The sequence below is a fragment of the Hylemonella sp. GW821-FHT10B10 genome (assembly GCF_059415585.1).
In genome coordinates, this window is record NZ_JBWKNN010000001.1 from 1,799,424 (window position 1) to 2,026,496 (window position 227,073).

A 227,073-nucleotide genomic window follows, 5' to 3' on the forward strand; every position below is an offset into this window, starting at 1 on the left:
GGCACGACCGCGCGGAATGATGGTGACCTTGTGCACCGGATCGCATTTGGGCAGCATCTTGCCAATCAGGGCGTGGCCGGACTCGTGGTAGGCCGTGTTGCGACGCTCTTCCTCGGGCATGACCATGCTCTTGCGCTCGGGGCCCATGAGGATCTTGTCCTTGGCCTTCTCGAAGTCCTGCATCTCGACAACGCGCGCGTTGCGGCGTGCGGCCATCAGCGCGGCCTCGTTGCAAAGGTTGGCCAGGTCGGCGCCGGACATGCCGGGCGTGCCACGGGCGATGATGGCCGGGGCCACGTCCTGGCCGATCGGGATCTTGCGCATGTGCACGTTGAGGATCTGCTCGCGACCGCGGATGTCGGGCAGCGTGACATAGACCTGGCGGTCGAAACGGCCCGGGCGCAGCAGGGCGGCGTCCAGGATGTCGGGGCGGTTGGTGGCAGCCACCACGATCACGCCCAGGTTGGTCTCGAAACCGTCCATCTCGACCAGCATCTGGTTGAGGGTCTGTTCGCGCTCGTCGTTGCCGCCGCCCAGGCCGGCGCCACGCTGGCGGCCAACGGCGTCGATTTCGTCGATGAAGATGATGCAGGGTGCGTTTTTCTTGGCGTTTTCGAACATGTCGCGCACGCGGGCCGCGCCCACGCCGACGAACATTTCAACGAAATCGGAACCCGAGATGCTGAAGAAGGGCACCTTGGCCTCGCCGGCAATGCCCTTGGCGAGCAGGGTCTTGCCGGTACCAGGGGGGCCGACCAGCAGCAGCCCACGCGGAATGCGGCCACCGAGCTTCTGGAATTTCTGCGGATCCTTGAGGAAGTCCACGACTTCCTTGACCTCTTCCTTGGCCTCGTCGCAACCTGCGACATCGGCAAAGGTGACTTGGTTGTTGTTCTCGTCGAGCATGCGCGCCTTGCTCTTGCCGAAGCTGAAGGCGCCACCCTTGCCGCCACCTTGCATCTGGCGCATGAAATAGATCCAGACGCCGATCAGCAGCAGCATGGGGCCCCAGCTGACCAGCAGGGTCATGAGCAGGGAGCTCTCTTCGCGCTGCTTGACGTCGAACTTCACGCCTGCGGTACGCAGATCACCGATCAGGCCGCGGTCCAGGTAGGTGGCGGTAGTACGCACCTTGCGGTCGTCTGTCGTGGTGGCCACGATCTCGTTGCCGCCAGGGCCTTCCTGGATGATGGCGCTCTTGATCCGCCCGCTTTGGACTTCGTCCAGAAATTCGGAATAACCCAGCGTGCCGGTCGCGGCGCCACTGCGGGTGTCGAACTGCTTGAACACCGTAAAGAGTACAAGCGCGATCACCAGCCAGACGGCGACTTTAGAAAACCACTGATTATTCAAGTGCAGCTCCAATAGGGATGCCAGGGAAAAACATAGCTTGTAGCCATTTTAGGCGTTTCAAGCCTGGGGGCCATTGATTTTCTCGGCTACAGCCATGGGTTCTGCATGGGATTTACGGCCGATTTCACGCCTATCCGTCGCCCATCTCGCCGGCCATTGCGCCAGATCAGCCGGTCGGCTGCTGTTTCAAACCCACACCGACCAGAAAGGTTTCGGACGAACGGTCACGCGAGGCCTTGGGTTTGATGGGTTTGACGGTCTGGAAACTGGCCCGGAAGTGCTGGACAATCTCCTCGTAGCCGCGTCCATGGAACACCTTGGCCACCAGGGCGCCCGAAGGCTTGAGATGGTGCTGGCAGAAGTCGATGGCCAGCTCGATCAGATGTTCCATCCGGGCCGCGTCGACCGAGGACAGACCCGAGAGGTTGGGCGCCATGTCCGAGACCACCACGTCGGCCTGGCGGCCCTGCAGCAGCGCTTCCAACCGAGCCAGCACCTCGGGCTCGCCAAAGTCGCCCTGAATGTACTGCACCCCCTCGATAGGTTCCATGGGCAACAGATCCAGGCCGATGATGGTGCCCTTGAGCTCGCCAACGGCCGCTCCGCCGGGGGCCATGCGTCGGCGCAGGTACTGGCTCCAGGCGCCAGGCGCACAGCCCAGGTCCACCACCACCTGGCCTGGTTTGACCAGGCGCAGGGTTTCGTCGATTTCCTTGAGCTTGTAGGCCGCCCGCGCCCGATACCCCTCCTTCTGCGCCAGCTTGACGTAGGTATCGTTGACGTGGTCATTGAGCCAGGCCTTGTTGACCTTCTTGCTCTTGGTGTTGACTTTCATTTTCTCTTTCAAGTACAACTGGCGCCAACCAGCTGCTAACAAGGGATAATACCTAGATGCCTGCTATACAACTGACTCCCGCTGAGCGCAAGGAATTCCGTGCCGAAGCCCATCACCTCGACCCCGTTGTGATGATCGGCAACGACGGCCTGACGGCCGCCGTCAAGAAGGAAACCGACTCCGCCCTCAAGGCCCACGGCCTGATCAAGGTGCGGGTCTTCTCGGACGACCGCACCGCCCGCGAAACCATCTTCCAGACCCTGGCCGAGGAGCTCAGCGCAGCCCCCATCCAACACATCGGCAAGCTGCTGGTGCTCTGGCGCCCCAAGCCGGAGAAAGAACGCACTGAAGACGAGGACCGCATGCCCGGCCCGCGCGACGTCAAGGTGCTCAAATTCAGCAAACGCGGCGGTCAGCGCCCGGAAGTCCAGGTCCTGCGCGTGCTGGGCAACCAGCGTCTGACGCCCGGCGGCAAGGTCAAGCGGGCCAAGCCCAAACAGACCAGCATCAAGAAGCGCAGTCAGACCTGACGCTTGCCCACCCGCCAGAAGGTGCTGGCGGCACAAATCCACTGCAGCAGGTACATCCCGCTGCCCACCCGGTGCCATAACGCCAAGTTCTCCCGCGCCACGATACGCGGCGCCACCGCGAACTCCACCAGCAGGGATAGCAGCAGGCCACCCACGATGAACAGTTGTGCGGCCTGTCCGGCGTTCGCCCCCTCTTCCCCCGGCGATCTGCTCTGAAAGAGCAGGAGCGGCGTGGCGCAGACCACCGAAACCCAGGTCTGGGCACTGAAGAGCTTCGCCGCCATGGCACCGGCCACGGCCGGACTGGGCAGGTGCACGAACAGCAGAGGCACCACCAGGAAACCGACGGTCGTCAGGCTACCCCACCAGAGAGCGGCGGCCCACAAGGAAAGTTGTTGACGCATCATCAGGCGCATGCGCCGGACTCCATAACGCTCAGCGGTAGCTGACACCCACGATCTCGTAGCGCTTGACGCCGCCCGGCGCCTGCACTTCGGCCGTGTCGCCCTCCTCCTTGCCGATCAGGGCACGGGCGATGGGGCTGCCGACGTTGATCAGGCCCAGCTTGAGGTCGGCCTCGTCCTCGCCAACGATCTGATAGGTCACCGCGTCGCCGGTGGATTCATCCTCCAGCTCAACGGTGGCACCGAACACCACCTTGCCGCCAGCGTCGATGGAGCTCGGGTCGATGACCTGGGAGGCCGAGAGCTTGCTCTCGATCTCCTGGATACGCCCCTCGATAAAACCCTGGCGATCCTTGGCGGCATCGTATTCGGCATTTTCGCTCAGGTCGCCCTGGGCGCGCGCTTCGGCAATGGCATTGATCACCCCAGGGCGATCCACCGTCTTGAGACGGTGCAATTCGGCCTTGAGCTTTTCAGCGCCGCGGGTCGTGATCGGAATGGTGGCCATGTCTCTGAAGTTATTAAGGGGTAAAAGTAAAGGGGGCAGACCGGCGCGTGGCGCGGGCCTGCCCCAGGGGGTTCGGAAGATTATGCCAGTTGGGCGTGCAGTTCCTGCACCGAATACACGTCCAGATTGTCCATGTACTTCATGCCTTCGACGGCCGCTTCGGCACCGGCGATGGTGGTGAAGGTGGTCACGCGGGCCAGCAGGGCCGAGGTGCGGATGTAGCGCGAATCGGCGATGGCGTTGCGGCGTTCTTCCACCGTGTTGATGACCAGGGCGATTTCCTCGTTCTTGATCATGTCCACGATGTTGGGACGGCCTTCGGTCACCTTGTTGACGATCTCGCAGACCAGACCGGCCGCCTCGATGGCGGCCGCCGTACCTTTGGTAGCCACCACGGTGAAGCCCATGGCGATCAGGCCACGGGCCACGGCCACGGCACGCGGCTTGTCGTTCTGCTTGACGGAGATGAAGGCCTTGCCCGACCTGGGCAGGCGGGTACCAGCACCGAGCTGCGACTTGACAAAGGCCTCGCCAAAGGTCTTGCCCACCCCCATCACTTCGCCGGTGGACTTCATCTCGGGGCCGAGGATGGTGTCCACACCGGGGAACTTGACGAAGGGGAACACGGCCTCTTTCACGCTGAAATAAGGCGGCGTCACTTCCTTGGTGATGCCTTGCGAGGCCAGGGTCTGGCCGGCCATGCAGCGTGCCGCCACCTTGGCCAGCTGGATGCCCGTGGCCTTGGAAACGTAGGGCACGGTACGCGAGGCGCGCGGGTTCACCTCCAGCACGAAGATCACGTCCTTGCCGTCCTGCTTCTGGATCGCGAACTGTACGTTCATCAGGCCAACCACGTGCAGGGCCCCTGCCATGGCGGCCGACTGGCGCTTGAGTTCATCCACCGTGGCCTTGGAGAGCGAGTACGGCGGCAGCGAGCAGGCGGAGTCGCCGCTGTGCACACCCGCCTGTTCGATGTGCTCCATCACGCCGCCGATGAAGGTCTTGCCTTCGGGATCGCGCAGGCAGTCCACGTCGCACTCGATGGCGTCGTTCAGGAAACGGTCCAGCAGCACCGGACTGTCGTTGCTGACCTTGACGGCCTCGCGCATGTAACGCTCCAGGTCGCGCTGCTCGTGCACGATCTCCATGGCGCGGCCACCCAGCACGTAGCTGGGACGCACCACCAGGGGGTACCCCAGGGTAGCGGCCTTCTCCAGCGCTTCCGGCTCGGTACGCGCGGTGGCATTGGGCGGCTGTTTCAGGTTCAAGGTGCGCAGCAGGGCCGAGAAACGCTCGCGGTCTTCGGCCGCATCGATCATGTCCGGACTGGTCCCGATGATCGGCACGCCTTCGGCCTCCAGGCCCAGCGCCAGCTTGAGCGGGGTCTGGCCGCCGTACTGCACGATCACGCCCGTCGGCTTTTCCTTGTCCACGATCTCGAGCACGTCTTCCAGCGTCAGTGGCTCGAAGTACAGGCGGTCCGAGGTGTCGTAGTCGGTGGACACGGTCTCGGGGTTGCAGTTGACCATGATGGTCTCGTAGCCGTCCTCGCGCATGGCGAGTGCGGCATGCACGCAGCAGTAGTCGAACTCGATGCCCTGGCCGATGCGGTTGGGGCCACCGCCCAGCACCATGATCTTTTTCTTGTTCGTCGGCTCGGCCTCGCACTCGTCCTCGTAGCTCGAGTACATGTAGGCGGTGTTGGTGGCGAACTCGGCGGCACAGGTGTCCACGCGTTTGTAGACCGGACGCACACCCAGCTTGCGACGGGTGTCGCGCAACTGCTTCTCCGTGGTCTTGAGCAACTTGGCCAAGCGGCGGTCCGAGAAGCCCTTTTTCTTTAGAGCGCGCAGCGTGACTGCATCCAGTGCAGCCAGGGCCTTGTCGCCCTTCTCGGCGGCCAGCTTGTCCAGGTCGAGTTCGATCTTGACGATCTCCTCGATCTGCACCAGGAACCACTTGTCGATCTTGGTCAGGTCATAGACCTCGTCCACCGACAGGCCCATGGCAAAGGCATCACCGACATACCAGATGCGCTCGGGGCCAGGCTCGCCCAGTTCCTTCTCCAGCACCTCACGGTCCTGGGTCTTCTCGTTCATGCCGTCGACGCCCACTTCCAGGCCGCGCAAGGCCTTCTGGAACGATTCCTGGAAGGTGCGGCCCATGGCCATCACTTCGCCCACCGACTTCATCTGCGTGGTCAGGCGGCTGTCGGCCGTGGGGAATTTCTCGAAGGCGAAACGCGGGATCTTGGTGACCACGTAGTCGATGCTGGGCTCGAAGCTGGCCGGCGTGGCGCCGCCAGTGATGTCGTTGCGCAGCTCGTCCAGGGTGTAGCCCACAGCCAGCTTGGCCGCGACCTTGGCGATCGGGAAACCCGTGGCCTTGGAAGCCAGCGCCGAAGAGCGGCTCACTCGTGGGTTCATCTCGATCACGATCATGCGCCCGTCCTTGGGGTTGATCGAGAACTGGACGTTGGAGCCGCCCGTATCCACACCGATTTCACGCAGCACCGCCAGCGAGGCATTGCGCATGATCTGGTATTCCTTGTCGGTCAGGGTCTGGGCCGGGGCCACGGTGATGGAGTCACCGGTATGCACACCCATGGGGTCCAGGTTCTCGATCGAGCAGACGATGATGCAGTTGTCGGCCTTGTCCCGAACGACTTCCATCTCGTACTCTTTCCAGCCCAGCAGCGACTCTTCAATGAGCAGCTCTTTGGTCGGAGAGGCCTCCAGGCCACGCTTGCAGATGACCTCGAACTCCTCGGGGTTGTAAGCGATGCCGCCGCCGGTTCCGCCCAGCGTGAAGCTGGGACGGATGACCGTGGGGAAGCCCACGGTCTTCTGCACAGCCCAGGCTTCTTCCATGCTGTGGGCGATGCCCGAACGTGCCGAGCCCAGGCCGATCTTTGTCATGGCCTGCTTGAACTTCTGGCGGTCTTCGGCTTTGTCGATGGCCTCGGGCGTGGCACCGATGAGCTCGACCTTGTATTTCTCGAGCACGCCGTGGTGCCACAGGTCCAGCGCGCAGTTCAGTGCGGTCTGGCCACCCATGGTGGGCAGGATGGCGTCGGGCTTTTCCTTGGCGATGATCTTCTCGACCGTCTGCCAGGTGATGGGCTCGATGTAGGTGACGTCGGCCGTCGCCGGGTCGGTCATGATCGTGGCCGGGTTGCTGTTGATCAGGATGACCTTGTAGCCCTCTTCGCGCAGGGCCTTGCAGGCCTGCACGCCGGAGTAATCGAACTCGCAGGCCTGGCCGATGATGATCGGACCGGCGCCGATGATCAGGATGCTCTTGATGTCTGAACGCTTGGGCATTTACTTCTTCTCCATCAGCGCCGTGAAGCGGTCGAACAGGTAGGCGATATCGTGCGGGCCGGGCGAGGCTTCCGGGTGGCCCTGGAAGCAGAAAGCCGGCTTGTCGGTGCGGGTCAGGCCCTGCAGCGTGCCGTCGAACAGGCTGACGTGCGTGGCGCGCAGATTCGCGGGCAGCGATTCCATCTCCACGGCAAAGCCGTGGTTCTGGCTGGTGATGCTCACACGGCCGTTGTCCAGGTCCTTGACCGGATGGTTGGCGCCGTGGTGGCTGTTCTGCATCTTGAAGGTCTTGGCGCCCGAGGCCAGGGCCATGATCTGGTGACCCAAGCAGATGCCGAAGGTCGGAATACCGGTCTCGATGATCTCGCGCACGGCGGTGATGGCGTAATCACAGGGCTCCGGGTCCCCCGGGCCGTTGGAGAGAAACACGCCGTCGGGCTTGAGCGCCAGCACGTCCTTGGCGGGCGTCTTGGCCGGCACCACGGTGAGCTTGCAACCCCGTTGGGCCAGCATGCGCAAGATGTTCTTCTTGACACCGTAGTCATAGGCCACGACGTGAAAGCGCGGGGTGGCCTGCTTGCCGTAGCCTGAACCCAGGGTCCATTCGGTCTGGTCCCAGGGATAGGGCTTGGCGGTGGTCACGACCTGGGCCAAGTCCAGGCCCTTCATGCTGGGCGCGGCCTTGGCGGCGGCCAGGGCTTCGTCGATACGGGCCTGGCTCACGGCCTCGCCGGCCTTGAGCGCAACGATGGCGCCGTTCTGCGCGCCCTTGCTGCGCAGCAGGCGCGTGAGCTTGCGGGTGTCGAGGTTGGCAATCGCCACGGTCTTCTCGCGCACCAGGTAATGGGAGAGTGTCTCGGTGCTGCGGAAGTTGGAGGCCAGCAGGGGCAGGTCCTTGATGATGAGACCGGCGGCATGGACTTTGTCGGCTTCGATGTCCTCGGTGTTGATGCCGTAGTTGCCGATGTGCGGATACGTGAGGGTCACGATCTGCCGGCAATAGCTCGGATCAGTGAGGATTTCCTGGTAGCCGGTCATGGCGGTGTTGAACACCACTTCGCCGACTGTGGTGCCGTTGGCACCGATGGAATTGCCGAGAAAGACCGTGCCGTCTGCGAGCGCCAGGATGGCGTGAGGGGTGGTTCCCTGGAGAGACAAAAGCACTGGGTACTCCGTTGGTTACGGGCGCGCCCACGCACTTACAGGAAACGGGTCCTGGCTGCTGCTTTTGAGAGGGATGTTCGGCCTGAAATGCGCTGGGGCGGCTGGATTTCTGAACAGTTCAAGATTATAGCTTAGGGCCGAGGTCCCCTCGCATTGCTCACCTTGAGCAGCCGCCTTGCAAGGGCGTGGAGAACCGGCTCAGACCGACGCGCCCGTCACGGCGCTGGCGTGCAGGCAGATGGCGGCGGCCGCGGCCACATTGAGCGACTCCTCGCCGCCGGGCTGGGCGATGCGCACGCAGAGCGCGGCACGCGACATCAGTTCAGCACCAACGCCCTGCCCTTCGTGGCCCAAAGCCCAGGCGCAAGGCCAGGGCAGTTTCTGTCGGTGGATCAGTTCACCCTGGTGCGAACTGGTCACGATGATGGGCACGGCCAGTTCATCGAGGACCACCGGCTCCACGCTCTCGACCAGACGCAGTGCGAAATGCGCGCCCATGCCGGCACGCAGCACCTTGGGGCTCCACAAAGCCGCCGTCCCCTTTATGGCGATCACCTGCTGGAAGCCGAAGGCCGCCGCACTGCGCAGGATGGACCCCACATTGCCGGCGTCCTGCACGCGGTCCAGAATGACGGAGGCCAGGCCGGACTGTAGCGCCGTGTCGGCCGGAAGGTCGAATGCAAAGCCCAGCCGGGAGGGTGATTCAAGGCCACTGATGCCGTCGAACAGTGCATCGGGCACCAGGATGGTCTTGGCCGCAGAGGCTCCGAACTCGGCCGCAAAAACTGGCCAGACCGATTCGGCGAACACCGCAATAGCCGGTTTTTGGGCGCGCAGCAAGGCAGCGCGACAGAGATGGTCCCCCTCGACCCAGAAGCGCCCGGTCTTGCGGTAGGCCGTGCCGTCCTGCACCAGCCGGCGCAGTTCCTTGAGCAGCGGGTTGTCGCGCGAGCTGATCAGTGTCGGCTGAGCACTCATCGCAAGACCTCCGTCACCGGGGCAAAAGTCTTGCGATGCTGCGGGCAGGCACCGTGCGCACGCAGCGCCGCCAGGTGCTCGGCCGTGCCGTAGCCCTTGTGTGCGGCAAAACCATACTGCGGGAACTCGCGGTCGTATTCGGCGCACCAGCGGTCGCGGTGTACCTTGGCCAGGATGGAAGCGGCCGAAATCGCGGGCACGGTTGCGTCTCCCTTGACGATGGCCTCGGCCAGCACATCCAGCACAGGCAGGCGGTTGCCGTCGACCAGCACCTTGGCCGGCTTGAGGCGCAGGCCCTCGACGGCTCGGCGCATGGCCAGCAGCGTGGCCTGCAGGATGTTGAGGCGGTCGATCTCCTCCACACTCGCCTCGGCAATGGAACAGCACAGGGCCTTGGCGCGGATCTCGTCGTAGAGCTTCTCGCGACGCAGGGCCGTGAGCTTCTTGGAGTCGGCCAGGCCCTGGATGGGATTCAGATCATCCAGGATCACGGCGGCCGCCACCACCGGGCCGGCCAGGGGGCCACGGCCGGCCTCATCCACCCCGGCGATCAGGCCCGGCGTGTCCCACATCAGCGCGGCCTGTTCAGCCTGCAAGAACTTGCGCGATCGCATCGGCAGCCAGTCTAGAGGTGTCGCGCTGCAGTTCGGCATGCAGCGCCATGAAAGTCTGCTCCAGGGCCGCGACGCGCTCGGGCGTGTCCAGCCACTGCAGCGTGGCCGCAGCCAGCTTCTCGGGCGTGGCTTCTTGCTGCAGCAGTTCGGGCACGACGAAGTCGCGGCACAGCACGTTGGGCAGGCCGACCCAAGGCTGCAGCTGCTTGCGTTTCATGATCTGGTAGGTCAACCAGTTCACGGCATAGGAAATCACCATGGGCCGCTTGAACAGGGCCGCCTCCAGCGTGGCCGTGCCACTGGCGATCAGGGTCACATCACAGGCTGCGAGCACGGTGTGCGACTGGCCGTCGAGAATGCGCAAGCGCCCTTCCATGCCCGCAGCGCGCGCGGCTTGCTCGATGCGCGCGCGCAGGGCGGGAATGGCTGGAACGAGGAACTGCAGCTGCGGCCGGTCCCGGTGCATCAGGGCTGCCGCACAAAAGAAGCGTTCTGCCAACTGCTTGATCTCGCCCGCGCGGCTGCCCGGCAGGATGGCCACGACCTGCGCATCGGTCGCCACGCCCAGCGAGACACGCGCGGCGGCGCGATCGGGCCGCAGGGGAATCACATTGGCCAAGGGATGGCCTACATAGGTAGCAGCGATGCCGTGCCGAGCCAGCAATTCCACTTCAAATGGGAAGATGCACAGCACATGGTCCACACTGTCCTTGATCTTGTGCACGCGCTCGGGACGCCAAGCCCAGATCGAGGGGCACACAAAGTGGACGGTGCGGATGCCCGCGGAGCGCAAATCGCGTTCGAGATCCAGATTGAAGTCAGGTGCGTCCACACCGATGAACACATCGGGCCGCTCCTGTAGCAGTCGCGTGCGGAGCTGGTCGCGGATGCCCACAAGCTCGCGGTAGTGGCGCAGCACTTCGACATAACCACTCACAGCCAGCTTCTCGCTAGGCCACCAGGCCTGGAATCCGCGCCGGACCATCTGCGGCCCGCCGATACCGAGAGACTGGGACTGGGGCCAGCGCGCCTGGACGCCATCAAGCAAGAGGCCAGCCAGCAAGTCCCCGGAGGTCTCGCCCGCCACCATCGCGACGCGCGGCTGGGACATCATGCGTGGTCTCTCAGCGGGCAATGCCGTTGGTGGCGTTGGCCAGGAAGGCGTCCATCAACGCCACGTCGCCTGCGGCTTCGGGCCAGGTCTGCGGCAATGCGATGATGGCTGTGCGCGCCTGCTCGACCGTGAGGTTCTGGCGGTACAGGATCTTGTGCATCTCGCGTATGGCGGCGATGCGCTGATCCGAAAAATCCCGGCGCCGCAAACCCACGAGGTTGACAGCACGTACGGTGAGCGGATTGCCATCCACCACCATGTACGGCGGGATGTCCTTGGCCACATGGCTGGCAAACCCGATCATGGTGTGAGGGCCGATGCGCATGCGTTGCAGAATGCCGGTGAGCCCGCCCACCGTGGCCCAGTCGCCGATCTCGACGTGTCCGGCCAAGGTGGCGTTGTTGGCCATGGTCACATGGTTGCCGACGACACAGTCGTGGGCAATGTGCACATAGGCCATGATCCAGTTGTCATCGCCGATGCGGGTATCGCTCTTGTCCTGTGCTGTGCCGATGTGAAAGCTGCAGAACTCCCGGATCGTGTTGCGGTCCCCGATGTGCAGCTCGCAAGGCTCATCCTTGTATTTCTTGTCCTGCGAGACGGAACCCAGCGAATTGAACTGGAAGATGCGGTTGTCCCTGCCTATGGTCGTGCGCCCTTCGATCAGGCAGTGCGGACCGATCACCGTACCGGCGCCCACCTTCACATGCGGTCCGATCACCGTGTAAGGACCGACCGCCACCGAGCTGTCAAGCTCGGCCTGGGGATCGACGATGGCCGTCGTATGGATCTGCGTCACGCTGCGCCCTCAACTGACCTTGCGCATGGTGCACAGGATGTCGGCCTCGACGGCGCGCTCGCCGTCCACACTGGCCCAGACTTTGAATTTGTAGATGCCGGCCTTGGAACGTTCCAGCTCGGCTTCAAGAATGAGCTGGTCGCCCGGCTCGACCGGGCGCTTGAAGCGCGCATTGTCGATGCCGGCAAAGTAGTACACCGTGTTCTCGTCGAGGGCATGACCCAGGGTTTCAAAGGACAGCAGGGCCGCCGTCTGGGCCAGGGCCTCGAGCATGAGCACGCCAGGCATGACGGGGCGGTTGGGGAAATGACCATTGAAGAAGTCTTCGTTGATCGTGACGTTCTTCACTGCCTTGATGCGCTTGCCCTTCTCGAGCTCCAGCACCCGGTCCACCAGCAGGATAGGGTAACGATGGGGCAGCAGCTTGAGGATCTTGTGGATGTCCATGGCGATCATTTTTTTGTTTCCTTGAGTTCTTTTTCCAGCGCGCGCACGCGCTCGCGCAATGTAGAGAGCTGCTTGAGTGTGGCCGCGTTCTTTTCCCAGGACGCATTGTCCTCCAGCGGATAGAAGCCGGTGTAGTGGCCCGGCTTGTTGAGCGAGCGCGTGACCAGGGAAAAGGAAGAGACGTTCACACCGTCTGCAATGGTCAGATGGCCCAGCACACCGGCACTGCCGCCGATGGTGCAGTTGGCACCGATGGTGGCGCTGCCGGCCACGCCGACACAGCCGGCCATGGCCGTGTTGCGGCCCACGCGCACGTTGTGACCGATCTGGATCAGGTTGTCGAGCTTGACCCCGTCCTCGATCACCGTGTCCGCCAGGGCACCGCGGTCGATGCAGGTGTTGGCGCCGATCTCGACATCATTGCCGATGCGCACCGCCCCCAGCTGCTCGATCTTGACCCAGGACTCGCCATCCTTGGCAAAGCCGAAGCCGTCGGCGCCTATCACTACGCCCGGGTGCAGGATGCAGCGCTCGCCGATCACGCAGTCCACACTGACTGTGACACGCGACTTGAGCACGCTGTGCGCACCCACACGGGCACCGCGTTCGACTACGCACAGGGGGCCGATTTCGGCCAGCGGGTCGATATGGGCATCGGGGTCAATCACTGCGCTCGGATGGATACGCGGACCGGCAGGCCGCTGGCGGGCCCGCTGCCAGAGCTGCGTCGCGCGGGCGAAATAGAGATAGGGGTTGTCGGCCACGATGCAGGCGCCACGCGCCTGGGCCTCGGCCCGCATCTGGGGCCCGACAATCACACAACCGGCGTCTGAGTCGGCCAGTTGCTGACGGTATTTGGGATTGCTGAGGAAGCTGAGGTGCCGGGGCCCGGCAGATTCGAGCGGGGCCAGGCCCTGGATTTCCAGCGCAGGATCGCCCAGCAACTCGCCTCCAAGCTGCTCGACGATGTTGCCTAGACGCAATGCCACACGCGATCTGCCCGCAAAGTGCCGTGCGACCTTATTTGGCCACCGTGGCGTTGAGGGCCTTGATCACCTTGTCGGTGATGTCGTGCCGCGGATTGACGTAGACCGCTTCCTGCAGGATCAGGTCGTATTTCTCGGCGTCGGCCACCTGCTTGACCACACGATTCGCGCGCTCGAAAACCTGCTGGAGTTCTTCGTTGCGACGGGCATTGACGTCTTCCTGGAATTCGCGGCGCTTGCGCTGGAAATCACGGTCCAGTTCAACCAGCTGCTTCTGGCGCGTTGCGCGCTGGCTTTCCGACAGGGTGGGCGCCTCGCGCTCGAGCTGGTCGGCCATGCCCTTGATGGAAGCCCCCTGGGATTGCAGTTCCTTCTCGCGCTTGGAGAACTCCTGCTCAAGCTTGGCCTGGGCATTCTTGGCCGGCACCGCTTCCTTGATGATGCGGTCCAGGCTGACGAACCCTAGCCGGAACTCCTGGGCCAGCGCCGGCATGGCCAGCAAACTCAGGCCCAGCAGCAAAATGGCAGGTCGGGTGTAGTACTTCATCAGAATGTGGTCCCAATCTGGAATTGCAGATATTGGATTCTATCGCCTTCAAAAGTCCGGATGGGCGTGGCCCAGGCCAGGCGCAACGGTCCCATGGGCGAGATCCAGCTGATGCCGATACCCGCCGAGGCCCGGAAATTGGCCGGATCAATCGGATCGTCCGGACCGTAGACGTTACCGGTATCGACAAAGCTGTACAGACGCAGGGTGCGGTCATTGCCGGCCCCCGGGAAAGGTGCCTGCAGTTCGAAGTTGAAATTGACCTTCTTCGGACCGCCGTAGGTCAGGCCCGTGGCCGCGTCGCGTGGCCCCAGACTGCCGGCCTCGAAGCCTCGCACCGAACCCAGACCGCCGCCATAGAAATTCTTGAACAGCGGATAGGGTCGACCATCCAGGCCCTGGCCCAGGGCCAGGTCGGTGTTGAAAGCCAAGGTATACCGCTTGGTCAGCGGCACGTAGTGCTGGTAGGCGTAGGTGCCGCGGATATAACGCACTTCGCCGAAGGTGCTCCACTCGGCCGTGGCACGCTGCAAGTTGCCGCTGCTGGGCACCAGCGCACTGTCGCGGTTGTCCCGGCCCCAGCCCAGGGTCAAGGGCACGGCCGTGCTGGCGTAGCCAAACTGGTCGGCATAGTTCTGGTAGGCCACCGGCAGGTAGGTGCCCGGCAGGATCGTGGTGCGCTCGACACCGGCCCCCAGATAGACCGTGTCACGCTCGGTGAAGGGAATGCCGAATCGTATGCTGCTGCCCACGGTTTCCAGCGCGTAGGTGTCTTCGTAGTAGTAGGGGCGTGAGACTCGCTGGTACAGATCGATGGTGCGTGAAACCCCATCCTGAGTGAAATAGGGGTCGGTCGTATTGATCACGATGACGCGGTTGATCCGGCTGGTGTTGAGTTGCAGGCCGAGCGAGTGGCCCGTGCCGAAAGCATTCTGTTGGTTGATACCGAAAGTCAGCCCCAGGCCTTCGTTGCTGGAAAAGCCGGCACCCAGAGTCACGCTACCGGTTGCACGCTCAACCACCTTGACGGTCAGGTCCACCTGGTCGGCCGTGCCCGGCACCTCGGTGGTCTCCATGGTCACCTCGCCAAAATAACCCAGGCGATCGACCCGGTTGCGCGACAGGCGGATCTTGTCGCTGTCGTACCAGGACGACTCGAACTGGCGGAATTCGCGGCGGATCACCTCGTCACGCGTGCGATTGTTGCCGACCACATTGATACGACGCACATAGGCTCTACGCGAGGGCTCGGCCTGCAGCACCAGTGTCACCCGGTTGTTTCGGCGATCGATGTCGGGCACGGACTGCACACGCGCAAAGGCATACCCGAAGCGGCCGAAATGATCGGTAAAGGCCTTGGTGGTCTCGGCCACCCGGTCGGCGTTGTAGGCCTCGCCGGGGCGGATCGTGATCATGGCCTTGAACTCGTCCTCACGTCCGAGGTAGTTGCCAGCCAGGCGGACACCGGCCACCACAAAACGCTCACCTTCGGTGATGTTCAGGGTAATGGACATGTCCTGCTTGTTCGGGGCAATCGCCACCTGCGTCGAATCGACCTGGAATTCCAGGTAACCGCGCGCCAGATAGTAGGAACGCAGCGTCTCGGTATCCGCATTGAGCTTCGCCCGCGAATAGCGGTTGGACTTGGTGTACCAGCTCATCCAGTTGCCGGTGTCCAGGTCAAAAAGGTTGCGCAGCGTGGACTCGGAGAACGCCTTGTTGCCGACGATACGGATCTCGCTGATCTTGGCGGGCTCGCCTTCATTGACGGTAAAGGCCAGGCTCACGCGGTTGCGCTCGACCGGCGTCACCGTGGTCACCACCTCGGCTGCATAAAGGCTCTTGTTGATGTACTGGCGCTTGAGCTCCTGCTCGGCACGGTCCAGCAGGGCCTTGTCGAAAGGCCGCCCCTCGGCCAGACCGATGTCTTTCAGCGCCTTGGTCAGCGCATCCTTGTCGAATTCGCGGGTCCCGATGAACTCCACACTGGCCACGCTGGGTCGCTCCTCGACGGCCACCACCAGCACATCGGCCTTGATCTCCAGCCGCACATCGGTGAACAGGCCCAGGGCGAACAGGGCCCGGATCGAGGCCGCGCCCTTCTCGTCGTTGTAGGTGTCGCCCACACGCAGCGGCATGGAGGCAAAGACGGTGCCGGGCTCGACACGCTGCAAACCCTCGACCTGGATATCACGGATCTTGAAAGGTTCGGCAGCCCAGGCTATGGGTACGGCCAGCAACAGAGCGGCCAGCAGGGAAGCGGCGCGCAGGCTATATCGTTTGAATTGCATCGGTCAAATTGAAATGTGGCTAGTCACACCGCTTTAGGCAGGTGGCTCAGCCCAGGAGACGGGCCAGGTCATTGAACAGCGCGATCGACATCATGAGCGCCAGCACGGCGACGCCGGCACGCTGCAGGCGCTCGAGCCAGACCTCCGACACGGGCCGGCCTGTGACACCTTCCCAAAGATAATACATCAGGTGTCCGCCATCGAGCACCGGCAATGGCAGCAGGTTGAGTACACCCAGGCTCACGCTGATCAAGGCCAGGAATATCAGGTAGGACGTCAGTCCCAGGCTGGCCGAACGTCCAGCGTAGTCCGCAATGGTCAGCGGACCGCTGAGGTTCTTCAGCGAGGCTTCGCCGATCACCATGCGCCCGAGGGTGCGCAGGGTCAGCACCGAAACCTCCCAGGTCTTCGCCATGCCCTGCCAGACACCCTCGACCGCACCATACTGCACAGTCACCATCTCGGGCGGCACGCCAACGTAGGCACCGATGCGGCCGACGAACACCCCGCCCTGCTCTTGCAGCTCGGGGGTCACATCCAGCTGGATGACGGCGCCCTGGCGTTCGATGCGCCAGCTCTTCGTGAGTGCCTTGCCCTCCAGCACCGAAGCGCGTATCAGTTCGCGCAACTGGCGGCCGTCCACCACAGTGGTGTCACCCAGGCTCAGCACCAAGTCACCGGGGCGCAAGCCGGCACGCTCCGCAGGGCTGCCCGAAGTGATCTCTCCGATCTCAGGACGGCTCATCGGCGCGACGATGCCGATCTGCTCAAACAGACGGGCATCGGCATCGCGCGCCTGCATGACCGACAGGGGCAGCAGCACTTCGGCCGCACGCCCACGTGCGTCGGCCAGGGACAGGCGCACATCACGCCCTTCCAGGGCTCCCCGCGTGAGCAACCACCGCACGTCCTCGAAGGAGCTCATGGCCTGCAGCTCGCTGCCTTCAAAACCGGCACGCTCGACCCGTTCACCCCCTACCAGCCCGGCGCGCTCGGCGATGGAATCGGGCGCCGGTCGTCCCAGCACGGGGCTGGCCATCTGTACCCCGCTCCAGTTGACCGCTGCATACAGCAGCACAGCCAGCAAAAGATTGGCGAGCGGGCCGGCCGCAACGATGAGCGCACGCGAACGCAAGGGCTGGGTGTTGAAGGCCAGATGGCGCTCAGCTGGATCCACCGGGGCCTCGCGCTCGTCCAGCATGCGCACATAGCCCCCCAAGGGGAAAGCCCCCAGCACGAACTCGGTCGGCGACCCCTTGGGCTGCCAGCGCAGCAGGGTGCGGCCAAAGCCGACGGAAAAGCGCAGCACCTTGACGCCGCAGGCCACCGCCATGCGGTAATGGCCGTACTCATGGATGGCGATCAGCAGGCCGAGGGCCACGATGAAGGCGATGACGGTCAGCATGTCGGTCCTTGGCAATTCAGGCGCTCAGCCCGCGCACGCACCGCTGCGCCGCCGCGCGCGACAGCGCGTCCAGTGCCAGCAGGTCATCCAGCGCGTGCGGCGCTGCCGGCACAACGGCTTCCAGGGTGCCCAGGTTGACCGCATGGATCTGGTCGAAACGAATGCGCCGCTCCAGGAAGGCGGCCACCGCTACCTCGTTGGCCGCGTTGAGCACGGCGGTCGTGCCCGCCGGTCCGCGCATGGCCTCCCAAGCCAGACCGATGCCGGGAAAACGCTGTCCGTGGCCGGGCGCATCCATGGGCTCGAAGGTCATGGCCGCCAGCTTGTGGAAGTCCAGCGCCGCGGCGCCCGATGTCATGCGCTCGGGCCAGGACAGGCCATAGGCGATGGGCACCCGCATATCGGGTGTGCCCAGCTGCGCCACCACCGAGTGGTCGCTGTACTGCACCATGGAATGGATCACGCTCTGCGGGTGGATCACCACTTCCAGCCGCTCGGGCGGAAGGCCAAAGAGGTAACGCGCCTCGATCACCTCCAGAGCCTTGTTCATCATGGTGGCCGAATCGACGGAAATCTTGCGTCCCATGACCCAGTTCGGATGGGCACAGGCCTGTTCGGGCGTGACCTCGCGCAGGGTCTGCGGATCCCGCGTGCGGAACGGTCCACCGGACGCTGTGAGGATGATCCGATCCACGCGCTGCGCCCAGGTGGACGGGTCTTCGGGCAGAGACTGGAAGATGGCCGAGTGCTCGCTGTCGATCGGCAGCAGCGTGGCACCACCCGTGCGCACCGTCTGCATGAAAAAATCGCCGCCCACCACCAGCGCTTCCTTGTTGGCGAGCAGCAGGCGCTTGCCTGCACGCGCCGCCGCCAGGCAGGGCGCGAGACCAGCGGCACCAACGATGGCCGCCATCACAGCATCCACTTCCTCGTGCCCTGCCACCTCGACGATCCCTGCCGCGCCGCCAAGCACCTCGGTCCTGGCGCCGGCTGCCGCGAGGCGTTCGGAGAGTTGCGTCGCATGGCTGGCGCTGGCCATGACGGCATAACGCGGCTGGAACTGCATGCATTGCTGCAGCAAGAGATCCACCTGGGTGGCCGCGGTCAGGGCAAAAACTTCAAAGCGGTCCGGATGGCGCGCCAGCACATCCAGCGTGCTCGTGCCGATGGAGCCGGTGGACCCGAGTATCGCAATGCGCTGTTTCATCAAATCAATACAGCACGGAATAGAACATCATGGCCAGGGGCAGTGTGGGCAGCAGGGCGTCGACCCGGTCAAGCACGCCGCCGTGGCCCGGCAGCAGGCGGCTGCTGTCCTTCATGCCGGCGCTGCGTTTGACCAGGGACTCCACCAGGTCCCCCACCACGCTCATGGCTGCCAGGAACAACACGGCCAACAGCAGCAGGATCCAGCCACCGTGCGCCTGCAGATGGCCATAGAGGCTGGGCGCAGGCAGCACCCCCGCGTGCTCCAGCGCCAGCCAGACCAGCGCCAGCAGCACCACGCCCAGCATGCCACCCCAGACCCCCTCCCAGCTCTTGCCCGGGCTAATGGTCGGCGCCAACTTGACCTTGCTGAAACGGCCGCCCCAGGCCTTGCCGGCAAAGTAGGCGGCAACGTCCGCCATCCAGACCAGTACGAGGATGGACAGCAGGAAGGCGATGCCCACATCGCGCGCCTGCACCATGGCCAACCAGGTCAGCCACAGCGCCAGCAGGCCTGTGGGCAGGCGCAGGGCTCGGGGCCACTGTCCCCAGCGGGCCACCCCGGCCTTGATCAAGGCCGCGCCCACCAGCACCCAGGCGCCACCGGCCACCGTCCACAACAGGGGATGCTGCGCCGACAGCAGGCCCAGATCCCAGGCCATGACACAAACCACGAAGCAGGCAAAGGCTCCCAGCCAGGCGCCCAACTGACCCAGCCCGTTGAGCCGGCCCCACTCCCAGGCCGCAGCAGCCGTGAGGGCCAAGGTGACCAGGCGCCAGTACAGTGGATTCGAATGAAACAGTGCCGGCAGCAGGATCAGCAGCAGGACGATGGCGGTGATGATGCGCTGCTTGAGCATGGAAAATCCTCAGGCGACCTTCTGGCCAGGATCTGAAACGACCTGTGCGGATGTCTGGCCATAGCGACGCTCGCGGCCAGCGTACTCGGCGATGGCGCGATCAAGTTCGGCCTCGTCAAAATCCGGCCAGAGCTTGTCGCTGAAATAGAGTTCGGCATAGGCTGCCTGCCAGAGCAGGAAGTTGCTCAGGCGCAGTTCTCCGCCGGTCCGGATGATGAGGTCCGGGTCGGGAACGTGGGCCATGGCCATGGCCTGATGCAGGGCCATCTCGGTAATGGGCTGCCCCTGCGCGGCCAGCCGGGCCGCTGCCTGGGCGATGTCCCAGCGCCCGCCATAGTTGAAACAGACGTTGAGCACGAGCCGGCTGTTCGCTGCGGTGGCGCGCTCGGCCTGGTCCAGGCCCGTGCGCACCTTGTCCGACAGGCCTGCACGCTCGCCGACGAAATGCAGTTGCACGCCGTCCTTGAGCAGCTGTGGCACTTCCTTGGCCAGGGCCGTGGCCAGCAGTTCCATGAGGCCCGAGACCTCATCGGCTGGTCGGTTCCAGTTCTCGGAAGAGAAAGCAAAAACAGTGAGCACCGCCACGCCACGGTCCAGGCTGGCCCGGATGCAACGGCGCATGCTCTCCAGGCCCTGGCGGTGGCCGGCCAGACGAGGCAGGAAACGCTTGGTGGCCCAGCGGCCATTGCCATCCATGACGATGGCAATATGTTGCGGTGTACCGCCCGGTGCAGTCATGGCGGTGGGAATGACGGCGGTCAGACCGCCATCACTTCCTGCTCCTTGCCGGCCACCAGCTGGTCGATGGTCGCGACATGCTTGTCGGTCAGCTTCTGGATGTCGGCTTCGGAACGTTTCTGGTCGTCCTCGGACGCAGTCTTGTCCTTGACCAGCTTCTTGACCGCCTCGTTGGCATCACGGCGCAGGTTGCGCACGGCGATCTTGGCGTTTTCGCCCTCGGTGCGCACCAGCTTGGTCATCTCCTTGCGGCGCTCCTCGCTCATGGGCGGCATGGGCACGCGGATCAGGTCGCCCATGGAGGCCGGGTTCAGACCCAGCTCACTCTCGCGGATGGCCTTTTCGATCTTGGCGCCCATGCCCTTTTCCCAGGGCTGCACGCTGATGGTGCGGGCATCCAGCAGGTTCACGTTGGCCACCTGGCTCAGCGGCACCAGGGAGCCGTAGTACTCGACCTGCACGGAGTCCAGCAGCGACGGGTTGGCGCGGCCGGTGCGGATCTTGGACAGGTGGTTCTTCAGGGCCTCGATGGACTGATCCATCTTGGTTTCCATGGTTTTCTTGATGTCTGCAATCGTCATGCTTAGCTCCTCTGCGGCATCAGCGGCTGCGCTCAGGCGTAGACCAGCGTGCCCTCGTCCTCACCCATCACGACGCGCTTGAGCGCACCGTGCTTGAAAATGGAAAACACCTTGATCGGCAGTTTCTGGTCGCGGCACAGCGCAAAGGCCGTGGCGTCCATGATGCCGAGATTCTTCGAGATCGCTTCGTCGAAGGAAATCTTGCTGTAGCGGGTGGCCGTCTTGTCCTTGTTCGGGTCGGCGCTGTAGACGCCGTCCACCTTGGTGGCCTTGAGCACGATCTCGGCCCCGATCTCGGCACCCCGCAGCGCAGCGGCCGTATCGGTGGTGAAGAAGGGGTTGCCCGTGCCGGCCGCAAAGACCACGACCTTGCCCTCTTCGAGGTACTGCAGGGCCTTGGGACGCACATAGGGCTCGACCACCTGCTCGATGGCAATGGCCGACATCACGCGGGCGGTCAGGCCGGCCTTGTTCATGGTGTCGGCCAGGGCCAGCGCGTTCATCACGGTGGCCAGCATGCCCATGTAGTCGGCGGTTGCGCGGTCCATGCCGACCGAGCCTCCGGCAACACCACGGAAGATATTGCCGCCACCGATGACCACGGCCACCTCCACGCCCAAGCGGGTGACTTCCGCCACCTCCTGCACCATGCGCTGGATGGTCGCATGGTTGATGCCGAAGGCATCGTCGCCCATCAGGGCCTCCCCGGACAGCTTAAGCAAAATGCGCTTGTGGGCTGGCTTGGGGACGGGCATGAAGGGCTCCTTGCTGATGGGGGTGATACGCGATCCGGACAGACGGAATTTACAGGATTTCTCTGGCCGAACTTTCGCTCGGCCAGTGGGCCCTCAAGCCGCCTGCTTGGCAGCGGCCACCTGGGCAGCCACTTCGGCAGCGAAGTCGTCGACCTTCTTCTCGATGCCCTCGCCGACCACATACAGGGTGAAGCCCTTGACGGTGGTGCCGGCGGCCTTGAGCATCTGCTCGACGGTCTGCTTGTCGTTCTTCACGAAGGGCTGGTTGAACAGCGACACTTCCTTGAGGTACTTCTGCACCGAGCCTTCGATCATCTTGGTGGCGATGTCGGCCGGCTTGCCGGATTCGGCGGCCTTGGCGGTGGCGACCGAACGCTCGCGCTCGATCAGTTCGGCAGGCACATCGGCGCTGGTCAGCGAGACCGGCTTCATGGCGGCTACGTGCATGGCCACGTCCTTGGCGGCGGCTTCTTCACCGTCGAACTCGACGACCACACCGATGCGCGTTCCGTGCAGGTAGGCGGCCAGCTTGGCGCCCGAGGAGAAGTGCTTGAAGCGGCGGAAGCTCATGTTCTCGCCGATCTTGCCGATCAGGCCCTTGCGCACGTCTTCCAGGGTGGGGCCGAAACCGTCCTGGCTGTAGGGCAGTGCACCCAGGGCGGCGACGTCGGCCGGCTTGTGCTTGGCGATCAGATCGGCAGCCGCCTTGGCCAGGGCCAGGAAGCTGTCGTTCTTGGTCACGAAGTCGGTCTCGCAGTTCACCTCGATCAGGGCACCCGTCGTACCGTTGATCGAGCTGGCGACCACGCCTTCGGCAGTCACGCGCGAGGCGGCCTTGCCGGCCTTGGTGCCCAGCTTGACGCGCAGCAGCTCTTCAGCCTTGGCCATGTCGCCTTCGGCTTCAGTCAGCGCTTTCTTGCATTCCATCATCGGGGCGTCGGTCTTGCCGCGCAGTTCGGCAACCATGCTTGCGGTAATTGCAGCCATCTTCTTACTCCGTCTTCAATTCAAATTCAGATTGGGGCTAAAAAAAAGGGGCACAGCGCCCCTTTCTTCGGGTCGGGACCGGATCAGGCGGAAGCTTCGTTCACTTCCACGAACTCGTCGCCGCTCTCGGATGCAACAGCCTTGACCACGTCATCCACGGCGTTGGCACGGCCTTCCAGGATGGCGTCGGCGATGCCGCGGGCGTACAGGGTCACGGCCTTGGACGAGTCGTCGTTGCCCGGGATCACGTAGTCGATGCCTTCGGGCGAATGGTTGGAGTCGACCACGCCGATCAGCGGAATGCCCAGCTTCTTGGCTTCGGCAATGGCGATCTTGTGGTAACCGACGTCGATCACGAAGATGGCGTCGGGCAGGGTGTTCATGTCCTGGATGCCGCCGATGTCCTTCTCGAGTTTCTCGAGTTCACGGGCGAACATCAGCTGTTCCTTCTTGCTCATGGCGTCCAGGCCGGTTTCCTGCTGGGCCTTCATGTCCTTCAGACGCTTGATCGAGGTCTTGACGGTCTTGAAGTTGGTCAGCATGCCGCCCAGCCAGCGCTGGTCGACGTAGGGCACGCCGGCGCGCTGGGCTTCAGCCGCAACGGTTTCGCGGGCGGTGCGCTTGGTACCGACCATCAGGATGGTGCCGCGCTTGGCAGCCAGTTGCTTGGCGAACTTGGCTGCGTCCTGGAACATCGGCAGCGATTTTTCCAGGTTGATGATGTGGATCTTGTTGCGATGACCGAAGATGAAGGGGGCCATCTTGGGGTTCCAGAAGCGGGTCTGGTGGCCAAAATGGACACCGGCTTCCAGCATTTGACGCATGGTCACGGACATGAGAGTACTCCGAAGGTTGGGTCTAAAATCCGGTCCTCTTTGCAGGCGGCGTCTGGCGCCACTTGCAACACCTGGATGGACCGGTTTGCGATTTACTTTGCGGATGCCGGCGCGGGATGCGCAGGCCCTTCCAGCAAAGCCATACGAGTATAACACACACGCCTGTCCCATGACACCTGCCGCCGACCTCCACGCCACCCGCCAGCGCCTGCTGGCAGGCCAATCCAGCCCTGGCGCCGAAATCGAGCGGGCCATCGCCCTGGCCGGTTCACCGGTCTGCCGGCACGCCTTCCTGCAGACCGACTTCGACGGCGCCCGGGCCCAGGCCGCCGCGGCCGATCCGGTCCGCCAGCCCCTGGCGGGCCTGGCGGTCTCGGTCAAGGACCTGTTCGACGTGGCAGGCCAGGTCAGCCGGGCCGGGTCCGTGGTGCTCAAAGACGCTGCACCGGCCCGCCAGGACGCCACAGCCGTGGCCCGCCTGCGCGCCGCAGGTGCCGCCCTCATAGGCCGCACCAATATGAGCGAATTCGCCTACTCCGGCGTGGGCGTCAACCCGCACTACGGCACCCCGGCCCATGCCATGGCCACCGATGTGCCGCGTGTGCCCGGCGGATCCTCCAGCGGTGCCGCTGTCTCGGTCGCCTGCGGTGCGGCTTTTGTCGGCCTGGGCTCGGACACGGGGGGCTCCATCCGCATCCCGGCCGCCCTGCACGGCATCGTCGGCTTCAAAAGTACCCAGCGCCTGGTGCCGCTGGACGGCAGCGTGCCGCTCTCCACCACCCTCGACACGGCCTGCGCCATGACGCGCTCGGTACGCGATGCCCTCACCGTGCACGAGATTCTGGCGGCCCGGCGGGTCACACGCAGCAACGCGCCGCTGTCGCGGTACCGCTTGGCCGTGGTGCCCCAGGTGATGTTCGACGGCATCGACAGCACGGTAGCCCGCGCCTTCGAGCGCTCCCTGCAGGCCCTCCGCGTCGCGGGCGCCCGCATCGAGGAATTGGCCCTGCCCCAGCTGGACGAATTGGCCGGCCTGCAAGCCAGCGGCGGTTTTTCTGCGGCCGAGAGCTACGCGTGGCATCGCCGCCTGCTGGCCGACCATGCCGCGCACTACGACCCCCGCGTACTCACCCGCATCCAGCGCGGCGCGGCCATCAGCGCGGCGGACTACCTGGACCTGCAACAGGCACGGCGCGACTGGATCCCACGCGTCGAGCAGGCCCTGAAGGGTTACGACGCCGTGCTCTCCCCCACCGTGCCCATTGTCGCGCCGCCGCTGGCCGAGGTATTGCCCGGTGGCGAACGAGACGAGGCCTTCTTCCGCATCAACGGTCTGCTGCTGCGCAACCCCAGCGTCGTCAACATGCTGGACGGCTGCGCCATCACCCTGCCCTGCCACGCGCCGGGCGAGCTCCCGGTGGGCCTGATGGTATGGCAGGGCGCAATGCGCGATGATGTGGTCCTGAACCTCGCGCTGCAGATCGAAAACCTGCTGCTCCCGCAACAACAATAATCACCACCTTTGGCCCGCGGCACTGCGGGTCGGCAGCATCCACCGTTACATGAAAATTGCAGTCATCGGCGCCGGCATCATCGGCGTCACCACCGCCTGGGAACTGGCCCGCGACGGCCACGAGGTCACCGTCTTCGAACGCCGCATCGCAGCAGCCGAGGAAGGCAGCTTCGCCAATACCGGCATCCTGGCCCCCGGCTACACCGCGCCCTGGGCCGCGCCCGGCATGCCCTTCAACATCTTGCGTCACCTGCTGTCGCGGCACGCGCCGGTGCGCTTCTCGCTGCCGCTGTCCAGCAGCGATCTGGGCTGGATGTGGAAAAGCTGGCGTGCCTGCGCCGGCGACACCTACCTGCGCAACCGCCAGCACCTCCAGACCCTGGCTCGCTACAGCCGTTCACGCCTGCAAGCACTCAGCGCGGAGCTGGAGTTTGAGTTCGACCGCAGCCAGGGCCTGCTGGTACTCTTGCGCACGGAGCGCGACCATGCCCGGCTGCGCCCCGGGCTGCAACTGCTGCGCGACCAGGGCATCGCACACCGCGAGCTCAAGCCCGAAGAAGCGCGCGCCATCGAGCCGGCGCTCAACCCCGACACCGTCTTTCATGGCGCTTTGCACCTGCCCGACGATGAGGTCGGCAACTGCCGGCAATTCGCGCTGCTGCTCAAGAACGCCGCCTTGGCCCAGGGCGTGCAGTTTGCATTCAGTACCACGGTCGAGCAACTCGTGCCCGGCCAGGGCATGACCGTGCATGTGGCTGGCGAGGCACAAGCCCGCCACTTCGATGCCGCCGTGCTCTGCGCCGGTGTCGACTCGGCCCGCCTTCTGCGCCCCCTGGGTCTCAAGCTGCCGCTGGCCGCCGTCTATGGCTACTCGGTCAGCGCCACCGTGCGTGAACCTCTGAACGCGCCGCGCAGTGCTGTGATGGACGAGCGCTACAAGGTGGCGATCGCGCGCCTGGGCAACCGCGTGCGCGTTGGCGGTGGCGCCGAACTGGGCGGCCGCCCCGAGCGCCAGCGCAAGGACGCCCTGCAGACGCTGTACAAGGTACTGCAGGACTGGTTCCCCGGTGCGGCCCTGATGTCCAGCGGCGTACAGACTTGGAAAGGCGCACGCCCCATGCTGCCCGACGGCCCACCCCTGCTGGGCGCCAGTGGCATCCCGGGCCTGTGGCTCAACTGCGGCCACGGCTCCAGTGGTTGGGCCCTGGGTTGCGGCTCGGCCCGCGCCCTGGCCGACCTGATTGCGGGGCGCAAAACCGAGATCGGCCTCGAAGGCTTCGGCATCGATCGACTGCGAGGCTGAGGAAGGATTGTGTACAGTAGGCGCACTCCCGGTACACAATGCATCCATGAGCCCTGAACTGTCACAAAAACTGGCAGCTGCCGTCGACGGCATGCCAGCCTTCCCCAAAAGCGTGCAGGCCATCCTGGACTTGACCCGGGACGTCAACTGCACGCCCAAGGACCTGGTGCAGGTGATCGACAAGGACCCGGTGGTCACGGTCAAGATCCTCAAGGTCGTCAACTCGGCCTACTACAGCCTGCCCAAGCAGATCACATCGATCAACCACGCAGTGGTCTTCCTGGGCTTCAACACCATCAAGAACCTGGCCCTGGGCATCGCCGCCATCGGCATGCTGCCCAAGAGCAATGCGGCCGGCTTCGACGTACAGCAGTACCTGCTGCACTCGCTGGCCACGGCCAGCATCGCGCGCGAGCTGGGCACCCTCCAGGGCGACGCTGACCCCATGGACTGTTTCATTGCAGGCCTGCTGCATGATTTCGGCAAGGTGGTGTTCGCCCAGTTCATGCCCGAAGAGTTCCGCCTGGCGCTCGAAGCCAGCAAGGCCAACGGCAGTTCACTGCACGAGGCGCTGCGCCAGACCATCGGCGTGGACCACACGGTGGTGGGCGGCATGCTGGTCGAGAAATGGCGCTTCGCGCCCAAGCTGATCGAGACCATCCAGAACATGCACGGTCCCGAGGTCAAGGACACGCCCATGGTGGCCTGCGTCTTCGCCGCCAACCAGATCGGAAAGAAGCTGAAGTTCGGTTTCGGCGGCAACCACTTTGTGGAGCCGCTCCCGCCGGCCCTCGCCCGGCGGCTGGGCGGTGATCTCGACCACGTCATCGCCCAGCTCGGTGATCTCCAGGCGCTCTTCGAGGAAGCGCAGGTTTTTTCCAAGCTCGAATCATGAAAGTCAAATTCTGGGGCGTGCGCGGTTCGATAGCCTCGCCGGGGCCGCACACGGTGCGCTACGGCGGCAACACCACCTGCATCGAGGTGCGCACCGACAACAACGAGCTCATCATCCTGGATGCCGGCACCGGCATCTTCCCTCTCTCGCAGACCCTACTGGCCGAGCTGCCCGTCCAGGCCAACGTGTTCATCAGCCACTCGCATTGGGACCACATCCAGGGCCTGCCCTTTTTCATCCCCAACTTCATTCCGGGCAATGTGCTGCGCCTGCATGGCGCCTACGACCCGGTCTCCGGCCAGGGCGTGGAACAGGTCATGTCGGTGCAGCTGCAATACAGCTACTTCCCGGTGCGTGAAGCCGAGATGAAAGGCAGCATCGAATACGTGACGCTCATGCCCGAGCAGAGCATCCAGGTCGGCAGTGCCACGGTTACGCCTTATCTGCTCAACCACCCGGTCATCAACTTCGGCTATCGCATCGAGGCCAACGGCAAGTCCGTCTTCTTTACCGGCGACCACGAACCCCCCTACAACATCTACGCGCCGGGCGACGCCGAGCACGCCGAGTACCAGAGCTTCGTCGACGAGAAGCAGGCCGCAATCATCCGCGGCATGCAGGGCGTGGACGTGCTGATCGCCGATACCTCCTACACCGCTCAGGAATACCCGGCCAAGGTGGGCTGGGGCCACGGCACCTACGCCTCGAGCATCGATTACGCCGTGCAGGCCCGCGCCAAGGTGCTCTATTGCACCCATCACGAGCCCACGCGCAGCGATGACGCGCTGGAGATCGCCTATGCCCAGGCCAAGGCCGACAACCCCGTCCCCGCAGGCGGGCCGGACATCCGGCTGGCCTATGAAGGCCACAGCTACGAATTCTGATCCGGGCCCGGTTTCATGCAGCGCATCACCTCCGGCCCGTCCTATCCGCTGCACACCGCAGTAACCACACGGGCCCTGGAAACCGCGCTGGCGGCCACACTGCCCCCACACACCCTGATGCAGCGCGCCGGCCTGGCCACCGCCAGTCTGGCGCTGGCGCTCGCGCCTCACGCACGCACCTTCTGGATCGCCTGCGGCCCCGGCAACAACGGTGGCGACGGCCTGGAAGCCGCGATGCACCTGCAACTCTGGGGCAAGACCGCCCTGGTCAGCTGGATGGGCACACCCGGCAGCGCACCCAGTGATGCCCGCGCCTCGCACACCCGGGCCGTGGCCGCCGGCGTTCGTTTTGTCGCTGCACCGCCTGGGGTCTGCGACCTCTGTATCGATGCCCTGCTCGGCACGGGCGCGAGCCGCCCGGCTGAAGGCCTCATGGCGCAGTGGGTCACCCACATCAATGGACTGAAGGTCCCGGTGCTGGCCGTGGACTTGCCCTCGGGCCTGAACGCTGACACCGGGGTCACGGCTGGCCCCGGCGTGCACGCCAGCCATACGCTGAGCTTGCTGACACTCAAGCCTGGGCTCTACACAGCGCAAGGCCGCGACCAAGCCGGCCAGATCTGGCTCGACACCCTGGGTGGAGATGCCGACAGCACACCTGCACAGGCCCGTCTGGGCAGCGCGCCCGGCCGAACCGAGCGGCGGCACGCCACGCACAAAGGCAGCTACGGCGATGTCGCCATCGTCGGCGGCGCGCCCGGCATGGGCGGTGCGGCTCTGCTGGCCGCCAGCGCCGCGCTGCACCATGGCGCCGGCCGTGTCTACGTGGCCCTGCTCGAGAGCAACCCTCCAAGCCTGGACCCCGCCCAGCCCGAACTGATGTTCCGTACGCCTGAGGCTTTGAATCCCACCGAACTGACCGTGGTAGCCGGCTGTGGCGGCGGCAGCGTCATCGCCGCGCAGATGCCTCGCCTGGTGTCTGGCGCGCCACGACTGGTGTTGGACGCTGACGCACTGAATGCCATCGCCCAGGACAGCCAGCTGGCGACCTTGTTGCGCGCCCGAGCAGCCCGCCAACGCCAGACCGTGTTGACCCCGCACCCGCTGGAAGCTGCCAGGCTGCTGGGGCGCACGACGACCGAAGTTCAGTCAGACCGGTTGAGCGCAGCGCAGCAACTGGCGCAGCAATTCGCCTGCTGCGTGGTGCTCAAAGGCTCGGGAACGGTTGTGGCCGCACCGGGTGAGACCTCTGTGATCAATCCCACAGGCAATGCGCGCCTGGCCACGGCCGGCACGGGCGATGTGCTGGCCGGCCTCATCGGTGCGCGCCTGGCACGCGGCGAAAGTGCGATGGACGCCGCCTGTGCTGCCGTCTGGATGCATGGCCAAGCCGCCGATGCCTGGCCTCAGACCCAGGCGATGACGGCAGGTACCCTGGCCCGAGCCCTGGTCAGTTGAAGGTTCAGCCGCGCCCGACAAAGGGCATCTTGGTCGACATCACCGTGTGGAACAGCACATTGGCCTCCAGCGGCAGATTGGCCATGTAGAGCACCGACTGGCCCACGATGTTGACGTCCATCAGGGGCTCCACAGCGATCTCGCCGTTGGCCTGCGGCACCCCCTTGGCCATGCGCGCCGCCAACTCGGTGGCGGCATTGCCGATGTCGATCTGCCCCACCGCGATATCGTGCTTGCGCCCGTCCAGCGAGGCCGTCTTGGTCAGGCCCATGACCCCGTGCTTGGTCGCCGTGTAGGCAATCGAGTTGGGGCGTGGCGCATGCGCCGAGATCGAACCGTTGTTGATGATGCGCCCGCCGCGCGGGGTCTGCGCCTTCATGACACGGAAGGCCTGCTGGATGCAGAGAAACATGCCCGTGAGGTTGATGTCCACCACGCTCTTCCACTGCTCCAGCGACAGATCTTCCAGTGAAATACCCGGCGCATTGACGCCAGCGTTGTTGAACAGCAGGTCCACCCGACCCCAGGCCTGGACGGTGGCATCGAACAGCGCACGCACGGAATCGGCTTGCGCCACGTCGGTGGGCAATACCAGCGCACGTGCCCCGGCGCCGCTTTCCTGCGCCACGGCCTGCAAGGGCTCGCGCCTGCGGCCGGCCAGGGCTACGGACCAGCCATCCTTGAGCAGGGCCAGGGCCGCCGCCTTGCCTATGCCCGTACCGGCGCCGGTCACGATGGCCACTTTCTTCGTTTCACTCATCTCGCTCTGTCTCCTGTTGTCTGGAAATCACCGGCGCGTCTTGCGCCCCTTGCCCCTGGCCTTGTCCGTGACCTTCTTGGCCGCGGCCTTGACCGAGGCCTTGAGGGCCTGGATGGGCGAAGGCAAGGCGCGCTTGCTCGCATCGCTGGCCTTCTTGCTGCGGTCGGCGCGCTTGAGTGAAGCCTTGCGCGGAGCCCCCGCGGTCTCTCCCACCTCGTCGTGCGGCAGACCCTTGTCGCGCAGCGCGCGGTTGACGAGCTCCTCGCCTTCACGCACCAGGCGGAAATCGATGCGCCGGCCGTCCAGGTCCACGCGGCTGACCTGTACCCGAACCCGCGTGCCGATGGCGTAGCGGATGCCGGTGCGTTCACCACGCAATTCCTGACGCGCCTCGTCGAAGCGGAAATACTCACCACCGAGTTCGGTGATGTGGATCAGGCCTTCGACATACATGGCGTCCAGCGTGACGAACAGGCCGAAGCTGGTGGCCGCCGTGACCACACCGCCAAACTCCTCGCCCAGGTGCTCGCGCATGTACTTGCACTTGAGCCAGGCCTCCACATCACGGCTGGCCTCGTCGGCGCGGCGTTCGTTGGCGCTGCAGTGCAGGCCGGCGGCCTGCCAGGCCATGAGTTCCGCACTGACCTTCTTGGGCTTCTCGCCCGAAATCTTCATCTTCGCGGCTTCACTCTTCTCGATCCGCTTGGAGAGCTTGGCGTGCGCCTCGCCCGGCGTCGGCAGGACCGGCAGGTGATAACGCGTCTTGTTGAGGATCGCCTTGATCACCCGATGCACCAGCAGGTCCGGGTAACGCCGGATCGGGCTCGTGAAGTGGGTGTAGGCCTCGAAAGCCAGGCCGAAGTGGCCGCTGTTGTGCGGCGTGTAGATGGCCTGTTGCATGGAGCGCAGCAGCATGGAATGGATCTGCTGTGCGTCCGGGCGTTCCTTGGTGGCCAGCGCGATGGCCTGAAACTCCGCCGGCGAGGGATCCTCGCTGATGGTCATGCCCACGCCCGTGGCCTTGAGGTAGTTGCGCAGCAACTCGTTCTTCTCGGGCGTCGGCCCCTCGTGCACGCGGAACAGGCCGGCGTGTTTGCTCTGGCCGATGAAATCGGCGCTGCAGACGTTGGCCGCCAGCATGGCCTCTTCGATCAGGCGGTGCGCGTCGTTGCGCGTGCGCGGCACGATCTTCTCGATGCGGCCGCTCTCGTCGCAGATGATCTGCGTCTCGGTGGTCTCGAAGTCCACGGCACCGCGCTTGGCGCGCGCGGCCAGCAAGGCACGGTAGACATCGTGCAGATTGAGCAGATCCTGGACACGATCCTTGCGCTTGGCCGCTTCCGGTCCGCGTGTGTTGGCCAGGATGGCCGCCACCTCGGTGTAGGTGAAACGCGCATGGCTGTGCATGATGGCCGGATAAAACTGGTAGGCCGAGACTTCACCCTCGCTGCTGACGAACATGTCGCAGACCATGCACAGGCGGTCCACGTCGGGGTTCAGCGAGCACAGGCCGTTGGAGAGTTTCTCCGGGAGCATGGGGATCACACGGCGCGGGAAATAGACGCTGGTGGCGCGCTCGTAGGCGTCCACGTCGATCGGCGAGCCGGTCTCCACATAGTGGCTGACGTCGGCGATCGCCACCAGCAGACGCCAGCCGCGCAAGGCACTGCGGCCACGCCCCTGGGTCGCAGGCTCGCAGTAGACGGCGTCGTCGAAATCACGCGCATCCTCGCCATCGATGGTGACGAGTGGCACATCGGTGAGGTCGACACGATGGCGATGATCCTGCGCCAGCACCTTGTCGGGCAGGCTGCGCGCCTGCGCGATGCAGGCCTCGGAGAACTCGTGTGGCACGCTGTACTTGCGGACCGCGATCTCGATCTCCATGCCCGGGTCATCGATCTCGCCCAGCACCTCCTTGATGCGCCCCACGGGCTGGCCATACAGCGCGGGCGGCTCGACCAGTTCGACCACCACCACCTGGCCAGCCTTGGCCTGTCCGGTCGCGCCCTTGGGGATCAGCACGTCCTGGCCATAGCGCTTGTCCTCGGGCGCGACGAGCCACACGCCGCTCTCCTGCAGCAGGCGGCCGATGATGGGTTGCGCCGCGCGCTCCATGATCTCCACCACGCGCCCTTCGGGTCGCCCCTTGCGATCCAGGCGCACGATGCGCGCCTTGACGCGATCCTTGTGCAGCACCGCACGCATTTCATTGGGCGGCAGGTAGATGTCGGGTTCGCCGTCATCACGCACCACAAAACCATGACCATCACGGTGTCCGTTGATGGTCCCTTCGATTTCCTCCAGCAAGCCGCTGGATCGCTCTAAATTTCTGATATACTTCTCTCTTTCCTGAGATGCCCAGATGGCGGAATTGGTAGACGCACTAGTTTCAGGTACTAGCGAGTAACATCGTGGAGGTTCGAGTCCTCTTCTGGGCACCACCAATATACGGTAAAACCAAATTGGTTCTACCCACAACAAGCCGCTGAGACCTCAGCGGCTTTTTTACTTCCCGACTCGCCTGGAGCCGGGTACGTGAACAAAGGTCGGTCAAACCGGCACCGCCACCAGATCGTGGCCCTGTGTGCCGACAATGCGCGCACGCGTGAACTCCCCGACCTTCAGCGTCTTGCTGATCTTTTCCGGCGGCAACAGCTGCACGAGGCCGTCGATCTCGGGCGCATCGGCGTAGCTGCGACCCACCCCACCCTTGCGCCCCAGGGCCGGCGCCGAATCCACCAGAACCTGCATGGTGGCGCCGATGCGCCGCTGCAGGCGCGCGGTGGAAACCTCTTCAGCCACGGCCATGAAACGCGCGCGGCGTTCCTCGCGCAAGGCCTCGGGCAGCATGCCCGGCAGCTCGTTGGCCGCCGCGCCTTGCACCGGGCTGTAGGCAAAACAACCTGCCCGATCGATCTGCGCCTCACGCAGGAAACCGAGCAGGTGCTCGAATTCCTCTTCCGTCTCGCCCGGAAAACCGGCGATGAAGGTACTGCGGACCACCAGTTCCGGGCAGATTTCGCGCCAGCGCTGAATGCGCTCCAGATTGCGCTCCCCGCTGGCCGGGCGCTTCATGCGCCGCAGCACGTCGGGGTGGCTGTGCTGGAAGGGCACATCCAGGTAAGGCAGAACCTTGCCCGCAGCCATCAACGGCAGGATGTCGTCCACATGGGGATAGGGATAGACGTAATGCAACCGCACCCAGGCGCCGTGCGCCTCAGCGAGTTCGCCCAGGGCCTGCACCAGGTCCAGCAAGCGGGTCTTGACCGGCTTGCCGTCCCAGAAGCCGGTGCGGTACTTCACATCCACACCATAGGCCGAGGTGTCCTGGCTGATCACCAGCAACTCCTTCACGCCACCTTCGAACAGGGCCTTGGCCTCCTTGAGCACATCACCCACCGGGCGCGACACCAGATCGCCGCGCATCGAGGGGATGATGCAGAAGGTACAGCGGTGGTTGCAGCCCTCGCTGATCTTCAGGTAGGCATAGTGACGCGGCGTGAGCTTGAGCCCCGCTTCGCCGAAAGCGCCCGGCACCAGGTCAATGAAGGGGTCGTGCGGCTTGGGCAGGTGGGCATGGACCGCGTCCATCACCTCCTGCGTGGCGTGCGGGCCGGTCACGGCCAGCACACTGGGGTGCATCTGCTTGACCATGTTGCCGCCGCCCTCGCCCGTCTTGGCGCCCAGGCAACCGGTGACGATGACCCTGCCGTTCTCGGCCAGGGCTTCGCCGATGGTGTCCAGGCTTTCCTTGACCGCATCATCGATGAAACCGCAGGTGTTGACGATGACCAGGTCAGCCCCCTGGAAGGTCTTGGAGGTCTGGTAACCCTCGGCGCTGAGTTGCGTGAGGATCAATTCGGAATCGGTCAGGGCCTTGGGGCAGCCCAGGCTGACAAAACCGACTTTGGGCGCAGGGGTGGCAGTAGGGGGGGACAGGACTTCACTCATGCCCCTATTGTCCCAGCATTCGGGACCCAGGGCTTCAACGCTTGAGACCGAAGGACTCCAGCATCTGCTCGGTCTGTTTCTGCATCTGCTCCTGCATCTGCAGGTACAGATTCTTCGACTGTTCCAGGTTCTGGCTCACCAGCCCCTGCACCATGGGCGTCTGCATGGCCATGAACTGCGTCCACATCTCGGGGGACAGTCCCTTGGACTGCTCGGCCAGCTTGGTCTGCACATCCTGCAGGGTCTGGATGTTCTTCTCCAGGTAGCCCCCCATGAAACCCTGCATGGCGTGGCCGTAGAAGCGAATGATGTTGGACAGCACGGACGTGCTGAACATGGGAGACCCGCCGGCCTCCTCTTCCAGGATGATCTGCAGCAGGATGCTGCGCGTCAGGTCTTCGCCGCTCTTGGCGTCGCGCACCACAAAAGGGTCGCTGGCCATGACCAGCTGTTTGATTTCAGTCAGCGTGATGTAGCTCGACGTACGGGTGTCGTACAGACGGCGGTTGGGATATTTCTTGATGATCCGCTCGGAACCCGCCGCAGCCTCACCCTTTTTTTCTTTCATGCCCTGATCTCCTCTGCTCGGTCCCGCAGACCGCTTTCATGTATTGCATCGCAACACATTCTAGGAAGCCGAATGCGCCACCACCCCAAGGTTTACCCTGAGAGTGGATGGCGACAAATCGGAAAGGGATTTTGGTAGGCGCGATTGGACTCGAACCAACGACCCCCACCATGTCAAGGTGGTGCTCTAACCAGCTGAGCTACGCGCCTGAGAATTCGTTCGAGACCGCGAGTATAGCAGCAAACAACAGCCCTCTTCCCGCTTCGTCGTCACGCCGGGGAAGAAATAGGGTGCTGCGCCATAATTGACGTTTACGTCAACGTCAAAACACAGGAGCTATTCATGCAGATCGCAGGCAAGGTATTCATCGTCACCGGCGGCGCCTCGGGTCTGGGCGAAGGCACGGCACGCATGCTGGCCGCAAATGGCGGCAAGGTCGTCATCGCTGACATGCAGACCGACAAGGGCGAGGCCGTGGCCAAGGAGATCGGCGGCGTCTTCGTCAAGTGCGACGTGAGCCAGGAGGCCGACGCACAGGCCGTGGTGGCCAAGGCCGTCTCCCTGGGCAAACTCATGGGCCTGGTCAACTGCGCCGGCATCGCGCCGGCCGAGAAGACCGTGGGCAAGAATGGCGCGCACGCCTTGGCCACCTTCAGCCGCACCATCACGGTCAACCTGATCGGCAGTTTCAACATGATCCGCCTGGCGGCCGACGCCATGTGCAAGAACGAACCCGAAGCCACCGGTGAGCGCGGCGTGATGATCTCCACTGCCAGCGTGGCGGCCTACGATGGCCAGATCGGCCAGGCTGCCTACAGCGCCTCCAAGGGTGGCATCGTCGGCATGACGCTGCCGATCGCGCGTGACCTCGCGCGCAACGGCATCCGCAACATGACCATCGCCCCCGGCATCTTTGGCACACCCATGCTCTTCGGCATGCCGCAGGAGGTACAGGACGCGCTGGCCGCCAGTGTGCCCTTCCCCAGCCGCCTGGGCACACCCGAGGACTACGCCAAGCTGGCCAAACACATCGTTGAGAACGACATGCTCAACGGCGAGGTGATCCGCCTCGACGGCGCCATCCGCCTGGCCCCGCGCTGAGCCCACTCTTCGTCAGGAATCACGGCATGCGCGGCACGCGACACTTTCCGGTCCTGCTGCTTGGCCTGCTCCTGGCGGGAGCGCCCGCTGGCGCGAAATCGCCCGCGCCTGCTATCGGCGTCCCGGTCCAGCCCGAAGCCGCCAGCGGCTGGCAAGACAAGCCCGGTTGGTCCAGCAGGAAATTCGCAGTCGCGGCGGCGCATCCCCTGGCAGTGGAGGCCGGCTACCAGATGCTCAAGGCCGGCGGCAGTGCTGTGGACGCAGCGATTGCAGTGCAGATGGTGCTGACCCTGGTTGAACCCCAGTCCAGTGGCATCGGCGGCGGCGCCTTCATGCTGCACCACGACGGCCAGATCACCGAGGCCTACGACGGCCGGGAAACCGCGCCCTCGGATGCCGATGAGGACCTGTTCCTCGACGCGCAGCGTCAGCCCCTGGGCTTGCAGGCCGCGGCTGTAGGCGGGAGAGCGGTTGGCACACCCGGGGTCCTGCACATGCTGGCGTTGGCCCACCGGCAGCATGGCCGCCTGCCCTGGCGCCAACTTTTCGAGCCGGCCATCACACTGGCCGAAGCAGGCTTTCCGGTCGGGCCGCGCCTGCATGCCCTGCTCTCCGATGCCGCTGCCTTGCGGCAGGATCCGGACGCAGCCGCGTATTTCTTCGACAGCAGGGGCCAGCCCTGGCCCGTCGGCCACCGACTGAAAAACCCGGAGCTGGCGGCCGTGCTGCGACGCATTTCGGAAGAAGGTGCAGAAGCCCTGTACCAGGGCGAGATCGCCACGGCCATCGTGCGCAAGGTCCGCGAACACCCGGGCAATCCAGGCCGCCTCACACTAGCGGACCTGGCTGAGTACGAGGCCACGGTGCGCCCGCCCCTGTGTTTCGTCTACAGCGCGCGGCCACTCAGCCCCGCCAAAGCCCGTCAGCGCGACGTCCGCATCTGCGGCATGCCGCCACCCAGCTCGGGCACCCTGGCCCTGGGGCAGATCCTGGGCCTGCTGGCTCGCACACCTGCAGCCGAGCTCAAGCCCCTGCGCGGCCCGCAGGGGCTGCAGCCTGGCCCGGATTGGCTGCATCTCTACACCGAGGCTTCACGCCTGGCATTCGCGGACCGCGCCGTCTACGTGGCCGACCCCGACTATGTGCCGCCGCCAGGTGACAGCTGGATGAGCCTGCTCGACGATGACTACCTGGCACAACGCGCCAGGCTGATCGGCCAGGGCCCGCGCGCGCGACGCATGCCCGAGGCCCCGGCAGGCATACCCGCCGGTGTCCAGCAGAGCCTGGGCCCCATGCCCGAGCAGGTCGAGCACGGCACCTCGCACATCAGCATCGTCGATGGCCAGGGCCGGATCCTGGCCATGACCAGCAGCATCGAGGCCGCCTGGGGCTCACGCCTCATGGTCAACCGCGGCCTGGGCCTGGGCGGCGGCTTCCTGCTCAACAACCAGCTCACGGATTTCAGCTTCGTGCCGCGCAGCGAATCGGGGGCACCCATTGCGAACCGCGTGGAGCCACGCAAGCGACCACGCTCCTCCATGACCCCGGTGCTGGTGTTCGAGCGACCCAGCGGCCAACCATTGCTCAGTGGCGGCAGCCCCGGAGGGGCCTACATCATCCATTACACGAGCAAGCTGATCTACGGCCACCTGCACTGGGGCCTGGACGTGCAAAAGGCCATCGCTGTACCCAATTTCGCAGCCTTCGGCGGGTCTATCCTGCTCGAACAAAAACGCTTCCCCCCAGGCACGTCGGCAGCCCTGCGCCAGCGCGGCCACCGTGTGCAGGAGCAGGCGCTGACCAGCGGGCTGCAAGCCATCCAGGCCCGCGGCAAGGGCTGGTACGGCGGCGCCGACCCGCGCCGCGAGGGCACGGTCAAGGGCGACTGAGCGCCATGGACCGAGCCCTGGGCGAGACTCTTTCTACAATCGGCTCATGGCCATCCCCCAGTCCTTCATCCAGGAATTGCTTGCGCGCGCCGACGTCGTCGAGATCGTCGGGCGCACCGTGCAGCTCAAGAAGGGCGGTGCCAACTTCATGGGCCTGTGCCCCTTCCACGCGGAGAAGTCCCCTTCCTTCACGGTCAGTCCGACCAAGCAGTTCTATCACTGCTTTGGCTGCGGCAAGCACGGGGATGCCATCAACTTCCTGATGGAACAGACCGGTATGAGCTTCATCGAAGCGGTAAAGGATCTTGCCCAGCACTACGGCCTGCAGGTGCCCGAAGACGAGGCCAGCCCGCAGGATCGGGCCCGTGCGGCCGAGCAGCGCCAGAAGCAGGCCACACTGAACGACGTGCTCGAAAAAGCCGGTGAAGCCTGGCGCAAGCAGCTCAGGACTTCACCCCGCGCTGTGGACTACCTCAAGGGCCGCGGCCTGTCTGGTGAAATTGCCAAACAGTTCGGCCTGGGTTACGCCCCTGAGGGCTGGCGCGCCCTGGCCAGCGTGTTCCCGCAGTACGACGACCCACTGCTGGTGGAGTCCGGCCTGGTCATCACCAATGCCGACGACAACAGCGGCGAGGAAAAGCGTTACGACCGTTTCCGCGACCGCATCATGTTCCCCATCCGCAACGTCAAGGGCGAGTGCATCGGTTTCGGCGGACGCGTGCTGGGCGACGAGAAGCCGAAATACCTGAACTCGCCCGAGACCCCCGTCTTCAGCAAGGGGCACGAGCTCTACGGCCTCTTTGAAGCCCGCAACGCCATCCGTGATGCCGGCTACGTGCTGGTCACCGAGGGTTACATGGACGTGGTGGCCCTGGCCCAGCTGGGTTTTCCCAACGCCGTGGCCACACTGGGCACGGCCTGCACCACCGACCATGTGCAGAAGCTGTTCCGCTTCACCGACTCGGTTGTCTTCAGCTTCGACGGCGACAGCGCCGGCCGGCGCGCCGCACGCCGTGCGCTGGACGGTGCCTTGCCTTATGCCAGCGATGTGCGCAACGTCAAATTCCTCTTCCTGCCGGCCGAACACGACCCGGACAGCTATATCCGCGAGAACGGCAAGGAAGCCTTTGCCCGCTGCGTGAGCGAAGCCGTGCCGCTGAGCCGCTTCCTGATCGAAGCCGCAAGTGAAGATTGCGACCTGGGCACGGCCGAAGGTCGCGCCCGCCTGTCCAGTCAGGCCAAGCCACTCTGGAACGCCCTGCCCGATGGCGCGCTCAAACGCCAGCTGCTGGGCGAAATCGCCGGCCAGGTCCAGCTCGACACCGCCGAACTGGCGAGCCTGTGGAATGCCGCCCCCCGGGGCAGCGCCCCGCGCAGCCCCGAACGCAGCAGCCCCAGCACGGCGTCCGCCCCTGCCGGCTATCGCGCCAAACCGTCGCGCATGGCTGGCCGCAGCCTGCCGGTCAACCGCGCGGACCAGGCCGCCCGGCTGCTGCTGGCCCACAGCCACCTCTGGGACCAGCTTTCCAGCGAAGACCATGTGCTGCTGTGCGCCCTGCCGGATGCCCATGGCGAGCTGCTGCGCTGGCTGGAGGCCCAGCTGCATGAACACGGCCCCCTGCCCTGGGGCTCGCTGAGCGAGGCTCTGCGCGAGCACCCGGCCCAGCCTCTGGCCCAAAAACTCATGACCGGCTCCGACCTGGCCGCCACCGACGACCAGGGGGAGGCCCTGGCCGAGCTGCGCAACCTGCTCAAGCGCATGCTGATCGAACAGCTCAAGACCGAAGAGACCGAGGCCATCGCCGCCTCGTCGCTGGACCCGGCGGCCCTGACGCGTTACAGGGAGCTGCAGGCCCGCCGCATGGCCCTGGAAACGGGCATGATCGCCACGGAATGAGCCCCGGCAAGCCGCGCCGGCATTGAATTCCGTCGATTGCCGGGTATAATCCAAGTCTGATTTCGGCAAGAGCGACAGCAGCACCTCCGGGCCAGGCCAACCGTAGCCTACGCGCACGACCGGCCACCTTACCGCAAGGACTGCATCCCAAATGTTCGCCCTCCCATCTTGCCCCTGAGGATTTCTCCTCTGTCCCCCAACCGCGCCGGTTTTTTCGGTGCTGTGTTTGTTTCTTTGTGCCAGTTTTTGATGTTTCGAGGTTGATCCATGCCCGCTCAAAAGTCCAAGAAGCCTGCAAAGCCCGCCGCCAAACCCGTCGCGAAGGCTGCCCCTAAGTCCGCCACCAAGGCCAAACCCGTTGCCAAAGCCGCCCCCAAGGCGGCCGTAAAGGCAGCGGTCAAGCCGGTGGCCAAGGCCAAGGTGCAGCCCGCCACGAAAGCCAAGACAGTGCCCGCTTCCAAGACCCCTGCCAAGACCGCCAAGATTGAAAAAGCCGAGAAGGCCGTCAAACCGACCGCCGCCGAACTGAAGAAAACCGCCGCCACGGCCACCGAAGAAGTGGTGGCCAAGAAGAAACCCGGCCGTCCGCCCAAGGCCGCCACGGCTGAAGCCGGCGCGCCGGCCAAGACCGGGGCCAAGCGCGGTCGCAAGCCCAAGAACGCCGTCGACAAGGCCGAGGGCGATCTGGACCTGTCGGACATCGAAGCTGAATTTGCCGAAGAGCCCGCAGCCGCCCCCGGCGAAAAGGTCAAACCCCTGCGCATGAAGATCAGCAAGGCCAAGGAACGGGCCTTGATGAAGGAATTCGGCCTGGACGAGACCGTGCTGTCCGAAGAGGACATGGCCAAGCGTCGCCAGCGCCTCAAGCAGCTGATCAAGCTGGGCAAGACCCGTGGTTACCTGACCCACGGTGAAATCTCCGACCACCTGCCCGACAAGCTGATCGACGCCGAGACGCTGGAAGTCGTGATCTCCATGCTCAACGACATGGGCGTGGCCGTCTACGAGCAGACCCCGGACGCCGAGACCCTGCTGCTGAACAACACCGGCCCGACCGCCGCCACCGAAGAGGAAGCGGAAGAGGAAGCCGAAGCCGCCCTGTCCACCGTGGACAGCGAATTCGGCCGCACCACCGACCCCGTGCGCATGTACATGCGCGAGATGGGCACGGTCGAACTGCTGACCCGCGAAGGCGAAATCGAGATCGCCAAGCGCATCGAAGGCGGCCTGATGGACATGATGGAGGCCATCAGCGCCTCCCCCGCCACCATCGCCGAAATCCTGCGCCTGGGCGAGGAAATCCGCGAAGGCAAGATCGTCATCTCCACGGTGGTTGACGGCTTCGTCAACGCCCAGGAAAGCGACGACTATGTGGCCGAAGAAGACTTCGACGAATACGACGAAGCCGACGACGACGACGGCAAAGGCGGCTCCAAGGCCCTGACCAAGAAACTCGAAGAACTGAAGAACCAGGCGCTGGAGCGCTTCGACCGCCTGCGTAGCCTGTTCGAGAAGGTCCACAAGATCTACGACAAGGAAGGCTACGGCACCCCGGCCTATCAGAAGGCTCAGAAGTCCCTGTCCGACGAGCTGATGACCATCCGCTTCACGGCCAAGACCATCGAGAAGCTGTGCGACCTGGTGCGTGCCCAGGTGGATGACATCCGCAAGAAGGAACGCGAGCTGCGCCGCATCATCGTGGACAAGTGCGGCTACCCGCAGGACCACTTCATCACCGACTTCAGCGGTCGCGACAAGCACGGCCACCCCGCCAAGTCGCACCTGCTCGACCTCAAGTGGATCGAGAAGCAGGCCCACGCCGGCAAGCCCTGGAGCGCCGTCATGGCGCGCAACATCCCGCCCGTGCAGGACCTGCAGCAGAAGCTGATGGACCTGCAGTCACGTGTGGTGGTGCCTCTGGACCAGCTCAAGGACATCAACAAGCGTATGAACGAAGGCGAGGCCTCCTCCCGCGCGGCCAAGAAGGAAATGATCGAGGCCAACCTGCGTCTCGTGATCTCCATCGCCAAGAAGTACACCAACCGCGGCCTGCAGTTCCTGGACCTGATCCAGGAAGGCAACATCGGCTTGATGAAGGCCGTCGACAAGTTCGAATACCGCCGCGGCTACAAGTTCTCGACCTACGCCACCTGGTGGATCCGCCAGGCCATCACCCGCTCCATCGCGGACCAGGCCCGCACGATCCGCATCCCGGTGCACATGATCGAGACCATCAACAAGATGAACCGTATCTCGCGTCAGCACCTGCAGGAGTTTGGCTTCGAGCCCGACGCCAGCCTGCTCGCGCAGAAGATGGAGATCCCCGAGGACAAGATCCGCAAGATCATGAAGATCGCCAAGGAGCCGATCTCGATGGAAACCCCCATCGGCGACGACGACGACAGCCACCTGGGCGATTTCATCGAGGACACGGCCAACACCGCACCGGTGGAAGCCGCCATGCAGGCCGGCCTGCGCGACGTGGTCAAGGACATCCTTGACAGCCTCACGCCGCGCGAAGCCAAGGTACTGCGCATGCGCTTCGGTATCGAGATGACCAGCGACCACACCCTGGAAGAAGTGGGCAAGCAGTTTGACGTGACGCGCGAGCGCATCCGTCAGATCGAGGCCAAGGCCCTGCGCAAGCTCAAGCACCCCAGCCGCTCGGACAAGCTGCGCAGCTTCACCGACAACATCTGAGCGACCCTTGCGGACGCTCCTGAAAGCCCGCCTTGCGCGGGCTTTTTTTCGTCTATGAGGGAAACTCCCTGCATGAAAATTTGCTGCAGCAAAACCGGGATTTCAGGCCGCTGAATTACTAGAATCAGATCATGTTTTCCCACCTGCGCCTGCACACCGAGTTCTCCGTCGTCGACGGCACCGTCCGTATCGATGACATCGTCAAGGCTGCGGCCAAGGACGGCCAGCCGGCGCTCGCCATCACCGACCTGAACAATCTCTTTGGCGCCATCAAGTTCTACAAGGAAGCGCGTGGCAAGGGCCTCAAGCCCCTGATCGGCGTGGAGATCATGCTGGAGGGCCTGGGGCAGGACCCGCTGGCCACCTCGCGCCTGCTGCTGCTGGTCCAGAACAAGCAGGGTTACCTCAATCTTTCCGAGATCCTCGCGCGTGCCTGGACTGGCAATGTGGTGAAAGCCCAGGCCGTGGTCAAGCTCGCCTGGCTCAAGGAACTGCACGAAGGCCTGATCGCCCTCTCCGGTGCGCAGGCCGGCGCCGTGGGCCAGGCCCTGGTGCAGGGTGACAGTGCCCGCGCCCATGAGATGGCGCTGCAGCTGTCCACCATCTTGCCGCACCGTTATTACCTGGAACTGCAGCGTGCCGGCCGCCCGGACGACGAGGCCCATGTGGCCGCGGCCGTGCAGCTGGCCGCGCGCATGAAGCTGCCCGTGGTGGCCACGCACCCGGTGCAGTTCGCCCTGCCCGATGATTACGAGGCGCATGAGGCACGGGTCTGCATTTCCGAAGGCGAAATCCTGGGCAACTCCCGGCGCGTGCGCAAGTTCACGCGCGAACAGTACTTCAAGAGCGCCGCGCAGATGGAGGCGCTGTTTGCCGACCTGCCCAGTGCCGTGGCCAACACGCTGGAGATTGCCAAGCGCTGCAACCTGACGCTGGTGCTGGGCAAGCCGCAGCTGCCCAATTTCCCCATCCCCGGCGGCCTGAGCATCGAGGAGTACTTCCGCAAGGTGTCCTTTGACGGACTCGAAGAACGCCTGACCCATCTTTATCCGGACCTGGCCAAGCGTGACGCCGAACGCCCACGTTATGTGGAACGGCTGGAGTTCGAGATCAACACGATCCTGAAGATGGGCTTCCCGGGCTACTTCCTCATCGTGGGTGACTTCATCCAGTGGGCCAAGGCCAACGGTTGCCCGGTGGGGCCGGGCCGCGGCTCGGGTGCCGGTTCGCTGGTGGCCTACGCGCTCAAGATCACCGACCTGGACCCGCTGGAATACAAGCTGCTGTTCGAGCGTTTTCTGAACCCGGAACGTGTCTCGATGCCGGACTTCGACATCGACTTCTGCCAGGCCAACCGCGACCGTGTGATCGACTACGTCAAGGACAAGTACGGCAAGGAGGCGGTCAGCCAGATCGCCACCTTCGGCACCATGGCTGCGCGCGCGGCGATCCGCGACGTGGGGCGCGTGCTGGACATGAGCTACACCTTCTGCGACGGCATCTCCAAGCTCATCCCCAACAAGCCTGGCCAGCACATCACCATCGCCGACGCGATCCAGGCCGAGCCCATCCTGGCCGAACGCCTGGACAAGGAGGACGAGGTCAAGACCCTGCTGGCCCTGGCCCAGAAGCTCGAGGGCATGACCCGCAACGTGGGCATGCACGCCGGGGGCGTGCTGATCGCACCGGGCAAGCTGACCGATTTCTGCCCGCTCTACCAGCAGCCTGGCAGCGACGCGGCCGTGAGCCAGTACGACAAGGACGATGTGGAAGCCATCGGCCTGGTGAAGTTCGACTTTCTGGGTCTGGCCACGCTGACCATCCTGGAGATCGCACGCGAGTTCATCATGGCCCGCCATCCCGGCCAGGAGAACTTCGCCTTCGAAAACATCCCGCTCAACGACAAACCGACCTACCACCTGTTCCAAGAGGGCAAGACGGAAGCGGTGTTCCAGTTTGAAAGCCGCGGCATGCAGGGCATGCTGCGCGACGCCAAGCCCACGCGCCTGGAAGACCTGATCGCGCTCAACGCCCTGTACCGCCCGGGCCCCATGGACCTGATCCCGAGCTTCGTGGCGCGCAAACACGGCCGCGAAGAAGTGGAATACCCGCATCCGGCCGTGGCCGAGATGCTGTCCGAGACCTACGGCATCATGGTCTACCAAGAGCAGGTGATGCAGACGGCGCAGATCCTGGGCGGCTACTCGCTCGGTGGCGCCGACCTGCTGCGCCGCGCCATGGGCAAGAAGAAGGCCGAGGAGATGGCCGAGCACCGGGAGAAATTCCGTGCCGGCGCGCTGGCAACCCACAACATCCCCCAGGACAAGGCCGACGAGGTCTTCGACCTGATGGAGAAGTTTGCCGGCTACGGCTTCAACAAGTCGCACGCCGCCGCCTACTCCCTGCTGGCCTACCACACGGCGTGGCTCAAGGTGCACTACACGGCCGAGTTCTTCTGCGCGAACATGACCGTGGAAATGGACGACACGGACAAGCTCAAGGTGCTGTTCGAAGATGCCCTGAAGATGGGCATGACCTTCGAGGCCCCGGACGTCAACCGGGGGCACTACCGCTTCGAGCCCATTTCCGACAAGGCCATCCGCTACGGCCTGGGCGCCGTCAAGGGCACGGGGCAGCAGGCCATCGAGGCCATCGTCAAGGCCCGCGAAGAAGGCGGCCTCTTTACCAGTCTCTACGACTTCTGCGTGCGCGTGGACCGCACGCGCCTGAACAAACGCAGCATCGAAGCCCTGATCAAGGCCGGTGCCTTCGACTCTCTGCAGCTCAACCGCGCGTCCCTGGTGGCGTCGATCGACCGCGCCTTCGACTTCGCCAATGCCACGGCGGCCAATATCAATCAGGGTGGCCTCTTCGACCTGGGCGATGACAGCCATGGCGCCAGCACCCAGGAGCCGGACCTGGTGGACATGCTGCCCTGGGGCGTGAAGGAGCGGCTCACCAACGAGAAGACCGCAGTGGGTTTCTACCTCTCGGGCCATTTGTTCGACGAGGTCTCCATGGAAGTGCGCCGTTTCGCTAAGCGCGAACTGGTCGACCTGATCGACACACGCGAGCCGCAGCTGCTGGCGGGCATCGTTTCGGATTTTCGTGTCATCAACGGTCAGCGCGGCAAGCTGGCCCTCTTCAAGCTCGATGACAAGACCGCCGTGCTCGATGCGCGTGTGGACGAGGCCCTGATGAACGCCAACCGCAACCTGCTCAAGGACGATGAGCTCATCATCGTCATGGCCAAGGTCATGCCGGATCGTTTTTCCGGGGGCCTGCAGCTCAACATCAACCAGGTCTGGAGCCTGGAAGCCGCGCGCTGCCGTTTCGGTAAATACCTCCGAGTCGCCGTCAATGGCCGCGCGCCGGACGTGCAGCGCCTGGTGGCCGAGCATCCGCCCAAGAAGGAGATCACCGAACAAGGCGAGCTCGTGCGCGGCCTGGGTGTGCGACTGTCCTTGCGCCGCCAGGGCCCGGAACTGGGTGCCGCGGCCGAGTTGCAGTTGGGCGAGGACGCGAAGTTCTATCCCAGTGATGCGGCACTGGCAGGGTGGATGGCCCAGGCAGATCAGGGCAAAGCCCTCATCGTTTACGAGTGAACCTGATCTGACCGGATCGCACAGCCGCGAGCCGGATGTTCCGTCTGGACAGAACCTAAAATCCGGCGTGTGAACGACATCCTCAACATCTCCGCCTACAAATTCGTCCCTCTGCCCGACGCCCATGCGCTGCGCGATCGCCTGCACGTACGGGCCGAGGCCCTGGGCCTCAAAGGCACGGTCCTGCTGGCCGAAGAAGGGATCAATCTCTTCGTCGCCGGCACAGGGTCGGCGGTGCGCGAATTCGTGGCAACGCTGAAGCAGGACCCGCGCCTGGCCGATCTGGTCCCGAAGGAGAGCTGGTCGGCCCGCCAGCCCTTTCGCAAGATGCTGGTCAAGGTCAAGCGCGAGATCATCCGCATGAACCACCCTACCATCCAGCCGGCCGCAGGTCGCGCGCCGGCCGTGCCCGCGGTCACGGTGAAGCGATGGCTGGACCAGGGGCACGACGACACGGGCCGGCCCGTGGTGACACTGGACACGCGCAACGCCTTTGAAGTCGATCACGGCACCTTCAAGGACGCCATCGACTGGCGCATCGGCAAGTTCTCGGACTTCCCGGCAGCCTTGCAGAAGCACAAGGCCGAACTTGAAGGCAAGACCGTGGTGAGTTTCTGTACCGGCGGCATACGCTGCGAAAAGGCCGCCCTGCTGATGCAGGAGGCCGGCCTGGACCAGGTCTATCAGCTCGAGGGCGGCATTCTCAAATACTTCGAGGAAACAGGTGGCGCCCATTACCGCGGCAGCTGCTTTGTGTTCGACGAGCGCGAGGCCCTGGGCAGTGACCTGCATGCCATCAAACAGTGACATATTCATCGTGTCCAGGGCAACTGCATAGGGGAATCCATGGACTTGACTTACCATGGGGACGGCACCTACCCTCCCCCATGCGTATGCTGCGTCTCGCTTCCACCGCATCCAGGGCTGCTTGCGCCCTGCCTTCCCGCCAGCGCCGCAGCCTGTTGGCGAGCGCGCTGCTGCCCTGGGTCCTGGGTGCCTGTGGCGGCCGGGCGGAACCGATGCGCCTGGTGGGCCAGCCCTGGCCCGGCTACGAACCCATGTTTCTGGCGCGCGCACTGGGTTTCATGCCCTCCGACGTCGAGCTGCAGGAATCTGCCACCGCGCAGGAATCGATCCAGCTCACCTTCGACAACCGGGTAGAAGGCGCCATGCTCACGCTGGACGAGGTCCTGCGCTTGCGTGACCAGGGCGTCTCCTTGCAGATCGTGCTGGTGTTCGACGTCTCCCGCGGCGCCGACATGTTGCTGGCCCGTCCAGGCATGCGCGACCTGGCCTCGCTGCGCAACCAGCGTGTCGGTGTGGAGGACTCGACCCTGGGCGCCCTGATGCTGACACTGTTCCTGGAGAAGGCGGGACTGCAGCGCAAGGACATCTCTGTGCAGCCCATCCCCTATGACCAGCACGAGACAGCCTGGGACCGCAACCACGTCGATGCCCTGATCACCTACGAGCCCCTGGCTGGCCGGCTGCTAGCGCGCGGGGCGCGCCTGCTGCTGAGCACGCGCCAGCTGCCCGACACCATCTTCGATGTGCTGGCCATGCGCAGCGAGGTGCTGGACCGGCACGCCGACCGGCTGCGTGCCTGCCTGGCCGCATATTTCAAGGCCCTGACCTACCTGCGGCAAAACCCCTGGGACGCCGCCTACCGCGTGGCGCCCAGACTGCAGATCAGTGCCGAGGGCCTGATCGATTCGCTGCGCGGGCTGGAACTTCCGGACCGTGTAGGCAATCAGAGTTACCTGTCGGGCCCGGACAGTGCTTTGCTCAAGGCGGTCCAGCGACTCTCGCCCATCCTGCAGCTGGCGGGCCAGCTGCAGAGACCCGTCAACACCGAGCGGCTGCTGTCCAGCCTCTACCTGCCCACCTCATGACAGCCCGTCTGCACCTGTCCTTCTGCTGGAGCTTCCTGACCGCCCTGCTGCTGGGTGCACAGGTGGCGCGGGCGCAGGAGACCATCGTCAACGTGGGCGTGCTGTCCTTCCGCCCCAAGGCCCAGGCCGAAACCCAGTGGCGACACCTGACCGACTACCTCAACCGCAGCGTGCCCGAGGTGCGCTTCGTGCTGCGCATCTACAACTACCCGGAGCAGCAGGAGGCCCTGCGCCAGCAGTCCGTAGACCTCCTCATCACCCAGCCGGCCGAGTATGTGCGCCTGGTGCACGAAAATGGCCTGTCCTCGCCCCTGGCCACGCTGATCGATCTTGACCAGGGCCGGCCGGTGCGCGCGATGGGCGGCGTGATCCTGACCCGCAGCGACCGCCAGGACCTCATGGACCTGCGCGACCTGCAGGGCAAGCGCATCGCCGTCCCCAACCTCATGTCCTTCGGCGCCTACCAGCTCCAGGCCGCCGAGCTCGCCCGCGCCGGCGTCAGATCCCTGGAGTACCTGGAGACCGGTGCACCGCAGGACCTGACCGTGCAGGCCGTGGTGGACCGCCTGGCCGACGCGGCCTACGTGCGGACCGGCCTGATCGAAAACATGGCACGCGAAGGCCAGCTCGATCTGCGCCAGGTCAAGGTACTGAACGCGCAGGGCTACCCGGGTTACCCCTTTGCCCTCTCGACCCGCCTCTACCCGCAATGGCCGGTGGTGGCCATGCCGCACCTGAGCGAAGGCATCTCCGTGCGCGTGGCCGGGGCGCTGCTGTCGCTACCGCACGGCAGCGAGCTCGCGCGCCGCATGGGTCTGTACGGTTTTGTCACCCCGGCCGATTACGAGCCGGTGCGCATCCTGATGCGCGAAATGCGCCTGCCTCCTTTCGACAAACCCCAGCCGGTCAACTGGTCCGACATCTGGCACCAGTACCGACTGCTGATCGCCAGCGCGACGCTGACCCTGCTGCTGATGCTGCTCATGGCGTTGCGCGAGACCTGGCTGCGCCAGCGCATGGCTTCCTTCAGCAACGCCATGGGTGAAGGCATGTTCGTGCTCGATCGCCAGGGGATCGTCACCTATGTCAATCGTGCAGCCTGCCGCTTGCTGGGCTACCAGCGCGAGGCGCTGCTGGGTCGGCAGCTGCTGCCCCTGGTCGTCTCACCCCAGCCCCTCGATACCCAGCCTGGCGGAGCGAACCCCCTGCTCGATCCGCAACGCTGGCAACAACCCTACGAGGGTGAAAACCTCTTCGTCAACGCCAGCGGCAAGACCTTCCCGGTCGAGGTCAGCAGCCGGCCGATGCGCCGCAAGGACCGCTTCGTGCGCATGGTGACGGTGTTCTCCGACATCTCCGAGCGCAAGGCCCACAGCGTGCACATCTACCAGCTGGCCTACCACGACGCACTCACTGGCCTGCCCAACCGCCGCCTGCTGTTCGAGCGCCTGCAGGAAAGCCTGGGGCGCACCAATGGCAGCCATCGCGGGGCCCTGCTGTTCTCCGACCTGGACCGCTTCAAGCAGATCAACGATACCCTGGGCCACAAGGTCGGCGACGCACTGCTGCAGGCCGTGGCCGGGCGCATGCTGCGCGTGGTCGGTGAGCAGGGGCTGGTCGCGCACACCGGCGGCGACGAGTTCGCGGTGCTGCTGGAGCGACTCGACCACGACCCCGAGCGCGCCGGCCTGCAGGCGCGTGAACTGGCCGAAAAGCTGCGCAGCAGCATGCACGAGCCCTTCGGCATCGGCAGCCAGTACCACCAGATGTCGGTCAGCATCGGCGTGGCGCTGTTCGATGGCCCGGACACCGGCGCCGATGAGTTGCTCAAGCGCGCGGACATGGCCATGTACCAGGCCAAGGCCGGCGGACGCAATGCCATCCGCTTCTTCGACCACGAGATCGCTGTCCAGCTCAGTCAGCGTGTGGCCCTGGAGGCGGACCTGTACCAGGCTCTGTCCCGACAGCAGTTCTGCGTGCACTACCAGCCGCAGTTCGATCATGCAGGCCGCATGGTCGGCGCCGAGGCCCTGGTCCGCTGGCAGCACCCCGAACGCGGCCTCATCATGCCAGGGCAGTTCATCGCCCTGGCCGAGGAAACGGGCCTGATCCTGCCGCTGGGCCAGTGGGTGCTGGAGCAGGTCTGTCAGCAGATCGAGCGCTGGCGCGGCCAGCCTGTGCTCGGTGATCTGGTGATCTCGGTCAATCTCTGTGCCCACCAGATCCTGCAGGCGAATTTCGTCGAAAGCGTGACTTCGGTGCTCATGGCCACCGGGGCCGACCCCAGCCGCCTGCAGCTTGAACTCACCGAAAGCGTGCTGGCCCATAGCATCGAAGACGCCAGCGAGAAGATGCGGCGACTGGTGGCGCTGGGCGTGCAGTTCGCGCTCGACGACTTCGGCACCGGCTATTCATCGTTGAGTTACCTCAAGCGCCTGCCCATCCAGCAGCTCAAGATCGACGCCTCCTTCGTGCGCGACCTGCAGACCGACCCCAACGACGTGGCCATCACCCAGACCATCATTGCCCTGGGCCAGAGCCTGGGGCTGGAAGTGATCGCCGAAGGCGTGGAAACCGGGGCTCAGCGCGACATCCTGCAGCAGCAGGGCTGCCGCCTGTTCCAGGGTTATTTTTATGCCCGGCCCCAGGCGCTTGCGGACCTGGTCGCCCTGGTGCACAAACTCCACTCGCAGCCCCTGGCGTCGCCTCGCTGATCAGGGCAGGAAACGCCGCTCGGGCAAGGGGATGAACTCGGTTTCGCCGGGCACCTGACCGAGGCGCTGGGCCTCCCAGGCCTCGGCCGCCTCGACGATGCGCTCCTTGCGGCTGGAGACAAAGTTCCACCACATATGGCGCGGGCCATCGAGTGGTGCACCACCGATCACCATCAGGCGCGCATCGCGCGCACCCGCTGCGATGCGCAGGGTCTCGCCGGCGGTCAGCACGGCCATCTGGCGTGCGGGCAAGGCCGCGCCGCCAAGTTGCACGTCCTGGTCCACGGCGTAGACCGCGCGCTCCTCGTACAAGGGCGGCAGCTCGAACACACCGCCCGCAGGCAGTTGCACGTCGAGGTAAAGCGTGGGCATGAAGACCCGGACCGGCGAGCGCTGGCCCCAGGCCTCGCCGATCAGCACGCGCACCGTGGCATCACCCACTCGCACCTGCGGAATCGCCTGGGCCGGGGTGTGCGCAAAGCCCGGTTCCTCCTCCTCGTGCTCGCGCGGCAGCGCGGCCCAGAGTTGCAGACCGTGCAGGCCGTAGTTCTGGTCCAGCAGGTCCTCGGGCTTGCGTTCGGAGTGCACGATACCGCGGCCCGCCGTCATCCAGTTGATGGCGCCGGGCTCGATGCGCTGCAGGGAGCCCACGCTGTCGCGGTGCATCTGCGCACCCTCGAAAAGATAGGTGACGGTCGCCAGGCCGATGTGCGGGTGCGGCCGTACATCGTGCTCACGGCCCGGCGTCTCTGTCACGGGGCCGAAGTGGTCGAAGAAGACAAAGGGGCCGACCGCTCGTTGCGTCGCGGCCGGCAGCAGGCGCCGCACCAGGAAGCCTCCGCCCAGGTCTTTCTGGTGACCGGTGAGGAAGTGCAGTGGCGTCGTCATGGCGTGGGTCCCTCCTGGGCCCCAATGTATCAGCCGCGCAGCCTGGCTGCGACGGCGGCCACGCGCTGACCGAACAGGCGCGCCGTTTCCAGATCGCTGGCTTCCATCTTGTCCGCCGGCGCGTCGGAAGCGGTCTGCCCCATCAGGCCGGCGTTGGCCGCAAGGTAGTTCACGTCGCTGCGCTTGGAATCCTTGGTGTTGTGGTACGACAGGCCCAGGCCGACCCAGATGCCACCATGCTGCATGGCCAGCGTCTGCAGATAACTCAGGGTGGCACCCTTGTCACCGATGACGTTGGAACTGTTGGTGAAGCCTGCGAAGACCTTGTCCTTCCAGGCCTGGGTGTACCAGGGCTTGCTGCTGGCATCGGCAAATTTCTTGAACTGCCAGCTCACACCACCCATATAGGTCGGGCTGCCCAGCACGATGGCATCGGCCGCATTCAACGTGTCCCAGGCCCCCTCAGGCAGATTGCCGTCGGCATCGATGGCCAGCAGCTCGGCTGCGGCCCCTTCGGCCACGGCCTGGGCCAGGCGTTGGGTATGGCCATAACCTGAATGGAAAACAACAGCGACCTTGCTCATGACTTATCTCCAATAAATGCGGCAAACGAAATTCTGGCAAAACCCCACCCGCCCCGGCATGGCCGGGGTCAGATGGACACAGGGGGATCGGGAGGGGGTGGGGCCGTTCAGGCCTTGCGCTTGGCGTCCAGGCTCAGGGAGCCGGCACCGAAGGCGCTCAGCATCAGCAGGCCGCCAGCGATCGACAGGTTCTTCATGAACATGATCTGGTTGACCATGACCTGATCGGCAGGCATGGCCCAGTAGTTGTGGAAGATCACGCCGGTGGCGACGGTGAACACCGCCATCACGAAGGCCACGATGCGCGTCTGGAAGCCGGCAATCAGGGCCAGCGCACCACCGAACTCGACCAGCACGGCAATCGCCGCACCCACTTCAGGCAGGGGCAGCCCCTTGGAAGCGATGTAGCCGGCCGTGCCGGCGAAGCCGCCGATCTTGCCGAAGCCGGCGATCAGGAACAGCAGGGCCAGCAGGATGCGGGCGATCAGGGCCAGGGGGTTTTGGTATTGCTGAAACATGGGTACTCCTTGAAAGGTTGTATGAAATCTAGAACTCAGGCACTCAGGTCAAAGACCAGTACTTCGGCGTTTTTGCCTGCTCTCAACGCCAATTGCTTCTCCTGGTCGATCAGGGCCGCATCACCCGCAGCCAGCGGCTGACCGTTGACTTCCAGCTCGCCCCGCACCAGATGGACATAACTCTTGCGTTCGGGGTCCAGCGGCAGTGTGGCAGATTCGTCGCCATCGAACAAACCGGCGTAAAGCCGCGCGTCGGCGTGCAGCGTTACCGACCCTTCCGCACCGTCGGGCGAGGCCACCAGGCGCAGCGCACCGCGCTTCTCGGGCGTGGCAAAGGTCTTCTGCTCGTAGCTGGCAGGGATGCCGGTCACATTGGGCTGGATCCAGATCTGGAAGAAATGCGTGGTGTCCTTGGGCGCGTGGTTGTACTCGCTGTGCATCACGCCATTACCCGCGCTCATGCGCTGCACGTCACCCGGCGGGATGGCGCGCCCGTTGCCCATGTTGTCCTTGTGCGCGAGTTCGCCAGAGAGCACATAGCTGATGATCTCCATATCGCGGTGACCGTGCGTGCCGAAGCCCGTGCCCGGGGCGATGCGGTCTTCGTTGATCACGCGCAGGTTGCCCCAGCCCATGTGCTGCGGGTCGTAGTAACCGGCAAAGGAAAAACTGTGGAAAGACTTGAGCCAGCCGTGATCGGCGTAGCCGCGGTCCTGTGATTTGCGGATGCTCAGCATGGTGCGCTCCTTCCAGTGTGTGCAGGTCATGCCTGCGATGGGATGAACTTTAGGCCCCGCAAGCTCCGTTGCGATCCATGCGCTTTGATGGCATCATTCAAATTATTTGAAATAAAATAGCCCTAGCATGCAAACCGCCCGCGACGTCCTGACCCCCGATGCGCTCGCCATGCTGCAGGCCATCGAGGGCGCCGGCAGTTTCGCCGCCGCCGCGCGCGCGCTGGGCGTGGTGCCCAGCGCCCTGACCTACCGCGTACGCCAGATCGAGGACGCGCTGGACGTGCTGCTCTACGACCGCAGCTCGCGCCAGGCCAAACTCACCGCCGCCGGCGCTGAACTGCTGCGCGAAGGGCACCGCCTGCTTTCGGAGATCGACGCCGTGGCCAACCGCGTCAAGCGCGTGGCCACAGGCTGGGAGTCGCAGTTCACCGTGGCGCTGGACGGCATCATCAACCGCACCACGGTGATGGAACTGTGCGAAAGTTTTTTCCAGCTGCAATCGCCCACCCGGCTGAAGCTGCGTGAGGAAACCCTCTCGGGCACGCTGGAGGCGCTGACCGCCGGCCAGGCCGACCTCGCCATCGGCGTGGCCCTGGAGCCGACCACCAGCGCCGGCGTGCACGGCAAGCCCATGGGCATGGTCACTTTCATCTACGTCGTGGCGCCGCATCACCCGCTGGCCGCCGCGCCCGAACCCCTGAGCGACGAACTGCTGCTGCAGCACCGTGCGGTGGCCGTAGCCGACTCCGTGCAGCGCGGCGGCGGCGTGACCATCGGCCTGCTCGCCGGGCAGGACGTCTTCACCGTGGCCAGCATGCAGGCCAAGCTCGACGCCCAGCTGCGCGGCCTGGGCGGCGGTTTCGTGCCCGAGTGCCTGGCACGCCCGCATATCGAGGCCGGCCGCCTGGTGGTGAAAAAGACCGAGCGTCCGCCCCGTGTCATACGGGTGAGCTACGCCTGGCGCGGCGGTAGCAAAAGCACCCAGGGCCGAGCGCTTCAATGGTGGCTCAAGCAGCTGGAAAGTCCGGCCACGCGGACCGCCCTGCTGGGGCCTGTACAGTGGAAGTGAAGCCGCATCTGAAACATCGACAAGAACGGAGACCGCCGACATGAAAAAACCCGCGCAACACTACGCCGTCATCGGCGCCGGCATGGCCGGCGTGGCCTGCGCCCGCACCCTGGTGCAGGCCGGCCACAAGGTCACGCTGTTCGAGAAAAGCCGCGCTGCGGGCGGCCGCATGGCCACACGTGACACCGAATTCGGTGGCTTCGACCATGGCACCCAGTACTTCACGGTGCGCAACCCGCTGTTCGCCCGCGCGCTGGAGACCGTGCCCGGCCTGTGTCGGCCCTGGAGCGCCAATGCCGTGCGCGTGCTCGACCCCCTGGGCCGCGTGGTGGCCGCGCCGCTACCCACACGCGAACAGCATTGGGTGGCCACCCCCGGCATGAACGCGCTGGTGCGCCGCTGGGCCCAGCCCCTGCTGGACGCCGGTGCCGTGGAACTGCAGACCCGTGTGGTCAAGATCGAGCGCGACGCACTCAACGAGCGTCGCTGGCAGCTGCACACCGAAGGCCTGGACGACAGCCGCCATGTGCACTCCGGTTTCGACGGTGTGCTGCTGGCCATGCCCAGCGTGCAGGCCCACGAGCTGCTGCGGCATTCGAAGCAGGCACCAGCCCTGGCCGAGCGCATCGCCGAGGTCCAGGTCGCGCCCTGCTGGACGCTGATGGTGGCCTTTCCCCAGGCCATGCAACCCGGCATGTCCGCACTCGGCCCCCAGTGGAATGCGGCGCGCAGCACCCACCACCGCATCGCCTGGCTGGCACGCGAATCGAGCAAGCCGCAACGTGGCCCGGTCGAACGCTGGACCGTACAGGCCAGCCCGGCCTGGTCGCAGGAGCACCTCAACGACGACGCCGAGCGTGTGCAGTCCAAGCTGCTCAAGGCGTTTGCCGAGGTCACCGGCATCCGCGCCGAACCCAGCTACGCCACGGTGCACCGCTGGCACTATGCGCAGACCATCACACCGCTGGCCAAAAGCCACCTGTGGGAGCCGACCTCTCGCCTCGGTGTCTGCGGCGACTGGTGCCTGGGTCATCGCGTCGAAGACGCCTTCATTTCGGGTCTGGAGCTTGCGCTGAAAATCGCATGACGGCTGCGGGCTACATCGGTCGCTTCGCCCCCTCGCCCACCGGCCCACTGCACGCCGGTTCGCTGGTGGCGGCGCTGGCCAGCTGGCTCGATGCGCGTGCCCATGGCGGGCGTTGGCTGGTGCGGATCGAAGACGTCGACGTGCCCCGCTGCATCCCCGGCGTCGACCGGCTCATCCTGCAGCAGCTGGCCGACTGCGGACTGCATCCGGATGAGCCTCCGACCTACCAGTCTCAACGCAGCGCGCTGTACCAGCGCGCGCTGGACGACCTGGTGGCACGCGGCCTGGCCTATCCTTGCGCCTGCACCCGACGCGACATCGAAGCCGAACAGCAGCGCCTGGGCCGCGTGAAATCGCGCCATGGTGAACTGGTCTACCCCGGCACCTGCCGACACGGGCTGAACGGCAGGCAAGCACGCGCCTGGCGCCTGCAGGTACCAGCCAGCATCGTGGCCTGGACCGACCGCCGCCTGGGCCTCCAGACGCAGGACGTGGAGACCGAGGTCGGCGACTTCGTGCTCAAGCGCGCCGACGGCTGGTTTGCCTACCAGCTGGCCGTGGTGGTGGACGACGGCGCGCAGGGCATCACGCACATCGTGCGGGGCGAAGATCTGGCCGACAACACGGCCCGCCAGATCCTGCTGCAATCCGCACTCGACCTGCCCACGCCCAGCTACCTGCACACACCGCTGGTGCTCGGACCGAATGGCGAAAAGCTCAGCAAGCAGAACGGTGCCCAGGCGTTGCACACGGACCAACCGCTGGCTGCGCTGAATGCCGCAGCCACTCAGTTGGGACTGCAGGTGTCTGGTAGCGGTGTCGGCGACTGGTTGACGGCCGCAACGACGCAATGGGCTGCCTTCTGGGGCCACCGGTAAAATCGGTCCGTGACCGATACCCCCAAGCCCCCCGCACAGGACGCCGCAGCGTCCGCCCCGCCCAAAGACCGGCGACGCCTGCCGCCGCCCGGCGTCGATTTCCCCAAGACCATCAAGAGCTTTGTCAAACGCGCCGGCCGCACCACGACCGGCCAGGCCAAGGCCTTCGAGCTTTACGGCCCGCGTTTCGTGCTGCCCTACAAAGCTGCGCCGCTGGACCGTGTCGCCGTCTTCGGCGCTGAAACCGCGAACCGTCCGCTGATCCTCGAGATCGGTTTCGGCATGGGCGACGCCACAGCGCACATCGCGGACCTGATGCGAGAGACCAACTTCCTGGGCTGCGAGGTGCACGAACCCGGCGTGGGAGCCCTGCTCAAGCACATTGGTGAACGTGAACTCAACAACATCCGCATCCTGCAGCACGATGCAGTGGAAGTGCTGGACCACATGCTGCCCGAGCAGAGCCTGGACGGTGTGCACGTCTTCTTCCCCGACCCCTGGCACAAGACCAAGCACCACAAGCGCCGTCTGCTGCAGGCGCCGCTGGTGGCCAAGCTGGCCGCGCGCCTGAAACCCGGTGGCTACCTGCACTGCGCGACCGACTGGGAACCGTACGCCCAGCAGATGCTGGAAGTGCTGGGCGCCGAACCGCTGCTGAAGAATTCAGCAGAAGGCTACGCGCCCAAGCCCGAGTACCGTCCGCTGACCAAGTTCGAGAAACGCGGTCTGCGCCTGGGCCACGGGGTCTGGGACCTGGTCTTTCAACGCGTCTGATCCCCCATGAGCCGCCCGCCGCATCGCCACAAGCCGCCGATGCGCGACGGCGTCAGCGCGAGTTGTGTGGCCCTGCCCCATGGCCCCTGGCCGCGGCTCATCGACTTCCTGGCCGAACGCCTGCCGGCCGTCAGCAGCGGTCAGTGGATGCAACGCATGGCACAGGGCTGCGTGCTCGATGAGCAGGGCACCCCGCTGCAGCCTGACACGCCCTTTGCCCCTGGCACCCGCGTCTACTATTACCGCGAACTCGAAGCCGAGCCGGTGATCCCCTTCGAGGAAGAAGTGCTCTACCAGGACGCGCACCTGCTGGTGGCCGACAAACCGCACTTCCTGCCCGTCACCCCCACCGGCCGTTACGTGCAGCAGACGCTGTTGGTGCGCCTGAAGCGCCGCACCGGCATCGAGACCCTGAGCCCCATCCACCGCATCGACCGCGAGACGGCCGGCCTGGTGGTGTTCAGCCTGCGCGCGCAGGACCGCGGCGCCTACCAGGCCCTATTCCGCGAGCAAACGGTGGTCAAGGCGTACGAGGCCATCGCCCCGCTGCGCCCCGACCTGCCCCTGCCTGCACTGCACCGCAGCCGCATCGAGCCGGACGAACAGTTCTTCCGCCAGCGCGAAGTGCCGGGCACACCCAACAGCGAGACGCAGATCGAACTGCTGGAGACCCGCGGCACCCTGGCGCGCTACCGCCTGCGCCCACGCAGCGGCAAGACCCACCAGCTGCGTGTGCACATGAACGCATTGGGCCGTCCCATCGCAGGCGACCTCTTCTACCCGGAGGTCGTCCACGGCCCGGGCCCGGCCAACGAAGACTGGAGCCGCCCGCTGCAGCTGCTGGCTCGCGCCCTGGAGTTCACCGACCCGGTCACCGGCGCCTTGCGCCATTTCGAAAGCCAACGCCGGTTGATGTGGTGATGGGGCAACGTGCGATACCTCTTGAAACAGCGCCAGCAGCACGGCCCTGCGATACTGAACCAACCCCTTTCACGCTGCACACCATGAAAAAACTTCTACCCCTGCTCGCTGTGAGCGCCGCACTGACCCAGTCTGCCCTGGCCGGCGACCTCTCCGGACTTGGCGGCCTCAGCCAGTCCGAGTTCCGCACCCTCTCGGAAGATTTCGGTGCCGCCTTCAGCTACAAGCCCATCGCGCCCAGCGAAGCCCAGGGGCTCACGGGCTTTGACCTCGGCGTCGAACTCACCGGTACCGACATGAGCCGCAGCGCGGGTGCCTTGACCAAAGCCGGCGCGAGCGAGAGCACCATGAACTTGCTGCTTGTCCCCAAGCTGCATCTGCACAAGGGCCTGACCGGTCGCATGGACGCAGGTGCCTTCATCGGCAGCGTCCCGGCCATCAACGCCAACCTGTATGGCGCCGAATTGCGTTACGCCCTGCTCCAGGGTGGCGTGGCCACACCGGCCATCGGCGTGCGCGGCGCCTTCACACAGCTCAGCGGGCCCAGCCAGCTCACCTTCAACACACGCAGCCTGGACATTTCCATCTCCAAGGGTTTTGTCTTGTTCACGCCCTATGTCGGCGTGGGCCAGGTCTGGGTCAACAGCTCGCCCAACGCCGGCAGCCTGGCCGGAGAAAACTTCAACCAGGGCAAGGTCTTCGCCGGCGCCAGCATGGGCCTGGGCCTGTTCAAGCTGACCTTCGAAGGCGACCGGACCGGGGACACCACCTCCTGGGGCGTGAAGCTGGGCCTGCGCTGGTAATCGGCGATAGGGCCATCAGTTTTTCTGATCGCCCACTACGTAATATCCAGCGAGGGCTGGCCGCCCTCGCTTCCTATACTTCGGGACTGCCTACGCCCGCCTGCCGCGGGCTTCATATCCCTGAGGAAACATCATGAGACTCAAGACCCTTGCCCTCGCACTGGGCACACTGCTGGCCGCCGGCCCCCTGCTGGCCCAGAGCAACTGGCCCAACAAGCCCATGACCATGGTGGTGGGCTTCGCCCCTGGTGGCGCCACCGATGCCGTCGCGCGCATCCTTGCCAAGCACCTGGGCGATGAACTCAAGCAGAACGTGGTGGTGGACAACAAGGCCGGCGCCGGTGGCAACATCGCCACCGATTTCGTGGCCCGCGCCGAGGCCGATGGCCACACCCTGCTGCTGGGCAGCGTGGGTTCGCTCACCGTCGCCCCGCACATGAATGCCAAGCTGCCCTACAAGCCGCTGCAGGACTTTGCCCCGGTCACCATGGCCGTGGTTTTCTCCAATGTGCTGGTGGTCAAGCCCGACCTGCCAGTGAAGAACCTGGCCGACTTCGTGAAGCTGGCCAAAGCCCAGCCCGGCAAGCTGACCTACGCCTCACCCGGCATCGGCGGCGCCGGCCACCTGGCAGGCGAGCTGCTCAAGATCAAGGCCGACATCGACATCACCCACATCGCCTACAAGGGCGGTGGCCCGGCCATGATGGGCCTGCTCGGCGGTGAAGTCGACTCCTTCATGTCCACGCCACCCACGGCCGGCCCGCACATCAAGAGCGGTAAAGTGCGCGCCCTGGCCACCACCGGCCTCAAGCGTGACCCGCTGATGCCCGACGTACCCACGGTGGCCGAACAAGGGTACCCCGGCTTCGACACGCTGAACTGGTACGCCTTCGTGGTGCCGGCCAAGACCCCCAAGGCCGTGGTGACCCGCCTCAACCAGGTGCTGGTCAAGATCCTCAAGGACCCCGCTGTCGTGAAGGAACTCGAACTCAAGGGCCTGTCGCCCAGCCCCGGCACCCCGGCCGAACTCGCCGCCTACATGCAGCGCGAGTACGACACCTGGGGCATGGTGGTCAAGAAGGCCGACATCAAGCCCGAGTGAGACGCGGCCCGCAGGCCGCGTGATCCCGGGACCCAGGGGGGCGCGGCGTCCACGCCGCTTATCAACTGGCCGGCAGCGCCTTGTATTCACGCCGCAGGTTCACGGCGTCCATCTGCGAAAGCGTCAACTCCCCGCGCCGCAGGCGGAACAGGCGCATGGAGTTGCTCACCTCCTCCACCTGACCCTGCAGGGACTTGGCGGCCGCCGCCAGTTCCTCGACCATCGCAGCGTTCTGTTGCGTGATGCCATCCATCTGGGTGATGGCTTCGTTGATCTGCGAAATCCCGGTCTGCTGCTCGCTGGCCGCCGTACTGACCTCTTCCAGCACGGCACTGACCGCGCCCACGGCCTTCAGCGCCTCTTGCATCCGCTCCAGTGCCTGCCCGGTCTGCTGGCCGCCGGTCTGCACGCGCTCGCTGGATTCGTTGATGAGCTGGCGGATCTCGCGCGCCGCCGTCGCCGTGCGCTGGGCCAGCAGGCGCACCTCGGCCGCCACCACCGCAAAGCCGCGGCCCGCGTCTCCCGCTCGCGCCGCCTCGACCGCTGCGTTCAGCGCCAGAATATTGGTCTGGAAGGCCACCCCTTCGATCAGGTGAATGATCTCGGTGATCTTCTTGGAAGATTCTGAAATCTCGTTCATGGTGTGCGAGACGTCGTTCACCGCTGCGTTGCTGCGCTGGGTTACCGAGGACGTCTCAGAGGCCAGGCTGGCCCCGCGGCGCGCCGAGGCGGCGCTCTGCTGCACCGTGCCGTTGATCTGCTCCATTGAGGCTGCGGTCTGCTCCAGGCTGCTGGCCTGGGACTCGGTGCGGGCCGACATGTCGTTGTTGCCTGCGGCAATCTCGGCCACCACCGTGCGCACGTTGTCCACCTCCTGCCGCACGTCGCTGACTACTGTGCGCAGATTGACAGACATCTGCATCAGCCCCTGCTGCAGGCGCCCCATGACACCGGAGCGCCCCGTTTCCACCTGCAGAGACATGTCGCCGGAGGCCAGGCGATTGGTGTCGCGCAGCAGTGCATCCAGCGGATGGATGGTGAGGCGCCAGACCCCCCAGGAAGCCGCCCCCGTGGCCAGCACCGCCACCGCGATGGAGGCCAGCATCGGCAGGCCCGCGGCCACGGCCAGCAAGACAAGCACCATCGCCAGGGCCTGCAATGCAAACACACTGCCCGTGGTGCCCGGTCGCAGGCTGCGCTGCAAGGCCCCGAAGACATCGCGGCGCATCAATTGCCCGTGCTGCAGACCCAGCACCGGCCGGCCAGCCTGCGCCTGCTCGCGCATGACGGCGTAGAGCGCATCGGCCGCCGCCACGGATTGCGCGTCTGGCGCGGTACGCACCGAAAGGAAGCCGGTGATGGTGTCGCCATCGAACATGGGTGTGGCATTGGCCCGCACCCAGTAGTGGTCGCCGTTCTTGCGGCGGTTCTTGACCAGGCCGGTCCAGGGCAGGCCGGCCTGGATGGTCTCCCACAGGTCTCGGAAAGCCTCCTCGGGCATGTCCGGGTGCCGCACGAGGTTGTGCGGCTGGCCCAGCAGTTCCTCGCGGGAAAAGCCGCTGACCTCGATGAAAGCCGTATTGCAGTAAGTGATGCGCCCCTTGAGATCGGTGACGGAGACCAGGGTCTGGTCGGCGGGTATCACATAGGCGTGCTGGGTCACGGGCTGGTTGTTGCGCATGCTGAGACCTTTCGTCTTCGTTGGTATGTGCGTCCTCCCCGGGATCGACAGCGACGCGGCCCAACCTTATCCCACCCATCCTCTTTCGCAAAGACCATACTCCGTTCATGCCCATTCGTGACGGTCGAGATGAGGTGCAGGACGACAGGCACTAGCAAGCGCGATGCGGGCAAGAAAAAATGCGGGCCGGCATGTCCTGCCGGCCCGCATTCAGGTTACCGAAGAGTTGCTACGGGATCAGAAGCTTTCCCAGTCCCCGGCATCACCCTCCTTGGATTTGACCGGTACTGCGGACGAGGCGGCCGGTGACGACAGGGCTGGCTTGCTACGCGCCACCGGGCGCGGCGTCAGTTTGCCGGCAGTTGCCGGCCGCGGCGCGGCCACCGGCGCGCGACTCGGGGCAGGTGGGGCCGAAGCCGCAGCGGATTCGCCATGGGCCAGCTTGAACACGGCCACCGCCTGCACCAGGTCCTGGGCCTGGCCGCGCAGGCTGCTGGCGGCGGCGGCCATCTCTTCGACCAGGGCCGCGTTCTGTTGCGTGGCCTGGTCCATCTGGGTGACGGCTTCACCGATCTGCGCCACGCCCTGGCTTTGTTCGGTGCTGGCCGCGCTGATCTCGCCCATGATGTCGGTCACTCGGCGGATGCTGGCCACCACCTCGTTCATGGTGCTGCCGGCTTGGTCCACCAGGGCGCTGCCCTGTTCCACCCGCCCCACGCTGTCGGTGATCAGGGCCTTGATTTCCTTGGCGGCTTCGGCCGAACGTCCGGCCAGGCTGCGCACCTCGCTGGCCACCACGGCAAACCCCCGGCCCTGTTCACCCGCTCGCGCCGCTTCGACCGCCGCGTTCAAGGCCAGGATGTTGGTCTGGAAGGCGATCCCATCGATCACGCTGATGATGTCGGCGATCTTCTTGCTGGAATCATTGATGCCCTTCATGGTGTCCACCACCTGGGCCACGACTTCACCACCCTGCACCGCCACGGTGGAGGCACTCTGCGCGAGCTGGTTGGCCTGACGCGCGTTGTCGGCGTTCTGCTTGACGGTCGACGACAGCTCTTCCATGGAGGCGGCGGTTTCTTCGAGCGCGCTGGCCTGGCTTTCGGTGCGCGCGCTGAGGTCCTGGTTGCCCTGAGCGATCTCGGCGCTGGCGGTGGAGACGGATTCCGAGCCCTGGCGCACGGTGCTGACCACGCCCACCAGCGATGTCTGCATGGACGAAAGAGCCTGCAGCAATTGGGCTACCTCGTCCTTGCCCGCGACGTTGATGGACCGCGACAGGTCGCCCTGGGACACGGCATGCGCGGTGGCAATGGCTTCGGCCAGTGCGCGCGATATGTTGCGCACTAGCATCCAGCCAAAGATCACGGCAAAAGCCACGCCCAGGGTGAAGAAGCCGATGGCCAACATGCGCGCGGTGACGTAACGCGAGACGGCAGATTCGTACTCCTCCTTGGCCACGTCCAGCTGCAGATCGGTCAACAGCCCCAGCTGCTTGCGTACCTCTGGGTAGATCACCCTGTCTTTCTCGTTCAGCAGGCGGCGAGCGGTATCGATATCGTTCGCGCGCAGTGCCACCTGGACCGGCCGCAGAAACTCGCTGACGAAGCGGCCACGCTCCTGCGCAAAGTTCTTGGCAATCTCGGCCTCTTTGGGCGTGAGGTAGGTCGCCATATAGGCATCCCACACCTTGTTGATCGCCACGATGTTCTGGTCGATCTCGTCGACCCTCTCCTTGATGTTCTCCGGCGTGGGGATGGCGATCGCATTGTTGGCGGCCACCCGGTTGCGCAGGATGTTGCGCTGCACGTCCAGCAACTGCCCGATGGACACGGTACGGTCCTCGTACACGGTCTTCAGGCCGTCGTTGGTGTTGCTCATGCCCCGTATGCCGATGAACCCAACCACCAGCAGCAGGAGAACGAGAACGCTGAGCAACAGGGTGAGCCGCGTGGAAATCTTGAGGTTGTTCATGGCGAGTCCCTTGTCGTGATGGGTATGTCGGGAGTTAAATCGGTGGGCCGGAATGAGGATAGCGCCGGACGTGGTTCAGAGCAATGACGCAGTCATCTATTTCACGATCCGCTGCAGCCCGTGGACGGGAGGAGCCCGGAAACCTGTCGACACCGGCCAACCGGACCACCATCGCTGCTTATCGGCCGAAACCGGCCGGAACTTGATCCCCATGCATGAGCCGGACCGAAGTTTCGCGCCCCAGGGCCGACAGTACACAATACGGGCAGCCTGACACCTCTACGCCCATGGACCTCCAGCGCCTGCTCGACTCACCCGAAGCCCTGCCCAGCATCCCCCGGGTTATCGCCCTCGTGCTCAACGAACTCGAACAGGATGCGCCGGACCTGATGCGGGTCAGCACACTGCTGGCCGACGAACCCGTCATGACGGCGCGGCTGCTGCGGGTGGCCAACTCCGCGCGCTACCAGCTGAGCCAGCGCATCGGCACCGTGAGCCAGGCCTTGGCTGTACTGGGTCTGGCCGAGGTACGAGAGATGTTGATGCTCGCGGCCGTGGCCAGCGCGTTTCGCCGCGTGGGTGAGGTCGACATGCGCCAGTTCTGGCGCTACAGCCTCAACACCGCGCGGCTGATGCGGCAGCTGGCCCGTAGCCGCGCCAGCCTGCTGCGCAACTCCACCGCATCCCCCCATACCGTGGGCCTGCTCCATGCCTTGGGTGAACTGGTGATGCAGCGTGGCATGCCGCTGGAGATGGCGGCCCTGGACCGTCAATGCAACATCTTCTCGCCCGGGCGGGCGCAGGCCGAGCGGGCCCGGTTTGGCTATTCCTACGCCCAGGTGGGCGCCGGTTTCGCCCGTGCCTGGCACCTGCCACAGGAACTCACCCAGGTGATCGAACAACACGATGCCCCGTTCGCGCGCGGCAGTCATGAGCCACTGGCGGCCATGCTGCACATGGCCGCCTGGCGCTGCCGCGCCCGGGAGATGGGCTACGCCGAGGACACGCTAGACAAGACGTATCCGGAAATCGCCGCGCTGGCCCTGCGCCTGGAGTTGCAGGAGGTGCTGGCACACGACCCGGTGGAGTGGGCCAGTGAAACCGACGTCGAGGCCATGGCGGCCTGACAGACCGGGCACCGCCGGGTCTGCCCAAGACTCAGATCCGCTCGAAGATGGCCGCGATGCCCTGCCCGCCGCCGATGCACATGGTCACCAGCGCGTAGCGGCCCTGGATGCGCTGCAATTCGTACAGCGCCTTCACGGTGATCAGCGCACCGGTCGCGCCGATGGGGTGGCCCAGCGAGATGCCCGAGCCATTGGGATTGACCTTGGCTGGGTCCAGGCCCAGGTCCTTCGTGACCGCACAGGCTTGGGCGGCGAAGGCTTCGTTGGCCTCAATCACGTCCAAGTCCTTCACCGTCAGACCAGCCAGCTTCAGGGCCTTTTGCGTCGCGGGCACCGGGCCGATGCCCATGTACTTGGGGTCCACGCCCGCGTGCGCGTAGGCCACCAGGCGCGCCATCGGTTTGGCACCGCGACGTTTTGCCTCACCAGCTTCCATCAGCACCAGGGCGGCGGCGGCGTCGTTGATCCCCGAAGCATTGCCCGCGGTCACCGTGCCGTTCTCTTTTGCGAACACGGGCTTGAGCTTGGCCATATCGTCCATCGTCGCACCGGCACGGAAATGCTCATCAACGGCATACGCGACCTCGCCCTTCTTGCTCTTGAGCATCACGGGCAGGATCTGGTCCTTGAAATGACCGGCGGCGGTGGCGCGCTCGGCGCGGTTGTGGCTCTCCACGGCCAGCGCATCCTGTTGCTCGCGTGTGATGCCCCACTTGGTCGCGATGTTCTCGGCCGTCACACCCATGTGGATGGTATGGAAAGGATCGTGCAATGCACCGATCATCATGTCTACCATCTTGGTGTCGCCCATGCGCGCGCCCCAGCGCATATTGAGCGAGGCAAAGGGCGCGCGGCTCATGTTCTCGGCGCCACCGCCGATGGCAACGTCGGTATCGCCCAGCAGGATGGACTGACCGGCCGAGACGATGGCCTGCAGGCCCGAGCCGCACAGACGGTTCACGTTGTAGGCCGGCGTGCCTTGGGCGCAGCCCCCGTTGACGGCCGCCACGCGCGACAGGTACATGTCTTTCGGTTCGGTGTTGACCACGTGGCCGAAGACCACGTGGCCCACGTCCTCGCCGGCCACGTTGGCGCGCTTCAGCGATTCGCGCACAACCAGCGCACCTAGCTCGGTGGGCGGCACATCCTTAAGGCTGCCGCCAAAGGTGCCGATGGCGGTGCGCACTGCGCTGACGACGACGACTTCACGTTTCATGATGAGCTCCGGGGTTTGATAGAAGTTTCGGGCGACGAGATCATTTTCGCACCGGCGACTCAACGCACATAGTCGCCGTTGACACCAACCATCGTGATTTCCACGAAGCGTGAGCCGTTGTGACCGGTTTTTGAATAGGCAAGCCGGTAGCCCCCAATGTCCACATCGCTCATGCCCTCCAGGGCGGCGGTGATGGCGACGGGTGTGGCTGAGCGGCCGCTACGGCGCAGGGCCTCCACCAGGATGCTGGCGTTCAGGTAACCCCACATGCGGTCGTAGCCTATCTCCAGGCCGCTGCGTTGCATGGCGGCGGTATAGCGGCGGGTGATCGCACTGGTCGTACGCCAGGGATAGGGCACGATCTGCGAGACGACCAGGCCGCGCGCAGCCGGACCGAGCGACTTGAGGAACGCCGAGGAGCCGGCCACCGACAGGGTGTAGACCGGTACACGACCCGCGACGGCCTGCACGAAGGTGGTGACCTGCCGGCCCGCTGCCACCATGAGGATGGCGTCCAGCTGCTGGCCCACCAGGAACTCCGCTGCCTGGGCCGCATCACTGCCATCCACCGCCAATTCACGGCTGGCCAGCAGCTTCGCACCAGTTTCGCCGCAAAGCCGGTTGACGGCACCCAGCTGGGCCCGCCCCCCGTCGGTGGCCAGCACGGCTACCCCCAGCCGCTCGCTGCGCAGCGTCACCAGATGGCGGACCATCTGGCGCAGCTCGTCGCCATAGCTGGCGGTGGTCGTGAACAGGAAAGGGTGCGGTGCGCGCAACTGGTCGGCCCCCGTATAGAGCCCCAGCAACGGTACCTTGCGCTCGGCCAGCAGGGGCAGCACCGCCGCGATACCCGAACCCGTGCCGTAGCCAAACAGGGCAGCCACATTCTTCTCGTCGAGCAGCACTCGTGTCTGCGCCAGGGTTTTCACAGGGTCGAAGCCGTCGTCGAGCGTTATGAGCTCGATGCGCTGCCCCTGGATACCACCTGCGGCATTGATCTCTTCGATGCAGGCCGCCTGCCCTTCGACCAGTGGCCGCGCGGTCTGGGCCAGCGGCCCGCTCAGCGGTAGCACCTGGCCGATGCGCACGCTGCCCGCAGGCTGGGCACTGGCCGCGCGCACCCCTAACGCGGTCGCCGTCACGGTGGCCAGCCACTGGCGGCGATTCCCTTTGTCCATCCTCTTCATGCTTGTTGTCTCCGACGGATAGTGATTTCCCCGGGACGCGCCCGGGGTGTCTTGCGGGGCAGTCGGGTTCAGGCCGTGGGCAGCTTGTAGCCCTTGAAGCTCTCGCGCAGCTTGTTCTTCTGCATCTTGCCGGTGGCCCCCAGCGGGATGGCGTCGACGAAAACAACATCGTCGGGCATCCACCATTTGGCGATGCGGTTGTCATAGAAGGCCAGCAGTTCCTCACGCGTGAGCGTCTGGCCGGGTTTGGTCACCACCACCAGCAGTGGGCGCTCGTCCCACTTGGGGTGGTGGGCGGCGATACAGGCCGCCATCGCCACCTTGGGGTGGGCCATGGCGATGTTCTCCAGGTCGATGGAGCCTATCCATTCGCCGCCGGACTTGATCACGTCCTTGGCACGGTCGGTGATCTGCATAAAACCGTCGGCGTCGATGGTGGCCACATCACCGGTGGGGAACCAGCCCTCAACCAGGGGATTGCCCCCCTCGCCCTTGAAGTACTGCTGGATGATCCAGGGGCCGCGCACCAGCAACTCGCCGCTGGTCTTGCCGTCCCAAGGCAGTTCGGCGCCGTCCTCGCCCACGATCTTCATGTCCACGCCGAAGACCACGCGCCCTTGCTTGGACTGGATGGCCATGCGGACGTCCGCCGCCAGGTTCAACTGCGAGGGCTTGAAGGTGCAGGCGGTGCCCAGGGGGCTGATCTCGGTCATGCCCCAGGCGTGTAGCACCTGCACACCGTACTTGTCCTGGAAGAGCTGGATCATGGCGGGCGGGCAGGCCGAGCCGCCGATGATGGTGCGCTTCATGGTGCTGAAACCCAGGGTCTGCGTCTCTACGTGGGTCAGCAGACCCTGCCAGACCGTGGGCACGCCGGCGGAGAGCGTGACCTGCTCAGCCTCGAAGAGGTCGTGCAGGGACTTGCCGTCCAACGCCGGGCCGGGGAAGACGAGTTTGGCACCCACCATGCAGGCAATGTAGGGCAGGCCCCAGGCGTTGACGTGGAACATGGGCACCACCGGCAGGATCACATCGCGTGCCGAGCAGTTCAACGCGTCGGGCAGGGCCGCCGCATAGGTATGCAGCATGGTGGAACGGTGACTGTAGAGCACACCCTTGGGGTTGCCCGTGGTGCCGCTGGTGTAGCAGAGGCTGGAGGCGCTGTTCTCATCCAGCGCCGGCCAGTCGTAGCGGTCGCTGTTCGCGTCCATGAGCTCTTCATAGCACAGCAGGCCCTCAACCTTGGAGGCCGGCATGTGGGCCCTGTCCGTCATGGCCACGAATGTCTTGACGGTCTTCGCGCGATCGGCGATGGCTTCAACCAGGGGCAGGAAGCTCAGGTCGAAAAACAGCACCTGGTCTTCGGCATGGTCCAGGATGTAGAGCAGCTGGTCCGGGTGCAGGCGGGGGTTCAGGGTGTGCAGCACGGCGCCGCTGCCCGACACCGCGTAATACAGCTCCATGTGGCGGTAGCCGTTCCAGGCCAGGGTGCCCACACGGGCACCCTGGGGCACACCCAACTTCTTCAGCGCATTGGCCATGCGGCGCGCGCGCGCGGCGAGTTGGCGGAAGGTATAGCGATGGATGTCGCCCTCGACGCGGCGCGAGACAATGTGCTGCTCCCCGTGGTGGCGCTCGGCGTGCACAAGGAGTTGGGAGATCAGCAGCGACTGCTGCATCATGAGACCGTTCATGGCAATACCCGGGCTGTGAAAATTGGATAAAAAAGAAGGGGCAATGAGCCCCTTCGAAAGTACGGTTTGGAGAACCGGTTGAAATCAGAAACAGGAAGAGCGCGCCCGCCAGCGGGGGACGAGCGCGCGGGTGCGCTTAGAAGCTGTAACGCACGCCCGTCATGTAGGCCACCGTGGTCACACCGGCTGCCACCGGGGCGCCGAAGATGATGCCCATGTTGGTGTTGCCTTCGTTGGCCACCTGGCCGGCTTGCAGATAAATCGTGGTCTGGCGGTCCAGATAGATGTCCAGCCCGGCGGCCACCATGGTCGACTTGTTGTCCGACACATTCATGTCCTGCAGCTTGTAGTAGCCGGAGGTGATGCGGTACTTGGGTGAAATCTTGTAGCCCAGACCGACGTGCGTCACGTTGTAGTTCGCATCGCCAGCAGATGCACTGGCACCATTGCCGCCACCGGCCACGCCGGAGGGGTTCTGGCCATTGCTCAAGGAACCAGAGAAGGTCCAGGCCTGGTAGTCGTATTTGGCGCCCAGGTGCCAGAAGCGGTTGTTCAGCGTGCCGTCGGCCACGGCTGCAGAGCGATAGGCATCGCGGGCCATGTAGTAGGCCGCCGACAACTTCAGGCCATCCTGCGCATACAGCAAGGTGGCTGCACTGCGGCTGGCAGCTTGGATGTTGCCCGCCACTTCACCCACGGTGTACTGCAGATTGCCGGTGAAGCCTTTCATCGTCGGCGTCGTGTAGACGATGCTGTTGTCGTCATAGATGGCGCCCAGTGGGGCATTGGTGGTCGCGCCACCCCAGCCAGCCGAGGAGTTCATCCCAACGATCGTGCTCAGGATACTGCCGCTGAAACGGCCTTCGCGACCGTCCGTGGAGGCCATGGCGTAGTACAGGGGAGTAATCTGGCGACCCAGGCTCACTTCGCCCCACTCGCCGCCCACGTGAACGCGGGCGATCTGGTTGAACAGCGCACTGGACGGCGCACCAGCCGCGCTGGGGTAGGCACCGCTGATGGCATTGAGCGCACCGGTATCGAGACTCAGGTTGCCCTGCAACTGGAAACCGGCTTTCATGCCGCCGGCCACGTTACGGCTGCCGCGGATGCCCCAGTTCGAGCCGCCGATGCCGCCGTCCTGCATCTTGATCACCGCGCCGCGATCGGCAGTCGTGCCCGGGCCACCGTTCGAATAGCCGCTGGCCGATGTCGACGACGATGAGACGCCGATGTCCAGATTGCCGTACACGGCCACACTGTTGTCCGCCAGGGGTGCGGTTTGCGCACACACCATGCCAGAGCACAGGGCCAGGGCGGCAGCGGCTGTTATTTTCAATTTCATGGAACGATCTCCTAGGAAAATTTTCAGTTTCACGACCCAGCACGTGATGTCGCGGGTTGTAGTGGGTACACAGCGCTGTTGACTTCGCACTGCACACACCTTCATTTTTCCCAGGTCTCAGGATTTCTATTTGACAATAGGCGACACGAACTTGTCATTTGACGACAAGTTCGTAGATACCCGTAGAGGATCAGGCGCGTCGGCGTGAAGCCAGGCGTGAGCGCAATTCGGTCGGTGTGGTCTGGAACTGGCCGATGAACCACCGCGTGAAGGAACTCTGGTTGGAATAACCCAGCTGCTCAGCAATGCGCCCCAGCGGATGTTCGGTGGCGGTGATATAGCGGTGCGCCAGTTCACGCCGCACCTCATTGATCAGGCCTGAAAAGCTGACGGCACTCTCGTCTAGTCGCCGCTGCAGGGTGCGCACGTTCAGCCCCAGGCCCTGGGCGATCTGCTCCACGCTGGCGCGACCCATGGGCAGCAGCAGGTAGATCGACTTGCGCACCTCGAACACAATGGAATGCTCGCTCGGCCCCGGCAGTGCGTCCAGGAAGGACTGCGCATACCGCGCCATCGCCGCGTCAGCCAAGGCATTGGGCCGGTCCAGGTCGGACGTGGCGCAGACCAAGCCGCTGAACTCGCTGTCGAAATGCAAGGGGCAGCGAAACAACCGGCGGTAGACCTGCAGGTCCTCAGGGGCACCATGCACGAAATGCACGGCCTGAGGATGCCAGTGCGGCCCCAGGGAGCTGCGAAAGATCAGCAGCAGCACCCCCACGGCCAGCTCCGTGGCCTGGCGCGCCTGCGGCCGCCCCTCCACCACCACCTCCTCGCGGATCAGCGTCAGCTTGCCGGCGTCCTCCACATACATGGCCAGAGACTCATTGAGCAGATGGCGGTATTGCTGGATTGTGCTCAGCGTGGCACGCAGTGTGGGCTGGTGCGACAGCAGCAGCGCGATGGGCCCGAAGTCCCCCAGCTGGCGAGCCTCGGCCAACTGCAGGCCTACCGTGCTGCAGCCCGAAGCAGCGGCCGAATCCTCCAGCAGGTCCACCACCGCCGTCACCGGGATGTGCCCGGCTGGCGCCGCGAGCATGGCGCGCGTCAGCCCCACCTTGCGCAACAGATTCTGCGGGTTCAGGCCCAGCTTGGCAGCCACCTCGAAATAGTGCGAGAGCACCGCCGCGCGTATGCGGCTGCCGGGCTGGAGGGTGGGGTGCTGGACCATGGCGTAGCAAAGGAGCAGTGACGGCGATCATCCGATCCATGTCATGAAATGTCAATTGACTGTCGCGTAATGGCAAATAAAAAGCGAGCGCCTGAACCTAAAGTTGACTCATGGCCCGCCAGGCGTGCAGGCCCTCTGATAGGACCCTCAGGAGACAGAACATGGCGCAAGCAATCCGACTGTACGAAACCGGTGGCCCCGAGGTACTGACGCTAGAGAACATCGGCGTGGGTGAACCGGGCGCCGGCCAGGTGCGCCTGCGTCAAGTGGCTGCAGGTCTGAACTACGCCGACACCTATTTCCGCAACGGCACCTACCCCATTCCCCTGCCCTCCGGCATCGGCGTGGAAGCCGCGGGCGTGGTCGAGGCCCTGGGCCCGGGCGTGACGAACGTGGCCATAGGCGACCGGGTGAGCTACACCGGTTTCATCAACACCCTGGGAGCCTACTGCACCGAGCGCCTGGTGCCCGCCGCCCCGCTGATCAAGCTGCCCGAGGGCATCAGTTGCGAAACCGCTGCCGCCATGACCATGCGCGGCCTGACCGCCGCCTACCTCATGCGCCGCATCCACGCCTTCAAGCCGGGTGACAGCATCCTGCTGCACGCGGCCGCCGGCGGTGTGGGTCTGATCGTCTCGCAGTGGGCGAAGTTGCTGGGTCTGACCGTCATCGGCGCCGTCTCCACCGAGGAGAAGGCCGCCGTGGCGCGCGCGCACGGTTGCACCCACGTCATCAACTACAGCCACGAGGATGTGGCCAAGCGCGTGCGAGAGCTCACGGGCGGCACCGGCGTGGACGTGGTCTTCGACAGCGTAGGCAAGACCACCTTCATGGCTTCGCTCGATTCGCTGCGCCGCCGCGGCCTCATGGTCTGCGTGGGCACGGCCTCGGGCACCATCCCGCCTTTTGATCCGCAGCTGTTGGCCATGAAGGGTTCGCTCTACCTCACACGCCCGGCCCTGGCCGACTACATCGCCGATCCGGTCGAAAAGGCCGAACTCGGCGGCGAGATCTTCGGCCACGTGGCCGCCGGCCGCATCCGCATCGAGATCAACCAGCGCTACGCCCTGGATGAAGCTGTACAGGCGCACCGCGATCTGGAATCGCGCAAGACCACCGGCTCCTCGATCTTCGTGATCTGAACCCGGCACCGAAGGAGACCCCATGAAGATCGAACCTCTCACCTGTTCCATCGGTGCCGAGCTGGTAGGCGTCAAGTTGGCCGATGCCGTTCGCGACGACGGCTTGTACGCCGAGATCCGCGCCGCTCTGCTGCGCCATCGCGTACTGTTCCTGCGCGATCAGAATTTCAGCCGCGCCGAGCACGTGGCCTTCGCGCGCCGCTTCGGCGAGCTAGAAGACCACCCGGTGGCCGGCAGCGACCCTGAGCACCCCGGCCTGGTGCGCATCTACAAGAACCCCGACCAGCCCAACGACCGCTACGAAAACGCCTGGCACGCCGACGCTACCTGGCGCGAGGCACCGCAGTTCGGCGCCGTGCTGCGCTGCGTCGAATGCCCGCCGGTGGGGGGCGACACCATGTGGGCCAATATGGCGCTGGCCTATGAGCGGCTGCCGGAACAGGTTAAGACGCAGATCGCCGGCCTGCGCGCGCGCCACAGCATCGAGGCCAGCTTCGGCGCGGTGATGCCGATCGAAAAGCGCCTGGCCCTCAAGACGCAATTCCCCGACGCCGAACACCCCGTGGTGCGTACCCACCCCGACACGGGTGAGAAGATCCTCTTCGTGAATGCTTTCACGACGCACTTCACCAACTTCCATACGCCAGCCAATGTGCGCTACGGCCAGGATCACACCCAGGGCAGCGCCGCGCTGCTGCAGTACCTGATCAACCAGGCCGCGATTCCTGAGTACCAGGTGCGCTGGCGCTGGAAGCCCAACAGCGTGGCGATCTGGGACAACCGCAGCACACAGCACTACGCCGTGATGGACTACCCGCCCTGCCACCGCAAGATGGAACGCGCCGGGATCGTCGGCGACAAGCCCTTCTGAATCGCCACTGCGCGGCACCCCCAAACCAAAAAGAGAGCACACCATGAACTTCCTGGACGGATCCCTGTTCCCTGAGAACCAGCCCAAACTCGTCATCACCGCCGCGCCCTACGGCCCTGAGTGGATCCCCGGGGACTTCCCCGAGGACATACCGGTCACCATGGAACAGCAGGTGCAGAAGGCGGTGGACTGCTACAACGCCGGCGCCAGCGTGCTGCACCTGCATGTGCGTGAACTCGACGGCAAGGGCAGCAAGCGTCTGTCCAAGTTCAACGAGCTGATCGCCGGTGTGCGCAAGGCCGTGCCAGACATGGTGATCCAGGTTGGTGGCTCCATCAGCTTCGCTCCCGAGAACGACGGCGCCGCCGCCCAGTGGCTTTCCGATGACACCCGCCATATGCTGGCCGAGCTCGATCCCAAGCCTGACCAGGTGACGGTCACCGTCAACACTACCCAGATGAATGTGCTGGAGCACATGGACGAGCGCGACATCGAAGGCACGTCCCTGGCCACACCCGATGGCCGCCGTGCCTACAGCGAGATGATCGTTCCCTCCGGCCCGGCCTTCATCGAGGAGCACGTGCGCCGACTCACTGCGGCTGGCATCCAGAGTGCGTTCCAGTTCTACAACATCAACAGCTACGAAACCGTGGAGCGTCTGATCCGCCGCGGCGTCTACAAGGGCCCCCTGGTCATGAACTGGGTCGCCATCAGCGGCGGCATGGACGCCCCCAATGTCTACAACCTGGCCAACTTCCTGCGCGCCATCCCTGACGGCTCGATGCTGACCGTCGAGAGCAGCATGCGCAACGTTTTGCCCATCAACATGATGGGCATGGCCATGGGCTTGCACGTGCGCTGCGGCATCGAGGACAACCTATGGAACCAGTCGCGCACCGCCAAGATGAGCACCGTGCAGCAGATCGAGCAGCTGGTGCGCATCGCCCGCGAAATGGGCCGTGAGGTGGCCAACGGCAAGGAAGCACGCGAGATTTGCAAGATCGGCGTGTTCTACGACACCGTGGAAGAGACGCTGGCCGCCAACGGCTACGCCCCAAACCCGCGCGGCGGCCACCAGGGCTTTCTGCGCAAGGCAGCTTGAGCCCCATGACGCTGGACGATGTCACGGTCGTGATCGTGCCCGGCCTGCGCGACCATGTCGCCGAGCACTGGCAGACCCATCTGCAGACGGCTCTGCCGAACGCCGTAACGGTTCCGCCGCTGGAGCAGGACAAGCTCAGTCGCGACGCACGTGTGCAGGCGCTCGACGCGGTGCTGTCCGAAGTCCAAGGCCCGGTGCTGCTCGCAGCGCACAGCGCGGGCTGCATGATCGTGGCCCAGTGGGCGCAACAGCGCAGGCGCCCCGTCCTCGGTGCCCTGCTCGCCACGCCAGCCGATCTGGAAACACCCCTGCCCGCCGGCTACCCCGGCCTGGAGATGCTGCGTGAACACGGCTGGTTGCCCATACCGCGCGCGCCGCTGCCTTTCACTTCCATCGTTGGGGCCAGCAGCAATGACCCCCTGGGCAGCTATGTGCGCATCCAGGGTCTGGCGCACGATTGGGGCAGCCAACTCGTGAACCTGAACTCAGTGGGTCATCTGAACCCGGCGGCTGGTTACGGCCCCTGGCCGCAGGCGCGCCAGCTGATCCAACAACTGCTTTGACTTTTCCCGCCACCCATACCAAGATCGAGCAACAGGAGACCCTCATGCAAACCATCACCCGCCGCACTGCCCTGCCCCTGCTGGTCGCGGCCCTGGCGCTTTGCCTGGGCAGCCAGGCCCAGGCCTGGACTGCCAAGCCTGTCCGAATGCTTGTGCCCGCCCCGGCCGGTGGCACCATGGACATCGTCGCGCGCATCCTGGCCGACCAGCTTGCCAGCGACATCGGCCAGCCCGTCATCGTGGACAACAAGCCCGGTGCGGGCGGCGCAATTGCCGTGCAGGCCATGCTGGCCGCGCCGGCCGACGGCCAGACCATCATGGTCACGGCCAGCAATGTACTGACCGAGATCCCGCACGTGATGAAGACCAGCTTCGACCCACTCAAGGACATCAAGCCGGTCGCCACCGTTGCCAGTGCCACCCTGGTGCTGGTGGGCGCGCCCGATCTGCCTGCGAACAACGTGAAGGAACTGCTGGCCTATCTCAAGGCCAAGCCTGGCAGCATGAGCTTTGCCTCATTCAGCGCCGGCACCAGCTCGCACTACGCCGGCATGATCCTGAACCAGAAGACCGGCCTGGACCTGCAGCACATCCCCTTCCCCGGCTCGCCGCCGGCATTGGGCCAGGTGATGGGCGGTCAGATCCCGCTGATGTTCGACGGCATGCCCACCTCGCTGCCGCTGATCAAGGGCGGCAAGCTCAAGGTCTACGGTGTGGCGAACAAGGCGCGTTCCTCGCACCTGCCGCAGGTGTCCACACTGGGCGAGGAAGGCCTGGCCGAACTCGACTTCACCAACTGGGTCGGTGTGGTCGTCGCCAGCGGTGTCAGTGCCGAAGTTACCGACCGCATCAACGCAGCTGTGCTGAAGGCGGCCGAGGCGCCGAAGGTGAAGAACCGGCTGGTTGCGGCCGGCTTCGAACCCAACGTCGCCGCCACCGCAGAGCAGCTGCAGCAGTCCGTGCGCAAGGATTTCGAGCGCAATGCCAGCATCGTGAAGAATTTCCATATCCAGCTGAACCAGTAAGCCCGCATGCACGCTGCGCTGATCTCCCTGGCGGCCAGGGCCCGCCTGCAGGCGCCTGGCCTGTTGGTCAGCGCCGTGGTGGCCGCCGCCGCGGCCTTTCTATCGGAGCACTACGGTGCGCCCGCCATGCTGTTCGCCCTGCTGCTGGGCATGGCGATGAGTTTCCTGTCGGACGAAGGCCGCTGCAAACCCGGCATCGACGCCACCGCACGCACCGTGCTGCGCTTCGGTGTGGCCCTGCTGGGCCTGCGCATCACACTGGACCAGATGATCGCGTTGGGCTGGGGCCCGGTGCTCATGGTGGTGCTGTCCATCGCACTCACCATCGGGCTGTCCATGCTGGCCGCGCGCGCCCTGGGTTTCCAGCCTCTGTTCGGTTTTCTCAGCGGCGGAGCCACTGCCATCTGCGGCGCCTCGGCCGCCCTGGCCATCGCCGCCGCCCTGCCGGCCCACCCGGGTAAGGAAAAGGCAACGCTGTTCACGGTGATCGGCGTGTCGGCACTGTCCACCTTGGCCATGATCCTCTACCCGATGCTGGTCCAGTGGTTCGGCCTTTCCGACGTCGCCGCCGGCATCTTCATCGGCGCCACCATCCACGACGTAGCCCAGGTCGTGGGCGCTGGCTACAGCATCTCGCAGGAGGCGGGCGACACTGCCACAGTCGTCAAACTCATGCGTGTGGCCATGCTGCTGCCCGTCATCCTCTGCGCGGCCTGGCTCACGCGCCGCCAAAGCGCGGCCACTGACGGCCCGCGCCCGCCCCTGTTGCCCTGGTTTGCCGTAGCATTCTTTCTGCTGGCTGCGCTCAACAGCACGGGCTGGCTTCCGCCTGCCGTGCCGCGTTTCAGCAGCGAGCTCTCGCGCTGGTGCCTGCTGATCGCCATCAGTGCCATCGGCCTGAAGACGGAACTGCGCCAGCTGCGCACCGTAGGCCTCAAGCCCGTGCTCCTGATGATCGGCGAAACAGTCTTCCTGGCCAGTCTGGTGCTGGGCCTCTTGCAACTTCAGCCCTGAGCATCACCGCCTTCCGGTGCTAAGCTGACCGGGTTGTTCAGCACGGAGTTCCCCATGACCCACCACGTTCTGGTCGCCGGTGTCGGCATGATCCCTTTCGCCAAGCCCGGCGCCAACCGCCCCTACCCCGACATGGCCGCCGAGGCCACGCGCGCCGCCCTGGCCGATGCCGGCCTCGACTACGCCCAGCTGCAACAAGCCTACGTGGGCTACGTCTATGGCGACTCCACCGCCGGTCAGCGCGCGCTCTATGAAGTCGGCATGAGCGGCATCCCCATCGTCAACGTCAACAACAACTGTTCCACCGGCTCCACGGCCCTCTACCTGGCGCGCCAGGCCGTGGCCAGCGGCGCGGCCGACTGCGTGCTGGCCCTGGGCTTCGAGCACATGAGCCCGGGCGCGCTGGGCGCGGTCTTTGGCGATCGCCCCACGCCGTTCGACCGCTTCGACGAAGCGACACAGGAGCTGGTCGGCCACGCCGAGATCCCGCTGGCCCTGCGCTACTTCGGCGGCGCCGGCCTGGCCCACATGCAGCAGTACGGCACCAAGCTGGAAACCTTTGCCGCCATCCGCGCCAAGGCCAGCCGCCATGCCGCGCACAACCCCCTGGCCCTGTTCCGCAAGGAAGTCAGCACCGAAGAGGTGATGGCCGCGCCCATGCTGTGGGACGGCGTGATGACCCGCCTCATGGCTTGCCCGCCCACCTGCGGCGCGGCCGCGGCCGTGATCTGCTCCGAGGCCTTTGCGCAGAAGCATGGTCTGGACCGCTCGGTGCGCATCCGCGCCCAGGCCATGACCACCGACACGGCCACCACCTTCGAAGCGCGCGACATGCGCGAGGTGGTCGGTTTTTCGATGGCCAAAGAAGCCGCGCGCCAGGTCTATGAACAGGCCGGTGTATCCCCGCAGGATGTGGACGTGGTGGAACTGCACGACTGCTTCGCACAGAACGAACTCATCAGCTACGAGGCCCTGGGCCTGTGCCCCGAAGGCGGTGCCGAGAAATTCGTGATGGACGGCGACAACACCTATGGCGGCCAGTTCGTCACCAACCCCTCGGGCGGCCTGCTCAGCAAGGGGCACCCTCTAGGCGCCACGGGCCTGGCGCAGTGCACGGAGCTCGTGCAGCAGCTGCGCGGCCAGGCCGGCGCACGGCAGGTGCCCGACGCGCAACTGGCCCTGCAACACAACCTGGGCCTGGGCGGCGCCTGCGTGGTGACGCTGTACGAGCGGGCCTGAACGGCCCCCTCAAAAAAAAGCCCCTCACATGAGGGGCCAACTTGGGACACCCAAGGGGAGATTACTTGGGCAGCACCACGCTGTCGATCACGTGGATCACGCCGTTGTCAGTCACGATGTCGGTCTTGATCACGTTGGCGTTGTCCACCTTCACACCACCCATGGTGCTGACGGTCAACTCGGAGCCCTGAACCGTCTTGACCTTGCCGGCCGTCACATTGGCGGCCATCACCTTGCCCGGCACCACGTGGTAGGTCAGCACCTTGGTCAGCGCAGCCTTGTCCTTCAGCAGGGCGTCGAGCTGGGCCTTCGGAATCTTGGCGAAGGCTTCATCGGTGGGGGCGAACACCGTGAAGGGGCCCGGGCCCTTGAGCGTGTCCACCAGGCCGGCAGCCTGGACGGCAGCCACCAGGGTCTTGAAGGAACCGGCCGAAACGGCGGTGTCGACGATGTCAGCAGCTTGGGCGCTCAGGGCACCCAGGCCCAGCAGGGAAGCAATCAGAACTTTCTTCATCAGAAACTCCAGTGTCTAAATGGGTTGGGGGATCCCGCTTGGGGATGCGCCACAGCAGAAGGCGCGGGCGAATAATAACCGTTCGGTATCTTTTGATACCGAACAGTATAATAACTAACCAATCAGTGTGGATATAGTCTGTCCAGGACGATCCGCAGCCCTGAACCCCCTTATGAACGCTACCGCCCTCAAATCACCCGCTACACCAGCCCGGCGCAGCTTTCGCGAACAGATGCATCTGGCGCGCGAGGACGCCATCGTCCAGGCCGTCAACCGTCTGCTGGCTGAAAAAGGGTTTGATGCCATGACTGTGGACGAGGTAGCCGCCGAAGTGGGCATCGCCAAGGCCAGCCTCTACCGCCACTTCCCCAGCAAGGAAGACCTGGCCGCCGAAGCCATGGTGCGCACGCTGGAGCAGGCACAGACCTTTCTGGACGGGCTGGACGCCAGCGCGCGCCCCCTGCAGTGCCTGCAAGCCGCCGTGCGCTGGATGCTGCAGGTGCAGCTGCAGGGGCAGATGCCCTCGCTGCCCAGTGCCAACTCCAGCCTGCGCGCCACGCTCATGGCGCACCACGCCTATATGGACCGACTGACCACTGTCAGCGAGAAACTGGGCCGCTGGATCGAGGCTGCACAGGCCGAGGGCGGCCTGGACAAGACACTGCCGCCCATCGTCGTGCTCTACACCCTGTATGCGCGTGCCTGCGACCCGGTGCCGGGCTTCCTGCGCAGCACCGGCGAGTACAGCGACGAACAGATCATCGCGTTGCTGCTGCGCACCTGCTTCCAGGGCCTGGCGGCGCGCTGACCCGACTCAGGCCGCGGCCAGCCGCTCGTCCAGCTGGCGCTGGAGCTCGGCCTCGATACGGCTGCGGTAGGCGCTGAGCAGGAAGCCCAGCGTCAGCCGCAACTCAAAAGTCTCGGCGCTCGCCAGCAAGTGACCTTGCAGGCCCGGGCGCTCGAAGGCGATGCGATGTTGTGCCTCATCCTCGCGTGCCGTGCAACGCAGGCCCCAGTCTCGCTCGGCCTGGGCCTGCCAGTCGCACGCCAGCCGCAAGGCAGCGTCGCGGCCCAGGGCGTGTGTACGGAGGATGTGAATCTCGGCCATGCGCCGCAGCTTAGCGGCAGGGCTTGCAGCCCGCAGGTCGTGGGGCTATTGATACGAAGCGTGGAACTCAGTGCGTGATCACCACCAGCACGCTGCAAGGTGCATGCTCGATCAGCGCCTTGGAGACCGAGCCCCGCCACCAGCGCGCGGCCCATCCGTCCAGGTGCTTGTGTCCCAGCACCATCAGGTCGGCACCGATGCGGGTGGCCGCGCGGGCCAGTTCACGCACCGGGTCCCCGGTCACCACTTCGCCGCGGGCCGTCAGCCCGGCTTCCTTCAGCTTGCGAACGCCCGTGTCCAGGATCGCCTGGTAGCGGTTTCTTTCGCTTTCCTCCAGAGAATCGTCGTACACCCCACCTTCGGGCCCCATGGTGGTGATGGGCAGGGGCATCACGGCGATGAGCGTGAGCTCGGCCTGGCTCCACTGCGCGATTTCGTGGCTGTCCAGCAGGGCCTGCTGGCCGGGGGCCGAACCGTCATACGCGAGCAGAATTCTTTTGTACATGCTGCACCTCCGGGTGTAGGGTGGGACCGGTCAATTCACGTTGCTCAAATTCTAGGCACTTTGCGCAGGATCCACAAACACAAAACACGGAAGGCTCAGACGAAACACTGATCTAACGCAGAGTCTGCTGCCGGCACAGGCGCACAATGGCTGATCGCCGCAGCCGCGCGGTCCATGGGCCGATATCGGCCCCATCTCCCGCCTACACCTATTTCCCCATGCTCAGTTTCCTGCCTTCCCTCGTCAAAGGCATCCTCGCCTCTTTCCTGCTCGCAATCAATACGCTGTTCTGGTGTGCGCTGCTGTTCACGCTGTCGCTGGTCAAGTTGGTCCTGCCTTTCCAGGCCGTACGGCAAGCCATCGACCCGGCCCTCAACGCCATCGCCACCGCGTGGATCGCCTGCAACAGCGCGTGGATGCGACTCACGCAAAAGACCAGCTGGGATGTGCAGGGTGTGACCGAGCTGCCCTACCAGGGCTGGTACCTCGTCAACTGCAACCACCAGTCCTGGGTGGACATCTTTGTGCTGCAGCATGTGATGAACCGGCGCATCCCCATGCTCAAGTTCTTCCTCAAGCAGCAACTCATCTACGTGCCGGTGATCGGCCTGGCCTGGTGGGCGCTGGACTTTCCCTTCATGCGCCGGCACGGCAAGGCCGCCCTGCGCAAGAACCCGGACCTGCGCAGGCAAGACCGCGAGACCACCCGACGCGCCTGCCAGAAGTTCGCCCGCGTGCCCACCAGCGTGATGAACTTTGCCGAAGGCACGCGTTTCACACCGGCCAAACACCAGTCCTCAGCCTCGCCCTACCGCCACCTGCTCAAGCCCAAGGCTGGCGCCCTGGCGCTGGCCCTCAACGCCATGGGCGAGCAGTTCCACGCCATGATCGATGTCACCATCGTTTACCCCGACGGTGCACCCACCTTCTGGCAGTTCCTCTGCGGCCGCACCCCCAGGGTGATCGTGCGTGCACGGCAATTGCCCATCCCGGCGGAGTTCTGCGTCGGTGATTACGAAGACGACTCGGAATTTCGCGGCCGGTTCCACCGCTGGCTGGCGGGCATCTGGGAAGAGAAGGATGAGCAGATCGGCGCGCTGCTGCGCAGCTGATTTGCCGGCTCGGTCGCCACCTTCAGCGACCACCCTTGCGCGCGCCCTCGGTAGAGACCGCGTGCGCGAGGATGAAGTCCTTGAGCCGCACCATCGACGCATCTTCCAGTGACTCCGTGCGGCACCACAGATAGATGTTGCGTGGCATGGGCGGCGCAACGACCTCCAGCTCGCGCACACCCGAACCGGGCCCCAGCAGGCGCATGGGGTACTTGGGCAGCACCGACAGGTGCCGCCCCTGCGCGAGGATGCGCAGCAGCATGGCGGCGTCACCCACCAGCGTGATGCTGGGCCGCGCCTTCTCCACACCAGCCTGCAGCAGCATCTCGCGCACGTTCTGGTCAAAGGGCGATGCCGTGCCCAGGCTCACCCATTCCAGCGCCATGCCACGGGCGTGGGCCAGCCCACCGGCCCGCAGCAGGGGGTGACCCTCACCGCAGAAAAGGCCGATCTCGTCCTCGACCAGCAGAAAGCGCTCCACACCGGGCGGTGGCTTGTCCAGCCAGGACGGCGCAATCACGAAGTCCTGCCGGCCATCCACCAGCTGGTCCACCAGCAAATGGGGCCGGTCGCTCTGGATCGTCATCGCGTAGCGGGGTTGCGCAGCCGCCAGCGCTGCCACCAGGCCGGGCACAAAAGCCATGCCCACCAGCGGCCCCGTGCCCAGCCGGATGCTGTGTCGAAAGCCACTGCGGTGGCGCGCGCAGGCCTCGTCGGCGTCGCGCAGACGGCGCGCGATGGCCCGGCCCTCGCGCGCCAGCACCTCACCCAGGGCCGTGCTGCGCACCCCGAAGCGGCTGCGCTCGAACAGCTGGCCGCCGGCCTGCACCTCCAGGGCCTGCATGCTGTGCGTCAGCGTGGGCTGGGTCAGGTGCAGGATCTGGCTGGCCTTGCTGAGCGAGCCGCACTCCAGGATGGTGGCGAGCTGGATGAGGTGCCTTGGATCCATAGAAATATTTAAATCCAAACGATCGAACTTCAATTTTACGAATATCCAGACCCCTGTTAAGTTTCGACCTCATGGCACCCAACATCATCTACATCGTCGCCGACGACCTCGGTTATGCGGACCTCGGCTGCTACGGTGGGCGCAACGCCCAGTTCGGCCCGGTCTCGCCCCACATCGACGCCCTGGCCGGCGGCGGCCTGCGCCTGACGGAGGGCTATTCCAACTCGCCCGTGTGTTCGCCTACCCGTTTCGCGCTGATCACCATGCGCTACCAGTACCGCCTGCGTGGCGGCATGGAAGAACCCATCAACAGCCGCAGCAAGGGCAACCCGCGCCTGGGCCTGCCGCCCGAACTGCCCACCCTGCCCTCGCTGCTGCGCGATGCGGGCTACGCCACCGCACTGGTGGGCAAGTGGCACCTGGGCTACCCGCCCAGCTTCGGGCCACTGCGTTCGGGCTACGACGAGTTCTACGGCATCATGGCCGGCGGCGTGGACTACTTCTCCCACTGCTCAGGCAAGGGCGACCACGACCTTTACGTCGGCGAAGAGGAACACCACGAAGTGGGCTACCTCACCGACCTGCTCTCGCAGCGCGCGGTGGACTACGTGCAGCGCCGCGCCGAAGCTGCGCGCGGCGGCCAGCCCTTCTTCCTGAGCCTGCACTACACCGCGCCCCACTGGCCATGGGAAACACGCGACGACGCGCACCTGGCCGAAGAGGTGAAAGACAACCTCTTCCACCTGCACGGCGGCAACGTGGAGACCTACCGCCGCATGATCCACCACATGGACGAAGGCATCGGCAATCTGGTCGCCGCGCTGCGCGCGCAGGGCCTGCTGGACAACACGCTGATCGTCTTCACCAGCGACAACGGCGGCGAGCGCTACTCCGACAACTGGCCCCTGGTGGGCGGCAAGATGGACCTCACCGAAGGCGGCATCCGCGTGCCGTGGATCGCCCACTGGCCAAGCGTCATCCCCGCCGGCAGCACCAGCACCCAGCACTGCATGACCATGGACTGGTCAGCCACCCTGCTCGATGTGGGCGGCGGCAAGCCATCGCCCGACTTCCCCATCGACGGCGTCTCGCTGGCACGCGTGCTGCGCAATCCGTCCGACACCTTCGAGCGTCCGCTGTACTGGCGCATGAACCACCGCCACCAGCGCGCCCTGCGCCAGGGGCCCTGGAAATACCTCAAGGTGGACGAGCACGAGTACCTGTTCAACATCGAGCAGGACGCCCGCGAACGCGCCAACCTGGCGGCCCGTGAACCCGAGCGCCTGGCCCGCATGCGTGAGGAATGGCTACGGTGGGAGACCACCGTGCCCGCCATCCCCGAGGACGCCACCGTCAGCCTCGGCTACTCGGTCAAGGACATGCCGCAGCGCTGAACCCCCAACAAGACGAGGAGACATCAAATGAACCACCCCAAGACCCTGCACACTCTGGCCGCGGCGCTATTGCTTGCCCTGGCCGCTCCCTGCGCCATGGCGCAGTCCTGGCCCGAGCGGCCCATCCGCGTCATCGTGCCCCTGCCGCCGGCCGGGCCGAGCGACATCGTGCTGCGCGGCGCCGCGCCCAAGGTGCAGGAGATCCTCAAGCAGCCCCTGGTCATCGACAACAAGCCCGGTGCGAACGGCAACATCGGCACCGCCGAAGCCGTGCGCGCCGCGCCGGACGGCTACACCTGGCTGTGGACCACCGACACCACGCTCACCGTCAACCCGCATGTCTACGAGAAGATGCCCTTCAAGGCTTCCGACCTGCAGCCGGTGATCCGCGCCAGCGCCTTCAGCCAGACCCTGGTGTGCAACCCCGGCGTAGGCGTGCGCACCGTGGCTGATCTGGTGAAGAAAGCGCGCAGCACGGCCATGACCTACGCCACCGGCGGCGCCGGCTCGCCCGGCCACCTCACTACCGAGTTGTTCAGCACCGCCGCCGGCATCCAGATGACCCACGTGCCCTACAAAGGCCCCGCGCCCGCCGTGCAGGACATGCTGGGTGGCCAGGTGGAATGCGGCTTCCTCGCCGGCCCCACCGTGCTGCCGCACGTGAAGAGCGGCAAGCTGGTGGCCCTGGCCGTCTCAGGCACGAAACGCTCGCCCTTGCTGCCCGACGTGCCCACCGTGGCCGAGGCCGGCTACCCCGGCTTCGACGCCACCTTCTCGCTGGTGCTGTTCGCGCCGAAGAACACACCGGCCGCGTTGGTGCAGAAGATGCACGACGCCATGGCCGTGGCGCTCAAGGCACCGGAACTGGTGGAACGGCTCGCACAGTCAGACCAGAGCGTGGTGGCCGGTGATGCCGCCGAGACGACCGCCCGCCTGGCGCAGGACACGCAACGCTGGGGCGAAGTGGCCCGCCGCATCAAGCTCAAGCTGGATTGAGCGCACAAAAAAAATCGAGGTGACCCGCATGAACAACATCCACCGCGCCCGCTACCTGGCCTTGGCCGGCGCCTGCTTGCTCACCCCCTGGACTGCGAGCGCGCAAGCGCCCGCCTGGCCGAGCAAGCCGGTGACGCTCATCGTTGGCACGCCACCCGGTGGCGCCATCGACGCCTACGCGCGAGCCCTGGCCCAGCAACTGGGCAAGGTCACCGGCGGTACCTTCCTCGTCGACTACAAACCCGGCGCCAACGGCAACATCAGCGCCGAGTTCGTGCAGAAGGCACAACCAGACGGACACACGCTGTGGATCAGCACCCAGGCCATGATGACCATCAACCCCTCGGTCTATCCCAACCAGCGCTGGCAACCATCGGGCTTCAAGCCCATCGCCAAGGGCGTGGAAGCGCCGCTGGTGCTCGTCACCCATCCCTCGGTTCCGGCCCGCACGCTGCCCGAGCTCGTCAAATGGGCCACCGCAAACCCAGACAAGGCCGCCTACGCCTCGTTCAGCCCGGGCACGCCCTCGCAGTTCCTGGGCTACCAGCTGAGCCAGCGCTTCAAGATCGACATGCCTCACGTGCCCTACAAGGGCTCGGCCCCGCAGACCACGGACCTGCTCGGCGGCCAGGTGCCGCTGGGTTTTGCCCAACTGCAGTCGGTGATCCCGCACGTGCAATCGGGCCGGCTGAACGCCATCGCCGTGACCAGCCCGCAGCGCTCGCGCCACCTGCCGCAGGTGCCCACGCTGGCCGAGCTGGGCTACAAGGAACTCAACACCACCATCTGGTTTGGCCTGATGGCGCCGGCCGCGGCGCCCAAGACGGTGCTTGACGCCATTGCGACCGCCACGCAAAAGGCGCAGGCCGATGCGGACTACAAGGCCCGCCTGGAGGCGCAGGGTTTCGACGTGCCGCAGGAATATGGTGAAGCCTTTGCCTCCACCATCGCCACGGAAACCGCCCGCTGGGCCGAAGTAGTCCGCGCCACAGGCTTCAAGGCCAACGACTGAAAGCCCCGGTGTGCGTGCTTCTTTGACGCGACCGCGTCACGAACACGGCCGTCCCTGAGAGGGCGGGCGCTGGGTCAGAAGAGGCCCTCACGTAGCGAAGTCGGCCAGCACATCCAGGACGCTGGCCACCGCCGGATTCGGCGCCGGTGTGTGGCGATAGGCGACCGCCATCGGCCGCATCAGCTTTGGCGACAGATGGCGTATCTGCACCTGCGGTGAGCGCTTCTGGTCCTCCACCTCCTCCATCGGCAGCAGGGCCGCGCTCTGGCTTGCCGCCGCGAGGCTCTTGAGCGCGCCGGGGTAACTCAATGTCAGGAAGGGCCGCGGGTTGCGCCCCGCCTGGCCGAACCACGAGGAAATGAGGCCATGCATCTGCGTGGCTGGCGCAAAAGAAGCCCAGCGCCGACTGGCCAGCCACTGTGGTGTGATCAACCTCGGCGCCTTCCAGGACGCGGGCAGTAAGGCCACCATCGGGTCGTTGCGCCACGGTGTCAGGCGGATGCCCGCAACAGCGGGCTGAGGGCTGGCCACGATGCCGATGTCCAGCGTGCTGGCCTTCAGGCGCAACATGGTGTCAGCCGAGCCCACGGCCTCCAGCTTCACCTCCACCCCCGGGTTCTTGCGCGTCAGCGCCTCCAGCATCATGGGCAAGAGCCGTGTGCTGACCCCGGCCGAAACACCGACCCTGACGATGCCTTCGCGCCCGCTGGCCCGTCGTTGCACCAGCTCGATCAGGTCGTCACTCGCCGCCAAGAGCTTGCGCCCCTCCTGCACCAGGGCCTGGCCCGCCGCCGTCAGCTCAGCCTGCCTTCTGCCGCGCACGACCAGCGCGGTCTCCATGCGCGACTCCAGCTCCTTGATGTGCAGGCTGACCGTGGGCGGCGCAAGGTGCAGCGCCTGCGCGGCAGCAGCAAACGTGCCCAGGTCCGCTATGGCGATCAGCGTCTGCACTTGGTCAAGGTTCAGATTACGCATCAGGATTTCTGAATTTCAGCTTCATGGAATTCAACTTTACAGATGTTAGACCAGACGCGAGCATTCGTCTGCCATGACGAATGAAACCCAGACCACCAACCCGGATCACGATGCAACCGCCACGCTACCTGCCCATGCAAGTGGTGAAACACAAAGCCCAGGGCATCTGCTGCACCGCTGGGCCCGCCTCATCGGCTCTGCCCTGAAGCAGGCAGAACAGCGCATCATGGAGAACTTCAAAGTGCCTCCCAGCGGAGGGTAGGTGGCGCGCCCGGGACTAGGGCTGTCAGCCACTGATACCCGTGATCGACATTACGACCGGTGATTGGCTAAGCGCCCCAGTATGAGGCGCGGTAGCATCACTGCCTTCTAGCCTCGTAAGGAGACTGCATTGGCACTTTCAGACCACCTTCGCTACTGGATCAATCTGTCGCACGCCCTAGCGTGGCAAGGAACGGTTCAAACCCAGACAACCCCAAACGTCAAAGCCTACTTGACGCCCGACGAGCCTGGCTTGGTGGCCGCGCTCCTCGACAGCCGCATTCAGAATGGGATAGAGGGAGAACTGAAGAAGAGTTTCACCGGCAAAGCGAATGTGCGGATTGACAGCATCTTCACGCACAAAACGCCAACAGTGAAGTTCGGGGGAAGGACGCCAGTCGAAATCGGCGACCTATTGCTGGTTCGGCAGCACTTTGACACTCAAACCCTCACCCATCAAGGTAAGGCATTGCTCCTGCAGGCGAAGAAGAACAAGGTGTCGGACAGCGGGAGTGTCTCGTCAGGCAATCCCAATACTCAGTTCGAACTGTACAAAGGCTGGGCGCCGTTTGAAGGCGTGGCCCGATTGCCGATGGGTCCATGGGACTTCTTGCAGACAAATCGGCAAGGAAGATTCGGCGAGTATTTAGCGGTCTTCGATGGACGGGCGCACACGTTCACGCCACCTGGAACGCTCGGCGCTGAGACGGCCGCATTCGCTCAATCGAACTACCCCTCTCCATCTCTACAAATGACCGTGTGGGCGAACGGCCCAGTAGCTCCAACGGCTTCGCCAACAAATGTAGTTCGATGTTCAGACGACTTTGCCGTCACTCTCTCAAAGTTTTTTATCGGCTGTGCCGGCGAGTCCTTCGTCCCAGGTCCTGTCGGCGCTAAGAACGATTGGTCGGATTTCGTGAACACAATGCTCTGTGAGGCCGCAAAGATCGACTACACCTTTGTCTCACGTCGGACGAATGTCCAAAAGCCAACACAGCGCAGCAGAAGGATCAACGCCTTCGCAGCGATTCAGCCCCTCTTAAAGTTGGCTTTCATGCAGCAGGTTGAGCGATATGTTCCTGGCGCTGATCACAGAGGGATTCCGGATTTCCAGAAAGAACCCCATTTTTTCAGAATGGCTCTCAATGACTCTGATTTCGTGAAGGATCTTTATGAAATGGACCAGCAGCTTCGTACACATTTGTTCGAACCGAACGACGAAGATGATCGCGGCGATAACGTCCCCCCGGCCGCCCCACGAGAGTATGAGCTGACTGGCAGCGAAGGGGGACATGTCCCGATTCTGGCGATTTCCAGTTCAGGATCCGAACCGCTGTGGGAGACCGATATACCAAACTGATCGGCTGATAGCCGGAAACTGCAGTGAACTCGTAGCTAACAGCACTAACGGCTCAATCTGGTTTTTGATTCGGAATAAGAGTCGCTATCTCGATCGTCAAAAAAGCACGTTTGTGGCGACCTGAATCTTGCCGGCCTGAAGCAGTTGCTCTAGGTGCGTTCGATTGCTGCTCGGCGCTTCAATCAGGAATGCGCAGGCAACCGGCGCGAACGCCTCGATTGCATCGATAGGCTCCGAGAATGTCGCACCCTTACGAGCGATCTTCAGCACTTCCGTCACATTATTGATCGCACCCCATTCAATCTTTGGCGTCAACGTATGACTAAACCTGTTGCGAACAGCGTTGACGTTCTGAATTGCACTCTTCACCCACGCTGCGGGCGAAAGATCATCTTTCAGAAGCATGGTCTTCTGACTGAAAGAGAGGCGGAGCTCCTCCAAATTTTCGATTTTGTATTTGCTCTTGATGTGCTCATTTAAATATTGCTCGATGACGAGGTGAACTCGCAAGACACGACCGATAGCGTTGTGGTCGGCCGAGAACGCTGCCTCGAAGCGATCAACTTCGCTTTGCGCCTCCTTGGTCAGCTCTTCCATAACCGGCGCAAACAAATCAAGAATGGTTTGCTGCGCCTCGGGGGCCAAGATCGTTGGTATATCCGTTGGGTTCATGTAGCTATTCCTGTACATTTTAAGAAAGCGGAGGAATGAACGGATCTTCTGAAGACTGATGGCCACCATCCTAGTTTATGTTCGCTTCTGGTCAGTTGGCCATTTATGTCGAGACGAACATCATTTTCCACAAGAAGTAAACGCCTCTGTAAGGGTCACTTTCACTATGCGCCGGTCATTCCGTGCCCGAGAAAGTCTGCGCTTTCATCGTTGGTCTCTCTGCTGAGCAGTCACTTAGCCTGAGTCCGCGAACTCCAGGAACGAGTCAAAACCCGCCCTTCTCGGTGAGAATACTGGCGCCGGTCGAAGACTAGCCCACCAGTCCCGCTAGCAACCTCGCCACATGCACCGCCTTGCGCTGCGCGCCATCGGCAATCTGGTGTCGGCAGCTCGTGCCGTCGGCGACCACAATCGCATCCGCCTTGGCACGCACGGCCGGCAGCAACGCCGCCTCGGCCATCTGCATGGACACGTCGTAGTGCTCGGCCTCGTAGCCGAAGCTGCCCGCCATGCCGCAGCAGCTGGACTCGATCAGTTCGGGTTTGGCGCCGGGGATCAATGACAGAACCTCCATCACGGGCGTGACCGCCGCAAAGGCCTTCTGGTGGCAGTGGCCGTGCAGCAGCACGGGGTGGCTCACGGGTTTGAGTTTGCTGATCATGGCTTCGAGCTGGCCGCGCTTGGCTTCGCGTGCCAGAAACTCCTCGAACAAGAGTGCTTGCTTGGCAATGGTCTGAGCGCCTTCGCCCAGGCCCATCACCAGCAGTTCGTCGCGCAGGGTCAGGAGGCAGCTCGGCTCCAGGCCCACGATGGCGATGCCCTTCTCCGCGAAGGGTAGCAGGCTGTCCACGACCTCTTGCGCTTTCACCTTGGCCTGGTCCACCATGCCGGCGGAGAGGAAGGTGCGGCCGCAGCACAAGTGCTTGCCGTCATCTTTGACCTTGCTCGCCACGTGCACGGTGTAGCCCGCGGCCTGCAACACCAGCAGGGCGGCGTGGGCGTTTTCCGATTCGAAGTAGCCATTGAAGGTGTCGACAAAAAGCACCACGGCCTTGGGCGCCACCAGCACTTCGGCGCGCGTGGCGCTTTGTACGGGTGTGTTGAAGAAGTGTTTGCTCTTCCATTGCGGCAGACTGCGTCGGGCCGAGAAGCCGAAGAGCTTTTCGCTGAGCTGGGCCATCAGCGGCACCTTGTCGCGCAAGTTCAGCAGCGGTGCGATCTTCGCGGCGTGGTGCGCGTAGTCGGGCAGCTGGCCCACCAGCTTGTCCTTGATCGTGTGGCCGTGTTTGGCTTTGTAGTGCTGCAGGAACTCGACCTTGAGTTTGGCCATGTCCACGCCCGTGGGGCAATCGCGCTTGCAGCCCTTGCAGCTCACGCACAGGTCCATAGCGTCTCTGACCGCTTCGCTAGTCAGGACGCCGGCGGCGGCATTGTTGCTCTCCCCACCCCCGTCCCCTCCCCTCAAGGTGAGGGGCTCTAACTGCCCTGAGAGCGCGAGGCGCAAGGTATTGGCCCGGCCTCGCGTTGAATGTTTTTCGTCGCGTGTGACGCGGTAGCTGGGGCACATGGTGCCGGCGTCGAACTTGCGGCAGTGGCCGTTGTTGTTGCACATCTCCACGGCCTTGGCCAGGCCCTGGGCCGGGTCGCCGCCCGTACCGGGGGCGGTGGTTTCTTCGGTCACCGGGTCGTTCTGCACGTTCCAGGCGCTCCAGTCCAGCGCGGGCTGGATGGGCACGACCTTGTAGCTGGGCGGGAAGCGCATCAGCGTGGTGTCGTCCATCTTGGGCGGGTTGATCATGCGCTTGGGGCTGAGCAGGCTGGCCGGGTCCAGGTACTCCTTGATCTGGGTGAAAGCTTGCGTGAGGCGCGGGCCGAACTGCCACTCGATCCATTCGCCACGGCACAGGCCGTCGCCGTGCTCGCCGCTGTAGGCGCCCTTGTACTTGCGCACGAGTTCGCTGGCTTCTTCGGCGATGGCGCGCATCTTCCTGGCGCCTTCGCGCCGCATGTCCAGGATGGGGCGCACATGCAGCGTGCCCACCGAGGCGTGGGCGTACCAGGTGCCGCGGCTGCCGTATTTGCGGAAGACCTGCGTGAGCGCGTCGGTGTATTCGGCCAGGTGCACCAGGGGCACGGCGCAGTCTTCGATGAAGCTCACGGGCTTGCCGTCGCCACGCAGGCTCATCATGATGTTGAGGCCGGCCTTGCGCACTTCCCACAGGTTCTTCTGCGGCACGTCGTCCAGCATCTCCACCACGCTGCCGGGCAATCCCAGCTCGCCCATCAGTTCCACCAGCTCCTTGATCTTGTGAACGATGTCGGCCTTGCTGGCGCCAGAGAACTCCACCAGCAGCACGGCTTCAGGTTTGCCGCCGTTGATGGCGGGCGAGAGCGCGGTGCGGATGGTGGGCGCGAAGGCCGGGTTCTTGAGCGAGAGTTCGATCATGGTGCGGTCGACCAGCTCTACCGCTGTGAGCGCCCCGCCCTGCATGTTGTGGCCCAGCTTGACGATGTGCTGCGCGCTGTCCATCGCCTTGTAAAACGTGGGGAAGTTCACCACGCCCAGAACCTTGGCGCGCGGCAGTTCGCTCAGGCGCAGGTCCAGCGAGCGGGTCATGGCCAGCGTGCCCTCGCTGCCCACCAGCAGGTGGGCCAGGTTGACCGAGCCGTCGGCCGTATACGGCTTCTCGTTCTGGTTGTGGAAGATGTCCAGGTTGTAGCCGGCCACACGGCGCAGCACCTTGGGCCAGCGCGCCTCGATCTCGTCGCGGTGCAGGCCGGCCAGGCCACGCACGAAGTCGCCGATCTGCTTCACGCGGCCGCTGGCCTGGTCGTAACGGCCGAAGTTCAACAGCTCGCCGTCGGCCAGCCAGGCCTGGGCGCCGATGACGTTGTGCACCATATTGCCGTAGGCGATGGAGCGGCTGCCGCAGGAGTTGTTGCCGGCCATACCACCCAACGTGGCCTGCGCACTGGTGGACACGTCCACCGGGTACCAGAGGCCGTGCTTCTTGAGGTCGGCATTGAGATGGTCCAGCACCAGGCCGGGCTCCACACGGGCCGTGCGCTGTTCGACGTTGACCTCGAGGATCTTGCGCATGTATTTGGAGTTGTCAATCACCAGCCCCGCGCCCACGGTCTGGCCGCACTGGCTGGTGCCGCCACCGCGAGGTACCACGGGCACACCCAGGTCACGGCAGATGTCCAGCGCCATGCGCACGTCGCAGGCCTCGCGCGGCAGGAACACGCCCACGGGCATGGCCTGGTAGATGGAGGCATCGGTGGCGTAACGGCCGCGGTCGGCCGGGCTGAACAGCACCTCGCCCTGGGTTTCGGCGCGCAGGCGCGCGGCCAGGCGGCCAGCCACCTCGTTGCTGATGCGGGAGACGGCCTCATAGGTCTGGGAGGCTTGTGTCACGTTGGCGGGCAGGGGGGCGTTCATATCAATCTCAATCTCAATCTTTCGCGTTCACGACCTGGACCATGCGCATCTGTTCAATCACCACGTCGCGCTTGTGGCCCAGGTGGGCGACAAGCTCGGTGCGCAGGGCGGCGCTGTCGCGTTTTTGCAGGGCCTCGATCATGCGGTCGTGCTCCCGCATGGCGCGGGTCCATTTCTCGCCGTCCTGGTTGGAACGGAAGCGCAGTGCCTGTAGGCGGGCGTTGACCTGCTGGTAGGTGGCGGTCAGCACCGGGTTGCGCGCCGCGTTGTTGATGGCGCGGTGGATGGCGGCGTTGAGCCGGTAATACGTGGAGAGATCGCGCCGGGTGTAGGCAGCCTTCATCTCGTAGTGCATGGCCTCGATCTCGGTCAGCTCTTCCGGTGTGATGCGCTGGGCCGCCAGTTCACCGGACAGGCCCTCCAGGCCGGCCATGACCTCGAAGGTATTGAGGATGTCGGCCTCGCCCAGCTCCACGGCGATGGCGCCGCGGTTGGGCAGCAGTTCCACCAGGCCTTCGGCGGCCAGGGTCTTGATGGCTTCGCGCAACGGCGTGCGCGAGACCTTCATCTGCTCGCACAGTTCGCGCTCGTTGAGCTTGGCGCCGGGAGCGATCTGGCCCTCCACCAGCAACTGGCGCAGACGTTGGGTCACTTGCCCGTGCAGGGCCGTGGGCATGCTCAGGATTTCAGCCATGTTCAGGGTTTGTATTCAAAAAATAATGGATTTCAGGCGATTTTAGGGTCTTTCTGATTGACAAACAAATTTTGTATGCAAAAAATGCGTCTATCCTTTTTCTCCTATTTGCCATGCTGACCACTGATTTCCACCCCACCGGCCGCCACTTCCTGCAAATCCCGGGCCCCTCGCCCGTGCCCGAGCGCGTGCTGCGCGCCATGAGCCTGCCCACCATCGATCACCGCGGCCCCGAGTTCGGCGTGCTGGGCCTCAAGATCCTGGCCGACATCCAGAAGATCTTCCAGACCAAGCACCCGGTTGTCATCTACCCGGCCTCGGGCACTGGCGCCTGGGAAGCCGCGCTGAGCAACACGCTTTCGCCCGGCGACCACGTGCTGATGTACGAGACCGGCCACTTCGCCTTCCTCTGGAACCGCCTGGCCACGCGCCTGGGCCTCAAGGCCGAGGTCATCGCCCTGCCCGGCATGGACAACGGCGTGCCGGCCAGCTGGCGCCGTGGCGTGCAGGCCGACCTGATCGAGCAGCGCCTCAAGGCCGACACGGGCCACGGCATCAAGGCTGTCTGCGTGGTGCACAACGAAACCTCCACGGGTGCGACCAGCAATATCGCCGCCGTGCGCAAGGCCATCGACGCTGCCAAGCACCCGGCCCTGCTGCTGGTGGACACCATTTCTGGCCTGGCTTCGGCCGACTACCGCCATGACGAATGGGGTGTGGACGTCTCCATCAGCGGCTCGCAGAAGGGCTTGATGCTGCCGCCGGGCATGAGCTTCAACGCCGTCTCGCCCAAGGCCATCGAGGCCAGCAAGTCCGCCAAGCTGCCGCGCAGCTTCTGGGCCTGGGACGAGATCATCGAGATGAACAAGACGGGCTACTGGCCCTACACGCCCAACACCAACCTCATGTACGGCCTGAGCGAATCGGCCGACATGATCCTGGGCCAGGGCCTGGAGGCCGTGCTGGCACGCCACCAGCGCTGGGCCGCTGGCGTGCGCGCCGCGGTGAACGCCTGGGGCCTGCCCATCCAGTGCGCCGACGCGGGCGTGTACTCGCCCATCCTGACCGGCGTGATGACACCCGAGGGCGTGGACGCCGATGCGATCCGCAAGATCATCTACGAGCGTTTCGACTGCTCGCTGGGCACGGGCCTGGGCAAGATCAAGGGCCGCATGTTCCGCATCGGCCACCTGGGCGACAGCAACGACCTCACGCTGATTGGCACCGTGGCGGCCTGCGAGATGGGCCTCAAGCTCGGCGGCGTCAAGCTGGCGGGCTCGGGCGTGCAGGCCATCATGGACTACTACGCCGGCCACCCGGCGGCCGTGCCGCTGCGCAAGGCCGCCTGAGACAGATTCCATAACAAACGACCCGAGGAGACACACGATGAAACGCAGAACCTTCGTCACCGCCACGGCAGCCACCCTGGCCGCTCCCATGATCCAGGCGCAGACCCTGCCCAGCGGGCCGGTGCGCATCATCGTGGGTTTCGCGCCGGGCGGTGGCACCGACGTGCTGGCCCGCATCGTGGGCCAGAAACTGCAGACCATGTGGAACACCACCATCGTGGTCGAGAACAAGGCCGGTGCCTCGGGCGTGATCGCCGCCGACTACGTGGCCAAGGCCGCGGCCGATGGCAACACCTTGCTGATGGCCCACATCAACAGCCACGCGCTGGCGCCCGGCCTGGTGCCCAAGCTGAGCTACAGCGTGGAGAAGGACTTCACGCCGCTGACGCTCGTGGGCGTCACACCCAATCTGCTGGTGGCCAACGTGGACCAGCCGGCCAAGACGGTGGCCGAGCTGGTGGCCCAATGCAAGGCCAACCCGGGCAAGGTGGCGTTCGGCTCAGCCGGCCAGGGCTCGGCCCAGCACATGGCCCTGGAGTCCTTCAAGCTGGCTGCAGGCGTGGACGCGCTGCACATCCCCTACAAGGGTTCGGGCCCGATGATCGTGGACCTGATCGCCGGTCAGATCCAGTACTCCTTCGACACCATGACGGCCGCCACCCCGCACGTGAAGAGCGGCAAACTGCGCGCCATTGCCCAGACACGCGCCAAACGCGCCGCCGGCCACCCCACGGTGCCGACGATGGCCGAGTCTGGCTTCCCCGACTTCGAAGCCACCACCTGGTATGGCCTGGTGGGTCCGGGCAAGCTGCCCGCCGCCATGGCCCAGCGCATGAACGAGGACATCAACAAGGTCCTGGCCATGCCCGACGTGAAGGAAAAGCTGGAGCAGTACGGCGCCGAAGATGGCGGCGGCACGGCACAGCAATTCGCCAATTTCATCCGCTCCGAACAGCAGAAGTGGAGCAAGGTGATCAAGGACGCGAAGGTCACGCTGGACAGTTGAACACCCCCGTGGCGGCGCTGACGCCGCCTCCCCCTCAAGGGGGTGACGCCAGTGGCCCGGCGGAGCCGGTTCCACGGCGTCCCGCGAATGAACCCCGCAGACCTTCGTACCCGCACAGGGCATATTTCCCATGAATGAATCAGGCCAGGTCACCCTGCGCATCGAGGCCGGCGTGGCCTCGGTGCTCTTCGACCGTCCCCAGGCGCGCAACGCGATGACCTGGGCCATGTACGAGCAGCTGATGGCCATCTGCCGCGAGTTGCGTGACAACACCTCTGTGCGCGTCGTGACCTTCCGCGGCACCGGCGGCGAAGCCTTTGTGGCCGGCACCGACATCGCGCAGTTCCAGAACTTTGGCAGCGGCCCACAGGGCGGGGCAGACGGTGTGGCCTACGAGCAGAAGATCGACGCCTGCATGGAGCTGCTGGGCAGCCTGCCCATGCCCACGGTGGCCGTGGTCGAGGGCTGGTGCGTAGGTGGTGGCCTGGCCATTGCCACGGGTTGCGACTTCCGCATCGCCACCCCCGCCTCGAAGTTCGGCGTGCCGATTGCCAAGACCCTGGGCAACTGCCTGTCCATGGCCAACCTGGCGCGCCTGAGCGCGGCGTTCGGCACACAGCGCGTCAAGCGCATCCTGCTGCTGGCCGAGATGATCACGGCCGACGAGGCCCTGGCCTGCGGCTACCTGCAGGAACTGTGCGAGCCAGCCGCCATCGACGCGGCCCTGCAGCGCCTGACGGGCAAGCTCGCCACGCTGGCCCCGGTCACGCAACGCGTCAGCAAGGAGGGCCTGCGCCGCCTGACCGTCCATAGCCTGCCTGCCGATGAAGACCTGATCCGCACGGCCTATGGCAGCGCCGACTTCCGCGAGGGCATCGCGGCCTTCGTCGAGAAGCGCCCCCCGAGCTGGAAAGGACAGTGATGGCGAACCCCAAAGCAGGCCCCCTGGCCGGGCTGCGCGTGCTCGAACTCACCCAGATCATGTCGGGCCCAACCTGCGGCCAGATGCTGGCCGACATGGGGGCCGATGTGATCAAGGTCGAGAAGCTGCCCGGCGGCGACGACGCCCGTGCCTACCGCGACCCGCTGGTCAACGGCGTCTCGGCCCCCTTCATGATGATGAACCGCAACAAGCGCGGCATCGCCATCGATCTGAAGCACGAGGACGGCAAGGCCATCCTGCTGCGCATGGTGCAGGACGCCGATGTGCTGGTGGAGAACTTCCGCGGCGGCACCATGGACAAGCTGGGCCTGGGCTACGAGGTGCTTTCGAAAATCAACCCGGGCCTGATCTACTGCGCCATCACGGGCTACGGCCTGGACGGCCCCTATGCGGGCAAAGGCGGCTTTGATCTGATCGCCCAGGGATTTGCCGGGCTGATGTCCATCACGGGCGAGCCCAGCGGCGCACCTGCCAAGAACGGCAATGCGGTGTCGGACATGAACGCCGGCATCCTGGGCGCCCTGGGCATCGTTGCGGCCTATGTGCACAAGCTCAAGACGGGCGAGGGCCAGATCGTCGATACCTCGCTGAGTGATGCGGCTTTACAACAGCTCTACTGGCACGCCGCCATCTTTTTTGCCACCGGCAAATCCAGCGAACCCACGGGCTCGGCCCACATCCTGACCGCACCCTACCAAGCCTTCCAGGCCAGCGACGGCTGGATCAATATCGGCGGCGCGAACCAGGCCAACTGGGAGCGCATAACCGAGGTGCTGGGCCACAGCGAGTGGCGCGAGGACCCACGCTTCAAGACCAACAGCGACCGCATGGCCCACCGCGAAACACTGGTGGGCTTGATGAACGCCGTGCTGCGCCAGCGCACCCGCGCCGAGTGGCAGGCCGCCTTTGACGCGGCCGGCGTGCCGGCCGGCCCGGTGCACACGGTAGGCGAGGCCCTGAGCCACCCGCAGACCCTGGCGCGCGGCATGGTGGTGGAGCTGCAACACCCCGAAGCCGGGCCTACCCGGGCCCTGGGCTGCCCCATCCATTTCTCGGCCACCCCGACACACATCACACGTCCCGCCCCCCTGCTGGGCCAGCACACGCGCGAACTGCTGAAGGAATTTGGCTATACCGATGCGCAGGTGGATAAATTCATAAGTACAAACGCTATCGCCTAATCCTGACTAATCTGTCAGCATATAAGGGGTCGCAAGCTCTGGCGACGCCTTTATTGGTGAGTGCTTATGCGTATGAAAATAGCGGCGCTGTATGTCGCGTTGGGATCACTCTTTCATGGTGGCTTGATGGCCCAGACCGCCTGGGTCGTGGGCCAGTCTGCGCCCCTGAGCGGCAGCAATGCCGTCTTCGGCAAGGACATCCGCGATGGCGCCCTGGCCTATTTCAAGCTGGTCAACGCCCAGGGCGGCGTGGCCGGTGCGCCCATCGAACTCATCTCGCTGGACGACCAGAACCAGCGCAAGATCGCCGGTGAAAACACCACCAAGCTGCTGCAAAACCGCAATCTGGTGGCCCTGTTCGGCTATGCCTCGGCCACGCTGAGCCTGGACGCCATGCCCCAGGCCGAGAAGGCCGGCGTGCTCTTCTTCGCCCCCTTCTCGGGCGCCAACCCGGTGCGCAAGGCCAGCGCCGTGGTTCACACCCTGCGCGCCTCCTACGGCGACGAGCTGGAGAAGATGCTGTCCTTCTGGACCGGCTTCGGAATGAAGCAGGTGGTGGTGGTGCACTACAGCGACGAGGTCGGCGTGCAGAACTTCGGGGTGGTCAAGGACTACCTGGCCCGCCAGGGCAAACAGCCTCTGGCCTTCGCGCTGGAGCGTAACGCCAAGATCGACGACGCCCGCTTCAGCCAGCTGCTGGCCCTCAAGCCGGAGGTCATCATCAACACCGTGCTCTCGGAACCGGCAGCAGAGATCAGCAAGCGCCTGGTCGCCCAGGGCCTTTTTGTCCCCATGTCCAGCCTGTCCTTCGTCGGCGCGCAGCAGTACATCGACGCGGCCGGTGATGCCGGGGCCGGTGTCTCCATCTCGCAGGTGGTGCCCAACACTTCGGCCTCCCTGCCCATCATCCGCGAGTGCGACAAGGCCCTGGAGGACGTGGGCGTGAAGAACATGAACACCACCCACCTGGAAGCCTGCATTGGCGCGAAGGTGCTGACCGAGGCCATGCGCCGCAGCAAGAAGCCGGGCGACCACAAGGCCCTGCTGGCCGCGCTGCGCAACCTGGGCAGCTACGACACGGGCGGCTTCACCGTGACCTACAGCCCAGAACAGAACCACGGCAGCAAGTACGTGGAGCTGGGCATGGTCACGCGTGGCGGCAGGCTGCGCAACTAGGCACGCGCCTTCAGCGCAAATGAAAAAGGGCGCCATCGGCGCCCTTTTTTGATCCCCTTGCCGCGGACTCAGACAGTGAGCTCACGCGCGGTGATCTGGTACTTGAATGCGTCGGGGGAATAGGAGTCCAGACGCTCGTCACCGGTCTCGGCCACCGGGTACATCAGGAAACCGAGCTTGGGGCCCTTGGTGCCGGGCAGGGCCACGTCATGCGCCATGTTCCAGGCCAGCCAGTTGCCTTCCCAGCCGCCGAACAGCGCCTTGTTGACAGGAGCGACCACGGGGTTGTCCACGGTCTTGATCCATTCGGGCGTCTCCAGGCGCATGACCTTGGCCACATCGGCCGGGTCCACGGCCACCCAGCCGTAGTCCTTCAGATAGACCTCGGCGCGGCAATGCTGCGCGCCCTTGAGGCTGGACGGGTTGCCGCTGAGTTCCTTGTAGCCGAAAGCCGAGGGCACCAGGCGCAGGCCGTAGACGTCGCGCGCGGGCAGGCCCACGGAGCGGCACATGCCGACGAAGATGGCGTTGAGGTCGGCGCATTTGCCACCCAGGTTGCCGGTTTCCAGCATGGTCTTGATGTCGCCTTCGCCGCAGCCGCGCACCTTGGGCTCGCGCCAGGTGTTGCTCACCACCCAGTTGTAGATGGCGCGCGCCTTCTCGACATCCGTCTTGGCGCCACGCGTGGCCTGCAGCGCGGTCTTGCGCACGATGCCGTCGGTGGGCAGCAGGTGGGTGGGCCGGGTCCAGAACTGGAGGTTGGCAGCGGCTTCGGGCACCGGCTTCTTCACGTCCCAGTTGACGGCGCGGCTGTTGGTCTGGATGCGGCTGGTCAGCTCGACCCAGGGCTTCTTCTCGCCCGGGGCGAACTCCACCTGCAGCAGGCGGGCGCCGTACATGGCGTCACTGGTCATACGGGTGGAACCGTTACTGGCATAGCTGCTGTCCAGCGAACGCTGCCAGTCGGAGTCGACCGAGGGCACCGGCAGCCAGACGCGCGTGGCACCGTCGGCCTGCTGGATGTCGACGCGGGTGGTGACTTCGAAAGTGCGCCAGGCACCGGGCTTGGGCAGGAACTGGCGTTGCGCCGGGGTGGTCTGGGCCAGGCCCAGGGCCGGCAGCGTGTAGGCGGCCGACAGGGTTGCCGCGTTCTTCAGAAAGGTTCGACGTTCGGTGGTCATCAAGAGAGCTCCGTCATGGTGTGGAAAACGCCGCCGGGGCAGGTCAAGATGCCCCGGAACGGCGTGAACACGAAGAAAGTTCGTGGCTGCCCCGATTATCGAGCCCCCACTACCCCGGAGTAATCCCCGAGCTTGACCCCACCAGCCTTGGGGTATATTGATCTGCATACCCATGAGAAAGCTGCTGGAGACATACAACACGATGGAGCAGACAGGGCACTCGCCTGCCAGTCGCGGCATCCTCCTGCGCGGCACGGGGGGCGCCTCGCCCGGCCCGGTGCAGGCCATCCTGGAGCGGCTCGCCGCCAGCGATCTGGCAGCGGGGGTGAACACCGAGACCGGCGCGGACACCGTGGGCCCCTGGCTGCGCCTGTGGCTGGCCCCCGGCACCGCCCGGGCCTGGGCACCGGGCTACAACACCATGCATCTGGCCCGCACCCTGGGCCTGCGCACCCAGGACCAGGACGCCGACCTGCAGCGCGAAATCCTGCTGACCCTGCTCATGAGCCCGACCGGCCTGGACTTTCCCAGCCTGGACGAACTGGAATCGGCCCTGCGCATCCGGCGCAACATCGTGCGCGCCGCACACCGCACGACCCTGGCCTTCGAGACCGATGCCGCGGAACGCCCAGAGGACTGCTGGACCTACCACGAAGACAAGGGCTTCACCCTGTTGCCCGACGTTCCGCTGATCGACGCCCTGGTCAAGACCACCCAGCCCGAGGTCTCGGGCCGCCTCTACTCCTTCTCCTGCTACCGCGCCACCGAATACGTGACCCTGCTGGGCATTGCCCAGGAACTGGCCTGCAGCAATGCCGAACTGTTCGAGCGCCTGCAGGGTGTCTGGCGCCAGCGCGCCATCATGTCCGAGGAGTTCCACACCGTCTTCCTGCGCGAGCAGGGTTCGATGGAGGATCCGCTCCCCCCGCTCTACTACGTGCCGGGTGACCGCGTCTGGTTCCGCAACCCCGACGAACCTTCGGCCGATGCCTGCGGCTTCGAGGGCTCCTGGGTCATGTACCTGGGGGGCGGCCTGTTCACCAACTTCTGGAAACAGCAGCAGCCCTACACCCTGATCGACAAGTGCGTGGAGATCTACCACTGGCGCCACGGCCTGTACCGCGACGACCAGGGCGAAGCGCGCATCGACGAAGAGCGCATCAAGCCCCTGATCGCCGCCACCCTGGCCGATCCGGCCGAGCTGGCGCAGGTCATGGCGCGCATGACCCGCTGGCGTGAGCCGCGCGGTGTCTACACCGAAGCCGGCGGCTGCATGGACACCACGCGCGAGTTCGCGCGCTGGGTGCGGCCAGGCACGTCGGACATGCCCATCCCCAGGACCTGAGCGTCACGCGCAGACGCATGCAGGTTCGGCACACCTTTGTCGACGGGCTCAAGACCCTGGGCGCGCAGCTCATCGTCCTGCACCATCTCTCGGCCTATGGTCCGCTGGCCGAGGCCCTGCACCGCCAGGTGCCCACCGTCGGCGGCTGGCTCTACGACTACGCCCGCATGGCGGTCCAGTTCTTCCTGGTGCTGGGCGGGTTCCTGGCGGTGCAGCACCTGGGGCCCATGGCCAGTGCCCAGTCCTCCTTGCGCGTGGCCCTGGCACGGCGCTACCAGCGCCTGGTCCTGCCCTTCTTCGCCGCCCTGCTGCTGGCCGTGGCCAGCGCGGCGTTGACACGGCTCTGGCTGAATGACGAATTCGTGCCGGGCGCACCGGGCTGGGGCCAGATCCTGGCGCATGCCCTGCTGCTGCAGGATGTGCTGGACATCGAAGCCCTGTCGGCCGGCACCTGGTATGTGGCCATCGACTTCCAGCTCTTCCTGTTGCTGGCCCTGCTCATGCGCCTGGGCTACCGGCTGGATGCCAGCAAGACCGTGACGGTTCTGATGGTGCTGGGCCTGATGCTGGTGTCGCTGCTGCTCTTCAACCGCCAGCCCGAACTGGAGCCCTGGGCCCTGTACTTCTTCGGCTCCTATGGTCTGGGGGCCGCGGCCTGGTGGGCCGGGCGCTCGCGCCACCCGCTGGCAGCGCTGGGCCTGCTGGCGCTGATCGGCACCGTCGCGCTGTGGCTGGAATTTCGTGAGCGCATTGCCCTGGCGCTGGTCCTGGCCCTGCTGCTCGGCGCCCTGGTACGGCACCGGCGCCAGCATCCGCGGCGGGAGCATCCGCTGCCCGAGCCCTTGCGGCAACTGCTGCACCGTGGCGCACAGACCTCCTATGCGCTCTTCCTGATCCACTTTCCCGTGCTGATGCTGGTCAACGCCTTGTATGCACAGCTGGGCTCTGCAAGCGCCGCCACGCTGGCCTGCGTCGTGCTGGGCTACTGGCTGGCCAGCATGGCGCTGGCCTGGGCTTTCGAGCGTTACGTCGAAACGCCGCTGGCGCGCTGGGGCTTGCCGCGCAGGAGCGGCTCGACCAGTGCCGAGGCCTCGCGCCCAGACCAGTCCACCTCACCACGCACGCGCTGACGCGGGCGCCCCTCGGCGTCGATCAGGATGGTGGTGGGCAGCACATTGGCGCCCCAGGCTTTGGCCGCCTCGCTCTGCGGATCAAGCAGCACCGTGAGTTCGAGGCCGCTGGACTGCAGGTATTGCGTGATGCGCCGTGGCCCCTCCCCCACATTGATGGCCAGCACCTGCAACTGCTCGGGGCCGTAGATCTCGGCCAGCTGTTGCAGCGAAGGCATCTCGGCACGGCAGGGCGGGCACCAGGTGGCCCAGAAATTCAGCAGCACGGCGCGGCCACGCAACTCCGGCAGGGTCCAGGTCTTGCCCTGCAGGTCCAGGGCCTGCAGCGCTGGGGCAGCCCGGCCTGTGGGCCAGGGCGTCACGTCGTAGCCTCGCTGGGCCAGGACCGGCCCCGCCAACGCGGCGAGTGTCAAGCCCAGGACACCACGACGCTGCATCAGAGTTTGTCCGAGACCCAGCCCTGCACGCTGGCCAGGGCCGCGCCGAGCTTGCTGGCATCGGTACCGCCGGCCATGGCCATGTCGGCCTTGCCGCCGCCCTTGCCGCCGACCTGCTGGGCCACGAAGTTGACCAGCTCACCGGCCTTGACCTTGCCGGTACTGTCGGCGGTCACACCGGCAGCAAGCTGCACCTTGTCGCCATCCACCGCGGCCAGCACGATGGCCGCGGTCTTGAGCTTGTCCTTGAGCTTGTCCAGGGTGTCGCGCAGGGTCTTGGCATCGGCGCCTTCCAGGCGCGCGGCCAGCACCTTGAGGCCCTTGACGTCCACGGCCTGCGCCATGAGTTCGTCGCCCTGGCTCGAAGCCAGCTTGCCCTTGAGCGCGGCGATTTCCTTCTCCAGCGACTTGACCTGGTCCAGCACCTGGCCCAGACGGGCGTTGAGCTCCGTGCTCGGGGCCTTGAGCGTGCTCGCGGCCTGCGTCACCGTGTCTTCCAGCTGCTGCAGATAAGTCAGCGCGTTGGCGCCGGTCACCGCCTCGATGCGGCGCACGCCCGCGGCCACGCCGCCTTCGGCCACGACCTTGAACAGGCCGATGTCACCCGTGCGCTGCACGTGGGTGCCGCCGCAGAGTTCACGGCTCGTGCCGATGTCGAGCACGCGCACGGTGTCGCCGTACTTCTCGCCGAACAGCATCATGGCACCGGTCTTCTGCGCGGACTCGATGTCCATCACACGGGCCTGGGTGGCGGCATTGGCCAGGATCTCCTCGTTCACCTTCGCCTCGATCGCGCGGATCTGGGCTTCCGTCACCGGGGCGTTGTGCGCAAAGTCGAAGCGGGTCCGCTCGGCGTTCACCAGCGAGCCCTTCTGCTGTACGTGGGCGCCCAGCACTTCGCGCAGGGCCTTGTGCATCAGGTGCGTGACCGAGTGGTTGCGCATGGTGGCCGCGCGCACGCTCAGGTTCACCTGGGCTGTCACGGTGTCGCCCACATTGAGCGTGCCCTGGGCCAGGGTACCGTGGTGGCCATACACGTCGGCCTTGATCTTCTGCGTGTCGCCCACATCGAAACGGGCCGATCCGGCGATCAGCACGCCTTCGTCGCCCACCTGGCCGCCGCTCTCTGCGTAGAAGGGGGTGGTGTCGAGCACCACGACGCCCTGCTGGCCGGCCTTGAGCACCGCGGTCGACGTACCGTCGACATACAGCGCCACGATCTTGGCGTTGGCTTCAAGCTTGTCGTAGCCCACGAACTGGTTGCCGGCGCCGCTGTACTCCAGGGCCTTGTCCATCTTGAACTTGCCAGCGGCACGGGCCTGGTTTTTCTGCTTGTCCATGGCGGCGGCAAAACCGGCCTCGTCCACGCTCAGGCCGCGCTCGCGGCAGACGTCGGCCGAGAGGTCCAGCGGGAAGCCATAGGTGTCGTGCAGCTTGAAGGCCACCTCACCCGGCAGCACCTTGGCGTTGGCCAGGGCCGCGTCCAGGATTTCCATGCCATTGGCCAGGGTCTCGTAGAACCGCTCTTCCTCGGCCTTGAGCACCTCGGTGATGCGCTTTTCCTCGGCCTTGAGGCGGGGGTAGGCGTCGCCCATCAGGCGCACCAGCTCGGCGACGAGCTTGTGGAAGAAAGGCTTCTTCTGGCCCAGCTTGTAGCCGTGGCGGATGGCGCGGCGCACGATGCGACGCTGCACATAACCGCGGCCTTCGTTGCCGGGGATCACACCGTCGCTGACCAGGAAAGCAGTGGCACGGATGTGGTCGGCGATGACCTTGAGCGAGGGGTTGCCCAGATCTTGCGTGCCAGTCTCGCGGCCGGCAGCCTTGATCAGCGCCGCGAAGATGTCGATCTCGTAGTTGCTGTGCACGTGCTGCAGGATGGCGGCCAGGCGCTCCAGGCCCATGCCGGTGTCCACGCAGGGCGCGGGCAGCGGCGTGACGGCACCGGTCTCGTCCATGTTGAACTGCATGAACACGTTGTTCCAGATCTCGATGTAACGGTCGCCGTCTTCATCGGGGCTGCCCGGGGGGCCACCGGCGATGTGGTCGCCGTGGTCGTAGAAGATCTCGCTGCAGGGGCCGCAGGGGCCGGTGTCGGCCATCATCCAGAAGTTGTCGGACTTGTAGCGGCCGCCCTTGTTGTCGCCGATGCGGATCACGCGCTCGGGCGGCAGGCCGATCTCCTTGGTCCAGATGTCGTAGGCCTCGTCGTCCTCGGCGTACACGGTGGCCAGCAGACGTTCCTTGGGCAGCTTGTAGACCTCGGTCAGCAGCTCCCAGGCCCACTTCAGCGACTCGCGCTTGAAGTAGTCACCGAAGCTCCAGTTGCCCAGCATTTCGAAGAAGGTGTGATGCCGCGCGGTGTAGCCCACGTTCTCCAGGTCATTGTGCTTGCCGCCGGCGCGCAGGCAGGCCTGTACCGAGGCCGCGCGCACATAGCTGCGCTTGTCGCTGCCCAGGAAAACATCCTTGAACTGCACCATGCCAGAGTTGGTGAACATCAGGGTCGGGTCGTTGCCCGGCACCAGCGGGCTGGACTGTACGACGGTGTGGCCCTTGGCGGCAAAGAAGTCCAGAAAGGTCTTGCGGATGTCGGCAACGGAGATGACGGGTTGGCTCATGGTTTTCCTGGACCGGGCGGTCGCTCCCCGGGGGATTGCGGCGCGCACGTAACTGCTTGATTTACTTGAACTATCGATTATAGATTTTGTGCCCCGCCGGCCTGCGCCCGGCCCCTGGCCATCCCGCCGTCCCGGCAGGTCGGACCACGCATCGACGCATGGGGGGCACCTCGGCCTCAGTCGGACGAAACCTGGCCAATCGTCATATGATTGATCCAAACACAAAACCAGAGGAAGACCAAGAGATGCTGAACCAATTGACACCCGAGACCTGCCTGCCGCGTGATGCGGAAGACGCCACGCTGGTGGGACGCCTCTGGATCGAGGGCACCGGACCGGTGCTGGCGCAGGTGCGCCCCGATGGCGTGTACGACCTGGGTGCGGTGGCCCCGACCATGTCAGACCTGCTGGAGCGCGCCGACGCAGCCGCGGCCGTACGTAAGAGCAAAGGCGCGCGCCTGGGCGACACGGCAGCCATCCTGCGGAACTCTGCGTACGACGAACGCAAGACGGCCCTGCCCTGGTTTCTGGCGCCCTGCGACCTGCAGGCGATCAAGGCCACCGGCGTCACCTTTGTGAACTCGGTGCTGGAGCGCGTGATCGAGGAACAGGCGCGCGGTGATGCCGCCCGGGCCGAGTCGGTGCGACGCGCCGTGGTGGCCGTGATCGGCGACAACCTGGGCCAGGTGAAACCCGGCTCGGATGAAGCGGCGAAGCTCAAGGAGGTGCTGGTGGCCCAGGGCGCCTGGTCCCAGTACCTGGAAGTGGCCATCGGCCCGGATGCCGAGGTGTTCACCAAATCCGCCCCCATGAGCGCGGTGGGCGTGGGGGCCGAGGTCGGCATCCACCCGCGCAGCCACTGGAACAACCCCGAGCCCGAGATCGTGCTGGCGGTCAACAGCCGGGCCGAGGTCATGGGCGCCACGCTGGGCAATGACGTCAACCTGCGCGACTTCGAAGGCCGCAGCGCCCTGCTGCTGGGCAAGGCCAAGGACAACAACGCTTCCTGCGCCATTGGCCCTTTCATCCGCCTGTTCGACGAACATTTCGGCATGGACAACGTGCGCCGCTGCGACCTGGCCATGGAGGTGCGCGGTGCCGGCGGCTTCGTGATGAAGGGCAGCAGTTCCATGAGCCAGATCAGCCGCGACCCGCTGGAACTGGTCAAGCATGTGATCGGTGCACACCACCAATACCCTGACGGCGTGATGTTCTTCCTGGGCACCATGTTCGCCCCGATCCAGGACCGCCACGGCCCGGGACAAGGCTTCACACACGAGATCGGCGACATCGCCACGGTCTCCACGCCCCTGCTGGGCACGCTGGTCAACCGCGTCAACACTTCGGACAAGATCGCGCCCTGGACCTACGGCGCGCGCGCACTGATGCGCGACCTGGCGCGGCGCCGCTGAGCGGCCGCCCGGGCGGTTTGGCGCAGGTCAGAACGCGGTGCCCACCCGCTGGGCCGCCTGCTGCAGCTCGCCCCAGGTTACGTCGTCGATGGCGATGCCCTCGCGCTCACGCTGCCGGCGCGCCATGCGCTCCGGCTCACCCGCCAGTTGCACGGCGTCGATACCGGGAGCTGCCGGCCCCTGGTGCAACCAGTCGACGAAGGCCAGCGTCTCGCGCTCGAAGACCTCTTGCGTGCCGAGCCGGGCCGGGTCGATGAGGATGGCGAGCATGCCGTTGTAGACCGAGCGGCGGGCGTCGGCCTGGCGGTGCCAGGTGCCACCTCCGCTCAGTGCGCCCCCCAGCAACTCGCAGGCCACGGCCAGGCCGTAACCCTTGTGCTCGCCGAAAGTCATGAGGGCGCCGAACAGATTGCCGCCCGCACCCGGCGCCTGCGGCACCACCACCACGCTGGGATCGGTGGTGGGATGTCCGTTGGGGTCGATCAGGTAACCCGGCTCGACCTGGCGGCCCTCGTTGTAAGCCACGCGCATCTTGCCCTGCGCGACGCGGCTGGTCGCGAAGTCGAGCACGAAGGGATCGCGCCCCGCCAGCGGCACGCCGATGCAGCAGGGGTTGGTGCCGAAACGTCCGTCGGCGCCGCCCCAGGGGGCCACCACGGGACGCGACAAGACGTTGACGAAGTGGATGGAAACGAGACCCTTTGCCACCGCCATCTCGGCCCAGTGGCCGATGCGGCCGAGGTGATGCGACTGTCCCAGCGTCATGACGCAGCTGCCGTGCTGGCGCGTGCGCTCGATGGCCATCACCATCGCCTGCTCGCCCACGGTCTGGCCGTAGCCGCGCTGGCCGTCCAGCGCCAACAGGCTCCCCGTGTCCAGCGTCACACGTACCGCGCTGTTGGGCAGCAGCCCGCCCTCGAGCACGGCGTCCACATACCGCGGTAGCATGCCCACACCGTGGGAGTCGTGCCCGCTCAGATTGGCCAGGACCAGGTTGTGGGCCACGGCCTGCGCTTCGGCCTCATGGCTGCCAGCGGCGCGAACCACACGCGCCACCCTGGCGCGCAGCTCGGATGCGGAGATGACGCTGGGCATGCCCGCCCTTTACATCACCGCGCCGAGTTGCCAGGGCACGAATTCGTTCTGGCCGTAGCCGTGCAGTTCGCTCTTGCTGTGCTCGCCCGAGGCCACCGCCAGCACACGTTCGAAGATGCTCTGTCCCATCTGCGCGATCGTGGCCGTGCCATCAATGATCTGGCCGCAGTTGATGTCCATGTCCTCTTCCTGGCGCTGCCACAGCGCCGAATTGGTGGCCAGCTTGATCGAGGGCGCAGGCGCGCAGCCATAGGCCGAGCCGCGCCCCGTGGTGAAGCAGATCATGTTGGCGCCGCCGGCCACCTGGCCCGTGGCGCTGACCGGGTCGTAACCCGGCGTGTCCATGTAGACGAAGCCGTGCGCCTTGACGGTCTCGGCGTATTCGTAGACGGCCTGCAGGTTGGTGGTTCCGCCTTTGGCCACCGCGCCCAGCGACTTTTCCAGGATGGTGGTCAGGCCACCGGCCTTGTTGCCCGGCGAGGGGTTGTTGTTCATCTCGCCGTTGTTGATGCGGGTGTAGTCCTCCCACCACTTGATGCGCGCGATCAGCTTCTCGCCGATCTCGGGGCGCACCGCACGCCGCGTCAGCAGGTGCTCGGCGCCATAGATCTCGGGGGTTTCCGACAGGATGGCGGTGCCGCCGTGCGCTGCCAGCAGATCGACCGCCGCGCCCAAGGCCGGGTTGGCGCTGATGCCCGAATAGCCGTCGGAGCCGCCGCACTGCAGGCCGATGGTGATGTGCTCGGCGCTGCAGGGTTCGCGCCGGGCACGGTTGGCCGCCGGCAGCATCTGGCGGATCAGGGCGATGCCCTTCTCCACCGTCTTGCGGGTACCTCCCGCATCCTGGATGTTGAACACCTGCAGGGTCTCGCCTTCGCGCAGGCTGCTGTGCGCCAGCCAGGCGTTGATCTGGTTGGCCTCGCAGCCCAGGCCCACCACCAGGACGCCCGCGAAGTTGGCATGGGTGGCGTAGCCGGCCAGCGTGCGCTCCAGCACCCGCATGCCCAGGCCTTCGGTGTCCATGCCGCAGCCAGTGCCGTGCGTCAGCGCGACCACGCCATCGACATGGGGGAAGTCGGCCAGCGCAGCAGGGTTGGTCTGGCGCGAGAAATGGTCGGCGATCGCCCGCGCCGCCGTGGCCGAGCAATTGACGCTGGACAGGATGCCGATGTAGTTGCGGGTGGCGACCCGGCCGTCGGCCCGCTTGATGCCCATGAAGGTGGCTTCCCGTCGCGCCGGCTCGGGTTTGACATCGGCACCAAAGGCGTAGTCACGCGCAAACCCGCCCTTGTCCGGCCCCATGTCGAGGTTGTGCGTGTGCACGTGTTCACCCGGCGCGATCGGTCGCGACGCAAAGCCGATGATCTGGTTGTAGCGCCGTACCGGCGCGCCTTGCGCAATGGCGCGAGTGGCGATCTTGTGGCCGGGCGGGATCAAGCCCTTGACGGCGACATTCTCGACGGTGCTGCCGCCGAGGAGCTGGCTGCGTGCAATCAGTACGTCATCGGCGGGGTGCAGGCGGATGTAGGGATTCATGTCAGTAGAACTGTTTGGGCAACCACAGGACCAGCTGGGGGAAATAGGTGATGAGGACCAGGCTGCCCAGCAGGGGCAGCAACCAGGGCAGGATGGCCATCGTGGTGCGCTCGACCGAGAGCTTGGCCACACGCGCCAGCACGAACAGCACCATGCCCATGGGCGGATGCAGCAGGCCGATCATCAGGTTGAGCACCATCACCAGGCCGAAGTGGACCAGATCGATGCCCAGCGACTGGCAGATCGGCACCAGGAGGGGCACCAGGATGGTGATCGCGGCCGTGGGCTCCAGGAAGCAGCCGACGAACAGCATCAGCAGGTTGGCCAGCAGCAGGAACACCCAGGGTTCCTTGGTGAAGCCCAGCACCCACTGGCCGATGGCGGCGGTGATGCCGGTGGCCGTGAGCATCCAGCCGAAGATGCTGGCCGCTGCCACGATGAACAGCACGGTGGCCGTGGTTTCCACCGTGTCCAGGCTGACCTTGACAAACATCTTCCAGCTCAGCGTACGGTACCAGGCGAAGCCCAGCACCATGGCCCAGATGCAGGCGGCGATCGCGCCCTCGGTCGGCGTGAAGATGCCGGTGGTCATGCCGCCGATCAGCAGCACCGGCGTCATGATGGGCAGCACGGCCTGGAACTTGAAGATCTTGTCCGCGGCGAACAGGACCAGCAGCCCGCCGAACACCGTTGGCTGCGCCGGCATGCCGACGCTTTCGATCAGGAAGTACAAAGCCAGCGGCCAGCCCATGACAACGGCCAGTTCCAGCAGCGCCTTGAGCACACGCGGCCATTCGAACCTGATGTCGGCACCCCAGCCGTTCTTGTGCGCGAAGTACGCAACGGTCAGCATCATCAGGATGGCCATCAGCAGCCCCGGCAGGATGCCCGCCAGGAACAAGGCGCCCACGCTCACATTGGCCATCATGCCGTAGATCACGAAGGGCAGGCTGGGTGGAATGATGGGGCCCAGCGTGGCCGAGGCGGCCGTCACGCCGACGGCGAACTCGGTGTCGTAGCCATGGTCCTTCATGGCCTTGATCTCGATGGTGCCCAGCCCGGCAGCGTCGGCGATGGCCGTCCCGCTCATGCCGGCGAAGATCACCGAACCGACCACGTTCACATGCCCCAGCCCGCCCTTGAGCCAGCCCACCAGAGCCAGGGCGAAGTTGTAAATGCGGTTGGTGATGCCGGCGTTGTTCATCAGGTTGCCGGCGAAGATGAAAAAGGGCACAGCCAGCAGCGGAAAGCTGTCGATGCCGCTGATCATGCGGTGCACCACCACGAAGGCCGGCAGGTTGCCTGTCCACAGGATGTAGAGCAACACCGAACCCGCCATGGCCATGGCCACGGGCAGGCCTCCGCTCATGAGGAACAGGAAGATGACTTTAAGCATGAAGATCCCGGTTGTTCTGGTTCATGGGGGCGCTCAACGGTCGCTCATCGTGCTTTCAACCCGCTCGAGCACGCTGTAGCCGCGCTTGTGGTGGATCAGCGCCACCTGCACGCTGCGCCAGGCCATGAACGCGAAGCCCAGGGCGCACACGCCGTAGACCACGTTCATCGGCAGGTCGATCATCGACATGCGCGAGTTACTGCCCAGCCTGTTCATCATCATCAGCGTCAGCACCACGGCGGCGAAGCAGAAGGCGATGCGCAACAGATCGACCACGGTCGCCAGGATGCGGGCCAGCCTGGGGGGCATGAAGCGGTAGAAGAAATCGACCTGGATGTGATTGTTCTTGCCCACGCCGATCGCCGCGCCCATGAACACGATGCCGATCAGGAAGTAGCGCGCGATCTCTTCCGTCCACGAGGCGGAGTTGTTGAGCACGTAGCGGGTGAAGAACTGGTAGAACACGATGGCGCCCAGGGTCCAGAAGATGCCCACGGTGAGCCAGGCCTCGGTGGGTGTGCCCGAGAGGTCGACGGCCTCATCCTGTGCGTGGAACTCGCCGTCGTCGCCCATCACCTTGGGGAGCGCACCGATGTCTACCGGTTCTTTCATGACAGCCCCTTACTTGATGGCCTGCAGACGGTCGTAGGTGGCCTTGTCCCAGGTGGCGTCCGGTCCGAGGTGGAACTTCTGGAACGCGGCACCGAAGGCGGCACGGTCGGACTTGACCACGATCTTCTTGTACTTGTTGGTGAAGTCGTCCACCAGCTTGTTTTCCGCCGCGACGATGTCGGCCGTGGCCCTGGCACCGGCTTCCTTGAGCACGGTCTCAAAGGTCTTCTTGTCGGCATCCGACAGCTTGCCCCAGGTCGGACCGCCGACGATGGTCAGCAGCATTTCGGTGATGTGGCCGGTCAGGCTGATGTGCGACTGCACCTCATAGAACTTCTTGGCCTCGATCGTGGGCAGCGGGTTCTCCTGCCCGTCCACGGTCTTGTTCTGCAGCGCCAGGTAGACCTCGGCAAAAGCGATCGGCGTGGCATTGGCGCCCACCACCTTGGGGTACATGGTGTACAGCGGCGCCGGCGGCACGCGCAGCTTCATGCCCACCATGTCCTCGGGTTTGTTGATGGCCTTGTTGGCCGTGGTGTGGCGCACGCCGTAGTAGGTGACGGCCAGCGGGCGGTTGCCCGACTTCTTGAAGTAAGCGTCCTCCAGGTCCTGCAGCAGCGCGCTCTGCGAGAACTTCTGCCAGTGATCGAAGTCGCGGAACATGAAAGGCGCGCCGCCGATGGCGATCGGCGGGTACTCGCGCCCGGCAAAGGCCTGGCCGGTGTAGATGATGTCCACCGTGCCCAGGGTCAGGCCCTGGTTGATTTCGGTCTCCGAGCCCAGGCTGGAAGCCGGGAACACCTGCACCTCGTAGCGGCCGGCGGTGCGCTTCTTGATCTCGTCGGCGGCCCACAGCGCCTGCTTGTGGTAAGGCTCGGCGGTCTCATAGACGTGCGCCCATTTGAGCTTGGTCTGTGCGGCGCTCAGGCCGCTGAAGCCCACGGCGCCTGCCATCAGGGCACAGGCCGTGACGGCCTTGAGGGTGATGCGCTTCTTCTGGTTTGCATTCATGGTTTGTCTCCTTGGAGGGAAAAGTTGCTGGCAGGAAGCGGGAGCGATGCGCGCGCCAGTATGCGTACCGCCTGAGACCTAGGTCAGTTGGGCTTCAAACCCAGCTTGCTGACAAGCTGCATGAAGGACTCGTTGTCGCGCACCATCTGCGCCTTGAAGGTGGTGCCATCGGCGTAGGAGTAGCCCAGGTTCAGCTTGTCCATGACCTCGCGCATATTGGGTTCGTTGGCGGCCTTGGCCGTCATCGCTTCGATGGCCTTGACCACCTCGGGAGGGGTGCCTTTGGCCACACCCAGGCCGCGCCAGGTGCCGATGGACAGATCGATCTTGCGTTCCTTCAGCGTGGGCACGTTCTCGAAGCCCTTGGCACGCTGGTCGGCCATGACCGCCAGCATCTTCAACTTGCCCGCGGCCACGTGCGTGCTGACCTCGGCCGGGCTCACGGCAACGGCATCCACATGGCCGCCCAGGAGCGCCAGCACCGCCGGGCCCGCACCCTGGAAGGGAATGTGGTTGAACCTGGCACCGGTCTTGTCTTCGAGCGAGGCGGCAGCCAGATGCCAGATGGAGCCATTACCCGCATTGCCGACCTTGATGTCCTTGCCGGGCTGCTTTGCGGCGGCGAGGAACTCTTCAACCGTGGTGTAAGGCGAATCGGCGCGCACGGTGATGGCGGCCGGGTCGGCGTTCAATCGCGCAATGGGGATGAAGTCGTCTTGCGTGATCTTGGTGATACCCAGGTGCGGCAGGATGGTCACCTCCACGAACAGCATGGCGATCTTGTGACCGTCCGGCTTGGCATTGACCACATCGGCCAGGCCGATCGCGCCACTGGCCCCTGGCTTGTTATAGACCAGCACCGACTGTGTCGTGTACTTCTTGGCGGCCTCGGCATAGGCGCGGGCCAGCGAATCGGTGCCGCCGCCAGGCTGGAAAGCGACCATCACTTCGATGGGTTTGCTGGGATAGTCCTGCGCCTGCACGGGAGAACCCAGGGCTGCCAGGGCAAGCAGCGAACAGGCCAGCAGTTGCTGCTTGATGGTCAGGATGCTCATGCTCTGTCCTACGCTTTCTCAAGTTGATGAGGTTGATGAAACTCATGGTTTCGGGCTTTTCCCGCCCTTGGTGCGGCGCCAGCTCGCGGTGAAGCGTTCGTGCGCCCTGTCCATGTGCAGATGCATGGCGGCGCGCGCGGCTTCGGCATCGCGCGCGCGCACCGCGTCATAGATGTCTCCATGCTCTTCGATGGCCCTGCGCCAGGATTCCACGGTCTCGAAGTGGGCGCCCAGGCGCGTGTAGAGCGGGCTGAGGCGGGAGTCCCAGTAACGCTGCACCGTCTCGATCAGCACGGCATTGCCGCTGGATTCAACGATGGCTGCGTGGAACGCGCGATCGGCTTCCATGCCCACGACGCCATGGTCGGCCTCGGCCCGCATGTTGGAGATGGCCTTGTGCATCGCGTCGAGATGTTTGCGCTTGGCATGCATGGCGGCCAGGGCGGCGGTTTCACCTTCCACCAAGCGGCGCGCGCGGATCAGCTCCAGAGGCCCCCACTCGTTGGTGGCCACCTGATCCAGCGGAGCGGGCCTGCCGCCCGCGCTGCGGTCCAGCACATAGACACCCGATCCGGTGCGCACCTCGACCCAGCCCTCGACTTCGAGCGCGATCAGTGCCTCGCGCACCGAAGGGCGGCTCACCCCCAGTTGCCGTGCCAGATCACGCTCGGCCGGCAATCGTTCGCCCACGGCGAACTCCCCCGATCCGATCAGCGAGCGCAGTTGCTCGGCGATCTGTCGGTAAAGGCGCTGCGGCTCGACGGACTGCAATGGCATGGGGACTGGGCCAGGTTGGCGGCTTAAGGGTTAATCAGAATTGGCCAAGTGGTAAGGCCAATTTATGGTGCCATCAAGCCATCGAAACAACATCCGGCAAAACCCTGAGGGTGCGCCGAATTCAGGAGACAGCATGCGACTCAAAGGTAAAACCGCCCTGGTGACTGCGGCCGGCCAGGGCATCGGCCGCGCCAGTGCGTTGGCCCTGGCGGCCGAGGGCGCGCAGGTCTGGGCCACGGATGTGAACACCCGGCTACTGGAAAACTACGCCGGCGTGGCCGGCATCCGCGCACTACCCCTCGATGTTCTGGACAAGGCGGCCATCCATCGCATGGCGGCCGAACTCCCGCCGCTGGACATCCTGTTCAACTGCGCCGGCTTCGTGCACAACGGCGCCATCGGTCAGGCCACGGACGCAGAGTGGGACTTCGCCTTCAACCTGAATGTGCGCTCGCAGTTCTGGATGATCCAGGCGGTGCTGCCCGGCATGCTGGCGCAGGGCCGCGGGAGCATCATCAACATGGCCAGTGTCTGCAGCAGCATCAAGGGCCTGCCCAACCGTTTCATTTACGGCACCACCAAGGCCGCCGTCATCGGCTTGACCAAGAGTGTGGCCGTGGACCACGTGGCGCAGGGGATCCGCTGCAACGCCATCTGCCCGGGCACGGTGGACACGCCTTCGCTGCAGGATCGCATCAACGCCTTCGAAGACCCGGTTGCGGCTCGGCAAAACTTCATTGCCCGCCAGCCCATGGGCCGGCTTGCACAGGCTCATGAAATCGCCCCGCTGGTCGTGTTTCTGGCCAGCGACGAAGCTACGTTTGTGACCGGCCAGACGTATTCCATCGATGGTGGAATCACCATCTGAACTGCCCCACTGCGCGGCCGATCAGAGACGCGAAACGCGCACTGTCGCATCCGCTCGGCGGTGCAGATCGGGCAGCAGCTCCAGGCCCAGGCCGGGCTTGTCGTTCAGGCTGATCATGCCGCGCTCTACCTTGGGCAGCTCGGTCACCAGTTCCTTGTACCAGCCGGTATAGAAGGCACGCACGCTTTCCTGGATCAGGGCATTGGGCGCGTGCAGTGACAGATGGGTGGACGCGGCCCAGACCACCGGACCGGTGCAGTCGTGCGGTGCCACCGGCAGTTGCCAGGCATCGGCCATGGCCGCGATCTTGCGCGCCTCGGACAGGCCGCCGCACCAGCTCAGGTCCAGCATGGCCACGCCGGCCACGCCGGTCTGCAGGTAGTCCTTGAAGCCCCATTTGTAGCTCAGGGTCTCGCTGGCGCAGATCAACGCCTTGCAGTCCTCGGCATAGGCTTTCAGCAGGTCGAGGCTGTCCATGCGGATCGCGTCCTCGTGCCAGAAGGTGTTGAAAGGCTCCAGCGCCCGGGCAATCCGGCGCGCCATGGGCAGGCGCCACAGGCTGTGGAACTCCACCATGATGTCCATGCGATCGCCCACCGCCTTGCGGATCTTGCGAAAAGGCTCCAGCGCCGCGTCCAGGTCTTCAGGGCTGATGTACTGGCCATCGCTTTTCTCCGCGGCCATGTCGAAGGGCCATATCTTCATGGCCGTGACGCCCTCCCCCAACAGCGACTCGGCCAGTTCGTCGGCCCGGTGCAAGAAGCCCTCCAGGTCTTCATAGGGACCAGCCTTGTGTCCGAGCCCCCAGTTGGCGGTGTTCTGGTTGGCAGTGCTGCGCACGTACTGGTAGCCGGCGCAGGTGTTGTAGATGCGGATCGCATCGCGGCTCTTGCCACCCAGGGCCGTGTGCAGGGGCATGTTGGCGGCCTTGCCGAACAGGTCCCACAGCGCGATGTCCAGCGCCGAGTTGCCGCGTGTTTCCACACCCGAGCCGCGCCAGCCCAGGTAGCCGGTCAGCTCGCGGTTGCGCGCCTCGATGGCCAGCGGGTCCTTGCCCAGCAGCTTCTGTGCGGCCCATTCATGCACATAGGCCTCCACCGCCTGCGCGCCCATGAAGGTTTCGCCCAGGCCGACCAGGCCTTCATCGGTATGCAGCCGGACCCAGACGATGTTGGGAAATTCCCCCAGGCGCAAGGTTTCAACTTGGGTGATCTTCATGCAATGCCTCCATGGCAGCCCGCCGCGCCTGAGCATCTGGCGAGGATGCAAAGGCCCACAAAAAAGGCCGCAAGGGCAAGCCCTCGCGGCCGTTGGCGCACAACTTACTTGCCGCCGCGCACCTTCTTCAGTTCATCGAACACGACGTTGATGGCATCGCTGCCGATGGTGGCCGCGTGCTTGTCATACACGGGCTTGACCTTCTCGAACATGCGGCGCTGCTCGGCCGGCGTGATTTCGTTGACCTGCATGCCCTTGGTCTTGAGGTCCGCCAGCGCCTTGTCGCTCTGGGCGCGGATGGTGGCGCGCTGCGCCTTCTGGCCTTCCATGGCAGCCTCGCGCAGCACGGCCTGCTCCTGCGGGTTCAGCTGGTCCCACAGCTTCTTGCTGTACAGGATCAGGAAGGGCGTGTAGGCATGGCGTGTCACGCTCAGGTACTTCTGCACCTCGTAGAACTTGGATGTGTCGATGGTGACGAAAGGGTTCTCCTGGCCATCGATCGTGCGGGTCTCCAGCGCGGTGAACACCTCGCCGAAGGCCATGGGCACGGCATTCGTGCCCAGGGTCTTGAAGGTGTCGAGGAAGATGTTGTTCTGCATCACGCGCACCTTGACGCCGTCGAAGTCCTCCACCTTGGCTACCGGGCGCTTGCTGTTCGTCAGGTTGCGAAAGCCGTTTTCCCAGTAGGCCAGGTTGACCAGGCCGGCGGCTTCCAGCTTCTTGTTGAAGTACTGGCCGGCAGGTCCGTCGAGCACGGCATCAGCCTCCTTCTCGTTGGCGAAGAGGAAGGGCAGATCGAACACGCCCAGTTCCTTGACGATGCCCACCAGCGGCGAGCTGGAGGTGCAGACCATCTCCTGCGTGCCGGCACGCAGTGCCTGCGTTGCCGGAAGGTCACCGCCGGCCGAGCCGCCCCAGAAAGCGTTGATCTTGATCTTGCCGCCGGTCTTGGCGTCGAGGACTTCCTGCATACGCTTGACACCCGCGCCCACCGGGTGGTCTGCGTTCACGCCGTTGGTGAACTTGATGGTGCGCTCGGCGAACTGGGCTTGTGCCATGCCGGTGACGGCAAGGGCGGCGATGGCAATGGCCGAGGCAAGGGTTCTACGCATGATCATGATGGTCTCCTTGGTTGATTGCAGCGGGTTGGAAAAGCACTCATCGCATCCACCACTTCAGTGGCACGAGCACGATGTCGGGGAAAAGCACAAGCAGGAACAGCACGGCCAGTTCGGCCAGCAGAAAGGGAAGCACACCCTTGAAAGCCTCGTCCATATTGATCCGGGCCACGCCACAGACGACGTTGAGGACGGTACCCACCGGCGGCGTGATCAGGCCGATGGCGTTGTTCATGATGAAGAGCACGCCAAAATACACCGGGTCGATGCCGGCCTGCAACACGACCGGCATCAGCACGGGCGTGAGTATCAGCACCGTAGGCGTGAAATCCAGCGCGGTGCCCACCACGACGATCAGCACCATGATGACGAACATCAGCAGCATCTTGTTGCCCATAAAGGGCTCGAGCATGCGCGCGACTTCGGCCGGAATATTGGCCACGGTGATCAGCCAGGCACTGACCATGGCCGCGGCCACCAGGAACATCACCACCGCCGTGGTCTTGCCGGCCGCCAGGATCAGGCCGTACAGCTCCTGGACCTTGAGCTCCCGGTAGATGAACATGCCCACAACAAAGCTGTAGACGGCGGCCACCACGGCGGCTTCGGTGGGCGTAAATACACCCATCTTCATGCCGCCGATGATCACGACAGGCAAGGCCAGCGCCCACCCACCACGGGCCGTTTCCCTGAGACGTTCGGGCAGGGGCATGCGCGGTGCGGATTGCACCTGCTCCTTCTTGGCCACCCACCACCAGGCCGCGCCTATGGCCACGCCCATCAATACGCCCGGCACGATGCCGGCCAGGAAGAGCTTGGTGATCGACACATTGCCGGCCACACCGAAGATGATGAAACCGATGGACGGTGGAATGACGGGCGCGATGATGCCGCCGGCCGAGATCAGTCCGGCCGAGCGGCTGACGTTGTAACCTGCCGCCTTCATCATCGGCAGGAGCAGCGCGGCGAGTGCGGCCGTATCGGCCACGGCTGAACCAGACAGCGAGGCCATGATGATGGCGGCAATGACCGCCACATAACCCAGACCACCGCGGTAGTGCCCTACCCAGGCCATGGCCAGGTTGACGATGCGCCGGCTCAAGCCACCGGCGTTCATGAATTCGCCGGCAAGCAGGAAGAAGGGAACGGCCAGCAGCGGGAAGTTGTCGGCCCCCTCCACGAAGCGCTGCGCCAGGATCTGGCTGTCGAAAGTGACCAGAGTCGTGGTGGTGGCCAGGAAACCCATCAGGCTGACGCCGCAAACCAGCAAGGCATAGGCAATCGGCATGCCGATGGCCATGGCAGCCAGCAGACTCAGTATGAAGACAGCAACCGTCATGATGATTAGACTTTCACTTCCTTGAGTTGTTCTTCTACGTCGGCCAGGCCTTCAGCCTCCTGCACCTGCACGAGTTCGTCCTCGCTCAGCTGCCCGCTCAACAGGCGGTACAGAACGTGCAGGTTGAGCAGCCCCATGACCACGCTGACCACGTAGCCGATGCCGAACACCCAGATCATCGAGATGCCGAGCACGGGTGAGGTGTTGGTGACTTGCAGCTCGTGCATCTTCCAGGTCCCCAGCAGGAACAGGCCGTTGCAGAACAGCATGAGGCTTTCGCTCAGGAACAGGCACAACTTCTTGCCCAGCAAGGGCAGATGCTTGATCAGTGTGTCCACGCCCAGATGCCCTTTTTCGCGCATGGCGATCATGGCGCCGAGGTAGGTCAGCCAGATAAAGCAGTAGCGCGACAGCTCGTCAGACACGTCGATGCCTGAGTTGAAGCCATAGCGCAGCACCACATTGCCAAAGACCATGACCACCATGGCGACCATGCAGACCACCACCAGAAATCCCAGCAAACGGTAGAAGAGGTCTATGGTTTTGTTCATGGGATGGTGTGCAGGGTCTGGGTAAAGAGTGCTCAGGCCACCCTGAGCTGCGAAGCCTGGATCGCCAGGCGCGGCAAGCGTCTGCGAGAGGCAAGGATGTCCTCGATGTCCTGGTGCGCGCCGTCGATCAGCACCAGGATGGCGCGTTCCGCACGGGCCGGCTTGCGGGCAATGACGGCGTCGAGCACGGCGCGGTGCAGTGGCAGGGAGTCCCGGGGACCGTTCTTCTTGACGGTTGCCAATTCGAAGCTGGTGCGCAGCAGCGCACCGAAGGCGCGACTCATCTGGATCAGCATGCGGTTGCGGCAGGAGCGCAGCAAACCGAGGTGAAAACGCACGTCATGGGTCACATAGTCACCCCCTTCGGCGACGGCGCGGGCCATGCCCGCATAGGCGGCCTCCACGAAGGTGATGTCCTCCGCCGTGGCGCGCTGCGCGGCCAGCCGCATGGCAGCGGGCTCCACCACCCGTCGCAGGTCCATCAGGTCGCGCAGGAAATCGGGTGTCAGGCCGGCCTGGGCCTGCCAGGCGATCACATCCGGGTCGAACCAGTTCCACTGCTCGTCGGACAGCACACGCGTGCCGACCTTGGGCCCCGTGCTCAGGAGGCCCTTGGCTATCAGCGACTTCACGGATTCGCGCACCACCGTGCGGCTGACGCCAAGCTCCGCGCACAGGATAGGCTCGGGCGGAATGGTGTCGCCAACAGGGTAGCGCCCGGCCACAATGGCTGCGCCCAGGTGATCCACCGTGTTGCCGTGGACGTTCTTCATCATGGTTTTTACTGAGGTAAGCGCCAATCGTATGACCATAATACGAATGCAAATTCAGGACTTACCCTATGACCCAAACACCACCGCGCAAGAAGCCCGAACAACTCCGCAGCCAGCAATGGTTCGGCCGCCAGGACCGTGACGGCTTTGCCTACCGCAGCTGGGTCAAGGGCAAAGGCGTGCCGCACGACCAGTTCGACGGCCGCCCCGTCATCGGCATCTGCAACACCTTCAGCGAACTCACTCCCTGCAACTCGCACTTCCGCACCCTGGCCGAGCAGGTCAAGATCGGCGTCTACGAGGCGGGTGGTTTCCCGCTCGAATTTCCCGTGATGTCGCTGGGCGAGACCCTGTTGCGCCCCACGGCCATGCTGTACCGCAACCTGGCCAGCATGGACGTCGAGGAAAGCATCCGGGGCAACCCGATCGACGGCGTGGTGTTGTTGATGGGCTGCGACAAGACCACGCCCTCCTTGCTGATGGGCGCCTCCAGCGTGAACCTGCCCACCATCGGTGTCTCCGGCGGCCCCATGCTCAATGGCAAGTGGCGCGGCCAGGAACTGGGCTCGGGCACCGGCGTGTGGAGCATGAGCGAGCAGGTGCGCGCCGGCACCCTCAAGCTGGCGGATTTCTTCGAGGCCGAGAGTTGCATGCACCGCAGCCACGGTCATTGCATGACCATGGGCACGGCCTCCACCATGGCCAGCATGGTCGAAGCCCTGGGCATCGGCCTGCCGGGCAACGCCGCCTACCCCGCCGTGGATGGCCGGCGCAATGTGCTTGCGCGCAGCGCGGGCCGGCGCATCGTCGAGATGGTGCACACGGACCAGACCATCGGCAAGGTGCTCACGCGCGAGGCCTTCGAGAATGCCATCCGCACCCTGGCTGCCATCGGAGGCTCCACCAATGCGGTCATCCACCTGATCGCCATTGCCGGACGCCTGGGGCTCAAGCTCACGGTGGACGATTTCGACCGCCTGGCCAGTGACCTGCCCTGCCTGGTGAACCTGCAGCCCTCGGGCCAGCACCTGATGGAGGACTTCTGTTACGCCGGCGGCCTGCCCGTGGTGATGAAGGAAATCCTGCACCTGCTGCACAAGGACATCGTCACGGCGAACGGCAAGACCGTTGCCGAGAACGTGGGCGAGGCGCAGAACTTCGACCCGCGTGTCATCAAGACCTTCAAGGAACCCTTCAAGGACAAGGCCGGCATCGCCGTGCTGCGCGGCAACCTGGCGCCGCGCGGCGCCGTCATCAAGCCCAGCGCCGCCACGCCCGCGCTGATGGTGCACAAGGGCCGTGCCGTGGTCTTCGAGAACAGCGACGACTTTCACAAGCGCATCGACGACGAGAACCTGGACGTGGACGAGAACTGCATCCTGGTGCTCAAGAATTGCGGCCCCAAAGGCTACCCCGGCATGGCCGAGGTGGGCAATATGCCGCTGCCGCCCAAGGTGTTGAGGAAAGGCATCACCGACATGGTCCGCATCAGCGACGCGCGCATGAGCGGCACGGCCTACGGCACGGTCGTGCTGCACACCGCCCCCGAGGCGGCCGCCGGCGGACCGCTCGCGGTGGTCCAGAACGGCGACATGATCGAACTCAATGTGCCCGAACGCCGCCTGCAGTTGCTGATCAGTGACGACGAGCTGAAGGCGCGCCTGGCCAAGTGGAAGGCGCCCGAGCCGCCGCTGAAATCCGGGTACTGGAAGCTCTATGTGGACCACGTGCTGCAGGCCGACGAGGGTGCCGACCTGGATTTCCTGGTCGGCCAGCGCGGGGCCTTCGTGCCCAAGGACAACCATTGAAACGCTATGCGTTTCAATGGTTTCGGCGCATCCAAGTTGAGGCGCGCAGCGTCGGCCACAGCCACAACCACCCGGTTGCGGCTAAGACTCATATCGCGCGGCGATGTGATGTCGTAGCCACAATCACGGCGTCTGAAATGGATCTCCCATGAAAGTCCTCATCACCGGTGGTGGCGGTTTCGTCGGCGCGCGCCTGGCGCGCGAGTTGCTCGGTCGCGGCCGGCTCCAGGGGCGCAGCATCAGCGAGTTGGCGATAGCCGACCAGGTAGCCCCGCCGGGGGACCTGCTTGCCGACGCCCGCGTGCGCGCGCACACAGGCCCCCTGCTGGAACAGGGTCCCTTGTTTGCCAGCGGCTTTGACAGCGTGTTCCACCTCGCCTCGGCCGTGTCGGGCGAGTGCGAAATCGATTTCGAGCTGGGTTTGCGCTCCAACCTGAAAAGCACCCGCCTGCTGCTCGAAGGGCTGCGCCGCGCCGGCAATGCGCCGCGCCTGGTGTTCTCCAGCTCGGTGGCGGTGTTCGGCCCGGATCCATCCAACCCCCTGCCCGATCGGGTCACGGACAAGACCCTGCCCTCACCGCAGACCTCCTACGGCACGCACAAGCTGATGTGCGAGTACCTGATCGCGGACTACACCCGCAAGGGCTACATCGACGGACGCTCTGCGCGGCTGATGACGGTGTGCGTGCGCCCGGGGCGGCCCAACGGCGCGGCTTCGTCCTTCTTCAGCGGCATCATTCGCGAGCCGTTGGCCGGCGTGGAGACCACCTGCCCGGTCGACCCGGACGTCACGCACCCGGTCTCCTCGCCAGCAAACACCGTGCGCGGTCTCATCGCGGTCCATGAGGCGAGCCAGGCCGAGCTGGGTGGGCGCCTGGCATTGAATCTGCCGGCGCTGAACGTGCGTGTCGGCGACATGTTGCAGGCCCTGGAAGATGTGGCCGGGCCGCATGTACGGCAGCGCGTGCGCTTCGAGCGCGACGAGCGCATCGCTGGCATCGTGGCCGGCTGGGCCCGCGGCGCCACGGGCGAGCGCGCACAGGCCCTGGGCCTGCAGGCGGACACCTCGTTCAAGGCCATCATCGAGCAATACATCGCTGACTGCCGGCAACAGCCTGGTTATCCGGCCGACGCCTTGCACGGCCTGGCGTGAACGATGGACAAGACACTCGACGTGGTCGCCCTGGGTGAGGCCATGCTGGAATTCAACCAGACCCGCCCTGGCGATCCAAACTACCTGCAGGGTTTTGGCGGCGACACCAGCAATGCGGTGATCGCCGCCGCGCGCGCCGGCGCCCGGACGGCCTACGTCAGCCGCGTCGGCGCGGACACCTTCGGCGAACGCTTGCTGGAACTCTGGGCCGGCGAAGGCGTGGACACCCGGGCGGTGGAGCGTGACACCTCGGCGCCCACCGGCATCTATTTCGTCAGCCACGGCGCGCACGGCCACGAATTCAGCTACCTGCGCGCGGGTTCGGCCGCCAGCCGCATGACGCCGCAATGGCTGCGCGATGGGCCGGCAGCCGCTGTCATCACCTCGGCCCGCTATCTGCATGTCTCCGGTATCTCGCAGGCCATCTCCGTCAGCGCCTGCGACACCGTCTTCGCCGCCATGCGTCTGGCTCGCGAGTCCGGTACCCGGGTGAGCTTCGACTCCAATCTGCGCCTCAAGCTCTGGCCGCTGGACCGCGCGCGCGATTGCATCCAGCAGGCTGTGGCACTCAGTGATGTCTTCCTGCCCAGCCTGGAAGACATCACGGCGCTAACCGGCCTGCAGGATCCGGACGCCATCGCCGATTGGGGACACGCGCTGGGCGCCAAGCAGATCGTGCTCAAGCTCGGCGCGCAAGGTGTCCTGGTCAGCACCGGCACGCAACGTCAGCGCCTGCCCGCCCATGGTGTCCCCCTGGTCGACGCCACCGGCGCAGGCGACTGCTTCTGCGGCAACCTGCTGGCGCAACTGGCGTTCGGCGCCTCGCTGTCCGATGCGGCCCGCTATGCCAACGCTGCTGCCGCATTGGCCGTGCAGGGTTATGGCGCAGTTGCACCGCTGCCGCGCCCGCAACAGGTGAGAGCCCTGCTGTGAGACCCCTGCTCGCGGTGGACTGGGGCACCAGCACCCTGCACCAACACCTGGCCCGCCTGCCCCTGCTGGCCATCCTGCGCGGGCTGCCACCGGCGGACGCACGGGCCATCGGCCAGGCCCTGCATGACGCCGGCTGGTCCCTGGTCGAAGTCCCGCTGAACTCACCCGACCCGCTGAGCAGTATCGCCACGCTGGCGCAGTCCTTCCCCGACATGCTGGTCGGTGCAGGTACCGTGCTGAATGCCACGCAGGTCCGCGAGGTGCACCAGGCCGGCGCGCGGCTGGTCGTATCACCCAACTTCGACCCGCGGGTGCTGGAGGCGGCGCTGGCGCTGGGCATGGTCTGCCTGCCCGGCGTTTTCACCGCCACCGAGATGTTCGCCGCACTGGAAGCTGGCGCACACGGACTCAAGCTGTTCCCTGCCGAGCTGGCCGGGCCTGCGGGCGTCAAGGCCATGCGCGCCGTGCTGCCGTCCTCCACGCTGCTGCTGCCCGTGGGGGGCGTCACCCCGGACAACGTGGGTGTCTACCGCGCTGCCGGCGCCAGCGGCCTGGGCCTGGGCTCGGCGCTGTACCAGCCTGGCATGCCAGCTGCGGCCTTGCAAGCACGCGCGCTGGCCTTCAACGCGGCGCTGCGATCATGAACCTTTCCTTCATCGCGGCGAGCGGCTACGCCCGGTGCGTCCCGAACACGGCCGGCGTACAAGCCCGCCTCGAAAAGGCACTTGTCATCCTTGAGACTGCGCTGACGGCTGCTTGAGGCAGAATCCCGCCTCTACCCAGGAGATTTCGCCATGGACATGAAAACCGCCCCGCTTTCCCTGCTGAAAGACCCCTCCCTGCTCAAGACCGACGCGCTGATCAACGGCCAGTGGGTCAAGGGTGCGGGCGCCAAGCGCTTCGACGTGCTGGACCCTTCCAACGGCAGCAAACTGGCCGACGTGGCCAATCTGGGCCCGGCCGACGCCGAAGCCGCCATCAAGGCCGCCAATGCCGCCTGGCCGGCCTGGCGCGCCCAGACCGGGCGCGAGCGCAGCGCCATCCTGCGCAAATGGTTCGACCTGCTCATGGCCAACCGCGAGGACCTGGCCCGCATCATGACCGCGGAACAAGGCAAGCCCTTCCCCGAAGCCAAGGGCGAGGTCAGCTACGGCGCCAGCTTCGTCGAGTGGTTCGCCGAGGAAGCCAAACGCGTCAACGGCGAGACCCTGCCCTCCTGGGACAACAACCGCCGCCTCATGGTCATCAAGCAGCCCATCGGCGTCTGCGCTGCCATCACGCCCTGGAACTTCCCCCTGGCCATGATCACGCGCAAGGTGGCCCCGGCCCTGGCCGCGGGTTGCCCCGTCATCATCAAGCCGGCCGAACTCACCCCGCTGACGGCCCTGGCCGCGGCCGAGCTGGCCGTGCGCGCCGGCATCCCGGCCGGCGTGATCAACATCATCACCGCCGACGCCGACAACTCCATTGCCGTGGGCAAGGTCTTCTGCGCCAGCGAGGTGGTGCGCCACATCAGCTTCACGGGCTCCACGGAAGTGGGCCGCATCCTGATGGCGCAGAGCGCGCCTACCGTCAAGAAGCTCAGCCTCGAACTCGGCGGCAACGCCCCCTTCATCGTGTTTGACGACGCCGACATCGACTCCGCCGTCGAGGGCGCCATGGCCAGCAAGTACCGCAACGCCGGCCAGACCTGCGTCTGCGCCAACCGCATCTATGTGCAGGACGGCGTGTACGATGAGTTCGTCAAGAAGTTCGCCGAGAAGGTCAAAGGCGTCAAGGTCGGGAACGGCTTCGAGGAAGGTGTGTCGCAGGGCCCGCTGATCGAAGACGCCGCCGTGGAAAAGGTGCAGCGCCATGTGGCCGACGCCGTGGCCAAGGGTGGCAAGGTCGTGGTGGGCGGCAAGAAGCTGCAAGGGCAGTTTTTCGAACCCACCGTGGTCTCCGAAGCCAAGGCCAATATGCTGTGCGCTACCGAAGAGACCTTCGGTCCTTTCGCCCCGGTGTTCCGCTTCAAGACCGAGCAGGAAGTGGTGGAAGCCGCCAACAACACCATCTTCGGCCTGGCCACCTATTTCTACACCCGTGACGTGGGCCGCATCTTCCGCGTCAGCGAGGCGCTGGAGTACGGCATGGTGGGCATCAACGTCGGCGTACTGGCCACCGAACACGTGCCCTTTGGCGGCGTCAAGCAATCCGGCCTGGGCCGCGAGGGCTCGCACCACGGCATGGAAGACTACGTGGAACTGAAGTTCCTCTGTCTGGGCGACATCCTGAAATAAAGCCGCATCGCGCTTGGCGATACGGCTTTCAGGACGGGGCCTAGGGTTTGCCCCGTGCGATCTTGTCAATTTTTCCACACCAGCTTGCGGAAAGCAGCTCTGCACGGCCCATAGAATCCGGAAGGGAGTTCATTGCATCAGACCCTCTGAGTCCATAAAAATATGGAGGGTCGGTCTTATCTCATTCCATCAACGCCGCCTCGAAAATTTATGCAGACATCGCCGAGCGTTCGCTCGTTTGCCGGCCTCGCAGCTCTAGAAAAATTTGCCGGAGAGATTGATGCATTGAACCGGTCTTCAGCGCGCCCCAATCCTTACCTGTCCTCGGATCACCTGCGCTGTTTCGCCAAGTACAACGAATATTTCCCAGACACCGAAGGCATCCGGCTGTACACCGTCTGGGAACAGGATCAGTTGATCGGCTGCCTGCCGCTGCGTCGGGTTGATGATCGTTTCGGGCCCCTGCGTGCTTCCCGTATCTGTTTCCTGGCTCCCTTTGACATCGACCAACCCGGCCTTCTGTGCGCGCCAGAAAACGAGGAGCGTGCCGCGCGGGCCATCGTGCAATACATCATCGACCACGAGCAAGGCTTCGGCATGCTCGAACTGATGGGCCAGCGCCCCGGCAGCACCCTGTACAAGGCAATGCACGCGTCAAGCAACGGGCGCTTTCGGATACGGGACATCGACGTCGACCCCATCAATGAAATCCCCATCGTCTGGTCGAATGTAGGGGAATATTTCCGCTCGCTCTCCTCGTCCTGGCGCAGCAGCGTGGCCCGCTCCACGCGCAAGCTGTTGAATGCGGGGACGACTGAAGTCGTGTTTGCCGAAGGTGCACAGGCGACCAGCGCTTGGCTAGACGCCTACCTGGACCTGGAAAGCCGCAGCTGGAAACTCAACACCACTGCGGCCATTGTCCGGGACGCTCGCCGGGTCGAACTCCATCGGCAACTGCTCGCGGGCCGTGGTGGCTTCACCCCCTCTTTCGTCGGCATCCTGAGCGACGGCATCTTGATCGCCGGCAACCTGAACGGCTCCAGCATCGATGGGCCCGCCGAGACCCGCGGCATGTGGAATTTTGATCTGAGTTATGACGCCAGCTATGCCGACCTGAGCCCCGGCGTGCCGTTGCTCCTGCTGACCGTTTACCTCGCCATCCAGCGCGAGGAGAAGTTCGTCAACCTTCTGCACAGCTTCTCCCACTACAAGCATCACTGGAAGGCGGAGATGATCACCGTGAAGAACGTGCAATTGATCCGTCGCTGGAGCCTGCACAATCTGCGCGGGACCATCGGCGAGCTGATGCGCTCCCTGCGCCAGAGGATGGCCCCCAAAAAGGGGCCCGCACCAAGCTCTCAGGACAAGGGCGACCGCAACAGCGCTCGACAGACTCCCGCCCGCCCTGATCGCACCCAGGCCAAGGCCATAGCCGCACAAGCCTTAGCCTGCGGTAGGCCAGGCATTCTGCATCTGAACGACGCGCAAATCTGCGCACTCCTGCCTTTCGAGACCAAGACCACCAAGTAGGCCAAGACTCCCGATTTGGGGATGCAACCCTGTACGGGGCAAAAGACCCAGAACGAGATGCCGCCGCGTACACCGCCGTACGTGGCATGGCGCATGGGGCGAGCTCAGTGCAGAGCGTGCTGGGGAGTCTGGACCGTCGGGGTGTGCGCGGCGATACGCGCCGCCAACCAGGGAAGCAGGTGAGCGTAGTCAGCCGGGTTCAGCGGATGCGTCAGTTCGCGTATCCGCGTCGCAAGCGGCACCACGCCGCCAAAGTCCTCGATCATCATGTCCAGATCGAGGATAGAGGCATTCTGCGGAATCTGAGCGGCGCCGTTCTGCGCGGCCCGCTGGCGCGTGAGCCAGAACGTGAACACGTCTTTCGGCCGCCATGGCACAGCCGGGCGGGGCATCAACCCTGCGATCAGCGCCGCAATCCACATCGACTCCAACTCCGCGCCGATGGGGCTACGGAACGAGTGCATCCAACCAATGTAAGCGAGGCGGTCAACGCGCTCCGGCAGGATGGCGCGAAACAGTTTCAGCGCACCCGCGTCATCGACGACGCGCGCGCGCACCGCCGGGGAAAGCGGGCCGGTAGATTGGTCGTACCCGGTCGCGGAGACGATCACGTCGGCGCGCACCACGGAGCCGTCGGTCAGGCGGGCGGCTGGTGCGCCGTTGAGGACGAGCAGCTCCGCGATGCCAGTGTGACCGTGCACGACGATACGGCCGTCATCGACCGCCTCGAAAAAACCGTCCGTCACCAGACTGTCAACGTCCGTCGGGCCGGTGCGTGGCGCCAGACCGAGTCGCAGCAGCGGCACGTGTTTCTTCAGCTTGCGATGCAGGGAACGTACCGCCAACCAGCGGATGGGGCGTGTGCCGGCGCGTATCAAGCGACCAATACGGGACCGGTACGCGCCCCATAGCAGGTGTTCGCCGAGTCGGGTCATCAGGATGTGCCCGAAAGTGATGCGACCCATGCGACGCGGCAACTTCCAACGTATGGTGCGCGCAGCCACCGCTGTGGTCTTGGCGATGCGGGAGGCAGCTGTGGCAAGGTCGAGTGCCGACTTGCCCCAACCAACAACCAGCACGGCGCGGTCGCGCAGCTGCTCGCCGGCGCCGACGTCAGACGGCGCCATCACCCGCCCGCCCGCCGCCTCGAACTCGGATCTACCCTTCCAATCGGGCAGATGAGGCTCTGAAAAGATACCGACCGCGATGATCAACCAGTCGACTTGCTCCGTCGCCATGCCACCAGGGCCGTCGATCGCGACTGTCCAGATGCCGTTTGCGTCCTGGTCCGCCTCCACGACCCGCGTGGACAGTCGAACCCGGGACCGAATGTCGTACTTCTCGGCGTAGGCCTCGAGCCAGCGACGTGTAGTCTCACCGTCCGGGTACTCGGGCGCGTCGGCCGGCATCGGAAAGTCTGAGTAGCCATACGTGGTCTTATCGTTCTGCAGGCCGATGCCAGGATAGCGCCGAGACGCGCTCCAGACGCCGCCGAGATCGCTCACCGCATCCCAAACAACGACACTATGGCCACACGCAAGCAACACCCGGGCAGCGGCGAGCCCGCTCACACCCGCACCGACGATCCCTATACGCACAATCGTTCATCCTGATCAAGGTCGAAAATCGACGCAGGGCCACAGGCTACCCGCGCACGAGTATCCGCCATGTCTTCAGAGGTGATGCGCATGGCGGGACTATTCCATCCAGTATTCGAGTCCGCCGCGGACACGAGACTCGTTGCAGATTCATCCCTGCCGGCGACTTCGATTGAAGTCAGACGCGGGTTTCGTCCGAAATCATCCTGCAAATTTTCCCACAAGCCTCTGGCGCAGTTCACTTTGCACATCAAAGAAAGCGGACTCATGTGAAAATCTGCGCACTCCTGCCTTTTGGCACGCCATCCGCCAGATGATGGATGCTTGCCCACATCAGCGCCTGATGGCCGGCCTACCCTGAGCCCACAGGCCACGGTCTCTAGTAAACTACGCACTGCAGCAACAGATCTGCGGGTGTCGTTCAATGGTAGGACTCTTGCTTCCCAAGCAAATAACGTGGGTTCGATTCCCATCACCCGCTCCAGAATGAAAAACCGGCCCTTGCGGCCGGTTTTTCATTCTGCGGTTCGATGAGGAATCGACCCATCGGCTCATTCCTTCCGGTTCTGCCCGATCGGAAACGCCTGCCCGCTGGGTGAAATCACCGGGTACTGCTTGCGGTTGAAGATCCTCTCGGCGATTTCCGGGACCTCGTTGTCGACATAGTCGGCCAGCTCGGTGGTCTTGACGAAACCGTCCTTGTCGGCGTCCGCCGCCCCCCCCAGCCCCATGGCCACCACATAGGTGAAGACGCCGTGGTCCTTGTAGCCCTCCAGGGCCTCCTGGGTCGAGGTGGCCGCCGACAGGATGGTGGTGCCCATGGAGCGGCTGAGGATCTTCATGGCCGTGTCGTTGTTCATGCCACGCGTGAGCATGGCCACCTGCAGCGCATCACCCAACTGGCCGGAGTTGCAGGTATCGAGCACGATGAACTTCTTCGTCGCCGGGTTGTTGGCCAAGCGGCCCTTGAGATCGTTTTGGCTGATCGCATCGCGCCGCAGGCGCGCCGTGGTGGTCGAGCCCACATTGGACGGGATCAGGAAGTACTCGCCGTCATCCACCGTGCCGTGACTGGCCACATAGAACGCGAACACGTCTTCGGGTTCCACCTGCTTCTGCACGGCATCCAGCGTCTGCAGGATGCGGTCGCGCGTGGTCTCGGTCTTGCTGGTGAGCTTGGTGATCTTCACCTCATGGAACAGCGCGCGCCCGCTGCGGCTGATCACGTCGGCAAACAGGTCGGCATCCGTCACGCTGTAGCGCAAATTGAGCCCCGGGTTGTCGAACTCCTGGATGCCGATGACCACCGCATGCAACGTGGGCCGCCTCTGCGCGGCAAACTCGGCGGTGACCTCGACCTCCACCGGGTCACTCTGCATGGTGTTGTCTGCGTTATAGGCCACGATGCGCAGCAGGTTCACGCCACTGACCAGGCGCACTGGGTAATTGCGACGTTCGCCCACTGCCACCACGGCCAGATTGCGCGTCCCGTCGTTGGTGACGGCTGCACCATTGAGGAAGATGCGCACATCGCCCACGCCACCGCCCGCGTCGGCCAGCTGCAGTGCGAGGTTGATCTGGCGCTCGGCAGTCTTGGCCGGTAGCCCCACCACGGCCACACGTGGTGCGGGTTTGATCTGCTCCATGCGCGAGACACGCCCCGCGCCTGGGCGCGGGGCCGCCGACAAGGCAGCAGTAGCCGTGGTTGTCGCGGCTGCGGCCAGGCGCACGGCCTCCGCTTCGGCGCGTGCCTTGGCCAGGTCCAGTTCGGCCTTGACGCGAGCGGCCGCCTGTTCGGCCTGAAGCCGTGCAGCCAGGGCTTCCTGGCGCGCACGCTCCTCGGCCAGACGCTGCATCCGCGCCTGCTCCTCGGCACGGGCCTGGGCTGCCGCCTGCTCGGCGCGCAACCGCGCCGCCTCCTGCTCCTGGCGCAGGCGTGCCGACTCAGCTTCCTGACGAGCCCTGGCGTCGGCCAGCTGCGCTGTGCGTTGCGCCTCCTCGCGTGCATGGGCGAGTTCCTGCTCGGCCCGGGCCAGCGCCGCCGCCTGCTCGGCCTTCACGCGCGCGGCCTCCGCCTCCTGACGCGCGCGCTCCTGCGCCAGCTGTTCAGCCTTCAGGCGTGCTTCGGTCTCCTGACGGGCGCGCTCCTGTGCCAGTCGCGCGCGCGCCTCCGCGTCTGCACGCTCGGCCCTGGCCAGTTCGGCGCGGACCTGTTCCGCCCGCTCGCCGCCGGCCTGCGCCGTGGCGCTCCCGCCCAGTCCCTCGCCTTGCAGCGCAAGCTTGACGTAATCGGGACGGAAAAAAGCGTCGTAGTACTGTTCCAGGCCAAAGATCTGGCGGCCGTTGCGAACATTGAGCCATTTGGCGCCGTTGGAGGAGGTGTTGAAGTAGCCATTGCTGGCCACCGTCACCCACTCGCCATCCGCAAAGCTGACGAAGCTCGCCAGCAGGTTGCCCGTCGCCGCATCCCAGGTCCGCATCGCGCCATCAACGCCGGCCGCGTAGATGCGCCGGCCATCGGGCGTGACCGCCACCTGCATGGCGACCGCGTCTGTTCCCGGCAGGGCCTTGCCCTGCGCGGACGCGAGATCCCACACACGCACGGAGCCATCGGCGCTGGACGAGACCAGTTGGCGACCGTCCGGCATGAAGGCCAGCGAGAAGATGTAGTTGCGGTGGCCCGTCAGTGCCCTGAGCTGTCGCCCGCTTTCCACATCCCACAGGGTGATCTGCTGCGTATCGCCGGTGGCCAGCGTCTTGCCGTCGGGAGAGAAGGCGACCGCCCAATAGCGTTCGCTGTTGCGGCGCTCCAGCCTTTGCAACTGGTTACCGCTGCCAGCATCCCAGATGCGGGTCGTGCCGTCCCAGCTGGCCGCGGCGACGCGGCGGCCGTCGGGCGAGATGGCCACCGAGCGCGCGGCAGCGGCCCGTCCGGGAGCACCCTGCCCAAGACCGGCAAACTCGCGGACCTTCTTGCGGGCTGCGACATCCCAGAGGAAGACACCCCTATCCATGCTGCCGGAGACAGCCAGCCGACCATCGGCCGACAGGGCCAGGCTGTTCACATAGGCGGTATGCCCTGCGCCTGCGAACGGCTCGCTGCTCTTGCGGCTCGCCAGGTCATAGCTGCGGATCTGATGGTCGTCCGCTGCGTAGACCACCTGAGCGCCATCGGGCGTGGCCGCCAGAGCGGCCAGCGCATAGACATTGCGCGCCGGCTGTGTCTGCTGGATCACCCAGTAGTTCTGGTTGCGCTGCAAGGCCGCATCGAACTCGCCCCCTTCCCCGCGGCCGACAAAGAAGATGCGCGCCTGGTTGTTTGGGGGAATGCTGCTGGGAATCTCGGGCTTGCGCAGCAGGGTGACTTCCATCTGGCCGGTGCCGGGGTTCCAGCGCTGCAGCGTACCGGCGCGCCCCCCCGTCAGGATGCCGCCGGCGGTCAGCGCGATCGCCGTCTTGGGCAGCACGGCGCCGCCGAGGTCGCGGATCTTCTGTCCGGAGGCCACGCTCCACAAGGTGGCGTTGCGGCTGGCATCGGCCGCCAGCAGCGTGTCGCCGTTCGGAGAGAACGCCACCGCCGTCACCCAGCTCTCATGCTGGTGCGGCGGCTGCGCTTCCTTGCCGCTGGCGCTGTCCCACAGGCGTGCCTTGCCGTCAAAGCCGGCGGTGGCGATCAGCCTGCCGTCGGGAGAAAAGACCGCCCGGGCAAAACCGTTGTCGGCCTGCAGGGCGAACTCCTGGCTGCCGCGTGCCACATCGTAGACGCGGACATGGTTGCCCAAGGCGAAGCCGACGCCGCTGGTCATCAGGCGCCGGCTGTCCGGCGAGAAAGTGAGCCCCGTGATGCCTTGCTGGCCGCGCATGTCATCGCGGGGCAAGGTGATGGTGTGGTCCTCGCGCCAGTCACTGGTGCGCCAGAAGACCACGTTGACCGGCCAGGGGCGGTACTTGCTCAGGCCATTGCCGCTGACGACCCATTTGCCATCGGGCGAAAACGCGACGGCGGAGACCACGTCGCCGTGGCTCTTGAGCTGGGCCACTTCACGGCCCGTCTCCACCTCCCAGATACGCACGGACTCGTCGCCGCTGGCGCTCGCCAGGTAGCGGCCGTCCGGCGCCAGGGCCAGGCGATTGACCCAGTCGGTGTGGCCCGCCAGGGTGCGCAGTTCCTTGCCGGTCTCGGTGTCCCAGATCTTGACGTTGCCGTCCATGGAGGCCGAAGCCACCCGCCGGCCATCGGCCAGAAACACCACGTCGGTCACGGGCCCGGTGTGTCCGCTGAAGGTGCGGATCTCGCGGCCGGTGCGAACCTCCCACAGCCGCAGCGTGCTGTCCAGCGCCGCCGTCAGCACGTACTGCCCGTCGGGCGAATAGACGGCACTGGTGAGGGCACTGGCGTGCCCGGCCTGAACCACGATCTCGGGCTCCGCATGAGCCTGGAACCCCACCAGCATCACGGCCGACAAGACAAACCAACGGGCAAACCGGTGCAACAAGATATTCACCTCCGCAAGAAGCTGGACGATCCCACGAAAGAAGTGTGACACGAATTCCCGCCCCTGCCGGAGTGACGCCCTACCGGATGTGACAGTCGTCACACAGCAGCGCGATTTTCTTGCCGGACCGGGCAATTACCCGCCCGTTACGCCCTCTTGTGCTCCCATGAAAAACCCGATCGCCCGCTCCACCACCTCGGGCACGATCGCATGGTCTCCATCGAAAGGCAGCAGCGTCAGGTCCACGCCGTCTTGCAGCAGACGCAGTGCGTGCAGGCGGGCGCTGGTCTCCAACGGCAATTGCGTGTCCGTGCGGCCATGCGCCATGAACACCCGAGGTGCACCGTGGCGTGTGAAGGTGTTCATGAAACCCGCTGACAGCGCGATCACATGGCTGACCACGTCACCGTTGCTCAGGCCGACCGACAAAGCGTAACTCGCGCCGTCCGAAAAACCGGCAAAGGCCAGGTGACCCGAATCGATATGGAAGTGTGAGGCCACCTGCGACAAGGCGATGTCCAGGCGCTCCAGGTCCGGACCGTGACCGCCGATCACGACGTCCCAGGTCGGGAACATGGACTGCGGCGCCAGCAGCAGGAAACGCCGGGCACGGGCCCAACGCACAAAATGCGGCAGGATCTTGTTGGCGTCGCCACCCGCGCCATGGAACATGACCAGCAGGGGAACGGGACGTTCCAGGTCCAGCCCTTCGGGCACGACCAACACGGCTTCGCGCCCTTCGGGAAACTGCAGCGCATGGCGGCCCGGGGGCAGCGGAGCTTCGCCGGGGGGCGATGGCAACCTGAACGTCATACGCCCCAACAGGGCGTCACCCATTAGCTTCGGATCCAACATAAAAATCTCCAACAGTCCTGGGGCACAAACGTGGGCTATTGCCCCGTAGTCCGTGCGCAGCAAGGGCTATTTGCCTTCCAGATAATCACTCCCAACACAGGAGACTTCATGCTGATCCAACTGACCTACGCCAGCCACTCTTCCCGCGTCCTCGGCCCCGCGGACGTTAAAGACATCTTGCAGGCTTCGCAACGCAACAACGCGGCCGTTGGCGTGACCGGTGCGCTCTGCCTGGCGAATGGCATTTTCCTGCAACAACTCGAGGGGGATCGGGACGTGGTCAACCAAGTCTATCTGCGCATCCTCAAGGATAGCCGTCATACCGAGCCATCCATCCTGGACTTCGGCGAGATCGCCTCGCGCCGCTTCAGCAACTGGAACATGGGCCTGATCTCCTCGCTCGCCGAGAATCGCCAGATCTTCCTGAAGTACTCGCGCAAGTCCGAGTTCGATCCCTACAGCATGAGCCCGTCCTCGTTGCGCGGCTTCTTCGACGAGATCGTGCAGGGTGGCGTGCGCTGGATCGGCTGATTCAGATCTTGAACGACTCCAGCGTCTGCGGGGCGAACAGCTCGCGCGGCTCCAGCAGGCGCTTGGACAGGCCCTGCTCGAAGGAGTAGCGCAGGAAGGTACGCAGGGTGGCCTCGTTCTTCTCGTAGCCATAGGGCCAGAAGTCATCGCCCATCTCGCGCTTGGCCTGTTCCACATGGGCCGTCAGCCAGGGCAACATGGTCTTGAGGGCGGCGGTTTCGTACAGGTCTTCGTAGCTGCGCTGCTGGGACTGGGTCAGCGCCTTCATCATCGACTGGGCAATCCAGGGGTGGGCCTCGTACACATCGCGGCGCAGGGCCACCGTGTGCATGATGGGAAAGATGCCGGTTTCCCTGAAGTAGTTGCGTTCCACCGGCTCATAGTCCTCGAACAGGCGCCGGACCTTGCCCCCGCCTTTGAGAAAACTCGAGGGCATGCGCGCCGTGTAAAGCGCATCGATCTCGCCGTCGAGCAGCATCTGCGACAGGGTCTGCTCCGGGCCTATGCGTTCGACCTGGATGTTGGGCGGCAGGTCGAGCTGGATCTTCTCGGAGCGGCCGGGCTCCTCCTCACCACCAGTGTAGTAAGTCACGCTGTCCACCGGCACGCCATAGTGGTCGGACAGGATGCCGCGTATCCACACCGGCGCCGTCATCTGGTACTCCGGGTTGCCGACGCGTTTGCCGATCAGGTCTCTGGCCTCGCGTATGCCGGACTTCGCATTCACATAGATGCAGGAATGGCGGAAGAAACGCGAAGGAAAGACCGGGATCGCGACGAAGGGCCGCGGCTCGCGGAACATCGACACCGTGTAGGAAGACAGCGACATCTCCGCCACCTCGAACTCCCGGTGCCGCAGCATGCGGAAGAAGGTCTCCTCCACCGGCAGGTTGAGGTAGTTCAGATCGATGCCATCGGGCTGGATGCTGCCATCCATCAGGGCACGGGTGCGGTCGTAGTTCCAGCAGGCGAAGGTGAGTTTGAGTTTGGACATGAGACAAAGATTTATTCAGGCTTGAGGCCCGCAGCGCCGACGGCTTGCGCCAGACGCGCGATCTCGCCCTGGATGGCCTGGTCGAACTCCGCCGGGCCAGCCCCCACGGCGACGATGCCGGCGCTGTTCAGCGCCTGGACCAATTCCGGCAACCGTGCCACGTTGGCCATCTCCGCGCTGAAACGCTCAATGACAGCAGCCGGTGTGCCCCGGGCGGCAAAGACGCCGATGGTGGGAGCGAAGTCAAAACCCGGAATCGTCTCGGCGATGGCCGGCACGCCCGGCTCCTGGCTGGAGCGCTGCGCCGCGTTATTGCCCAGCAGCTTGACCTGGCCGTTCTTGACGAAGCCGGCCAGCGAAGGCAGGGCCGAGAAGGCCATGTCCACCTGCCCGCCGATCAATGCGGGTACAGACTGGGCGCTGCCCTTGTAGGGGATGTGCTGCAGGTCGATGCCCAGCGCGCTTTTCATGGCTTCCATCGTCAGGTGGTGGGTGCTGCCCACGCCCGAGGAGCCGTAGGTCAGGCTGCCCGGCCTGGCCTTGGCCAGCGTGATCAGCTCCTGCAGGGTACTGACCCCCACCTTGGGATGCACCGCCAGGTACAGAGGGGCGCGGGCCGCCAGCGACACCGGCAGGAAATCGCGTTTGTAGTCGTAGCTCAGGTTCTTGTAGATCGCCGGGTTGATGGAGAACATGGAGCCGTCGGTCACCAGATAGGTGTAGCCATCGGCCGGTGCGGTCGCCAGGGCCTGTGCAGCCACCACACCGTTCGCACCGGGCTTGTTGTCCACCACCACCGGCTGGCCCAGGCGTTCACCCAGGCGCTGGGCAAAAAGGCGCGCCACCGTGTCGGGCAGGCCGCCGGCCGGATTGGGAACGACCAGACGGATGGACTTGTTCGGATAAGCAGCCTGGGCCTGCACGGCACCGGCGGCGCCCAGCGCCCCAATAGCCAACAGTGCAGACACAAAAAGGACGGAACGACGTAATGCCATGGCGGGTCTCCTGGTTCTTCCGGCGGAGCCGGTCGGCAGCTTGCCGATTTTTACTTAGGGAACTAAGATAATAGGCCATGCCCACTTCCCAGTCAAACCCCCGAGCCCTGAGCAAGGACAACCAGAACATCCTGCGGCGCTGGCGCGAGGCCGTGCCCAACGACCGCCTGGCGCACCTGGTCCGCGATACCGAGCGGGCCTTCCGCAAGTCCCTGCAAGTGCGGCTGGCCGAACACGCCGTGCCCTTCGGCCACTGGTCCTTCCTGCGCATCCTCTGGGAAAAGGACGGCCTGACACAGCGGGAACTTAGCGCGCAGGCCGGTGTGATGGAACCCACCACCTTTGCCGCCATGAAGGCCATGGAGGCGCAGGGTTATGTGCTGCGCAAGCAGTTGCCGACCAACAAGAAGAATGTGTACGTGCACCTGACTGCCAAGGGCCGGGCACTCAAGAAGAAACTGGTGCCGTTGGCCGAGGACACCAACCGCATCAGCACGCGGCATGTCCTGCCGGAAGACCTGCTCACGACCCGCAAGGTGCTGCTGAAGATGATCGAGAACCTGGCTGAAGACGAACTGGCCTGGGAGGCTGCGGCCCAGCGCAGGTCCGCCCTGAGCTAAAACCCGCCGAAACGTGAGGAGGCCGCGCCAGCGTGATGGCCCTTGAACAGGAGGGTCAACCTCGTCATGCAAGCGTGCGCCGCCGCCTCCCCGCGGTGGGTCGCAAGGGCGTTCATGATTTCCGGTCGCAGATACCACAGGCCTTCGATGCCGCGCGCGAAGCGCAGCCGCACGATGAGGTCAACCCCGTCTGCTCCCAACTGTTCGACCAGCGCGGCCTGGATGGCCTCGCGCACACGTTCCACCACGGCCTCGGGCGGCTCAGTATCGGATCGGCCCAGCAGAGCCCAGAAACTGTCCCTTAAACGCATACGGTTTACGCCGTTCAGGCGTCCGACCTCTATGTCAGTCTTCATCATGCTGCTCCCAAGACATGCCGATGGGCACAACAGCAGCATGATCCACGGTCAATTCCGGCTCTGTGCGCTATCGTACAAAGCGGAAAGAAAAAGGCCCCGATGGGGCCCTTTGCTGAAACCGTTGCAGCTCAGACCAGCGGCACACCCGTCTTGGACTGGATGAACTCGCGTGTCACGCCCGGGGCCAGCTCCACCAGCTTGAGGCCTTGCGGGGTGATGTCCATCACGCCCAGGTCGGTGATGATGCGATCGATCACGGCCTTGCCGGTCAGGGGCAGCGTGCATTCGGGAATGATCTTGAAATCTTCCGTGCCGTCCTTCTTTTTCGCAATGTGCTCCATCAGCACGATGCAGCGCGCCACACCGGCCACCAGGTCCATGGCACCGCCCATGCCCTTGACCATCTTGCCGGGGATCATCCAGTTGGCCAGGTCGCCCTTGGCGCTGACCTGCATGGCGCCCAGGATGGACAGGTTGATCTTGCCGCCGCGGATCATTGCGAAACTTTCGTGGCTGCCGAAGATGCTCGTGCCCTTGATGGTGGTCACGGTCTGCTTGCCGGCGTTGATCAGGTCCGGGTCCACCTGGTCAGCGGTCGGGAAGGGACCGATGCCCAGCATGCCGTTCTCGCTTTGCAGCCAGACTTCCATGTCGTCGGGCACGAAGTTGGCCACCAGCGTGGGCATGCCGATGCCCAGGTTCACGTAGAAACCGTCCTGCAGTTCCTTGGCCGCACGCGCGGCCATTTGGTCTTGGGTCCAGGGCATGGTCAGGCTCCTGCTTTCTCGGTGAGGGTTTTTTTCTCGATGCGCTTTTCGGGGGTCGCATTGAGCACGATGCGGTGCACGTAGATGCCCGGGAGGTGCACGTCGTCGGGTGCAAGCTCGCCGAGTTCGACGATCTTCTCCACTTCCACGATGCAGACCTTGCCGGCCATGGCCGCGGCCGGGTTGAAGTTGCGCGCCGTCAGGTTGAAGCGCAGATTGCCCGAACGGTCGGCGATGTCGGCCTTGATCAGCGCCACGTCGGGCAGCAGGGCACGCTCCATCACATAGGTCTCGCCGTCGAACTCGCGCAGCTCCTTGCCTTCGGCCACCACCGTGCCCACGCCGGTCTTGGTGAAAAAGGCCGGGATGCCCGCGCCGCCGGCGCGCAGCTTCTCGGCCAGCGTGCCCTGGGGCGTGAACTCCAGCTCCAGCTCGCCGGCCAGGTACTGGCGCTCGAACTCCTTGTTCTCGCCCACGTAGCTGGAAATCATCTTCTTGATCTGCCGCGTCTGCAGCAGCTTGCCCAGGCCGAAGTCATCGACGCCGGCGTTGTTGGAAATGGCGGTCAGGTTCTTGATGCCGCTGACGCGCACAGCGTCGATCAGGGCCTCGGGGATGCCGCACAGGCCGAAACCGCCCACGGCGATCAGCTGGCCGTCGCGGACCACGCCCTGGATGGCGGCAGCCGCACTCGGGTACACCTTGTTCACGCTGTTCTCCTTTTAAAAATATTAAAGCAGCAGACCCGCAACGATACTACTTACCAAGATACGTAGTTATGCCTAAAATCCCTGCCCTATGGACATTGATTACCGACTCGCCTTCGAACTCGCTCCCATCGGCATGGTGCTTTCACGCAACCGCATCATCATGGACTGCAACCGTCATGTCTGCGACATGTTCGGCACCAGCCGCGAAGAGCTCGTGGGCCAGTCCTTCCTGGTGCTCTATCCCAGCGCCGACGAATTCGAACGCACCGGCGCGCGCATCACCCCCATCATGAACCGACAGGGCAGTTACGCGGACGACCGCATCATGAAACGGGTTGACGGCCGTTTCAAGGGGGAGGTCTTCTGGTGCCACGTCACCGGCCGCGCGCTGGACCCGGCCGAACCCCACGGCCCCGGCATCTGGACCTTCGAAGACCTGAGTTCGCGCCGACCGGTCCGGGCCGAGCTGACTGCGCGCGAACGCGAGGTGGCCGCCCATCTGCTGGAGGGCCTGACCTCCAAGGAGATCGGCAAGGCCCTGGCCATCAGCTACCGCACGGTAGAGATCTACCGCGCCCGCCTCATGCGCAAGTACAAGGCCAGCACCACGGCCGACCTGGTGCACAAACTCACAGCCGGCTGACCCCATGATCTCTCCCACCCCTCCCCTGCGCCTGCTGCTGGTCGGCGCCACCGGCGCCGTCGGCCGCGAGGCGCTGGCCGCCGCCCTGGCCGATCCGCGCATCAGCCAGGTTGTCGCCCCCACGCGCCGCCCCCTGGCACTGCACCCCAAGCTGACCAACCCCGTGGTCGACTTCGCCGCCCTGCCCACCGACGCACCCTGGTGGCAGGTGGATGCCGTCATCTGCGCCCTGGGCAGCACGATCAAGGTCGCGGGTTCGCAGGCCGCCTTTGCTGCGGTAGACCGCGACCTGCCCATCCAGGCCGGCCGGCTGGCCCGCGCGGCCGGCGCCAGCCGTTACGCGCTCACCTCCGCGCTGGGCACCAGCCCGCGTGGCAACTTCTATCTGCGCACCAAGGCCGAGGCCGAAGCCGGCATCCGCGCCCTGGGCTACCCGGTCTACACGGTGGTGCGCCCCTCGCTGATCGTGGCCGAGCGCGAACAAGTACGCCCTGGTGAACGGATCGGCCTGGCAGTCGCCCGCGTCCTGGGCCCGCTGATCCCGCGCCGTTACCGACCCGTACCGGCCGCGCGCATCGCCCAGGCCCTGCTGGCCGGTGTGCTGCGCGAAGCGCCGGGCGAACAGGTCATCGAGTCGGAGCAGCTGCAACCCTGAGCGACAGAACGCCGCCCGATGTGACTTCTTCATCACTTTGGCGTTTGTCCAGGCCAGACCGCCTCGACGGGGCAGGAGATATGCATTAGAGTTCCAAGCATCAACAGGGACTGCCGGTAGAGCGCAACCCGCTCACAGAAAAATACGCCGTCGTTGAGGAGTTCCAGTGTGTACCGCTTGAAGGCCAGACAGCTCGGGGCATTGCCCAGGGCCAATCGCCGCATCGTTTTCGGCCTGGTCGGCAGTCTGCTGGTCTGTCTTTGGGGCTTTGTCGGTTTCTGGTCCTGGTGGGAACGCAACAGCCTCCTGAACGCCAATGCCCAGGTGCTCGAACAGCTGAGCACGGCCGTGCACGAGCAGACCCACTCCCTCTTCAAACAGGCTGAACTCTCGCTGATCGCCGCCCGGCACTGGATGGCCGAGCATCCCGACCAGGATCCCGGCAAGGCCCCTGGCTTCATCAGCATGGTCGACGAACTGCGCCAGGCCTCGAATGGCCTGATTGACATCCGCATGGTCACCACCGACGGCACCCTGCGCTACGTCCCCGACATCGGACAGACCCGGCAGACCAATGTCTCGGACCGCGACTACTTCAAGGCCCAGTTCGACCAGCAGACCCGTGGCCTCTACGTGGCCCGGCCTGTGGTGAGCCGGGTTACCGGCAAGCTGGGCATTCCCATCTCGATGCCGGTCACCAAGGCCGGCGGCAAGGTCGCCGTCATCTTCGCTGCCATCGAGCTGGACCGCATCGCCGACTCCTTCGAGGCAGAACGCATCAAGCCCCGCGGCACCATCGCCTTCATCCGGACCGACGGCCTCTTCCTCTTTCGCAGCCCGATGGACAGCAAAATCATTGGCAGCTCCGTTGCACAGAGCCCCATGTGGACCCAGCACATGGGTGCCAATCCCAGGGGCAACTACCTGACCGGTGTCAGCCCCGTCGATGGCATGGCCAGGGTTGTCACCTACATGCGTGTGCAGGACTACCCCCTGGTGGTCGCCGTCTCGACTGCCCTGGACGACCTGCTGGACAGCTGGCGCAAACACACCGCCGTGGTCGTGATCGTGGCCTTGACGCTGACGGTTCTGACCATGATGCTCGGTTCCATCGTGCTGCGCACGATGAAAAAGGAAGAGCTGGCCCGCCACGAGCTTGAGCACCTGATGCTGACCGACCCGCTCACCGGGGTCGGCAACCGCCGGATGCTGGAACTGCGGCTGGATGACGAGATCCTGCGCGCGCAGCGCTACAAGCGAGACCTGACGGCCGCCTACTTCGACCTGGACCATTTCAAGCAGGTCAACGACAACCACGGCCACGATGTCGGTGACGCGGTGCTGCGCCTGGTCGCCGACAGCCTGGGCGCCAATCTGCGCCAGAGCGACCATGTCGCTCGCCTGGGGGGCGAGGAGTTCGTGATCCTGCTGACCGAGACTGGGATTGATGCCGCCTTCATCCTCGTGGAACGCATGCGCGCCGCTGTTGCCGCCTTGAACATTCCCGGCCTGCCGCAACACATCACCATCAGTGCGGGGCTTGCGCAATGGCATGACGGCGAGAATGCTGAATCCCTGCTGCGTCGTGCCGACCAGGCCCTTTATCGGGCCAAGGCATCGGGCCGCGACCGCGCTGTTGCCTCAAAGGACGCCTGAGCCTGGCATAACCGGACTCCCGGCAGGGTCGCCGCCCTGTGGTTTTTGATCTACATCAAGGATGGCAAAATGACCTCGTGCCACCTCCACGGCACGCAGGGAGACAGAGACTGTGAGAGTGAACTCCAGCTTTGGGATCAAGGTGCTGGCCGCCTTTGTGACGGCGATGCTGATCCTGGCGGGGCTGGCGGCGACCACCTGGCACGTCGCAAGCAATGCCCGTCAGGCGGTCGAATGGGTGAACCATACGCATGCGGTCGTGGACAGCCTCGTGCGTGTACGAGCCCATACCCTGCAAATCGAGTTCAACACCCAGAGCTTCCGGATCTCGGGCGATCCCGCCCGGCTGGTCGATCGCGATGAATCGATCGCCAGGCGTGAACTGCACCTGGACCGGATCCGGCAGCTGACGGCCGATAACCCCGCCCAGCATGCACGCTGGACGCAGCTTCGCAAGGTCGTCGACGAACGCCTCGCGATCTCCCGGCAGGTGGAGCACCTGCGCAAGACCCAGGGGCAGCAGGCCGCCAGTGCCTACGTGGCCACCGCCCCGCTGGAGGAGACCCGCAACCGCACCTACGCACTGCTGCGCGAGATGGAGAGCGAGGAACAGCGCTTGCTGCAGACCCGCAATGCCCTGTACGAGGAGGCCAGCGAACGCATGGCGACCGTGGGCGCGCTGGTCACCACCCTGCTGCTGGTCTTGCTGGGCGCCACCCTGGCGCTGATCCGGCGCCAGCTGAATGAGACCGAGGCCAGTCGCCGCGCCATGGCGCAAAGCGAAGAAGACCTGGCCACCACCCTGTACTCGATCGGCGATGGCGTGCTGGTCACTGACGTGCGCGGACGCGTCACGCGTATGAACCCCGTGGCCGAACGCCTGACCGGATGGACCCAGACCCAGGCCTTGGGACATCTGGCCCAGGAAGTGTTTCAGATCGTGCATGAGGACACAAGGGAACCGGCCGAGATGCCGGTGGACACGGTTCTCGTCACGGGAGAACCACAAGGTCTCGCCGACATGACCTCGCTCATCGCGCGCGACGGCAGCGAATGCCCGATCGCCGACAGCGCATCCCCCATACGCGATGCCAAAGGCCAAATCAGGGGCACGGTACTGGTCTTTCGCGACGTGACCGCGGAACGCGTTGCCCAACGCCTGACCCAGCAGCAGAACGAATTGCTGGAGCAGCGGGTGCTGCAACGCACCAGCCAGTTGCAGGAAGCGGAAGACCATCTGTACAGCATCATTGGCGGCGTTCCTGCACTGATCGCTTACGTCGACGCGGAGCAGCGGTACGTCTACGCTAACCACCTCTATCGCGAACGCTTCGCCTCCGGGGGCGACATCACCGGACGCACGGTGCGCGATGTCGTGGGCGAAGCACGTTATGCCATCGCTGGCGCCCCACTGGACCGGGCATTGCAGGGCGAAGATCAGCGCTTCGACTGGCAACCCGCGGCAGGGCTCTGGCAGACCAGCAATTATGTCCCGCGGCGGGACGCCAGCGGGCAGGTGGTCGGCTGCTATGTGTTGGGCACCGACATCACCGAACGCAAACGGGCCGAGGCCGAAATCGGCAAGCTCAATGCCGAACTGGCCAGACGCCTCGACGATCTCGAGCACACCGGTCGTGCCTTGCGAACGCTGAGCGCGGGCAACCGCGTCATGGTACGCGCCACTCAGAAGCTGGATCTGCTCACCAATATGTGCGAGGTCATCGTCAGCCGCGGTGGCTACCGTTTTGCCGCGGTCTGGTACTGCAACGACGACGAGGAGCGTTCCATGCGCCTGATGGCCCAGAGCGGCTACCCCGACGGCAGCGAAATGCTGGCCGCCCATGCTCCAAGCTGGGCCGACAACGAACGCGGCCGCAGTGTGGTCGGCACGGCCGTCCGCACAGGCCAGCCCAGCGTTGCACGCGACCTGCTCGACAGCCCGGCATACACGCCCTGGCGCACCCGCCTGTTCGGCGTGGCAGCCGGCCTGGCCTGCCCGCTGCACGTCGGCGGACGGGTGATCGGCGCCCTGGCCATCTATTCGAACGATGAAGCGGCCTTCGGCGAAGCTGAGCTCGAATTGCTGACTGAACTGGCTGAAGACCTGGCCTTCGGCATCGGCACCATGCGCGCGCGCATGGAACAGCAGCGCATGCAGGAAGCCATGCGGCACCTGACCCACCACGACGCCCTGACCGGGCTGGGCAACGAGACACTGTTCACTGAATTGCTTACGGCGGCCATCGAGGACGGCCTGCGCTCGGGGCGGCATTTCGCTGTGCTGCAGACCAATATCGAACGCCTGAGCGAGATCAACGACGCGCTCGGCTTCAGCCACGGCGACCAGTTGCTGCGCGAATTCGCCGCACGCCTGCGTGGGGCCGCCCCGGCCGGGGCCAGTGTCGTGCGGCTGCGCGGTGACGAATTCGCCATCCTGCTGCCTGGGGGCCAGGCCGAAGCCGCCAGCCTGGGGCAGCGCGTCAGCGAGGTGCTGGCGCAACCCTTCGCCGTCGCCGACCTGGCACTCGACGTGGCGGTGCGTATCGGCGTGGTTGTCTTCCCGGAACACGGCCTCAATACGCACGACCTGTTCCGGCACATGGACATGGCCGTGCGCCAGGCCAAGATGTGGGGCACCGGCTATGCCGTCTTCGATCCCCTGCAAGACCCCAACCCGACCGAGCGCCTGAATGTCGCGGGCGAGCTGCGCCGCGCCATCGAGGGCGGCGACCTGGAGCTCTACCTGCAACCCAAGGTCGAGATGCCCAGTGGCCGCATCTGCGGCGCAGAGGGCCTCGTGCGCTGGCGGCACGCCACGCGCGGCATGATCCCACCAGGCGAGTTCATCGGCCTGGCCGAGCGCACCGGCTTGATCCGGCCGCTGACCGAGTGGGTGATGGAAACGGCCTTCCGGCTCAACCATGCCTGGGCAGCTCGCGGCTGTGCACTGCCCATCGCCGTCAACCTCTCGGCGCGCAACCTACGCGACGAAAGCCTGCTGGAGAGGATCAAGCAGCTGCAGGCCACCTGGAGCCTGCAACCCGGACTGCTGGAAATCGAGCTAACCGAAAGCGCGGTGATGGACGATGCCGAGTTCGCGTTGCGTGTGCTGCACGGCCTGCGTGCACAGGGCATCCCTCTTTACATCGACGACTTCGGTACGGGTTATTCCTCGCTGAGCTACTTGCAGAAGCTGCCCGTGGACTACATCAAGATCGACCAGTCCTTCGTGCGCGACATGCCAGTCAACAAGGACTCTCAACTGATCGTGCGCTCCACGATCGACCTGGTCCACGACATCGGCCGCAAGGTGGTGGCCGAGGGCGTGGAAACTCGCCAGCACTGGGAGCAGCTGGCCGCGCTGGGCTGTGACATCGCCCAGGGGTATTACATCGCCCGGCCCATGCCGGCCGAGGCCTTCCAGGCCTGGGTCCAGGACTACCAGCCTCCGCCCGAACGTAGTTGAACCAGGCCCGGGCCTATCGTCCCTATAAAGTACAGGGGACAAATTTGCTGCGGCCGGGAGCTGTATGGAACAATTCCCCGAGCCGTCACCATGTGGTGGTACAAAAATTCAAGAATGCGGCCCCCTTAAGCCAGGGCGGTCTCACCACGCAGGGACATATGCAGGAAACACTCACCGTTCAATCGTTTTCGGGTCTTGCCGCCCTGGAACAATTGGGAGAACGGATCGATGCGTTGAACCACCTGTCGGCTCGGCCGAATCCCTATCTTTCCGCCGGCTTTGTGCGCTGTTTCAGCCTGTACAACGAGGATGCCCTCGACGGTGATGCGCTGCGGCTCTACACCGTCTGGGAACAGGGCCAGTTGATCGGCTGCCTGTCACTGCGACAGATGGAGGACCGGTTCGGGCCGCTGCGCGCTGCGCGCCTCTGTTTTCCAGCCTCCGTCGCCAACGAACAGCTGGGCATGCTGTGCGCACCGGGCGATGAAGAGCGTGTGGCCAACGCGCTCGTCCACCACCTGCGCGACTGCGAGCCCCGCCTGGGCATGCTCGAGCTCGTGGGTCAGCGCCCCGATAGCACCTTGTACAAGGTGTTGCGCCAGGCCGCCGATGCGCGATTCCGGGTGCGCGAATTTGAAGAGCCTCCCTACAATGAAATCTCCATCACCTGGCCGGATCTGGAGAGCTACTTCCGCGCACTGTCCTCGTCCTGGCGTCGCAATGTGGCGCGTTGCGCGCGTCTGCTCGTGGCCGCCGGCGAGCCCGAGATCGTGTTTGCCGAAGGCGCCCAGGCCACCAGCGCCTGGTTCGACGCCTACCTGGAGCTGGAAAGTCGCAGCTGGAAGCACAACACCCCCGCAGCCATCGTCGGCGATGCGCACAGGGCTGAGCGCTTCCGGCAGCTCATGGCAGGCCAGGGCGGTTTCGCACCATCATTCATCGGCATCCTGATCGACGGCTTTCTGGTGGCCGGCACGATGAACGGCTCCAACACCGACGCCCCGGCCCAGGCCCGGGGGGTGTGGGGTTTTGAAATGGCCTACGACCTCAGCTATGCCGATCTGGGCCCGGGCATCCTGCTGGACCTGCTGCTCGTGCACACTGCCATTCAGCGCCAGGAAAGATTCGTCAACCTGCTGAACGGCTTTTCCGACTACAAGCGTCGCTGGAAGGCAGAGGTGTTTGTCGTGAAAAAGGTGCAGATGATCCGCCGCTGGAGCCTGCACAACTTGCGCGGAACCGTCGGTGACCTGATCCGCTTCCTGCGCAGCAAATTCGCCCGCACGCCGGTGACAGGCGGCAATGCGCAGGAACGGGACAGCACGGACCGCAGCAAGCCCAGCCATGTCCGCCCCGATCGGTCACAGGCGAAGGCCATGGCCGTGCAGGCGTTGGCCTATACCGGCCCCGGCATCCAGCGCCTGGGCCGCGCCCGCATAGACGAGCTCCTGCCTTTTGAGACCCTGCAGGACAGGTAGCCACCGGCCGCAAAACGGCGCAGATAATGACAGGGCCCGTCCCGCCCATCGGAGTCTGCATGAACCGCTACCCTCATCCCGAGCTCAAGGACTTGCCCGAGGACATCCGCGCCAGGATCCTCGAAGTGCAGGAGAAGGCCGGCTTCGTGCCCAACGTCTACCTGGCACTGGCCCGTCGCCCGGCCGAGTGGCGGGCCTTCTTCGCCTACCACGATGCCCTCATGCTCAAGGAGGAAGGCAGCCTGAGCAAGGGCGACCGCGAGATGATCGTCACCACCACCAGCGCAGCCAACCGGTGCCTCTACTGTGTGGTGGCGCACGGCGCGCTCTTGCGCATCTATGAGAAAAAACCCCTGGTGGCCGACCAGGTGGCGGTGAACTACCGCAAGGCCGACATCTCGCCGCGCCAGCGTGTCATGCTGGACTTCGCCATGAAGGTCTGTCAGCGTTCGCACGAGGTCGAGGAAGCCGACTTCCAGGCCCTGCACGCGCAGGGTTTTTCCGACGACGACATCTGGGACATCGCCGCCATCACAGCCTTTTTTGGCCTGTCCAACCGCATGGCCAGCTTCAGCAACATGCTGCCCAACACCGAGTTCTATCTGATGGGTCGTGTGCCCCGGGACCGCAAATCCTGATGAATCCGTGAAGAAATTCGACGGTGTATCGACCCGCCGCTCCTAGAATCGGTCCTCCACTCCAGTCCGGGATTCCCACATGATTTTCGTCACCGGCGGCGCAGGCTACATCGGCAGCCACACCTGCATCGAACTGCTGCAGGCAGGCCATGAGGTCACGGTCTACGACAACTACTCCAACAGCAACCCGGAATCCATCCGGCGTGTGGAGCAGATCACCGGCCGTTCGGTGCACGTCGTGCAGGGCGACATCCGCGACAAGGCGGCGCTCACGGCCGCCCTGCGCAGCAGCCAGGCCGCTGCGGTGATCCACTTTGCCGGGCTCAAGGCCGTTGGCGAGTCCGTGGCCCAGCCGCTGCATTACTACGACAACAATGTGGTCGGCACGGTCCGCCTGCTGGAGGCCATGGGCGAGACCCAGGTGCGCAAGCTGGTGTTCAGTTCCTCCGCCACCGTCTACGGCGACCCGGTTCGCCTGCCCCTCACCGAGGACCACCCCCTGTCGGCCACCAACCCCTATGGCCGCACCAAGCTGATGATCGAGGACATCCTGCGCGACCTGTACCGCAGCGACGAGACCTGGCGCATCGGCATCCTGCGTTATTTCAACCCCATCGGCGCGCATGTCAGCGGCCGCATTGGCGAAGACCCGCAGGGCATCCCCAACAACCTCATGCCCTATGTGAGCCAGGTGGCCGCGGGCCGGCGTGACAAGCTCCAGGTCTGGGGCCGGGACTACCCCACCCCGGACGGCACGGGCGTGCGCGACTTCATCCACGTTGTCGACCTCGCCATCGGTCATGTCAAGGCCCTGGCCTACCTCGACCGGCAGGCCGGCTGCACGGCCTTCAACCTGGGCACCGGCAAGGGCTACAGCGTGCTGGAACTGGTTCGGGCCTTCGAGAAGGCCAGCGGCCGGGCCGTGCCCTACCAGTTCGCAGCGCGCCGACCTGGGGATGTGGCCTCTTCCTACGCTTCACCGGAACTCGCCGCGCGCCTGCTCGACTGGCATCCCCAGCGGGGCCTCGATGACATGTGCGTCGACAGCTGGCGCTGGCAACAGGGCAACCCCGAGGGCTATAGGAACACGCAAGCATAAGTAGTCCCCGCAGTACGGCCTACAGCGCGCGAAACAGGGCTGAGCGCCCTCCTGTTCACGAGGCAATCTCTTGCCGTATGCGTGAACTATGCACTGGAAGATTCCAGTGCGCAGGAGTATGCTTGATTCCAGTCACACAAGGGAACTCCTTCGATGTCCTCTCTCTCAGAAGGACATCCCCCCTGCATTCGAGTCCGGCCTGAGCCAGACCGAGCTTCGGGAAGCATTGATGGCGATCCGATACCTATTTAGCCTCCTCTTCAGTCTCGCACCCGGCCTGGCGGCTGCACAGCCGTCCCTCCCCGCCCCCCAGCCACTTACATCGGTTGCCTTCCACTACGGCGCCCAAACGCCCTGGGATGAACTCAGGGCGTTCGACTTGGCCATCGTCGAGCCTGACCATCTACCGGCCGGCCCGTTGCCCGACCTCGGCCACACGCGCCTGGCCGCCTATATTTCCCTGGGCGAGGTCCAGCCTACACGGGCTTACGCAGCGCGCCTGCCCGCTGCCTGGTTACGCGGCGAGAACAGCGCCTGGGGCAGCCGGCTCATCGACCAGAGCCAGCCTGGCTGGCCGGACTTTTTCGCCGAGCAGGTCGTGGGGCCGCTATGGCAGCGCGGCCTGCGCACCTTCTTTGTGGACACGCTCGACTCCTACCAGCTCTTCGCGCGCACGGACGAGGAGCGTGCGGCACAGGAAGCCGGCATGGTGGCCGTGGTCCGTGAGCTCGCGCGGCGCTACCCTAGCATCCGCCTGGTCTACAACCGCGGCTTCGAGATCCTGCCCCAGACCCACGAGTGGGTGGATGCTGTCGCCGCCGAATCCCTGTTCCGCCGCTACGACGCCGCCAGCAAGAGCTATGTGCCCGTGCCCGAAGCCGACCGGACCTGGCTGCAGGCGCGCCTGCGCGAGGTGCGGGAGCGCTACCGCCTCCCGGCCATCGCCATCGACTACGTGCCCCCCGCCCAACGCGAACTGGCCCGCGAAACCGCGCGCGCCATCCAGGCCCTGGGCTTCGTGCCCTGGGTGGCCACGCCCGCGCTCGACACCCTGGGTGTGAGCTCGGTCGAGGTCATGCCCCGCAAGGTGCTGGTGGTGCACAGCCCGGTGGCCAATGAATTCGATCTGCGTCGCAGTGACCCGGTAGTCTTCGGGTCCCTGCCTTTGCAGCATCTGGGTTATGTGCCCGAGTTCATCGATTCCTCGCAGCTGCCGGGCCAGCCCCTGGCAGGGCGGTATGCAGGCGTTGTGGTCTGGCTGGGTCATACACCTGAATCGACCGAACGCGAACGCCTGCTGGCCTGGCTCGAACAACAGAACAGCGATGGCCTGGCGCTGAGCTTCGTCAACCAGATCGGTTTCCTGTTCGGCAGCCCGCTGGCAAGCCGGCTGGGGCTCACGCCCGGCGCGTCGCCCGTCGACCTGTCACGGGTGGAGATCGAGCGACAGGATGCCTTGCTGGGCTTCGAGAGCCGCGTGCGGCCTCCGGCCGATGGCTTCTTTGCGCTGAAGCTGGAAGGCGGCACCCCGCTGCTGACACTGCGCCGGGGCCAGGCGCGCCAGGTGGCGGCCGCCTTGACCCCGTGGGGCGGGTATGTGATCGATCCCTATGCGGTCACCACGGTGCCCGGCACCGACAGCGGCAACCGTTGGGTCATCAACCCCTTCGAGTTCTTCCGCCGCAGCCTGCGCCTGCCCGACATGCCCGTACCCGACGTGACCACCGAAAGCGGCCGGCGCATGCTGCTGATCCACATGGACGGCGACGGTTTCGTGAGCCGCAGCGAACTCCCGGGCAACCAGCTGGCCGGGGAAGTGCTGCGTGACCGCGTGGTGCGGCGCTACCCCCTGCCCATGACCCTCTCGGTCATCGAGGCCGAACTCTCGCCCCAGGGCCTGTACCCGGCACTGTCGGCGCAGGCGGAAAAGACCGCACGCGAGATCTTCAGTGCCCCGCACGTGGCCATCGCCTCGCACAGCTACACCCACCCCTTCAACTGGTCGCAGGCCAGAGCACAGGCCGGCCAGGACGAGGGCGAAGAGGGTTACCACCTCAAGCTGCCCGGCTACCGCTTCGACTTGCAGCGCGAGATCGAAGGCTCGGTGCGCTACATCGAAAGCCGCCTGGCGCCAGCGGGCAAGAAGGTCGAGCTGTTCCTGTGGACCGGGGACTGCGTGCCCGGTGCCGATGCCGTGGAATGGACGCAGCGCATCGGCCTGCTCAACATGAACGGCGGCGACACCACCGCCACCCGCAGCTATCCGACGCTCACGCGGGTGGAAGGCCTGGGTCTGCCACGCGGGCACGGCTATCAGGTCTTTGCACCCAACCAGAACGAGAACGTCTACACCAACAACTGGCGCGGCCCCTATCACGGCTTCGACCGCGTCATCGAGACCTACGAATTCACCGAGAAGCCGCGCCGGCTCAAGCCCATCAACCTCTATTTCCACACCTACCTGCTGACCAAACGCGCCGGCATGCAGTCCTTCGAACGCATCATGGCCTACACGCAGGGTCAGGAGACCGCACCCGTGCACGCGGCCGACTACGCGCGCAAGGTGCAGGATTTCCAGCGCCTGGTCGTGGCACGCACGGCCGAGGGCTGGCGCATCCGCGGCGCGACAGACCTGCGCACCCTGCGCCTGCCCGCAGCCCTGGGGCAGCCCGACCTGGCGCGCAGCCGTGGCGTGGCCGGCTACCGTGACGGAGCCGAAGGGCTTTACGTCCATCTGGCGAATGCGGCGGCCGAACTGGTGCCGGCTGCAGACAGTCTGGCGGCACCGCGGCTCGTGTCGGCCAATGCACGCATCAGCGCCTATAGCGTCGAAGGCAACGTGCGCCGCTGGACGCTTGAAGGCCAGGTCCCACTGGAATTCACCCTGGCCGACGCCGAGACCTGCCACGTGCGTGTGGCAGGTCGCGAACTGCAGCCCCAGCGCCGCCAGGCCTCCCTGTCTCACTACGCCCTGCCAGCCCATGCTGCCCGCCCGCTCGAAGCGATATGCCAGCGTTGACGGGGACATACCCCGTGAGCACCTGACCAGCGGCTGGCAGCTGCTGCTTATCCTGCTCGTGGTGCTGACCCTGTTCTATCTGGTTTACCCGCGCCGCGCCCTGGTACAGCGCCTGTACGACCAGGAGCCGCTGGACGAGCTGTCGCTGTCCTATGTGCAGAACCTGTTGCGCGCCGACACCCGCAACTTCGACGCCAAGCTGCTGATGACCCGCCACCACGTGCAGGACCTGGAGCCGCGCGGGCTCGAGATCCTGGTGCGCGACTACATACGCAGCAGCGATCCGCGCCAGCGCCAGCTCGCACGCGAGCTGCAGATCAAGGCCTTCGAAGGGCAGCTGCGCGAAGACCTCACCCCGGAGATGCGCGCAGCGCTGCGCGCACGGCTGCAGGACGCCCTGAACGATCTGCCGGACATCCCTCCCCTGCCAGCGGCGCTGGCCCAGGGTTACGCCTCGCTGGCCTTCCGGCTCGATCTGCCGGTGCTGGGCGAGCGCCTGCTGCAGCCTCTGCTCAAGAGTCTCTCGGCCGGTGCGCTCGAGGGCCTGGGCCACAGGGCGCAGGCCCGCCAGGAATACCGGCTGGCATCCCACCTCTTCCTGCTCGCGCACACGGCGAGCACCGACCGGGCCCAGGCTCGCCGGCGTTTCCAGCTCGGCCTCGACGTGCTGCTTGCCGGCGGCTTCCATGCCCTGGCCCTGCGCACGGCCGAGGAACAGATTGGGTCGCTCGTGACCGACCTGGCCACCGTACGCTACATGGTGCGGCTGGCGCTCGCCTGCGGCCAGCCCGAACGCGCGGCCTACTACGCGCGGCTGCTGGTGTACCGCGATCCCTCGCGGGAGAGGGCCGCGCGATGAAACAGCTGCGCGACGTCCTGCTGCCCCTGTTCTGCCTGGGTGCCGGTCTGGCGCAGGCACAGAGCACCGTGCCAGCGCCGGCCCCGCCGGCCGATGCGGCCGAGGTTCCGCTGCGCCGTTTCGACGAGGCCGACTACACGCTGGCCTACCAGGTCTTCATCGGCACCGGCCGGCTGGAAGACGCGATGCGCGTGGCGCGCAAGGCCGTGCTGTCCCTGCCGCGGGACCGGGACTGGCGCCGCCGCCTCGCGCAGGTCGCCGAATGGCTGGGTTACACCGACGTCGCGGCCGAGCAGTGGCGCGCCCTGTTCGAGATGGGCGACCGCTCGGACGCCACGCTGACCGCCCTGGTACGCCTGGCGCCCTCACTGGCCCAGCCCTCCGATGCGCTGCCGCTCTGGACCTGGCTCGCGCGCCGCGGCCGTCTCACGCCGGCCCAGTGGGACGACATCTACTGGCAGTTCGAGAACTCCTCCGAACCCCTGCGCGGCTCGGTCTTTTTCGAGGAGCAGTACCGCGCGCACGGCCAGCTCCGGCTGCTCGAACATGCGGCCCGACTGGCGGAAAACGCGGGCGATGACGAGCGCGCGCTGGCCTTGTACCAGGAGCGCGTCAAGGGCTCGCCGCTGTCCATCGAAGCCCTGCTGCGCGCCACCTTTCTGCACCTGCGTCGCGACCGCTTGGAGGATGCGCTCACCCTGATGCGTGCGAACGCCACTCGCGTGCCTCCGCAGGAGCAGGAGTTCTGGCGTCTGCTGGGCCAGGTGGCCTGGGAGTCTGGCGACTACCCGACGGCGACGCAGGCCTACGCACTGGGCATCGGCGGGCCCCAGTCCGGGCTCGGCGACTGGACACGCCTGATCTATCTGACCCGCCAGCAGCAGCCGCGCCGTGCCGCCGAACTGGCTCTACAGACATGGCAGCGCTTTGGCAGCGTGGACCATCTGCAGCAAGCCCTCGAGATCTACGCCAGTCTTGGTGATCTTCGGGCCCAGGGGCGCATTTACGACAGCCTCGACGACCGCGCCCGCAGCCGCGCGCAGGGGCAGATCGCCTTCCTGCTCGGCCGCGCACAGTACCACCAGCGGCAGCAGCAACCCACGGCAGCCTGGGCCGATCTCCAAAAGGCCATCAAGCTCGGGCCGCGTGACGAAAACACCGTGCTGACCCTGTTGTGGTTCCTCATCGATGCCGGTTGGCAGCGCGAGCTGCGCCAGATGCTGGCGCGTTACGAAGAACAGGCCCGTGGCACGCCCCTGCTCTGGCCTGCCTACGCGGCAGGCCACCAGCTGCTCGGGCAGGCCCGCCTGTCTGGGGCCTGGTACCGCAAGGCCCTGGCCCGCGCGCCGGAGGATCCGTTGCTGCTCGCCGCCTACGCCGACGTGCTCGAACAGCAGCAACGCCACGCCCAGGCCCAGCGCATGCGCCAGCAGGCCTGGCAGCGCATGGAATCCCTGCGCAGGGCTCAGGGCGATGCCCAGGCCTGGAAGCAGCGGCCCGAGTTCCGGGTCTGGCTGCAATCCTGGCTGCGCCAGCACCCGGGCGACCCCAGCCTGCGCTTCATGCGCCAGACCCTGGAAGAACTGCGCGGCCTGGAACCCGCCGCGGACCGTCAGGCCAGCGACGAACTGGTTCTGGCCTGGACACTGGTGCGCGAACAGCCCGACAGCGCGGGCCGCTGGGCCTGGGAGCGTTATCTGCGCCTGGGCCGTCCCCTGCCCGCACCCACGGCCAACCAGATTGCCCTGATGCGCAACGACCGCGTGGCCGTCGAGGCCCTGCTCGACGCACCCGACCGCCCCCTGCCTGCGGCCAGCCGCGTGGAGTCGGCCGTGATGACAGGCCGCACGTCGCTGGCCGTGAGCACTGCCTTCCAGGACATGGGACGCGAGGACGAGAGCGGTATCCTGCACGACCGCTTCCGCCAGAATGCAGTCGGGCAGGCCCATTACGTGGAGACCCGTGTCTTCAGCGACGACTTCGACCTGGTCAAGCGCCAGGGTGTGGAGTTCGGCGCACGGCTCACGCTCAACGCGCGCCTGCAACTGCTGCTGGGTTGGGCGCAGCTCCGGCAAAGCACCTCCAACACGGACCTGGGCAGTCTGCTGTCCGACAGCGACCGGCTGAACAGTGCCGAATTGCGCTGGAAGACCCTGCAGCAGGAAACCCGCTTTGCGCTCACCCAGCGCACGGCCATGGCCGAGGTGCGGGGCCTGCGCCTGCAGCACTACGGGCGCTGGTCACAACGCCTGAACTACGAATTCGAACTCGTGTCCAAGGGCGAGGCGCTCAACAGCCTGCCGTTGCGCACCGCTGGCTACGCGGACAGCCTCTCGGCCGGCGCGAGCTACGCGCTGGACCAGGCCCTCTACCTGCGCGCCAGCGCACGACAGAGCAGCTTCTACACCCAGTACGACGACTACCTGAGCCGCGGCCTGTCCACCCATCTCGAAACCGGCTACCGTCTGCGCAGTGTCTACCCCGACTGGCGCCTGCGGCTGTACTGGCAGAACCAGGGCTATACGCGCGACGGCAGCCTCTCGACTGCCACGGTGCAGCGCCTGTCCCCCGACCTGCAAAACGGCATCAACGCAGGCACGCTGGACGGTGTGGGCTACTTCATCCCGCAGGACAGCGCCACGCTGGGCGCCTGCCTGAGCGGCGGGGACAACCTGGGCGGGCAGAGCCTGCAGAATGGCTACAGCCGCGCCTGGCGACCCTATGCCGACGTCTGCCTGCTCAACAACTCGGTCGTGGGTGCGGGTTACGAGAGCGCGCTGGGCCTGGCCGGGGCGGTGATCGGCGCCGACCAGCTGGCATTGCAATGGCAGGCCAGTGCAGGCAACATCCCAGGCGGATCCGCCACGCACACAATTTCTCTTCGTTACCGACTTTATTTCTAGAAGCGACTACCATGAAAACCATGAAACTGCACCGTCTCCTGTGGCTGGGTCTGCTTGCCGCGCTGCTGTCCGCCTGCGCGGGCACCAGCTCCATCGTGGGCGACCCCACGCTCAGCAGCAAGGCCGCCTGGGTCCTGCTGCCCATCGTCAACAACACCGAGACGCCGCAGGCCGGCCTCTCGGCCGAAGCACTGGTCGAGCACCATCTGCGCGCACGCGGCGTGCAGGAGCTGCAGCGTTACCCGGCCACCCTGGCGCGCGACAGCCTGTTCGAGCCGGCCGAGCGCAAGCAGGCCGAGGAAGCCCTGCAGTGGGCCCGCGCCCAGGGCGCGCGCTACGCCATCACGGGCAGCGTGGAAGAGTGGCGCTACAAGGTGGGCCTGGACGGCGACCCCGTCGTCGGCCTGACCCTGCGTGTGATCGACCTGGGCAGCAACCGCGTGGTCTGGAGCGCCTCGGGCTCGCGCAGCGGCTGGTTGCGCGAAGGCCTGTCCTCGGTGGCACTCAAGCTGGTCGGTCAGTTGGTCGGGGGCCTGAAGCTGGTCGAATCGACTGGCGCGGCCACGCCGCAGGACGGCGCACGACGCGGCTCCTGATCGCTTCACCGGCCCCTGGAAACGCCGCGACACGATGCCCCATCCCCTGCCCCCGACCTCGCTACTGAAGCGCCTGCGCCATCGCATCACGCGGGGACTCCAGTTCATCCCGGAACTGCTGGGCCCGATGGCCCAGTGGATCGAGATCCTGCTGATCCCCGCACTGGCCTGTGCGCTCGCCTGGCTGTTCGCGCCGCAGGATCCGATGCTCACGCGCGCACTCTTCCCCTGGATCTGGTTCGCCCCCACGCTGGTCTCGCTGCGCTACGGCGTCATGCCCGGCCTGGTGGCTTGCGTGCCCCTGATCGTGAGCTGGTTCGTCGCCGACCAGCTCCTGCGCCTGCCCGATGTGTTCGGACTCGAGTATTTCTTTCCTGGTGCCCTGCTGGTGCTGTTGTGCGGCGAATTCAGTGACGTCTGGCGTGACCGCGCTGCGCGCCTGGACGAAGCCAACGTCTACCTGGCCGAACGGCTCTCGCGCATCACGAAGCGCCACCTGCTGCTCAACCTGTCGCACGACCGGCTCGAGCACGAAATGCTCTCGCGCCCCAACTCCCTGCGCGACGCGCTGGTCCGGCTGCGCCTGCTGGCCTCGGCGGCGCCCACTGGCGATCCTGTGGAACAGGCCTGGCCCGGGGCCGGCGAGCTGTTGAACCTGCTGGCGCAGTACGTCAACATCGAGGCGGCCACGCTCTACGAACTTGACACCAGCCACAGCGAACCCCGGCTGGGCCCGAGCATCCGGCATCTGGGTGACCCCGAGCCCCTGCTGGCCGACGACGCGCTGCTGGCGCTTGCGCTGCAGCAGCGCGAACTGGCCCACATCGCAAGCGCGGACACCAGCCTGAACCGCGAAACCCGCCAGCTCGTGGTCGCGCCGCTGCTGGCCGGCAGCGACCAGCTCGTCGGCGTGCTGGCTGTCACCCGCATGCCTTTTGTGGCCCTCAATGTCGAGAACCTGCAGATGCTCTCGGTCATCCTCGGCTACTACGCCGACTGCGTGCGCAGCGGCCCCGCAGTGCACGCAGTGCAGCAGCGCCTGCCCGGCCTGCCAGCGCAGTTTGCCGAGGAATTTGCACGCATGCGCAGCCTGCAAGGCCGCAGCGGCATGGCCAGCCACATCCTCGTCATGCGTTTTGACGGCGAGCTGCGCCGCACCATCGTGACCGAATTCCTGCGCATCAAGCGTGGGCTCGATGTCTACTGGCAGACCGAGGTGGGCAACACCTCGATCATCGCCGTGCTCATGCCCCTGGCCAGCCCGGCCGCCATGGCGGGTTTCATCCAGCGCATCGAACTGTGGCTGGACCAGCGCTTTCAGGGCAGCCTCGAAACACTGGGCGTGCAGTTGCGCCCCATCGATTTCGCCGACGAAGACCCCCTGGGCGCCCTGGTCCAGGCCCTGGGCACACCGTCGCCATGAGCAGCACCACGACCTACCTCCCCTGGGCGGTGCTGCCCGCCAGCGTGGAGCAGCTGTTGGCGCCGCTGGCGGAATCGACCAGCCTGCCTATCCTGGTGAGCCTGCTGTGCCTGCACAGCCTGGTCGGCCTGGTCTCGGCCATCGCCTGCCTGCACTGGATGCCCAAGCATCTGCGCCGGCCGCGCGCGCCCGCGCTGCTGCTGCTCTTCAACTTCGCCTTCATCGCCCCGGTCGTGGGCCCCCTGTGCGTGCTGGTGATCACGCGTATCTCCCTGAAGAAGGCCCGGCAGCAGGCACGCCAGGCCCAGCCCACCTCGGTCGCCCTGCCCGTGTACGACGTGCAGGGGCGTGATGCCGTGCGCAGCAGCCAGGTGGCCATCCGTTCGCGGCTGGGCGCCGAGGTGCCGGGCAATATCCGCATGCAGGCGCTGCTCACGCTGCAGGCCGTGCCCGGGCGTGTGGCCAACCCGATACTTGAAAACCTGCTGGGCGACAGCACGGACGATGTGCGCTTGCTCGCCTTCGGCATGCTCGACAGCGAGGAAAAGCGCATCTCGCAGAACATCCAGCACGAACGCACCCAGCTCGACACCGACCTCAGCCCGGCGCAGCGCTACGACTGTCTGCACCACCTGGCCGAGTTGCATTGGGAACTGGTCTACGCCTGCCTGGCCCAGGGCGAGCTGCGCCGCCACATCCTGCGCCAGGCACATGACTACCTGGAGAGCGCGCTCACCACCGGCATCGAGCCCAGTCCGGGCATGCGCATGTTGCAAGGCCGCATCCTGCTGGCCCAGGAGGATTTTGGTGCGGCCGAAGAAGTCTTCCGCCAGGCCTTATTGCAGGGCCTGCCCGCAAGCTCGGTGTTGCCCTACCTGGCGGAGATTGCCTTCGTCCACCATCGTTACGACGAGGTCCATCGCCATCTCGAAGGACTGGCCGATATCAATACCGCCGCCCGCACCACCGCCGTGGTCAACCTCTGGACCGGGCGCGAAACCGTGAGCAAAATCAGTGACCGCCACCTCCTCCCCCACCTCTGATCCCGGCGCGCGGCGCGCCGCGGAAGTCGACGTCCTGCTGCTGCTGGAAGGCACCTTCCCCTATGTGGCCGGCGGCGTTTCAAGCTGGGTCAACCAGATCATCCGGGGCTTTCCCGAGCTGCGCTTCGGCGCCATCTTTCTCGGCTCGCGCCCCGAAGACTACGGTCCTCTGCGCTACCCGCTGCCCGACAACCTTGTGCACATGGACGTGAGCTACCTCTACGACGTGCGCGAAGCGCCGCCCGTGATGCCGGTGCAGGCCCCGCCCGGCGTCATGCGCGAGGTGGAGCAGATGCACGAGCAGCTCTACAGCGACATCCGCCATCCAGAATGCCTGCGCCAGTTCTCGCACCTCATGGACGAGGCTGCACCCGGCGGCCGGCTGAGCCACGACGTCTTCCTGCACAGCCGTGAGTCCTGGGACTACATCAAGAAGAGCTACCGCCAGCGCAGCTCGGACCCCTCCTTCGTCGACTACTTCTGGACCATCCGCAACATCCACACGCCCTTCTGGCGCATGCGCGAGGTGGCGGAACGCGCGCCCAAGGCGCGCATCTACCACTCCATCTCCACGGGTTATGCGGGCATCCTGGGCCTGCTGTTGAAGCACCGCAACCAGCGCCCCTTCATGCTCAGCGAGCACGGCATCTATGTGAAGGAACGCAAGATCGACCTCTACCAGGCGCAGTGGCTCAAGGACAACCGTAGCGTGTTCGAACAGGACCCTTCGCGCCTGAGCTATTTCCGCCAGCTCTGGATCCGCTTCTTCGAGCACCTGGGTTACCTCACCTACCAGGCGGCCGACGACATCGTCGCGCTGTATGAGGCCAACCGCCAGCGCCAGCTGACCGACGGTGCCCCCGAGGAACGCACCTGCAACGTACCCAACGGCATCGACGTGGCGCGTTTCGCGCCGCTGCGCACGCAGCGCCCCGTGGCCGTGCCGCCCGTGCTCTGCCTGATCGGCCGCGTGGTGCCCATCAAGGACATCAAGACCTTCATCCGCGCCATGCGCGGCGTGGTCAACCGCATGCCCGAAGCCGAAGGCTGGATCGCCGGCCCCGAGGACGAGTCGCCCGAATACGCGCGCGAATGCCACGACCTCGTGGCCCAGCTCGGCCTGGAGGGCAAGGTCAAGTTCCTCGGTTTCCAGAAACTGACCGAGCTGCTGCCCCAGGTGGGCCTGGTGGTGCTGAGCTCCATCAGCGAGGCCCTGCCCCTGGTGATCCTCGAAGGTTATGCCGCGGGCGTGCCCACCGTTTCGACCGACGTGGGCTCCTGCCACCAGCTGGTCTACGGCCTGCCCGGCGCGGACGCGGCCATCGGCGCCTCGGGCCGGGTGGTGCGCATCGCCGACCCCGAAGCCCTGGCCGGCGCCTGTGTCGAACTGCTGAGCGACCCGGCACTCTGGCAACGCACCAGCGAGGCCGCGATCCGTCGCGTCGAGGCCTATTACTCGCAGGACATGATGTTCGGCCGCTACCGCGAGCTCTACGAGAAGAACTTCGAAAAGAGCAGTGCATGGCAGGCATAGGCTTCGAACTGCGCAAGCTGCTCAAGAAGCAGACCTACGGCGGTCTGCTGCAGGCCTACGCCTACGCCGGCATCATCAGCTCCGGCCCCTGGGTGCTGTCCATCGTCGGCATCCTGCTCATCGGTGTATTCAGTCTGAGCGCCATCGACGCGCGGGCCTCGATCAGCCAGTTCCAGGTCACGGTGACCTACCTCTTCCTGATCTCGCTGGTCCTCACCGGCCTGGTCCAGCTCTCCTTCACGCGCTACGTGGCCGACCAGATCTTCGCCAAGAACGACTCGGCCATCATGCCCAACTTCAACGGGCTGATCCTGCTGTCCATGAGTCTGAGCATCGCGCTGGCCCTGCCCGCCGTGGCTTTCCTGTTCCCCGAGCAGAGCGTGCTCTACCGCCTGCTGTTTGTCATGGGCCTGTCGGTCATGACCGCGATCTGGGTCGCCACCGTCTTCCTCACCGGCATGAAGCACTACCGCGCCATCGTGCTCATCTTCTTCCTGGGCTACACCGCCACCATCGTGCTGGCCCTGCTGCTGCGTTACGTGATCGGGCTCGAGGGCCTGCTGCTGGGTTTTGTGGCCGGCCACGTGCTGCTGCTCATGGGCATGGTCGGGCTGATCTACCGCAACTACCACTCCGACCGTTTCATCGCCTTCGACATCTGGAAGCCCGGGGCCATGTACAAGAGCCTCATGGCCTCGGGCCTGTTCTTCAACCTCGGCGCCTGGGTCGACAAGATCATGTTCTGGTATTACCCGGACACGGGCCAGGCCGTGATCGGGCCGTTGCATGCCTCGGTGATCTACGACATCCCGATCTTTCTGGCCTACCTCTCGGTCATCCCCGGCATGGCCGTGTTCCTGGTGCGCATCGAGACCGACTTCGTCGAGTACTACATCAAGTTCTACGATGCCGTACGCGAAGGCGCCACGCTGGACTACATCGAGCGCATGCGCAACCACATGGTCTATTACGTGCGCCGCGGCCTGTTCGACATCGCCAAGATCCAGGCCATCGCCGTGCTCATCACCCTGGTGCTGGGCGAATCCATCCTACGGGCGCTGGGCATCTCCACGCTCTACCTGCAACTGCTCTACATCGACGTCGTCGGCGCGGCCCTGCAGGTGGTCATGCTGGGCATCCTCAACGTGCTGTTCTACCTGGACCAGCGCCGCGCCGTGCTGCTGCTCACGGGCATGCTGCCGGTCTTCAACATCCTTTTCACGGCCATTTCCCTGCAACTCGGCGCGCAGTGGTTCGGCTACGGCTTCGCTTTCGCCATGCTGCTCACGGTGCTGCTGGGCCTGTGGATCCTCAACCGCAAGCTCGAGGCACTCGAATACCAGACCTTCATGCTGCAGTAGTTGTTGGCCTGCGCAAGCAGGCCAAAGAAAGCCCTGCACCCTCCCGTCTTGACGGGCCGGGCGCCGGAAAAGAAGAAGCAAGCCCCGTCATCGGCGCGGTTCACCGACCAGGGCATAGGGTGCCCAGAAAGCTGGATGGCCATACTGTGGCATGGCCATCACCTCCAGCATGGCCTGGCGCAAGTTCTCGGCACGTGAGCTCCGCGGCTCGCGCATGAAGTGTTCGAAGGTGCGCGTGGTCAACTGCCGGGCGCTCTCGCTTTCCACCGCCCAATGCGTGACGAGCAGACTGCGTCCGCCGGCGTACAGAAAACCTCGCGCGAGCCCGCTCAAAGCCTCCTCGGCGCGACCATCCGACGCGGCCGTGTTGCAGGCGCTAAGCACGACCCAGTCGGCGTTCAATTTGAGTCCCAGTACATCCTCCAGCAGCAGCAGCGGTCCCTGCGGGTTGCGCTGCTCACTTCCGTCCGCGGCCAGCGCCAGCGCGGGCTGCGTCAGACCAGGCAGATCACCAGCCTTCAGCCCGTGCGTGGCAAAGACAAGCACCTTCTTCTGCGCCAGCGCGCCGCTGGCATTCGCCTGCAGCACGCTGGCACGCGTGGCACGCGCGCCCAGCAGCAGATCGTGGGTGGCATCCGCCCCCAGGGCGCGCGAAATCTCCAGCAGTTCCTCGCGGGTATCGGGCAGCGCCGGAATGCCGCTGTATGCGGACGGTGATGCCGCTGGCGCTGCAGGAGCAGCGTCGACCTGCGGCGCCTCGACGCGCGCTACGACCAGATTGCGGATCTTCGCGCCCTTGGCCGCCACCCGCACGCTGTCGAACACCGGGTCACCCCAGGCCAGCAGCGCCTGTGCTGGCAACTGCCGCCGGTCGAGCCCGCGCACACTGAGCCACGACGCGACGCTGGGCACCTGGGTCAGACTGACCTCCCGGATCAGCCACGCCGGCTGCCCGTCGCCGCCGCGGCGCCGGTTTTGCAGCACCGCCAGCGGCAGTGCGGCCATGGGCCCCGACGCCGCCACGATCCAGTTGCGACGCGGCGTGAGCTCAGCGGCCAGGGGTTCCACCAGCGCCTGATAGACCTGGTAAGCCAGCGCGTCGTCAAAGGCTTGCACCTGCCCATGGGCATAACTCTCCAGGCCGCGCCGCAGACCGGTCACCCAGGTGCTCAACTGCGCATGAGGCACGGGCGCCCGATGGAACCGGGCGAGCGTGCGCCCCGCCTCCTGACGAACGGCCCAGAGGTTCACGCCCTGGGCATCCGGCATGACCACCAGCAAAGCCTCGTCATCCCCCAGCCGTGCACCGACCTCCTCGATCCGAGGCGGCAAGGGACGGACCAGTTGCTCGTATTCGGGGAAACCGGACCTGATGCGCGCCTGCAACTGGGTTCGCTGTTGCTCCAGCTGCGCCACGCGCTCGCGCATACTGGCCTCGGCGTCGGATGAGAGTAGCTGCGTAGTCCCGCCCTGCGCTTCGAGATACGTCCGCAAGCCCCGAATCTCATGCTTGGCATCCTGTTCCTGCCGCACCAGTTCGGCCAGACCCTGCGTGCCGGCCGCCATGCGCACGGCGGCATCGGCCATTGCTTCCTGTACCGCCCCGGCGCGCAGCCAGTCGGCCAGACCCAGTGCCTCCAGCACCAGGTCCTTATCGGACTGCGCTGCAGCCTCGATGTAGGTCGAGACGATGAGCTGCCTCACGTCCGGACGCATGCCGAACTGGTCCAGGTAATCGGCATTGCGCGAACTGATCAGATCGGCCACAGCTTTTTGCAGCAGTGCCAGCCCCTTGCGCCGGTTCTCGGTCCCGCCCATGTGCCACAGGCAGACGCCCTGCAAGCCCTGGGATTGGGCGACGAAGTAATGCCCTACGCCGTACAGCTGCAGATTTCCGCGAGCGACCCGCTCGAACAAGGGTGCCGCCTGGCTGTAGAGCTGATTGCCCAAGTAGACCCAGCCACGCTCGTAACGCATCAGCACGCGCCTTTGCGCCGCCTCATTGCCCTGGGCCAGGCGGTCCAGTCGCTCGATCTCCGCCAGCGCCTCGCGCCACTTGTTCTGCCCCGCCAGGGCAATCATGAGGTTGTTTCGTCGACTGAGGCGATCGGGGTCGAGCGCGTCCTTGCCCAGTCCCTCCAGGATCGCGTCGGACTTGCGCGCCAGCTGCTCGGACCGTGCGAAATCGCGCTGCGCAAACCTCAATGCGGCGGCGACGTGATAGATGCCTGCGCGGTAAGAGACTGGCAGTGCGGCCTTGGCCGCAAACCCGACATACCCTTGCAAGGTGGCCTCGGCATCCGCGAAACGCCCAGCCGCGCGCTGCGCCTGCGCCTTGCGGGCCCAGGCACCGGCCACATCCTCGGCAAGATGCTGTTGCGTCTTGGGCTGATCACCTGCGACCCGGACGGCGTAAGCCTGTTGGGCGAAGTCCAGCGAGTGTTGCGCCGCGTCGATCGATTTCAGCCAATTGCCCCTTCGCTCTTCCAGCAAGGACAACACATTGTTCAGGCGGTAGCCGCCGCGCAACAGTTCGCGTCGACGCAAGGCCCTGTTTTCCTTGTCCAGGCCTTGCTGCAGCAAGGCAAGCCCCTGGTCCAGAACGGCAACGGCTTGCGAATTGTCGTATGCCAGGAAATAGTCGTAGGCAAGATTGCCCATGTAGAAGGGCTTGTTCAGGTAGCCGGCCCCATCCGCAACTTCCTGGTGCAATGCGATGGCCTGACGGATATCGCGCCCGCGCAGCAGGTTGGCCAAATCATTGCGCACCCAACTCTGCGGAAGCAGGGGCAACGCTTCACGCAAGACACGCTCTTCCTCCACCGCGTCCGACATGCGTCGCGCTGCAAAGCTCTTTTCCCTCACCTGTCGCTCCAGATCACGCCTGCGCTGTCCAGGCACCAGGGGCTCGGCCAGGATCGCGCGCAGGCGTCGCTCATCCTCGGCGGACAGCTTCTGGAAGGATGCCTCGATGGCATCCTCCTGCGCAAAGGCCATTGAAGCCAGCAACAGCCCCATGAGCAGACCAAGCAACATCCGGCCCCAAAGACGAGGCCTGCCGGCTAGATTCATGCGATCCCCCCAATGATTCCTGTGCATGGATTAGAACGCAATCGGCTGGATCCGCAACCCGGGATCATCCCGCGCAGACCAGGCTGCGGTCCGCCAGCAGCGTGCGCCACTGGACTTGCAAAGGCATCCTGTGGCGCCTATGCTTGGAAGCCGCGCGAACTGGCTCGCCGGCGCACTTCCCCACAGGAGCATCACCATGAGGTCACTTGCACTACTCGCCGGTTCACTCGTCCTGTCGGGCGCCCAGCTTTGCTGGGCCGCCGACATCAGCCCGGCCCCGGCGGCCTCCGACGAACTGAAGCCGGCCCGTGCCCTGATCGAGAAGAAGGACTGGCCCGCCGCCGCCGATCTGCTGGCCACCTACACCCGCAGCCACCCAGGCAGCGCCGACGGTTTCAACCTGCTGGGTTACAGCTATCGCCATCTCAAGCGCTACGACGAATCGCTGGCCGCGTACAACAAGGCCCTGACGCTGGACCCGAAGCACCGCGGCGCGCACGAGTACATCGGCGAAGCCTATATCCAGCTTGGACAGCTCGACAAGGCCAAGCAGCACCTGGACGCGTTGAACAGACTCTGCTTCCTGCCCTGCGAGGAATACAGCGATCTGAAAAAATCCTACGAAACCGCGCTGCAAGCGCGCGGCAAGTAAGGTCGGCTCAGCCCGGAGTCAGAAGGTCTCCCAGTCGTCGTCCCCGGCCTTGGCGACCTTCACGACTGCGGGCTTGGGGGCGACCGCCAGCGTAGGCGGCGTGGCCGTAGCGGCCTTGGGTGTCGATGCTCTCTTCATCGCTGCGGGCGTTGGCGCTGCGGCGCGACGAGCCACAGGCGACACGGCGCTGGCGGAGCCCATTTCCTCGCTCCCCAGACGGAATACCGACACCACCTGCGCCAGGCTCTGGGCTTGTTCGCGCATGCTGTTGGCGGCGGCGGCGCTTTCCTCCACCAGGGCCGAGTTCTGCTGCGTCATCTGGTCGAGCTGTGCAACGGCCTGATTCACCTCGGCAATGCCCTGGCTCTGCTCGGCGGCGGCCGTATGTATCTCGGCAATGATGTCGTTGACCCGTTTGACCGAAGTGACGATCTCGCCCATGGTCTGGCCGGCATCGGCCACCAGGCGGGTACCACTCTCCACCTTTTCCACCGAAGCACCGATCAGGGCCTTGATCTCCTTGGCCGCTTCGGCACTGCGGCCCGCCAGGCTGCGCACCTCGCTGGCCACCACGGCAAAACCCCTGCCCTGTTCCCCGGCACGGGCGGCCTCCACAGCCGCGTTGAGCGCAAGGATGTTGGTCTGGAAGGCAATGCCATCGATGGTGCCGATGATGTCGCTGATCTTCTTGCTGCTGGCATTGATGTCGTCCATGGTGCTGACCACCTGCGACACCACCGCCCCACCGCGCCCCGCCACTTCGGCCGCTGAGGACGCGAGCTGGTTGGCCTGTCTGGCGCTGGCCGAGGTCTGTTGCACCGTGCTGGTCAGCTCCTCCATGGACGAAGCGGTCTGCTGCAGGTTGCTGGCGGTCTGCTCAGTGCGATGCGACAGGTCGGCGTTGCCTTGTGCGATCTCGCTGGATGCGGTGGCGATGCTGTCGGTAGCACCGCGTACTTCGGCCACCAGCTTGCGCAGCGAGGCCACCATCTGCCCGAGGCCGTCCATGATGCTGCCCGGCTGAGCCGGCGGCAGGTCCACCGCCAGATTGCCCTTCGCAACTTCGGACATGGCCTCATAGGCCACGCCTGGCTCACCGCCGATCTGGCGGATGACCGAGCGGAACACCACTCCGCCGATGCCCCCGATGATCAGCAGCGCCACCAGCATCTCCACGCCGCCGAGGATGATCTGGCGGCGCACCATGGCATCGAGGTCGTCGGTGTACAGTCCCGAGCCCACCATCCAGTTCCAGCCGTCCACCTTGATAACGTACTGCAGCTTGGGCACGGGCACGGTGGTGCCGGGGCGCGGGAAATTGGTGGGCACGAAGGCCTTGCCGTCACGGCTGTTTTTCATGCCATCCATCAGGGCCACGATGATGTCCACCCCGGAGCCATCCTTGATCTTGCCGATCATGTTCTGGCCGTTCCATTCGCGACGGATCGGGTGCATCACACCCACGCCGTCCAGCGTCCAGACATAAAAATACTCGGTCTTGCCCTCCGGGCCGCCGTAACGCGACAGACCCACGGCTTCAGCCGCCGCCTTCTGCGCCTCGGCCACAGGCATGGCGCCCGAGGCAGCCAGGGCCTGATAGCCAGCCACGATGCCGTGGGCTGCCTGGACCGCGGTGATCAATTGCTGTTTGCGAGCTTCGGTGGTCTGCGTGCGCGATTGCAAGGTGGTCACCACGGTCAGCGCAGCAACGGCAATGAGGGCAACGGCCACCAGCAGGGCGATCTTCAACTTGAAACTGAGCCGATTCAGCATAGGAAACCTTTGAAACGCCCGCTGACGGCCATCATGCGCGGCCACGGACACCGGCTCCCTGTGATCTTCTGATGCCGGAACGATACACGAATTGCCGGAATAATACCAATACCGGTATACGTAGATGAGTATTTCAGTACACCATGTACCTTGCCTTGCAAGGCGTTACTTGAGCGTGCGCGGGCGACGCTCGGGCTTGGTGCCCGAGGCCTGGCAGGCCTTGCGATAATCCTGCAGTGTCTTCTGCGCACGGCCCAGCACCGTGCCGGCCGGATACGCGCCGGCCTCCAGCGCGCCGAAGGGCTGGCCGGTCAGCAGCTCCATGCCTTCGCCGGCCGAATCCGCCGTCCAGATGTGAAAGCGCCCCTGCTCGACAGCTTCGAGCACCCGCGGCTCCAGCATCAGATGGCGCCGATTGCGCTGCGGGATCAGCACCCCCTGGTCGCCGCTCAGGCCCAGGCGTTCGCAGCTGCGGAAGTAGCCCTCGATCTTCTCGTTGATGCCGCCCACCGGCAACATCTCACCGTGCTGATTGACTGCCCCGGTCACGGCGATGCCCTGCCGCAGCGGCAGGCCACTCAGGGATGAAAGCAGTGCATAGAACTCGGCGCAGGAGGCCGAATCGCCCTCCACCCCGCTGTACTCCTGCTCGAACACCACCGCGGCGTTGAGCGCCAGCGGTGCGATATGGGAAAACAGCGCTGCCAGGTAGCTGTTGAGGATGAGCACCCCCTTGTCGTGGATAGGCCCGGAAAGCTCCACCTCGCGCTCGATGTTGAGCAGCCCTTCGTCGCCCGCGTGGGTGCGGGCCGTCACGCGCACCGGGAAACCGAAGCGGTAGTCACCCAGGTCCACCACGGTCAGGCCGTTGACCTGTGCCACCTTCTCGCCGTCCACGTCGAGCAGGCGTTCGCCGTCGCTGATGGTCTCCTGCAGGCGCTGCTCGGGGTAGTCATGGCGGTGGGTGCGCGCCTGCCGTGCCGCCCGCACGTCTGCGGCATCCACCAGCGCCGCGCCGCGCGCGCGCGCCATGGCGGCGGCCTCCAGCAGCAGCGCCTCGCTGTGCGCGAAGATGGCGCTCTGGCGGGCCTGGTCCTCGGCCTCGCGGTGGGCCTCCTCCAGCAGCACAGCCACCGCAGCGGCGCTGAAATGCGGCAGGCCCAGCTTGCGACAGGTATGGGCCACGAAGATGGCGGTGGCGCGTCGCGTCGCATCGCTGGCCGTGAAGCTCTCGGCGAAATCCACCTTGCAGCGGAAACGCCGCGCGAACTCGGGGTCACCCTCCTGCAAGGCGTAGTACTCCTCGACCGAACCCACCAGGATGATCTTCACGTCCACGTCCACCGGCTCGGGCTGCAGCGACACGGCGGCAATCGGCGCGTACAGCATGCCGGGCTCTTCGATCTGCAGGCGGGCGCTGCGCAGGAAACGGCGCAGCTTTTCCCACACCGGCTCATCGGCCAGCAGGTCGCGCAGGTGCAGCATGAGGAAGCCGCCATGCGCGCGCAGCAGGCTGCCCGCGCGGATGCGCGAGTAGTCCGTCACCAGCACGTCGTTTTCGTTCTGGTACTCAATGCTGCCGAACAGGGTGCGAAACAGCGGGTTGTCCTCTACGATCACCGGTGCGCCCTCGCGGCCCTGGTTGTCCACCACCAGGTTCACGCGGTAGCGCGCCAGCACTTCGGCCAGGGCAAGCTGGCGCACCTCGTCCTCCTCGTCCACGGGCTGGAACAGCTCCAGGTTCTCCAGCACATCGTGCGCCACCTGGTCCAGGTAGCTCCCCAGCTTGACCGTGTCCTTGATCTGCTTGCGCAGCTCGCTGCGGATCTCCTGCAACTCATGCTCCAGCAGCGGCTTGATGACCTGGCGACGCAGTGCGGCCAGGCCCTCGTTCTTCACGCGCTCCAGCGCGCGCGTCTTCTCCAGGTAACGGGTGATCTCGCCGCGCAGCTCCTCTTCCAGCCGGTCCGCCTCGGCACGTTTTTCCTTGGGCAGGGCCAGCAGCTTGCCCTCGGTCATGGGCTCACCCTTGTCGTCGCGCAGGGTCAGCACCAGGTGGCCCTCGTCACGGATGATGGCGAAGCTGCGCGCCTCCGCGTACGCGTCCAGCTCGGCGTAGACGCGCATGTCCTCGGCCTTGTAGGTCTTCTGCAGGTGTGCGCTTTCGGCGCGGAAGTCCTCACCATCCAGACGCTTGGGGATTTCGGCCTGCAGGGTCTTGAGCAGCTGCTGCATCAGGCTGCGCAGCTGGCGCCCCTGGCCCGGTGGCATGCGCAGCGCGCGCGGATGCTCGGGCGCATCGAAGTTGTGCAGGTAGCACAGATCCGGCGGCACCGGCCGGCCGGCAGCCACCTCGCGCATCATCTGCGTCAGCAACGTGCTGCGCCCGCTGCCCACCTCACCCAGCACGAAGAGGTTGTAGTCCGGCGCGTCCATCTGCAGGCCGAAACGCGCAGCCTGCTCGGCCCTTTCCTGGCCTATCCAGGGCAGTGGCAGGCCCAGGAGCTCGGACGTGTCGGCAAAACCCAGGGCGTCGGCATCAACGGCCAGACGCAACTCGGCGGGCGGAATTTTGATGACAGGCATGCGCGGATTTTGCGCCGCTTTGCCTGTCTGTTCATGACCTGCATCAAGACCCGGCCACGCGGCCGGGGACCTTCAGGTCGCGAAGCCGTCGTCGGCCTGGATCACGGCGCCATTGATGAAATGGCTCTCGTTGGCGCACAGCATCACCAGCACGGAATCCAGGTCTGCCGCCTGGCCCACGCGCTTGCGCGGCAGCATGGCGATGAGCTTCTGGCCCTGCTCGGTCTGCCAGTGGTGGTGGTTGATCTCCGTGTCGATGTAACCCGGGCACAGGGCGTTGACGTTGATGCCGAACTTGCCCCACTCCAGCGCCATGGCGCGGCTCATGTGCACCACGGCGGCCTTGCTCATGCAGTAGATGCCGATTTGCGGCAGCACCTTGAGCCCGGCCATGGAAGCGATGTTGATGATGCGCCCGCCCGTGAACGTGCCCGGCGCCGCACCCTTGGCGCGCGCCAGCATGCGCTTGCCCACTTCCTGCGCCACGAAGAAGGCGCCCTTGGTGTTGGTGTCCAGCACGAAATCGTAGTCTTCCTCCGTCACGTCGACGATGCGCTGGGTGGTGCTCACACCCGAGTTGTTGATCAGGATGTCGATGGAGCCTACCTCGGTCTCGGCCCGCGCCACGGCTGCACGGATGGAACCCAGGTCCGTCACGTCGAGTTCCACCACATGGGCGTCGCCCCCCTCACCTTCGATCTGCGCGCGCAGGTCCTTGAGCTTTTCCATGCGGCGCGCCGCCAGCACCACGGCCGCGCCAGCCTTGGACAGGGTGCGGGCGAACTGCGCGCCCAAGCCGCCCGAGGCGCCGGTGATGAAGGCCACACGGCCGGAAAGATCGATGCTGTAAGCCATGGTGGGCCCTTTCGAAAAATACCCGACAAAAATAGAACGACCGTTCTATTTTGCAGCCGTTCCGATTTAAAATCAGTCACGGATCCGACAGGCCAGGGTCGGGTTTGCCCCTAACATCCGGCCCGGCTTCAGCCCCATTATCAAGCGATCAGTACAGAGACACGACCATGACCAACCAGGAAATCCTCGCCCAGTTCGGCCCTCGCGAAGCCATGGAATACGACGTGGTCGTTGTCGGCGGCGGCCCCGGTGGCCTGGCCACGGCCATCCGCCTCAAGCAGTTGGCGACTGAAAAAGGCAAGGACGTCTCCGTGGTCGTGCTTGAAAAAGGCGGCGAGCCCGGCGCCCACATCCTCTCAGGCGCGGTCATGGACCCGATCGCCCTGACCGAACTCTTCCCCAACTGGAAGGAACTCGGCGCCCCGCTGCACCAGCCCGTCACCGGCGACGACGTGCTCTTCCTGTCCGAGACCGGCGCCAAGCGCACCCCCAACTTCTTCGTGCCCGACTGCTTCCACAACGAAGGCAACTACGTCATCAGCCTGGGCTTGGTCACCAAATGGCTGGGGGAACAGGCCGAAGCCCTGGGCGTGGAAATCTTCCCCGGCTTCACCGCCGCCGAAGTGCTCTACAACGAGGACGGCTCCGTCAAGGGCGTGGCCACAGGCAATATGGGCATAGGCAAGGACGGCGAGCCCACAGACAGCTTCCAGCTCGGCATGGAACTGCATGCCAAGTACACCGTGTTTGCGGAAGGCGCGCGCGGCCACCTCGGCAAGCAGATCATCGCCAAGTACAAGCTCGACGCAGGCAAGGACCCGCAGAGCTACGCCATCGGCGTCAAGGAACTGTGGGAAGTACCGGCAGACAAGGCTCAGCCCGGCCGTGTGGTGCACACCGCCGGCTGGCCCATGGACAACAGCACCTACGGCGGTGGTTTTCTCTACCACTCCGAGGGCAACAAGGTCACGCTGGGTTTTGTCACCGGCCTGGACTACCAGAACCCCTGGCTCAGCCCCTTCGAGGAAATGCAGCGCTGGAAGACGCACCCGGCTATCCGCAAGCACATCGAAGGCGGCAAGCGCATCGGCTACGGCGCACGTGCCATCACGGCCGGCGGCCTGCTGAGCCTGCCCAAGACCGTGTTCCCGGGCGGCGCCCTCGTGGGTTGTGATGCGGGCTACCTGAACGCCAGCCGCATCAAGGGCAGCCACGCCGCCATCAAGACCGGCATGCTGGCCGCCGAAGCAATCTACGAAGCTGTCGGCGCCGGCCGCCAGCACGACGAACTGGCCGCCTATCCTGCCGCGTTTGAACGGAGCTGGCTGCACACCGAGCTGAATCGCTCGCGCAACTTCAAGCAGTGGTTCAAGAAGGGCAACCTCGTCGGCGCGCTGATGACGGGCATCGAACAGTGGTTCCTGCCCAAGCTCGGCATCAAGAATCCGCCGTGGACCATCCACCGCAAGGAAGCCGACCACACCCGCCTCAAGCCCGCGGCCGAGTGCGCGCAGATCCCGTACCCGAAGCCCGATGGCAAGCTCACCTTCGACCGCCTGAGCAGCGTCTTCATCAGCAACACCAACCACGCTGAAGACCAGCCCGCCCACCTGACGCTCAAGGATGCCAGCGTGCCCGTGAGCATCAACCTGGCCAAGTACGCCGGCCCCGAGAGCCGCTACTGCCCGGCCGGCGTCTACGAGTTCGTGAAGAACGACGACAACAGCGACCGCCTGCAGATCAACGCGCAGAACTGCGTGCACTGCAAGACCTGCGACATCAAGGACCCGACGCAGAACATCGTGTGGGTCACGCCCGAAGGCGGCGGCGGGCCGAACTACAGCGGCATGTAAGCCACTCCGCCATGACAAACGGGCCCCGCTGGGGCCCGTTTCTTTTTGGTGCGGCGCGCGCATGCATCCGGTGCGATGACCCCACTTTTGGCGCAGGGAAGTGCCATTCCAGCGAGCGCCCCCCGGTTTCGGCCGGCACGTTTCTTGATGGATGAAAGCAGCCATTTGCACAGACACATCATTCCGTTCACTCACTGTGCCTTCGGCTCTTTTGTCGTCACCGTTGCGTCATTGTTTGATTCCTAGACTGTCTGACAGGAAAACATACAGGAGGATCCCATGAAGACTGCTTTGAACCATGTGTTGATGTGCGCCCTCATCGCCACCCTGGCCCCGCAAAGCTGGGCACAGACAGTGAAGGTGGCCTTTCCACCCGAGAAGACTCCACAGGAACTCAAGGTGACGCTGGAGCGCTGCGCGACATTGATGAAGCGCGGCCCGGTCACCGAGATCTTCGACGGTTACGCCGCCACCAACGAGCAGCTGCACCAATGCCAGTACCTTGAAGAGCAGGAGGTCAGTGCGTGCCAGCCGCATTCGTCCTGCCCTGCTTATGCAAGCTGGTCCCGACGCAATCCGGAGTTCTCCCCCGCCATGCAGCGCACTGCGTTCATCAGCGCCTTGCTCTCCCGGCAGAAGGTGGTGTCCGCTTTCAGGGACAGCCGGATCAAATAAAAGAACGGGGCCCCAAGGCCCCTTCTCATTTTCCGATCTGCAGGGAGGCCTCCATGCCCGCCCTGGCACGCGGACCCTCACGCTGCGCGGAGGAAGCCCTTGCCGACAGTTGCTCCTTCAACTCGGCCACATCCTTCTGCAGGCTGTCGTTGAGGTTCTGGGCGACGGCCAGTTCGCGCCTGATCCTGGCGTCCACCTGGTCCAGCACCAGATTCTCGTCATGCAGGCGCTTTTCGTAGCGGATGTTGTAGCCAATCACGATACCCAGCGCCAGGAGCAGTAGTTCAATCAGCATCGCAAGCTTCCTCCCGTCAAAGACACCCCCTGATCAAAGCATGATGCATGCCAGAGCCTTGCTCTTGGCGGCGGCGGACATGCTCCCTAGAATGCCCCCACCACACTTATACAAGGGATCTCACATGCGCCTGCTTTCCGTCCTGCTGCTCCCCGCCCTGGCCCTCACGGGCACCCTGGCCCAGGCCGACACCATCAAGGTGCTGACCACGGGGGCCTTCAAGCAGGTGGTGGTGGCCCTGGTGCCGGCCTTCGAGGCGCGCTCCGGCCACAAGGTCGATGTGCAGAACGACACCGCCGGCGCGCTGGCCAAGCGCATCGCCGCCGGTGAAAGCTTCGACGTGCTGGTGCTGACGCCGGCCGGGCTCAAGACCCTGGCCACCGAGGGCAAGGTGAAAGCTGACAGCGTGGCCACGCTGGCCAAGGTGGCCATCGGTGTGGCCGTGAAGGCCGGCGCCCCCCAGCCAGCCATGGCCAGCGTGGAGGACTTCAAGCAGGCGGTACTTGCTGCGCGCAAGGTGGCCTACATCGACCCGGCCGCCGGTGGCTCCAGCGGCATCTACCTGGACGGGCTGTTCCAGCGCATGGGCATCGCCGAGGCCGTGCGCGCCAAGGCCGTGCTGGTGCCCGGCGGCCTGGTGGCCGACAAGCTGGTGAGCGGCGAGGCCGACCTGGCCATCCACCAGATCAGCGAGATCCTGCCCGTGCAGGGTGCGCAGCTGGTGGCCCCGCTGCCCGAAGCCATCCAGAACTACACCACCTATGCCGGTGCCGTGAGCGCGGGCAGCAGCCACGCGCAGGCCGCCCAGGCTTTCCTGGCGACCCTCAGCAGCACGGAGGCCGCGCAGACCATCCGCGCGAAGGGCATGCTGCCGGCGCAGCCCTGAGCTTCACAACTCGTCTGTTTGAGCCCCCACACCTGAAGGAGACGCGCCATGACACGCTTGACCGCCCAGGACTTCCAGCCCGAAGTGCTGCAACTGTTCGACCGTTATGTGCATGGCGACATCAGCCGGCGCAGTTTCCTGGACATGGCCAGCAAGCTGGTCGGCTCATCCACGGCCGCTGCCGGGCTGCTGGTGGCGCTGAGCCCCAAATTCGCCGAGGCGCAGCAGGTCCCCCCCGAATGACCCGCGCCTGGAAACACGTTTCATCACCCTGCCTTCCGCCGAGGGCAATGGCACGATCAGGTGCTATCTCTGTAAACCGGCGCGCACCAGCGCCAGACTGCCTGCCGTGCTGGTCATCCACGAAAACCGTGGGCTCAACCCACACATCGAAGACATCACGCGCCGACTGGCCCTCGACGGTTTCCTGGCCCTGGCACCCGACGCGCTGACGACCCTGGGCGGTTATCCGGGTGACGAAGACAAGGCGCGCGAGCTGTTTGCGAAGCTCGACAGCGGCAAGACCGCCAACGACTTCCTGGCCGCTGCACGCGCCCTGCTCGCCCTGCCAGAGAGTACTGGCAAGGTCGGGGCCGTGGGCTTTTGTTATGGCGGGGGCATCGTGAATCTGCTGGCCACCCAGGTCCCCGAACTGGCGGCGGCCGTGCCCTTTTACGGGCGACAGCCGCCCGCGCAGGACGTGGCCAGGATCAAGGCCGCGCTCCTGATCCACTACGCCGGTGAAGACCCGCGCATCAACGCGGGCTGGCCCGAGTACGAGGCTGCGCTCAAGGCGGCCGGCAAGCCTTATGAGGCCTTTGTCTATGCCGGCGCCCAGCACGGCTTCAACAACGACACCACGCCCCGCTTCGACGCCGAAGCGGCCAGGCTGGCCTGGTCACGCACGGTGAACCTTTTCAAAACAAAACTGGCTTGAGAAATCGCCGGTGTCATGCCGCCTACCAGCGCAGCACCCGCGGCCCCAGCAGCGCCCCCGCCGTTGTGGGGATGGCGATGCCCAGGACATACCAGAGCGCGATGAAGGGCGCCCCCGATTCCGGACAGTGCAGTGCATAGACCAGCGTGCCCATCGCACCGGCCAGCAAGCCGGCGCCAGCACCGGCCAGTGCCAGCCGCGTGGGCGCCAGGCCGCGCAGGACCCAGAGCGTGGCCGCGAACAGCGGTAACGAGATCAGGGCGATGCTGAAGGGGCAGGTCTTCCAGGTGCTGCCCAAGACCAGGCCGGGACGCTGATCGGGCGTGGCTTCCAAGAGCACCACACCGGCCAGCATCCACAGCAGCAAGACAGGGGCGGCCAGCGCCGCCCATACGCGACCCAGGCGCATGCCGGGGCGGGCCAGGCGCTCGGTCGCGACCAGAGCGGCCAGCGCCAGCAGGCCAGCAAAGACAAACTTCAGCCAGAAGGTCCACTCCACCAACACATGCGACAGATCGGGGCGCAGGCCGTGGGTGGCCAACAGCAGCAGAAACGCCGCCGGCAGGCCCAGGCCCAGGCCGATGGCGTAGCGCCGGCCCACGGCGTGCGCGGGCACGGTGGCCGCGCCGGTGGCCAGCAGCGAAACGAGTTCTTCGGTTTTCATGGGGTCCCCTTGATTCTGGCGGCCAGGGCCTTGAGGCCGCGGTGCACGCCGATCTTGATGGCCGACTCCGACATGCCCGTGAGCTTGGCGGCCTCTGCCACGGACAGGCCCTCAAGCTTGACGTGCACGATGGGCAAGCGCTGCCGATCGGGCAAGGTGGTGAGCAACTGGCCCAGATCCTTGCGCGCGTCGGCGGCATCGGTGTCGGACGCGGCAAACACCTCGACTTCGTCGTCCAGCGGATCGGTCAGCGCCTCACGCGAGGCGCGGGCGCGCAACAGGTCCACCAACTTGTAGCGGGCGATGGCGTGCACCCAGGCCGTCAGGGGCTGGTCCTGCCGGTAGGTATGGCGCTGGTTGTGCACCGCGAGCAGTGTTTCTTGCACGAGGTCCTCTATGTCGTCGGGTCGCTGGAAAAGCCGCTTCCTGAAATAGGCGCGCAGGTAGGCGCTCAGGTCCTTCAGGAAGCGGTGGTAGGCCGGCGCGTCACCTCGCAGGCCCTGCAGCAGCAAATCACGCAGCCGCTGCTCGGTGGCCGAGAAGCGGGCATCTCTTTCTACTGTTCGTTCCATGAAGGCTTTGGGTTACAGCGGGCGCAAAAAATATTTTTTGGTTTTCTGCCGGGAACTGTAACCCGTGCCGGTGCGACACCGAACTACTACCCGGAACCAGCACAACAACACGCCATGAAGCCAACCGACACACAACCCCTGCCCGTCATCCATCCTGGATGGTTGCGCGCCACGCACTGGCTCAATGCCTTGGCCGTGCTCGTGCTCATGATGAGCGGCTGGCGCATCTACAACGCCACGACCTTCCTGGGTTTTTCGATCCCGAACGGGATCACCCTGGGGGGATGGCTGGGGGGCGCCCTGCAGTGGCACTTCGCGGCCATGTGGGTGCTGGTGGCCAACGGCCTGCTGTACCTGCTGCTCAATCTGGGAACCGGCCGCCTGCGGCGCAAGTTCATTCCTCTTGCCCCCCGGGCCCTGCTGGCCGATCTGCGCGCAGCCTTGCAGAGGCGTCTGTCCCACACCGACCCGCAGCACTACAACACCGTGCAGCGCCTGGCCTATCTCTTCGTGATGGTCGACAGCGTGCTGCTGGTGCTCTCAGGCCTGGTGCTCTGGAAGTCCGTGCAGTTTCCGCTCTTGCGTGAACTGATGGGCGGTTATGAGGGCGCGCGCTGGGTCCATTTTTTCAGCATGGCGGGCCTGGCCGCGTTCGTGCTGGTGCACGTGCTGATGGTGGCACTGGTACCGCGCACGCTGCGCGCCATGTTGAGCGGTCGCTGAGGAACACAAGGTATGAAGATCCGAACTCCCCTACGCCCCATCGCCGATGGCGAACTGATCCTGCAAGAGGCCGTCCAGCGCCTCAGTTCCCCCAACCAGCCTGCCCGGCGCGACTTTCTGCGCCGCTCGCTGACGCTCGGCGGCCTGGCCATGCTGACGGGTTGTACGTTGGCCGACGAGAACAGCGTGGAGACGGCGCTGATGCGTGTCTCCCGCCTGAACGACGCGGCACAGGGCTGGTTGTTCGATCCCGCGCGGCTGGCCCCCACCTACCCCGAATCGATGATCACGCACCCCTTCCCCTTCAACGCCTTCTACGGTGAAGAGGAGGTGCGGGAGATCGACGCCGGCAGCTACCGTCTGGAGCTCAGCGGCCTGATCGCGGACAAACGACGCTGGTCCCTGCCGGAACTGCAGGCCCTGCCGCAGACGGACCAGGTGACCCGCCACATCTGCGTGGAGGGCTGGAGCGCCATCGGCAAGTGGGGCGGTGTGCCTTTTGCCGATTTCCTGCGCCGGGTCGGCGCCGACCTCAGCGCGAAGTACGTGGGTTTCAAATGCGCGGATGACTACTACACCAGCATCGACATGCCCACGGCCCTGCATCCGCAGACGGTGCTGGCCCTGACCTACGACGGGCAGCCGCTGCCCCCCAAATACGGATTCCCGATGAAGCTGCGCATGCCCACCAAGCTGGGCTACAAGAACCCGAAGCACATCCAGGCGATCTTCGTCACCAACACCTACCCCGGCGGTTACTGGGAAGACCAGGGGTACAACTGGTTCGGAGGTAGTTGAGCTCCCAAGCTCGTCTGCCCTGAAAAACCGGCATCACTGCCACACATCACCACCACCAAGGAGTTCAACATGAATAAGCTCATTTCCACCCTGCTGTCCGCCACGCTGCTGCTGACCGGCGGCGCCGCCATGGCCGACGACGCCATGATGAAAAAGGATCCCATGGCCAAGGACAGCATGGCCAAGGATTCGATGAAGAAGGACTCCATGGCCAAGGACGGCATGAAAAAAGACAGCATGTCCAAGGACACCATGAAGAAGGACTCGATGGCGAAGGACAGCATGTCCAAAGACGCCATGAAGAAGTAAGTTCAGGGAGGGGTGAGGCGGCGCCCTGTGCCGGCCTCACCCAGGTTTGCGACCCCGCGGGCACCCAGGTTTTCCGCCCGGGCGCAGACTGCGGCAGGTATCGCATCACACACGTCCACGGAGAATGCCGTCATGCCCGCACTATCACTCAAGCTCACCTTCTCACGGCTGGCCGCCCTGCTGGCCCTATTGCTTATCCTGCCGGTCTTCGCACCGGCCCAGGCGGCGACCACCAGGGAGCAGACCGCCGTGTTTGCCGGCGGCTGCTTCTGGGGTGTGGATGCAGTGTTCAAGCACGTCAAGGGCGTGATCGAGGTGGAATCTGGCTACGCCGGAGGCGACCCCACACGCACCAGCTACCGACAGGTCAGCGGCGGTGGCACCGGTCATGCCGAGGTCGTGCGTGTGCGCTTCGATCCGGACCAGGTGTCCTACCGGCAGTTGCTGGAAGTCTTTTTCACCGTGGCGCACGACCCGACCCAGCTCAACCGCCAGGGCCCGGACGTGGGCACGCAATACCGTTCCGCGATCTTCACCACCAGTGCCGATCAGGCCAGGGAGGCGCAGGCCCAGGTGCAGCAGTACACGCAGGCACGCACCTTCCCCAGACCGATCGTGACGCAGATCGCGCCGCTGCAGCAGTTCCACCGTGCCGAGGACTACCACCAGAACTACCTGGCCTTGCACCCCACGCAGGCCTATATCGTGATCCACGACCTGCCCAAGCTCGACAAGCTGCGCAGCAGCTACCCCAAGCTGTACCGCTAGGAGCCCTCAGACATCAAGGATTGCCGAGGTAGTCCCGCTTGCCGATCTCCACGCCGTTGTGGCGCAGGATGGCGTAGGTGGTGGTGACGTGGAAATAGAAGTTGGGTACGGCATGGCCCAGCATGAACTGCATGCCGGTATAGCGAGTTTCCTTGTCACCCCGCTTGATGACGATCTCCTTGTCTTCCGTGCCGTCGATCTGGGCGGGCTTGAAAGTCTGCAGGTAGGCGATGGTCTTGGCGATACGGGCCTGCAGTTCCGGCAGGGTTTTTTCCGTGTCTTCGTAGACCGGGATATCCACGCCAGCCAGGCGCGCGGCCAGACCCTTGGCGGTATCGGTGGCGATCATGATCTGGCGGGCCATGGGCAGCATGTCAGGATAGAGGCGAAAGCCGGTGAGCGCCAGCTCGTCAAGCTTCTTGGCTTCCACATGGGCCTGGGTCTTGGCCAGGATGGCAGACAGGTTGCCCAGGATGTTGATGAAACGCGGCACGCTGGCCTGGTACATGGAAATGGTCATGGTGTCTCCGGGATAGAGCTGATGATGAAACAGCGCGCATTGTGGAGCCGCTGGGCAGCACCTGCTGGCGCAGGGGCATTGCGGCCGCGCCGTTTCAGCGCGCCGGCTCGCGCAGGGCCAGGTTGAGCTGGTCCACCACCGCAGACCAGTCCGAATCGCCCACCAGCTCGTCGCGCAGCAAGGCGGCCTGGGCAGGTGTCCAGAAACCGGCGTCCTCCAGCCGGGTGGCGGGGTTCAGGGGGGAATGACTCTGGATGAAGGCGGCGATGTCCTTCACATCGCTGGGCAGGCCCAGCTGGGCAAAGAGTTCACAGAACTGGTGGTAATGGGGTGACATATCTGGCTTCCTTTCCTGCCGCGCCCGGCGGGCCAACGGTACAGGGCGTATTGAACCCGCATATTGGACTGCGCACAATGGCGGGTGTGTAATGACCACCTCGAAAATGGGAGCATCACTGTGTCCACCATCGCCCCCTCGCCCGCCACACGCACCGAACGCGACAGCTTCGGCCCCATCGAGGTGCCGGCCGACCGGCTCTGGGGCGCGCAGACGCAGCGCTCGCTGGCCTTCTTCGCCATCTCCACCGAACGCATGCCACCCGAACTCATGCTGGCCCTGGCCGCGATCAAACGGGCCGGTGCGCAGGTGAACCAGGCGCTGGGCCTGCTGCCCGACACGAAAGCCCAGGCCATCACGGCTGCTGCCGACGAGGTGCTGGCCGGCCGGCACAGGGCCGAATTTCCGCTTTCGGTCTGGCAGACGGGCTCGGGCACGCAGAGCAATATGAACATGAACGAGGTGCTGGCCAACCGGGCTTCGGAACTGCTGGGCGGCGCGCGCGGCATGGGGCGCCTGGTGCACCCGAACGATGAGGTGAACCTGGGCCAGTCTTCCAACGATGTGTTTCCCACAGCCATGCACCTGGCGGCAGCCCTGGCGCTGCACCAGGCCCTGCTGCCCGCGCTGGCCGCCCTGCGCCAGACCCTGGCCACGCAGGCCCGGGCCTTCCATGACATCGTGAAGATAGGCCGCACCCACCTGCAGGATGCCACGCCGCTGACCCTGGGCGACGAGTTCTCGGGTTACGCAGCGCAGCTGACGCAGGCCGAGGCGCAGATCCGCACGGCGCTGGACGCGGTCTACCCCCTGGCCATCGGCGGTACGGCCGTGGGCACGGGCCTGAACACCCACCCCGAGTTCGGCACGCGCGTGGCGGCCGCGCTGGCGCAAGCCACGGGCCTGCCCTTCAGCAGCGCAACCAACAAGTTCGCAGCCCTGGCCGCGCACGACGGCCTGGTGGCCATGCACGGCGCGCTGCGCACGCTGGCCGTGGCGCTGATGAAGATCGCCAACGACCTGCGCTGGCTGGCCTCGGGCCCGCGCGCGGGCCTGGGCGAGATCACCCTGCCCGAGAACGAGCCGGGCAGCTCCATCATGCCGGGCAAGGTGAACCCCACGCAGTGTGAGGCGCTCACCATGCTCTGCGCCCAGGTCATGGGCAACGACGTGGCCATCGGCATCGGTGGGGCTTCGGGACACTTCGAGCTCAATGTCTTCAAGCCCTTGATCGCCCACAACCTGCTGCAGAGCATCCGCCTGCTGGCCGAGGGCATGGCCAGCTTTGATACCCATTGCGTGCGCGGCATCGAGCCCCGACGCGAGCGCATCCAGGCGCTGCTGGACAGTTCGCTGATGCTGGTGACGGCGCTGGCGCCGCACATAGGCTATGACCGCGCCGCGGAGATCGCCAAGCGCGCGCACCAGGACGGCAGCACCCTGCGTGCCGCCGCACTGGCCCTGGGCTATGTAAGCGCGGCGGACTTCGACCGCTGGGTGCGGGCCGAAGACATGGTGCGTCCGGGTTTGTGAATGCCCTGACGCTCTTCGGGGGCATCCTGGCCAAGCCCGCAAACCTTGCGCTAACTCAAGAAAGGGTTATTCGCTCCTCTCTCTAATCACTCTCATAGCAACACAGGAGTGATGAAGATGAATGCCCGACTGCACACCACCGCCCCCGACCGGCTGGACGCCGACCAGGCCATCGGCCAGATTGCCGTGCAACTGCCCGGCGCCACCGCCGTCTTTCGCCGGCTCAAGCTGGACTTCTGCTGCGGCGGCCAGATCAGCCTGCGGCAGGCCGCGAACGACAAGGGGTTGAACCTGCCCGCCCTGCTCGAGGAGTTGGGCACCCTGCAGCGCCCTGCCGGCCTGCCGGCCGCCACCGAACCGGGCCCGCTGATCGACCACATCCTGGCGCGTTACCACGAGGTGCACCGCGCACAACTGCCCGAGCTGATCCGCATGGCGCGGCGCGTGGAGGCCGTGCACCGTGAGCACCCGGACGTGCCCAGGGGCCTGGCCGATTTCCTTGAACATATGGAGCAGGAACTGCTCTCGCACATGATGAAGGAGGAGCAGGTGCTCTTCCCCATGCTCCGCACGGGCGGCAACGCCTTCGTGGTGCAGCCCATCGGCATGATGCGGCACGAACACGTGGACCATGGCGAAGCTCTGGATCGTCTGGCCGCCCTCACCCATGACGCCACACCACCGGCCAGCGCCTGCAACACCTGGCGCGCACTGTACGCGGGCATTGCCCAGCTCAACGAGGACCTGATCAACCACATCCACCTGGAGAACAATGTGCTGTTCCCGCAGTTCGAGACGCCGCAGCCGGCGCAGGGCACGGCCTGCGGCTGCCACTGACACCGGCTGGACAAGCGCTTCCCGCAGGGGCACCATGGATCCGGTTCATCACCGGGAGATCAGACCATGGCACAAGCTCACGCGCAATCAGGCGCAGTGGTCAGCGTGCGCCCGCTGGGCGCTGCATTGGCAGGCGCACGCACCACCGCTCTGCTCAAGGCCGCGCAACTGGAGGTGGTGCGCGTCGTGCTGCCTGCGGGCGCCACGATGCGCGAACACCAGACACCCGGCGAGATCACGGTCCTGTGCATCGAGGGGCGCATCGAGTTCAGCACCCCGACGGGTACCCAGATGATGGAAGCGGGAGACTTCATCCACCTGCGCGGTGGTGAACCCCACGCCCTGCGCGCTAAGGCCGACGCCTCGGCGCTGGTGACGATCTGCCTGCTGGCGCCGAGCTGAGCTGCCGGGAAACCCGCTGGCACCGGCCGGCGCAATGGGTTACCCTTGCAGGCGTCACTCCCCATGAATATCCAGTTCCTGATCATCGGCCAGCACCTGGCGCGCAGCACGCGCGGTCGGCCCTGCGCGCCCCCGGTCGGCGCCCGCTGAACCCTGCGCGCGCACCAGCCTCGGTGCGCTCCTGATCTTTTTTGGAGACCCCTCATGGCCGATCTGTTTGACAACCCCATGGGCCTGTGCGGCTTCGAGTTCGTTGAATTCGCCTCACCCGCCCCCCACAGCCTGGAACCCCTGTTCGAGAAGATGGGTTTCACCCTGGTGGCGCGCCACCGCAGCAAGGACGTACTGCTCTACCGCCAAGGCCATATCAACTTCATCGTGAACCGCGAACCCAGGAGCCTGGCTGGCTACTTCGCGGCCGAGCACGGGCCCAGCGCCTGCGCCATGGCCTTTCGCGTGCGCGATTCGCACCGGGCCTATGCCCGCGCGCTGGAGCTGGGCGCGCAGCCGGTGGACGTGCCCACAGGTCCCATGGAACTGCGCCTGCCCGCCATCAAGGGCATAGGCGGGGCGCCGCTGTACCTGATCGACCGCTATGAAGACGGCAAGAGCATCTACGACATCGACTTCGAATTTGTCGAAGGCGTGGACCGGCACCCGCGCGGGCATGGCCTGAAGATCATCGACCACCTCACGCACAACGTCTACCGTGGGCGCATGAGTTTCTGGAGCCAGTTCTATGAGAAGCTGTTCAACTTCCGCGAGATTCGTTACTTCGACATCCAAGGCGAGTACACGGGCCTGACCAGCCGCGCCATGACAGCACCCGACGGGTTGATCCGCATCCCGCTGAACGAAGAATCCGGGCGCGGCGGCAGCGGGCAGATCGAAGAGTTCCTGATGCAGTTCAACGGCGAAGGCATCCAGCACATCGCCCTGCTCAGCGACGACCTGATCGCCACGGTGGACGCGCTGCAGATGGCCGGTGTGCCGCTGATGACGGCACCCAACGACATCTACTACGAGATGCTGCAGGAGCGCCTGCCCGGCCACGGCGAACCCGTGCCCGAGCTGCAGGCGCGCGGCATCCTGCTCGACGGCTCCACCAAGGATGGCAAACCCCGCCTGCTGCTGCAGATCTTCAGCCAGACGCTGCTGGGGCCGGTGTTCTTCGAGTTCATCCAGCGCAAGGCCGACGAGGGATTTGGCGAGGGCAACTTCAAGGCCCTCTTTGAAAGCCTGGAGCGCGACCAGATCCGCCGCGGGGCGCTCAAAGTTGGGGACTGACTTCCTCCGCAGCACTCGGTAGCGCGGAACCTGGCGTGTCGGCCGTTCGGCCTGCGCGCACATGGCGAGCCACAGGCGCTCATCCCATGCATGCAAGGCACAACCCGCGCGCTGCAAAAAGGCGCGGGACAAATGGCCCGGGCCCATGAGGCTCACGCCGCCGTCATGACGCGGTTGCGCCCCTGGTTCTTGGCAAGGTAGAGCGCCACGTCGGCCTTCTTGAGCATAGCTTCGGCGTCGGCGGCATGCCGCGGCACCCCCGAAGCCACACCCAGGCTGATGGTGACCACGCTGGCGGCTTTCGAGTGGGCGTGCGGCATGGCTACGGCCTCGACAGCGGCGCGGATCTTCTCCGCAAAGGTGCGGGCGTCCTGCGCGGTTGAACCGGGCAGCACCAGGACGAACTCCTCGCCGCCGTAACGCGCCACCAATTCACCGGCGCGACGAGCCTCGCCCGCCAGGGTGGTCGCCACGCGGCGCAGGCATTCGTCGCCGGCCTGGTGGCCATAGTGGTCGTTGTAGGCCTTGAACTCGTCCACATCGATCAGCACCAGCGCCAGGGGCAGGGACAAGCGCGCGGCACGCTGCCATTCGATCTCCCAGACCTCGTCGAACCGGCGCCGGTTGGCCAGGCTGGTGAGCGCATCGGTGCTGCTGAGCGCAGCGAGCTGGTGGTTGGCGGCTTCCAGTTCGGCTGTGCGCTCACGCACGCTGGCTTCGAGCTTTTCGTTGGCGTTCTGGATGGTCTGCTGCAGGCGGGCCTGCTGGGCCACTTCGCGGCGCAGGCGGCGCGAGAACATCAGGCCGACCCAGATCATCAGGCCCAACGCCCCCAGGCGCAGGGCGTAGGCGGCGTTGCGCATCCGTTCCAGCCGGCGGGCCTTGTCGGCCAGCTCATCGGTGAGCGCGGTGATGACGGACTCGGTGGTGATCTCGTAGATCTTCTTGGCCAGCACGTAGTCTTCCTCGAAGAGCACGGCGCGCGCGCGCGGCCAGTTGCCCGCGCGCATGTGGCGCAGGGAGCGGGCCTCGATGGTGCGCAGGCCTCTTTGCAGATCGTGCAGGACCGAGATATCACCCGAGAGGTTGAGTTCGCGGCTGAGATCGGCCACCGCACTGACCGTGGCCATGAGGTTCTCGTTGACGCTGTCGTAGCGGCTCACGCGCATGATCTTCTGCTCCAGCACGGCCCCGCTGAGCAGGCTGGTGAGCTCCTGCTCCAGGCGCACGATGCGCTCGAGCCGGGTGCTGATGCCCAGATGGCGCACGTGCATGTCCTCGCTGCGCACGTCCACATAGGCCCCCAGCACAAAGGTCAGGACCAGGATGGCCACCGCGATGTAAGTACTGCCCAGGTATCTCATCTTCGAATTCTTGGTGAGTCCAGGGAGAGAGAGCCCCCCGCAAGCGCGGGGTCCATTCTGCAGGTCCGGGGAGCAGCGGTACAGCCCCCTGGGGCGTGTCGCAAAGATTTATCGGCGCAATCCTTCAATACCGGGTACAATCCGCCAGCTGCTGCAACTTGCTTACCTGTGCATCAGCTGTTGTCTGACTTGGTTCGCGGCACCTACAAGCCGCCCTCCTTCACCCTCTGGCCGCTCTCACCGGCCCCCGGTTGTCAAACTCCCCCCTTCAGCGGCGAGCCCTATCCCCGGTCTGTATTTCTTTTCCAGGACCGGACACCCAAAGCGGCGTGTGCCGCAACGTCCAGCCCCTGGGCTGACGGTTTTTCCTGTTTTTGCGACGCGTCACCGTACGCGCGCCCTTAGTTTTGATGATTACCACCCTAGAAAAAGCATTCTCGGTGGGCAAGTACCTTGTCTCACCCCTGACCCGAACCACCGAATCGGGCAACTACACGGCTTCCGTGTCCATCCGTAGCGGCAGTGGCCGCGGCACCTCCGACCGTGTGTACCGCTTCGTCCCCGAATTCGCCACACGCGAAAGCGCCCTCCAGTACGCCGTGGCCGAAGGCCACAGCTGGCTGCAGCAGCGCCAGGGCTGCGCAGCCTGACCCCCTACACTGTCATATACCCACGAGGAAGACACCATGGCCAAAGAAGAACTGATCGAAATGGAAGGCAAGGTTGAAGAAGTGCTGCCCGATTCGCGCTTTCGCGTGACACTGGACAACGGCCACAGCCTGATCGCCTATACCGGCGGCAAGATGCGCAAGCATCACATCCGCATCCTGGCGGGCGACAAGGTGTCGCTCGAGCTCTCGCCCTACGACCTGGGCAAGGGCCGCATCACCTTCCGCCACCTCCCTCCCCGCACCGGCGGCGCACCCGCGCCCGCCCGGCGCACGTTCCGTTGACCGCCTAACCAGACGGTCATTCCCCCTGCGTCACAAGTTGCATTGCGACCCACGGCGCTTTTTTTGAAAGGCTCACTCATGAGCAGCAAACTTTATGTCGGTAACCTCTCCTACTCGGTGCGGGACGACGATCTGCAACAGAAATTCGGCGAATTCGGCTCTGTCCAGTCCGCCAAGGTCATGATGGACCGCGACAGCGGCCGCTCCAAGGGCTTCGGCTTCGTGGAAATGTCCAGCCCGGCTGAAGCCGAAGCTGCCATCCGCGGCATGAACGGCCAGAACGTTGACGGTCGCGACATGGTCGTGAACGTTGCCCGTCCGATGGAACCCCGCACCGGTGGTGGCGGCGGCTTCGGCGGCGGTGGCGGCGGCCGTCGTGAAGGCGGTGGCGGCGGTTACGGTGGCGGCGCCGGCGGTGGCCGTCCCCGTTACTGAAGCCTCGGCTTCCCCCGAAAACCGGCTCAAGGGCCGGTTTTTTTATGCCTGCGAGTGACGCGGGCCGGGCGGGTAAGATCAGCCCCTCGATAACGGAGAGATGGTCATGATCAGGTTCAGCGACGAACACGTGTGGGTGCGGGTGGAAGGCGATACGGGCGTGGTGGGCATCACCGTGCACGCGCAGGACACCCTGGGCGACATCGTGTTCGTGGAACTGCCGGCCATCGGCAAGACCCTGGCCGCCAAGGACGTGGCCGGTGTGGTGGAGTCCGTCAAGGCCGCGGCCGACGTCTACAGCCCGGTCGGCGGCACGGTCACCGAAGTCAACGAGGCGCTGCGCGCGGACCCGGCCCTGGCCAACAGCGAACCGCTGGGCGCGGGCTGGTTCTACAAGCTCAAGCTGTCCAGCCCCACCGAACTCGACGCGCTGATGGACGAAACGGCCTACGCCAAGTTCAGCGCCTGAACCCGTTCTGATACACCGCCCCCACGGGGTCGGTGACTGTCTTCATCCTGTCATCTTGCTGCCTTAAAACCGGGGCAGGTCCGGTCGTTTGACCGGTGTTCATCCATCTCCCGGTTCAGCAAGATCATGGCCAAAGACTTTTCCACCATGGAGGACAGCAACAGCTCCTCCAACCCCAGCATCCACGAGATTTCCACGCTGACGCGCCGCACGCTGCTGCAAGGCGGCCTGGGCGCGACGGTCAGTCAGCTGCTGGCGCCCTTGGCTGGTGCCTCGGCCCTGGCCGGTTGCGCCAGCATGGGTGGCTCAACGCTGCTGGGTTTCAAGAGCGTGCCCACCTCGACGGCCGACACGGTCGTGGTACCCGAGGGCTACACGGTCCAGGTGATCGCGCCCTGGGGTGACCCCGTCGGCCTGTCCGGCGAGAACCATGCGTTCAAGGACGACGCCAGCAACAACGCCGCCCAGCAGGAAACGCAGCTGGGCATGCACCATGACGGCATCCACTACTATGCGTTGAACGGCTCGCAGAGCGGCATGCTGGTGATGAACCACGAATACACCGACGAGGGCCTGCTCTTCCCCGACGGCATGAAGACCTGGACGCCGGAGAAGGTGCGCAAGGCCCAGGCCGCGCATGGTGTATCGATCATTGAAGTGGAACAGCGCAACGGCCAGTGGGCCCTGATCAACCCCTCGCCCTGGGCCCGCCGCATCACGGCCAACACGCCCATGACCCTGGGTGGTCCCGCCGCCGGCCACCCGCTGCTGCAGACCGCCGCTGACCCGAGCGGGCGCCGCGTGCTGGGCACGATCAACAACTGCGGCAGTGGCGTCACCCCCTGGGGCACCTACCTCACCTGCGAGGAAAACTTCATCAACTACTTCAACGGTGGCGACACGCTCACGCCGCATGAAGCCCGCTGGGGTCTGAAGAAGGGTGGCGCCGGTGGTTACCGCTGGCACGAGCACGACGCGCGTTTCGACGCCACCAAGAACCCCAACGAACCCAACCGCTTCGGCTGGGTCGTGGAGATCGATCCGTCCAACCCCAGTTCCACGCCAGTCAAGCGCACGGCCCTGGGCCGCGCCGCACACGAGGGCGCCACCGTGGCCGTGACCAAGGACGGCCGCGCCGTGGTTTATATGGGCGAGGACTCGCGCTTCGAGTACATCTACAAGTTCGTCAGCCGCGACCGCATCCTGCCGGGTGGCGCGCGCGCCAATGCCACGCTGCTGGACCATGGCACGCTCTACGTCGCGAAGTTCAACGCCGACGGCACCGGCCAGTGGCTGCCGCTCACGCACGGCCAGGGCCCGCTGACGGCGGCCAACGGCTTTGCCGACCAGGGCGAGGTGCTGATCAAGAGCCGCCAGGCCAGCGACCTGCTGGGCGCGACCAAGATGGACCGCCCCGAGTGGATCGAGGTCGACCCGCAGGGCTGGGTCTACTGCACGCTGACCAACAACAGCAACCGCGCCATGGGCAAGAACCCGGGCGTGGATGCGATGAACCCGCGCGCCAACAACAGCATGGGCAACATCATCCGCTGGAAAGACGAGGGTGACTTCCACGGCAGCACGCTGAAGTGGAACCACTTCGTGCTGGCCGGCGATCCAGCCAACGAGCGCGCCGAGGCCCGTGGCAATGTGAAGGGTGATATGTTCGCCTGCCCGGACGGCCTGTGGACCGACACGCGCGGTGTGCTGTGGATCCAGACCGATATGTCGACCTCGGCCATGGGCAAAGGCGATCTGGCCCGCCTGGGCAACAACATGATGCTGGCAGCCGATCCGGCCACGGGCGAGATCCGCCGCTTCCTGACCGGCCCCAGTGGCTGCGAGATCACCGGCGCCACCGGCACACCGGACGGCCGCACCATGTTCGTGAACATCCAGCACCCGGGTGAGAGCCCCACGGAACGCAGCGACCCGGCCGAACCGGGCAAGCTCTCGAACTGGCCCTCGGGCAAGCCCGGCGCCCGCCCACGCTCGGCCACGGTGGTGATCCGCAAGCGCGATGGCGGAGTTATTGGAAGTTAACCCCCGAGGGGCTACGCCCCTCCCCCCTTTCTCGCCTGCGGCGGAAGGGGGGCGCTCCCAGCGGCCTGGCGTAGCCAGTTCCGCGGGAGCCCTGGTTTAAGACCTCTGAGCGGGTCGTCGTCTTTATGACTTCCAGTAGCCCGGCGCGGGCAGCTCGTTGAAGACCTTGCGCAACTGCTCGCCCCAGCGTTCGCGCAGGGAGGCGAAGTAGGGTTCCTTGCTGTCGATCAGGGCATGGCGCTGCACCTTTAAGCTATTTTTTTCATAGCACATCAGGTCCAGCGGCAGACCGACCGAGAGGTTGGACTTCATGGTCGAGTCCATGGAGATCAGGCAGCACTTGGCCACTTCATCCAGGCTGAGCTGGTTGCCCACCACGCGGTCCAGGATGGGCTTGCCGTACTTGGATTCACCGATCTGGAAATACGGCGTCTCGGGCGTGGCCTCGATGAAGTTGCCGGCCGAGTAGACGTTGAAGAGGCGCGGCTCCTCGCCCCGGATCTGCCCGCCGAAGATCAGGCTGACGTTGAACTCGATGCCGAATTCCTTGAGCGACTCGGCGTCACGCGCGTGCACCTTGCGCACGGCATCGCCCACGATCTTGGCGGCGGAAAACATATTGGGCGCATTGCCCAGGTGCTTCTCGCCCTGGGCCTGCATCTGGACGCGCAGGCCGCTGGCCACGGACTGGCTGACGGCCAGGTTGCCCGCGGTCAGCAGCACCATGACCCGTTCACCCGGCACCTCGTAGATGTGCATCTTGCGAAAGGTGTTGATCTGGTCCACGCCGGCATTGGTGCGCGAATCGGATAGAAAGACCAGCCCGGCTTCATTGCGGACGGCGACGCAGTAGGTCATGCGGGATCACCCGTGGTGTTGAACAACCGCCATCTTAACGAGGCGGTGGCAGGGCCGGCGCGGGATCAGGCGACTTCGGGCATGAGGAAATCCTGGCTGATGCGCGAGCCGATGCTGTTCACCCGGTCCAGGAACTGGGTCAGGTAGGCGTGCAGGCCTGTGGCCAGGATTTCGTCAATGCGGCTGTACTGCAGCTCGGCGCGCAGCTTGCCCGCCTGGCGCAGGGTCTCGTTGTCCTCGTCGCTGCTGACCAGGCGCAGGTTGCTGACCACCTCGTTCATGCTGGCGTGCAGGGACCGCGGCATGTCCGGGCGCAGGATCAGCAGCTCGGCCACACGCTCGGGCTTGATCACGTCGCGGTAGACCTTGCGGTAGATCTCGAAACCGCTGACGCTGCGCAGGATGGCGCTCCAGTGGTAGAAGTCGTACTCTTGGTCCTTTTCTGTGCCGTTGCCGAAAAAGTCGCTCTGCACCGCATGGAACTTCACGTCCACCAGGCGCGCGGTGTTGTCGGCGCGTTCGAGGAAAGTGCCCAGGCGCATGAAGTGCAGGGACTCGTCCATCAGCATGGTGCCCACGGTGACACCACGCGAGAGGTGCGAACGGAACTTGACCCATTCGAAGAACTGGCCCGGGTCGCGTTCGAACTCGCGGCTCTTGAGCATGCGGATGACCGAAAGCCAGGTCTGGTTCTGTGTCTCCCAGACCTCGGTGGTCAGGGTACCGCGCACGGCCCGCGCGTTCTCGCGCGCGGCGCGCAGGCAGGAGATGATGGACGAGGGATTGTCCTCGTCGCTGACCATGAACTCCATGACGCCCTTGGCCGTGACCTCGCCGTACAGCGCCTGGTAGGAAGGCAGCAACTCGCTGATGGACAGCAGGCCCTGCCAGCCGACCTGGGCCACGGCCGCCGATTGCGGCAGCAGCGAGGTTTCGTAGTTGACATTGAGCATGCGCGCGGTGTTCTCGGCACGCTCGGTATAACGGCTCATCCAGTAGAGGTGATCAGCGGTACGGCTCAGCATGATGATCTCCGGTTGTTCAGACTTCGAGGATCCAGGTGTCCTTGGTGCCACCGCCCTGCGAGGAGTTGACGACCAGGGACCCCTCCTTGAGTGCGACGCGCGTCAGGCCGCCCGGCACCATCTGCACCTCCTTGCCAGTAAGCACGAAGGGCCGCAGATCGATGTGGCGCGGGGCAATGCCCTTCTCCACAAAAGTGGGGCAGGTGGACAGGCTCAGCGTGGGCTGGGCGATGTAGTTGCTCGGGTTGGCCAGAACGGCCTTGCCGAAGTCTTCGATCTCCGCCTTGGTGGCCGCCGGCCCCACGAGCATGCCGTAGCCCCCGGCACCATGGACCTCCTTGACGACCAGGTCCTTGAGGTTGGCCATCACGTACTTCAGGTCCTCGGCATTGCGACACATGTGCGTGGGCACGTTGTTGAGTATGGGTTTCTCGCCGAGGTAGAACTCGATCATCTTGGGCACATAGGGGTAGATGGACTTGTCGTCCGCCACCCCGGTGCCCACGGCATTGCAGATGGCCACGTGGCCGGCGCGGTAGGCGTCCATCAGGCCGGGGCAACCCAGGGTGGAGGTGGGCCGGAAGACCTTGGGATCCAGGAAGTCGTCGTCGACGCGGCGGTAGATCACGTCCACCCGGCGCGGGCCCCGCGTGGTCCGCATGTAGACGAAGTTGTCCTTGACGAACAGGTCCTGGCCCTCGACCAGTTCCACGCCCATCTGCTGGGCCAGGAAGGCGTGTTCGAAATAGGCGCTGTTGTACATGCCGGGCGTGAGCACCACCACGGTGGGCTCGGCTGACGTCTCCGGGCCGGAAGCGCGCAGGGTTTCCAGCAGCAGGTCGGGGTAGTGAGCTACAGGCGCCACGCGATGGGCACTGAAGAGGTCGGGAAAGAGCCGCATCATCATCTTGCGGTCTTCGAGCATGTAGCTCACACCGCTGGGCACACGCAGGTTGTCCTCGAGCACGTAGTACTCACCCTCGCCTTTGGCATTGGGCGCACGCACGATGTCGATGCCGGCGATGTTGGAATAGACCTGGTTGGGAAGGTTCACGCCCATCATTTCGGGACGGAACTGCGCGTTGTTCAGGATCTGCTCGGCCGGGATGACACCGGCCTTGATGATCTCCTGATCATGGTAGACGTCGTGCAGGAAGCGGTTGAGCGCGTTGACGCGTTGCACCAGGCCTTTTTCCATGCTGGCCCATTCACGCGCGGGGATGATGCGGGGGATCAGGTCGAAGGGGATGAGCCGCTCGGTGCCCGCGCCGTCCTCGTCCTTGGCGCCGTAGACCGCGAAAGTGATACCCACGCGTCGAAAAATCATCTCGGCTTCATCGCGCCGGGCCTTCATCACGTCGGCGCTCTGGCGCGACAGCCACTGGGCATAGGTGCGGTAGTGTTCCCGCGCCTGGGCATCAGACAACAGCCCGTGGGATTGCGACTGCGACTGGCCTGGTCCAGCGCTCTGGCTCTGGCTCTGGCTTTGCCCGGCCGCGGCCGGTGTGGGGTACATCTCGTCGAATTTCAGCATGGCGCCTTCTCTCCTGTGACGACTACAGCAATTTCCGGGCCCAGCAAAGTTCTGGCTCGGTTCTTGCGGTCCTGAAACCGGGCCTGTACTGCTATTGTGGGCCCTACCTGAACCGAGCCCCGCCATGTCCATCCACGCCGCACTGAACCACGTCACGCATTACAAGTACGACCGCCTGGTGAACCTGGGGCCCCAGGTCATCCGGCTGCGTCCGGCACCCCATTGCCGCAGCAAGATCATCTCCTACTCGCTGAAGATCGAGCCCGCCACCCATTTCATCAACTGGCAACAGGACCCCTTTGCCAACTACCAGGCCCGCCTGGTCTTCCCGGACCCCACCCGCGAATTCAAGGTCACGGTGGACCTGGTGGTGGAGATGGCGGTCTACAACCCCTTCGATTTCTTCCTGGAACCCGAGGCCGAGCACTTCCCTTTCAGCTACAACGCACTCACCCGTGAGGAACTGGCGCCCTATCTGGCGGCCAGCCCGCTCACGCCGCACCTGAAGGTGTACATGGCCCGGATCGACCGCACGAAGATGCGCACGATCGATTTCCTGGTCAAGCTCAACCAACAGCTGCAAAGCGATATCAAGTACCTGATCCGCATGGAACCCGGAGTGCAGACGCCCGAGCAGACCCTGGGACTGGGCAGCGGCTCCTGCCGCGACACGGGTTGGTTGCTGGTGCAGTTGCTGCGCCACTGCGGTCTGGCCGCGCGTTTTGTCTCGGGTTACCTGATCCAGCTCAAGCCCGACGTCAAATCACTGGACGGCCCCAGCGGCACCGAGGTGGATTTCACCGACTTGCACGCCTGGTGCGAGGTCTACCTGCCCGGCGCCGGCTGGATCGGGCTGGACCCGACCTCGGGCCTGATGGCCGGCGAAGGCCACATTCCCCTGGCCTGCACCCCCCAGCCCTCGGGCGCAGCACCGGTGGAAGGCGCGGTGGACGAAAGCGAAGTGGAGTTCGCCCACCACATGCAGGTCACGCGCATCTACGAATCGCCCCGTGTCACCCAACCCTATACCGACGATCAGTGGGCCGCCGTGATGCAACTGGGCGAGTCCGTGGAGGAACGTCTGCAGGCTGGCGACGTGCGCCTGACCATGGGTGGTGAACCTACTTACGTGGCCGCCAGCGATCGCGATGCACCGGAATGGAACACGGATGCGCTGGGCCCGACCAAACGCGCTTATGCCACCGAATTGGTGCACAAGCTGCGCACCGAATACGGGCAAGGTGGTTTCCTGCATTTCGGCCAGGGCAAGTGGTACCCCGGTGAGCAGTTGCCGCGCTGGGCCCTGTCCATCTACTGGCGCAAGGACGGCCAGCCTGTCTGGAGCCGACCCGAACTGTTTGCCGACGAACGTGAACCGGGCGCCTACACCAGCGAAGACGCCCGCCGTTTCACCTACACCCTGGCGCGCAAACTGGGCATGACGGACCAGTACATCCAGCCGGGCTACGAAGACGTTTTCTATTACCTCTGGCGTGAACGCAAGCTGCCCGTCAATGTGGACCCCTTCGAATCCAAGCTCGACGACGAGATGGAGCGCATCCGCCTGCGCCGTGTCTTCGGGCAGAAGCTCGATGCGGTGGTGGGCTACGTGCTGCCCCTGCAGGCCAACGACACCACGCTGGCCGGTGCCACCTGGTCCACCGGCCCCTGGTTCTTCCGCGACGACCGCATGTACCTGCTGCCCGGCGACTCGCCCATGGGTTACCGCCTGCCGCTGGAGTCCCTGCCCTGGGTCAAGCCTGGCGACTACCCCTACCTGATCGAACAGGACCCCTACGCGCCGCGTACACCGCTGCCGCAAGCGGCACAGCTGCGCGCGCAGTACGCGCCACACCAACGTACGAGCGTCGCAGCCAGGGGCGTTACGGCTGGCGCAGCGGGCACGGGACAGACGAGGGGCGCAGGCCCTGCCGGTACGACAGGTGCGGCACAGACCCAGGAACCCAAACGTTTCGAGTCCGCGGACTGGATCACACGCACCGCCCTGTGCGTGGAAGCACGCGACCCCATGCGCGCGAATGGCCCCAAGGCCGAGCGCGCGCACGGCGGCAAGTCCAGCCTGCTCTATGTCTTCATGCCGCCGTTGGCTCGCCTGGAAGACTACCTGGACCTGCTGGCCGCGGTAGAAGCCACGGCGCAGGAGCTGGGCATGAAGATCGTGCTCGAAGGCTATCCGCCGCCGCGTGATCCGCGCCTCAAGCTGCTGCAGGTCACGCCGGACCCCGGCGTGATCGAGGTCAACATCCACCCCGCGCACAACTGGAGCGAGCTGGTGGACCACACCGAGTTCCTCTACAACGCGGCCTTCGAATGCCGGCTCTCGGCTGAGAAGTTCATGACCGACGGCCGCCACACCGGCACGGGCGGCGGCAACCACATGGTGCTGGGCGGCGCCACGCCCACCGACAGCCCCTTTCTGCGTCGGCCCGAGCTGCTGGCCAGCCTGCTGCTCTACTGGCACAACCACCCTTCGCTGAGTTATCTCTTCAGCGGCATGTTCATCGGCCCGACCAGTCAGGCCCCGCGTGTGGACGAGGCGCGCAACGACCAGCTGTATGAGCTGGAGATTGCGCTGCGCGAGATCCACACCAACCGCCAGAAGTACGGCGCCGACATGCCACCCTGGCTGGTGGACCGCACCCTGCGCAACATCCTTGTGGACATCACGGGCAACACGCACCGCAGCGAGTTCTGCATCGACAAGATGTACTCGCCTGACAGCGCCACCGGCCGCCTGGGCCTGCTGGAGCTGCGCGCCTTCGAAATGCCGCCGCACGCCCGCATGAGCGTGGTGCAACAGCTGCTCTTGCGCGCCCTGGTGGCCCGCTTCTGGGACACGCCTTACCTGGCCCCCGCCACACGCTGGGGCACCGAGCTGCACGACCGTTTCCTGCTGCCTGCCTTCGTGCACATGGACTTCGCCGACGTCATGACCGAGATGCGACAGGCCGGCTTCGCTTTTGATGACGCCTGGTTCGCGCCGCACTTCGAGTTCCGCTTCCCGCTCGTGGGCGAGGTGCAAAGCATGGGCATCGAGCTGACCCTGCGCAATGCCCTGGAGCCCTGGCACGTAATGGGTGAAGAAGGCACATCGGGTGGCACCGCGCGCTACGTCGATTCCTCGCTGGAGCGCATCGAGGTGCGCGTGAGCGGCCTGAACCCGAGTCGTTACGCCGTCACCGTCAATGGCCAGGCCCTGCCCCTGCAGTCCACGGGCACGGTGGGCGAGTTCGTGGCCGGTGTACGCTACAAAGCCTGGAACCCGCCCTCCTCATTGCACCCTTCGATTGGTGTGCACGCGCCGCTGACCTTTGACATCGTGGACACCTGGATGAAACGCTCCATGGGCGGCTGCCAGTACCACGTGACGCATCCGGGCGGGCGCAACTACGACACCTTCCCGGTCAATTCCTACGAGGCCGAGAGCCGGCGCCTGGCGCGTTTCTTCCGCATGGGCCATACCCAGGGCTCCATCAAGGTGCCAGCAGCCACCAGTGCGTTGCCTGGAAGCCGCGAATTCCCCTTCACACTGGACCTTAGGTGAAGGAAAAGGGCAGCACGCGTCGACAGTGATGTAACAATACCGTCACAGTGGACCACGCCGACCCCGATCTCTTCGACGCCGAACCCCTGCCCTCGCCCGCACAGCGGGCGCTGGCGCTGGCCCCCCCCTCCGCCGACGGTCATTACGATGAACTGCGCGGCGGCCTGTCCGGCAAGCAGGTGGCCCCGCCCTGGGGCGACTTCTTCGAACACCTGGGCACCGAAGGTTTTGCCGATCTGAACCACCGCGCCGGCAGCCTGGCGCGGCAGATCCGCGACAACGGTGTCAGCTACAACGTCTACAGCGATGCCAGCGGCCCGCAGCGGCCCTGGTCACTTGACCTGTTTCCGCTGATCGTGACACCCGAAAGCTGGCAGCAGATCGAGACGGGCGTGCTGCAACGCGTGCGCGTGCTCGAACACGTGATGGCCGACGTCTACGGCCCGCAGGAACTGCTCAAGGCCGGTCTGTTGCCGCCCGCCCTGGTGCAGGGTCACCCCGGTTATCTGCGCCCCATGCATGGCGTGGCTCCTGTGGGCGGCACGCACCTGCACATCGCCGCCTTCGATCTGGCGCGCGGGCCCGACGGCAACTGGTGGGTCATCTCGCAGCGCACGCAAGCGCCTTCGGGCCTGGGCTATCTGCTGGAAAACCGGATATCGATCTCGCGCCAGTTCGCACCGGCCTTCGAGGGCATGCACATCCAGCGCCTGGCTGCCACCTACCGCGCATTGATCGAGTCGCTCAAGCAGATGAGCCCGGCCGGCGCCGATTCGCACATCGCCCTGCTCACACCCGGTCCCTACAACGAAACCTATTTCGAACACGCCTACCTGGCGCGTTACCTGGGCCTCACGCTGGTTGAGGGCAACGACCTGACGGTGCGCGACCAGAAGCTCTACCTCAAGACCCTGCGCGGCCTGGAGCCGGTGCACGGCCTGCTCAAGCGCCTGGACGACGAGTTCCTGGACCCGCTGGAGCTGCGTCCCGACTCGACGTTGGGGGTACCCGGCCTGTTGCAGGCCATCCGCGCCGGCAACGTGCTGGTGGCCAATGCACCGGGCTCGGCCTTCCTGGAGTCGAGTGCGCTGCTGGGTTTCCTGCCGGCCCTGGCCAGCCACCTGCTGGGCGAAGAGCTCTCCCTGCCGGCCCTGCCCACCTGGTGGTGTGGCGAACGCGCAGGCCTGGAAGATGCGTTGCCGCGCCTGGGCGAATCGGTGATCAAGGCCACCTATTCCGGCACGGCCAGCAGCTTCGAGGCTGTGCTGGGCCGCAACCTGAACCGCAGCGGCCTGGACGAATGGGCCGGCCGTCTGCTGCGCGAAGGCGACCAGCACACGGTGCAGAGTTACCTGCCCCCTTCGCAGATGCCGACCTGGCAGGACGACAAGATCGTGCCGCGCTCGGCCATGCTGCGCGTGTTCGCCGTGGCCGACGGCCCGCAGTCCTGGCGCGTGCTGCCCGGCGGCCTGACCCGCCTGGTCAACGCCAGTGCCGGCATGGCGTCCATGCAGCGTGGCGGCAGCAGCGCCGACACCTGGGTCATGACGAATGGCGCGGTGGACCGTACCACCCTGCTGGCCCCCCACCACGCCTCGCCCCTGCTCACGCAGCGCAAACGCCTGGTCACCAGCCGCGCGGCCGAGAACCTCTACTGGCTGGGTCGTTACACCGAACGCACCGAGAACAACATCCGGCTGGCCCGCCTGACGCTGGACAGCCTGAACGGGCAGGACCCCTGCTCCCCCGCGCTGCTGAGCTGGCTCAGCGAGCTGGCCGTAAAGAACACTCTGGTGCTGCCCGACGTGCCCACGGCGCTGCAGGCACGCCGTGTGTTCGAGCGTTCGCTGATCGCCAGCCTGGGCAGCCAGGACATGGCCACCAGCGTGGGCTACACCCTGCGCGCGCTCAAGCTGGCCGCCGCCGCGGTGCGCGAACGGCTCTCGCAGGAACAGTGGAACGTCATCACCCGCGCCGAAGCCGAGATGACGCAATACTGTGCCGAGCAGGCCAGCCAGGGCGACTACTCCGCCGTGGAGGCCCTGCGTGCGCTGGAATCGGCCAGCGGCCACATGGCCGCCATCACCGGCGCCCAGACCGACCGCATGACACGCGACGATGGCTGGCGCCTGCTGTCCATCGGCCGCCAGATCGAGCGCCTGTGTTTCCTGGCTCCGGCCCTGGCCGGCAGCTTCGAGAGTGGCGCCGTTCATGATGACGGCGGCTTCGAGGCGCTGATCGCGCTCTTCGACAGCACCATCACCTTCCACGCGCAGTACCAGCAAAGCCGCGAAGTGCCGGCCCTGCTGGACCTGCTGGTGCTGGACCGCGACAACCCGCGCTCCTTGAGCTGGGTGGCCCAGACCCTGCGCGGCCGCCTGGCCAAGCTGGCCGGCAGCCCGCAAGGCGAGCTGGATGCCCTGGCCCTGATGGCCCCCGACCCCGAGCGTTGGACCCTGGAGGCGCTGTGCCAGACCAGCGAAGATGGCGCGCTGCCCCAGCTGGCCGAACTGCTGGCCCGGTGCAATGAAGCCGCCTGGCGCATCTCCGACGAGATCAGCCTGCGTTACTTCACACACACGGGCGAGTCCGGGCAGAGCCTGGGGGCCTGAGTTGATGCACCTGCGCATCACGCACGAGACCCTGTACGACTACACGCCCGCGGTCGAGACCGCGCAGCATGTGGCCTATCTGCAGCCCCTGGACACCTCCTGCCAGACGACACTGAGCCACCGGCTCGAGGTATCTCCGACACCGGCACAGATCACCCGCAGCGTCGACATCTACGGCAACCACCGGGTCTTTTTTTCACTGCAAACACCGCACACCCAGCTGCGCGTGGCGGCCATCAGCGAGGTGCGCACGCGTGTGCCGCAGGCGGTGGACAGCCGCATCGCCTGGGAGGCGTTGCGCGAGCAGTTCCGCTACCACTCGGGTGCGGCCTGGAGTGCGGCCGCCGAATTCAGCTTTGCTTCGGCGCGCGCCCCGCGAGATGAAGCCTTCGCGGCCTACGCGCGCCCCAGCTTCGGCCCCGGCGTATCGGCCCTGGCCGGCGCACGCGACCTGATGACGCGCATCCACACGGACTTCATCTACGAAACGGCCAGCACCGAGGTCAACACACCGCCGCTGGAGGCCCTGGCCCTGCGCAAGGGCGTGTGCCAGGACTTCGCCCACATCATGCTGGGCTGCCTGCGCAGCCTGGGCCTGGCGGCACGTTATGTCAGCGGTTACCTGCTGACCCGACCGGCACCCGGTCAGCCCCGGCTGGTGGGCAGCGACGCATCACACGCCTGGGTGTCCATCTACCTGCCGGACCTGCCGGGCGCACAGGAGGGCCAGGGCTGGTACGACCTGGACCCGACCAATGACCGGCATGGCTGGGGCACGCCCGGTGAAGACTATGTGACCGTGGCCACGGGGCGCGACTATGCCGACATCTCGCCGATCCGCGGTGTCATCCACGGTGGCGGGCAGCACACGCTGAAAGTGGCCGTGACGGTCGACCCCGTCGATATGGCAGGCCCGACGGCAGTGCCTTAGGGCGGGCTGGCCGGCTGCGGGTTCCAGCGCTGCGGCGTGAAGCCGAACACCCGTGGGTCGGCCAGATCGACCCGGCCCCGCACCCAGCCCATGAAGGGGTAGCCATAGACCTCGACCCGGGTGAAGTTCTCCAGCATCTTCTTTCCCGTGACATCCAGCAAAGGCTGGTTGAGCTGGTAGCTGTGCGTGTCACCGTGCACGAGAACAACCTGCCCTGCATAGGCCTGGGTCTCCAGCTGTAACTGCTCGATGAGGTCGCGGTAACCCGGTCGGGCCTGCCCCGCAGCGGCGGCTTCCAGTCCCGGATTGGCCTGGATCACGATCAGCAGGCCGGCCAGCTTGCGACTGCGCGCCAGGTCGAAGGCCTGGGCCAGCCAGGCGCGGTTGGCGGCACTGCGCTCGATGTACTCGGCGACAGGTCCGCTGCGTCCGTCGACACCGTGGTAGTTGTTCTGGCTGCCCGGCACATGCAGTCCGACAAAGAGCACCGAACCCTGCTCCCAACGCACGTTCTCGCGGTAGGCCGCATAGGCCGGATCCCGGCTCTGCCGCTCCAGAGGAAAGGAAGGCTGGCCCAGGGTCCGCTCGTCCCGGTAGAACACCGCACGCAAGTGCGCCAGGCGCTCCACCGGATCGTAGCCGCCGTTGCTGCGGCGGTGACAGTCGGTCCACTCGTTGTCACCGGGAACGTAGATCAGGGGCAGCGGCGCCGCCTGGAAAACGCCCAGGATGTCCTGGTAGACCTCGTCACGGCAGACGCTGGAGCCGCTCTTGATGTCACCGGCATGCACGGCAAAGGCCGCCCCCTGCTGTGCCATGTCGGCCATCATCGCTGGCAGCTGATCCCGCTCCCAACGGCTATAGGGGGTGTCACCGAACAGCGCAAAGGAAAAAGGCTGGGCCGCCAGCGGCAGGGCCAGCAGGGTGGCCAGAGCGAGGGTGAGGAAACGCAGCACGCGGGAGTACGACGACGAGGGAACCATCACAGTCAATCGGCGCCGCGCCAGCGATGGTTGATCTGGCGTGTGGCGATCGCCTGCAGGCGACGGCCCAAGGCCATGGCCGCTTCCAGCAGCAGCAGCATGATGAGTGCCACCACACCACCAGCGATCAGGGCTTCCTGCGTCAGCGGCACGGTGGCGTTGTACTGGAGCAGGGTCTGCTCGCGCAGGTCGTGATCGGCCTTGACGAGCAGATGCCAGAGGCGCCCCGGCAGGTGGGTCTGCAGCGCCTTGGCCTCGCCCTCGAAGCGCAGCTTGCGCTGATACATGCGTTCGATGGCGTCACCCTCGGCCTGGAAAGCGGCCACATTGCTCTGGCGATGCATGGTGATCAGCGCCTCGACATTGCCGCCCGTGTGCTGGTTGGCAATGATCAGGAAAGGCTGGAAGTTGATGGTGACTTCGCGCAGCGTGGCATCCACGCGCTTGGCGTACTGGTCCGTCAGATGGGGCAGTTGCATGCCCGCCAGCAGACAGATGCAGGCGACGATGATCATCACATAACGCAGCAGGACCGACATGGTTTTCCTCCGGGAAGGTATTCCCGACATTAAACCAAAGCCGCCCGGCTGGCGGACGGCGGAAACAAACGCTTGCAGTTTGGCCGGCGCCCGCCCCGGTTCAGCTCGTTTCGGTCACGTCGGCCGCGATGCGGCGCAGGGCGTCCACGTACATGGCCACGGGCTGACCGCCCGAGATCAGGTACTGGCGGTTGACGATGACCGCCGGCACCGAACTGATGCCGGCCTGCTGCCATTGCATCTCGTTCTCGCGCACGGCCAGAGCGTATTCGTTGCCGCCCAGGATCTCACGGGCGCGGGCCTCGTCCAGTCTCACGGTACGACAGGCGCGCACCAACACCTCGGCATCGGAGACATTCTCGGCCCGACTGTGGTAGGCCGTGAGCAACTCCTTCTTGAGCGCGTACTGCTTGTCCGGACCCTGCTCGCCGGCCCACTGCAGCAGGCGGTGGGCGTCGAAAGTGTTCCAGATGCGGCCACGCCCCTCGGGCTTGAAGCTGAACCCCACTTCGGCACCGCGCGCGCGGATGGTCTCGCGGATCTGCGACTGCTGCTCGGGCGTAGAGCCGTACTTCTGCGTGAGGTGCTCAGCCACGTCCTGGCCCTCTGGACCCATGGCGGGGTTCAGCTCGAAGGGCTGGAACTGGATGTGGGCGTCGACCTGGCCCAGCAACTGGTCCAGTGCCTGTTCCAGGCCGCCCAGGCCCACGGCGCACCAGGGGCAGGCCACATCGGAAACGAAATCAATCTGAAGGGTGGTGCTCATAGGGGTTTGCGAGGATGCTTGGGCAGAAAGAAAAACGTCGATTCTAGATATAGTTGAGTCGCCCTTGTCACAGGGCGGATAAACACCAAAGGGAGTAGACATCATGAACAGAACACTGGTTCTGGCTTTTTTTGTGGCTGCGGCCGCCCTCACCACCGGCTGTGCCTCCGTTACGGGCTCACCGACGCAAAACATGGCCGTCCAGACGCGCGATCAGACCGGCGACGAGGTCAAGGGCGCCAAATGCACGCTGATCAACAACAAGGGCCGTTGGAGCCTTGAAACCCCTGGTACCACCACCATTCAGAAATCCAATCAGGATATGCAGGTGAACTGCACCAAGGATGGCTTGGAAGCTGGCAACCAGGCTGTCGTATCCGAAACCCTGGGGTCCATGTACGGCAACATCCTCATCGGCGGCGGTATCGGTGCCTTGATCGATCACAACAGCGGTGCCGCATACCAATATCCAACCATGGTCCGCGTCCTGATGCGGGCACCAGGCAAGAAGGAATCCGAAAGCCAGGCCAACACCACTGCCCAGCCGACTGCCGCAGTTCGGGCCGCAACGAATCCATCTGCCATTCGCACACTGGGGCCGCTGGCCGTCAATTCGGGGAAAAAGCCTGAAATTGGGGACGAGTGGGAATACCTGAGCGAGGACAAGATCTATGGCAAACGCAAGAAACTGCTTTGGCGTACCAAATCGGTAGAGACAGATGGGGTCGTAGAGGAATTGGTCGTTGACGGTATTCCAGCTCAACCATGGCTTTATAAAAATCAGCCTGAAGTGATCGCTGTTTCCACCGAGACGGGTTTTGTTTTCAGCCCGCACTGGGATACCCAGTCCTCAATCCCCGAGATGAAAGTCAAAGGCACTGGGGATTGCGCCCAACAACTTATGTGCATTGTTCAGGCCAAACATGCAGGCACGGAGCAGATCTCCATCAATGCAGGCACTTTTGACGCTGTGCGTATCGATGGCACGCTTCTCGTCAAGCTCACGGCTTTCCAATTCAGAGGAAAAGTTACCGCCTGGTACTCTGAGAAAGATAGAAGGCTGCTCAAGCAAACCGTAACGTTGCGCTCGAACGCCACCAATATTGATGAGACCGTGGAGCTCCAGTCGGCACGTACTTTCCAGTAGCGAGTATCAAACTTTTTGCTCCTGCCCAGCCCAGGAGCAAAGGGTCAAGACTCCGCAGAGCGATGGACGCCAGTCCTCGTGGACTGGGCACTCCACGGAACTGAGCCATGAAACGGAACTCAATCGAATGCATGCGCGTCGGACACGCGCCAAGGCTCACGTCTGCCTCGATGCCGGCCGCTGACCCAAACTTTCCAGTTCGTGCACGGCCAGTGCGCGTGCTCGGACCGGCCCCTCGTCCTGCTCCAAGCCACCCAAACCCAATGCACACCAGAGACTGTCCGCATCGGAGAAAATTGATTTGTAGAGGAACGCTCATAGGGGTTTCCGAGAGTGTGCGAACGGATGAGAAGTAGGTGGTTTCTGGGTATAGTCCTCTAACCCTTGTCACAGGGTGGACAAAAAACATACGGGAGTGGGCGTCATGAACAAGGCATTTGTTCTGTCTTTTTGCGCTGCCTTGGCCTTGCCATTTGCCGCGCTAGCAACCAATCCGCCCCTCGCGGGAACACCCCCGCCCACCGCTGTATCGACCGAGCCTGCTTGGCTGCTGAACATGCCGCAGAGTGACCGACTCGTGCACCGTGGACTGCCCGATCTGGACAATGCAGGCGTTGCCAACGGTGCGATCCTGTACCCGGCCCCCAATGTGGCGGGGTTTCTGGTCAGCGTCCTGACGCATGGAGCCGTCGTGGACAAGATAAAAGAGGACCAGAGAAACCAGCAGCAGGAGGCCGCCGACAAGATCTGGGCCCCCTACTTACCGATCCTAGAAAATTTTGGCCATCGCGAGCTGATGCAGCGGGCCCTGCCAAAGGCGGCATCGCGCGCGAGCATGACCCTCACGCGGAATGCCAGCACCAATGTCGCGGACAGGGGCAAGGGCATCGAGAGTGCCCCTGTCTTCTCCATGACGCACGACCAGCTCGCGATCATGCTCGATAACACCATCGTGCTGCATGCGCCGGCCGGCAGTGCGGTCACCAGCCATCGAATGACCCTTCGGGTGATCTCCGAGCCTAGGGAGACAACGGACCCGGTCGCCTACTGGACGAGCAACAACGGCGAAGACCTCAAGGAAGAAGAAGCCCGACTCATGGCGCTTTCACTGGACATTGCCATGCTCGACCTGTCGGGAGAAACGCATAGGCCCGACGCCCCCTACAAGACAGTGCGCTACCGTGAAGGATCCATCGAGAAGATGGAACGGGCTCAGGTTCTTGCCGACCGCTGCAGCCGCGTCCTGTTACGCACGCTGCGTGGCGCCCTGATGTCGGTCCCGGCCGCACGGCCCGGGAACAACCCGGCCAGCAACTGCGACAACCCGTCAAACCCATAAAGGAAAGAGCAAAAAATGAAAAAAAGCTGCTTCGGAGTCATCGTCGTTACTGCATTGGTCTTGCTGACTGGATGCGCAACACCTCAACAAGCACCCATCGCCTTGTCCAAAACGTCGATCAGTGCCGAATCTGGGCGCATTGGTGTGGTGATGACGACCTTACCCCAGTTGGACACCCAGGTGCCAGGAGCCGGTTGCCTGCTATGCCTCGCTGTCGCCATCCAGATGAACTCCGGGCTCACCACGCATGCCCGAACCCTGGGTTATGAGGATCTGCCCCAATTCAAGCATGAAGTCGCCGCGCTACTGCGTAAGAATGGCGCCTCGGTGATCGTCCTTGACGAGACCCTGAATATCAGTACCCTGCCAGACCACGCCGGGGCGGCGCCCAATGCGGCGACCAAGAGCTTCGCCGCCTTCAAACAAAAGTATCAGATTGACAAACTCCTGGTCCTGAACATATCGGCGTTGGGCTTCACCCGTAGCTACGCCAACTACATACCGACCAGCGATCCCAAGGGCTTGTTCGAGGCCGCCGGCTATATGGTCAATCTCTCAACCAATGGCTATGAATGGTACGAACCCGTCGTTATCAACAAGGGCACTGACCAGAAATGGGATGAGCCTCCAAAATTTCCGGGCCTGACCAACGCCTACTACCAGGCACTGGAAATGGGCAAAGACCAGCTGATCAAGCCGCTGCTGGCGTCCGGCGATGTCATCAGAACCCAAGCTGCTGCGCCTGTTGCCCCCAAGGTCATCGCGGTGGTCCCCAACACCCCTGCCCCAACGATCCCAGCCATCACTACCTCGTCATCCAAAGCTGTACAGGCTTCTGTTGTAACCGGGTCGACCCGCATGTCGCCCAATACTGGAAAAAAACCCCAGGTTGGCGATGAATGGGAGTACCTGGCCGCAGACAAAATCTATGGCAAGCGCAAGAAATTGGTATGGCGCACCAAATCCGTAGAAGTGGATGGCGTGGTAGAGGAAGTGGTCATTGATGGCATTCCATCTCAACCATGGCTCTATAAGAATCAACCTGAAGTGATCGCCGTTCCCACCGAAGCGGGTTTCGTTTTCAGCCCGCACTGGGATACCCAGTCCTCAATTCCCGAGATGAAAGTTAAGGGTGCTGGAGAGTGTTCTCAGCGACTTCAGTGTGTTGTTCAAGTCAAGCATGCGGGCGCAGAGCGGATCTCCACCAATGCTGGCACCTTTGACGCCATCCGCATTGATGGCACGCTTGTCTTCAATGCCAACCCCATTGTCCAAGTCCGAGGACAAATCACCGCTTGGTATTCGGAGAAGGATAGAAGGCTCATCAAGCAAACCGTGACGATGCGCACGAGCGCCGCCTCCATTGATGAAGTCCTAGAGCTTCAATCAGCGCGCTCACTTCAGTAGTGCGCATACAGCCTCGGCGAGGCAACCGCAATCGGGTGCAGGCAGGTGAGCCCTAGGGCTCACTTCTGCCTGGACACCAGCCGTTTCCCCAGACTTTCCAGTTCGCGCACGGCCAGCGCGACCACACGTGCCGACCAGTCGTCCTGCTCCTGCTGCGGCCCGCGCAGCAGACCCAGCGTGCTCTTGAAGCGCGAACCGTCCAGACGACGGAAGGCCACCTGCCCCTGCGGCAGGGTGGCGAAAGAGGCCGGCACGATGGCCACGCCCAACCCGCAGCCCACCATGGCCAGCACGTTCACAAACTGGCCCGCCTCATGACGGATATCTGGCGTAAAACCGGCCTCCATGCACAGTGCTGCCGTGCGATCGTAGTAGTCGGCGTCCTGGTAGCGTGAAAAGCTCACGAAGCGCTCGCGTGCCGCCTCTCGCAGCGCCAGCGGTTTACGGCTGCGTGCCAGGGGATTGCCCAGGGGCATGGCCAGACAGTAGGGATCGTCGATACAGGCCACCATCTCTGCTGGCTGGCTGCCCTCGCCCGGACGCGCCAGCCCGAGGTCGATCTCGCGGTTGTGCAGAGCCTGCAGCTGCTGGGTGGTGATCATCTCGCGCACCTCGACGTTGACCGCCAGCTTCTCGCCAACCAGGCGCTGCAGCAGGCCCGGCAGGACCGAGTGGATGGTGGACGGCACCAGGCCCAGGCGTAAGGTGGCGCGCTGACCGGCCTGGCGCTCCCGAGCGCGCACGGCGGCTTGCTGCGCTCGCGCGAGGATGGCCCGCGCATCCTCCAGAAAAGAAGTGCCCGCCTGGGTCAGCCGCACCCCGCGCGGCTGGCGCGTGAACAGGCTGACCCCCAGCTCCTCCTCCAGCTGGCGGATCTGGGCCGACAGCGGCGGCTGGGCGATGAACAGCTTTTGCGCCGCACGGCTCACGCTGCCCAGCTCGGCCACGGTGACGAAATAACGCAGATGTCTCAGTTCCATGGCCCATCCTATCCATACTCAAAAGATATGCTTTTTATACCAAATCAGTCTTTGACGTATGGATTGAGGCCGCCGACACTGCGCACAGTTTTCCAACCGGATCGACGACCCCATGCAATCCCTGCGCAAGACCCAAGCCGGCCCCGGCCTCACGCTCCAGGACGTGGCCCTGCCCCCTGCCCCTGCCGCCGGTGAAGTGCTGCTGCGGGTGCAGTCCGCCGGTGTCTGCGGCACCGACCTGCACATTGACGAATGGACGCCCAGCTACCACTTCGTCACAGCCGCCCTGCCCGTGACGGTGGGCCATGAATTCAGCGGCGTGATCGAAGCCTGCGGCACGGGTGTTCAGGGCCTGACGCCGCAGCAGCTCGTGGCCGTGCGCCCTTCGGTGGTCTGCGGCCAGTGCGAGTCCTGTCTGGCGCAGAACTACGACGCCTGCGTCAAACGCCGCGGCATCGGCGTCACGCGCGACGGCGGCTTCGCCCCCTGGGTGCTGGTGCCGGCACGCAACTGCGTCGCCATACCGTCCGGCGTGGACGCCGAGATCGCCGCGCTGACCGAACCCCTGACCGTCAGCCACGAAGCGGTGCGCACGGGCGGCGTGCAGGCTGGCGACCGCGTGCTGGTGCTGGGCCCCGGCAATATCGGCCAGGGCATTGCCCTGTTCGCCAAGCAGGCCGGCGCCCGCCAGGTGGTGGTAGCCGGGCACGGCGACGCCGCCCGCCTGGCCGTGCTGCGCGCCATGGGCTTCGAGGACGTGATCGACTTCGCCGGCCAGGGCATGGAACAGGGCCTGGCGCCCTATCTGCGGGAAGGCAAGTTCGACGTGGTGATAGAGGCCACGGGCGCGCCCTCGGTCATCGCCCCAGCCCTGCAGGCCCTCAAGACGCATGGCGTGCTGGTCATCACCGGCATCCACCCTGCCCCTGTGCCCATCGACCTCACGGCCCTGGTGCGCCAGCACCAGCAGATCCGAGGCTCCTACCGGGCGCCCGAAAAGAACTGGCCCCTGGTGGTGGACTACATGCGCACCCACCAGGACACCCTGCGCCACATGATCACCCACCGCCTGCCGCTCACGCAGGCCCTGGAAGGCTTCGCGCTGGCTCGCAGCAAAATAGCCACCAAGGTCATGATCTATCACCCCGACACGACCACGGAGCCACTCAGCGCATGACGCAGCCCGCTGCCACGGCCTTCCTCGCGCTCTGGAACAGCATCAGCAGCGCCAGGCTGCAGCCAGAGTACGAGGTCTGGCACACCTTCGAGCATGTGCCCGAGCGCGTGAGCCTGCCCGGCTTCGTGGAGGCGCGCCGCTACCGTTCGCACGCCGGGGCTGGCGGCACGCCGCGTTACTACACCTGCTACTGGCTGGAATCAATGGCTGCGCTGGAGACACCGCAGTACCGAGACGTCTTCACGCACCCCACACCCTGGTCCGCGCGCATGCGCGGCGAGCTGCGTGAATTCCTGCGCCTGCCCTGTACGCTGCAAGGCAGTTACGGGCAATCCGGCGCAGCGCAACTCGCAACGCTGCAGCTGCGCAGCCAGAACCCGGACTTTCCGGCCGCCGCCGCCGGCTGGCTGCGGGAGCAGGTGCAGCAGGCCCGGGTCGTCCGCGCCCGCTGGGGCAGCGTGGGCAGCAGCGCGGCCTTCCCACTGGCCAACCAGGTCGGCGATGCCGCCGCTCCTGGTCACGACCATGTCGTGATGCTCGAGGGGCTGGACCTCACCAGCCTGCAGCAGACCGTCGAGGCCATGGCCCGCATCGCGCGTTCCGACTGGCAACTCGCCGAACCACCCGCTTTCTTCGAACTGCTCAGCCTGGTGCGCCAAGGCGAGTTGGACCCGCCCGCAGGGCCGCGCCCGGCGGCCCGCATGGATTTATTCGGTACATTCAAAACAGGAGACCTCGCATGACACGCAAAAAGCATCCCTCCCTCATCGGCGCCCTGCTCGGCCTCGCCCTGCTGCCCCTGTGGGCCCAGGCCCAGAACGCAGATGTCTGGCCCAGCAAGGCCCTGCGCATCATCGTGGGCTACCCCAGCGGCTCCTCGCCGGACGTGCAGGCGCGGCTGCTGGCCGAACCCCTGGCCCGCGCCCTTGGCCAGCCCGTGATCGTGGAAAACAAGCCCGGCGCCAGCGGCAATATCGGGGCCGACATGACGGCCAAGGCCACGGACGGCCACACCATCGGCGTGATCGGCAACGGCCCGCTGACCAGCTCCAAGTTCCTCTACGCCAAGCTGCCCTACGACCCGCAGAAGGACCTGGCACCGATCGCCCTGATCGGCAGCGCCCCGCTGGTCTGGGTCACGACCAAATCCGCCAAGCCGCAGACGCCGGCCGAGTACATCGCCCAGGCGCGCGCCAGCGGCGACAAGCTGGCCTACGGCTCCATCGGCGCCGGCTCGGGTGGTCACCTGGGCATGGAACTGGTCAAGGAAGTCCTGGGCCTGCAAGCGCTGCACGTGCCTTTTGCCGGCGGCCCCGCCATCCTGAACGCCATGCTCGGTGATCAGGTGCAGATGACGCTGCTGCCGGGCTCGACCGTCATGCCCCTGGTGCAGTCGGGCAAGCTGCAAGCCATCGCCGTGACCTCGGCCACGCGCAGCGCCCTGCTGCCGGAACTGCCCTCCATGCAGGAGATCGGCGCCAAGGGCACCAACATCGAGGTCTGGAACGCCGTCATGGCCCCGATCCAGATGCCGGCCGCACACCAGGCCCGACTCAGCGCCGAGATCGGCAAGATCCTGCAGTCGCAGGACATCTCGCAGAAGCTGTTCCAGCAGGGCTGGAAAGCGGGTGACGCCTCGGCCACGGCACTGGCCCAGCGCATCAAGAGCGACACGGCGCTTTACGGCGACATCATCGCCAAGAAGAACATCAAGATCGACTGAGCGATCGGCGCGAGCCCCGCTCAGTCCTTCACGCGCCCACGCAGGGCCTTGGTTTCAGAGCGCTGGCTCTTGCCCTCGAGCCGTCGTTGCCTGGAACCATAGGTCGGCTTGGTGGCACGACGCGTTTTGGGCGGGCGGGCCACACTGTTGACCAGCTCATGCAGACGGGAGAAAGCATCGAGCCGGTTCATGTCCTGGCTGCGGTGCTGCTGGGCCTTGAGGACCAGCACGCCTTCCTGTGTGATACGGCTGTCGCGCAAGGCCAGCAGGCGTTCCTTCACGTCTTCCGGCAGGGATGAGGCCGGGATGTCGAAACGCAGGTGCACTGCGCTGGAGACCTTGTTGACGTTCTGCCCACCCGCCCCCTGGGCGCGGATGGCGCTGATCTGCACCTCGTCTTCGACAACCTGCAGCGGTGCGGGCACGGTCATGGCTGGCGCGGCCCGGGATCAGGCCAAGGCCTGGCGGCTCACTTCTTCTCCGTAAGCTGCACCAGGCCGGCGATGGCCAGGGCATAACCATTGATGCCGAAGCCGGCCATCACGGCCTTGGCCACCGGCGAGATCCAGGACTTGTGGCGGAACTCCTCGCGCGCGTGCACATTGCTGATGTGCAGCTCGATCAGGGTCACGCCCGCGCCCTTGATGGCGTCGTGCAGGGCGATGCTGGTGTGGGTGTAGGCCCCGGCGTTGAGGATGACACCCAGCAGCTTGCCCGCGGCCTGCTGGCGGCCGGCCTCGTGGATCCAGTCGATCAACTCGCCCTCGTGGTTGCTCTGGCGGAAATCCAGCTTGAGCGCATTGGCGGCGCAGGCACGCTCGCACAGCTCCTGCACATCGGCCAGGGTCTGGGAACCATAGACGGCCGGCTCGCGCGTGCCGAGCAGGTTGAGGTTGGGGCCGTTGAGAACGAGGGCGGTTTTCATGGTCGGACTTTCAGCTCCTTGACTTGAGCGCATGGGTAGGTACTGTCCGTCATTATCAGGCAGCCATACGGGCAATTCAGTCGAGTTGTGACTCGACTTCGAGCTCCGTCGGCACCACTGCCGCGGTCCTGGGCAACCAGAGATGGGTGATCAGCATCAGCAGCAGGCCCGCCACAACCATGGGAATGACCATGGGCCAGGCCCCGTGGGCATGGCTGGCGTCCACGTAACGCGCCATCACCTGCCCGGTCACGACGGCCACCCCCATGGTCAGGAAACCGGACCATGCCACCGCACGGCCCGCCAGGTGCGGAAAATCGCCCACGGCGCCCGCCTGCCCGCAGGGCTGGTGGATGCCATGGCCCACCGCATAGATCCAGTGCCCGAGGAGCAACGGCCAGATGCTGTGCGGAGCCCACAGCACCCCTGCCAGCTGGACCAGGGCACCCGTGATGCTCAGTTGCGCGCCCCAGCGCACGGCCCGCAGGGCCGTGTGCTTCTTGAGCAGGCGCCGGCACCAGGTGGTGCTGAGGATGTAGACCAGGGAGCCGCTGGCAGGGACCCAGCCATAGGCCAGCGGCGACAACCCCAGGTACTCCACATAGATGGCCGGCGAGAGCAGCAGGAAGCAGAACACACCGCCGTAGGTGCTGGCCGTCAGGCTGGTCCAGGCGCGAAAGCTGTTGCTGGCCAACACGTCCTTCACGCTGCCGCCGGCCTGGGCGTGTTCGGGTTGTCGGGTCTCGGCAAATCGGACCCAGCAGAGCCAGAGCACCGCCACCGAATACAGGGCCATGCAGACCAGGGTCCAGCGCCAGCTCAGGAACTGTACGACCGCCGCCCCGGTCAAGGGCGCCAGCAGGGCCACGACACCGAGGCCGGACAGGCCCTTGGCCATGATGCGCGGCCCTTCATGGGCCTCATGCAGGTCCCGCACCGCCGCACGCGCGCAGACCAGAATGGCCGCCATGGCCAAGCCCTGCATGGCCCGCCACGCGGCCAGCACCCAGACCGTCGGCGCCAGCGCAGCGCCCAGGCCGCTCACGGTGTACAGCGCCAGGCCGGCCAGCAGCACCGGGCGTCGGCCGTAGCGGTCCGCCAGCGGGCCGTTGAGCAACTGCCCGATACCGAGGGCCAAGGTGAACAGCGTCAGGCTGGTGCTGGCCGAGCCCAGGTCACGGGCAATGGCGGGCAGCGCGGGCAGGTAGAGATCGGTGGCAATGGGCTGCGCCCCGAGCAGGAGCAGCAGTACCAGCGTGAAAGACCGCTGGCGTACGGGCTTGGACATCAAGCCACTATAGCGGCTGCCTGGGCTCCACCAAGGAATAAGCGCTCGAGGTGCGGGTCGGCCAGCAGTTCGGACGCCGGCTTGTGCAGCACCAGGCGCCCCGATTCGAGTGCAATGGCCTCGTCGGAAATCTTGAGCGCACTCTTCACGTTCTGCTCCACCATCAGCACCGTGGTGCCCTGATCGGCCAGGCGGCGCAGGAGCTTGAACACGTCCTGCACCACGAGCGGCGAGAGGCCGATGGAAGGTTCGTCGATCAGCAACACCTTGGGCCGCAGCAGCAGCGCACGCCCGATCTCCAACTGCTTCTGTTCGCCCCCCGACAGCGCCGAGGCCTGCGAGTGCAGACGTTCCCTGACGCGTGGGAAAAGCTCCAGCACCTCGGGGATGCGCTCATGGGTGGTCTTCATGCCCAGGGTAATGCCACCGAGTTCCAGGTTCTGGAACACCGTGAGCTGGCCAAAGAGGTTGCGTCCCTGTGGCACAAAGGCGATGCCACGCGCCAGCAAGTCCTTCTGGCTGGCACCGCCGATCTCGACCCCGTCCAGCAGAATGCGACCCTGGCGCGGCTTGAGCAGGCCGAACAGGGTCTTGAGCACGGTGGACTTGCCCGCGCCATTGGGCCCGAGCAGCAGGGTAATGGCGCCGCGCCGGGCCTGGAAGGACAGCTGGTTGAGGATCATGAAATCCTTGTAGCCGGCCACGACCCCGTCGAATTCAATGCAGATGGCGTTCGACATCTCAGTTCCCCAGGTAGGCGTCGAGCACCTGCTTATTGGCACGGATCTCGTCCGGCGTGCCTATGGCCATGACCTGCCCCTCCACCATGACCATGACGCGGTGGCACAGGTCCATGACGAAATCCATGTTGTGTTCGATCACCACGAACGAGCCCCTGCGTGTGCTGTTGAGTTGCTTGAGCAGGGTCGAGATGCTCCCCACCAGGCTGGGGTTGACCCCGGCGCAGGGCTCGTCGAGCAGCACCAGATCAGGCTCGCTCATGAAGGCCATGGCGATGTCGACCAGCTTCTGCTGACCATAGCTCAGGCTGCCAGCCGGCTGGTCGGCTACGTGGCGGATGCGGAACAGGTCGATCAGTTCATCGGCCTTCGCGCCCAGACCCGAGTCGCCGGGTGCGAACAGGCGGCTGAACATGCTGCCCTGGTGTTCCTGCGCAGCCACCAGCAGGTTGTCGCGCACGCTCATCTTGCCGAAGACCTGCAGGGTCTGGAAAGTTCGCCCGACGCCGCGCCGGTTGAGCTCGAGCGGTGACAGACCGGTGATGGACTGGCCCTTGAGCTCGATCGCGCCTTCGTCGGGCCGGATCTGCCCGAGCACGCTGTTGAACATGGTGGTCTTGCCCGAACCGTTGGGGCCGATGACCCCGAAGATTTCACCGGGTCGCACTTCGAAGCTCACGCCGCCCACGGCCTGGATGGCACCGTAGGCCTTCTTGAGGCCGCTGACCTTGAGGACCGGGGTATTCATGCCTGGCCTCCCGATGCTGCGGCCCGGGCGCGTGCAGCCGAGGCCTCACGCGACTGGCGACGTGCCCGGATGCGGTCCGGGATGCTTAGCAGGCCGTCGGGCAACCAGATCATCAGCAGAACGACGGCGGTACCAAACGCGAACAGGTACCAGGCCTGGGCGAAGCGCAGCCACTCGGGCAGCAGCACACCCACAGCGGCGCCGACAACCGGGCCGAAGAAATAGCCGGCTCCGCCCACCACCACCATGAGGTACATCATGATGGACGCACTCACGGTGAAAGGCGCTGGCTCGATGAATTGGACCAGGGACGCGAACAGCGCGCCGGCAACACCCGCATAGGCTGCACCGATGGCAAAGCTCAGCAGCGTGTAGCTGCGAATGTCCACGCCCAGGCTCTCCGCCCGGATCGGGTTGTCGCGCAGGGCCGTGAAGGCCTTGCCCCAGGGTGAACGCAGCAGCGCACGCAGCGCGACGGCCAGCAGGACCACCATCGCCAGGGCGAAGTAGTAGTAGGCCTTGTTGCCTTCAAGGGAGAAACCGGCCAGGTTCGGGCGCGCGATGTTGTTGATACCGAATGTGCCGCCCGTCAGCCATTCTTCGTTGCGCATCACGAGCCAGACCGCGGTGTTGAAACCCAGGGTGGCAAAAGCCAGGTAGATGGTCTGCACACGCAGCGCCGGGAAGCCCAGGATCAGGCCGACGCTGAAGCAGATCAAGGCAGCAGCTGGCAGACCGATCCAGAAGCTCACACCCGCTTTCAGCAGGATGGCCGAGGTGTAGGCCCCGATGCCGAAGAAGGCCGCATGGCCCAGCGACTTCTGTCCGGCATAGCCCACCGTCAGATTCAGTCCCATGGTGGCAATGATGAAGATGAACCAGTAGGTCAACAGATAGGTGCCGTAGTTCTTGAGGAACTGCGGAGCAACCAGCAGCCCCAGGGCCGCCAGCGCGATCAGGATGAATTTGACGTTCTTCATGGTTGCGGACTCAGACCTTGCGCTCTTCCTTCTTGCCCAGCAGACCCTGGGGTTTGAAGAGAATGACCACCATGAAGATCATCAGGGCCACTGCGTCCTTGTACGCGGGCGAGATATAGGCCGCGGCCAGGTTCTCTGCCACGCCAACGATCACCCCGCCCAGCAGTGCGCCGCGCGAGTTGTTGAAACCGCCGATGATGGCGGCGAAGAAGGCCTTGGTGCCCAGGCCTTCGCCCATGTCGAACTTGGCCAGGTAGGTCGGCGTGACCAGCAGGGCCGCCGCACAAGCGAGCAGCGCATTGATGACAAAGGCGTAGAGGATCATGCGCGGCACGTTGATGCCCAGCACCGTGGCGCTCTCGGTGTTCTGGGCCACCGCCTGCATGGCGCGGCCGGTCACCGTACGCGTGATAAAGGCCTGGGTGGCCAGAACCAGCAACAGGGCCACGACCAGGGTGCCGATGCCGCCCGAGCTCACGGTCACGCCCGCGAGATTGAACACATGGTCGCCGAAGATGTTGGGAAAGGGATGTGCCTCGGCACTGTAGCCGGCCCGCACCCCGTTGCTCATCGCGATGGCCAGGCCGATGGTGGCGACCACGATGGGCATCATGCCGTAGCGGTACAGCGGGTCGACCACCCCACGCTTGAAAACCCAGCCCAGCACCAGCACCGAACACAGCGCAGCCAGCACGAAACCCAGCCACAGTGGCGCGCCGACGGCCATGAAGCCCAGCATCATGAAGGCCGGCAGCATGACGAATTCGCCCTGGGCAAAGTTGATGGTGCCGCTGGCCTGCCACAGCAGGGTGAAGCCCAGTGCGGCCAGCGCATAGATGCTGCCCGTCGCCAGGCCGCTCAAAAGCAGTTGCAGAAAATCAGTCATCGAAACCCCGCCCACCCTGCACAGGCAGGACGAACACAAGCGACCTACCCCGCCCCGGCTGCGCGCGAGCAAGCGCCGCGACCGGGACAGGGATTCAGCGCATCACTTCTTGTTCAGCGGCGGCAGCGTGGCCACCACCTCCTGCTTGCCGTTCTTGACCTCGACCATGAAGCTCTCGCGGTCGATGTCCCCCTTGGCGTCGAAGCTCACGTCCATCAGTACGCCCGGATGCTGCTTGGCCGTGAAGGTGGTGTTCTTCAGGGCCTGGGCCACGGCCACGCGGTCCAGCTTGCCCACCTTCTCGATCGCGGCCTTCAGCACGTACATGCCGGTGTAGCCTTTGATGCCGTTGTGGTCCGAGACGTACTTGTATTCCTGCTGGAACTTGGCGCCGAAGGCCTTGGTCGGGGGCGCATCCACCGTCAGGCCCACGTGGGCCACGGCGCCGTTGGCGGCTTCACCGGCCAGCTCGATCACCTTCTGCCCCGTCAGCGTGGTCTCGCCGATGATGGGCTTGGTCCAGCCCTGCTTGCGCAGCTCGCGCAGCAGACGCGCCGACTCTTCCTCGTTCGAGTAGACGAAAACCGCATCGGCATTGCTCTGCTTGACAGAGAGCACCGCGGCGGAGAAATCGATCTGGCCCTGGTTGGTGGAGATGTCGGCCACCACCTTGGTCGGGCTGCCTTCCATGAGCTTGACGATGGCGTCACGGCCACCCTTGCCGAAGTCGTTGTTCACATAGATCACCGCCAGGGTCTTGGCCTTGCCGTTGATGTAACGCGCGAGCTTGGGGAAGGAGGTGGACTGGCCGAAGCTGGTACGGAACACATAGGGGTTGCCCTGCTCCGTGATGGAAGCCGCCTCGCCACCCGTGAAGTTGGGCACCTCGGCGCGGCGTGACTCGGCCATGCTGACCATGATGGAACCCGAGAACACGGGGCCGAAGATCGCAAAGACGCCGTCGTCCACGGCCTTCTGGGTCAGGCCCTTGGCCACGCCCGGGTTGCTCTGCGTGTCCGACGTGCTGGACTGGACCTTGCGGCCCAGGATGCCGCCGGCCGCGTTGATCTCCTTGATGGCCAGTTCGACGCCGTTCTTGAAATTGGTGCCAGCCGTGGCGCCGGCGCCAGACAGCTCGACGATGTTGGCGATCTTGATCGCCTCCTGGGCGTAGGCCATCGTCGTGGCCGCCACCAGGGCCGAAGCGGCCAGAAGTTGAAGGGCAAAGCGTTTATGCATGAGGATGTCTCCTTGGTTATAAAAAGCGGGCCCGGGTCATAAAAAAGGGGCGCACTTTGATCAAAGTCCTTCGATTTTTTCCGTCTTGATCCTGGAAACGTGATCGAATATCGAACATATCAGATCAATCCGCGATTGAATTCAGGGTTTCCTAGGGGAACAAGATGAAAGATTCCAGACTCAATGAACTCGGCGCCGCCCAGGCCGCCGCCCTGCTGGCGCGGCGCGAGCTCAAAGCCGAAGACCTGATGCGCGCCTGCCTGGAACGCGTGGCCGCGCGCAACGACGACATCCACGCCTTCGTGCACTTCGACGCCGTCTCGGCCCTGGCCCAGGCCCGTGCCCTGGACAACGGCCCTGTGCGCGGCCCGCTGCACGGCCTGCCCATCGGCGTGAAAGACCTGTTCGATACCACCGACCTGCCGACAAACTACGGTTCGGCCATCTACGCCCACCACCGCCCAGTGGCCGATGCGGCCAGTGTGACCCTGTGCCGCGAAGCCGGCGCCGTGGTGCTGGGCAAGACCGTGACCACCGAGTTCGCCTACTTTTCCCCGGGCCCCACGGTGAACCCGCACAACGCCCTGCACACCCCGGGGGGCTCCTCCAGCGGCTCGGCCGCGGCGGTGGCCGACCACATGGTCCCGCTGGCCCTGGGTACGCAGACTGCGGGCTCCATCATCCGGCCGGCGGCCTACTGCGGCGTGGTGGGCTACAAGCCCAGCCTGGGTCGTGTCGTGAGCGCCGGTGTGAAAAGCCTCTCCCCCACGATGGACGTGATCGGTGGCTTCGGCCAGGGCGTGCGCGACGTGGCCCTGCTGGGTGCCGTGCTCACGGGCGACCTGCGCCTGCTGGACACACATGCGCACGGCACGCTGCGCATCGGCCTGGTCCAGTCGCCCTCTTGGCCGCAGGCCGACGCCGACACGCAAAAGGCCTGGGAACGGGCCACGCAGGTCCTGGCCAAGAACTGCGATGACTGCCGGGACGTGGCCCTGCCGCAGGACTTTGGCGAACTGATCCAGCTGCAGAAGGACGTGATGACTTTCGAGATGGCACGTTCGCTGAGCTTCGAGCGTCTGCGCCACCGCGAAGCCCTGAGTCCGGCCCTGGTGGCCCTGCTGGATGCCGGCATCGCCATCGACGGTGCCTCCCACGCAGCCCGGCTGCGGCGCACAACCGAATGGCGCCTGCGCATCGACAGCCTGTTCGAGCGGCACGACGTGCTGCTCACGCCCAGCACCATGGGCGCGGCGCCAGAAGGGCTGAAAGCCACGGGCGACCCGCTGTTCTGCCGCAGTTGGTCCCTACTGGGCCTACCGGCCGTGCACCTGCCTTTTGCGACCGGCGCCAAAGGCCTGCCCGTAGGCCTGCAGCTGGTGGGCCGCATGGGCGAAGACCACAGGCTGCTGGCCGCTGCGCAACGCATCCATGAACGTCTGATGTACTGAGTTCTCATGAGCAAGACGGATGCAACGCCTCGCGCCGCCCTCGAAGCCCTGCTGAGCCGCCACTCCCTCGGCCCCCGCTGGATGGTGGCCCCCGGCCCCGGCCCCGAGGAACTGGCACTGGCCGTGCAGGCCGCGCTGCGCGCGCCCAACCACGGCCGCCTGCAACCCTGGCGTGTGGTGACGATCAGCGAGGCGCAACGCCCGGCCCTGGCCGCATTGTTTGAGCGGTTCGCGCGCGACGCGGGCAAAAGCGAGGAAGACGTGGCGGCGGAGCGCGAGCGCGCCTTCAATGGCCCGGTGCTGGTGGCCTGGGTGGCCCGTATCGACGACAGCGTGGCCAAGGTACCGGCTCACGAGCAATGGATCTGCGTAGGTGCGGCCATGGGCAACTTCATGAACGCCGTGCACATCATGGGCTACGGCGCCAAGATCCTCAGCGGGCGCAAATGCCAGCACCCGGCGCTGGTGCAGGCTTTCTGCGAGCCGGGTGAGCAGTTGGTGGGCTTCACCTGCATAGGCACGCCCACACGTGAGCTGGAGCCGCGCGAGCAGGATGAGGCCGCGACGCGACTCTCAGGCTGGGCAAGGCCGGTGTGATAGACGCCAGACCCGCCAGGCACAGAAAGCCGCCAGCAGCGCGCACACCGTGCAGGCCCAGAACACGGCGGGCAGGCCCAGGCGACTGCTGATCACACCGCCCGCCAGACCGCCCAGCACCCCGGGCACGCCATAGCCCAGCGTGACATATAGGGCCTGGCCGCGTCCGCGCAGCCGCCCGGGGAAATGGTGCGAGAGCAGCGCGGTGCAGGTCGTGTGGTGCGTGGCAAAGGTGAAGGCGTGCAGGCACTGGGCGAACAGCAGCACGACCCAGACAGACGCCCATCCGGCCGTGAGCCCCATGCGCAGGGCCGTGAGCAGCGCGCAGAGGACCAGCCAACCGGTCAGCGGGAGACGCGGCAGCCAGCGGCCTTGCGTGTAAAACCAGACAATCTCCACGATCACCGAGAGGCCCCACATGAGGCCGATCACGGCCTTGCCGTAGCCCAGTGCGTCCAGGTGCAGCGAGAAGTAGATGTAGAGCCCCATGTGCGCCAGCACATGGAAAAAAGCCGAAGCAAAGAACCATTGCACCGCACGTTGGCGCAGCACGGGCCGCAGCGAAGGCTTGGGCTGGTGCTCTGTGTGTTCTTCCTTGAGATCAGGCAGGCACCAGGCGCTGGCAGTGACCAGGGCCAGGGAGCCCACAGTCCAGGCCGGGAAATGGCCCAGCCCCCAGACCTCGAACCAGGCCCCGGCCGCAAAGACCGTGACGAGGAAACCCAGCGAGCCCCATAGGCGCACGCGGCCGTAGCGCTTGGCGTCGAAGGCGCCGCCCGCGCTCACGAGGTGGGCCAGCGCGGCTTCGCTCATCGGCATCATGGCGCTGGTGTGGAGGAAGACGATGAACAGCACCAGCGCCAGCCAGGCCGTACCGCCGTCCACCCACAAACCCAACGAGGTCAGCAGCGCGGCGCTGGCCGCATAACGCAACAGCTTGACGCGTTCGCCCGTGTGGTCGCTGAGCCAGCCCCAGGCCAGGGGCCCGACCAGGCGCGTAGCCGGGGGCACGATCATCAGCAGGCTCAGGGTCATCAGGCTGTAGCCCAAGTCCTTGAGCCAGAGCGGCAGGTAGGGATTGAAGAAGCCGATGTGCGCGAAATAAGTCGCCGACAGGGCCGAGAAAGGCAGCAGGTGGCGACGCGCGGCTGACACCGGGGAGCGCCTTATTTCTTCTTCTCGCTCCAGAGCACGCCACCCGTGGCCCAATCGGACTTCTTGATGTCGGTGAGGATCACGTCCACAGCCTCGGGCGTGGTGCCCAAGGTCTTGACGGTGGCCTCGGTGATGGCCTTGACGAATTCCCTTTTCTGCTCGGGCGTACGGCCCTCGAACATGTCAACACGGATGGTGGGCATGGTGCTCTCCTTGGATTTCAGTTGCGGTAGGAAGGATCGATCTTGTCCAGGCGACGCAGCAGGGCCGGCCATTCGGCATCGCCGTCGCGCTCACTGCCGTCGCCGATCCACTGGGTGTAGGTCTTGGCGGCGACTTCATCGCCGACGACGAGCACATGCCCGCCGGTCGCGGCCATGGCGCGCAGCTGGGCACGCGCGGCGCGTTCCAGATGGTGCATGAGCATATAGGCCTCGGCCACCGTGCGGCCCACGGTCAGCGTGCCGTGGTTCTCGAGGATCAAGCCATCACGTTCGCCCAGGTTGCGCACCAGGCGCCGGCCTTCGGATGCAGTGAGAGCCAGGCCTTCGTAGGCGTGGCGACCCATGCGACCGTACAGGCGCATGGCGTGCTGTGTGGTGGGCAACAGCCCGCCGGGCACCATGGCCAGGGCCAGGCCCCATTCGGTATGCAGGTGCAGCACGCAGCGTGCACTGGCGCGCGCCGCATGAATGGCGCCGTGGATGGCAAAGCCCGTGGGATTCACCGCATGCGGCGAGTCGCCCAGTTTCTCGCCACGCGTGTTGACCTTGACGAGATTGGAGGCGCAGACCTCATCGAACAGGAGGCCGTAGGGGTTGATGAGGTAGGCGCCCTCTTCGCCCGGCACGGCGGCCGAGATGTGGGTGTAGATGGTGTCGTCCCAGCCGTTGAGTGCGGCGAGACGGTAGGCCGCGGCCAGATCGATGCGCGTGGCGCGCTCGGCCTCGGTCGACATGGTGTTCACACCGAACCAGGGATCGGGGGCACGGGCAACTGCACGTCGCCACACTGGGCGCGATGCCGCAGCGCATGGTCCATGACGACCAGGGCCAGCAGGGCCTCGGCAATCGGCGTGGCGCGGATGCCCACGCAAGGGTCGTGGCGGCCCTTGGTGATGAGCTCCGTGACCTGGCCATCGGTGGTGATGGACTCGCGCGGGATCAGGATGGAACTCGTGGGCTTGATGGCGATGGAGACTTCAAGGTCCTGGCCAGTGCTGATACCGCCGAGCACGCCGCCGGCCTTGTTGCCCACAAAGCCCTGAGGCGTGAGCGTGTCGCCGTGCGTGCTGCCCTTGTCGGCGACGGCGTCGAAGCCGGCACCGATCTCGACGCCCTTGACGGCGTTCAGACCCATCATGGCGTAGGCGATGTCGGCGTCCAATTTATCGTAGAGCGGCTCACCCAGGCCAACAGGCACTCGGATCGCCGTCACACGCAGACGGGCGCCGCAGGAGTCACCCGACTTGCGCAGCGCTTCCATATAGCTCTCGAGCGCGGACACATCGGCCGCCGGAGCGAAGAAGGGGTTGTTCGGAACGTGGTCCCAGGACTCGAAGGGAATCGCCAGCTCGCCGATCTGCGTCATGCAGCCGCGGAACTCGGTGCCGAATTTTTCCTTCAGCCATTTCTTGGCCACGGCGCCGGCAGCCACCGTGGGCGCCGTCAGGCGGGCGGAGGAGCGACCGCCCCCGCGCGGATCGCGCAAGCCGTACTTGCGCCAGTAGGTGTAGTCGGCATGGCCGGGGCGGAAAGTCTGCAGGATCTGACCGTAGTCCTTGCTGCGCTGGTCAGTGTTCTTGATCAGCAGGCAGATCGGCGTGCCCGTGGTCTTGCCCTCGTAGACGCCGGAGAGGATCTCCACCGCATCGGCCTCGTTGCGCTGCGTCACGAACTTGGAGGTGCCGGGTCGGCGGCGGTCCAGCTCGGGCTGGATGTCGGCCTCGCTCAGGGTCATGCCCGGAGGGCAACCGTCAATCACACAGCCAACGGCCGGGCCGTGGGATTCACCAAAATTGGTAACCGAGAAAAGAAGTCCGAAGGTGTTGCCGCTCATGGACTTGGATTATCCCCGACACCGCGACCAGCCCCGGCCGCCCCAGGCCTTGCGCTGGAACGGATTGTGCTTGCTGCGCTGCACCATCCGCTTCTGCGAAGGAGGACAGCATGTTGGACCGCACCGCGACCAAGTTCTCGCATGTGAAGCCCGGAGACACCCAGTTCGTCTCTGGCGGCCTGCGAGATTTTTTCCTGTACCGTGATCTGGGCATCGCCGACGCCACCCATGGCAAGGTCATCGCGCACCTCGTCAAGGCGAACATGGCACCAGAAAAAGGCACCGGATGGCACCGTCATGAGGCGGATTTCCAGATCGTCATCATGATCAAGGGCTGGGCCCGCTTCATGTACGAGGACAAGGAAACCCTGGTCGAGGCCGGTGACGTCGTCCACCAGCGCCCGGGCATACGCCACTACCTGTTCGATTACTCACCCGACATGGAGTACCTGGAGATCGTCTCCCCCGCCGATTTCAAGTCTGTCGACGTGGAGCCGGTCTGCCCCATTCCGGACCCGACTCCCTGGAAGTAGTCAGAACTCGGCGTCCAGTTCGTCAATCTCTTCGGGCTCCAGCTTGGCCGCGGCCACCCACTCCTGCATGGCCGGCAGGTCCATGATGCGCTTGCAATAGGCGGCGCAGCTCTTGTCCAGCGCCACGTCGTAACTCAGAAAACGTGTGACCACGGGGGCATACATGGCGTCGGCCATGCAGGGTTTCTTGCCGAAGAGATAGGGCCCGCCGTAGGTGGAGAGACAGTCACGCCAGATCTCGATCACACGGTCGATGTCGCCTTGGGCGCGCGACCAGATCTTGAAGCCTGGGAAATGCGCCTTGATGTTCATGGGCAGGGCCGCGCGCAGGGAAGCAAAGCCCGAATGCATCTCGCCGCAGACCGCGCGGCAGTGCGCGCGGGCCTTGGCATCGGTGGGCAGCAATTTGGCGTCGGGCTTGATCTCGTTGAGGTATTCACCGATGGCCAGCGTGTCCCAGACCTTGACGCTGTTGTGCTGCAGCGTCGGCACCAGCATGCTGGGCGCCAGCAGCAGCATCTCGGCCTTCATGGCCGGATCGTCGGGAGGGATCACCTTCTCCTTGAACTCCAGCCCTGCCAGCCTGGCCATGAGCCAGCCGCGCAGAGCCCAGGCACCGTAGTTTTTGCTGCTGATCGTCAGGATGGCTGTGGCCATGGCGCACTCCTCAACGTGGTTGGTTGAAGTTGCTCCGCAAGGGTTGTGCCAACCCAGATGCGCTTCGGGCCGGCCCAGGCCCAAACTGGCCCGTAACTTGCCTCTTCTCAAGACATCCGGGTCGCATGCCCCATCTTGAGTCAGGAAGCACCATGCTCTACCAGGCCTACCAGACCCAATCGGACCTGATGTCACCGTTCCGGCTCCTGGCCCAGGGTGGCAGCGCCAGCCTCTGGCTTTCCGGCACCGAAGGCAGTCTGATGCGCAAGCTCTCGGCCTCGATGGAGGTGTTCTCGCGCATGCGGCTCACCCATTCCCGGCCTGCCTACGGCATCACGTCGGTCATGGTCGGTGAGCGCAAGCTACCCGTCACCGAAGAAAACGTGCTGCGCACCCCCTTCGGCACGCTGCTGCGCTTCCGCAAGGAAACCCCGGCCGACCTGCCCTACCAGCCCCCGGTGCTGCTGGTGGCCCCGCTTTCGGGCCATTTCGCCACCCTGCTGCGTGAAACCGTGCGCACCCTGCTGCAGGACCACGATGTCTACATCACCGACTGGCACAACGCGCGCGACGTGTCGCTGCGCCACGGCCCCTTCGGCCTGGACGACTATATCGAGCACATGATCCGTTTCATCGACACCATCGGCCCGGGCACCCATGTGGTGGCGGTGTGCCAGCCCTGCGTGGCGGCGCTGGCGGCCACAGCTTTGATGGCCGAGGACAACCACCCGGCCCAGCCGCGCAGCCTGACCCTGATGGCCGGCCCGGTGGACTGCCGCGTCAACCCCACGGGCGTCAACGAGCTGGCCACCAGCAAACCCATAGACTGGTTCGAGCAGAACCTGATCAGCCCGGTGCCCCTGCCCCACGCGGGCTATATGCGGCGGGTCTACCCGGGCTTCGTACAGCTTGGCGCCTTCCTGAGCATGAACCTGGAGCGGCACAAGAAATCCTTCCAGGACCTCTACCGCCATCTCGTGGAAGGCGACATCGAGAAGGCCAACGCCGTGCGCCTCTTCTACGACGAGTACCTGGCTGTGAACGACCTGCCTGCCGAGTTCTACCTGGAGACCGTGGAGAAGGTCTTCCAGACCTATGACCTGGCCCTGGGCAAGCTGATGTACCGGGGCCGCCTGGTCAACCCCAAGGCGATCCGGCGCACGGCGCTGATGACGGTGGAAGGCGAGCGGGACGACATCTGCTCGATCGGACAGACCGTGGCGGCACAGGATTTGTGCACGGGCATCCGCCCTTACATGAAAACCCACCACATCCAGACCGGTGTGGGGCACTACGGCGTGTTCAGCGGCCGCAAGTGGAACCAGCAGATCTACCCGCGCGTGCGCGACATGATCCACGCCAGCATGGGCTAGCCCTGAGCAGAGAGGCCTGACTCAGAATTTGGAGTCGGGAACGTCGTCTTCCGGCCAGTCTCGGATATAGGCCTTGAGCATCTTGTTCTCGAAATTCTGGCTGTCCACCACGGCCTTGGCCACGTCGTAGAAGCTGATCACGCCCATCAGCATCTTCTTGTCCATCACGGGCATGTAGCGCGCGTGGCGGTCCAGCATCATGCGACGCACCTCGTCGAGCTCGGTTTCCATGGTGCAGGTCAGGGGCGCGTCGTCCATGGCCGTGCGGACCAGGGTCGTGCCCACACTGCCCTTGTTCTTCACGACCTGCTGGATGACCTCGCGGAAGGTCAACATGCCCACCAGGTCTCCGTGTTCCATGACCACCAGGGAGCCGATGTCCTTCTCGGCCATGGCATTGAGCGCCTTGGCCAGGGGCTCTTCAGGGGTCACGGTGTACAGGGTGCTGCCCTTGACGCGCAGGATGTCGTTGACTTTCATGGTGTGCTCCTCGTGACGCCTATGCGGCTCGGTTTGCTATGAATATAGCCCACAATGGCATCATTCAAACGCTAATGCCCGCGCAGGTCAACCGGTAGCAGACTCCGGTTTACCCTGATGAAGAGGCCCAAGGAGATACCCATGCCCGGCTATTCCGATCCCGGCTTCGACACCCTTGCCTTGCATGCCGGTGCCGCACCCGACCCGACCACGGGGGCACGCGCAGTGCCCATCCACCTCACGACCTCTTTCGTCTTCGAGTCCAGCGACCACGCCGCGGCCCTGTTCAACCTGGAGCGCGCGGGCCACGTCTACAGCCGCATCAGCAACCCCACCAACGCGGTTTTTGAGCAACGCATGGCAGCGCTCGAAGGCGGCATCGGCGCCATCGCGGTCGCCAGCGGCCAGGCGGCCCTGCACCTGAGCATCGCCACCCTCATGGGCGCGGGCTCGCACATCGTGGCCAGCACGGCCTTGTATGGCGGCTCACAGAATCTGCTGCACTACACCTTGCGTCGTTTCGGCATCGACACCACCTTCGTGAAACCAGGCGACATCGCCGGCTGGCGTGCTGCGGTACGGCCGAACACCAAGCTCTTCTTCGGCGAGACCGTGGGCAACCCGGGCCTGGACGTGCTGGACATTCCGACGGTGAGCGCTATCGCCCATGAAGCCGGTGTGCCCCTGCTGGTGGACTCCACCCTCACCTCCCCCTGGCTGATCAAGCCCTTCGAGCACGGGGCCGACCTGGTCTACCACTCGGCCACGAAGTTCCTCAGCGGCCACGGCACGGTGATCGGCGGTGTGGTGGTGGACAGTGGCAGCTTCGACTGGGAAGCCTCCGGGCGTTTCCCCGAGCTGAGCCAGGCCTACGAGGGCTTCCACAACATGGTCTTCACCGAGGAGTCGACCACCGGCGCCTTCCTGCTGCGCGCCCGGCGCGAGGGGCTGCGCGATTTCGGCGCCTGCATGAGCCCGCACACAGCCTGGCTGATCCTGCAGGGCATCGAGACCCTGCCCCTGCGCATGGCGCGCCACATGAGCAACACCGAGAAGGTGGTGGCCTTCCTGGCCAGCCAGCCTTTTGTGTCGCGTGTAGGCCACCCGCTGCTGGAAAGCCATCCCAGCCACGCGTTGGCGAAGAAGCTGCTGCCACGCGGTGCCGGCTCCGTATTCAGCTTCGACCTCAAGGGCAACCGGGAGCAGGGCAAGAAGTTCATCGAAACGCTCAAGCTCTTCAGCCACCTGGCCAATGTGGGCGACTGCCGCAGCCTGGTGATCCACCCAGCCAGCACCACCCACTTCCGCATGAGCGACGAGGCCCTGGCCGGCGCCGGCATCTCGCAGGGCACCATCCGCCTCTCCATCGGCCTGGAAGATCCGGACGACCTGATCGAAGACCTCAAGCGTGCGCTCAAGGCCGCAGAAAAGGCAGGTGCATGATGGAGCTCACCGTCAACGGCGCCAAGACCTACTGCTACACCGGCGGCAAGG

Annotated in this window: 200 protein-coding genes, 3 tRNA genes and 1 pseudogene (2 of these 204 running past the window's edge); 104 read left to right on the top strand and 100 right to left on the bottom strand. The window is 65.2% G+C overall.

The window, feature by feature from the left end; all coding sequences use genetic code 11:
- Positions 1–1,353, bottom strand: the 5' portion of a protein-coding gene (gene ftsH / locus AC07NT_RS08740; protein ID WP_498596845.1) for an ATP-dependent zinc metalloprotease FtsH. The gene continues 564 nt to the left of window position 1, outside the view; 1,353 of the gene's 1,917 nt are visible here — the first part of the coding sequence; the start codon lies at positions 1,351–1,353; its stop codon lies beyond the left edge, outside the window.
- Positions 1,354–1,519: 166 nt separating this feature from the next.
- A complete protein-coding gene (locus AC07NT_RS08745; RefSeq protein ID WP_498596844.1) occupies positions 1,520–2,188 on the bottom strand; it encodes an RlmE family RNA methyltransferase in 669 nt (222 codons plus the stop codon).
- Positions 2,189–2,244: 56 nt separating this feature from the next.
- On the opposite strand from AC07NT_RS08745, the gene AC07NT_RS08750 reads away from it, so the two are divergent.
- Positions 2,245–2,718: a YhbY family RNA-binding protein gene (locus tag AC07NT_RS08750; protein WP_498596843.1), complete on the top strand. Its 474-nt coding sequence runs from the start codon at positions 2,245–2,247 to the stop codon at positions 2,716–2,718.
- Here the strand turns inward: AC07NT_RS08750 and AC07NT_RS08755 are convergent.
- From AC07NT_RS08755 to rpsB, 20 genes are all read right to left on the bottom strand, one after another.
- Complete coding sequence (locus tag AC07NT_RS08755; RefSeq protein WP_498612058.1) at positions 2,709–3,122, bottom strand: DUF4149 domain-containing protein; 414 nt, start codon at positions 3,120–3,122, stop codon at positions 2,709–2,711. The two genes, AC07NT_RS08750 and AC07NT_RS08755, sit on opposite strands and share 10 nt — an antisense overlap.
- A 31-nt stretch (positions 3,123–3,153) precedes the next feature.
- Entirely contained in the window at positions 3,154–3,630 is a 477-nt protein-coding gene (gene greA, locus AC07NT_RS08760) for a transcription elongation factor GreA (RefSeq protein WP_498596842.1), read from the bottom strand.
- 80 nt (positions 3,631–3,710) lie between these two features.
- Entirely contained in the window at positions 3,711–6,953 is a 3,243-nt protein-coding gene (carB, locus tag AC07NT_RS08765; protein ID WP_498596841.1) for a carbamoyl-phosphate synthase large subunit, read from the bottom strand.
- Positions 6,954–8,117, bottom strand: coding sequence for a glutamine-hydrolyzing carbamoyl-phosphate synthase small subunit (carA, locus tag AC07NT_RS08770; protein WP_498596840.1), 1,164 nt, complete (start codon positions 8,115–8,117; stop codon positions 6,954–6,956).
- A 198-nt stretch (positions 8,118–8,315) separates the two neighbouring features.
- Positions 8,316–9,095: a TrmH family RNA methyltransferase gene (locus tag AC07NT_RS08775; protein WP_498596839.1), complete on the bottom strand. Its 780-nt coding sequence runs from the start codon at positions 9,093–9,095 to the stop codon at positions 8,316–8,318.
- Positions 9,092–9,709 (bottom strand): ribonuclease HII, encoded by a 618-nt coding sequence (gene rnhB / locus AC07NT_RS08780; RefSeq protein WP_498596838.1) that lies wholly within the window; start codon positions 9,707–9,709, stop codon positions 9,092–9,094. The genes AC07NT_RS08775 and rnhB overlap by 4 nt, the downstream gene beginning before the upstream one ends.
- Positions 9,681–10,823, bottom strand: coding sequence for a lipid-A-disaccharide synthase (gene lpxB, locus AC07NT_RS08785; RefSeq protein ID WP_498596837.1), 1,143 nt, complete (start codon positions 10,821–10,823; stop codon positions 9,681–9,683). The genes rnhB and lpxB overlap by 29 nt, the downstream gene beginning before the upstream one ends.
- A gap of 10 nt (positions 10,824–10,833) precedes the next feature.
- The gene (gene lpxA, locus AC07NT_RS08790) at positions 10,834–11,622 is read right to left on the bottom strand and encodes an acyl-ACP--UDP-N-acetylglucosamine O-acyltransferase (protein ID WP_498596836.1); all 789 of its coding nucleotides are present in this window, start codon (positions 11,620–11,622) and stop codon (positions 10,834–10,836) included.
- Positions 11,623–11,631: 9 nt separating this feature from the next.
- A complete protein-coding gene (gene fabZ, locus AC07NT_RS08795) occupies positions 11,632–12,069 on the bottom strand; it encodes a 3-hydroxyacyl-ACP dehydratase FabZ (RefSeq protein ID WP_493034169.1) in 438 nt (145 codons plus the stop codon).
- Positions 12,070–12,074: 5 nt separating this feature from the next.
- The gene (gene lpxD / locus AC07NT_RS08800; RefSeq protein WP_498596835.1) at positions 12,075–13,058 is read right to left on the bottom strand and encodes a UDP-3-O-(3-hydroxymyristoyl)glucosamine N-acyltransferase; all 984 of its coding nucleotides are present in this window, start codon (positions 13,056–13,058) and stop codon (positions 12,075–12,077) included.
- A 31-nt stretch (positions 13,059–13,089) separates the two neighbouring features.
- Complete coding sequence (locus AC07NT_RS08805) at positions 13,090–13,602, bottom strand: OmpH/Skp family outer membrane protein (RefSeq protein ID WP_498596834.1); 513 nt, start codon at positions 13,600–13,602, stop codon at positions 13,090–13,092.
- Positions 13,602–15,893, bottom strand: a complete 2,292-nt coding sequence (gene bamA, locus AC07NT_RS08810) for an outer membrane protein assembly factor BamA (RefSeq protein WP_498596833.1) — start codon at positions 15,891–15,893, stop codon at positions 13,602–13,604. Before bamA ends, AC07NT_RS08805 begins: the two co-directional genes overlap by 1 nt.
- 46 nt (positions 15,894–15,939) lie before the next feature.
- Positions 15,940–17,298 carry an RIP metalloprotease RseP gene (gene rseP / locus AC07NT_RS08815; RefSeq protein WP_498596832.1) on the bottom strand — a complete coding sequence of 453 codons (1,359 nt, stop codon included), beginning with the start codon at positions 17,296–17,298 and terminating at the stop codon, positions 15,940–15,942.
- 16 nt (positions 17,299–17,314) lie between these two features.
- Positions 17,315–18,505 carry a 1-deoxy-D-xylulose-5-phosphate reductoisomerase gene (gene ispC, locus AC07NT_RS08820; RefSeq protein ID WP_498596831.1) on the bottom strand — a complete coding sequence of 397 codons (1,191 nt, stop codon included), beginning with the start codon at positions 18,503–18,505 and terminating at the stop codon, positions 17,315–17,317.
- Between the two features lie 4 nt (positions 18,506–18,509).
- Positions 18,510–19,364, bottom strand: coding sequence for a phosphatidate cytidylyltransferase (locus AC07NT_RS08825; protein WP_498596830.1), 855 nt, complete (start codon positions 19,362–19,364; stop codon positions 18,510–18,512).
- 9 nt (positions 19,365–19,373) lie between these two features.
- Complete coding sequence (uppS, locus tag AC07NT_RS08830; protein ID WP_498596829.1) at positions 19,374–20,102, bottom strand: polyprenyl diphosphate synthase; 729 nt, start codon at positions 20,100–20,102, stop codon at positions 19,374–19,376.
- Between the two features lie 20 nt (positions 20,103–20,122).
- Complete coding sequence (gene frr, locus AC07NT_RS08835; protein WP_498596828.1) at positions 20,123–20,683, bottom strand: ribosome recycling factor; 561 nt, start codon at positions 20,681–20,683, stop codon at positions 20,123–20,125.
- A 32-nt stretch (positions 20,684–20,715) separates the two neighbouring features.
- Positions 20,716–21,438, bottom strand: a complete 723-nt coding sequence (gene pyrH / locus AC07NT_RS08840; protein ID WP_498596827.1) for a UMP kinase — start codon at positions 21,436–21,438, stop codon at positions 20,716–20,718.
- 93 nt (positions 21,439–21,531) lie between these two features.
- Positions 21,532–22,425, bottom strand: coding sequence for a translation elongation factor Ts (tsf, locus tag AC07NT_RS08845; RefSeq protein WP_498596826.1), 894 nt, complete (start codon positions 22,423–22,425; stop codon positions 21,532–21,534).
- Positions 22,426–22,508: 83 nt separating this feature from the next.
- On the bottom strand, positions 22,509–23,261 hold the full coding sequence (gene rpsB, locus AC07NT_RS08850) for a 30S ribosomal protein S2 (protein ID WP_057676494.1): 753 nt from the start codon (positions 23,259–23,261) through the stop codon (positions 22,509–22,511).
- Positions 23,262–23,430: 169 nt separating this feature from the next.
- Here rpsB and AC07NT_RS08855 point away from each other — a divergent pair, with 169 nt between their 5' ends.
- Genes AC07NT_RS08855 through AC07NT_RS08875 form a run of 5 tightly spaced genes read left to right on the top strand, consistent with a single transcriptional unit; the run spans position 23,431 to position 29,314 of the window.
- On the top strand, positions 23,431–24,774 hold the full coding sequence (locus AC07NT_RS08855; RefSeq protein WP_498596825.1) for an amidase: 1,344 nt from the start codon (positions 23,431–23,433) through the stop codon (positions 24,772–24,774).
- A 49-nt stretch (positions 24,775–24,823) separates the two neighbouring features.
- On the top strand, positions 24,824–26,077 hold the full coding sequence (locus tag AC07NT_RS08860) for a D-amino acid dehydrogenase (protein WP_498596824.1): 1,254 nt from the start codon (positions 24,824–24,826) through the stop codon (positions 26,075–26,077).
- A gap of 46 nt (positions 26,078–26,123) precedes the next feature.
- A complete protein-coding gene (locus AC07NT_RS08865; protein ID WP_498596823.1) occupies positions 26,124–26,972 on the top strand; it encodes an HDOD domain-containing protein in 849 nt (282 codons plus the stop codon).
- Entirely contained in the window at positions 26,969–27,856 is an 888-nt protein-coding gene (locus AC07NT_RS08870) for an MBL fold metallo-hydrolase (protein WP_498596822.1), read from the top strand. Before AC07NT_RS08865 ends, AC07NT_RS08870 begins: the two co-directional genes overlap by 4 nt.
- Before the next feature lie 15 nt (positions 27,857–27,871).
- Complete coding sequence (locus tag AC07NT_RS08875) at positions 27,872–29,314, top strand: NAD(P)H-hydrate dehydratase (protein ID WP_498596821.1); 1,443 nt, start codon at positions 27,872–27,874, stop codon at positions 29,312–29,314.
- A 4-nt stretch (positions 29,315–29,318) separates the two neighbouring features.
- Here the strand turns inward: AC07NT_RS08875 and AC07NT_RS08880 are convergent, their stop codons facing one another.
- Positions 29,319–30,074 carry an SDR family oxidoreductase gene (locus tag AC07NT_RS08880; RefSeq protein WP_498596820.1) on the bottom strand — a complete coding sequence of 252 codons (756 nt, stop codon included), beginning with the start codon at positions 30,072–30,074 and terminating at the stop codon, positions 29,319–29,321.
- A gap of 27 nt (positions 30,075–30,101) precedes the next feature.
- Positions 30,102–32,384: a ribonuclease R gene (rnr, locus tag AC07NT_RS08885; protein WP_498596819.1), complete on the bottom strand. Its 2,283-nt coding sequence runs from the start codon at positions 32,382–32,384 to the stop codon at positions 30,102–30,104.
- Between the two features lie 49 nt (positions 32,385–32,433).
- Between rnr and AC07NT_RS08890 the strand changes: the two genes are divergently transcribed.
- A tRNA-Leu gene (locus tag AC07NT_RS08890) sits at positions 32,434–32,518 on the top strand.
- 109 nt (positions 32,519–32,627) lie between these two features.
- On the opposite strand, the gene rimO is transcribed toward AC07NT_RS08890, so the two are convergent.
- The 3 genes from rimO to AC07NT_RS08905 form a co-directional block, all read right to left on the bottom strand.
- On the bottom strand, positions 32,628–34,028 hold the full coding sequence (rimO, locus tag AC07NT_RS08895; RefSeq protein WP_498596818.1) for a 30S ribosomal protein S12 methylthiotransferase RimO: 1,401 nt from the start codon (positions 34,026–34,028) through the stop codon (positions 32,628–32,630).
- 34 nt (positions 34,029–34,062) lie between these two features.
- Positions 34,063–34,596: a polyhydroxyalkanoate synthesis repressor PhaR gene (gene phaR, locus AC07NT_RS08900; protein ID WP_498596817.1), complete on the bottom strand. Its 534-nt coding sequence runs from the start codon at positions 34,594–34,596 to the stop codon at positions 34,063–34,065.
- A 132-nt stretch (positions 34,597–34,728) separates the two neighbouring features.
- Positions 34,729–34,805: transfer RNA gene (locus AC07NT_RS08905), tRNA-Val, on the bottom strand.
- A gap of 133 nt (positions 34,806–34,938) precedes the next feature.
- Between AC07NT_RS08905 and AC07NT_RS08910 the strand changes: the two genes are divergently transcribed.
- The 8 genes from AC07NT_RS08910 to AC07NT_RS08945 all read left to right on the top strand — a co-directional run bounded on the left by AC07NT_RS08910 (position 34,939) and on the right by AC07NT_RS08945 (position 50,394).
- Complete coding sequence (locus AC07NT_RS08910; RefSeq protein ID WP_498596816.1) at positions 34,939–35,697, top strand: 3-hydroxyacyl-CoA dehydrogenase; 759 nt, start codon at positions 34,939–34,941, stop codon at positions 35,695–35,697.
- Positions 35,698–35,723: 26 nt separating this feature from the next.
- The gene (locus AC07NT_RS08915; RefSeq protein ID WP_498596815.1) at positions 35,724–37,586 is read left to right on the top strand and encodes a gamma-glutamyltransferase family protein; all 1,863 of its coding nucleotides are present in this window, start codon (positions 35,724–35,726) and stop codon (positions 37,584–37,586) included.
- 46 nt (positions 37,587–37,632) lie between these two features.
- On the top strand, positions 37,633–39,483 hold the full coding sequence (dnaG, locus tag AC07NT_RS08920) for a DNA primase (RefSeq protein ID WP_498596814.1): 1,851 nt from the start codon (positions 37,633–37,635) through the stop codon (positions 39,481–39,483).
- A gap of 267 nt (positions 39,484–39,750) precedes the next feature.
- On the top strand, positions 39,751–42,183 hold the full coding sequence (rpoD, locus tag AC07NT_RS08925; RefSeq protein WP_498596813.1) for an RNA polymerase sigma factor RpoD: 2,433 nt from the start codon (positions 39,751–39,753) through the stop codon (positions 42,181–42,183).
- Positions 42,184–42,314: 131 nt separating this feature from the next.
- Entirely contained in the window at positions 42,315–45,788 is a 3,474-nt protein-coding gene (gene dnaE / locus AC07NT_RS08930) for a DNA polymerase III subunit alpha (RefSeq protein WP_498596812.1), read from the top strand.
- A gap of 69 nt (positions 45,789–45,857) precedes the next feature.
- A complete protein-coding gene (locus tag AC07NT_RS08935; protein ID WP_498596811.1) occupies positions 45,858–46,595 on the top strand; it encodes a sulfurtransferase in 738 nt (245 codons plus the stop codon).
- Between the two features lie 80 nt (positions 46,596–46,675).
- Positions 46,676–47,680, top strand: coding sequence for an ABC transporter substrate-binding protein (locus AC07NT_RS08940; RefSeq protein ID WP_498596810.1), 1,005 nt, complete (start codon positions 46,676–46,678; stop codon positions 47,678–47,680).
- On the top strand, positions 47,677–50,394 hold the full coding sequence (locus tag AC07NT_RS08945) for an EAL domain-containing protein (protein ID WP_498596809.1): 2,718 nt from the start codon (positions 47,677–47,679) through the stop codon (positions 50,392–50,394). The genes AC07NT_RS08940 and AC07NT_RS08945 overlap by 4 nt, the downstream gene beginning before the upstream one ends.
- On the opposite strand, the gene AC07NT_RS08950 is transcribed toward AC07NT_RS08945, so the two are convergent.
- The 4 genes from AC07NT_RS08950 to AC07NT_RS08965 all read right to left on the bottom strand — a co-directional run bounded on the left by AC07NT_RS08950 (position 50,395) and on the right by AC07NT_RS08965 (position 53,121).
- Complete coding sequence (locus AC07NT_RS08950) at positions 50,395–51,282, bottom strand: pirin family protein (RefSeq protein ID WP_498596808.1); 888 nt, start codon at positions 51,280–51,282, stop codon at positions 50,395–50,397. It abuts the gene before it with no gap.
- Between the two features lie 29 nt (positions 51,283–51,311).
- Positions 51,312–51,866 carry a flavodoxin family protein gene (locus tag AC07NT_RS08955; RefSeq protein ID WP_498596807.1) on the bottom strand — a complete coding sequence of 185 codons (555 nt, stop codon included), beginning with the start codon at positions 51,864–51,866 and terminating at the stop codon, positions 51,312–51,314.
- A 107-nt stretch (positions 51,867–51,973) separates the two neighbouring features.
- On the bottom strand, positions 51,974–52,384 hold the full coding sequence (locus tag AC07NT_RS08960) for a DoxX family protein (RefSeq protein ID WP_498596806.1): 411 nt from the start codon (positions 52,382–52,384) through the stop codon (positions 51,974–51,976).
- A 35-nt stretch (positions 52,385–52,419) separates the two neighbouring features.
- A complete protein-coding gene (locus AC07NT_RS08965) occupies positions 52,420–53,121 on the bottom strand; it encodes a pirin family protein (protein ID WP_498596805.1) in 702 nt (233 codons plus the stop codon).
- A 127-nt stretch (positions 53,122–53,248) separates the two neighbouring features.
- Here AC07NT_RS08965 and AC07NT_RS08970 point away from each other — a divergent pair, with 127 nt between their 5' ends.
- The 7 genes from AC07NT_RS08970 (at position 53,249) to AC07NT_RS09000 (ending at position 59,755) form a co-directional block, all read left to right on the top strand.
- Positions 53,249–54,190, top strand: a complete 942-nt coding sequence (locus AC07NT_RS08970; protein WP_498596804.1) for a LysR substrate-binding domain-containing protein — start codon at positions 53,249–53,251, stop codon at positions 54,188–54,190.
- A 40-nt stretch (positions 54,191–54,230) separates the two neighbouring features.
- Positions 54,231–55,277, top strand: coding sequence for an NAD(P)/FAD-dependent oxidoreductase (locus AC07NT_RS08975; protein ID WP_498596803.1), 1,047 nt, complete (start codon positions 54,231–54,233; stop codon positions 55,275–55,277).
- Positions 55,274–56,155, top strand: a complete 882-nt coding sequence (gene gluQRS, locus AC07NT_RS08980) for a tRNA glutamyl-Q(34) synthetase GluQRS (protein WP_498596802.1) — start codon at positions 55,274–55,276, stop codon at positions 56,153–56,155. Before AC07NT_RS08975 ends, gluQRS begins: the two co-directional genes overlap by 4 nt.
- A 9-nt stretch (positions 56,156–56,164) precedes the next feature.
- Positions 56,165–56,929, top strand: a complete 765-nt coding sequence (gene trmB / locus AC07NT_RS08985; protein ID WP_498596801.1) for a tRNA (guanosine(46)-N7)-methyltransferase TrmB — start codon at positions 56,165–56,167, stop codon at positions 56,927–56,929.
- A 6-nt stretch (positions 56,930–56,935) separates the two neighbouring features.
- Entirely contained in the window at positions 56,936–57,850 is a 915-nt protein-coding gene (locus AC07NT_RS08990) for a pseudouridine synthase (RefSeq protein WP_498596800.1), read from the top strand.
- Positions 57,851–57,933: 83 nt separating this feature from the next.
- Positions 57,934–58,653, top strand: a complete 720-nt coding sequence (locus tag AC07NT_RS08995) for a hypothetical protein (RefSeq protein WP_498596799.1) — start codon at positions 57,934–57,936, stop codon at positions 58,651–58,653.
- A gap of 133 nt (positions 58,654–58,786) precedes the next feature.
- Entirely contained in the window at positions 58,787–59,755 is a 969-nt protein-coding gene (locus AC07NT_RS09000; RefSeq protein WP_498596798.1) for a Bug family tripartite tricarboxylate transporter substrate binding protein, read from the top strand.
- 61 nt (positions 59,756–59,816) lie between these two features.
- On the opposite strand, the gene AC07NT_RS09005 is transcribed toward AC07NT_RS09000, so the two are convergent.
- Positions 59,817–61,436, bottom strand: coding sequence for a methyl-accepting chemotaxis protein (locus AC07NT_RS09005; protein WP_498596797.1), 1,620 nt, complete (start codon positions 61,434–61,436; stop codon positions 59,817–59,819).
- Between the two features lie 237 nt (positions 61,437–61,673).
- Positions 61,674–63,410, bottom strand: a complete 1,737-nt coding sequence (locus AC07NT_RS09010) for a methyl-accepting chemotaxis protein (protein ID WP_498596796.1) — start codon at positions 63,408–63,410, stop codon at positions 61,674–61,676.
- A 215-nt stretch (positions 63,411–63,625) separates the two neighbouring features.
- On the opposite strand from AC07NT_RS09010, the gene AC07NT_RS09015 reads away from it, so the two are divergent.
- Positions 63,626–64,537, top strand: coding sequence for an HDOD domain-containing protein (locus tag AC07NT_RS09015; RefSeq protein WP_498596795.1), 912 nt, complete (start codon positions 63,626–63,628; stop codon positions 64,535–64,537).
- Between the two features lie 31 nt (positions 64,538–64,568).
- Here the strand turns inward: AC07NT_RS09015 and bktB are convergent, their stop codons facing one another.
- The 5 genes from bktB to AC07NT_RS09040 form a co-directional block, all read right to left on the bottom strand.
- Positions 64,569–65,753, bottom strand: a complete 1,185-nt coding sequence (gene bktB / locus AC07NT_RS09020; protein ID WP_498596794.1) for a beta-ketothiolase BktB — start codon at positions 65,751–65,753, stop codon at positions 64,569–64,571.
- Positions 65,754–65,812: 59 nt separating this feature from the next.
- A complete protein-coding gene (locus AC07NT_RS09025) occupies positions 65,813–66,940 on the bottom strand; it encodes an ABC transporter substrate-binding protein (protein WP_498596793.1) in 1,128 nt (375 codons plus the stop codon).
- A gap of 68 nt (positions 66,941–67,008) precedes the next feature.
- Entirely contained in the window at positions 67,009–68,634 is a 1,626-nt protein-coding gene (locus tag AC07NT_RS09030) for a 3-(methylthio)propionyl-CoA ligase (RefSeq protein WP_498596792.1), read from the bottom strand.
- A 136-nt stretch (positions 68,635–68,770) separates the two neighbouring features.
- Positions 68,771–69,976 carry a porin gene (locus tag AC07NT_RS09035; protein WP_498596791.1) on the bottom strand — a complete coding sequence of 402 codons (1,206 nt, stop codon included), beginning with the start codon at positions 69,974–69,976 and terminating at the stop codon, positions 68,771–68,773.
- A 190-nt stretch (positions 69,977–70,166) separates the two neighbouring features.
- Positions 70,167–71,204, bottom strand: coding sequence for an AraC family transcriptional regulator (locus tag AC07NT_RS09040; RefSeq protein ID WP_498596790.1), 1,038 nt, complete (start codon positions 71,202–71,204; stop codon positions 70,167–70,169).
- Between the two features lie 161 nt (positions 71,205–71,365).
- Between AC07NT_RS09040 and AC07NT_RS09045 the strand changes: the two genes are divergently transcribed.
- From AC07NT_RS09045 to AC07NT_RS09075, 7 genes are read left to right on the top strand one after another with little or no spacing between them, the layout of a single operon-like run.
- Positions 71,366–72,346 (top strand): quinone oxidoreductase family protein, encoded by a 981-nt coding sequence (locus AC07NT_RS09045; RefSeq protein ID WP_498596789.1) that lies wholly within the window; start codon positions 71,366–71,368, stop codon positions 72,344–72,346.
- Between the two features lie 22 nt (positions 72,347–72,368).
- Positions 72,369–73,217, top strand: coding sequence for a TauD/TfdA dioxygenase family protein (locus AC07NT_RS09050; protein WP_498596788.1), 849 nt, complete (start codon positions 72,369–72,371; stop codon positions 73,215–73,217).
- Between the two features lie 43 nt (positions 73,218–73,260).
- A complete protein-coding gene (locus AC07NT_RS09055) occupies positions 73,261–74,319 on the top strand; it encodes a beta-keto acid cleavage family enzyme (protein ID WP_498596787.1) in 1,059 nt (352 codons plus the stop codon).
- A 5-nt stretch (positions 74,320–74,324) separates the two neighbouring features.
- Positions 74,325–74,882, top strand: a complete 558-nt coding sequence (locus AC07NT_RS09060; RefSeq protein ID WP_498598475.1) for an RBBP9/YdeN family alpha/beta hydrolase — start codon at positions 74,325–74,327, stop codon at positions 74,880–74,882.
- 44 nt (positions 74,883–74,926) lie between these two features.
- Positions 74,927–75,907 carry a Bug family tripartite tricarboxylate transporter substrate binding protein gene (locus AC07NT_RS09065; RefSeq protein WP_498596786.1) on the top strand — a complete coding sequence of 327 codons (981 nt, stop codon included), beginning with the start codon at positions 74,927–74,929 and terminating at the stop codon, positions 75,905–75,907.
- 6 nt (positions 75,908–75,913) lie between these two features.
- Positions 75,914–76,921, top strand: coding sequence for a YeiH family protein (locus AC07NT_RS09070; RefSeq protein WP_498596785.1), 1,008 nt, complete (start codon positions 75,914–75,916; stop codon positions 76,919–76,921).
- A gap of 54 nt (positions 76,922–76,975) precedes the next feature.
- Positions 76,976–78,160 (top strand): lipid-transfer protein, encoded by a 1,185-nt coding sequence (locus AC07NT_RS09075; RefSeq protein ID WP_498596784.1) that lies wholly within the window; start codon positions 76,976–76,978, stop codon positions 78,158–78,160.
- A gap of 61 nt (positions 78,161–78,221) precedes the next feature.
- On the opposite strand, the gene AC07NT_RS09080 is transcribed toward AC07NT_RS09075, so the two are convergent.
- The gene (locus AC07NT_RS09080; RefSeq protein ID WP_498596783.1) at positions 78,222–78,674 is read right to left on the bottom strand and encodes a fasciclin domain-containing protein; all 453 of its coding nucleotides are present in this window, start codon (positions 78,672–78,674) and stop codon (positions 78,222–78,224) included.
- 172 nt (positions 78,675–78,846) lie between these two features.
- Here AC07NT_RS09080 and AC07NT_RS09085 point away from each other — a divergent pair, with 172 nt between their 5' ends.
- Entirely contained in the window at positions 78,847–79,482 is a 636-nt protein-coding gene (locus AC07NT_RS09085; protein ID WP_498596782.1) for a TetR/AcrR family transcriptional regulator, read from the top strand.
- Between the two features lie 6 nt (positions 79,483–79,488).
- On the opposite strand, the gene AC07NT_RS09090 is transcribed toward AC07NT_RS09085, so the two are convergent.
- On the bottom strand, positions 79,489–79,782 hold the full coding sequence (locus AC07NT_RS09090; RefSeq protein ID WP_498596781.1) for a polyhydroxyalkanoic acid system family protein: 294 nt from the start codon (positions 79,780–79,782) through the stop codon (positions 79,489–79,491).
- 67 nt (positions 79,783–79,849) lie between these two features.
- Entirely contained in the window at positions 79,850–80,287 is a 438-nt protein-coding gene (locus AC07NT_RS09095) for a universal stress protein (protein ID WP_498596780.1), read from the bottom strand.
- A gap of 218 nt (positions 80,288–80,505) precedes the next feature.
- On the opposite strand from AC07NT_RS09095, the gene yihG reads away from it, so the two are divergent.
- Positions 80,506–81,399, top strand: coding sequence for a 1-acylglycerol-3-phosphate O-acyltransferase, YihG family (gene yihG, locus AC07NT_RS09100; protein ID WP_498598474.1), 894 nt, complete (start codon positions 80,506–80,508; stop codon positions 81,397–81,399).
- A 22-nt stretch (positions 81,400–81,421) separates the two neighbouring features.
- On the opposite strand, the gene AC07NT_RS09105 is transcribed toward yihG, so the two are convergent.
- Positions 81,422–82,348 carry a LysR family transcriptional regulator gene (locus AC07NT_RS09105; RefSeq protein ID WP_498596779.1) on the bottom strand — a complete coding sequence of 309 codons (927 nt, stop codon included), beginning with the start codon at positions 82,346–82,348 and terminating at the stop codon, positions 81,422–81,424.
- 71 nt (positions 82,349–82,419) lie between these two features.
- On the opposite strand from AC07NT_RS09105, the gene AC07NT_RS09110 reads away from it, so the two are divergent.
- From AC07NT_RS09110 to AC07NT_RS09120, 3 genes are read left to right on the top strand one after another with little or no spacing between them, the layout of a single operon-like run.
- Positions 82,420–83,742 carry a sulfatase family protein gene (locus AC07NT_RS09110; RefSeq protein WP_498596778.1) on the top strand — a complete coding sequence of 441 codons (1,323 nt, stop codon included), beginning with the start codon at positions 82,420–82,422 and terminating at the stop codon, positions 83,740–83,742.
- A 27-nt stretch (positions 83,743–83,769) separates the two neighbouring features.
- Entirely contained in the window at positions 83,770–84,738 is a 969-nt protein-coding gene (locus AC07NT_RS09115; RefSeq protein ID WP_498596777.1) for a Bug family tripartite tricarboxylate transporter substrate binding protein, read from the top strand.
- A 28-nt stretch (positions 84,739–84,766) separates the two neighbouring features.
- Entirely contained in the window at positions 84,767–85,750 is a 984-nt protein-coding gene (locus tag AC07NT_RS09120; RefSeq protein ID WP_498596776.1) for a Bug family tripartite tricarboxylate transporter substrate binding protein, read from the top strand.
- Positions 85,751–85,837: 87 nt separating this feature from the next.
- Here the strand turns inward: AC07NT_RS09120 and AC07NT_RS09125 are convergent, their stop codons facing one another.
- Positions 85,838–86,725 carry a LysR family transcriptional regulator gene (locus AC07NT_RS09125; protein ID WP_498596775.1) on the bottom strand — a complete coding sequence of 296 codons (888 nt, stop codon included), beginning with the start codon at positions 86,723–86,725 and terminating at the stop codon, positions 85,838–85,840.
- 73 nt (positions 86,726–86,798) lie between these two features.
- On the opposite strand from AC07NT_RS09125, the gene AC07NT_RS09130 reads away from it, so the two are divergent.
- Positions 86,799–86,987: a hypothetical protein gene (locus tag AC07NT_RS09130; protein WP_498596774.1), complete on the top strand. Its 189-nt coding sequence runs from the start codon at positions 86,799–86,801 to the stop codon at positions 86,985–86,987.
- A gap of 129 nt (positions 86,988–87,116) precedes the next feature.
- Entirely contained in the window at positions 87,117–88,346 is a 1,230-nt protein-coding gene (locus tag AC07NT_RS09135) for a hypothetical protein (protein ID WP_498596773.1), read from the top strand.
- 96 nt (positions 88,347–88,442) lie between these two features.
- Here the strand turns inward: AC07NT_RS09135 and AC07NT_RS09140 are convergent, their stop codons facing one another.
- The 3 genes from AC07NT_RS09140 to AC07NT_RS09150 form a co-directional block, all read right to left on the bottom strand.
- Entirely contained in the window at positions 88,443–89,018 is a 576-nt protein-coding gene (locus AC07NT_RS09140; protein WP_498596772.1) for a hypothetical protein, read from the bottom strand.
- Positions 89,019–89,328: 310 nt separating this feature from the next.
- Positions 89,329–92,460 carry an FAD-binding and (Fe-S)-binding domain-containing protein gene (locus tag AC07NT_RS09145; protein ID WP_498596771.1) on the bottom strand — a complete coding sequence of 1,044 codons (3,132 nt, stop codon included), beginning with the start codon at positions 92,458–92,460 and terminating at the stop codon, positions 89,329–89,331.
- 13 nt (positions 92,461–92,473) lie between these two features.
- The gene (locus AC07NT_RS09150; protein WP_498596770.1) at positions 92,474–93,154 is read right to left on the bottom strand and encodes a GntR family transcriptional regulator; all 681 of its coding nucleotides are present in this window, start codon (positions 93,152–93,154) and stop codon (positions 92,474–92,476) included.
- Positions 93,155–93,267: 113 nt separating this feature from the next.
- On the opposite strand from AC07NT_RS09150, the gene AC07NT_RS09155 reads away from it, so the two are divergent.
- The 5 genes from AC07NT_RS09155 to AC07NT_RS09175 all read left to right on the top strand — a co-directional run bounded on the left by AC07NT_RS09155 (position 93,268) and on the right by AC07NT_RS09175 (position 98,809).
- Positions 93,268–94,503, top strand: a complete 1,236-nt coding sequence (locus AC07NT_RS09155; RefSeq protein WP_498596769.1) for a pyridoxal-phosphate-dependent aminotransferase family protein — start codon at positions 93,268–93,270, stop codon at positions 94,501–94,503.
- 37 nt (positions 94,504–94,540) lie between these two features.
- Positions 94,541–95,509, top strand: a complete 969-nt coding sequence (locus AC07NT_RS09160; RefSeq protein WP_498596768.1) for a Bug family tripartite tricarboxylate transporter substrate binding protein — start codon at positions 94,541–94,543, stop codon at positions 95,507–95,509.
- A gap of 130 nt (positions 95,510–95,639) precedes the next feature.
- Complete coding sequence (locus tag AC07NT_RS09165; RefSeq protein WP_498596767.1) at positions 95,640–96,431, top strand: enoyl-CoA hydratase/isomerase family protein; 792 nt, start codon at positions 95,640–95,642, stop codon at positions 96,429–96,431.
- Entirely contained in the window at positions 96,431–97,633 is a 1,203-nt protein-coding gene (locus AC07NT_RS09170) for a CaiB/BaiF CoA transferase family protein (protein ID WP_498596766.1), read from the top strand. Before AC07NT_RS09165 ends, AC07NT_RS09170 begins: the two co-directional genes overlap by 1 nt.
- A 126-nt stretch (positions 97,634–97,759) precedes the next feature.
- Positions 97,760–98,809: an ABC transporter substrate-binding protein gene (locus AC07NT_RS09175; RefSeq protein ID WP_498596765.1), complete on the top strand. Its 1,050-nt coding sequence runs from the start codon at positions 97,760–97,762 to the stop codon at positions 98,807–98,809.
- 68 nt (positions 98,810–98,877) lie between these two features.
- Here the strand turns inward: AC07NT_RS09175 and AC07NT_RS09180 are convergent, their stop codons facing one another.
- Positions 98,878–99,990, bottom strand: a complete 1,113-nt coding sequence (locus AC07NT_RS09180) for a transglutaminase-like domain-containing protein (RefSeq protein ID WP_498596764.1) — start codon at positions 99,988–99,990, stop codon at positions 98,878–98,880.
- A gap of 172 nt (positions 99,991–100,162) precedes the next feature.
- On the opposite strand from AC07NT_RS09180, the gene AC07NT_RS09185 reads away from it, so the two are divergent.
- Together AC07NT_RS09185 and AC07NT_RS09190 are read left to right on the top strand one after the other, a co-directional pair.
- The gene (locus AC07NT_RS09185) at positions 100,163–101,335 is read left to right on the top strand and encodes a hypothetical protein (protein ID WP_498596763.1); all 1,173 of its coding nucleotides are present in this window, start codon (positions 100,163–100,165) and stop codon (positions 101,333–101,335) included.
- Between the two features lie 17 nt (positions 101,336–101,352).
- Positions 101,353–102,465: an acyltransferase family protein gene (locus AC07NT_RS09190; RefSeq protein ID WP_498596762.1), complete on the top strand. Its 1,113-nt coding sequence runs from the start codon at positions 101,353–101,355 to the stop codon at positions 102,463–102,465.
- On the opposite strand, the gene AC07NT_RS09195 is transcribed toward AC07NT_RS09190, so the two are convergent.
- Both AC07NT_RS09195 and alaS read right to left on the bottom strand, forming a co-directional pair.
- On the bottom strand, positions 102,360–102,902 hold the full coding sequence (locus tag AC07NT_RS09195) for a TlpA family protein disulfide reductase (protein WP_498596761.1): 543 nt from the start codon (positions 102,900–102,902) through the stop codon (positions 102,360–102,362). The genes AC07NT_RS09190 and AC07NT_RS09195 overlap by 106 nt on opposite strands.
- Complete coding sequence (alaS, locus tag AC07NT_RS09200; protein WP_498596760.1) at positions 102,902–105,523, bottom strand: alanine--tRNA ligase; 2,622 nt, start codon at positions 105,521–105,523, stop codon at positions 102,902–102,904. The genes AC07NT_RS09195 and alaS overlap by 1 nt, the downstream gene beginning before the upstream one ends.
- 245 nt (positions 105,524–105,768) lie before the next feature.
- On the opposite strand from alaS, the gene AC07NT_RS09205 reads away from it, so the two are divergent.
- Complete coding sequence (locus tag AC07NT_RS09205) at positions 105,769–106,935, top strand: fumarylacetoacetate hydrolase family protein (protein WP_498596759.1); 1,167 nt, start codon at positions 105,769–105,771, stop codon at positions 106,933–106,935.
- Positions 106,936–106,962: 27 nt separating this feature from the next.
- On the opposite strand, the gene AC07NT_RS09210 is transcribed toward AC07NT_RS09205, so the two are convergent.
- The 7 genes from AC07NT_RS09210 to AC07NT_RS09240 form a co-directional block, all read right to left on the bottom strand.
- The gene (locus tag AC07NT_RS09210) at positions 106,963–108,030 is read right to left on the bottom strand and encodes a malate/lactate/ureidoglycolate dehydrogenase (RefSeq protein WP_498596758.1); all 1,068 of its coding nucleotides are present in this window, start codon (positions 108,028–108,030) and stop codon (positions 106,963–106,965) included.
- Positions 108,031–108,039: 9 nt separating this feature from the next.
- Positions 108,040–109,566 (bottom strand): UxaA family hydrolase, encoded by a 1,527-nt coding sequence (locus tag AC07NT_RS09215; RefSeq protein WP_498596757.1) that lies wholly within the window; start codon positions 109,564–109,566, stop codon positions 108,040–108,042.
- A gap of 1 nt (position 109,567) precedes the next feature.
- Complete coding sequence (locus tag AC07NT_RS09220) at positions 109,568–110,962, bottom strand: TRAP transporter large permease (RefSeq protein ID WP_498596756.1); 1,395 nt, start codon at positions 110,960–110,962, stop codon at positions 109,568–109,570.
- Between the two features lie 33 nt (positions 110,963–110,995).
- Entirely contained in the window at positions 110,996–111,574 is a 579-nt protein-coding gene (locus tag AC07NT_RS09225) for a TRAP transporter small permease (protein ID WP_498596755.1), read from the bottom strand.
- A gap of 9 nt (positions 111,575–111,583) precedes the next feature.
- Positions 111,584–112,585 carry a sialic acid TRAP transporter substrate-binding protein SiaP gene (locus tag AC07NT_RS09230; RefSeq protein WP_498596754.1) on the bottom strand — a complete coding sequence of 334 codons (1,002 nt, stop codon included), beginning with the start codon at positions 112,583–112,585 and terminating at the stop codon, positions 111,584–111,586.
- Between the two features lie 83 nt (positions 112,586–112,668).
- Entirely contained in the window at positions 112,669–113,640 is a 972-nt protein-coding gene (locus AC07NT_RS09235) for a tripartite tricarboxylate transporter substrate binding protein (protein ID WP_498596753.1), read from the bottom strand.
- Between the two features lie 42 nt (positions 113,641–113,682).
- Positions 113,683–114,417, bottom strand: coding sequence for a FadR/GntR family transcriptional regulator (locus AC07NT_RS09240; protein WP_498596752.1), 735 nt, complete (start codon positions 114,415–114,417; stop codon positions 113,683–113,685).
- Positions 114,418–114,550: 133 nt separating this feature from the next.
- Here AC07NT_RS09240 and AC07NT_RS09245 point away from each other — a divergent pair, with 133 nt between their 5' ends.
- Positions 114,551–115,285 (top strand): SDR family oxidoreductase, encoded by a 735-nt coding sequence (locus AC07NT_RS09245; RefSeq protein WP_498596751.1) that lies wholly within the window; start codon positions 114,551–114,553, stop codon positions 115,283–115,285.
- 21 nt (positions 115,286–115,306) lie between these two features.
- Here AC07NT_RS09245 and AC07NT_RS09250 read toward each other — a convergent pair whose 3' ends face one another.
- The 5 genes from AC07NT_RS09250 to AC07NT_RS09270 form a co-directional block, all read right to left on the bottom strand.
- Positions 115,307–116,503 (bottom strand): mandelate racemase/muconate lactonizing enzyme family protein, encoded by a 1,197-nt coding sequence (locus AC07NT_RS09250; RefSeq protein ID WP_498596750.1) that lies wholly within the window; start codon positions 116,501–116,503, stop codon positions 115,307–115,309.
- Between the two features lie 104 nt (positions 116,504–116,607).
- A complete protein-coding gene (locus AC07NT_RS09255; protein WP_498596749.1) occupies positions 116,608–117,621 on the bottom strand; it encodes a TRAP transporter substrate-binding protein in 1,014 nt (337 codons plus the stop codon).
- A gap of 40 nt (positions 117,622–117,661) precedes the next feature.
- The gene (locus tag AC07NT_RS09260) at positions 117,662–118,960 is read right to left on the bottom strand and encodes a TRAP transporter large permease subunit (RefSeq protein WP_498596748.1); all 1,299 of its coding nucleotides are present in this window, start codon (positions 118,958–118,960) and stop codon (positions 117,662–117,664) included.
- Positions 118,961–118,965: 5 nt separating this feature from the next.
- Positions 118,966–119,511, bottom strand: coding sequence for a TRAP transporter small permease (locus tag AC07NT_RS09265; RefSeq protein WP_498596747.1), 546 nt, complete (start codon positions 119,509–119,511; stop codon positions 118,966–118,968).
- Between the two features lie 32 nt (positions 119,512–119,543).
- On the bottom strand, positions 119,544–120,287 hold the full coding sequence (locus tag AC07NT_RS09270) for a FadR/GntR family transcriptional regulator (RefSeq protein ID WP_498596746.1): 744 nt from the start codon (positions 120,285–120,287) through the stop codon (positions 119,544–119,546).
- A 65-nt stretch (positions 120,288–120,352) separates the two neighbouring features.
- Between AC07NT_RS09270 and AC07NT_RS09275 the strand changes: the two genes are divergently transcribed.
- The 6 genes from AC07NT_RS09275 to AC07NT_RS09300 all read left to right on the top strand — a co-directional run bounded on the left by AC07NT_RS09275 (position 120,353) and on the right by AC07NT_RS09300 (position 127,987).
- Positions 120,353–122,092, top strand: a complete 1,740-nt coding sequence (locus AC07NT_RS09275) for an IlvD/Edd family dehydratase (RefSeq protein WP_498596745.1) — start codon at positions 120,353–120,355, stop codon at positions 122,090–122,092.
- 148 nt (positions 122,093–122,240) lie between these two features.
- Entirely contained in the window at positions 122,241–123,245 is a 1,005-nt protein-coding gene (gene denD, locus AC07NT_RS09280) for a D-erythronate dehydrogenase (protein WP_498596744.1), read from the top strand.
- A gap of 3 nt (positions 123,246–123,248) precedes the next feature.
- Positions 123,249–124,178 (top strand): sugar kinase, encoded by a 930-nt coding sequence (locus AC07NT_RS09285; RefSeq protein ID WP_498596743.1) that lies wholly within the window; start codon positions 123,249–123,251, stop codon positions 124,176–124,178.
- On the top strand, positions 124,175–124,822 hold the full coding sequence (locus AC07NT_RS09290; RefSeq protein ID WP_498596742.1) for a 2-dehydro-3-deoxy-6-phosphogalactonate aldolase: 648 nt from the start codon (positions 124,175–124,177) through the stop codon (positions 124,820–124,822). Before AC07NT_RS09285 ends, AC07NT_RS09290 begins: the two co-directional genes overlap by 4 nt.
- Before the next feature lie 150 nt (positions 124,823–124,972).
- Positions 124,973–126,457, top strand: coding sequence for an NAD-dependent succinate-semialdehyde dehydrogenase (locus AC07NT_RS09295; protein WP_498596741.1), 1,485 nt, complete (start codon positions 124,973–124,975; stop codon positions 126,455–126,457).
- A 210-nt stretch (positions 126,458–126,667) separates the two neighbouring features.
- Entirely contained in the window at positions 126,668–127,987 is a 1,320-nt protein-coding gene (locus AC07NT_RS09300; protein WP_498596740.1) for a GNAT family N-acetyltransferase, read from the top strand.
- A 104-nt stretch (positions 127,988–128,091) separates the two neighbouring features.
- Here the strand turns inward: AC07NT_RS09300 and AC07NT_RS09305 are convergent, their stop codons facing one another.
- The gene (locus AC07NT_RS09305; RefSeq protein WP_498596739.1) at positions 128,092–129,585 is read right to left on the bottom strand and encodes a flavin-containing monooxygenase; all 1,494 of its coding nucleotides are present in this window, start codon (positions 129,583–129,585) and stop codon (positions 128,092–128,094) included.
- A 410-nt stretch (positions 129,586–129,995) separates the two neighbouring features.
- On the opposite strand from AC07NT_RS09305, the gene AC07NT_RS09310 reads away from it, so the two are divergent.
- A tRNA-Gly gene (locus AC07NT_RS09310) sits at positions 129,996–130,069 on the top strand.
- A 67-nt stretch (positions 130,070–130,136) separates the two neighbouring features.
- Here the strand turns inward: AC07NT_RS09310 and AC07NT_RS09315 are convergent.
- Complete coding sequence (locus AC07NT_RS09315) at positions 130,137–134,081, bottom strand: caspase family protein (RefSeq protein ID WP_498596738.1); 3,945 nt, start codon at positions 134,079–134,081, stop codon at positions 130,137–130,139.
- 135 nt (positions 134,082–134,216) lie between these two features.
- On the bottom strand, positions 134,217–134,936 hold the full coding sequence (locus tag AC07NT_RS09320) for an alpha/beta hydrolase (RefSeq protein ID WP_498596737.1): 720 nt from the start codon (positions 134,934–134,936) through the stop codon (positions 134,217–134,219).
- A 108-nt stretch (positions 134,937–135,044) separates the two neighbouring features.
- Here AC07NT_RS09320 and AC07NT_RS09325 point away from each other — a divergent pair, with 108 nt between their 5' ends.
- The gene (locus AC07NT_RS09325; protein ID WP_498596736.1) at positions 135,045–135,467 is read left to right on the top strand and encodes a BLUF domain-containing protein; all 423 of its coding nucleotides are present in this window, start codon (positions 135,045–135,047) and stop codon (positions 135,465–135,467) included.
- Position 135,468: 1 nt separating this feature from the next.
- Here the strand turns inward: AC07NT_RS09325 and AC07NT_RS09330 are convergent, their stop codons facing one another.
- The gene (locus tag AC07NT_RS09330) at positions 135,469–136,461 is read right to left on the bottom strand and encodes a substrate-binding domain-containing protein (RefSeq protein WP_498596735.1); all 993 of its coding nucleotides are present in this window, start codon (positions 136,459–136,461) and stop codon (positions 135,469–135,471) included.
- An 11-nt stretch (positions 136,462–136,472) separates the two neighbouring features.
- Positions 136,473–137,456 carry a Bug family tripartite tricarboxylate transporter substrate binding protein gene (locus AC07NT_RS09335; protein ID WP_498596734.1) on the bottom strand — a complete coding sequence of 328 codons (984 nt, stop codon included), beginning with the start codon at positions 137,454–137,456 and terminating at the stop codon, positions 136,473–136,475.
- Between the two features lie 77 nt (positions 137,457–137,533).
- On the opposite strand from AC07NT_RS09335, the gene AC07NT_RS09340 reads away from it, so the two are divergent.
- A complete protein-coding gene (locus AC07NT_RS09340; RefSeq protein ID WP_498596733.1) occupies positions 137,534–138,076 on the top strand; it encodes a MarR family winged helix-turn-helix transcriptional regulator in 543 nt (180 codons plus the stop codon).
- Here AC07NT_RS09340 and AC07NT_RS09345 read toward each other — a convergent pair.
- From AC07NT_RS09345 to AC07NT_RS09355, 3 genes are all read right to left on the bottom strand, one after another.
- A complete protein-coding gene (locus AC07NT_RS09345) occupies positions 138,073–138,435 on the bottom strand; it encodes a hypothetical protein (protein WP_498596732.1) in 363 nt (120 codons plus the stop codon). The genes AC07NT_RS09340 and AC07NT_RS09345 overlap by 4 nt on opposite strands.
- A 128-nt stretch (positions 138,436–138,563) precedes the next feature.
- Positions 138,564–139,202, bottom strand: a complete 639-nt coding sequence (locus AC07NT_RS09350) for a 3-oxoacid CoA-transferase subunit B (protein ID WP_498596731.1) — start codon at positions 139,200–139,202, stop codon at positions 138,564–138,566.
- A gap of 2 nt (positions 139,203–139,204) precedes the next feature.
- Positions 139,205–139,912: a CoA transferase subunit A gene (locus AC07NT_RS09355; RefSeq protein ID WP_498596730.1), complete on the bottom strand. Its 708-nt coding sequence runs from the start codon at positions 139,910–139,912 to the stop codon at positions 139,205–139,207.
- A gap of 88 nt (positions 139,913–140,000) precedes the next feature.
- On the opposite strand from AC07NT_RS09355, the gene AC07NT_RS09360 reads away from it, so the two are divergent.
- From AC07NT_RS09360 to pelG, 15 genes are all read left to right on the top strand, one after another.
- The gene (locus tag AC07NT_RS09360; RefSeq protein ID WP_498596729.1) at positions 140,001–140,555 is read left to right on the top strand and encodes a helix-turn-helix transcriptional regulator; all 555 of its coding nucleotides are present in this window, start codon (positions 140,001–140,003) and stop codon (positions 140,553–140,555) included.
- A 4-nt stretch (positions 140,556–140,559) separates the two neighbouring features.
- Positions 140,560–141,210 (top strand): NAD(P)H-binding protein, encoded by a 651-nt coding sequence (locus AC07NT_RS09365; protein WP_498596728.1) that lies wholly within the window; start codon positions 140,560–140,562, stop codon positions 141,208–141,210.
- Positions 141,211–141,378: 168 nt separating this feature from the next.
- Entirely contained in the window at positions 141,379–142,866 is a 1,488-nt protein-coding gene (locus AC07NT_RS09370) for a sensor domain-containing diguanylate cyclase (protein ID WP_498596727.1), read from the top strand.
- Between the two features lie 118 nt (positions 142,867–142,984).
- Positions 142,985–146,332, top strand: coding sequence for an EAL domain-containing protein (locus AC07NT_RS09375; RefSeq protein WP_498596726.1), 3,348 nt, complete (start codon positions 142,985–142,987; stop codon positions 146,330–146,332).
- Positions 146,333–146,490: 158 nt separating this feature from the next.
- The gene (locus AC07NT_RS09380; RefSeq protein ID WP_498596725.1) at positions 146,491–147,810 is read left to right on the top strand and encodes a GNAT family N-acetyltransferase; all 1,320 of its coding nucleotides are present in this window, start codon (positions 146,491–146,493) and stop codon (positions 147,808–147,810) included.
- Positions 147,811–147,869: 59 nt separating this feature from the next.
- The gene (locus AC07NT_RS09385; protein ID WP_498596724.1) at positions 147,870–148,448 is read left to right on the top strand and encodes a peroxidase-related enzyme; all 579 of its coding nucleotides are present in this window, start codon (positions 147,870–147,872) and stop codon (positions 148,446–148,448) included.
- A 79-nt stretch (positions 148,449–148,527) separates the two neighbouring features.
- Positions 148,528–149,547: a UDP-glucose 4-epimerase GalE gene (galE, locus tag AC07NT_RS09390; RefSeq protein ID WP_498596723.1), complete on the top strand. Its 1,020-nt coding sequence runs from the start codon at positions 148,528–148,530 to the stop codon at positions 149,545–149,547.
- 229 nt (positions 149,548–149,776) lie between these two features.
- A complete protein-coding gene (locus tag AC07NT_RS09395; RefSeq protein ID WP_498642665.1) occupies positions 149,777–152,566 on the top strand; it encodes a bifunctional glycoside hydrolase/polysaccharide deacetylase family protein in 2,790 nt (929 codons plus the stop codon).
- Positions 152,529–153,425, top strand: a complete 897-nt coding sequence (locus AC07NT_RS09400) for a hypothetical protein (protein ID WP_498596721.1) — start codon at positions 152,529–152,531, stop codon at positions 153,423–153,425. Before AC07NT_RS09395 ends, AC07NT_RS09400 begins: the two co-directional genes overlap by 38 nt.
- Complete coding sequence (locus tag AC07NT_RS09405; protein ID WP_498596720.1) at positions 153,422–156,328, top strand: tetratricopeptide repeat protein; 2,907 nt, start codon at positions 153,422–153,424, stop codon at positions 156,326–156,328. Before AC07NT_RS09400 ends, AC07NT_RS09405 begins: the two co-directional genes overlap by 4 nt.
- Positions 156,329–156,339: 11 nt before the next feature.
- Positions 156,340–156,924: a penicillin-binding protein activator LpoB gene (locus tag AC07NT_RS09410; RefSeq protein ID WP_498596719.1), complete on the top strand. Its 585-nt coding sequence runs from the start codon at positions 156,340–156,342 to the stop codon at positions 156,922–156,924.
- A gap of 34 nt (positions 156,925–156,958) precedes the next feature.
- Positions 156,959–158,347 carry a PelD GGDEF domain-containing protein gene (locus AC07NT_RS09415; RefSeq protein WP_498596718.1) on the top strand — a complete coding sequence of 463 codons (1,389 nt, stop codon included), beginning with the start codon at positions 156,959–156,961 and terminating at the stop codon, positions 158,345–158,347.
- On the top strand, positions 158,344–159,390 hold the full coding sequence (locus tag AC07NT_RS09420; RefSeq protein ID WP_498596717.1) for a tetratricopeptide repeat protein: 1,047 nt from the start codon (positions 158,344–158,346) through the stop codon (positions 159,388–159,390). The genes AC07NT_RS09415 and AC07NT_RS09420 overlap by 4 nt, the downstream gene beginning before the upstream one ends.
- On the top strand, positions 159,362–160,924 hold the full coding sequence (pelF, locus tag AC07NT_RS09425) for a GT4 family glycosyltransferase PelF (RefSeq protein ID WP_498596716.1): 1,563 nt from the start codon (positions 159,362–159,364) through the stop codon (positions 160,922–160,924). Before AC07NT_RS09420 ends, pelF begins: the two co-directional genes overlap by 29 nt.
- Positions 160,912–162,285, top strand: coding sequence for an exopolysaccharide Pel transporter PelG (gene pelG / locus AC07NT_RS09430; RefSeq protein ID WP_498596715.1), 1,374 nt, complete (start codon positions 160,912–160,914; stop codon positions 162,283–162,285). The genes pelF and pelG overlap by 13 nt, the downstream gene beginning before the upstream one ends.
- 87 nt (positions 162,286–162,372) lie before the next feature.
- Here the strand turns inward: pelG and AC07NT_RS09435 are convergent, their stop codons facing one another.
- Entirely contained in the window at positions 162,373–165,321 is a 2,949-nt protein-coding gene (locus AC07NT_RS09435) for a CHAT domain-containing protein (protein WP_498596714.1), read from the bottom strand.
- A gap of 232 nt (positions 165,322–165,553) precedes the next feature.
- On the opposite strand from AC07NT_RS09435, the gene AC07NT_RS09440 reads away from it, so the two are divergent.
- On the top strand, positions 165,554–166,009 hold the full coding sequence (locus AC07NT_RS09440) for a tetratricopeptide repeat protein (RefSeq protein WP_498596713.1): 456 nt from the start codon (positions 165,554–165,556) through the stop codon (positions 166,007–166,009).
- Positions 166,010–166,027: 18 nt separating this feature from the next.
- Here AC07NT_RS09440 and AC07NT_RS09445 read toward each other — a convergent pair whose 3' ends face one another.
- The 3 genes from AC07NT_RS09445 to AC07NT_RS09455 form a co-directional block, all read right to left on the bottom strand.
- Complete coding sequence (locus AC07NT_RS09445; protein ID WP_498596712.1) at positions 166,028–167,782, bottom strand: methyl-accepting chemotaxis protein; 1,755 nt, start codon at positions 167,780–167,782, stop codon at positions 166,028–166,030.
- Between the two features lie 165 nt (positions 167,783–167,947).
- Positions 167,948–170,368 carry a Lon protease family protein gene (locus tag AC07NT_RS09450; RefSeq protein ID WP_498596711.1) on the bottom strand — a complete coding sequence of 807 codons (2,421 nt, stop codon included), beginning with the start codon at positions 170,366–170,368 and terminating at the stop codon, positions 167,948–167,950.
- A 72-nt stretch (positions 170,369–170,440) separates the two neighbouring features.
- Positions 170,441–171,223, bottom strand: coding sequence for an SDR family oxidoreductase (locus AC07NT_RS09455; RefSeq protein WP_498596710.1), 783 nt, complete (start codon positions 171,221–171,223; stop codon positions 170,441–170,443).
- Between the two features lie 167 nt (positions 171,224–171,390).
- On the opposite strand from AC07NT_RS09455, the gene AC07NT_RS09460 reads away from it, so the two are divergent.
- Entirely contained in the window at positions 171,391–173,076 is a 1,686-nt protein-coding gene (locus tag AC07NT_RS09460) for an electron transfer flavoprotein-ubiquinone oxidoreductase (RefSeq protein WP_498596709.1), read from the top strand.
- 279 nt (positions 173,077–173,355) lie between these two features.
- The gene (locus AC07NT_RS09465; RefSeq protein WP_498596708.1) at positions 173,356–173,751 is read left to right on the top strand and encodes a hypothetical protein; all 396 of its coding nucleotides are present in this window, start codon (positions 173,356–173,358) and stop codon (positions 173,749–173,751) included.
- Positions 173,752–173,776: 25 nt separating this feature from the next.
- On the opposite strand, the gene AC07NT_RS09470 is transcribed toward AC07NT_RS09465, so the two are convergent.
- On the bottom strand, positions 173,777–174,046 hold the full coding sequence (locus AC07NT_RS09470) for a hypothetical protein (RefSeq protein WP_498596707.1): 270 nt from the start codon (positions 174,044–174,046) through the stop codon (positions 173,777–173,779).
- Between the two features lie 124 nt (positions 174,047–174,170).
- Here AC07NT_RS09470 and AC07NT_RS09475 point away from each other — a divergent pair, with 124 nt between their 5' ends.
- The 3 genes from AC07NT_RS09475 to AC07NT_RS09485 all read left to right on the top strand — a co-directional run bounded on the left by AC07NT_RS09475 (position 174,171) and on the right by AC07NT_RS09485 (position 175,869).
- Positions 174,171–174,932, top strand: a complete 762-nt coding sequence (locus tag AC07NT_RS09475) for a molybdate ABC transporter substrate-binding protein (RefSeq protein ID WP_498596706.1) — start codon at positions 174,171–174,173, stop codon at positions 174,930–174,932.
- Between the two features lie 48 nt (positions 174,933–174,980).
- A complete protein-coding gene (locus tag AC07NT_RS09480; RefSeq protein ID WP_498596705.1) occupies positions 174,981–175,175 on the top strand; it encodes a hypothetical protein in 195 nt (64 codons plus the stop codon).
- Positions 175,176–175,281: 106 nt separating this feature from the next.
- The gene (locus tag AC07NT_RS09485) at positions 175,282–175,869 is read left to right on the top strand and encodes a dienelactone hydrolase family protein (RefSeq protein WP_498596704.1); all 588 of its coding nucleotides are present in this window, start codon (positions 175,282–175,284) and stop codon (positions 175,867–175,869) included.
- 22 nt (positions 175,870–175,891) lie between these two features.
- On the opposite strand, the gene AC07NT_RS09490 is transcribed toward AC07NT_RS09485, so the two are convergent.
- Both AC07NT_RS09490 and AC07NT_RS09495 read right to left on the bottom strand, forming a co-directional pair.
- Complete coding sequence (locus AC07NT_RS09490; protein ID WP_498596703.1) at positions 175,892–176,533, bottom strand: NrsF family protein; 642 nt, start codon at positions 176,531–176,533, stop codon at positions 175,892–175,894.
- A complete protein-coding gene (locus tag AC07NT_RS09495) occupies positions 176,530–177,105 on the bottom strand; it encodes a sigma-70 family RNA polymerase sigma factor (RefSeq protein ID WP_498596702.1) in 576 nt (191 codons plus the stop codon). Before AC07NT_RS09495 ends, AC07NT_RS09490 begins: the two co-directional genes overlap by 4 nt.
- A 114-nt stretch (positions 177,106–177,219) precedes the next feature.
- Here AC07NT_RS09495 and AC07NT_RS09500 point away from each other — a divergent pair, with 114 nt between their 5' ends.
- The 4 genes from AC07NT_RS09500 (at position 177,220) to msrA (ending at position 179,703) form a co-directional block, all read left to right on the top strand.
- Entirely contained in the window at positions 177,220–177,828 is a 609-nt protein-coding gene (locus AC07NT_RS09500) for a cytochrome b/b6 domain-containing protein (protein ID WP_498596701.1), read from the top strand.
- 12 nt (positions 177,829–177,840) lie between these two features.
- Positions 177,841–178,626, top strand: a complete 786-nt coding sequence (locus AC07NT_RS09505; protein ID WP_498596700.1) for a molybdopterin-binding protein — start codon at positions 177,841–177,843, stop codon at positions 178,624–178,626.
- 69 nt (positions 178,627–178,695) lie between these two features.
- The gene (locus tag AC07NT_RS09510; protein WP_498596699.1) at positions 178,696–178,935 is read left to right on the top strand and encodes a pentapeptide MXKDX repeat protein; all 240 of its coding nucleotides are present in this window, start codon (positions 178,696–178,698) and stop codon (positions 178,933–178,935) included.
- A gap of 132 nt (positions 178,936–179,067) precedes the next feature.
- A complete protein-coding gene (msrA, locus tag AC07NT_RS09515) occupies positions 179,068–179,703 on the top strand; it encodes a peptide-methionine (S)-S-oxide reductase MsrA (RefSeq protein WP_498596698.1) in 636 nt (211 codons plus the stop codon).
- A 13-nt stretch (positions 179,704–179,716) separates the two neighbouring features.
- Here the strand turns inward: msrA and AC07NT_RS09520 are convergent, their stop codons facing one another.
- Together AC07NT_RS09520 and AC07NT_RS09525 are read right to left on the bottom strand one after the other, a co-directional pair.
- Positions 179,717–180,223, bottom strand: a complete 507-nt coding sequence (locus tag AC07NT_RS09520; protein WP_498596697.1) for a DUF1993 domain-containing protein — start codon at positions 180,221–180,223, stop codon at positions 179,717–179,719.
- A 94-nt stretch (positions 180,224–180,317) separates the two neighbouring features.
- Positions 180,318–180,560, bottom strand: a complete 243-nt coding sequence (locus AC07NT_RS09525; RefSeq protein WP_498596696.1) for a DUF2789 family protein — start codon at positions 180,558–180,560, stop codon at positions 180,318–180,320.
- Between the two features lie 120 nt (positions 180,561–180,680).
- Here AC07NT_RS09525 and fumC point away from each other — a divergent pair, with 120 nt between their 5' ends.
- The 4 genes from fumC to hppD all read left to right on the top strand — a co-directional run bounded on the left by fumC (position 180,681) and on the right by hppD (position 184,619).
- On the top strand, positions 180,681–182,093 hold the full coding sequence (gene fumC / locus AC07NT_RS09530; RefSeq protein ID WP_498596695.1) for a class II fumarate hydratase: 1,413 nt from the start codon (positions 180,681–180,683) through the stop codon (positions 182,091–182,093).
- Between the two features lie 117 nt (positions 182,094–182,210).
- On the top strand, positions 182,211–182,930 hold the full coding sequence (gene ytfE / locus AC07NT_RS09535; RefSeq protein WP_498596694.1) for an iron-sulfur cluster repair protein YtfE: 720 nt from the start codon (positions 182,211–182,213) through the stop codon (positions 182,928–182,930).
- Between the two features lie 66 nt (positions 182,931–182,996).
- On the top strand, positions 182,997–183,332 hold the full coding sequence (locus tag AC07NT_RS09540; RefSeq protein WP_498596693.1) for a cupin domain-containing protein: 336 nt from the start codon (positions 182,997–182,999) through the stop codon (positions 183,330–183,332).
- Between the two features lie 204 nt (positions 183,333–183,536).
- Positions 183,537–184,619: a 4-hydroxyphenylpyruvate dioxygenase gene (hppD, locus tag AC07NT_RS09545; protein ID WP_498596692.1), complete on the top strand. Its 1,083-nt coding sequence runs from the start codon at positions 183,537–183,539 to the stop codon at positions 184,617–184,619.
- 152 nt (positions 184,620–184,771) lie between these two features.
- Here the strand turns inward: hppD and AC07NT_RS09550 are convergent, their stop codons facing one another.
- Positions 184,772–185,983 (bottom strand): GGDEF domain-containing protein, encoded by a 1,212-nt coding sequence (locus AC07NT_RS09550; protein ID WP_498596691.1) that lies wholly within the window; start codon positions 185,981–185,983, stop codon positions 184,772–184,774.
- Between the two features lie 410 nt (positions 185,984–186,393).
- On the opposite strand from AC07NT_RS09550, the gene AC07NT_RS09555 reads away from it, so the two are divergent.
- The 5 genes and pseudogenes from AC07NT_RS09555 (at position 186,394) to AC07NT_RS09575 (ending at position 189,883) form a co-directional block, all read left to right on the top strand.
- Positions 186,394–186,633, top strand: coding sequence for a DUF6566 family protein (locus AC07NT_RS09555; RefSeq protein WP_498596690.1), 240 nt, complete (start codon positions 186,394–186,396; stop codon positions 186,631–186,633).
- Between the two features lie 36 nt (positions 186,634–186,669).
- Positions 186,670–186,936, top strand: a complete 267-nt coding sequence (infA, locus tag AC07NT_RS09560) for a translation initiation factor IF-1 (RefSeq protein ID WP_057676588.1) — start codon at positions 186,670–186,672, stop codon at positions 186,934–186,936.
- 78 nt (positions 186,937–187,014) lie between these two features.
- Positions 187,015–187,356: pseudogene (gene rbp, locus AC07NT_RS09565) on the top strand (RNA-binding regulator); the annotation flags it as partial.
- 121 nt (positions 187,357–187,477) lie between these two features.
- Positions 187,478–187,840: a glycine cleavage system protein GcvH gene (gcvH, locus tag AC07NT_RS09570; protein WP_498596689.1), complete on the top strand. Its 363-nt coding sequence runs from the start codon at positions 187,478–187,480 to the stop codon at positions 187,838–187,840.
- A gap of 126 nt (positions 187,841–187,966) precedes the next feature.
- A complete protein-coding gene (locus AC07NT_RS09575) occupies positions 187,967–189,883 on the top strand; it encodes a PhoX family protein (RefSeq protein WP_498596688.1) in 1,917 nt (638 codons plus the stop codon).
- 123 nt (positions 189,884–190,006) lie between these two features.
- On the opposite strand, the gene AC07NT_RS09580 is transcribed toward AC07NT_RS09575, so the two are convergent.
- The 3 genes from AC07NT_RS09580 to AC07NT_RS09590 form a co-directional block, all read right to left on the bottom strand.
- A complete protein-coding gene (locus AC07NT_RS09580; RefSeq protein ID WP_498596687.1) occupies positions 190,007–190,741 on the bottom strand; it encodes a proteasome-type protease in 735 nt (244 codons plus the stop codon).
- A 65-nt stretch (positions 190,742–190,806) separates the two neighbouring features.
- On the bottom strand, positions 190,807–191,766 hold the full coding sequence (locus AC07NT_RS09585) for an alpha-E domain-containing protein (protein WP_498596686.1): 960 nt from the start codon (positions 191,764–191,766) through the stop codon (positions 190,807–190,809).
- Positions 191,767–191,782: 16 nt separating this feature from the next.
- On the bottom strand, positions 191,783–193,300 hold the full coding sequence (locus AC07NT_RS09590) for a circularly permuted type 2 ATP-grasp protein (RefSeq protein ID WP_498596685.1): 1,518 nt from the start codon (positions 193,298–193,300) through the stop codon (positions 191,783–191,785).
- Between the two features lie 124 nt (positions 193,301–193,424).
- Here AC07NT_RS09590 and AC07NT_RS09595 point away from each other — a divergent pair, with 124 nt between their 5' ends.
- Genes AC07NT_RS09595 through AC07NT_RS09605 form a run of 3 tightly spaced genes read left to right on the top strand, consistent with a single transcriptional unit; the run spans position 193,425 to position 200,408 of the window.
- On the top strand, positions 193,425–196,865 hold the full coding sequence (locus AC07NT_RS09595; RefSeq protein ID WP_498596684.1) for a transglutaminase family protein: 3,441 nt from the start codon (positions 193,425–193,427) through the stop codon (positions 196,863–196,865).
- Between the two features lie 47 nt (positions 196,866–196,912).
- A complete protein-coding gene (locus AC07NT_RS09600; protein WP_498596683.1) occupies positions 196,913–199,477 on the top strand; it encodes a circularly permuted type 2 ATP-grasp protein in 2,565 nt (854 codons plus the stop codon).
- A 4-nt stretch (positions 199,478–199,481) separates the two neighbouring features.
- Positions 199,482–200,408, top strand: a complete 927-nt coding sequence (locus AC07NT_RS09605; protein ID WP_498596682.1) for a transglutaminase family protein — start codon at positions 199,482–199,484, stop codon at positions 200,406–200,408.
- On the opposite strand, the gene AC07NT_RS09610 is transcribed toward AC07NT_RS09605, so the two are convergent.
- The 3 genes from AC07NT_RS09610 to AC07NT_RS09620 all read right to left on the bottom strand — a co-directional run bounded on the left by AC07NT_RS09610 (position 200,405) and on the right by AC07NT_RS09620 (position 202,696).
- Positions 200,405–201,391 (bottom strand): metallophosphoesterase family protein, encoded by a 987-nt coding sequence (locus AC07NT_RS09610; RefSeq protein ID WP_498596681.1) that lies wholly within the window; start codon positions 201,389–201,391, stop codon positions 200,405–200,407. The genes AC07NT_RS09605 and AC07NT_RS09610 overlap by 4 nt on opposite strands.
- Positions 201,392–201,396: 5 nt before the next feature.
- Positions 201,397–201,930 (bottom strand): DUF2937 family protein, encoded by a 534-nt coding sequence (locus AC07NT_RS09615; RefSeq protein WP_498596680.1) that lies wholly within the window; start codon positions 201,928–201,930, stop codon positions 201,397–201,399.
- Between the two features lie 100 nt (positions 201,931–202,030).
- Positions 202,031–202,696: a DsbA family oxidoreductase gene (locus tag AC07NT_RS09620; protein ID WP_498596679.1), complete on the bottom strand. Its 666-nt coding sequence runs from the start codon at positions 202,694–202,696 to the stop codon at positions 202,031–202,033.
- 103 nt (positions 202,697–202,799) lie between these two features.
- Here AC07NT_RS09620 and AC07NT_RS09625 point away from each other — a divergent pair, with 103 nt between their 5' ends.
- The 3 genes from AC07NT_RS09625 (at position 202,800) to AC07NT_RS09635 (ending at position 206,589) form a co-directional block, all read left to right on the top strand.
- Positions 202,800–203,843, top strand: coding sequence for a hypothetical protein (locus tag AC07NT_RS09625; RefSeq protein WP_498596678.1), 1,044 nt, complete (start codon positions 202,800–202,802; stop codon positions 203,841–203,843).
- A 424-nt stretch (positions 203,844–204,267) separates the two neighbouring features.
- Positions 204,268–205,182, top strand: coding sequence for a hypothetical protein (locus AC07NT_RS09630; RefSeq protein WP_498596677.1), 915 nt, complete (start codon positions 204,268–204,270; stop codon positions 205,180–205,182).
- A 15-nt stretch (positions 205,183–205,197) separates the two neighbouring features.
- A complete protein-coding gene (locus AC07NT_RS09635; RefSeq protein WP_498596676.1) occupies positions 205,198–206,589 on the top strand; it encodes a hypothetical protein in 1,392 nt (463 codons plus the stop codon).
- Positions 206,590–206,648: 59 nt separating this feature from the next.
- On the opposite strand, the gene AC07NT_RS09640 is transcribed toward AC07NT_RS09635, so the two are convergent.
- On the bottom strand, positions 206,649–207,569 hold the full coding sequence (locus AC07NT_RS09640; RefSeq protein WP_498596675.1) for a LysR family transcriptional regulator: 921 nt from the start codon (positions 207,567–207,569) through the stop codon (positions 206,649–206,651).
- Between the two features lie 112 nt (positions 207,570–207,681).
- On the opposite strand from AC07NT_RS09640, the gene AC07NT_RS09645 reads away from it, so the two are divergent.
- The 3 genes from AC07NT_RS09645 to AC07NT_RS09655 are packed head-to-tail and all read left to right on the top strand — an operon-like array spanning position 207,682 to position 210,469.
- The gene (locus AC07NT_RS09645) at positions 207,682–208,746 is read left to right on the top strand and encodes a zinc-dependent alcohol dehydrogenase (RefSeq protein ID WP_498596674.1); all 1,065 of its coding nucleotides are present in this window, start codon (positions 207,682–207,684) and stop codon (positions 208,744–208,746) included.
- Positions 208,743–209,489 (top strand): hypothetical protein, encoded by a 747-nt coding sequence (locus AC07NT_RS09650; RefSeq protein WP_498596673.1) that lies wholly within the window; start codon positions 208,743–208,745, stop codon positions 209,487–209,489. The genes AC07NT_RS09645 and AC07NT_RS09650 overlap by 4 nt, the downstream gene beginning before the upstream one ends.
- A complete protein-coding gene (locus tag AC07NT_RS09655) occupies positions 209,486–210,469 on the top strand; it encodes a Bug family tripartite tricarboxylate transporter substrate binding protein (protein WP_498596672.1) in 984 nt (327 codons plus the stop codon). Before AC07NT_RS09650 ends, AC07NT_RS09655 begins: the two co-directional genes overlap by 4 nt.
- A gap of 20 nt (positions 210,470–210,489) precedes the next feature.
- Here AC07NT_RS09655 and arfB read toward each other — a convergent pair whose 3' ends face one another.
- From arfB to AC07NT_RS09695, 8 genes are all read right to left on the bottom strand, one after another.
- On the bottom strand, positions 210,490–210,900 hold the full coding sequence (arfB, locus tag AC07NT_RS09660; RefSeq protein ID WP_498596671.1) for an alternative ribosome rescue aminoacyl-tRNA hydrolase ArfB: 411 nt from the start codon (positions 210,898–210,900) through the stop codon (positions 210,490–210,492).
- A gap of 38 nt (positions 210,901–210,938) precedes the next feature.
- A complete protein-coding gene (gene aroQ / locus AC07NT_RS09665; RefSeq protein ID WP_498596670.1) occupies positions 210,939–211,394 on the bottom strand; it encodes a type II 3-dehydroquinate dehydratase in 456 nt (151 codons plus the stop codon).
- 76 nt (positions 211,395–211,470) lie between these two features.
- Positions 211,471–212,682, bottom strand: a complete 1,212-nt coding sequence (locus AC07NT_RS09670; RefSeq protein ID WP_498596669.1) for a multidrug effflux MFS transporter — start codon at positions 212,680–212,682, stop codon at positions 211,471–211,473.
- Complete coding sequence (locus AC07NT_RS09675) at positions 212,682–213,422, bottom strand: ABC transporter ATP-binding protein (protein ID WP_498596668.1); 741 nt, start codon at positions 213,420–213,422, stop codon at positions 212,682–212,684. Before AC07NT_RS09675 ends, AC07NT_RS09670 begins: the two co-directional genes overlap by 1 nt.
- Before the next feature lies 1 nt (position 213,423).
- A complete protein-coding gene (locus AC07NT_RS09680) occupies positions 213,424–214,170 on the bottom strand; it encodes an ABC transporter ATP-binding protein (RefSeq protein WP_498596667.1) in 747 nt (248 codons plus the stop codon).
- Positions 214,167–215,150 (bottom strand): branched-chain amino acid ABC transporter permease, encoded by a 984-nt coding sequence (locus tag AC07NT_RS09685; protein WP_498596666.1) that lies wholly within the window; start codon positions 215,148–215,150, stop codon positions 214,167–214,169. Before AC07NT_RS09685 ends, AC07NT_RS09680 begins: the two co-directional genes overlap by 4 nt.
- Positions 215,151–215,160: 10 nt before the next feature.
- A complete protein-coding gene (locus tag AC07NT_RS09690) occupies positions 215,161–216,036 on the bottom strand; it encodes a branched-chain amino acid ABC transporter permease (protein WP_498596665.1) in 876 nt (291 codons plus the stop codon).
- Between the two features lie 102 nt (positions 216,037–216,138).
- Positions 216,139–217,275 (bottom strand): ABC transporter substrate-binding protein, encoded by a 1,137-nt coding sequence (locus AC07NT_RS09695; protein ID WP_498596664.1) that lies wholly within the window; start codon positions 217,273–217,275, stop codon positions 216,139–216,141.
- 164 nt (positions 217,276–217,439) lie between these two features.
- On the opposite strand from AC07NT_RS09695, the gene AC07NT_RS09700 reads away from it, so the two are divergent.
- Both AC07NT_RS09700 and AC07NT_RS09705 read left to right on the top strand, forming a co-directional pair.
- A complete protein-coding gene (locus tag AC07NT_RS09700; RefSeq protein ID WP_498596663.1) occupies positions 217,440–218,726 on the top strand; it encodes an amidase in 1,287 nt (428 codons plus the stop codon).
- A 6-nt stretch (positions 218,727–218,732) separates the two neighbouring features.
- The gene (locus tag AC07NT_RS09705) at positions 218,733–219,323 is read left to right on the top strand and encodes a nitroreductase family protein (RefSeq protein ID WP_498596662.1); all 591 of its coding nucleotides are present in this window, start codon (positions 218,733–218,735) and stop codon (positions 219,321–219,323) included.
- Here the strand turns inward: AC07NT_RS09705 and AC07NT_RS09710 are convergent.
- From AC07NT_RS09710 to aroC, 4 genes are read right to left on the bottom strand one after another with little or no spacing between them, the layout of a single operon-like run.
- A complete protein-coding gene (locus AC07NT_RS09710) occupies positions 219,300–220,478 on the bottom strand; it encodes an MFS transporter (protein WP_498596661.1) in 1,179 nt (392 codons plus the stop codon). The two genes, AC07NT_RS09705 and AC07NT_RS09710, sit on opposite strands and share 24 nt — an antisense overlap.
- A gap of 11 nt (positions 220,479–220,489) precedes the next feature.
- Positions 220,490–220,753, bottom strand: coding sequence for a 4-oxalocrotonate tautomerase (locus tag AC07NT_RS09715; RefSeq protein ID WP_498596660.1), 264 nt, complete (start codon positions 220,751–220,753; stop codon positions 220,490–220,492).
- Positions 220,699–221,436 carry a class II aldolase/adducin family protein gene (locus AC07NT_RS09720; RefSeq protein WP_498596659.1) on the bottom strand — a complete coding sequence of 246 codons (738 nt, stop codon included), beginning with the start codon at positions 221,434–221,436 and terminating at the stop codon, positions 220,699–220,701. The genes AC07NT_RS09715 and AC07NT_RS09720 overlap by 55 nt, the downstream gene beginning before the upstream one ends.
- Positions 221,437–221,441: 5 nt before the next feature.
- Positions 221,442–222,536, bottom strand: coding sequence for a chorismate synthase (gene aroC / locus AC07NT_RS09725; protein WP_498596658.1), 1,095 nt, complete (start codon positions 222,534–222,536; stop codon positions 221,442–221,444).
- A gap of 110 nt (positions 222,537–222,646) precedes the next feature.
- Here aroC and AC07NT_RS09730 point away from each other — a divergent pair, with 110 nt between their 5' ends.
- Entirely contained in the window at positions 222,647–223,069 is a 423-nt protein-coding gene (locus AC07NT_RS09730; RefSeq protein WP_498596657.1) for a cupin domain-containing protein, read from the top strand.
- Here the strand turns inward: AC07NT_RS09730 and AC07NT_RS09735 are convergent, their stop codons facing one another.
- Positions 223,070–223,726, bottom strand: a complete 657-nt coding sequence (locus AC07NT_RS09735) for a glutathione S-transferase (RefSeq protein ID WP_498596656.1) — start codon at positions 223,724–223,726, stop codon at positions 223,070–223,072.
- A gap of 152 nt (positions 223,727–223,878) precedes the next feature.
- Here AC07NT_RS09735 and AC07NT_RS09740 point away from each other — a divergent pair, with 152 nt between their 5' ends.
- A complete protein-coding gene (locus tag AC07NT_RS09740) occupies positions 223,879–225,099 on the top strand; it encodes a polyhydroxyalkanoate depolymerase (protein WP_498596655.1) in 1,221 nt (406 codons plus the stop codon).
- Between the two features lie 21 nt (positions 225,100–225,120).
- Here AC07NT_RS09740 and AC07NT_RS09745 read toward each other — a convergent pair whose 3' ends face one another.
- Entirely contained in the window at positions 225,121–225,579 is a 459-nt protein-coding gene (locus AC07NT_RS09745; protein WP_498596654.1) for a CBS domain-containing protein, read from the bottom strand.
- Positions 225,580–225,720: 141 nt separating this feature from the next.
- Between AC07NT_RS09745 and AC07NT_RS09750 the strand changes: the two genes are divergently transcribed.
- Together AC07NT_RS09750 and AC07NT_RS09755 are read left to right on the top strand one after the other, a co-directional pair.
- Entirely contained in the window at positions 225,721–227,022 is a 1,302-nt protein-coding gene (locus AC07NT_RS09750; RefSeq protein ID WP_498596653.1) for an O-acetylhomoserine aminocarboxypropyltransferase, read from the top strand.
- Positions 227,022–227,073, top strand: the beginning of a protein-coding gene (locus tag AC07NT_RS09755; RefSeq protein ID WP_498598473.1) for an alpha/beta fold hydrolase. Its footprint extends 767 nt past the window's final position; 52 of the gene's 819 nt are visible here — the first part of the coding sequence; its start codon is at positions 227,022–227,024; its stop codon lies off the right edge, out of view. Before AC07NT_RS09750 ends, AC07NT_RS09755 begins: the two co-directional genes overlap by 1 nt.

Excerpts from the sequence above, each read along its gene's own strand:
- uppS (WP_498596829.1), bottom strand. The coding sequence starts at position 20,102 with ATGACTGCACCGGGCGGTACACCGCAACATATTGCCATCGTCATGGAT.
- AC07NT_RS08745 (WP_498596844.1), bottom strand. The coding sequence starts at position 2,188 with ATGAAAGTCAACACCAAGAGCAAGAAGGTCAACAAGGCCTGGCTCAAT.
- AC07NT_RS09745 (WP_498596654.1), bottom strand. The coding sequence starts at position 225,579 with ATGAAAGTCAACGACATCCTGCGCGTCAAGGGCAGCACCCTGTACACC.
- AC07NT_RS08965 (WP_498596805.1), bottom strand. The coding sequence starts at position 53,121 with ATGCTGAGCATCCGCAAATCACAGGACCGCGGCTACGCCGATCACGGC.
- AC07NT_RS09675 (WP_498596668.1), bottom strand. The coding sequence starts at position 213,422 with ATGTCGAACGCCATCTGCATTGAATTCGACGGGGTCGTGGCCGGCTAC.
- AC07NT_RS09140 (WP_498596772.1), bottom strand. The coding sequence starts at position 89,018 with ATGAACCCAACGGATATACCAACGATCTTGGCCCCCGAGGCGCAGCAA.
- AC07NT_RS09190 (WP_498596762.1), top strand. The coding sequence starts at position 101,353 with ATGCAGGTTCGGCACACCTTTGTCGACGGGCTCAAGACCCTGGGCGCG.
- AC07NT_RS09550 (WP_498596691.1), bottom strand. The coding sequence starts at position 185,983 with ATGAGATACCTGGGCAGTACTTACATCGCGGTGGCCATCCTGGTCCTG.
- AC07NT_RS09110 (WP_498596778.1), top strand. The coding sequence starts at position 82,420 with ATGGCACCCAACATCATCTACATCGTCGCCGACGACCTCGGTTATGCG.
- AC07NT_RS09615 (WP_498596680.1), bottom strand. The coding sequence starts at position 201,930 with ATGTCGGTCCTGCTGCGTTATGTGATGATCATCGTCGCCTGCATCTGT.
- AC07NT_RS08950 (WP_498596808.1), bottom strand. The coding sequence starts at position 51,282 with ATGACGACGCCACTGCACTTCCTCACCGGTCACCAGAAAGACCTGGGC.
- AC07NT_RS09080 (WP_498596783.1), bottom strand. The coding sequence starts at position 78,674 with ATGAAGAAAGTTCTGATTGCTTCCCTGCTGGGCCTGGGTGCCCTGAGC.
- dnaE (WP_498596812.1), top strand. The coding sequence starts at position 42,315 with ATGTTTTCCCACCTGCGCCTGCACACCGAGTTCTCCGTCGTCGACGGC.
- AC07NT_RS09635 (WP_498596676.1), top strand. The coding sequence starts at position 205,198 with ATGAAAAAAAGCTGCTTCGGAGTCATCGTCGTTACTGCATTGGTCTTG.
- AC07NT_RS09090 (WP_498596781.1), bottom strand. The coding sequence starts at position 79,782 with ATGGCCGAGATTCACATCCTCCGTACACACGCCCTGGGCCGCGACGCT.
- AC07NT_RS09500 (WP_498596701.1), top strand. The coding sequence starts at position 177,220 with ATGAAGCCAACCGACACACAACCCCTGCCCGTCATCCATCCTGGATGG.
- AC07NT_RS09015 (WP_498596795.1), top strand. The coding sequence starts at position 63,626 with ATGAGCCGGACCGAAGTTTCGCGCCCCAGGGCCGACAGTACACAATAC.
- AC07NT_RS09685 (WP_498596666.1), bottom strand. The coding sequence starts at position 215,150 with ATGAAGAACGTCAAATTCATCCTGATCGCGCTGGCGGCCCTGGGGCTG.
- AC07NT_RS09405 (WP_498596720.1), top strand. The coding sequence starts at position 153,422 with ATGAAACAGCTGCGCGACGTCCTGCTGCCCCTGTTCTGCCTGGGTGCC.
- aroC (WP_498596658.1), bottom strand. The coding sequence starts at position 222,536 with ATGAGCGGCAACACCTTCGGACTTCTTTTCTCGGTTACCAATTTTGGT.
- AC07NT_RS08860 (WP_498596824.1), top strand. The coding sequence starts at position 24,824 with ATGAAAATTGCAGTCATCGGCGCCGGCATCATCGGCGTCACCACCGCC.
- AC07NT_RS09270 (WP_498596746.1), bottom strand. The coding sequence starts at position 120,287 with ATGATGAAGAACGTCCACGGCAACACGGTGGATCACCTGGGCGCAGCC.
- AC07NT_RS09095 (WP_498596780.1), bottom strand. The coding sequence starts at position 80,287 with ATGTACAAAAGAATTCTGCTCGCGTATGACGGTTCGGCCCCCGGCCAG.
- AC07NT_RS09230 (WP_498596754.1), bottom strand. The coding sequence starts at position 112,585 with ATGAATGCAAACCAGAAGAAGCGCATCACCCTCAAGGCCGTCACGGCC.
- AC07NT_RS09240 (WP_498596752.1), bottom strand. The coding sequence starts at position 114,417 with ATGCCATTGCAGTCCGTCGAGCCGCAGCGCCTTTACCGACAGATCGCC.
- AC07NT_RS09605 (WP_498596682.1), top strand. The coding sequence starts at position 199,482 with ATGCACCTGCGCATCACGCACGAGACCCTGTACGACTACACGCCCGCG.
- AC07NT_RS09575 (WP_498596688.1), top strand. The coding sequence starts at position 187,967 with ATGGCCAAAGACTTTTCCACCATGGAGGACAGCAACAGCTCCTCCAAC.
- AC07NT_RS08955 (WP_498596807.1), bottom strand. The coding sequence starts at position 51,866 with ATGAGCAAGGTCGCTGTTGTTTTCCATTCAGGTTATGGCCATACCCAA.
- AC07NT_RS09050 (WP_498596788.1), top strand. The coding sequence starts at position 72,369 with ATGAAGATCGAACCTCTCACCTGTTCCATCGGTGCCGAGCTGGTAGGC.
- alaS (WP_498596760.1), bottom strand. The coding sequence starts at position 105,523 with ATGAGCCAACCCGTCATCTCCGTTGCCGACATCCGCAAGACCTTTCTG.
- AC07NT_RS08855 (WP_498596825.1), top strand. The coding sequence starts at position 23,431 with ATGACACCTGCCGCCGACCTCCACGCCACCCGCCAGCGCCTGCTGGCA.
- arfB (WP_498596671.1), bottom strand. The coding sequence starts at position 210,900 with ATGACCGTGCCCGCACCGCTGCAGGTTGTCGAAGACGAGGTGCAGATC.
- AC07NT_RS08960 (WP_498596806.1), bottom strand. The coding sequence starts at position 52,384 with ATGTTTCAGCAATACCAAAACCCCCTGGCCCTGATCGCCCGCATCCTG.
- AC07NT_RS08915 (WP_498596815.1), top strand. The coding sequence starts at position 35,724 with ATGCGCGGCACGCGACACTTTCCGGTCCTGCTGCTTGGCCTGCTCCTG.
- AC07NT_RS08870 (WP_498596822.1), top strand. The coding sequence starts at position 26,969 with ATGAAAGTCAAATTCTGGGGCGTGCGCGGTTCGATAGCCTCGCCGGGG.
- AC07NT_RS08755 (WP_498612058.1), bottom strand. The coding sequence starts at position 3,122 with ATGCGTCAACAACTTTCCTTGTGGGCCGCCGCTCTCTGGTGGGGTAGC.
- AC07NT_RS09735 (WP_498596656.1), bottom strand. The coding sequence starts at position 223,726 with ATGGCCACAGCCATCCTGACGATCAGCAGCAAAAACTACGGTGCCTGG.
- ispC (WP_498596831.1), bottom strand. The coding sequence starts at position 18,505 with ATGAAACAGCGCATTGCGATACTCGGGTCCACCGGCTCCATCGGCACG.
- AC07NT_RS09120 (WP_498596776.1), top strand. The coding sequence starts at position 84,767 with ATGAACAACATCCACCGCGCCCGCTACCTGGCCTTGGCCGGCGCCTGC.
- AC07NT_RS09185 (WP_498596763.1), top strand. The coding sequence starts at position 100,163 with ATGAGAAAGCTGCTGGAGACATACAACACGATGGAGCAGACAGGGCAC.
- AC07NT_RS09360 (WP_498596729.1), top strand. The coding sequence starts at position 140,001 with ATGGACATTGATTACCGACTCGCCTTCGAACTCGCTCCCATCGGCATG.
- AC07NT_RS09595 (WP_498596684.1), top strand. The coding sequence starts at position 193,425 with ATGTCCATCCACGCCGCACTGAACCACGTCACGCATTACAAGTACGAC.
- fabZ (WP_493034169.1), bottom strand. The coding sequence starts at position 12,069 with ATGGACATCCACAAGATCCTCAAGCTGCTGCCCCATCGTTACCCTATC.
- AC07NT_RS08990 (WP_498596800.1), top strand. The coding sequence starts at position 56,936 with ATGAGCCGCCCGCCGCATCGCCACAAGCCGCCGATGCGCGACGGCGTC.
- AC07NT_RS09395 (WP_498642665.1), top strand. The coding sequence starts at position 149,777 with ATGGCGATCCGATACCTATTTAGCCTCCTCTTCAGTCTCGCACCCGGC.
- AC07NT_RS09720 (WP_498596659.1), bottom strand. The coding sequence starts at position 221,436 with ATGTCGACCGAGGCCGAGCGCGCCACGCGCATCGATCTGGCCGCGGCC.
- AC07NT_RS09070 (WP_498596785.1), top strand. The coding sequence starts at position 75,914 with ATGCACGCTGCGCTGATCTCCCTGGCGGCCAGGGCCCGCCTGCAGGCG.
- AC07NT_RS09380 (WP_498596725.1), top strand. The coding sequence starts at position 146,491 with ATGCAGGAAACACTCACCGTTCAATCGTTTTCGGGTCTTGCCGCCCTG.
- AC07NT_RS09580 (WP_498596687.1), bottom strand. The coding sequence starts at position 190,741 with ATGACCTACTGCGTCGCCGTCCGCAATGAAGCCGGGCTGGTCTTTCTA.
- msrA (WP_498596698.1), top strand. The coding sequence starts at position 179,068 with ATGCCCGCACTATCACTCAAGCTCACCTTCTCACGGCTGGCCGCCCTG.
- bktB (WP_498596794.1), bottom strand. The coding sequence starts at position 65,753 with ATGAAACGTGAAGTCGTCGTCGTCAGCGCAGTGCGCACCGCCATCGGC.
- AC07NT_RS09410 (WP_498596719.1), top strand. The coding sequence starts at position 156,340 with ATGAAAACCATGAAACTGCACCGTCTCCTGTGGCTGGGTCTGCTTGCC.
- AC07NT_RS09155 (WP_498596769.1), top strand. The coding sequence starts at position 93,268 with ATGCTGACCACTGATTTCCACCCCACCGGCCGCCACTTCCTGCAAATC.
- AC07NT_RS09320 (WP_498596737.1), bottom strand. The coding sequence starts at position 134,936 with ATGTTGGATCCGAAGCTAATGGGTGACGCCCTGTTGGGGCGTATGACG.
- AC07NT_RS09260 (WP_498596748.1), bottom strand. The coding sequence starts at position 118,960 with ATGACGGTTGCTGTCTTCATACTGAGTCTGCTGGCTGCCATGGCCATC.
- AC07NT_RS09065 (WP_498596786.1), top strand. The coding sequence starts at position 74,927 with ATGCAAACCATCACCCGCCGCACTGCCCTGCCCCTGCTGGTCGCGGCC.
- AC07NT_RS09730 (WP_498596657.1), top strand. The coding sequence starts at position 222,647 with ATGTTGGACCGCACCGCGACCAAGTTCTCGCATGTGAAGCCCGGAGAC.
- AC07NT_RS08865 (WP_498596823.1), top strand. The coding sequence starts at position 26,124 with ATGAGCCCTGAACTGTCACAAAAACTGGCAGCTGCCGTCGACGGCATG.
- AC07NT_RS09520 (WP_498596697.1), bottom strand. The coding sequence starts at position 180,223 with ATGACCATTTCCATGTACCAGGCCAGCGTGCCGCGTTTCATCAACATC.
- AC07NT_RS09585 (WP_498596686.1), bottom strand. The coding sequence starts at position 191,766 with ATGCTGAGCCGTACCGCTGATCACCTCTACTGGATGAGCCGTTATACC.
- AC07NT_RS09385 (WP_498596724.1), top strand. The coding sequence starts at position 147,870 with ATGAACCGCTACCCTCATCCCGAGCTCAAGGACTTGCCCGAGGACATC.
- AC07NT_RS09195 (WP_498596761.1), bottom strand. The coding sequence starts at position 102,902 with ATGCAGCGTCGTGGTGTCCTGGGCTTGACACTCGCCGCGTTGGCGGGG.
- rpsB (WP_057676494.1), bottom strand. The coding sequence starts at position 23,261 with ATGTCCGTGACCATGCGTCAAATGCTGGAAGCCGGTGTCCATTTTGGC.
- AC07NT_RS09030 (WP_498596792.1), bottom strand. The coding sequence starts at position 68,634 with ATGAACGGTCTCATGATGCAGCAGTCGCTGCTGATCTCCCAACTCCTT.
- AC07NT_RS09540 (WP_498596693.1), top strand. The coding sequence starts at position 182,997 with ATGGCACAAGCTCACGCGCAATCAGGCGCAGTGGTCAGCGTGCGCCCG.
- AC07NT_RS09210 (WP_498596758.1), bottom strand. The coding sequence starts at position 108,030 with ATGCCCAGCGTCATCTCCGCATCCGAGCTGCGCGCCAGGGTGGCGCGT.
- AC07NT_RS09365 (WP_498596728.1), top strand. The coding sequence starts at position 140,560 with ATGATCTCTCCCACCCCTCCCCTGCGCCTGCTGCTGGTCGGCGCCACC.
- AC07NT_RS08975 (WP_498596803.1), top strand. The coding sequence starts at position 54,231 with ATGAAAAAACCCGCGCAACACTACGCCGTCATCGGCGCCGGCATGGCC.
- AC07NT_RS09440 (WP_498596713.1), top strand. The coding sequence starts at position 165,554 with ATGAGGTCACTTGCACTACTCGCCGGTTCACTCGTCCTGTCGGGCGCC.
- galE (WP_498596723.1), top strand. The coding sequence starts at position 148,528 with ATGATTTTCGTCACCGGCGGCGCAGGCTACATCGGCAGCCACACCTGC.
- AC07NT_RS09165 (WP_498596767.1), top strand. The coding sequence starts at position 95,640 with ATGAATGAATCAGGCCAGGTCACCCTGCGCATCGAGGCCGGCGTGGCC.
- AC07NT_RS09025 (WP_498596793.1), bottom strand. The coding sequence starts at position 66,940 with ATGAAGAGGATGGACAAAGGGAATCGCCGCCAGTGGCTGGCCACCGTG.
- dnaG (WP_498596814.1), top strand. The coding sequence starts at position 37,633 with ATGGCCATCCCCCAGTCCTTCATCCAGGAATTGCTTGCGCGCGCCGAC.
- AC07NT_RS09235 (WP_498596753.1), bottom strand. The coding sequence starts at position 113,640 with ATGAGCATCCTGACCATCAAGCAGCAACTGCTGGCCTGTTCGCTGCTT.
- AC07NT_RS09715 (WP_498596660.1), bottom strand. The coding sequence starts at position 220,753 with ATGGCCGGCCCTGCTGCGTCGCCTGGACAAGATCGATCCTTCCTACCG.
- AC07NT_RS09105 (WP_498596779.1), bottom strand. The coding sequence starts at position 82,348 with ATGGATCCAAGGCACCTCATCCAGCTCGCCACCATCCTGGAGTGCGGC.
- AC07NT_RS08875 (WP_498596821.1), top strand. The coding sequence starts at position 27,872 with ATGCAGCGCATCACCTCCGGCCCGTCCTATCCGCTGCACACCGCAGTA.
- AC07NT_RS08995 (WP_498596799.1), top strand. The coding sequence starts at position 57,934 with ATGAAAAAACTTCTACCCCTGCTCGCTGTGAGCGCCGCACTGACCCAG.
- AC07NT_RS09450 (WP_498596711.1), bottom strand. The coding sequence starts at position 170,368 with ATGCCTGTCATCAAAATTCCGCCCGCCGAGTTGCGTCTGGCCGTTGAT.
- AC07NT_RS09680 (WP_498596667.1), bottom strand. The coding sequence starts at position 214,170 with ATGAATACCCCGGTCCTCAAGGTCAGCGGCCTCAAGAAGGCCTACGGT.
- AC07NT_RS09455 (WP_498596710.1), bottom strand. The coding sequence starts at position 171,223 with ATGGCTTACAGCATCGATCTTTCCGGCCGTGTGGCCTTCATCACCGGC.
- rimO (WP_498596818.1), bottom strand. The coding sequence starts at position 34,028 with ATGAGTGAAGTCCTGTCCCCCCCTACTGCCACCCCTGCGCCCAAAGTC.
- AC07NT_RS08945 (WP_498596809.1), top strand. The coding sequence starts at position 47,677 with ATGACAGCCCGTCTGCACCTGTCCTTCTGCTGGAGCTTCCTGACCGCC.
- pyrH (WP_498596827.1), bottom strand. The coding sequence starts at position 21,438 with ATGCCCGTCCCCAAGCCAGCCCACAAGCGCATTTTGCTTAAGCTGTCC.
- aroQ (WP_498596670.1), bottom strand. The coding sequence starts at position 211,394 with ATGAAAACCGCCCTCGTTCTCAACGGCCCCAACCTCAACCTGCTCGGC.
- gcvH (WP_498596689.1), top strand. The coding sequence starts at position 187,478 with ATGATCAGGTTCAGCGACGAACACGTGTGGGTGCGGGTGGAAGGCGAT.
- AC07NT_RS09670 (WP_498596669.1), bottom strand. The coding sequence starts at position 212,682 with ATGTCCAAGCCCGTACGCCAGCGGTCTTTCACGCTGGTACTGCTGCTC.
- AC07NT_RS09495 (WP_498596702.1), bottom strand. The coding sequence starts at position 177,105 with ATGGAACGAACAGTAGAAAGAGATGCCCGCTTCTCGGCCACCGAGCAG.
- AC07NT_RS09040 (WP_498596790.1), bottom strand. The coding sequence starts at position 71,204 with ATGGTCCAGCACCCCACCCTCCAGCCCGGCAGCCGCATACGCGCGGCG.
- AC07NT_RS09115 (WP_498596777.1), top strand. The coding sequence starts at position 83,770 with ATGAACCACCCCAAGACCCTGCACACTCTGGCCGCGGCGCTATTGCTT.
- AC07NT_RS09285 (WP_498596743.1), top strand. The coding sequence starts at position 123,249 with ATGGACAAGACACTCGACGTGGTCGCCCTGGGTGAGGCCATGCTGGAA.
- AC07NT_RS09470 (WP_498596707.1), bottom strand. The coding sequence starts at position 174,046 with ATGCTGATTGAACTACTGCTCCTGGCGCTGGGTATCGTGATTGGCTAC.
- hppD (WP_498596692.1), top strand. The coding sequence starts at position 183,537 with ATGGCCGATCTGTTTGACAACCCCATGGGCCTGTGCGGCTTCGAGTTC.
- AC07NT_RS08750 (WP_498596843.1), top strand. The coding sequence starts at position 2,245 with ATGCCTGCTATACAACTGACTCCCGCTGAGCGCAAGGAATTCCGTGCC.
- AC07NT_RS09350 (WP_498596731.1), bottom strand. The coding sequence starts at position 139,202 with ATGCCCTGGACCCAAGACCAAATGGCCGCGCGTGCGGCCAAGGAACTG.
- AC07NT_RS09225 (WP_498596755.1), bottom strand. The coding sequence starts at position 111,574 with ATGAAAGAACCGGTAGACATCGGTGCGCTCCCCAAGGTGATGGGCGAC.
- AC07NT_RS09655 (WP_498596672.1), top strand. The coding sequence starts at position 209,486 with ATGACACGCAAAAAGCATCCCTCCCTCATCGGCGCCCTGCTCGGCCTC.
- greA (WP_498596842.1), bottom strand. The coding sequence starts at position 3,630 with ATGGCCACCATTCCGATCACGACCCGCGGCGCTGAAAAGCTCAAGGCC.
- AC07NT_RS08970 (WP_498596804.1), top strand. The coding sequence starts at position 53,249 with ATGCAAACCGCCCGCGACGTCCTGACCCCCGATGCGCTCGCCATGCTG.
- AC07NT_RS09295 (WP_498596741.1), top strand. The coding sequence starts at position 124,973 with ATGGACATGAAAACCGCCCCGCTTTCCCTGCTGAAAGACCCCTCCCTG.
- infA (WP_057676588.1), top strand. The coding sequence starts at position 186,670 with ATGGCCAAAGAAGAACTGATCGAAATGGAAGGCAAGGTTGAAGAAGTG.
- AC07NT_RS09630 (WP_498596677.1), top strand. The coding sequence starts at position 204,268 with ATGAACAAGGCATTTGTTCTGTCTTTTTGCGCTGCCTTGGCCTTGCCA.
- AC07NT_RS09145 (WP_498596771.1), bottom strand. The coding sequence starts at position 92,460 with ATGAACGCCCCCCTGCCCGCCAACGTGACACAAGCCTCCCAGACCTAT.
- AC07NT_RS09445 (WP_498596712.1), bottom strand. The coding sequence starts at position 167,782 with ATGCTGAATCGGCTCAGTTTCAAGTTGAAGATCGCCCTGCTGGTGGCC.
- AC07NT_RS09060 (WP_498598475.1), top strand. The coding sequence starts at position 74,325 with ATGACGCTGGACGATGTCACGGTCGTGATCGTGCCCGGCCTGCGCGAC.
- AC07NT_RS09525 (WP_498596696.1), bottom strand. The coding sequence starts at position 180,560 with ATGTCACCCCATTACCACCAGTTCTGTGAACTCTTTGCCCAGCTGGGC.
- AC07NT_RS09250 (WP_498596750.1), bottom strand. The coding sequence starts at position 116,503 with ATGAAGATCACCCAAGTTGAAACCTTGCGCCTGGGGGAATTTCCCAAC.
- AC07NT_RS09690 (WP_498596665.1), bottom strand. The coding sequence starts at position 216,036 with ATGACTGATTTTCTGCAACTGCTTTTGAGCGGCCTGGCGACGGGCAGC.
- AC07NT_RS08880 (WP_498596820.1), bottom strand. The coding sequence starts at position 30,074 with ATGAGTGAAACGAAGAAAGTGGCCATCGTGACCGGCGCCGGTACGGGC.
- phaR (WP_498596817.1), bottom strand. The coding sequence starts at position 34,596 with ATGAAAGAAAAAAAGGGTGAGGCTGCGGCGGGTTCCGAGCGGATCATC.
- frr (WP_498596828.1), bottom strand. The coding sequence starts at position 20,683 with ATGACGATTGCAGACATCAAGAAAACCATGGAAACCAAGATGGATCAG.
- rnhB (WP_498596838.1), bottom strand. The coding sequence starts at position 9,709 with ATGCGATCGCGCAAGTTCTTGCAGGCTGAACAGGCCGCGCTGATGTGG.
- AC07NT_RS09610 (WP_498596681.1), bottom strand. The coding sequence starts at position 201,391 with ATGGTTCCCTCGTCGTCGTACTCCCGCGTGCTGCGTTTCCTCACCCTC.
- AC07NT_RS09150 (WP_498596770.1), bottom strand. The coding sequence starts at position 93,154 with ATGGCTGAAATCCTGAGCATGCCCACGGCCCTGCACGGGCAAGTGACC.
- AC07NT_RS09640 (WP_498596675.1), bottom strand. The coding sequence starts at position 207,569 with ATGGAACTGAGACATCTGCGTTATTTCGTCACCGTGGCCGAGCTGGGC.
- AC07NT_RS09510 (WP_498596699.1), top strand. The coding sequence starts at position 178,696 with ATGAATAAGCTCATTTCCACCCTGCTGTCCGCCACGCTGCTGCTGACC.
- AC07NT_RS09055 (WP_498596787.1), top strand. The coding sequence starts at position 73,261 with ATGAACTTCCTGGACGGATCCCTGTTCCCTGAGAACCAGCCCAAACTC.
- AC07NT_RS09435 (WP_498596714.1), bottom strand. The coding sequence starts at position 165,321 with ATGTTGCTTGGTCTGCTCATGGGGCTGTTGCTGGCTTCAATGGCCTTT.
- rpoD (WP_498596813.1), top strand. The coding sequence starts at position 39,751 with ATGCCCGCTCAAAAGTCCAAGAAGCCTGCAAAGCCCGCCGCCAAACCC.
- AC07NT_RS08910 (WP_498596816.1), top strand. The coding sequence starts at position 34,939 with ATGCAGATCGCAGGCAAGGTATTCATCGTCACCGGCGGCGCCTCGGGT.
- carB (WP_498596841.1), bottom strand. The coding sequence starts at position 6,953 with ATGCCCAAGCGTTCAGACATCAAGAGCATCCTGATCATCGGCGCCGGT.
- AC07NT_RS09420 (WP_498596717.1), top strand. The coding sequence starts at position 158,344 with ATGAGCAGCACCACGACCTACCTCCCCTGGGCGGTGCTGCCCGCCAGC.
- AC07NT_RS09695 (WP_498596664.1), bottom strand. The coding sequence starts at position 217,275 with ATGCATAAACGCTTTGCCCTTCAACTTCTGGCCGCTTCGGCCCTGGTG.
- gluQRS (WP_498596802.1), top strand. The coding sequence starts at position 55,274 with ATGACGGCTGCGGGCTACATCGGTCGCTTCGCCCCCTCGCCCACCGGC.
- AC07NT_RS09180 (WP_498596764.1), bottom strand. The coding sequence starts at position 99,990 with ATGACCACCGAACGTCGAACCTTTCTGAAGAACGCGGCAACCCTGTCG.
- AC07NT_RS09175 (WP_498596765.1), top strand. The coding sequence starts at position 97,760 with ATGGCCCAGACCGCCTGGGTCGTGGGCCAGTCTGCGCCCCTGAGCGGC.
- denD (WP_498596744.1), top strand. The coding sequence starts at position 122,241 with ATGAAAGTCCTCATCACCGGTGGTGGCGGTTTCGTCGGCGCGCGCCTG.
- AC07NT_RS09645 (WP_498596674.1), top strand. The coding sequence starts at position 207,682 with ATGCAATCCCTGCGCAAGACCCAAGCCGGCCCCGGCCTCACGCTCCAG.
- AC07NT_RS09160 (WP_498596768.1), top strand. The coding sequence starts at position 94,541 with ATGAAACGCAGAACCTTCGTCACCGCCACGGCAGCCACCCTGGCCGCT.
- AC07NT_RS09300 (WP_498596740.1), top strand. The coding sequence starts at position 126,668 with ATGCAGACATCGCCGAGCGTTCGCTCGTTTGCCGGCCTCGCAGCTCTA.
- AC07NT_RS09275 (WP_498596745.1), top strand. The coding sequence starts at position 120,353 with ATGACCCAAACACCACCGCGCAAGAAGCCCGAACAACTCCGCAGCCAG.
- AC07NT_RS09125 (WP_498596775.1), bottom strand. The coding sequence starts at position 86,725 with ATGCGTAATCTGAACCTTGACCAAGTGCAGACGCTGATCGCCATAGCG.
- AC07NT_RS09205 (WP_498596759.1), top strand. The coding sequence starts at position 105,769 with ATGCTGAACCAATTGACACCCGAGACCTGCCTGCCGCGTGATGCGGAA.
- AC07NT_RS09400 (WP_498596721.1), top strand. The coding sequence starts at position 152,529 with ATGCTGCCCGCCCGCTCGAAGCGATATGCCAGCGTTGACGGGGACATA.
- AC07NT_RS09255 (WP_498596749.1), bottom strand. The coding sequence starts at position 117,621 with ATGATCATGCGTAGAACCCTTGCCTCGGCCATTGCCATCGCCGCCCTT.
- AC07NT_RS09335 (WP_498596734.1), bottom strand. The coding sequence starts at position 137,456 with ATGGCATTACGTCGTTCCGTCCTTTTTGTGTCTGCACTGTTGGCTATT.
- yihG (WP_498598474.1), top strand. The coding sequence starts at position 80,506 with ATGCTCAGTTTCCTGCCTTCCCTCGTCAAAGGCATCCTCGCCTCTTTC.
- tsf (WP_498596826.1), bottom strand. The coding sequence starts at position 22,425 with ATGGCTGCAATTACCGCAAGCATGGTTGCCGAACTGCGCGGCAAGACC.
- AC07NT_RS09000 (WP_498596798.1), top strand. The coding sequence starts at position 58,787 with ATGAGACTCAAGACCCTTGCCCTCGCACTGGGCACACTGCTGGCCGCC.
- AC07NT_RS09555 (WP_498596690.1), top strand. The coding sequence starts at position 186,394 with ATGATTACCACCCTAGAAAAAGCATTCTCGGTGGGCAAGTACCTTGTC.
- AC07NT_RS09480 (WP_498596705.1), top strand. The coding sequence starts at position 174,981 with ATGACACGCTTGACCGCCCAGGACTTCCAGCCCGAAGTGCTGCAACTG.
- pelG (WP_498596715.1), top strand. The coding sequence starts at position 160,912 with ATGGCAGGCATAGGCTTCGAACTGCGCAAGCTGCTCAAGAAGCAGACC.
- AC07NT_RS09460 (WP_498596709.1), top strand. The coding sequence starts at position 171,391 with ATGACCAACCAGGAAATCCTCGCCCAGTTCGGCCCTCGCGAAGCCATG.
- AC07NT_RS09345 (WP_498596732.1), bottom strand. The coding sequence starts at position 138,435 with ATGATGAAGACTGACATAGAGGTCGGACGCCTGAACGGCGTAAACCGT.
- ytfE (WP_498596694.1), top strand. The coding sequence starts at position 182,211 with ATGAATGCCCGACTGCACACCACCGCCCCCGACCGGCTGGACGCCGAC.
- AC07NT_RS09265 (WP_498596747.1), bottom strand. The coding sequence starts at position 119,511 with ATGAACAAAACCATAGACCTCTTCTACCGTTTGCTGGGATTTCTGGTG.
- AC07NT_RS09085 (WP_498596782.1), top strand. The coding sequence starts at position 78,847 with ATGAACGCTACCGCCCTCAAATCACCCGCTACACCAGCCCGGCGCAGC.
- rseP (WP_498596832.1), bottom strand. The coding sequence starts at position 17,298 with ATGCTGACCGTCATCGCCTTCATCGTGGCCCTCGGCCTGCTGATCGCC.
- AC07NT_RS09340 (WP_498596733.1), top strand. The coding sequence starts at position 137,534 with ATGCCCACTTCCCAGTCAAACCCCCGAGCCCTGAGCAAGGACAACCAG.
- lpxB (WP_498596837.1), bottom strand. The coding sequence starts at position 10,823 with ATGATGTCCCAGCCGCGCGTCGCGATGGTGGCGGGCGAGACCTCCGGG.
- AC07NT_RS09590 (WP_498596685.1), bottom strand. The coding sequence starts at position 193,300 with ATGCTGAAATTCGACGAGATGTACCCCACACCGGCCGCGGCCGGGCAA.
- AC07NT_RS09625 (WP_498596678.1), top strand. The coding sequence starts at position 202,800 with ATGAACAGAACACTGGTTCTGGCTTTTTTTGTGGCTGCGGCCGCCCTC.
- AC07NT_RS08775 (WP_498596839.1), bottom strand. The coding sequence starts at position 9,095 with ATGAGTGCTCAGCCGACACTGATCAGCTCGCGCGACAACCCGCTGCTC.
- AC07NT_RS09650 (WP_498596673.1), top strand. The coding sequence starts at position 208,743 with ATGACGCAGCCCGCTGCCACGGCCTTCCTCGCGCTCTGGAACAGCATC.
- AC07NT_RS09415 (WP_498596718.1), top strand. The coding sequence starts at position 156,959 with ATGCCCCATCCCCTGCCCCCGACCTCGCTACTGAAGCGCCTGCGCCAT.
- AC07NT_RS09245 (WP_498596751.1), top strand. The coding sequence starts at position 114,551 with ATGCGACTCAAAGGTAAAACCGCCCTGGTGACTGCGGCCGGCCAGGGC.
- AC07NT_RS09465 (WP_498596708.1), top strand. The coding sequence starts at position 173,356 with ATGAAGACTGCTTTGAACCATGTGTTGATGTGCGCCCTCATCGCCACC.
- AC07NT_RS09035 (WP_498596791.1), bottom strand. The coding sequence starts at position 69,976 with ATGAAATTGAAAATAACAGCCGCTGCCGCCCTGGCCCTGTGCTCTGGC.
- AC07NT_RS09005 (WP_498596797.1), bottom strand. The coding sequence starts at position 61,436 with ATGCGCAACAACCAGCCCGTGACCCAGCACGCCTATGTGATACCCGCC.
- AC07NT_RS09045 (WP_498596789.1), top strand. The coding sequence starts at position 71,366 with ATGGCGCAAGCAATCCGACTGTACGAAACCGGTGGCCCCGAGGTACTG.
- AC07NT_RS09475 (WP_498596706.1), top strand. The coding sequence starts at position 174,171 with ATGCGCCTGCTTTCCGTCCTGCTGCTCCCCGCCCTGGCCCTCACGGGC.
- AC07NT_RS09750 (WP_498596653.1), top strand. The coding sequence starts at position 225,721 with ATGCCCGGCTATTCCGATCCCGGCTTCGACACCCTTGCCTTGCATGCC.
- AC07NT_RS09220 (WP_498596756.1), bottom strand. The coding sequence starts at position 110,962 with ATGCTTAAAGTCATCTTCCTGTTCCTCATGAGCGGAGGCCTGCCCGTG.
- AC07NT_RS09325 (WP_498596736.1), top strand. The coding sequence starts at position 135,045 with ATGCTGATCCAACTGACCTACGCCAGCCACTCTTCCCGCGTCCTCGGC.
- AC07NT_RS09705 (WP_498596662.1), top strand. The coding sequence starts at position 218,733 with ATGAGCAAGACGGATGCAACGCCTCGCGCCGCCCTCGAAGCCCTGCTG.
- AC07NT_RS08825 (WP_498596830.1), bottom strand. The coding sequence starts at position 19,364 with ATGCTCAAGCAGCGCATCATCACCGCCATCGTCCTGCTGCTGATCCTG.
- AC07NT_RS09740 (WP_498596655.1), top strand. The coding sequence starts at position 223,879 with ATGCTCTACCAGGCCTACCAGACCCAATCGGACCTGATGTCACCGTTC.
- AC07NT_RS09330 (WP_498596735.1), bottom strand. The coding sequence starts at position 136,461 with ATGTCCAAACTCAAACTCACCTTCGCCTGCTGGAACTACGACCGCACC.
- AC07NT_RS09505 (WP_498596700.1), top strand. The coding sequence starts at position 177,841 with ATGAAGATCCGAACTCCCCTACGCCCCATCGCCGATGGCGAACTGATC.
- AC07NT_RS08940 (WP_498596810.1), top strand. The coding sequence starts at position 46,676 with ATGCGTATGCTGCGTCTCGCTTCCACCGCATCCAGGGCTGCTTGCGCC.
- AC07NT_RS08805 (WP_498596834.1), bottom strand. The coding sequence starts at position 13,602 with ATGAAGTACTACACCCGACCTGCCATTTTGCTGCTGGGCCTGAGTTTG.
- AC07NT_RS09075 (WP_498596784.1), top strand. The coding sequence starts at position 76,976 with ATGACCCACCACGTTCTGGTCGCCGGTGTCGGCATGATCCCTTTCGCC.
- AC07NT_RS09620 (WP_498596679.1), bottom strand. The coding sequence starts at position 202,696 with ATGAGCACCACCCTTCAGATTGATTTCGTTTCCGATGTGGCCTGCCCC.
- AC07NT_RS09010 (WP_498596796.1), bottom strand. The coding sequence starts at position 63,410 with ATGAACAACCTCAAGATTTCCACGCGGCTCACCCTGTTGCTCAGCGTT.
- bamA (WP_498596833.1), bottom strand. The coding sequence starts at position 15,893 with ATGCAATTCAAACGATATAGCCTGCGCGCCGCTTCCCTGCTGGCCGCT.
- AC07NT_RS09490 (WP_498596703.1), bottom strand. The coding sequence starts at position 176,533 with ATGAAAACCGAAGAACTCGTTTCGCTGCTGGCCACCGGCGCGGCCACC.
- AC07NT_RS09215 (WP_498596757.1), bottom strand. The coding sequence starts at position 109,566 with ATGAATCCCTACATCCGCCTGCACCCCGCCGATGACGTACTGATTGCA.
- AC07NT_RS09130 (WP_498596774.1), top strand. The coding sequence starts at position 86,799 with ATGACGAATGAAACCCAGACCACCAACCCGGATCACGATGCAACCGCC.
- AC07NT_RS09700 (WP_498596663.1), top strand. The coding sequence starts at position 217,440 with ATGAAAGATTCCAGACTCAATGAACTCGGCGCCGCCCAGGCCGCCGCC.
- AC07NT_RS09170 (WP_498596766.1), top strand. The coding sequence starts at position 96,431 with ATGGCGAACCCCAAAGCAGGCCCCCTGGCCGGGCTGCGCGTGCTCGAA.